This window comes from Mesorhizobium sp. LCM 4576, assembly GCF_001854815.1.
Taxonomy (GTDB): Bacteria; Pseudomonadota; Alphaproteobacteria; order Rhizobiales; family Rhizobiaceae; genus Mesorhizobium; species Mesorhizobium plurifarium.
Genome location: NZ_MDDT01000007.1, coordinates 1 through 230,686, shown reverse-complemented (window position 1 = coordinate 230,686; position 230,686 = coordinate 1). Strand labels below are relative to the sequence as shown.

The 230,686-nt window shown below is 64.1% G+C and carries 210 protein-coding genes and 2 pseudogenes (1 of these 212 cut by a window edge); 106 read left to right on the top strand and 106 right to left on the bottom strand.

Translation table 11 applies throughout. The features are described from left to right. Together LCM4576_RS03235 and LCM4576_RS03230 are read right to left on the bottom strand one after the other, a co-directional pair. Nucleotides 1-1,273, bottom strand: partial view of an HlyD family type I secretion periplasmic adaptor subunit gene (locus LCM4576_RS03235; protein WP_116397866.1) — the 5' portion only. It extends 134 nt beyond the left edge of the window; 1,273 of the gene's 1,407 nt are visible here — the first part of the coding sequence; its start codon is at nucleotides 1,271-1,273; its stop codon lies off the left edge, out of view. Continuing rightward, nucleotides 1,266-3,014: a type I secretion system permease/ATPase gene (locus tag LCM4576_RS03230; protein WP_071030499.1), complete on the bottom strand. Its 1,749-nt coding sequence runs from the start codon at nucleotides 3,012-3,014 to the stop codon at nucleotides 1,266-1,268. The genes LCM4576_RS03235 and LCM4576_RS03230 overlap by 8 nt, the downstream gene beginning before the upstream one ends. Before the next feature lie 409 nt (nucleotides 3,015-3,423). Between LCM4576_RS03230 and LCM4576_RS03225 the strand changes: the two genes are divergently transcribed. From LCM4576_RS03225 to LCM4576_RS03185, 9 genes are all read left to right on the top strand, one after another. After that, nucleotides 3,424-4,872: a calcium-binding protein gene (locus tag LCM4576_RS03225; protein WP_071030498.1), complete on the top strand. Its 1,449-nt coding sequence runs from the start codon at nucleotides 3,424-3,426 to the stop codon at nucleotides 4,870-4,872. Between the two features lie 272 nt (nucleotides 4,873-5,144). Next, the gene (locus LCM4576_RS03220; protein ID WP_040983669.1) at nucleotides 5,145-5,375 is read left to right on the top strand and encodes a hypothetical protein; all 231 of its coding nucleotides are present in this window, start codon (nucleotides 5,145-5,147) and stop codon (nucleotides 5,373-5,375) included. A gap of 306 nt (nucleotides 5,376-5,681) precedes the next feature. Continuing rightward, the gene (locus LCM4576_RS03215) at nucleotides 5,682-6,893 is read left to right on the top strand and encodes a glycosyltransferase (protein WP_071030497.1); all 1,212 of its coding nucleotides are present in this window, start codon (nucleotides 5,682-5,684) and stop codon (nucleotides 6,891-6,893) included. Beyond that, nucleotides 6,890-8,152: an O-antigen ligase gene (locus LCM4576_RS03210; protein ID WP_071030496.1), complete on the top strand. Its 1,263-nt coding sequence runs from the start codon at nucleotides 6,890-6,892 to the stop codon at nucleotides 8,150-8,152. The genes LCM4576_RS03215 and LCM4576_RS03210 overlap by 4 nt, the downstream gene beginning before the upstream one ends. Continuing rightward, nucleotides 8,152-10,140 (top strand): asparagine synthase (glutamine-hydrolyzing), encoded by a 1,989-nt coding sequence (gene asnB, locus LCM4576_RS03205; RefSeq protein ID WP_071030495.1) that lies wholly within the window; start codon nucleotides 8,152-8,154, stop codon nucleotides 10,138-10,140. The genes LCM4576_RS03210 and asnB (LCM4576_RS03205) overlap by 1 nt, the downstream gene beginning before the upstream one ends. A gap of 1 nt (nucleotide 10,141) precedes the next feature. Continuing rightward, nucleotides 10,142-12,346, top strand: a complete 2,205-nt coding sequence (locus LCM4576_RS03200; protein WP_071030494.1) for an exopolysaccharide transport family protein — start codon at nucleotides 10,142-10,144, stop codon at nucleotides 12,344-12,346. Between the two features lie 34 nt (nucleotides 12,347-12,380). Beyond that, on the top strand, nucleotides 12,381-13,175 hold the full coding sequence (locus LCM4576_RS03195) for an AAA family ATPase (protein WP_071030493.1): 795 nt from the start codon (nucleotides 12,381-12,383) through the stop codon (nucleotides 13,173-13,175). Between the two features lie 239 nt (nucleotides 13,176-13,414). Continuing rightward, on the top strand, nucleotides 13,415-14,773 hold the full coding sequence (locus LCM4576_RS03190; RefSeq protein ID WP_071030492.1) for a lipopolysaccharide biosynthesis protein: 1,359 nt from the start codon (nucleotides 13,415-13,417) through the stop codon (nucleotides 14,771-14,773). After that, complete coding sequence (locus tag LCM4576_RS03185; RefSeq protein ID WP_083361285.1) at nucleotides 14,754-15,860, top strand: glycosyltransferase family 2 protein; 1,107 nt, start codon at nucleotides 14,754-14,756, stop codon at nucleotides 15,858-15,860. The genes LCM4576_RS03190 and LCM4576_RS03185 overlap by 20 nt, the downstream gene beginning before the upstream one ends. Nucleotides 15,861-16,193: 333 nt before the next feature. Here LCM4576_RS03185 and LCM4576_RS03180 read toward each other — a convergent pair whose 3' ends face one another. Continuing rightward, nucleotides 16,194-16,892 carry a helix-turn-helix transcriptional regulator gene (locus tag LCM4576_RS03180; protein ID WP_071030491.1) on the bottom strand — a complete coding sequence of 233 codons (699 nt, stop codon included), beginning with the start codon at nucleotides 16,890-16,892 and terminating at the stop codon, nucleotides 16,194-16,196. Nucleotides 16,893-17,066: 174 nt separating this feature from the next. Between LCM4576_RS03180 and LCM4576_RS03175 the strand changes: the two genes are divergently transcribed. Beyond that, nucleotides 17,067-18,791, top strand: coding sequence for a sensor histidine kinase (locus tag LCM4576_RS03175; RefSeq protein ID WP_071030490.1), 1,725 nt, complete (start codon nucleotides 17,067-17,069; stop codon nucleotides 18,789-18,791). Between the two features lies 1 nt (nucleotide 18,792). Here the strand turns inward: LCM4576_RS03175 and LCM4576_RS03170 are convergent, their stop codons facing one another. Next, nucleotides 18,793-19,449, bottom strand: a complete 657-nt coding sequence (locus LCM4576_RS03170) for a response regulator transcription factor (RefSeq protein ID WP_071030489.1) — start codon at nucleotides 19,447-19,449, stop codon at nucleotides 18,793-18,795. 420 nt (nucleotides 19,450-19,869) lie between these two features. On the opposite strand from LCM4576_RS03170, the gene LCM4576_RS03165 reads away from it, so the two are divergent. The 8 genes and pseudogenes from LCM4576_RS03165 to LCM4576_RS03135 all read left to right on the top strand — a co-directional run bounded on the left by LCM4576_RS03165 (nucleotide 19,870) and on the right by LCM4576_RS03135 (nucleotide 26,768). Then, nucleotides 19,870-20,592 (top strand): sugar phosphate nucleotidyltransferase, encoded by a 723-nt coding sequence (locus LCM4576_RS03165; protein ID WP_071030488.1) that lies wholly within the window; start codon nucleotides 19,870-19,872, stop codon nucleotides 20,590-20,592. A 38-nt stretch (nucleotides 20,593-20,630) separates the two neighbouring features. Continuing rightward, nucleotides 20,631-21,767, top strand: a complete 1,137-nt coding sequence (locus LCM4576_RS03160; protein WP_071030487.1) for a DegT/DnrJ/EryC1/StrS aminotransferase family protein — start codon at nucleotides 20,631-20,633, stop codon at nucleotides 21,765-21,767. Then, nucleotides 21,764-22,438, top strand: a complete 675-nt coding sequence (locus LCM4576_RS03155; protein ID WP_071030486.1) for a sugar transferase — start codon at nucleotides 21,764-21,766, stop codon at nucleotides 22,436-22,438. Before LCM4576_RS03160 ends, LCM4576_RS03155 begins: the two co-directional genes overlap by 4 nt. Nucleotides 22,439-22,504: 66 nt before the next feature. Then, nucleotides 22,505-23,509 carry an SDR family NAD(P)-dependent oxidoreductase gene (locus tag LCM4576_RS03150; protein ID WP_071030576.1) on the top strand — a complete coding sequence of 335 codons (1,005 nt, stop codon included), beginning with the start codon at nucleotides 22,505-22,507 and terminating at the stop codon, nucleotides 23,507-23,509. Nucleotides 23,510-23,787: 278 nt separating this feature from the next. Next, nucleotides 23,788-24,774 carry a hypothetical protein gene (locus tag LCM4576_RS03145; protein ID WP_407067355.1) on the top strand — a complete coding sequence of 329 codons (987 nt, stop codon included), beginning with the start codon at nucleotides 23,788-23,790 and terminating at the stop codon, nucleotides 24,772-24,774. Further along, nucleotides 24,761-25,009: pseudogene (locus LCM4576_RS37070) on the top strand (polysaccharide biosynthesis/export family protein); the annotation flags it as partial. The gene LCM4576_RS03145 and the pseudogene LCM4576_RS37070, both read left to right, overlap by 14 nt. Before the next feature lie 75 nt (nucleotides 25,010-25,084). After that, the gene (locus LCM4576_RS03140; RefSeq protein ID WP_244510608.1) at nucleotides 25,085-26,020 is read left to right on the top strand and encodes a sugar ABC transporter substrate-binding protein; all 936 of its coding nucleotides are present in this window, start codon (nucleotides 25,085-25,087) and stop codon (nucleotides 26,018-26,020) included. A 55-nt stretch (nucleotides 26,021-26,075) separates the two neighbouring features. Further along, complete coding sequence (locus LCM4576_RS03135; RefSeq protein ID WP_071030483.1) at nucleotides 26,076-26,768, top strand: HemK/PrmC family methyltransferase; 693 nt, start codon at nucleotides 26,076-26,078, stop codon at nucleotides 26,766-26,768. 17 nt (nucleotides 26,769-26,785) lie between these two features. On the opposite strand, the gene LCM4576_RS03130 is transcribed toward LCM4576_RS03135, so the two are convergent. Genes LCM4576_RS03130 through LCM4576_RS03110 form a run of 5 tightly spaced genes read right to left on the bottom strand, consistent with a single transcriptional unit; the run spans nucleotide 26,786 to nucleotide 34,316 of the window. Then, nucleotides 26,786-27,061 carry an acyl carrier protein gene (locus LCM4576_RS03130; protein ID WP_071030482.1) on the bottom strand — a complete coding sequence of 92 codons (276 nt, stop codon included), beginning with the start codon at nucleotides 27,059-27,061 and terminating at the stop codon, nucleotides 26,786-26,788. 49 nt (nucleotides 27,062-27,110) lie between these two features. Continuing rightward, nucleotides 27,111-28,664: a class I adenylate-forming enzyme family protein gene (locus tag LCM4576_RS03125; protein WP_071030481.1), complete on the bottom strand. Its 1,554-nt coding sequence runs from the start codon at nucleotides 28,662-28,664 to the stop codon at nucleotides 27,111-27,113. After that, nucleotides 28,661-30,682, bottom strand: coding sequence for an asparagine synthase (glutamine-hydrolyzing) (asnB, locus tag LCM4576_RS03120; protein WP_071030480.1), 2,022 nt, complete (start codon nucleotides 30,680-30,682; stop codon nucleotides 28,661-28,663). Before asnB (LCM4576_RS03120) ends, LCM4576_RS03125 begins: the two co-directional genes overlap by 4 nt. 5 nt (nucleotides 30,683-30,687) lie before the next feature. After that, nucleotides 30,688-31,671: an NAD(+) synthase gene (gene nadE, locus LCM4576_RS03115; RefSeq protein ID WP_071030479.1), complete on the bottom strand. Its 984-nt coding sequence runs from the start codon at nucleotides 31,669-31,671 to the stop codon at nucleotides 30,688-30,690. Further along, nucleotides 31,668-34,316 carry an AMP-binding protein gene (locus LCM4576_RS03110; RefSeq protein ID WP_320411837.1) on the bottom strand — a complete coding sequence of 883 codons (2,649 nt, stop codon included), beginning with the start codon at nucleotides 34,314-34,316 and terminating at the stop codon, nucleotides 31,668-31,670. Before LCM4576_RS03110 ends, nadE begins: the two co-directional genes overlap by 4 nt. Before the next feature lie 234 nt (nucleotides 34,317-34,550). Between LCM4576_RS03110 and LCM4576_RS03105 the strand changes: the two genes are divergently transcribed. After that, nucleotides 34,551-35,570, top strand: a complete 1,020-nt coding sequence (locus LCM4576_RS03105; protein ID WP_071030477.1) for an NAD-dependent epimerase — start codon at nucleotides 34,551-34,553, stop codon at nucleotides 35,568-35,570. 364 nt (nucleotides 35,571-35,934) lie between these two features. Here the strand turns inward: LCM4576_RS03105 and LCM4576_RS03095 are convergent, their stop codons facing one another. The 7 genes from LCM4576_RS03095 to LCM4576_RS03065 all read right to left on the bottom strand — a co-directional run bounded on the left by LCM4576_RS03095 (nucleotide 35,935) and on the right by LCM4576_RS03065 (nucleotide 42,821). Beyond that, on the bottom strand, nucleotides 35,935-37,224 hold the full coding sequence (locus tag LCM4576_RS03095; RefSeq protein WP_071030475.1) for an FAD-binding oxidoreductase: 1,290 nt from the start codon (nucleotides 37,222-37,224) through the stop codon (nucleotides 35,935-35,937). Beyond that, a complete protein-coding gene (locus tag LCM4576_RS03090) occupies nucleotides 37,217-37,966 on the bottom strand; it encodes an ABC transporter ATP-binding protein (protein WP_082037130.1) in 750 nt (249 codons plus the stop codon). Before LCM4576_RS03090 ends, LCM4576_RS03095 begins: the two co-directional genes overlap by 8 nt. Further along, nucleotides 37,890-38,720 carry an ABC transporter ATP-binding protein gene (locus tag LCM4576_RS03085; protein ID WP_041005892.1) on the bottom strand — a complete coding sequence of 277 codons (831 nt, stop codon included), beginning with the start codon at nucleotides 38,718-38,720 and terminating at the stop codon, nucleotides 37,890-37,892. Before LCM4576_RS03085 ends, LCM4576_RS03090 begins: the two co-directional genes overlap by 77 nt. Further along, entirely contained in the window at nucleotides 38,717-39,712 is a 996-nt protein-coding gene (locus LCM4576_RS03080) for a branched-chain amino acid ABC transporter permease (protein ID WP_071030474.1), read from the bottom strand. Before LCM4576_RS03080 ends, LCM4576_RS03085 begins: the two co-directional genes overlap by 4 nt. Further along, a complete protein-coding gene (locus LCM4576_RS03075; RefSeq protein ID WP_244510588.1) occupies nucleotides 39,712-40,662 on the bottom strand; it encodes a branched-chain amino acid ABC transporter permease in 951 nt (316 codons plus the stop codon). Before LCM4576_RS03075 ends, LCM4576_RS03080 begins: the two co-directional genes overlap by 1 nt. Before the next feature lie 131 nt (nucleotides 40,663-40,793). Next, nucleotides 40,794-41,906, bottom strand: a complete 1,113-nt coding sequence (locus LCM4576_RS03070) for a branched-chain amino acid ABC transporter substrate-binding protein (RefSeq protein ID WP_083361284.1) — start codon at nucleotides 41,904-41,906, stop codon at nucleotides 40,794-40,796. Nucleotides 41,907-42,047: 141 nt separating this feature from the next. Further along, on the bottom strand, nucleotides 42,048-42,821 hold the full coding sequence (locus LCM4576_RS03065) for a GntR family transcriptional regulator (RefSeq protein WP_083361283.1): 774 nt from the start codon (nucleotides 42,819-42,821) through the stop codon (nucleotides 42,048-42,050). A 104-nt stretch (nucleotides 42,822-42,925) separates the two neighbouring features. On the opposite strand from LCM4576_RS03065, the gene LCM4576_RS03060 reads away from it, so the two are divergent. After that, entirely contained in the window at nucleotides 42,926-43,687 is a 762-nt protein-coding gene (locus tag LCM4576_RS03060; protein WP_071030472.1) for a pyrroline-5-carboxylate reductase, read from the top strand. A gap of 20 nt (nucleotides 43,688-43,707) precedes the next feature. Here the strand turns inward: LCM4576_RS03060 and LCM4576_RS03055 are convergent, their stop codons facing one another. From LCM4576_RS03055 to LCM4576_RS03005, 11 genes are all read right to left on the bottom strand, one after another. Next, nucleotides 43,708-44,457: an SDR family oxidoreductase gene (locus LCM4576_RS03055; RefSeq protein WP_071030471.1), complete on the bottom strand. Its 750-nt coding sequence runs from the start codon at nucleotides 44,455-44,457 to the stop codon at nucleotides 43,708-43,710. 24 nt (nucleotides 44,458-44,481) lie between these two features. Further along, the gene (locus LCM4576_RS03050) at nucleotides 44,482-45,405 is read right to left on the bottom strand and encodes a 3-hydroxyacyl-CoA dehydrogenase NAD-binding domain-containing protein (protein ID WP_071030470.1); all 924 of its coding nucleotides are present in this window, start codon (nucleotides 45,403-45,405) and stop codon (nucleotides 44,482-44,484) included. Between the two features lie 3 nt (nucleotides 45,406-45,408). Then, entirely contained in the window at nucleotides 45,409-46,275 is an 867-nt protein-coding gene (locus LCM4576_RS03045; RefSeq protein ID WP_071030469.1) for a hypothetical protein, read from the bottom strand. A 1-nt stretch (nucleotide 46,276) separates the two neighbouring features. Continuing rightward, complete coding sequence (locus LCM4576_RS03040; RefSeq protein WP_071030573.1) at nucleotides 46,277-46,600, bottom strand: NIPSNAP family protein; 324 nt, start codon at nucleotides 46,598-46,600, stop codon at nucleotides 46,277-46,279. A 93-nt stretch (nucleotides 46,601-46,693) separates the two neighbouring features. Further along, on the bottom strand, nucleotides 46,694-47,971 hold the full coding sequence (locus LCM4576_RS03035) for an alpha/beta fold hydrolase (protein ID WP_071030468.1): 1,278 nt from the start codon (nucleotides 47,969-47,971) through the stop codon (nucleotides 46,694-46,696). A gap of 12 nt (nucleotides 47,972-47,983) precedes the next feature. Next, the gene (locus tag LCM4576_RS03030) at nucleotides 47,984-48,958 is read right to left on the bottom strand and encodes an alpha-ketoacid dehydrogenase subunit beta (RefSeq protein ID WP_071030467.1); all 975 of its coding nucleotides are present in this window, start codon (nucleotides 48,956-48,958) and stop codon (nucleotides 47,984-47,986) included. 1 nt (nucleotide 48,959) lies between these two features. Then, nucleotides 48,960-49,883: a thiamine pyrophosphate-dependent dehydrogenase E1 component subunit alpha gene (locus LCM4576_RS03025; protein ID WP_071030466.1), complete on the bottom strand. Its 924-nt coding sequence runs from the start codon at nucleotides 49,881-49,883 to the stop codon at nucleotides 48,960-48,962. A 148-nt stretch (nucleotides 49,884-50,031) separates the two neighbouring features. Beyond that, a complete protein-coding gene (locus LCM4576_RS03020; protein WP_071030465.1) occupies nucleotides 50,032-51,771 on the bottom strand; it encodes a cobalamin-dependent protein in 1,740 nt (579 codons plus the stop codon). Next, nucleotides 51,768-52,574: an alpha/beta fold hydrolase gene (locus tag LCM4576_RS03015; protein ID WP_071030463.1), complete on the bottom strand. Its 807-nt coding sequence runs from the start codon at nucleotides 52,572-52,574 to the stop codon at nucleotides 51,768-51,770. Before LCM4576_RS03015 ends, LCM4576_RS03020 begins: the two co-directional genes overlap by 4 nt. Continuing rightward, the gene (locus LCM4576_RS03010; RefSeq protein WP_071030461.1) at nucleotides 52,574-53,365 is read right to left on the bottom strand and encodes an aspartate dehydrogenase; all 792 of its coding nucleotides are present in this window, start codon (nucleotides 53,363-53,365) and stop codon (nucleotides 52,574-52,576) included. The genes LCM4576_RS03015 and LCM4576_RS03010 overlap by 1 nt, the downstream gene beginning before the upstream one ends. Before the next feature lie 9 nt (nucleotides 53,366-53,374). Next, entirely contained in the window at nucleotides 53,375-53,911 is a 537-nt protein-coding gene (locus tag LCM4576_RS03005; protein ID WP_071030459.1) for a cupin domain-containing protein, read from the bottom strand. A 153-nt stretch (nucleotides 53,912-54,064) separates the two neighbouring features. On the opposite strand from LCM4576_RS03005, the gene LCM4576_RS03000 reads away from it, so the two are divergent. After that, entirely contained in the window at nucleotides 54,065-55,669 is a 1,605-nt protein-coding gene (locus LCM4576_RS03000) for an FAD-dependent oxidoreductase (RefSeq protein ID WP_071030458.1), read from the top strand. A gap of 139 nt (nucleotides 55,670-55,808) precedes the next feature. Here the strand turns inward: LCM4576_RS03000 and LCM4576_RS02995 are convergent, their stop codons facing one another. The 5 genes from LCM4576_RS02995 to LCM4576_RS02975 all read right to left on the bottom strand — a co-directional run bounded on the left by LCM4576_RS02995 (nucleotide 55,809) and on the right by LCM4576_RS02975 (nucleotide 60,729). Beyond that, the gene (locus LCM4576_RS02995) at nucleotides 55,809-56,648 is read right to left on the bottom strand and encodes a MaoC family dehydratase N-terminal domain-containing protein (RefSeq protein ID WP_071030456.1); all 840 of its coding nucleotides are present in this window, start codon (nucleotides 56,646-56,648) and stop codon (nucleotides 55,809-55,811) included. A 15-nt stretch (nucleotides 56,649-56,663) separates the two neighbouring features. After that, complete coding sequence (locus tag LCM4576_RS02990; RefSeq protein ID WP_071030455.1) at nucleotides 56,664-57,797, bottom strand: CaiB/BaiF CoA-transferase family protein; 1,134 nt, start codon at nucleotides 57,795-57,797, stop codon at nucleotides 56,664-56,666. Continuing rightward, on the bottom strand, nucleotides 57,790-58,530 hold the full coding sequence (locus tag LCM4576_RS02985; RefSeq protein ID WP_071030572.1) for an NAD(P)H-dependent oxidoreductase: 741 nt from the start codon (nucleotides 58,528-58,530) through the stop codon (nucleotides 57,790-57,792). Before LCM4576_RS02985 ends, LCM4576_RS02990 begins: the two co-directional genes overlap by 8 nt. A gap of 11 nt (nucleotides 58,531-58,541) precedes the next feature. Beyond that, the gene (locus tag LCM4576_RS02980) at nucleotides 58,542-59,690 is read right to left on the bottom strand and encodes an acyl-CoA dehydrogenase family protein (protein ID WP_071030453.1); all 1,149 of its coding nucleotides are present in this window, start codon (nucleotides 59,688-59,690) and stop codon (nucleotides 58,542-58,544) included. Between the two features lie 103 nt (nucleotides 59,691-59,793). After that, nucleotides 59,794-60,729 (bottom strand): LysR substrate-binding domain-containing protein, encoded by a 936-nt coding sequence (locus LCM4576_RS02975; RefSeq protein ID WP_071030451.1) that lies wholly within the window; start codon nucleotides 60,727-60,729, stop codon nucleotides 59,794-59,796. A 101-nt stretch (nucleotides 60,730-60,830) separates the two neighbouring features. On the opposite strand from LCM4576_RS02975, the gene LCM4576_RS02970 reads away from it, so the two are divergent. The 5 genes from LCM4576_RS02970 to LCM4576_RS02950 are packed head-to-tail and all read left to right on the top strand — an operon-like array spanning nucleotide 60,831 to nucleotide 64,789. After that, nucleotides 60,831-61,406: a thiamine pyrophosphate-binding protein gene (locus LCM4576_RS02970; protein WP_071030449.1), complete on the top strand. Its 576-nt coding sequence runs from the start codon at nucleotides 60,831-60,833 to the stop codon at nucleotides 61,404-61,406. 5 nt (nucleotides 61,407-61,411) lie between these two features. After that, a complete protein-coding gene (locus LCM4576_RS02965) occupies nucleotides 61,412-61,999 on the top strand; it encodes a thiamine pyrophosphate-dependent enzyme (RefSeq protein ID WP_071030571.1) in 588 nt (195 codons plus the stop codon). 8 nt (nucleotides 62,000-62,007) lie between these two features. Further along, nucleotides 62,008-63,486 carry an aldehyde dehydrogenase gene (locus LCM4576_RS02960; protein WP_071030570.1) on the top strand — a complete coding sequence of 493 codons (1,479 nt, stop codon included), beginning with the start codon at nucleotides 62,008-62,010 and terminating at the stop codon, nucleotides 63,484-63,486. A 54-nt stretch (nucleotides 63,487-63,540) separates the two neighbouring features. After that, nucleotides 63,541-64,320 (top strand): SDR family NAD(P)-dependent oxidoreductase, encoded by a 780-nt coding sequence (locus LCM4576_RS02955; protein ID WP_071030447.1) that lies wholly within the window; start codon nucleotides 63,541-63,543, stop codon nucleotides 64,318-64,320. A 19-nt stretch (nucleotides 64,321-64,339) separates the two neighbouring features. Next, nucleotides 64,340-64,789 (top strand): VOC family protein, encoded by a 450-nt coding sequence (locus tag LCM4576_RS02950; RefSeq protein WP_071030445.1) that lies wholly within the window; start codon nucleotides 64,340-64,342, stop codon nucleotides 64,787-64,789. A 94-nt stretch (nucleotides 64,790-64,883) separates the two neighbouring features. Here the strand turns inward: LCM4576_RS02950 and LCM4576_RS02945 are convergent, their stop codons facing one another. Together LCM4576_RS02945 and LCM4576_RS02940 are read right to left on the bottom strand one after the other, a co-directional pair. Beyond that, nucleotides 64,884-65,537 carry a GntR family transcriptional regulator gene (locus LCM4576_RS02945; protein ID WP_040983741.1) on the bottom strand — a complete coding sequence of 218 codons (654 nt, stop codon included), beginning with the start codon at nucleotides 65,535-65,537 and terminating at the stop codon, nucleotides 64,884-64,886. Nucleotides 65,538-65,657: 120 nt separating this feature from the next. Beyond that, nucleotides 65,658-66,836 carry an FAD-binding oxidoreductase gene (locus tag LCM4576_RS02940; RefSeq protein ID WP_071030443.1) on the bottom strand — a complete coding sequence of 393 codons (1,179 nt, stop codon included), beginning with the start codon at nucleotides 66,834-66,836 and terminating at the stop codon, nucleotides 65,658-65,660. 246 nt (nucleotides 66,837-67,082) lie between these two features. On the opposite strand from LCM4576_RS02940, the gene LCM4576_RS02935 reads away from it, so the two are divergent. From LCM4576_RS02935 to LCM4576_RS02915, 5 genes are read left to right on the top strand one after another with little or no spacing between them, the layout of a single operon-like run. After that, a complete protein-coding gene (locus tag LCM4576_RS02935) occupies nucleotides 67,083-68,237 on the top strand; it encodes a pyridoxal phosphate-dependent aminotransferase (RefSeq protein ID WP_407067357.1) in 1,155 nt (384 codons plus the stop codon). Nucleotides 68,238-68,244: 7 nt separating this feature from the next. Further along, a complete protein-coding gene (locus LCM4576_RS02930; RefSeq protein WP_071030439.1) occupies nucleotides 68,245-68,694 on the top strand; it encodes a biotin/lipoyl-containing protein in 450 nt (149 codons plus the stop codon). Nucleotides 68,695-68,699: 5 nt separating this feature from the next. Continuing rightward, a complete protein-coding gene (accC, locus tag LCM4576_RS02925) occupies nucleotides 68,700-70,067 on the top strand; it encodes an acetyl-CoA carboxylase biotin carboxylase subunit (protein ID WP_071030437.1) in 1,368 nt (455 codons plus the stop codon). Beyond that, entirely contained in the window at nucleotides 70,064-70,456 is a 393-nt protein-coding gene (locus LCM4576_RS02920) for a biotin attachment protein (RefSeq protein WP_071030436.1), read from the top strand. The genes accC and LCM4576_RS02920 overlap by 4 nt, the downstream gene beginning before the upstream one ends. Before the next feature lie 22 nt (nucleotides 70,457-70,478). Then, nucleotides 70,479-71,249 carry a LamB/YcsF family protein gene (locus LCM4576_RS02915; protein ID WP_040983753.1) on the top strand — a complete coding sequence of 257 codons (771 nt, stop codon included), beginning with the start codon at nucleotides 70,479-70,481 and terminating at the stop codon, nucleotides 71,247-71,249. Nucleotides 71,250-71,289: 40 nt separating this feature from the next. Here the strand turns inward: LCM4576_RS02915 and LCM4576_RS02910 are convergent, their stop codons facing one another. From LCM4576_RS02910 to LCM4576_RS02890, 5 genes are read right to left on the bottom strand one after another with little or no spacing between them, the layout of a single operon-like run. Beyond that, nucleotides 71,290-72,324: an Ldh family oxidoreductase gene (locus LCM4576_RS02910; RefSeq protein ID WP_071030569.1), complete on the bottom strand. Its 1,035-nt coding sequence runs from the start codon at nucleotides 72,322-72,324 to the stop codon at nucleotides 71,290-71,292. A 41-nt stretch (nucleotides 72,325-72,365) separates the two neighbouring features. Further along, complete coding sequence (locus LCM4576_RS02905; RefSeq protein ID WP_244510586.1) at nucleotides 72,366-73,649, bottom strand: epoxide hydrolase family protein; 1,284 nt, start codon at nucleotides 73,647-73,649, stop codon at nucleotides 72,366-72,368. After that, on the bottom strand, nucleotides 73,603-74,583 hold the full coding sequence (locus tag LCM4576_RS02900) for a biotin-dependent carboxyltransferase family protein (protein WP_071030433.1): 981 nt from the start codon (nucleotides 74,581-74,583) through the stop codon (nucleotides 73,603-73,605). The genes LCM4576_RS02905 and LCM4576_RS02900 overlap by 47 nt, the downstream gene beginning before the upstream one ends. After that, entirely contained in the window at nucleotides 74,580-75,245 is a 666-nt protein-coding gene (pxpB, locus tag LCM4576_RS02895) for a 5-oxoprolinase subunit PxpB (RefSeq protein ID WP_071030431.1), read from the bottom strand. The genes LCM4576_RS02900 and pxpB overlap by 4 nt, the downstream gene beginning before the upstream one ends. Nucleotides 75,246-75,251: 6 nt before the next feature. Then, the gene (locus LCM4576_RS02890) at nucleotides 75,252-76,028 is read right to left on the bottom strand and encodes an SDR family NAD(P)-dependent oxidoreductase (RefSeq protein ID WP_071030429.1); all 777 of its coding nucleotides are present in this window, start codon (nucleotides 76,026-76,028) and stop codon (nucleotides 75,252-75,254) included. 220 nt (nucleotides 76,029-76,248) lie between these two features. Here LCM4576_RS02890 and LCM4576_RS02885 point away from each other — a divergent pair, with 220 nt between their 5' ends. From LCM4576_RS02885 to LCM4576_RS02855, 7 genes are all read left to right on the top strand, one after another. Continuing rightward, nucleotides 76,249-76,884 (top strand): RraA family protein, encoded by a 636-nt coding sequence (locus LCM4576_RS02885; RefSeq protein WP_041006231.1) that lies wholly within the window; start codon nucleotides 76,249-76,251, stop codon nucleotides 76,882-76,884. A gap of 180 nt (nucleotides 76,885-77,064) precedes the next feature. Then, a complete protein-coding gene (locus LCM4576_RS02880) occupies nucleotides 77,065-78,174 on the top strand; it encodes a branched-chain amino acid ABC transporter substrate-binding protein (RefSeq protein ID WP_083361290.1) in 1,110 nt (369 codons plus the stop codon). 131 nt (nucleotides 78,175-78,305) lie between these two features. Then, complete coding sequence (locus tag LCM4576_RS02875; protein WP_071030426.1) at nucleotides 78,306-79,217, top strand: branched-chain amino acid ABC transporter permease; 912 nt, start codon at nucleotides 78,306-78,308, stop codon at nucleotides 79,215-79,217. Next, nucleotides 79,217-80,176, top strand: coding sequence for a branched-chain amino acid ABC transporter permease (locus tag LCM4576_RS02870; protein WP_116397865.1), 960 nt, complete (start codon nucleotides 79,217-79,219; stop codon nucleotides 80,174-80,176). Before LCM4576_RS02875 ends, LCM4576_RS02870 begins: the two co-directional genes overlap by 1 nt. A gap of 5 nt (nucleotides 80,177-80,181) precedes the next feature. Next, the gene (locus LCM4576_RS02865) at nucleotides 80,182-80,946 is read left to right on the top strand and encodes an ABC transporter ATP-binding protein (RefSeq protein ID WP_071030567.1); all 765 of its coding nucleotides are present in this window, start codon (nucleotides 80,182-80,184) and stop codon (nucleotides 80,944-80,946) included. Further along, on the top strand, nucleotides 80,946-81,674 hold the full coding sequence (locus LCM4576_RS02860) for an ABC transporter ATP-binding protein (protein WP_041005944.1): 729 nt from the start codon (nucleotides 80,946-80,948) through the stop codon (nucleotides 81,672-81,674). Before LCM4576_RS02865 ends, LCM4576_RS02860 begins: the two co-directional genes overlap by 1 nt. A 104-nt stretch (nucleotides 81,675-81,778) precedes the next feature. After that, nucleotides 81,779-82,021: a hypothetical protein gene (locus LCM4576_RS02855; protein ID WP_206744871.1), complete on the top strand. Its 243-nt coding sequence runs from the start codon at nucleotides 81,779-81,781 to the stop codon at nucleotides 82,019-82,021. Nucleotides 82,022-82,059: 38 nt separating this feature from the next. Here the strand turns inward: LCM4576_RS02855 and LCM4576_RS02850 are convergent, their stop codons facing one another. The 10 genes from LCM4576_RS02850 to otnK form a co-directional block, all read right to left on the bottom strand. After that, nucleotides 82,060-83,727, bottom strand: coding sequence for a N,N-dimethylformamidase beta subunit family domain-containing protein (locus LCM4576_RS02850; protein ID WP_071030419.1), 1,668 nt, complete (start codon nucleotides 83,725-83,727; stop codon nucleotides 82,060-82,062). A gap of 37 nt (nucleotides 83,728-83,764) precedes the next feature. Next, nucleotides 83,765-84,610, bottom strand: a complete 846-nt coding sequence (locus LCM4576_RS02845) for an SMP-30/gluconolactonase/LRE family protein (RefSeq protein ID WP_071030417.1) — start codon at nucleotides 84,608-84,610, stop codon at nucleotides 83,765-83,767. Between the two features lie 22 nt (nucleotides 84,611-84,632). After that, nucleotides 84,633-85,658, bottom strand: coding sequence for an ABC transporter ATP-binding protein (locus tag LCM4576_RS02840; protein ID WP_071030415.1), 1,026 nt, complete (start codon nucleotides 85,656-85,658; stop codon nucleotides 84,633-84,635). Then, nucleotides 85,655-86,638 (bottom strand): ABC transporter ATP-binding protein, encoded by a 984-nt coding sequence (locus LCM4576_RS02835; protein WP_083354752.1) that lies wholly within the window; start codon nucleotides 86,636-86,638, stop codon nucleotides 85,655-85,657. Before LCM4576_RS02835 ends, LCM4576_RS02840 begins: the two co-directional genes overlap by 4 nt. After that, nucleotides 86,638-87,402, bottom strand: a complete 765-nt coding sequence (locus tag LCM4576_RS02830) for an ABC transporter permease (RefSeq protein ID WP_407067356.1) — start codon at nucleotides 87,400-87,402, stop codon at nucleotides 86,638-86,640. Before LCM4576_RS02830 ends, LCM4576_RS02835 begins: the two co-directional genes overlap by 1 nt. Before the next feature lie 68 nt (nucleotides 87,403-87,470). Next, nucleotides 87,471-88,484, bottom strand: coding sequence for an ABC transporter permease (locus tag LCM4576_RS02825; RefSeq protein WP_071030411.1), 1,014 nt, complete (start codon nucleotides 88,482-88,484; stop codon nucleotides 87,471-87,473). Nucleotides 88,485-88,514: 30 nt separating this feature from the next. After that, nucleotides 88,515-90,002: an ABC transporter substrate-binding protein gene (locus LCM4576_RS02820; RefSeq protein ID WP_244510603.1), complete on the bottom strand. Its 1,488-nt coding sequence runs from the start codon at nucleotides 90,000-90,002 to the stop codon at nucleotides 88,515-88,517. Between the two features lie 262 nt (nucleotides 90,003-90,264). Then, nucleotides 90,265-90,975 (bottom strand): GntR family transcriptional regulator, encoded by a 711-nt coding sequence (locus LCM4576_RS02815; RefSeq protein ID WP_083361281.1) that lies wholly within the window; start codon nucleotides 90,973-90,975, stop codon nucleotides 90,265-90,267. Nucleotides 90,976-91,102: 127 nt separating this feature from the next. After that, nucleotides 91,103-91,753, bottom strand: a complete 651-nt coding sequence (locus tag LCM4576_RS02810) for a class II aldolase/adducin family protein (RefSeq protein ID WP_071030407.1) — start codon at nucleotides 91,751-91,753, stop codon at nucleotides 91,103-91,105. Beyond that, nucleotides 91,753-93,030: a 3-oxo-tetronate kinase gene (otnK, locus tag LCM4576_RS02805; RefSeq protein WP_071030405.1), complete on the bottom strand. Its 1,278-nt coding sequence runs from the start codon at nucleotides 93,028-93,030 to the stop codon at nucleotides 91,753-91,755. Before otnK ends, LCM4576_RS02810 begins: the two co-directional genes overlap by 1 nt. 109 nt (nucleotides 93,031-93,139) lie before the next feature. Between otnK and LCM4576_RS02800 the strand changes: the two genes are divergently transcribed. Beyond that, nucleotides 93,140-94,366, top strand: a complete 1,227-nt coding sequence (locus LCM4576_RS02800; RefSeq protein WP_071030403.1) for an aminotransferase class III-fold pyridoxal phosphate-dependent enzyme — start codon at nucleotides 93,140-93,142, stop codon at nucleotides 94,364-94,366. Between the two features lie 12 nt (nucleotides 94,367-94,378). Here LCM4576_RS02800 and LCM4576_RS02795 read toward each other — a convergent pair whose 3' ends face one another. From LCM4576_RS02795 to LCM4576_RS02785, 3 genes are all read right to left on the bottom strand, one after another. Continuing rightward, complete coding sequence (locus tag LCM4576_RS02795; RefSeq protein ID WP_071030401.1) at nucleotides 94,379-95,056, bottom strand: GntR family transcriptional regulator; 678 nt, start codon at nucleotides 95,054-95,056, stop codon at nucleotides 94,379-94,381. 220 nt (nucleotides 95,057-95,276) lie between these two features. Then, entirely contained in the window at nucleotides 95,277-96,254 is a 978-nt protein-coding gene (locus LCM4576_RS02790) for a transketolase family protein (RefSeq protein WP_071030399.1), read from the bottom strand. Next, entirely contained in the window at nucleotides 96,251-97,138 is an 888-nt protein-coding gene (locus LCM4576_RS02785; RefSeq protein ID WP_071030397.1) for a transketolase, read from the bottom strand. Before LCM4576_RS02785 ends, LCM4576_RS02790 begins: the two co-directional genes overlap by 4 nt. Before the next feature lie 103 nt (nucleotides 97,139-97,241). On the opposite strand from LCM4576_RS02785, the gene LCM4576_RS02780 reads away from it, so the two are divergent. Continuing rightward, a complete protein-coding gene (locus LCM4576_RS02780) occupies nucleotides 97,242-98,609 on the top strand; it encodes an aminotransferase (RefSeq protein ID WP_071030395.1) in 1,368 nt (455 codons plus the stop codon). A 42-nt stretch (nucleotides 98,610-98,651) separates the two neighbouring features. Further along, the gene (locus tag LCM4576_RS02775; RefSeq protein WP_071030393.1) at nucleotides 98,652-100,085 is read left to right on the top strand and encodes an NAD-dependent succinate-semialdehyde dehydrogenase; all 1,434 of its coding nucleotides are present in this window, start codon (nucleotides 98,652-98,654) and stop codon (nucleotides 100,083-100,085) included. A 15-nt stretch (nucleotides 100,086-100,100) separates the two neighbouring features. On the opposite strand, the gene LCM4576_RS02770 is transcribed toward LCM4576_RS02775, so the two are convergent. After that, a complete protein-coding gene (locus LCM4576_RS02770; protein WP_052467741.1) occupies nucleotides 100,101-100,781 on the bottom strand; it encodes a GntR family transcriptional regulator in 681 nt (226 codons plus the stop codon). An 81-nt stretch (nucleotides 100,782-100,862) separates the two neighbouring features. Beyond that, nucleotides 100,863-101,417 (bottom strand): VOC family protein, encoded by a 555-nt coding sequence (locus tag LCM4576_RS02765; protein ID WP_071030391.1) that lies wholly within the window; start codon nucleotides 101,415-101,417, stop codon nucleotides 100,863-100,865. Nucleotides 101,418-101,549: 132 nt separating this feature from the next. Between LCM4576_RS02765 and LCM4576_RS02760 the strand changes: the two genes are divergently transcribed. Both LCM4576_RS02760 and LCM4576_RS02755 read left to right on the top strand, forming a co-directional pair. Beyond that, complete coding sequence (locus LCM4576_RS02760; protein WP_071030565.1) at nucleotides 101,550-102,470, top strand: aminotransferase class IV; 921 nt, start codon at nucleotides 101,550-101,552, stop codon at nucleotides 102,468-102,470. Continuing rightward, on the top strand, nucleotides 102,467-103,237 hold the full coding sequence (locus tag LCM4576_RS02755; RefSeq protein WP_071030389.1) for an SDR family NAD(P)-dependent oxidoreductase: 771 nt from the start codon (nucleotides 102,467-102,469) through the stop codon (nucleotides 103,235-103,237). Before LCM4576_RS02760 ends, LCM4576_RS02755 begins: the two co-directional genes overlap by 4 nt. Before the next feature lie 3 nt (nucleotides 103,238-103,240). Here LCM4576_RS02755 and LCM4576_RS02750 read toward each other — a convergent pair whose 3' ends face one another. The 3 genes from LCM4576_RS02750 to LCM4576_RS02740 all read right to left on the bottom strand — a co-directional run bounded on the left by LCM4576_RS02750 (nucleotide 103,241) and on the right by LCM4576_RS02740 (nucleotide 107,427). Continuing rightward, nucleotides 103,241-105,427, bottom strand: a complete 2,187-nt coding sequence (locus tag LCM4576_RS02750) for a thiamine pyrophosphate-dependent enzyme (RefSeq protein WP_071030387.1) — start codon at nucleotides 105,425-105,427, stop codon at nucleotides 103,241-103,243. A gap of 186 nt (nucleotides 105,428-105,613) precedes the next feature. Continuing rightward, nucleotides 105,614-106,735: an NAD(P)/FAD-dependent oxidoreductase gene (locus tag LCM4576_RS02745; protein WP_071030385.1), complete on the bottom strand. Its 1,122-nt coding sequence runs from the start codon at nucleotides 106,733-106,735 to the stop codon at nucleotides 105,614-105,616. Nucleotides 106,736-106,737: 2 nt separating this feature from the next. After that, nucleotides 106,738-107,427: a GntR family transcriptional regulator gene (locus LCM4576_RS02740; protein ID WP_071030383.1), complete on the bottom strand. Its 690-nt coding sequence runs from the start codon at nucleotides 107,425-107,427 to the stop codon at nucleotides 106,738-106,740. Nucleotides 107,428-107,592: 165 nt separating this feature from the next. Here LCM4576_RS02740 and LCM4576_RS02735 point away from each other — a divergent pair, with 165 nt between their 5' ends. The 8 genes from LCM4576_RS02735 to LCM4576_RS02700 all read left to right on the top strand — a co-directional run bounded on the left by LCM4576_RS02735 (nucleotide 107,593) and on the right by LCM4576_RS02700 (nucleotide 118,808). After that, a complete protein-coding gene (locus tag LCM4576_RS02735) occupies nucleotides 107,593-108,969 on the top strand; it encodes an aspartate aminotransferase family protein (protein ID WP_071030381.1) in 1,377 nt (458 codons plus the stop codon). 223 nt (nucleotides 108,970-109,192) lie between these two features. Then, the gene (gene torT, locus LCM4576_RS02730) at nucleotides 109,193-110,251 is read left to right on the top strand and encodes a TMAO reductase system periplasmic protein TorT (protein ID WP_071030380.1); all 1,059 of its coding nucleotides are present in this window, start codon (nucleotides 109,193-109,195) and stop codon (nucleotides 110,249-110,251) included. Nucleotides 110,252-110,411: 160 nt separating this feature from the next. Next, on the top strand, nucleotides 110,412-111,899 hold the full coding sequence (locus LCM4576_RS02725; RefSeq protein ID WP_071030564.1) for a sugar ABC transporter ATP-binding protein: 1,488 nt from the start codon (nucleotides 110,412-110,414) through the stop codon (nucleotides 111,897-111,899). Then, complete coding sequence (locus LCM4576_RS02720; RefSeq protein WP_071030378.1) at nucleotides 111,896-112,921, top strand: ABC transporter permease; 1,026 nt, start codon at nucleotides 111,896-111,898, stop codon at nucleotides 112,919-112,921. Before LCM4576_RS02725 ends, LCM4576_RS02720 begins: the two co-directional genes overlap by 4 nt. Then, nucleotides 112,918-113,907 carry an ABC transporter permease gene (locus LCM4576_RS02715; protein WP_244508340.1) on the top strand — a complete coding sequence of 330 codons (990 nt, stop codon included), beginning with the start codon at nucleotides 112,918-112,920 and terminating at the stop codon, nucleotides 113,905-113,907. The genes LCM4576_RS02720 and LCM4576_RS02715 overlap by 4 nt, the downstream gene beginning before the upstream one ends. A gap of 26 nt (nucleotides 113,908-113,933) precedes the next feature. Then, the gene (locus LCM4576_RS02710; RefSeq protein ID WP_071030376.1) at nucleotides 113,934-115,994 is read left to right on the top strand and encodes a hydantoinase/oxoprolinase family protein; all 2,061 of its coding nucleotides are present in this window, start codon (nucleotides 113,934-113,936) and stop codon (nucleotides 115,992-115,994) included. Between the two features lie 27 nt (nucleotides 115,995-116,021). After that, nucleotides 116,022-117,815, top strand: coding sequence for a hydantoinase B/oxoprolinase family protein (locus tag LCM4576_RS02705; RefSeq protein WP_071030374.1), 1,794 nt, complete (start codon nucleotides 116,022-116,024; stop codon nucleotides 117,813-117,815). An 81-nt stretch (nucleotides 117,816-117,896) separates the two neighbouring features. Continuing rightward, nucleotides 117,897-118,808, top strand: coding sequence for a DMT family transporter (locus tag LCM4576_RS02700; RefSeq protein WP_071030372.1), 912 nt, complete (start codon nucleotides 117,897-117,899; stop codon nucleotides 118,806-118,808). Between the two features lie 31 nt (nucleotides 118,809-118,839). On the opposite strand, the gene LCM4576_RS02695 is transcribed toward LCM4576_RS02700, so the two are convergent. From LCM4576_RS02695 to LCM4576_RS02680, 4 genes are read right to left on the bottom strand one after another with little or no spacing between them, the layout of a single operon-like run. Further along, nucleotides 118,840-119,541, bottom strand: a complete 702-nt coding sequence (locus tag LCM4576_RS02695; RefSeq protein WP_071030371.1) for an RraA family protein — start codon at nucleotides 119,539-119,541, stop codon at nucleotides 118,840-118,842. After that, complete coding sequence (locus LCM4576_RS02690) at nucleotides 119,541-120,656, bottom strand: mannonate dehydratase (protein ID WP_071030369.1); 1,116 nt, start codon at nucleotides 120,654-120,656, stop codon at nucleotides 119,541-119,543. Before LCM4576_RS02690 ends, LCM4576_RS02695 begins: the two co-directional genes overlap by 1 nt. Before the next feature lie 4 nt (nucleotides 120,657-120,660). After that, nucleotides 120,661-121,446 carry an SDR family NAD(P)-dependent oxidoreductase gene (locus LCM4576_RS02685; protein ID WP_071030367.1) on the bottom strand — a complete coding sequence of 262 codons (786 nt, stop codon included), beginning with the start codon at nucleotides 121,444-121,446 and terminating at the stop codon, nucleotides 120,661-120,663. Between the two features lie 13 nt (nucleotides 121,447-121,459). Further along, nucleotides 121,460-122,197 carry a FadR/GntR family transcriptional regulator gene (locus LCM4576_RS02680; protein WP_071030365.1) on the bottom strand — a complete coding sequence of 246 codons (738 nt, stop codon included), beginning with the start codon at nucleotides 122,195-122,197 and terminating at the stop codon, nucleotides 121,460-121,462. A 187-nt stretch (nucleotides 122,198-122,384) separates the two neighbouring features. On the opposite strand from LCM4576_RS02680, the gene uxuA reads away from it, so the two are divergent. The 13 genes from uxuA (at nucleotide 122,385) to LCM4576_RS02615 (ending at nucleotide 136,961) form a co-directional block, all read left to right on the top strand. After that, nucleotides 122,385-123,569, top strand: a complete 1,185-nt coding sequence (uxuA, locus tag LCM4576_RS02675; protein ID WP_071030363.1) for a mannonate dehydratase — start codon at nucleotides 122,385-122,387, stop codon at nucleotides 123,567-123,569. Nucleotides 123,570-123,669: 100 nt separating this feature from the next. Further along, entirely contained in the window at nucleotides 123,670-124,812 is a 1,143-nt protein-coding gene (locus tag LCM4576_RS02670) for an ABC transporter substrate-binding protein (RefSeq protein ID WP_071030362.1), read from the top strand. Beyond that, nucleotides 124,812-125,648 (top strand): IclR family transcriptional regulator, encoded by an 837-nt coding sequence (locus tag LCM4576_RS02665; protein WP_071030359.1) that lies wholly within the window; start codon nucleotides 124,812-124,814, stop codon nucleotides 125,646-125,648. Before LCM4576_RS02670 ends, LCM4576_RS02665 begins: the two co-directional genes overlap by 1 nt. Nucleotides 125,649-125,690: 42 nt before the next feature. After that, complete coding sequence (locus tag LCM4576_RS02660; protein WP_071030357.1) at nucleotides 125,691-126,722, top strand: sugar ABC transporter substrate-binding protein; 1,032 nt, start codon at nucleotides 125,691-125,693, stop codon at nucleotides 126,720-126,722. Between the two features lie 224 nt (nucleotides 126,723-126,946). Next, nucleotides 126,947-127,930, top strand: coding sequence for an ABC transporter permease (locus LCM4576_RS02655; RefSeq protein WP_071030355.1), 984 nt, complete (start codon nucleotides 126,947-126,949; stop codon nucleotides 127,928-127,930). Further along, nucleotides 127,920-129,452: a sugar ABC transporter ATP-binding protein gene (locus tag LCM4576_RS02650; RefSeq protein ID WP_071030353.1), complete on the top strand. Its 1,533-nt coding sequence runs from the start codon at nucleotides 127,920-127,922 to the stop codon at nucleotides 129,450-129,452. The genes LCM4576_RS02655 and LCM4576_RS02650 overlap by 11 nt, the downstream gene beginning before the upstream one ends. 63 nt (nucleotides 129,453-129,515) lie before the next feature. Then, nucleotides 129,516-130,511 carry an ABC transporter permease gene (locus tag LCM4576_RS02645; protein ID WP_071030351.1) on the top strand — a complete coding sequence of 332 codons (996 nt, stop codon included), beginning with the start codon at nucleotides 129,516-129,518 and terminating at the stop codon, nucleotides 130,509-130,511. A 1-nt stretch (nucleotide 130,512) separates the two neighbouring features. Further along, a complete protein-coding gene (locus LCM4576_RS02640) occupies nucleotides 130,513-131,298 on the top strand; it encodes an SDR family NAD(P)-dependent oxidoreductase (protein WP_071030562.1) in 786 nt (261 codons plus the stop codon). A 19-nt stretch (nucleotides 131,299-131,317) separates the two neighbouring features. Then, nucleotides 131,318-132,523, top strand: a complete 1,206-nt coding sequence (locus tag LCM4576_RS02635) for a CaiB/BaiF CoA-transferase family protein (protein WP_071030349.1) — start codon at nucleotides 131,318-131,320, stop codon at nucleotides 132,521-132,523. Between the two features lie 2 nt (nucleotides 132,524-132,525). After that, complete coding sequence (locus LCM4576_RS02630; RefSeq protein ID WP_071030347.1) at nucleotides 132,526-133,308, top strand: enoyl-CoA hydratase/isomerase family protein; 783 nt, start codon at nucleotides 132,526-132,528, stop codon at nucleotides 133,306-133,308. Further along, a complete protein-coding gene (locus tag LCM4576_RS02625; protein WP_071030345.1) occupies nucleotides 133,305-134,318 on the top strand; it encodes a hypothetical protein in 1,014 nt (337 codons plus the stop codon). The genes LCM4576_RS02630 and LCM4576_RS02625 overlap by 4 nt, the downstream gene beginning before the upstream one ends. Beyond that, entirely contained in the window at nucleotides 134,315-136,102 is a 1,788-nt protein-coding gene (locus LCM4576_RS02620; RefSeq protein WP_071030343.1) for a CoA-transferase, read from the top strand. The genes LCM4576_RS02625 and LCM4576_RS02620 overlap by 4 nt, the downstream gene beginning before the upstream one ends. 10 nt (nucleotides 136,103-136,112) lie before the next feature. After that, on the top strand, nucleotides 136,113-136,961 hold the full coding sequence (locus LCM4576_RS02615; protein WP_071030342.1) for an SMP-30/gluconolactonase/LRE family protein: 849 nt from the start codon (nucleotides 136,113-136,115) through the stop codon (nucleotides 136,959-136,961). 14 nt (nucleotides 136,962-136,975) lie between these two features. Here the strand turns inward: LCM4576_RS02615 and pqqE are convergent, their stop codons facing one another. The 7 genes from pqqE to LCM4576_RS02580 all read right to left on the bottom strand — a co-directional run bounded on the left by pqqE (nucleotide 136,976) and on the right by LCM4576_RS02580 (nucleotide 144,010). Beyond that, on the bottom strand, nucleotides 136,976-138,121 hold the full coding sequence (pqqE, locus tag LCM4576_RS02610) for a pyrroloquinoline quinone biosynthesis protein PqqE (protein WP_071030340.1): 1,146 nt from the start codon (nucleotides 138,119-138,121) through the stop codon (nucleotides 136,976-136,978). Next, nucleotides 138,118-138,414, bottom strand: a complete 297-nt coding sequence (pqqD, locus tag LCM4576_RS02605) for a pyrroloquinoline quinone biosynthesis peptide chaperone PqqD (RefSeq protein ID WP_040983845.1) — start codon at nucleotides 138,412-138,414, stop codon at nucleotides 138,118-138,120. Before pqqD ends, pqqE begins: the two co-directional genes overlap by 4 nt. Continuing rightward, nucleotides 138,411-139,169: a pyrroloquinoline-quinone synthase PqqC gene (gene pqqC, locus LCM4576_RS02600; protein ID WP_071030339.1), complete on the bottom strand. Its 759-nt coding sequence runs from the start codon at nucleotides 139,167-139,169 to the stop codon at nucleotides 138,411-138,413. The genes pqqD and pqqC overlap by 4 nt, the downstream gene beginning before the upstream one ends. Next, a complete protein-coding gene (pqqB, locus tag LCM4576_RS02595; protein ID WP_071030337.1) occupies nucleotides 139,166-140,104 on the bottom strand; it encodes a pyrroloquinoline quinone biosynthesis protein PqqB in 939 nt (312 codons plus the stop codon). The genes pqqC and pqqB overlap by 4 nt, the downstream gene beginning before the upstream one ends. 426 nt (nucleotides 140,105-140,530) lie before the next feature. Beyond that, a complete protein-coding gene (locus LCM4576_RS02590; protein ID WP_071030335.1) occupies nucleotides 140,531-141,361 on the bottom strand; it encodes a substrate-binding domain-containing protein in 831 nt (276 codons plus the stop codon). 43 nt (nucleotides 141,362-141,404) lie between these two features. Then, the gene (locus LCM4576_RS02585; protein WP_082037135.1) at nucleotides 141,405-141,929 is read right to left on the bottom strand and encodes a c-type cytochrome, methanol metabolism-related; all 525 of its coding nucleotides are present in this window, start codon (nucleotides 141,927-141,929) and stop codon (nucleotides 141,405-141,407) included. Between the two features lie 161 nt (nucleotides 141,930-142,090). After that, complete coding sequence (locus tag LCM4576_RS02580) at nucleotides 142,091-144,010, bottom strand: methanol/ethanol family PQQ-dependent dehydrogenase (RefSeq protein WP_071030333.1); 1,920 nt, start codon at nucleotides 144,008-144,010, stop codon at nucleotides 142,091-142,093. A 698-nt stretch (nucleotides 144,011-144,708) separates the two neighbouring features. Here LCM4576_RS02580 and LCM4576_RS02575 point away from each other — a divergent pair. Next, nucleotides 144,709-145,062: a hypothetical protein gene (locus LCM4576_RS02575; protein WP_071030331.1), complete on the top strand. Its 354-nt coding sequence runs from the start codon at nucleotides 144,709-144,711 to the stop codon at nucleotides 145,060-145,062. Between the two features lie 53 nt (nucleotides 145,063-145,115). Here LCM4576_RS02575 and LCM4576_RS02570 read toward each other — a convergent pair whose 3' ends face one another. Genes LCM4576_RS02570 through LCM4576_RS02555 form a run of 4 tightly spaced genes read right to left on the bottom strand, consistent with a single transcriptional unit; the run spans nucleotide 145,116 to nucleotide 147,888 of the window. Then, entirely contained in the window at nucleotides 145,116-145,856 is a 741-nt protein-coding gene (locus tag LCM4576_RS02570; protein WP_071030329.1) for an ABC transporter ATP-binding protein, read from the bottom strand. Next, a complete protein-coding gene (locus LCM4576_RS02565; RefSeq protein WP_083361280.1) occupies nucleotides 145,825-146,652 on the bottom strand; it encodes an ABC transporter permease in 828 nt (275 codons plus the stop codon). Before LCM4576_RS02565 ends, LCM4576_RS02570 begins: the two co-directional genes overlap by 32 nt. Next, nucleotides 146,649-147,638, bottom strand: coding sequence for an ABC transporter substrate-binding protein (locus LCM4576_RS02560; protein ID WP_071030327.1), 990 nt, complete (start codon nucleotides 147,636-147,638; stop codon nucleotides 146,649-146,651). The genes LCM4576_RS02565 and LCM4576_RS02560 overlap by 4 nt, the downstream gene beginning before the upstream one ends. A gap of 40 nt (nucleotides 147,639-147,678) precedes the next feature. Continuing rightward, nucleotides 147,679-147,888 carry a hypothetical protein gene (locus tag LCM4576_RS02555; protein ID WP_040983853.1) on the bottom strand — a complete coding sequence of 70 codons (210 nt, stop codon included), beginning with the start codon at nucleotides 147,886-147,888 and terminating at the stop codon, nucleotides 147,679-147,681. A 278-nt stretch (nucleotides 147,889-148,166) separates the two neighbouring features. Here LCM4576_RS02555 and LCM4576_RS02550 point away from each other — a divergent pair, with 278 nt between their 5' ends. Next, complete coding sequence (locus LCM4576_RS02550; RefSeq protein WP_071030326.1) at nucleotides 148,167-148,547, top strand: cytochrome c family protein; 381 nt, start codon at nucleotides 148,167-148,169, stop codon at nucleotides 148,545-148,547. Between the two features lie 83 nt (nucleotides 148,548-148,630). On the opposite strand, the gene gph is transcribed toward LCM4576_RS02550, so the two are convergent. The 10 genes and pseudogenes from gph to LCM4576_RS02500 form a co-directional block, all read right to left on the bottom strand. Then, nucleotides 148,631-149,332 carry a phosphoglycolate phosphatase gene (gene gph / locus LCM4576_RS02545; RefSeq protein WP_071030560.1) on the bottom strand — a complete coding sequence of 234 codons (702 nt, stop codon included), beginning with the start codon at nucleotides 149,330-149,332 and terminating at the stop codon, nucleotides 148,631-148,633. Then, nucleotides 149,329-149,886 (bottom strand): thioredoxin family protein, encoded by a 558-nt coding sequence (locus LCM4576_RS02540; protein ID WP_040984458.1) that lies wholly within the window; start codon nucleotides 149,884-149,886, stop codon nucleotides 149,329-149,331. The genes gph and LCM4576_RS02540 overlap by 4 nt, the downstream gene beginning before the upstream one ends. A gap of 22 nt (nucleotides 149,887-149,908) precedes the next feature. Continuing rightward, nucleotides 149,909-150,595 carry a ribulose-phosphate 3-epimerase gene (gene rpe / locus LCM4576_RS02535; protein WP_071030325.1) on the bottom strand — a complete coding sequence of 229 codons (687 nt, stop codon included), beginning with the start codon at nucleotides 150,593-150,595 and terminating at the stop codon, nucleotides 149,909-149,911. Beyond that, entirely contained in the window at nucleotides 150,592-151,530 is a 939-nt protein-coding gene (cbbX, locus tag LCM4576_RS02530; RefSeq protein WP_071030323.1) for a CbbX protein, read from the bottom strand. Before cbbX ends, rpe begins: the two co-directional genes overlap by 4 nt. A gap of 25 nt (nucleotides 151,531-151,555) precedes the next feature. After that, the gene (locus LCM4576_RS02525) at nucleotides 151,556-151,975 is read right to left on the bottom strand and encodes a ribulose bisphosphate carboxylase small subunit (RefSeq protein ID WP_040983856.1); all 420 of its coding nucleotides are present in this window, start codon (nucleotides 151,973-151,975) and stop codon (nucleotides 151,556-151,558) included. A gap of 11 nt (nucleotides 151,976-151,986) precedes the next feature. Continuing rightward, on the bottom strand, nucleotides 151,987-153,447 hold the full coding sequence (locus LCM4576_RS02520; protein ID WP_071030321.1) for a form I ribulose bisphosphate carboxylase large subunit: 1,461 nt from the start codon (nucleotides 153,445-153,447) through the stop codon (nucleotides 151,987-151,989). A gap of 34 nt (nucleotides 153,448-153,481) precedes the next feature. Further along, nucleotides 153,482-154,560 (bottom strand): annotated as a pseudogene (gene fba, locus LCM4576_RS02515) (class II fructose-bisphosphate aldolase). 11 nt (nucleotides 154,561-154,571) lie between these two features. Continuing rightward, complete coding sequence (tkt, locus tag LCM4576_RS02510; protein ID WP_071030317.1) at nucleotides 154,572-156,575, bottom strand: transketolase; 2,004 nt, start codon at nucleotides 156,573-156,575, stop codon at nucleotides 154,572-154,574. Nucleotides 156,576-156,585: 10 nt separating this feature from the next. Next, entirely contained in the window at nucleotides 156,586-157,458 is an 873-nt protein-coding gene (locus LCM4576_RS02505) for a phosphoribulokinase (RefSeq protein WP_071030315.1), read from the bottom strand. A 9-nt stretch (nucleotides 157,459-157,467) separates the two neighbouring features. Beyond that, nucleotides 157,468-158,517: a class 1 fructose-bisphosphatase gene (locus LCM4576_RS02500; RefSeq protein ID WP_071030313.1), complete on the bottom strand. Its 1,050-nt coding sequence runs from the start codon at nucleotides 158,515-158,517 to the stop codon at nucleotides 157,468-157,470. A 119-nt stretch (nucleotides 158,518-158,636) separates the two neighbouring features. Here LCM4576_RS02500 and LCM4576_RS02495 point away from each other — a divergent pair, with 119 nt between their 5' ends. Both LCM4576_RS02495 and LCM4576_RS02490 read left to right on the top strand, forming a co-directional pair. After that, nucleotides 158,637-159,626 (top strand): LysR family transcriptional regulator, encoded by a 990-nt coding sequence (locus LCM4576_RS02495; RefSeq protein ID WP_071030311.1) that lies wholly within the window; start codon nucleotides 158,637-158,639, stop codon nucleotides 159,624-159,626. A 226-nt stretch (nucleotides 159,627-159,852) separates the two neighbouring features. Further along, nucleotides 159,853-160,053 carry a hypothetical protein gene (locus LCM4576_RS02490; RefSeq protein WP_041006125.1) on the top strand — a complete coding sequence of 67 codons (201 nt, stop codon included), beginning with the start codon at nucleotides 159,853-159,855 and terminating at the stop codon, nucleotides 160,051-160,053. Nucleotides 160,054-160,063: 10 nt separating this feature from the next. Here LCM4576_RS02490 and LCM4576_RS02485 read toward each other — a convergent pair whose 3' ends face one another. From LCM4576_RS02485 to LCM4576_RS02460, 6 genes are all read right to left on the bottom strand, one after another. After that, complete coding sequence (locus tag LCM4576_RS02485; RefSeq protein WP_071030309.1) at nucleotides 160,064-160,693, bottom strand: hypothetical protein; 630 nt, start codon at nucleotides 160,691-160,693, stop codon at nucleotides 160,064-160,066. Further along, nucleotides 160,693-161,568: an ABC transporter permease gene (locus tag LCM4576_RS02480; protein WP_071030307.1), complete on the bottom strand. Its 876-nt coding sequence runs from the start codon at nucleotides 161,566-161,568 to the stop codon at nucleotides 160,693-160,695. Before LCM4576_RS02480 ends, LCM4576_RS02485 begins: the two co-directional genes overlap by 1 nt. Further along, nucleotides 161,565-162,353, bottom strand: a complete 789-nt coding sequence (locus LCM4576_RS02475; protein ID WP_071030559.1) for an ATP-binding cassette domain-containing protein — start codon at nucleotides 162,351-162,353, stop codon at nucleotides 161,565-161,567. The genes LCM4576_RS02480 and LCM4576_RS02475 overlap by 4 nt, the downstream gene beginning before the upstream one ends. Before the next feature lie 75 nt (nucleotides 162,354-162,428). Then, the gene (locus LCM4576_RS02470) at nucleotides 162,429-162,872 is read right to left on the bottom strand and encodes a hypothetical protein (protein WP_071030305.1); all 444 of its coding nucleotides are present in this window, start codon (nucleotides 162,870-162,872) and stop codon (nucleotides 162,429-162,431) included. A gap of 32 nt (nucleotides 162,873-162,904) precedes the next feature. After that, a complete protein-coding gene (locus tag LCM4576_RS02465) occupies nucleotides 162,905-163,831 on the bottom strand; it encodes a YVTN family beta-propeller repeat protein (RefSeq protein ID WP_071030303.1) in 927 nt (308 codons plus the stop codon). A 66-nt stretch (nucleotides 163,832-163,897) separates the two neighbouring features. After that, nucleotides 163,898-165,145, bottom strand: coding sequence for an ABC transporter substrate-binding protein (locus tag LCM4576_RS02460; protein WP_071030301.1), 1,248 nt, complete (start codon nucleotides 165,143-165,145; stop codon nucleotides 163,898-163,900). 346 nt (nucleotides 165,146-165,491) lie between these two features. Between LCM4576_RS02460 and LCM4576_RS02455 the strand changes: the two genes are divergently transcribed. The 5 genes from LCM4576_RS02455 (at nucleotide 165,492) to LCM4576_RS02435 (ending at nucleotide 170,646) form a co-directional block, all read left to right on the top strand. After that, nucleotides 165,492-166,619, top strand: a complete 1,128-nt coding sequence (locus tag LCM4576_RS02455) for an S-(hydroxymethyl)glutathione dehydrogenase/class III alcohol dehydrogenase (RefSeq protein ID WP_071030299.1) — start codon at nucleotides 165,492-165,494, stop codon at nucleotides 166,617-166,619. Nucleotides 166,620-166,759: 140 nt separating this feature from the next. Further along, nucleotides 166,760-167,329 (top strand): S-(hydroxymethyl)glutathione synthase, encoded by a 570-nt coding sequence (gfa, locus tag LCM4576_RS02450; protein WP_071030297.1) that lies wholly within the window; start codon nucleotides 166,760-166,762, stop codon nucleotides 167,327-167,329. A 558-nt stretch (nucleotides 167,330-167,887) separates the two neighbouring features. After that, nucleotides 167,888-168,871, top strand: coding sequence for an ABC transporter substrate-binding protein (locus LCM4576_RS02445; RefSeq protein WP_071030295.1), 984 nt, complete (start codon nucleotides 167,888-167,890; stop codon nucleotides 168,869-168,871). Between the two features lie 90 nt (nucleotides 168,872-168,961). Continuing rightward, nucleotides 168,962-169,765, top strand: coding sequence for an ABC transporter permease (locus tag LCM4576_RS02440; RefSeq protein WP_071030292.1), 804 nt, complete (start codon nucleotides 168,962-168,964; stop codon nucleotides 169,763-169,765). A gap of 80 nt (nucleotides 169,766-169,845) precedes the next feature. Next, nucleotides 169,846-170,646 (top strand): ABC transporter ATP-binding protein, encoded by an 801-nt coding sequence (locus LCM4576_RS02435; RefSeq protein ID WP_071030558.1) that lies wholly within the window; start codon nucleotides 169,846-169,848, stop codon nucleotides 170,644-170,646. Nucleotides 170,647-170,991: 345 nt separating this feature from the next. Here LCM4576_RS02435 and LCM4576_RS02430 read toward each other — a convergent pair whose 3' ends face one another. Further along, nucleotides 170,992-172,611 carry a GMC family oxidoreductase gene (locus LCM4576_RS02430; protein WP_071030290.1) on the bottom strand — a complete coding sequence of 540 codons (1,620 nt, stop codon included), beginning with the start codon at nucleotides 172,609-172,611 and terminating at the stop codon, nucleotides 170,992-170,994. Between the two features lie 19 nt (nucleotides 172,612-172,630). Further along, nucleotides 172,631-174,262, bottom strand: coding sequence for an amidohydrolase (locus LCM4576_RS02425; RefSeq protein ID WP_071030289.1), 1,632 nt, complete (start codon nucleotides 174,260-174,262; stop codon nucleotides 172,631-172,633). Between the two features lie 299 nt (nucleotides 174,263-174,561). Between LCM4576_RS02425 and LCM4576_RS02420 the strand changes: the two genes are divergently transcribed. The 5 genes from LCM4576_RS02420 to LCM4576_RS02400 are packed head-to-tail and all read left to right on the top strand — an operon-like array spanning nucleotide 174,562 to nucleotide 179,459. Next, nucleotides 174,562-175,836 carry an NAD(P)/FAD-dependent oxidoreductase gene (locus tag LCM4576_RS02420; RefSeq protein WP_071030287.1) on the top strand — a complete coding sequence of 425 codons (1,275 nt, stop codon included), beginning with the start codon at nucleotides 174,562-174,564 and terminating at the stop codon, nucleotides 175,834-175,836. Between the two features lie 33 nt (nucleotides 175,837-175,869). Beyond that, nucleotides 175,870-176,286: a RidA family protein gene (locus LCM4576_RS02415; RefSeq protein ID WP_071030557.1), complete on the top strand. Its 417-nt coding sequence runs from the start codon at nucleotides 175,870-175,872 to the stop codon at nucleotides 176,284-176,286. Nucleotides 176,287-176,292: 6 nt separating this feature from the next. Next, nucleotides 176,293-176,967: a DUF1028 domain-containing protein gene (locus LCM4576_RS02410; RefSeq protein ID WP_071030284.1), complete on the top strand. Its 675-nt coding sequence runs from the start codon at nucleotides 176,293-176,295 to the stop codon at nucleotides 176,965-176,967. Nucleotides 176,968-176,988: 21 nt separating this feature from the next. Next, nucleotides 176,989-178,479, top strand: a complete 1,491-nt coding sequence (locus LCM4576_RS02405; RefSeq protein WP_071030282.1) for an aldehyde dehydrogenase — start codon at nucleotides 176,989-176,991, stop codon at nucleotides 178,477-178,479. 50 nt (nucleotides 178,480-178,529) lie between these two features. After that, nucleotides 178,530-179,459, top strand: coding sequence for a LysR family transcriptional regulator (locus LCM4576_RS02400; RefSeq protein ID WP_041007619.1), 930 nt, complete (start codon nucleotides 178,530-178,532; stop codon nucleotides 179,457-179,459). 6 nt (nucleotides 179,460-179,465) lie between these two features. On the opposite strand, the gene argE is transcribed toward LCM4576_RS02400, so the two are convergent. After that, the gene (gene argE / locus LCM4576_RS02395) at nucleotides 179,466-180,623 is read right to left on the bottom strand and encodes an acetylornithine deacetylase (protein WP_071030280.1); all 1,158 of its coding nucleotides are present in this window, start codon (nucleotides 180,621-180,623) and stop codon (nucleotides 179,466-179,468) included. 218 nt (nucleotides 180,624-180,841) lie between these two features. Between argE and LCM4576_RS02390 the strand changes: the two genes are divergently transcribed. From LCM4576_RS02390 to LCM4576_RS02375, 4 genes are all read left to right on the top strand, one after another. Continuing rightward, nucleotides 180,842-182,911 (top strand): NAD(P)-binding protein, encoded by a 2,070-nt coding sequence (locus LCM4576_RS02390; RefSeq protein ID WP_071030278.1) that lies wholly within the window; start codon nucleotides 180,842-180,844, stop codon nucleotides 182,909-182,911. Nucleotides 182,912-183,049: 138 nt separating this feature from the next. Further along, a complete protein-coding gene (locus LCM4576_RS02385) occupies nucleotides 183,050-183,829 on the top strand; it encodes an SDR family NAD(P)-dependent oxidoreductase (RefSeq protein WP_071030276.1) in 780 nt (259 codons plus the stop codon). 8 nt (nucleotides 183,830-183,837) lie between these two features. Further along, nucleotides 183,838-184,419, top strand: a complete 582-nt coding sequence (locus tag LCM4576_RS02380) for an SDR family oxidoreductase (RefSeq protein WP_071030274.1) — start codon at nucleotides 183,838-183,840, stop codon at nucleotides 184,417-184,419. Then, the gene (locus LCM4576_RS02375; RefSeq protein WP_071030272.1) at nucleotides 184,403-185,302 is read left to right on the top strand and encodes an aldose 1-epimerase; all 900 of its coding nucleotides are present in this window, start codon (nucleotides 184,403-184,405) and stop codon (nucleotides 185,300-185,302) included. Before LCM4576_RS02380 ends, LCM4576_RS02375 begins: the two co-directional genes overlap by 17 nt. 63 nt (nucleotides 185,303-185,365) lie before the next feature. Here the strand turns inward: LCM4576_RS02375 and LCM4576_RS02370 are convergent, their stop codons facing one another. The 4 genes from LCM4576_RS02370 to LCM4576_RS02355 form a co-directional block, all read right to left on the bottom strand. Then, nucleotides 185,366-186,127 carry an SDR family NAD(P)-dependent oxidoreductase gene (locus tag LCM4576_RS02370; RefSeq protein WP_071030270.1) on the bottom strand — a complete coding sequence of 254 codons (762 nt, stop codon included), beginning with the start codon at nucleotides 186,125-186,127 and terminating at the stop codon, nucleotides 185,366-185,368. Continuing rightward, nucleotides 186,124-187,653 (bottom strand): sugar ABC transporter ATP-binding protein, encoded by a 1,530-nt coding sequence (locus LCM4576_RS02365; RefSeq protein WP_244508343.1) that lies wholly within the window; start codon nucleotides 187,651-187,653, stop codon nucleotides 186,124-186,126. The genes LCM4576_RS02370 and LCM4576_RS02365 overlap by 4 nt, the downstream gene beginning before the upstream one ends. 83 nt (nucleotides 187,654-187,736) lie before the next feature. Continuing rightward, the gene (locus tag LCM4576_RS02360) at nucleotides 187,737-188,711 is read right to left on the bottom strand and encodes a substrate-binding domain-containing protein (RefSeq protein ID WP_071030268.1); all 975 of its coding nucleotides are present in this window, start codon (nucleotides 188,709-188,711) and stop codon (nucleotides 187,737-187,739) included. Nucleotides 188,712-188,804: 93 nt separating this feature from the next. After that, entirely contained in the window at nucleotides 188,805-189,815 is a 1,011-nt protein-coding gene (locus tag LCM4576_RS02355; RefSeq protein WP_071030266.1) for an ABC transporter permease, read from the bottom strand. A 248-nt stretch (nucleotides 189,816-190,063) separates the two neighbouring features. Here LCM4576_RS02355 and LCM4576_RS02350 point away from each other — a divergent pair, with 248 nt between their 5' ends. Then, complete coding sequence (locus tag LCM4576_RS02350) at nucleotides 190,064-191,104, top strand: substrate-binding domain-containing protein (protein ID WP_071030264.1); 1,041 nt, start codon at nucleotides 190,064-190,066, stop codon at nucleotides 191,102-191,104. Here the strand turns inward: LCM4576_RS02350 and LCM4576_RS02345 are convergent, their stop codons facing one another. Genes LCM4576_RS02345 through LCM4576_RS02330 form a run of 4 tightly spaced genes read right to left on the bottom strand, consistent with a single transcriptional unit; the run spans nucleotide 191,105 to nucleotide 194,918 of the window. After that, nucleotides 191,105-192,283: a mandelate racemase/muconate lactonizing enzyme family protein gene (locus LCM4576_RS02345; RefSeq protein WP_071030263.1), complete on the bottom strand. Its 1,179-nt coding sequence runs from the start codon at nucleotides 192,281-192,283 to the stop codon at nucleotides 191,105-191,107. Continuing rightward, nucleotides 192,280-193,260 (bottom strand): transketolase family protein, encoded by a 981-nt coding sequence (locus LCM4576_RS02340; RefSeq protein WP_244510578.1) that lies wholly within the window; start codon nucleotides 193,258-193,260, stop codon nucleotides 192,280-192,282. Before LCM4576_RS02340 ends, LCM4576_RS02345 begins: the two co-directional genes overlap by 4 nt. 8 nt (nucleotides 193,261-193,268) lie before the next feature. Continuing rightward, on the bottom strand, nucleotides 193,269-194,117 hold the full coding sequence (locus LCM4576_RS02335; protein ID WP_071030259.1) for a transketolase: 849 nt from the start codon (nucleotides 194,115-194,117) through the stop codon (nucleotides 193,269-193,271). 6 nt (nucleotides 194,118-194,123) lie between these two features. Then, entirely contained in the window at nucleotides 194,124-194,918 is a 795-nt protein-coding gene (locus LCM4576_RS02330; protein WP_071030257.1) for an SDR family NAD(P)-dependent oxidoreductase, read from the bottom strand. Nucleotides 194,919-195,035: 117 nt separating this feature from the next. Here LCM4576_RS02330 and LCM4576_RS02325 point away from each other — a divergent pair, with 117 nt between their 5' ends. The 17 genes from LCM4576_RS02325 to LCM4576_RS02245 all read left to right on the top strand — a co-directional run bounded on the left by LCM4576_RS02325 (nucleotide 195,036) and on the right by LCM4576_RS02245 (nucleotide 215,180). Then, on the top strand, nucleotides 195,036-196,256 hold the full coding sequence (locus tag LCM4576_RS02325; protein WP_071030255.1) for a mandelate racemase/muconate lactonizing enzyme family protein: 1,221 nt from the start codon (nucleotides 195,036-195,038) through the stop codon (nucleotides 196,254-196,256). Nucleotides 196,257-196,468: 212 nt separating this feature from the next. Further along, complete coding sequence (locus LCM4576_RS02320; protein ID WP_071030555.1) at nucleotides 196,469-198,862, top strand: thiamine pyrophosphate-dependent enzyme; 2,394 nt, start codon at nucleotides 196,469-196,471, stop codon at nucleotides 198,860-198,862. A 31-nt stretch (nucleotides 198,863-198,893) separates the two neighbouring features. Next, on the top strand, nucleotides 198,894-199,904 hold the full coding sequence (locus tag LCM4576_RS02315; protein WP_071030253.1) for a C-terminal binding protein: 1,011 nt from the start codon (nucleotides 198,894-198,896) through the stop codon (nucleotides 199,902-199,904). After that, nucleotides 199,901-200,614, top strand: a complete 714-nt coding sequence (locus tag LCM4576_RS02310; RefSeq protein WP_071030251.1) for an E3 binding domain-containing protein — start codon at nucleotides 199,901-199,903, stop codon at nucleotides 200,612-200,614. Before LCM4576_RS02315 ends, LCM4576_RS02310 begins: the two co-directional genes overlap by 4 nt. Before the next feature lie 82 nt (nucleotides 200,615-200,696). Further along, nucleotides 200,697-201,467: a GntR family transcriptional regulator gene (locus LCM4576_RS02305; protein ID WP_071030249.1), complete on the top strand. Its 771-nt coding sequence runs from the start codon at nucleotides 200,697-200,699 to the stop codon at nucleotides 201,465-201,467. Nucleotides 201,468-201,669: 202 nt separating this feature from the next. Then, nucleotides 201,670-202,734 carry a substrate-binding domain-containing protein gene (locus tag LCM4576_RS02300; RefSeq protein WP_071030247.1) on the top strand — a complete coding sequence of 355 codons (1,065 nt, stop codon included), beginning with the start codon at nucleotides 201,670-201,672 and terminating at the stop codon, nucleotides 202,732-202,734. A gap of 67 nt (nucleotides 202,735-202,801) precedes the next feature. Next, a complete protein-coding gene (locus tag LCM4576_RS02295) occupies nucleotides 202,802-203,869 on the top strand; it encodes a substrate-binding domain-containing protein (RefSeq protein ID WP_071030245.1) in 1,068 nt (355 codons plus the stop codon). Between the two features lie 167 nt (nucleotides 203,870-204,036). Beyond that, nucleotides 204,037-205,539: a sugar ABC transporter ATP-binding protein gene (locus LCM4576_RS02290; RefSeq protein WP_071030243.1), complete on the top strand. Its 1,503-nt coding sequence runs from the start codon at nucleotides 204,037-204,039 to the stop codon at nucleotides 205,537-205,539. Nucleotides 205,540-205,542: 3 nt separating this feature from the next. Continuing rightward, the gene (locus LCM4576_RS02285) at nucleotides 205,543-206,571 is read left to right on the top strand and encodes an ABC transporter permease (protein WP_071030241.1); all 1,029 of its coding nucleotides are present in this window, start codon (nucleotides 205,543-205,545) and stop codon (nucleotides 206,569-206,571) included. Next, nucleotides 206,568-207,536: an ABC transporter permease gene (locus LCM4576_RS02280; protein WP_040983930.1), complete on the top strand. Its 969-nt coding sequence runs from the start codon at nucleotides 206,568-206,570 to the stop codon at nucleotides 207,534-207,536. The genes LCM4576_RS02285 and LCM4576_RS02280 overlap by 4 nt, the downstream gene beginning before the upstream one ends. Before the next feature lie 2 nt (nucleotides 207,537-207,538). Continuing rightward, the gene (locus LCM4576_RS02275) at nucleotides 207,539-208,417 is read left to right on the top strand and encodes an SMP-30/gluconolactonase/LRE family protein (RefSeq protein ID WP_071030238.1); all 879 of its coding nucleotides are present in this window, start codon (nucleotides 207,539-207,541) and stop codon (nucleotides 208,415-208,417) included. A 207-nt stretch (nucleotides 208,418-208,624) separates the two neighbouring features. Then, nucleotides 208,625-209,665: a proline racemase family protein gene (locus LCM4576_RS02270; RefSeq protein ID WP_071030235.1), complete on the top strand. Its 1,041-nt coding sequence runs from the start codon at nucleotides 208,625-208,627 to the stop codon at nucleotides 209,663-209,665. Nucleotides 209,666-209,885: 220 nt separating this feature from the next. After that, entirely contained in the window at nucleotides 209,886-210,878 is a 993-nt protein-coding gene (gene ftsZ, locus LCM4576_RS02265) for a cell division protein FtsZ (RefSeq protein WP_041008074.1), read from the top strand. Nucleotides 210,879-211,097: 219 nt separating this feature from the next. Beyond that, the gene (locus LCM4576_RS02260; protein ID WP_071030233.1) at nucleotides 211,098-211,385 is read left to right on the top strand and encodes a YciI family protein; all 288 of its coding nucleotides are present in this window, start codon (nucleotides 211,098-211,100) and stop codon (nucleotides 211,383-211,385) included. Nucleotides 211,386-211,399: 14 nt separating this feature from the next. After that, nucleotides 211,400-212,461, top strand: a complete 1,062-nt coding sequence (locus LCM4576_RS02255; RefSeq protein WP_071030231.1) for a maleylacetate reductase — start codon at nucleotides 211,400-211,402, stop codon at nucleotides 212,459-212,461. A gap of 30 nt (nucleotides 212,462-212,491) precedes the next feature. Next, a complete protein-coding gene (locus LCM4576_RS02250; RefSeq protein WP_071030229.1) occupies nucleotides 212,492-213,400 on the top strand; it encodes an intradiol ring-cleavage dioxygenase in 909 nt (302 codons plus the stop codon). An 88-nt stretch (nucleotides 213,401-213,488) separates the two neighbouring features. Continuing rightward, on the top strand, nucleotides 213,489-215,180 hold the full coding sequence (locus tag LCM4576_RS02245; protein ID WP_071030227.1) for an extracellular solute-binding protein: 1,692 nt from the start codon (nucleotides 213,489-213,491) through the stop codon (nucleotides 215,178-215,180). 123 nt (nucleotides 215,181-215,303) lie between these two features. Here LCM4576_RS02245 and LCM4576_RS02240 read toward each other — a convergent pair whose 3' ends face one another. From LCM4576_RS02240 to LCM4576_RS02210, 7 genes are all read right to left on the bottom strand, one after another. Next, nucleotides 215,304-216,107, bottom strand: coding sequence for an SDR family NAD(P)-dependent oxidoreductase (locus LCM4576_RS02240; RefSeq protein WP_071030225.1), 804 nt, complete (start codon nucleotides 216,105-216,107; stop codon nucleotides 215,304-215,306). A gap of 10 nt (nucleotides 216,108-216,117) precedes the next feature. After that, entirely contained in the window at nucleotides 216,118-216,975 is an 858-nt protein-coding gene (locus tag LCM4576_RS02235) for a sugar phosphate isomerase/epimerase (protein ID WP_071030223.1), read from the bottom strand. Nucleotides 216,976-216,985: 10 nt separating this feature from the next. Next, nucleotides 216,986-217,783: an SDR family NAD(P)-dependent oxidoreductase gene (locus tag LCM4576_RS02230; protein WP_071030221.1), complete on the bottom strand. Its 798-nt coding sequence runs from the start codon at nucleotides 217,781-217,783 to the stop codon at nucleotides 216,986-216,988. Between the two features lie 67 nt (nucleotides 217,784-217,850). Further along, a complete protein-coding gene (locus LCM4576_RS02225) occupies nucleotides 217,851-218,828 on the bottom strand; it encodes a sugar ABC transporter substrate-binding protein (protein ID WP_071030218.1) in 978 nt (325 codons plus the stop codon). An 86-nt stretch (nucleotides 218,829-218,914) separates the two neighbouring features. Next, nucleotides 218,915-219,898 carry an ABC transporter permease gene (locus LCM4576_RS02220; RefSeq protein WP_083361277.1) on the bottom strand — a complete coding sequence of 328 codons (984 nt, stop codon included), beginning with the start codon at nucleotides 219,896-219,898 and terminating at the stop codon, nucleotides 218,915-218,917. A gap of 4 nt (nucleotides 219,899-219,902) precedes the next feature. Beyond that, the gene (locus LCM4576_RS02215; protein WP_071030216.1) at nucleotides 219,903-220,907 is read right to left on the bottom strand and encodes an ABC transporter permease; all 1,005 of its coding nucleotides are present in this window, start codon (nucleotides 220,905-220,907) and stop codon (nucleotides 219,903-219,905) included. Beyond that, nucleotides 220,904-222,406 carry a sugar ABC transporter ATP-binding protein gene (locus LCM4576_RS02210; protein WP_071030214.1) on the bottom strand — a complete coding sequence of 501 codons (1,503 nt, stop codon included), beginning with the start codon at nucleotides 222,404-222,406 and terminating at the stop codon, nucleotides 220,904-220,906. The genes LCM4576_RS02215 and LCM4576_RS02210 overlap by 4 nt, the downstream gene beginning before the upstream one ends. 323 nt (nucleotides 222,407-222,729) lie before the next feature. Between LCM4576_RS02210 and LCM4576_RS02205 the strand changes: the two genes are divergently transcribed. The 6 genes from LCM4576_RS02205 to LCM4576_RS02180 all read left to right on the top strand — a co-directional run bounded on the left by LCM4576_RS02205 (nucleotide 222,730) and on the right by LCM4576_RS02180 (nucleotide 230,501). Then, nucleotides 222,730-223,728, top strand: a complete 999-nt coding sequence (locus LCM4576_RS02205) for an ABC transporter permease (protein WP_040983944.1) — start codon at nucleotides 222,730-222,732, stop codon at nucleotides 223,726-223,728. Nucleotides 223,729-223,764: 36 nt separating this feature from the next. Beyond that, nucleotides 223,765-224,781 carry a sugar ABC transporter substrate-binding protein gene (locus LCM4576_RS02200; protein ID WP_071030212.1) on the top strand — a complete coding sequence of 339 codons (1,017 nt, stop codon included), beginning with the start codon at nucleotides 223,765-223,767 and terminating at the stop codon, nucleotides 224,779-224,781. A 12-nt stretch (nucleotides 224,782-224,793) separates the two neighbouring features. Further along, nucleotides 224,794-226,911 carry an ABC transporter permease subunit gene (locus LCM4576_RS02195; RefSeq protein ID WP_071030210.1) on the top strand — a complete coding sequence of 706 codons (2,118 nt, stop codon included), beginning with the start codon at nucleotides 224,794-224,796 and terminating at the stop codon, nucleotides 226,909-226,911. Then, nucleotides 226,908-228,002, top strand: coding sequence for a hypothetical protein (locus LCM4576_RS02190; protein WP_071030208.1), 1,095 nt, complete (start codon nucleotides 226,908-226,910; stop codon nucleotides 228,000-228,002). The genes LCM4576_RS02195 and LCM4576_RS02190 overlap by 4 nt, the downstream gene beginning before the upstream one ends. A gap of 3 nt (nucleotides 228,003-228,005) precedes the next feature. Continuing rightward, the gene (locus LCM4576_RS02185; protein ID WP_071030206.1) at nucleotides 228,006-229,502 is read left to right on the top strand and encodes a sugar ABC transporter ATP-binding protein; all 1,497 of its coding nucleotides are present in this window, start codon (nucleotides 228,006-228,008) and stop codon (nucleotides 229,500-229,502) included. Between the two features lie 102 nt (nucleotides 229,503-229,604). Continuing rightward, a complete protein-coding gene (locus LCM4576_RS02180; RefSeq protein ID WP_071030204.1) occupies nucleotides 229,605-230,501 on the top strand; it encodes a LysR family transcriptional regulator in 897 nt (298 codons plus the stop codon). Nucleotides 230,502-230,686: the final 185 nt, after the last annotated feature.

Sequence of the window (230,686 nt, the reverse complement as noted above, 5' to 3'; positions counted from 1 at the left end):
TCTTGTTCTCGACGCTGATGCGTGCCGAGAAATAGGAGAGCTGGCGCTGCGGGTCCTTGATCAGGTCCGCGGAAATCCACTTCACCGCGCCCTGGCATGCGGGCGTCGTGCCGGCATCGAAGGCCGGGAAGCGGATCGAGACCGGTCGACCTGGCTGAATGTCATCCACCCGCGCAGGCGGAATGAGCGCGTCCACGACAAGATTGTCCRCATCGGGGACAATCGTCATCAGCAGTTCCCCGGGAGCGATTACGCCGCCGATCGTGTGGACGGTGGATTGCTGTATCGTTCCCGATTGGGGGGCGCGGATTTCAGTTTTGGTGAGCTCGTCCTGAGCCACGATCCTGCGTTCGTCGAGCTCGGTCCGCTTGGCTTCGGTTTCGCGCAGCTCCTTTGTCACTTCGCTGCGCCTTTGCTCGTCGAGCTGCAGAACCTGCAACTCGGTTTCGGTGATCTTGACCTGCGCTTCCGCGACGGCCGCCGCCAGCCGTCCGGACTCGCCTTTGGCCCGTGTCGCGTCCAATCTGACGTTGCTGAGCCTCTCCTTCGAAACCAGTTTCTTGGAATAGAGAGCATCCACATCGGTGAGGTCGCGGCCCARCAAGGCCGCGGATTCGTCCATCGCGGCCTGCTGTGCCTTCAGGCCTTCGAGCTGTCGCTGGATCTGCTCGGTCTGGCTGCGAAGAAGCGTCTTTTGGCCGGCCAATTCCGAAGCTCGCGTTTGGAGCAAGGCGCGCTCGCCGTCGACCAGCGCCACCACGCTTGGCTTGTTCATCTCCGCTTGAAGAGCGGCTGGAAGCTRCATTGTCGTCAGCCMCTGTCGCTCCGCCTCGAGACGGGCAAGCCGCGCTGTGGCGCGATCGAAATCCTCGCTGATGATCTGGAGGTTTGCGCGTGCCAGCGTGTCATCCAGCCTGACCAACACGTCGCCCGCCCGGACATGATCGCCATCCTGCGCAAAGATGCCGCTGATCGTGCCGCCGGCCTGGTGCTGCACCTTCTTGGTGTTGCTTTCGACCACCACGGTCGCGGGGGCGATCACGGCGCCGGCGATCTYGGTCAAGCCGAGCCACAGCCCTCCGCCAACCACCAGCAGGCAAGTCACCGCCAGGCCGAGAGCCAGGCTCGGGCCGAGGCTGCCGGGCGGCTTGAGCGTGTTCGCGCCCGGGGAGAGCGAAACAGCACCGAAGCCAGCATAGGAGCGCAGGTCCGCAAACAGGCGAGGCAGGACGTCACGGATGTCCGGCACGAAGCGAGGCAGGACGTCACGCATGTCCGCTTACACCTCTCTGGGTCGGAATGATCGGACGATGGGTGGCGGGAACGGGTGGTCGCGTCATGCTCGACAAGACCTCCTCGCGGGAGCCAAAGGAGCGGACCATGCCGTTGGCCAGCACCAAGACCTGGTCGATGTTGGTGAGAGCGGACGGGCGGTGCGCGACAACGATCACGATGCCTCCGCGTTGACGGACAGCCAGAATCGCTCCGGYGAGTGCCGCGTCACCTTCGACATCAAGGTTCGAGTTAGGCTCGTCCAGAACAACCAGGAACGGCTCGCCATAGAGCGCCCTGGCGAGGCCGATCAATTGTCTCTGGCCTGCCGACAGGGCCCTGCCTCCTTCGCCGATGCGGGTTTGGAAACCCTCCGGCAGATGCATGATCATCGAATAGACGCCTGCTGCTCTCGCGGCTGCGAGCACGCCCTTGGGGTCGCTCTTGCCGCCGAACCTCGAGATGTTGTCCGCCACGGTTCCATCGAAAAGTTCAACGTCCTGCGGCAGATAGCCGATATGAGCGCCGAGCGAATGCGGCGCCCACTGATCGAGAGGGGCCCCGTCCAGCCTTACTTTGCCATTGAGCGGCTTCCAGGCGCCGACCAAGGCTCRCACCAGCGTCGTCTTCCCGGAACCGCTTGGGCCCACGATGGCCATGCCCGCGCCGCTGGACAGCTGGAAACTTACATCTAGCACGGTCGGCTTGGGCGTGCCGGGCGGCGCCACCGTCAGCCTCTCGACAGTCAGCCGCGTTTGCGGCCGGGGCAATTCCAAGGGCTCGACCGGGTCTTCGAACGAATCCAACATAGCCTTGAGYTGGAAATAGCTGTGCCTTGTCGCCAGGAAGCCTTTCCAGTTTGCGATCGCCRCATCGACCGGAGCAAGCGCGCGGCCCAGCAAGATCGATGATGCGATGATCACGCCGGGGGATGCTTCGCCGCCAATGACCAGATAGGCGCCGAGGCCCAGCACTGAAGACTGCAGCGCCATCCTCAGCGCCTTCGACAATGAACCGGTCCCTCCGATGATGTCGGAGAGCCGCTCCTGATGCGCCAGGTAGCTATGAACGATATCGCTCCAGCGCCCGGCCAGTCTGGAGGAGAGGCCCATCGCGTGGACGACCTCCGCATTGCGGCGGCCGGACTCGGCAAGAGCGCGCTGCGAGATCATCGCTTCGGATGTCAGCCTGGCGGGCCCGCGGCCGAAGATCTCCGCCACCGCGGTCAGCGCCACCACAGCAAGGGCGCCGATCGTCGCCAATGCGCCAAGCGACGGGTGCAGCAGATAAATGACCAGCAAATAGAAGGGAATCCAGGGCGCGTCGAATATGACGGTCGGCCCGGATCCCGAAAGGAAGCCACGCAGGTGATCAAGGTCCCGCAGCGGATTGAGCCTGTCCGCCTCCCGCCCCGCCTTGAGTGGCAAAAGCACCGATATCGCGAACGCCCTTTGATGAAGATTTCTGTAGAGCCGGCTGGCAATGCGGACCAACAGGCGAAGCCGCACGAAGTCGAGCAGCCCGTAGGCCGCGTAAAGGCCCAGCATTCCAATCGTTAACCCGACGAGGGTCGGAACGCTCTGGGACGGCAGCACCCGATCATAGACCTGAAGCATATAGAGAGACCCGGTCAGCGCCAGGAGGTTTGTCACCGCTGAAAAAAGCCCAACCCCGAACAAGCCCTGAGCGCAGTCCGACATTGCGATCCGTAAAAGGGAGGAGGATTCTTGCTTGCTCTTCATTTGCCTTCTGATTTTTCACGCGGATAGCCGCGCGGCTTTGTTGGCGCTGCCCGAGATGRGAAACTTTGACTGCATGGATATGCCTRGTCCGAGCGATTGCCGGACGTGAAGCGTCGCTAATGTAGCCTACTTTAATCCAAATGAAGCGAAATCGTGACCCCTGTGCCAAAACGGGGCAGTAAATCGGTGGAAAGTGGGGATAATGTCAGGAGAAAATTTTCATAATATCACGACCGACGAAGCGAGATTTGACTGAAAACATTGAGCTTTTCTTGAAGGGCGCCGAGGAAGGAGCGGAACCCGATCACTTATTTTGACCGGTGAAACCGGTATGTGATTTCTGTCTAATATACCTTTCGTCTAGGCAAGCCGTGCAGGGGGCGTTRCCGAATTACAAGAAGGAACAAGTATGGCAACTTTGCACTATGCATCGGGCGGTTCGGCCGCCGAGGTTGCAACAGCCGGATTCAATCTGGTCGACGTTCAGTACCTTTCCCAGGTGAACGCGCTTCCCGACGGAATGAAGGGATTGGTCTATCTCAGCGCCCATGATGGCGTCACCCAGTCGTTCATCGACAAGGTCACTCCATTCCTCAACAATTCGAAGGTTTTCGGATTCTTCCTGATGGACGAGCCGGATCCGACCGGAAGATGGGGAACTTATGCGAGCGCTGAAAACCTGAAGGCGGAATCGGACTGGATCCACTCGCATTTTCCGGGCGCGAAGACCTTCATCACGATGATGAATATGGGGTCTTCCACCAATCCGGATTTCACCAACACCTACAATCCCGCAAACACCGGTATCGATTATTACGGTCTTGACCCCTATCCGGTGCACACCGGCACAACCAGCGTCGACTACGACATGATCGACAGGGCCGTGGCCGCGGCCGTGAAGTCCGGTATCCCGATCGACAAGATCATTCCCGTCTACCAGACCTTCGGCGGCGGCGGCTGGGAAACCGACACGGGCGGAAAGCACGTCATGCCCACCACGTCGCAAATGCAGACGATGATGGATCACTGGGCCAAGCTCGTGCCGTCGCCGGCGTTCGACTACGCTTATGCGTGGGGCTCCCAGAACGGCGACACCGCGCTTGAGAATTCACCGGAGCTGCAGGCGTTGTTCCGGCAGCACAATGCCAGCTCGACCTCGTCGGCGCCGCCGGCGACCACAGAGCCGACACCGCCAACCTCCGAGCCTGCTCCGACAACATCAGACGCGACGCCGCCGACGACGAGCACAGATCCTTCCCACAACGATCATGTAATCCATGGCGGTAAGGGCAACGACACTTATCATATCAACAACGCGCATGATAAAGTCATGGAAGCCAACGGTGGCGGCTTCGACAAGGTGATGGCATCGGTAAGCTATGCTCTGTCCGCCGGCTCGCATGTCGAGCAGCTTTCCACCTCCAGCACGCGCGGCAAGGCCGCTATCGATCTGACGGGCAACGAGTTCGGCCAGACGATCCTCGGCAACAACGGCGATAACAAGATAAATGGCGGTGGCGGGTCTGACCTGTTGAAGGGCTATGGCGGACACGATGCCTTCGTGTTCGACACGGCGCTTGGAAAGTACAACATCGACAAGATCGCCGATTTCGATGTCTCTCGGGACAAGATCTATCTCGACCACGGCATATTCGCCGGGCTTCAGAAAGGCGCGCTCGCAACCGGCGATTTCCATACCGGTCGCAGCGCACATGATGCGAGCGATCACATCATCTACAACAGCGCGACAGGAGCGCTGTCCTTCGACAGCGACGGGATCGGCGGCCATGCRCAGGTCCAGTTTGCCAGTCTCTCGCCACATCTGCACCTGGGCGAGAACTCCTTTCTTGTGACCTGACAGGAGGCTTACCGATAGGAGCGCCCGGCGCTCCTATCGGCCTGGCTCGGAAACCGGCCTCCATGCCATTCCTGGAACTTGCAAAACCAACAGGGCTTGGCCCGTTGGCCTCTCCTCTGCGGTCTTCAGTTGCCGCTTGCCGGACCGAATCCCAACTAAGTCAACTCTCGCGTGTGCCGCTTGCCTGGCTCCCGCCTTTTTCTCGAATCTGCGGGAACATTTTCCGGCGATCGAGGTTTCACAGGCCTGGGACAAGGGCGCGGGAGGATGACATGCCGAGCTACGAGGTCGAGGAGATTTTCGCCGGAAAGGTGATTGTCTCGCACAAGATCGTCGCGCCAACGCCCTTCCGGGCCGCAAAGATTGCAACCAATCGGGACGTTACCCTGCGAAATTCCGAGGTTCGATGGATACGGGTCTTTGAGGAAGACCGACGGCACCGGGCGTATGAATACACCGTCATTGAGCGACCGCAGTTTGTATCGCGCGCTGGGCCGTCATAGAGCCTCGGCGCCCGGCCAGCTTTCTCTATTTTCCCCATCCGATAGCGAGAGATCTCGCGTCCAGCAGCAGTAAACCGCTGGGAGATTCGCGTCGAACCCGCATCGGTTTCCGACACCCACTTCCCTGATCACTACGCGGAACCGGCTGGTCCCGTCATTCGAACAGACGAGGACAAGTCCAGGGGGTGCCCCTAGCTTTGATGGTCGACTGACGCATTCCTCGCAAAGACAGCGGACCATGAAAGACTATCCAAGTTCCAGCCATTTCGGGCAGCTGGCGAACCGCAGCTTTTGGGGAGTGGCGAAATGAAGCCGCACCTGGTCTGCGTCGGCGGCGAGGATCACGCTCTGCGAATTCCATTCCTCATGGAGGTGCGTGAGAGGGGCTTCCAGATCACTGCCGTTTCGACCTGCGACGGCGCCTCATTCCTAAGACATGGGATAGCRCACAGACGCTATGGCTTCGACCGCTTCAGCAGCGGCAGTGGGAAAGCGGGCACGGTCAGGGCGCTGCGCGGATTGATAGTCGAGTTGCGGCCCGACATCGTGCAGAGTTTCGACACCAAGCCTAATCTCTTGACCCCGCTCGCGGTGCGAGGGCAAGTGCCGATTGTCCGCACGATCAACGGGTTGGGTTGGACGTTCTCATCGCATTCACCGCGCGCGTTGATGCTTCGGCCGATCTTCTGCGGGCTGCAGTGGCTGTCGTCGTTCTGGACGGCAGCGACAGTGTTCCAAAACCACGACGATCGGACGTTCTTCGAAAGGTATCGGCTGCTTGGACACAGCGACAAGCGTCTCATCGCCGGCTCCGGCATCGACATTGGCGCATTCGCGGCTGCGAGACACCTTGGGCCGTCCGCCGTGACAATGCGGCAGGAACTAGGGCTTCAATCGGCTGAAGTCGTGATGTTTGTCGGCCGGCTGACCCGGCAGAAGGGGATTCCGACCCTCCTCAAGGCCGTGYCGAAAGTTCTCGCCAAACGGCCAGACGCGCGCTTCGTGTTAATTGGGCCGTGGCAATCCGAAGGCCCCTTTGCGGTCGACGAATCGGAAATCCGGCGGCTTGGGTCAAAAGTCGTCGTGTTGGGGAAACGCCAGGACATTCCTTCGCTCCTGGGCATGGCCGACGTCTTCGCCTTTCCAACCGAATACCGCGAGGGAATTCCTCGCGTGTTGCTGGAGGCAGGGCTAGCGGGCCTGCCCATCGTAGCCTCAAGGATGCCAGGCTGCGCCGATGTCGTCCAGGATGGATGGAACGGCTATCTGGTTGCACCGCGCGATCCGGATGCGTTGGCGGATCGCATAGTCGACCTGCTCTCGGATCGCGCGCACGCCAAAGCCATGGGTGCCCGGAGCGCCGCGCTCGTCAGAGAGCGTTTTGCCCTTTCGGGAGTGGTCGAGCAGTATTGYGACCTCTACAGGAGCGTCCTGGCGACTCAGRCCAGAGGCGGTCTTGCACACTCYGCGTCGGCAGACCGTGTCGCCAAGCGCCGATTGGGCGAGGCGCGCCGATGATAAGGGATGCATTGCTCGCTGCGGGCGTTGCCTTGTCCTTCGCGTCGCAGGTATCGGTACCGGGTTTGCCATTCGGTTACGGTGAGCTGTTCCTCGTGCTCTGGATCGTGCTGTCCGTCGGCCGGATACTGGCAGGCGGCCCGATCGAGGCGACGCCGGCCTTTTTAAAATTGGCGAAGTTCTGGTTGCTTCTGTCGTTGACGTTGGCGATCGGCACCGCCGTCGGCTACTCCACAACCGTGYTCTACCTCACAGGGTTGTCGCACGACGCGATGGCCTATGCGCTGTTGGCGAGYGTCACCTGTCTTGCCGCCCTGGAACCCGACGCCGAGTCCCATCTTCGGCGCAGCGCCTGGTGCGTGATCGCAATCGCTTTCGGCGCTTTCATGGTCCAACTCGGGCTTGCCTGGGGTTGGATCCATCAGTCGGGGATAGATCCGTGGTATTGGGATCGCTTGCGCGGCTGGTCGGAAAATCCCAACCAACTCGCGCTTTATTGCGCGGTCTTCGGCCCACTGGCTCTGCACCTTGCGGTGACCACCAACAACCGATGGGCCCAGTTCTTCGCGCTATCGAGCCTTATCCCGATCTTCTATGTCGGACGGCTGACCAAAAGCGACACCTATCTTTACACCACTATTCTGAGCTGCCTCGTGTTTCTCGGACTGCGGCTCAGGGTATGGTTCGCCTCCGCCTCTGACCGAGCCAGTCTTTCCCGGCAGATTGCGCTCTTGCTGATCGTTGGCGCCGTTCCCTTGGCGATCGCGGTTGCGCCGTTTGCCGCCGCCGAGGAGAGCAGCGTGGCGCAGTTCGCCAAGAGCCTCACCAAGGACGGAGGCGGCGAGGCGACTGAGGAGACATTTGACCTGCGGGTCTTTCTATGGGGCGAGGCGGTCGAGAAGGGACTGGAGTCCTGGTCGCTCGGCCTTGGTCCCGGTCCGCACCTGGAGCGGCCACCGGTCGCGGACAGGCAGTTCCTGGAGCGACCGTTCGAAGCTCACAACACAATACTCGATCTCTACCTTCAGGGCGGTCTGGTGGCGGTCCTCGCCCTGATTTGGATCGTCGCATCGGCCGCCATGTCTGCCTGGCGCARCCGGTTCGACGCGCTTTCGGTTCTTCTTGCCTCGGTGGTCGTCTTCAGCATGCCTCATCTGATCATCCGCCACCCGATCGTATGGTTCGCGCTGACGTTCTGCCTTGTCGCAGGAATGCGTCCCGAGGTTCGCCTTCGGCCCCAGCATGTGAGGGTGGCGTGATGTGTGGGATTGCCGGAATTCTGATCTCGCCGGCGCAAATGGACCCGAAGTCGCTTGAAGCGATTGAGCTTATGACAGCCTCGCTTCGGCATCGCGGACCGGATGGCCAGGGGCTGTGGGTGGATCGCGACGCCGGGATTGCCTTCGGCCACCGGCGGCTTGCCATCGTTGATCTGTCGAGCGCGGGGCAACAGCCGATGCTCTCCGCCAGCGGCCGGTACGTGATCACCTTCAACGGCGAGATTTACAATTTTCGCGACCTGCGGCGCGAACTTGAAAGCGCCGGTCGACAGTTCCGTGGGACCGGCGATACCGAAGTCTTGTTGTGCGCCATTGAGACGTGGGGCCTTGAGCCTGCCCTGAGGCGCAGCGCAGGCATGTTTGCCTTTGCGCTATGGGATCTGAAGACCAAGACCCTGCACCTTGCCCGGGACAGGATCGGCAAAAAACCGCTCTACGTCGCCCTGGCCGGGCATGCCCTGGTTTTTGCGTCGGAGCTCAAGGCAATCAGGTGCTTTCCGCACTTCTCTCCCGAGCTCGATCTCGGGGCCGCCGAAGCTATGCTTTCGAAAGGGTGGGTGCCGGATCAGGCATGCATCTGGCGGAATGCGTTCAAGTTGCCGCCCGGTTCCGTGCTCTCTATCAGGTCTGCGGATCTCGCACAGGCGGGCAGCGCCGCATCGCTTTCCCAGCGTGCCGAGCACTGGTGGTCGCTGGCCGAAATTGCCACGAAGGGCCGCGAGGACCCGATCGCCGGCGGTGACGACGATCTCACCAATGAGCTCGACGAGCTGCTTCGGCTCGCAGTTCGCGAACGTATGATTGCCGACGTGCCTTTGGGCAGCTTTCTGTCCGGCGGGATCGACAGCTCCACCGTCGCGGCTCTGATGCAGGCTCAATCCAGAAGTCCGGTGCGCACTTTCACCATCGCCTTCGCCGAGGGGGGATTTGACGAGAGCGGCTATGCCGCGGAGGTGGCAAAACATCTGGGCACGGATCATACGGAGCTTCACCTTTCGCCTGGGGCGGCACGCCAGGTCATTCCGGAGCTGCCCCGGATATGGGACGAGCCATTCGCCGACGAATCCCAGATACCGACGCTGCTGGTGGCGCGGCTCGCCCGTCAGCACGTGACGGTCGCTCTGTCGGGCGACGGTGGCGATGAGTGCTTTGCCGGCTATGGCCGCCACTTCATGGCGGATCGGCTGAAGCGTCAGCAAAGTCTTCCGCTCGCAGTGCGTCGCACGCTGGCAACCGGCTTGGACTTGCTGGCCCGTGCGGCGCGCGAGGATGTCCTGGACAGGCTCCCGCTTGCCGCAAATGTGCGCCATATGCTGCGGAGCGACCGGCTCAATCGTTTCGCCGGCTTGCTCAGCGCCAGGCATGAAGATGAATTGTATCAGCGGCTGGTAACGTCACCCACCGCGAGCCTCACGCGACGAGATCAGTCTTCATCGATCGCCGGCGCCCCGAAGCTCGACGGATTGCTGTCGCGCGTTCTCTACGACGACATGGCTGGCTACTTGCCCGGCGACATACTGGTGAAGCTGGATCGCGYCACCATGGCCAACGGTCTTGAGGGCCGGAGTCCCTTGCTTGACCACCGCGTCGTCGAGTTCRCCTGGCGCCTGYCGTCGGATGCAAAGGTGCGCAACGGCAGAGGCAAGTGGATTCTTCGCAATCTGCTGCGGCGTTATCTTCCGGACCGGCTGATCAACAGGCCGAAACAAGGGTTCGACGTTCCGGTTGCCGCATGGCTGAGAGGTCCGCTGCATAGCTGGGCGACCGATCTTCTCGCCGATATCCGGCATGACGGCGACGGCGTGCTGGACAGCGCCAAAGTGGACGGTTGCTGGCGCGATCACATGCGAGGGCAGGATCGCTCGCGCGAATTGTGGTCGGCCTTGATGTTTCAGGCCTGGCGCCATGAGACGCGGCGAGCGCCAGCCGCGACCTCCTCGCGCGAACTCGACATGGCAGGAGTATGAAATGGCAGGTACCGCCGTCAGCCGAATGAAACTTCCGCGAACCGTTCCCCAATCTGCTCCAACGGTTGTCGAACACAGGGATCGCGTACGGCCACGGCGCGAATACCAACCACCTACGCCCACGCACGAACTGGCGGCGGCCCTGGCCAGAAAAAAATGGCTGATCCTTGCCTTTGCGGTTGTCGGTGCGTTCGTCGCGGCGCTAGCCGGCCTGGCCCGCCCCGTGATGTTCGAGGCGACCAGCCAGTTGATAATCGACCCGCCGGCGCGCAGCTCCGTTGCTCCGGGCGGGTCGTCCGCGCAGGACCTTATCGATTCCAGCATCGATGATCACATCACCATGCTTTCGTCTCAGGGCCACCTGCGCCGCGTCGCGGCGGCGCYGYACGACATGGAAGGCGCCAACGCGGCGCAGGGTTCGCCTGCAACCGGAACGCCCGCACCTGGTCCAACTCCGGCGTCGATAGGGTCGCGCGCCGCTCAGATCGTCGAGCGACTTTGGCCCGACAGCGGGCAAGACGCGATCGATCCCGACCTGAAGCTGTTGAGAAATAGAATGAGAATTGGGCAGGAACTGCGATCGAGGGTGATCTCCGTTGCCTTCGCGGACGAAGACCCGGTACGAGCAGCCAAGGTCGCCAACACATTTTCCCAAGTCTATATCGACGAGCTCGCGAAAAGGCGGCAGGCAGAAGACAGGCTGGAGCTCGATAGAGTGGTCGCCAGTCTGCCCACGGTGCAAAGCGACCTCGTTTCGGCGACCGATCGGCTGGAGAAATACAGGCTGAGCCATGGGGCCGTCGATCAGGGCGCGGCTGACAACGCAGCCAGGGAAAGGGCTGACCTCAGCCAGCAGATATCGATGTCCAAGGCCGATCTAGAGGCGATGGAGRCACGCCTTCAGCATATCCAGGATCTTCGCAAACAGGGTGCTCCGATCGCCTCGCTGGCCGAAGCCATGGGTACTCCGGACCTTGCCGACCTTGCGGCTCGCCAGGCCAAGACGCCGGCGGACACCGACCTGAGCGCGAGGATCGACAACGAGATCCAGCAGGGCCTGGCGAGCGTCGAGACGCAGGTGAGCACCTACCGGGCTCAGGTCAAGGCGCTGGAAGATCGCAAGAATGTTCTCGACGTCGTGGTGGCCGACACCGCCAGCCGGCTTTCCGGTTTGCGTGCGCTCGAACCCCAGGTCAACCTGCTAACCCAACGATACAACGACCTCCTGAGCCGGCAGCAGGATCTGACGCGGCGCATCGCCGCTCCTTCAGCAGGCGTGTCGATCCTTTCCCCGGCATGGCCGCCGGCCAAACCGCAGACCTTGCCGCCGATCTTCCTGGTGCCCCCGGGAATGATCGCTTTCGCCCTACTCGGCGCAGCCTTCGTGCTGGTCCGCACCAGGTTCAATCGCGCGCTGCGCGGCGAGGCCGAGACCGAAGCAGCGCTCAGAGTTCCCTGCATTGGTCTCATTCCTGAACCTGGCAAGATCGTCATGAGGGAGCTGCGACATTTAATTCTCGATCAACCCAGATCCGCCTACAGTCGTGCCGTCACGTCGCTTCTGGTCAGCGCGGCACCAAACCAGGCCAGGTTGCGTTCCCCACATACCGTCCTGATCACGTCCAGCCTGCGCCATGACGGCGCGAATGAGCTTGCCTGGAGCCTGGCATTGGCCGCTACGCGGTTGGGTGGCCCGGTTCTTCTGATCGATCTGGAACCTACGCACCATCAACTCACGCAAGAATTCGTCCGGCAGGGTGGCGGGGCGAAGGCTCACCGATCGTTCGGCGACTTCATCCGCAATCGCTGTGCTCTGGAGGATGCAATTGTGAGTGTGCCTGGTGCGGGCGTCGACCTGATGACCGTTGCGCCGGCCGAAGATTTGCTCGAGCTTCTCGCGCGCGCAGACAGCCTTGAATGCAGGGATGAACTGCAGGCCGAGTACAGTCTGGTCATTATCAACGGGCCATCCGGGCTCGCCGGTCCGGAAGCAAGATTCCTCACGAGTTGGGCGGACGCCATCCTTCTTGCCATCCGCTGGAACAGGACGCCGCGCGATATCGCCCGCGGCGTTTTGGAGTTGCTTCAAAGGGATGGCGCGAGCTCGATTCCGATCGGTAGCGTCCTTACCCGGGTCAATCTGAAACGACACGCCAAATATCGGTTCGGTGACAGCGGGGACTTGTTGCTTACGCGGATCCCGTGAGGCCAGCCGCGAGCGCCATGTCGAGTGTTGAACCGTGATCGTCGAGCTCTTCGGTCCGCCCGGTTCGGGCAAGACAACCTTAGCCCACGCTCTTGCCAGCCGGTTGCGTGAGGATGGATACAGTGCCGAGGTCATTCGCAGCTACCGGCCGGCGATCAGGTCGGGAGCACTTGATCTGGGCGCCCTTCTGTTCGTCTCGCGGATCGTCTCGGCGACCGTCTCCACGGCCAAGGTCATTTTTTTCCCGCGCAATGGCAGATCAAATTTATCGAAATCCCTGCTCATGCTCAGAGCGATGCCGCCGAAAAAGCCGATCTGGCGTGCCCGGGCTTGGCAGCAGATACTGAAGCTGTCGCACGCCTGGGATCGAGCTAAGCTGGCCCACGATATTCTTATCTTCGACGAGGGTTATGTCCAGGCAGTCGGATCCTTGGCGGCGCTCAACGGGAATGCGGACAAAGCCGTTCTCGAAACGATGCTGGGCGATGTACCGGTCGCGGATCTCACGATCAGGGTTCTGGCGCCACGAGCGACGGTCGCGACCCGTCTTCGCCAGCGCATGGAGCGTGAGCCTCCGGCGGAGCGGCTCTTCGAAGCCGATTTCGAAGTTAATATGCGTTCCCTCGGCGTTTTTGAGACTATAAGCGATATACTTGCCGTGTCAGGGCGAGACGTCGTTTGCGCCAAGACTTCAAGCCAACGTTCCACAATGAAAAGCACGCAAGTCGTCGAGCGGGCGATCATCGCCAGATACATTCTGGGCACAACGGATGGTGAGCACCGGCGGGTCGAGCAGCCATCCGAAACACTGGGACTCTACGGGCCATAAGCCGCCATAGTATTGCCTTCCAACCTGCTGATCCAACTCGGGAAAATGCAGCCGATAAGCTGGCAGGGCCGTTGGCCGCCAACCGGGCCTTGCCGCATCCGTCATCGACGTTTCGTTTCCCCACCRTGGATCGAACCGGCATTTGGATGCGTGCCATCATTCAGGTGAATGATGGCGCGATGCGACARCCTCCGTACGCTCCCATTCCAGTCGTCAGCCGTTCTCGGAATCGCGAACCAATGTCCTACAGCGACTTTCTGAGATCCAGGGAGGGGCGGATAACAGCAAGCCCGATCGGCAGAATCGTCCGCGCCGCAGGCGGCGTTTCGGCAATGGCAATTGCAGGGCAACTCACCCTGGTCGCCACCATTCCGATATTGGCCCGCCTTTATTCACCTGCCGATTTCGGCGTCTTCACGATCTATCTCTCGACGGTGAACATCCTCGGCGCGGTCGCGGCGCTGCGCTTCGAACCCTCGCTCTACGGGGTCAAGGAAACCGAGCAGACCTACGTCACCGTAAAGCTCATCGTGCTGGCGGTATTGACGACTGGTATCCTCGCCTTTGCTGTCGGGCAGATGCTTTTGAGCTTTGCGCCTACCMAATTCAGACATCTGTTCTGGCTCGTTCCGATTGGCATGAGCGGTGCCGCGCTCGTCGAGACGATGAATTGCTGGGCTTTGCGCGCCGGCCTGCTGCGCGATTTCGCTCTCGGTCGGCTGATCCTGCCGGCGACCATGGCGCTGCTGCAATTGGTTTTTGGCTTTGCCCGTCTCGGGGGCGAATCGATGGTGCATGCGCATGTCCTCAGCCAGTTTATTTTCCTCGCCTTTCTGGGCTTTCGGATTCTGAGTTGGGATGATGTGCGCGGCATCTATCGAGCGCCGTGGAGAAGTGCCTTCGACAAGGCGGCCAGGGAATACAAGTTCCCGTTGTTCGATATCCCCGCGACGCTCGGCAGCTATGCCATCAACAATCTTCCGRCAATTCTCGTGGGTTCGTTGTTTGGCCCAGCTTTCGCCGGTTACCTCGGCGTCGCGACGCGGTTGGTGACAGGGCCAATCGTGCTGATAGCCACTCCGCTGAGCAACGTATTCGTCGCGGAGGCGAACAAGAGCAGCGATCGTGGGCACATGCTCGGCGTCGCGCGTGGCCTCCTTATCCTTGTCACGGGCCTCACTGCGTTGCCGATATTGGCGCTTGGGCTGGCTGCTCCGTACCTTGTCGTCCCGCTCCTGGGCCAGGCCTGGATCCCGACGGCACAAATCATGACCGCCTTGGCTTTCATGGGCGCCGTGCAGGCCCTGTCRACACCGCTCAGCGAAGTTCCCACCCTGTTGCGACGGCAGGAGCTGCGGCTGGTCGTAGACGCGGCGCGGATGGTGCTTGTCTTTGGTCCGCTGCTCGTCGGCGCCAAGATGGGGTGGGAAGCCATCGACGTCATCTATCTCATGGCTATTGGCGGGATGGTTGGGTTTGCYATCAAAACCGCAGCCTCACTGTACCTTCTGAAGCGGGACACCGAACCGGCACAGGCAACATTGTCGAGTCCGTATTCAATCGCGAGGAAACAGCACGATGAAGCTCCTGTTGAGTAGTGACGCGCATCCTGAAGGAGCCGTGCCGTCGCTAAAGCCGRCAGTCGCCAGCAAAAGCGAGACAAATCTGTCGGCGCTTGGCCCCGTGGCCAATCTCGCTCATGCTGCCGACGTATCATCCGCGCGCCCATTCATTTCCGTTGCCGTTCCGACGTTTCGCCGGCCGGATACCATCAGGCGCACCATCGACAGCATTGTAGGGCAAGATTTTTCCAACTGGGAACTTGTCATCAGCGACGACGAAGGACCCAAGGGATCGAGTTGGCCCATCTTGGAAGATTATGCGCGATGCGATCCGCGCATCCGGATCGTCGAAAACCACAGGGGCCGGGGGCAGGTGGAGAACACCAACAACGCCATGCTTGCCTGCTCAGGCAAGTGGATCAAATTGCTGCATGACGACGATTGGCTGGCCCCGGGAGCTCTGAAGCGATTTGCCGAGATCTCGATAAGATATCCGTCGGCAGCGTTCATGACCTGCGCAGCGCATGTTGTCGAGGAAAGCCGGGTCGTAATGCGGTCGGATCCGCCGGAGCAAAACCGGGTCTCGCTCTATTCGAGCCAGCAGTGCCTGACGGACCTCTACCTGGTACGGGTGACCAGGAGCCTTGGCATCATCCCTTCGACGCTGCTGATCAACGCTGCCGTGATCCACGCCGGATGCCAGATGCGCGCACACAAATCCATCCCGGCCGGCGTCGACCAATTGTTCTTTGTCGATCTGGCCCGTTACGGCGATATGGTGGCAATCAACGAAGGGCTGATCTTCTATGATGCGACACACCATCCGAGCATAACGACCTCGAAGAGCTATGAGGACGTGGATGAGGTCACCCTTGCCGTCAAACAGCTCAATTGGCATCTGATCGAGGATAGAAGGGGCCTCCCGGAACCGGAGCCGCTTTTGCGTGCGCTGCGGGTGGCCCGCATCCCGGCCAGGTTCCGCCATCAGTCCTGGCGAACGACGATGCGAGACGCCGTGCAGATCCTTCGGCCGTCCGTGATGAAGATCGCGAACCAGTACGCCCTGGAATACCTGTTCAGGATCCGACCGAAACTCGGCGCGCTGCAGACCCGTAAACGCTGACGCTATGCTTCTGAGATGCCTGGCCTGTTCGAGGAATAGCGGACATTCGCGGGACAGATCGATGGCAGGCTGCGCGAGTCGTCAGCCGGCATCTGCATCGACGCRCCTCGTTCGGCTGGRCAAGCTCGGGCCGCACGGTCATCCGCGTTAGAGCAAATTCAAGGAAAAGTGTGAGCGGCTAGGCTCGGYGACTTCGCCATGGCCTTCCGTCCGGAATTGCGTAAAAACAAAGAGATAGGACGGTTCGCCGTTTCCGTGAAACGCTCAAGCCCAAGAAGCAAGCGGCGCGCTTTCGGAAAATCAGGCGCGCCGGATGATCGGAAGTTTCCGGTTTTACGGCAGCACCGAGATGCGTCCCAGAAGAGCGACCAATTCCGCCTGGCGCCTTGTCTCTGTCTTGGCAAATAGCGAGGCGAGCTGGGTGCGGATCGTGGTTCGGCTGAGCCGGCTGCGCTCGGCAATTTCCAAAGGGGCATCGCCACTTGCCAAACGCAACGCCAACTGCGTTTCGGCGCCGGTCAATCCAAACATTTTCCGCAAGGTCTCCGGATTGGGCCCCGTTCTCGGCTGGCGATCGAGAAGCGCGACAATAATCGACCCATCGGGGGTGGTAACACCCTCTTCAGTCATGATAACCGGCCGGTCGCCAGCGTTGCGGATGACGATCCAGGACAACGATCCAGCAGCAAAATGAGCCGGCACGCCAGCAATCAGGCTCCTCAGCGCCGCAGATAGATCGCCAGGCGAATCCAGGGAATCCGCACAGGCCTCGAGGATGGTTTCGGCGGCCGCATTCCATTCGAGCACTCTCTTTGCCTCACCCARCACAAGCCACCCGCAGCCGATGCGCTCGAGCATACCGGTTATGGAGTTAAGGCACGGCCGCACACATGTGCCAGCTATGGTCGGCCTGATGGTTTTGCGAGAGGCGCTTCGCGCGAAGGTGGTTGTTGTTCYGCTGCCGGCATCGGCCGCTACCATGCCAGGCATTGCGATCGACCTCGTGTCATTCCGCCCGCTGATCAGGTTCATGGATCATCCGTCCTCGTTCTGTGCCTCTGCCATCCGTGCATGACGACCGACAGCCAGGGTGCTGGTCTTTCTTTCATAAGGACCTGATTTTTGGCGCTCTGGAAGCAGGCAGACGTACTAGTCGTGCGATCGACGGTCTAAACTCGACGAGCTAAGCCAAAAGTTGTAGTTAGGTTGGATGGGGTTGCCGAGGAGGTACAATCGCTGTCGCGAACTCATCTGGCGTCGACGGCTGTTCTGGTCGCCACGCTGCTCTTCGAGATAAGTGTTTCCCTCGCGGGTGCCACAGACCCAGCATTCCTCGAGTTCATTCCGGGGATTGTTGTCATCRCCTTCCTGGAAAGCCGCCTGATTGCGGTCGGATCAACGCTTTTGATGGCGGCTACCGGCCTGGCTGCCCGGACGGTTGTGAAGGGCCTGCCTCTCGCCGATGACTGGGTGCGCGCAATCCTGCTTGTGCTTGCCGGGAGCATGATCGCCTTTCTTTTCGATCGGTCTAGGCAAAGCTTACAGGCCGCGCTGGACGTCAAGCTCGCGGCGGTCGAGGCTGCAGAGTCGCGTTACCGCCGGGCTTTTGAACGAGCTGCGCTGGGCTTTGCGACTGCGAACGGAAGAGGAGAATTGCTACGGCTGAACAAACGCCTCGGTGCCTTGCTCGGCTACCTCGAAGACGATCTTGTTGGGCGGCCCCTAGACGAGCTTGTCCATGAAGATGATCGAGCGCTGCTCAAGAATTCGCTCGCCGCATTGACATCTGAAGCCCCGTGGTTCGGCTCCGAAGTGCGCCTGATTAAAAAGGACGGCAGCGCACTTTGGGCCTGGTTGACGCTTTCTCTTTCTGCGTCGGACATGGCGCCGTCGGACAGCCTGTTTGTGATCGTAGATGACATAACCGAGCGAAGAGCTGACCGTGAAGCGCTCATAGCTCAAAACGAATGGCTCGACCTCGCATTGTCTGCCGGYCGGTTGGGAACCTGGCGCATAGATTATGGTCAGGACGTCATCTCGGGCTCACGTCAGTTTTGGGAGATTCTTGGATTATCCCCGATGGCATTCCGCCCACTTTCCGATCTGTCTTCGATCGTCCACCCATCGGACTGGGGTAAGCTCGCGCCGCCGCTGGGAACGAACCGGCGGGGGGTCAATTATGATGTGGAGATTCGTCTCAAGCGACCTGACGGTCAAGTCCGTTGGATCGCCTTACGGGGACGCGAGGAAAACCATGATGRCCGAGACCGGCGCATCGGCATCGCCGCGGATYTGACCGAGCGACGTCAAACGACGCTGCTGCGCGCGGCGGTAAGAAAGCAAGAAACCCTGATGCTTGAACTCCGCCACAGGTTCAGCAATCTGTTCCCTGTGATCACCGCGATTGTGAAGATGCAGGATGCGCCAGAAGGCAACATCGTGGAATTCAAAGAGACCCTCGTCGAGCGAATTCGCGCGCTCGAGGCGACGCACATGCTGCTCACGCGTAGCGCGGATCTGTCATCCACCATTCGCGATCTGGTCGTTCAGGAACTCCAGCCCTTTTCGCAAGACGGCAAGACAGCAATCACAGGCCCTGACATCAAGATTTCAGGCGGAGCGGCGGAGAGTTTTGCAATGATCATCCATGAACTCACCACCAATTCGATCAAGCATGGGGTGCTCGGCGATGCTCAGGGCAAGATTGAGGCACGTTGGGCTTTCACCTCAGGCGGGACAGGCGATGAGATTGTTTTTGACTGGATAGAAACGGGTCGCCGACGTGCGGCTCCGATCAAGCGCCAAGGTTTCGGATCGATGGTTCTTGGAGTGGACGGAACGCCCCTTGTCGGTCATTCCTCGCAGTTCGAAGTTAGGGAGGACGGGTTTCGATATTCGCTTCGACTGTCGTCAAAGCAGATTCAAGCGTAGCTTACACCGTCCCCAGCCAGGTCTTTATCAGAACTGCCGCTTCCGTTCGGTTTCGAACCCCCAATTCCCGCATGATTGCCGCAGCATGGATCTTCGTCGTAGCCTCGGCGATGTCGAGATCCCGCGCTATCTCTTTGTTGGAATATCCTTCRGCCATCAGCCTTAGTACATCCTTTTGCCGGGATGTGAGCCTTTCGAGAGCGCCGGCACCGGCGCTGCTGCCGTGGCGGATCTCGAGCACCTGATCGTGTGCTCCCAAATGTCGGGACAGGAGCGCCGGTACGTAGATGCGGCCTGCCAGGATTTCCYTGACCGCCAGCACGACCTCGTCATCACTWTGGGATTTCACAATATAGCCGTGCAGCCCCACATTGAGAGCGGTCAGGATTTCGGAACGGGAATCATTTCCCGAAACAATCGCAAACCGCGTATCCGGGTAGGCCGTTAGCACATCGCCCAGCACTTCCTGAGTGAAAAGCCCCGGCATGTTCAGGTCGAGCATTGCAAGGCTGACGCCTTCCTGTTCGGCAAGAAGGCCAACCGCGGCATCGAAGCACGCGGCCTCGAATATCTCAACGTCCTCAATGCCGGCAGTCAGCGCCGACCGTAAGCCACGCCTATAGAGACCGTGATCATCGGCGATGACAATTTTGTACATTGTACCCCAACGCACACACTTTCGGCCCGGGGACCAGGGCACGCGTCCAGAACGTTTTGCCTATAGGATTAATTCTGTGACGATGCGGGACCTGTCCGCCAAACCGGAACCCAACAGAAATGCGCCTCTTCCGGTTGAAAAGGTTACTCTGCGTTTACCATGATGCAAAGTCGGACCTTGGTCCCTGCCCATGGCGGGGCTGCGCCTGCACACGCTGTAACACCGCCTGCCAGCTCATTGTCGCGGAGCTGAGCGCGCCATTCGAACGCACGACGACAGGCCTACAGGCTGAGCGTATCTCTCGCTCAATTCGTAGCAAGTCCGGCAGATCGCGCGGCAGGAGCCGCACGATGGAGGTGTCCGGACGCTGAGCTTGATTGTTGGCCTGTGTCGGCCGTGTGCGCAGGGAGTGAGTGTCCTATGAAAGCGGTTATCCAATGCGGTGGAATGGGGATGCGTCTGCGCCCATTCACATCGGTTCTGCCAAAGCCTCTGATGCCTATCGGCTCTCGGCCGGTGCTTGAATTGCTGYTCAAATGGTTGCGGCGCAACGGCATCGAGAACGTCTACGTCACGACCGGCTATCTAGGCCATCTGATCCGCAGCGTGTGTGGCGACGGTTCGCAATGGAACCTCAAGATACGCTATACGCAGGAAATGGAACCGCTCGGGACCATCGGCCCTCTCTCCCTGATCAGGGACGAGCTGGACGAACCTTTTCTGGTCCTGAACGGCGATGTGCTTACCGATCTGAGCCTCAGCCGTTTCGTGACGGCGCATCGGGCACACAACGATCTGGTTACGATCGCGACGGCGGCGCGTGTCACCAAAATGGACTTTGGCGTCATTGACGAGGTCAATGACACCGTTCAGGTCTTTCGCGAAAAGCCCGCGCTCACGCATCTGGTGAGCATGGGAATCTACTGCATGAATCCGGCGGTTCTGCAGTTCATTCCATCGGGCATCCCCTTCGGCTTCGACGATCTCATGTTGCAAATGCTCCAGGATGGGCAGGTCGTGCACGTCTACAAGCACGAGGGTCTTTGGCTGGACATTGGCCGCGTCGAAGACTTCCAGAAGGCGCAGACGATTTCCTGGGAGGAGCAGTCAGCTTCGATAGAGGTCGCCGCGGCTGCAGCCTGAGYCGATTTTCCAGTCGCGAGTATCACCGGGAGGTTGGGATGCTCTTGGTTAGTGCTCCCTTGTTGGGTGTGCCGGAGAAGGCCGCTTTGTCGAAAGTAATCGACAGCGGCTGGCTGACGATGGGCGAACGCGTCAGGGCATTCGAAGAAGCGTTCGCCGCGATGCACGGCGCCGACGATTGTGTCGCCGTCAGTTCCTGCACCGCGGCCCTCCACCTTATTCTCCATGGACTTGGGATCGGACCCGGCGACGAGGTTCTGGTGCCCTCGTTGACATTCGTGGCGACCGTGAACGCAGTCTTGTACGTCGGCGCCAAGCCGGTCTTCATCGATATAGAATCCGACGACGTGCCTCTGATGTCGCTCGAAGATGCGGAGGCAAGCTGCACCTCCCGCACGAGGGCTGTAATCCTCGTCCATTTCGCAGGCTATCTCGCAAACAAGCTGGAGTGGCAGACATTCGCAAGCGCGCGAGGGCTCTACATTATCGAGGACGCCGCGCATGCTCCTGGCCTGAAGGAGGTTGGGACCTTTGGTGCGGGGGCGGCGTTCAGCTTCTACGGCAACAAGAACATGACCACCGCCGAAGGCGGCGCGGTCATCACGCGTGACCCAGACCTGCGGGAGAAGATTCGCCAGGCGCGTGGTCACGGCATGACCACCGGTACTCGACAGAGACTGAACAGCCGCACGCCGCAATATGACGTGACGATGCTGGGCTTCAATTATCGCATGGATGAACTGCGGGCAGCCATCGGCTTGGTTCAGCTTCGGAATTTGCAGGAATGGAATGAGGTCAGGCGCGTCCTTGTCACATTGTATCGACGCCTCATCGCCATGCGCTGTCCGGCCGTTTCCATGCCGTTTTCCGAACCGCGCCGCTCTGCCTATCACATCATGCCGATCCTGTTGCCCCGCTACGTCAACAGACAAGAKGTCATCGATGAGTTGCGGGCGCAGGGCATACAGACGACTATTCACTATCCTCCTGTGCATCAAATGACGTTCTACCGGGAGCTTTTCCCCGGAGTTCAYCTGCCGCGCACCGAAGCCTTCGCTGACCGTGAACTGACCATTCCACTGCATCCGCAGATAACATCTCCCGTGGCGGAAGCAGTCGTGGACGCCCTGGCATCCGCGCTCCACAGCGGCGCCCGGGCAGGGACAGCAGCATGAACGCGTTCGACATGCCCATTGGCCGGCTTGCGATGCGCTGTGTGAGCCATGGACGTGGCCGGCGCGCTCTCGATATGATTGCCGCGTCTCTTGGTCTCATCGTCCTGTCACCGTTGATGCTGCTTATTGTAGCGGCGCTGCTGATCGAAGGCGGGCGCCCGGTGCTCTTTATTCAGCCGCGCATCGGCGCCGGCGGTCAGCTTTTCCGTATGTACAAGTTCCGAAAATTCTACCCGCAATGCGATGCGGCGGGACTAGCGCTGACGCTTGCCAACGACGCCCGCATGACGACGGTCGGCAGGTTTCTCGCTTTCAGCAAAATGGATGAGCTGCCGCAGCTGTGGAACGTCCTGAAAGGCGACATGGCCTTGGTCGGCCCGCGCCCGGAAAGTCTGTCTTTCGCCGACTGCTTCAGGGACGGTTACGAAGCTGTCCTGCAATACAAGCCCGGCCTGTTCGGTCCCGCTCAGATCATATTCCGCCATGAGGCTCATTTCTATCCTCGAGACGTCGAGCCAACAGTCTTCTACAAGGAGGTTCTGTTTCCGGCAAAGGCGAGGATCGATCTTTCATATTACGCCCGCCGGACAATCCTCTCGGACACGGCGCTCATTATTCGAGGTGTTTTCACCGTTCTCGGCGTGGCTGTGGACCGTTCGACCGGCGCGTGAGCCGTTCAAATGGTCGTTCGCAGCATTCGCCCTGCCAAAGCCAAGGAGTGCGAGGACTGTCAGGACATGACCTACAAGGGAAAGAGAGTATTGGTCACCGGGGCGGATGGCTTCATAGGCTCGCATCTGACTGAAGCGCTGGTGCGCGGCGGGGCCGATGTGACGGCATTGGCTCTCTACAATTCGTTCGACAGCCACGGGTGGCTGGATGACCTGCCGGACGATATCCGAAGCCAACTCAAGCTCGTTCGTGGCGACGTCCGCGACAGTGCCTTCCTGAATCGGATCGTACGCGGCCAAGCCGTCGTGTTTCATCTCGCGGCATTAATCGCCATCCCGTACTCCTACGCAGCCGCCCAGTCTTATGTGGAGACCAACGTCCTGGGCACTGTGAACGTGCTCGAAGCCGCTCGTCAGTGGGACACCGAGCGCATCGTGCACACCTCGACCAGCGAGGTGTATGGCACCGCTTTGACCATGCCGATCAGCGAAACCCATCCGCTGCAGGGCCAGTCGCCMTACTCAGCCTCCAAGATCGGGGCCGACATGATGGCGGAATCTTATGCCCGCTCGTTCGACGTTCCAGTCGTGGTGCTTCGTCCATTCAACACGTTCGGACCGCGGCAAAGCGAACGGGCGATTGTTCCGACGCTCATCAGGCAGGCCATCGACCCAAAATGCCAAGCCATCATGGTAGGGGACACGAGTCCGGTTCGCGACCTTACCTTCGTCGAAGACACGGCCGCGGCGTTTCTCAGCGCAGGTTCGGCCGAGCTCGAATTCGGCCATGCCTACAATGCCGGAAGCCAGCGTGCCGTGACCATATCCGACGTTCTGGACCTGGTGCTGGAGTTGAGCGGTTCCAACAAGCCGGTCCATCGTGACGAGAGCCGGTTGCRCCCGCAAAATTCCGAGGTCCGGGCACTGCTGGCGGACTCATYCCGGCTTGAGAGCGCAACAGGATGGAGGGCTCAAACGGACTTGCGMGAGGGCCTGAGACGGACCATCGCGTGGTGGCGGGCGCGCCTGAGCGCAGGGCGAGTGCGTCACGAGATGAGCTACATGACATGAGGTTTCCCACGCTTTCCGCTGTATTGCTGCTGGTTTGTGTCGCGGCATTCCTCGGCCTGCGGACGGCCGGGGGGCATGCAAGCAACACTACCCGCGGCTTCGAGGCTCCRGTGCCGATGGACCTGCCCGGGTATCTTCGTCCTGCCACCGACCCCRCATTCGGCACAAGCATTGTCCGCATCTCCAAGCCTGGTCCCCTTGGAAATGGGGTCGTTTGCGGGCCTAAATATTGCAGCCATCGCTATTCGAGCGCTCAAGCCTGGAATGCGGACCAGACATTGCTCCTGCTCGACAACGGCTGCAACGGAATGTGCTTTCTCGACGGGCACACCTATGCGGCACTGTTTTGGCGCAAAAGAGCGGGCGAATGCGAGTGGCATCCCCGAAATGCCGAATTGATGATCTGTGTTCACGACCGGGCGGTCTCGACCTGGGCGCCACGGACCAACCACGAAGACGTTCTGTTCACATCCCCGGACTACCACGATCTGCAATTCGGTCCATCGAAGGGCAATCCCAGCCGGGACGGCAGCCGCATCGCGGTCCGCGCGGTCCGCAAGGACGGCGCTGACGTCGTTTTTGCCTATGATCTGAGCYAGCGGCAGAAATTTCCGGACATCGAGCTTTCTCAGGTACCCGGAAAGGCGAGTTCCTGTACGATCTCGCCGCTCGGCAAATATATTCTGTGCTTCCAGGATCTCGTGGATGGCACGGAGCAGAGGGCTATCTTCAAGGTCGATGGCGCCTTGCATCAGAGATGGACCGACCACCATCGTCCAGGCCATGGCGATCTGACGGTCGACGCCGACGGCAGCGAAGTCTATGTCGGCATCAGCAAATCCAATCCGGACAAGTTCCAGGTCATCAAGCGCAGGCTGTCGGACGGGAAGGTGACTTCCCTGACCGTATTCGGCGAGGCGGAGCATGCGTCGACCCGGGCTATTGCCAGGGGCGACTGGGTTTTCCTGAGCTATGGCGGTGACCCGCGCGAGGTATCGGCCAATCCCGGCTGGGCCCCCTATGCGCGCGAGGTCATTGCCCTTCGCATCGACGGCAGCGGCGCTATTCGTCGCATCGTGCAGACGCGGAACCCTCCTTCCGACTACTGGAGCGAAACGCACGCCTCGCCCTCTCCGGATGGCTCCCARGTGATCTGGTCGAGCAACTGGGGCGTGCCGGGYGGCCCGGTCTACGAGTTCGTCGCGCGCCTCGATTGGAGCGAACGCCAAAACCCCAAGGAGGTTGTCGCCAATGACCAGCCTTAGCCGGTTCTCCTTTGCGCTTCTTGCAGTCTGTGCCACAGGCTCCATGGCCGTGGCGGCCGAGACATCGACCTATCGGATTTCGCCAGGCGACACGGTCGAGATCGGAATAACCTCCATTCCCGACCGGACGCAGCGTGCCGTTGTCCAGATGGATGGCACGATCGTCCTGCCCGAAGCGGGCACGGTCTCGGTCGGCGGTCTGACGCCACCCGAATTGCAGAGCCGCATGCAAACGATCCTGCCGACCAAGATCTTCCACATCCGCATGCCCGATGGCCGCGAACAGATGGCGGTCGTAAGGCCGAGCGACGTGACGGCGATCATCGCCGAGTACCGCCCGATCTATGTGACCGGCGATGTGCTCACTCCCGGACAGCAGGCCTACCGTCCGCTGATGACCGTGCGCCAGGCGATCGCCGTCGCGGGCGGTTTCAGCCTCTTGCGCGCGCGGACCAATCAGCCTGGCCCGGATCCGACGGATCTGCGACGCGATTACGAGATGATCTGGGGAGAATACACCAGGGACTATTTCCACAGCGCGCGCCTGCGCGCGGAGCTCGACAAACAGGAAAACTTCGACACGCAGCCTCCGCAAGGATCGCCGCTTTCGCCATCGCTCGCGGCGGGGATAGCAAAGGCTGAAGCGGAAGCGCTCAAGCTCTCCCTGGACAACTTCCAGCAAGAGCAGAGCTTTGTCGAAAAGGGCGCCAAGGATGCCGCCGCGCAGATCGAGACGCTGATGAAGCGCGCGCAGGATGAAGCGGATGGCGTCAAGGCCGATGAAGAGGACCTGGAGCAGGTCACCAAGGCGTTCAAGGCTGGAAATCTGACGAACAACAGGCTCGCCGACGTCCGGCGCGCCGTCCTGCTTTCGTCCAGCCGGGCGCTGGAAACATCGGTCGAGCTGATGCGAACGCAGCGTCAGCGGGAAGACTTTGCCCGGCAGCTCGAGCGCAATGAGAACCAAAGGCGCATCGGTCTGCTCAACGAATTGCGGGACACCGAGGTTCGCCTTGCCGACATCGGCACAAGGCTTCGCGCCGCGAGCCAGAAGTTGCAGCCCGTAGGTGCGACCGCCGCGCCTCTTTCCATCGCCGGCGAGACCGTTCGAGCCCAGATGACGATCGTTCGCAACGTCGATGGGCAGTGGCGCAAGCAGGCCGCCGACGAGGACGCCGAGGTGGCGCCGGGAGATACGATCGAGGTCAGGTTCAGCAACGAATTGGAGAGCGCGGCGRCACAATAGCGCCGGCGCTTCTGCACCATTCGGCGAGCRCTGGATCCGGTTGTGGAGGCAGGTCTTGAGCCAGGACGTCGATGTCGCGGACGCCTATAACAGAGGCAGCGCGATCTTCATGGGAATGGAGATGCTTGTCGCATCCGGCGCGCTTGTGCCGAGACCGGAGACGGAGCTGCTGGGTTCGACCGCCGTCGACGTGTTGCAGCAAATGAACCTGCCGGCGCCGCGGGTGATCGACATGTGCTGCGGGGCCGGCAATCTTGCCTGTGCGATCGCCCGCCAGGTTCCGACGGCGCAGGTCTGGGCAAGCGATCTCACCGATGGATGTGTCGCGGTGGCGTGCCGGAATGTCGCCCACCATGAACTGGCCGACCGGGTGTCGGTCCAACAGGGCGATCTGTTCGACGCTCTCTCCACCTTGGTGCCTCAGGGCACCATCGATGTTGTCGTGTGCAATCCGCCCTACATCTCGGAGAAGCGGCTGGAGGGCGACCGCTCTCATCTGGTCGCGCTCGAGCCGCGCGAGGCCTTCGCGGCCGGGCCTTACGGCATCGCCATCCACATGCGCGTGGTGAGGGATGCCTTGCGGTATCTGCGGCCGGGCGGAGCCCTCCTGTTCGAGGTCGGCCTTGGCCAGGACCGCCAGGTGGCAAGYCTGCTGGAGCGCAGCAAAGGCTACGAGGACATCGGCGTCGTCACCAACCGCGCCGGCGAGGCGCGTGTCGTGCTCGGATACGCCAAGCCGCAGCCCTAAGCGCCTCGCAGGTCGGCTTATCCCCTCTTGCGTGCGATGAACTGCGCTATGCCCTGGATGGAATCGAGGTTCTCGGGGAGCAACTCACTGTCCTCCACGGCGATGCCGAAAGTCTCCTCGATGAAGCCGATGATCTCGAGCACGCCCGTGGAATCGACGATGCCCTGATCGAGCAGCGATTCCGTGGCGCTGAGCGATTTCACGTCGGCGATGTAGAAGTTCGAAGCCAGGAAATCGCGGATTTGTTTGGTGTAGATATCGCCCGAGGGCTTCGTTRCCAAAAAATTATCCATAACCAMCCTCCGATAAAAACTGAATACTTTCCGCGCCGTCCAACAGGCGCTACGAGAGAGCCACCTTCTTGAGTTTCCCTGTATCCGTCCTCGGCAGGYTGGGCACGATGACGATGGACTTCGGGACCATGAAGTTTTCCAGCCGCTTCTGGCATTCCATCCGAAGCTGCCGCTCACCGACAATGCGGCCTTGCTCGATCACGACAAAGGCCTTCACGGCCTGGCCGAGAATCTCGTCGGGCACGCCAACCACCGCAGCCTCCTTGACGCCCGGAATGTTCATCAGCACGTTTTCCACTTCCTTGGGCGCAACCTTCTCGCCCCGCGATTTTATGATCTCGTCGCCGCGGCCGATGAAATAGAGATAGCCCTCCTCATCCATCCGGCAGTAGTCGCCGGTGTAGAGCACCTGCTCGCCTGGCAAGGGGCCGGGCTTGAGCTTCCTGGCAGTCGCTTCCGGTTTGCCCCAGTAGCCCTTCATCACCGTCGCGCCACGGATGACAAGCTGGCCGACAGTTCCGGGTTCGACGCGTCGGTCATTGTCGTCGACGATCCACATCTCGGTGTTTGGGATCGCGATCCCCACGCTCAGCGGTTTTCGTTCGAGATCTTCCGGCGGCAGATAGGTGCAGCGCTTGCACTCGGTGAGGCCGTACATCGAATAGATGCGGGCGCCTTTAAACAGCTCCCTGAGCATGGTGATGTGCTTGAGCGGCAAGGCGGCCGCCGTGTTGGTGACATAGCGGATGCTCGAGAAGTCGTGATCCTTCAGGGACTTGAGCTCCGCCAGCGAGGCGAAGATGGTGGGCACGCYGGGGAAGCCCGTGATCCTCTCGTCCTTGATGACCTGAAGGATCTGCGCCGGAAACGCGAAGGAGCGCTCGAGAACCAGCCGCGCGCCGGTGCGGAACGCCATCAGCATCTGGTAGAGGCCATAGTCGAAGGCGAGGGGCAGGACATCGAGGATCACCTCGTCTTCGCGAAGCTCCAGATATGAGGCTATCGAGGTGCATGCCGTCGTCATATTGCGGTGCGTCAGCATCACGCCCTTGGGCTCTCCCGTTGACCCGGACGTGTAGATGATCGCGGCAAGATCGATGTCGATCGATTTGCGTTTCGGCGCGGCCGGCATTCTTTCGGCGGCCGTTTCCCAGCGTACCGCGTGCGGCAGCCGGCTGAGCTCGTCGTCCTCGATCGGCCCTGACACGATCACCTGGCGCAGCGAGCGACACGTGTGCGCCGGCTCGCCGAACACTGAGCGCAGATGCCGGTCGGTGATCAGCGCCGCCGGCCGGCAATCATTCAGCAGGTAATCGAGCTTGTCGCTTTTGGTGAGGGGGTTGACGATGCACACGACGGCGKTTGCCTTCAGCACCGCCCAGAAGCTGACAACCGTCTCGACCGTGTTGTCGGCGAAGATCATCACCCGATCGCCGCGTWGCACGCCGGCGCCCACCAGGCACTGCCCGATTCCATTGGAACATTCGTCGAGTTCGGCGTAGGTGACACGCCGCCCGTTGCAGACCAGCGCCACCTTGTCGCCGAGCCGGCCGGCCGAGTGGATCAGATAATCATGCAGGAGCGGTACGGCGCCGTGGATCATGCCAACTCCCTTTCGCGATGCTCGTAGTCGACGTCGATGCTGAGATCTGGGTTCGTCACGCCGGCGGGGCGGGTCACGACGAACTGCTGATGGAGAAGCTGCGTCGACAGCACGCCAACCAAGGCCATGTTGTCGGAATTCGACATGTCGCCCCCGCCCGTCCGAGCCCGGCACTTCCCGACCAGCCGGTTCACCGACTGGGGGTCGAAGACGCCGGCCGTCCGCACCGCCGTTTCGGACAGGGCATCACCAATGTAGGCCGGCGCGCCGTCGGTAAAGAAACTCAGCGCGTTCGGCGCACGGTAGGGCTGCTTCTTCCGGGCGACGACCTGCGGCGGCAGGACCGGCGCCGCGACGCGCTTCAGCACGTGCTTCTCGTCGAGGCCGCGCAGCTTGTAGGAATCCGGAAGCGCATTCGCCAAGGTGACGACGTTGTCGTCGAGGAAGGGAAAGCGGCCCTCGATGGAGTGAGCCATCAGCATCCTGTCGCCTTGCGAGGAGAGCAGGTAGCCCGACATCAGAGTCCGGATCTCGATATGCTGATCCTGGGCGAGGGGACTCCAGCGCGGAAATTCGGCCGGCAGCGTCGAGAGCASTTCGCTCACCGCATCGCGGCGCTCGGAGGCAGCCCGCATATCGGGGCAGAACAGCCGCTTGATGGCGCTGGTCGTGCGCCAGCGCGTGTCATGCGCAAATCCGGCCGCGGCATGGGCCTCGATATTGCGGCTGAAGAACTGCCGGGCCAGTGCCTGCTGGTGGACCGGCGAGCGCGACAGATATGGATAGAGCCGCTCAAGCAAGCGGGCGCGCTTGATCGAGGCCGGCTGGCGTCCCCAGAAGCGGCGTACCTTGCCCTCGCGGAACAGGTCATAACCGGCAAACATCTCGTCGGCGCCTTCACCGGTCAGCACGACTTTGATGCCGCGTTCCCGCACGAGCCTCGACAGCAGGAAGAGTGGTGCGGGCGCAGTCCTGAGGATTGGCCGCTCGGTGTGACGGATCACCTCGGGAAAGACTGCGGCTATATCGTCGCGGGAAACGACTATCTCGTGGTGTTCGCTCCCAGTGGCGTCCGCGACGAGGCGCTGGAATTCGGTCTCGTCATATTCGGCATCGGCAAAACGCAGCGAGAAGGTCTGGAAGCGCTCGCCGGCGAAGCGCCTTCCGAGCGTGGCGACAAGGGAGCTGTCGAGTCCGCCTGAAAGATAGCAGCCCACCGGCACATCGGCTTGCACGATTCGCAAGGCCGTGGCGCCTTCCAGCATCAGCCGCACTTCCTCCACCGCCTCGCCCAGGGAGCCGCCAAACCGATCCCGGGCCTCGCCATCGATTTCCGGAAAGCGCGGTTGCCAGAACGGGTATTCTCGCGCCGCGTCGTTCTCATAGAGGCGCACGTGTCCGGGCGAGAGTTCCCGGATGCCCTGGAACACGTTCTGCGGAGCAACAGCCGTCCACATGGTGAAGGTCTGATCGATGCCCGCCGGATCGAACGCGCGCGGGATCGACATCTCGGCGGCGAAAATCGCTTTGACTTCGCTCGCAAAGAACAAGCAGCCGCCATGCTCGCAAAAATGCAGCGGGCAAATGCCGTAGCGATCGCGCGACAGCACCAGCCGGCCCGCAGCCGGGTCCCAGATCGCCAGCGCCCATTGGCCGTTCATACGTTCGAAGGCTGCCTCGCCCCACTCCCGATAGGCATGCAGGACGACTTCGGTATCGCTGCGGGTGCGGAACCGATGGCCGAGGGCGAACAGCCTGTCGCGCAGCTCGAGATAGTTGAAAATCTCACCATTGAAGACGATCCACGCCGGACCATCAGAGTCGGCGAGGGGTTGCTGCCCATGCTGAAGATCGACGACCGACAAGCGGGCATGCGCCAGCCCGGCGCGTCTGTCGCGGTAGAGCCCCCGTTCGTCGGGACCGCGATGCGCAAGCGCGCCGGCCATGCGCAACAATGCCTCGCGCGAAGGCGGTTTGGCGGTGGCGTTCAGCGCCAGTATTCCGGCGATCCCGCACATCGGCGTCAGTCCACATCCATCGGCACGGACGGCAAGGGCCTAGCATGCAGATAGCGCGCAGCCCGGCGCTTCGCTTCGATGTCCTTGAAGACCTTCTCGACCTGGCCGCCGGTCAGGCCCGCAATGGCTGCGACCTCGTCGGCRCATAGCCCATGATTGACGCCATAGAGGCATAGATCCGTCAGATGGTAAGGCAGCGCGAAGTAGAATTCCTCCTGGCTTTGCGCCATGGAGAATGTATCGGTGGTCGGCGGCCTGCGGCGGATTTCTTCGTCCACACCGAGATACTCGGCCAATTGGTAGACCTGCGTTTTGTACAGGTGCACGATTGGCATGACGTCCGCGATGCCATCGCCTTGCTTGACGAAGAAACCCTGGTCGTATTCGAGCCGGTTCGGCGTTCCRGCAACAGCGTAGCCCAGGCGATCCGCATGATAATATTCGGTCATCTTGCGGATGCGCTGCTTGTAATTGGTCGCGGCGACGATCTGCAGATAGGCCGCCAAGGGCAGCCGAACCGTGCTGACCTTGCCTTCCGGATCCTGGACCGTGAGACGGGTGATGTTGAGGCCTTGGCTCTCCAGAACCGAGGTCAGCACCAGCTTGCATTTCCATCCTTCGTCATACTCCGGAACGAYGGAGCGGATCGCCTCGACCTGCCGGCGATAGGCGCCGATGGYATCGAGCGCCGGGGCGATGTCTTCGACCAGAGTATCGATGCCGAGCTGAGCCGCGATGACGCGTCCGAGTCTCAGCGAGTCTCCCGAGGAGTCGCGCTCCGGCATGAAGAGACCCAGCACCTTATCCTTGCCGAAGGCGCGCACGCATAAGGAGGCTACGACGGAACTGTCGATGCCGCCCGACAGGCCGACCACCACCCCGCGCCGCCGAAGCGTGACCAGAACCTGCTCGCGCGTCGAAGACACGATGCGGTCCGCCTCCGCGGCTGCGTCCAACGCCAGTGCTTCCTTAGTGAATCCCGAGATCACGTCGACTGGCCCTCCAATTGCAGGGTCTCGGCCGTCGAATAGGTTCGCAAAACGGCCTTCTCGATCAGCGGACGGTTGGTCGCGACGTGAGGCTCCACGACGAGGTCGATATGTGTGCCGACAATCGGAATCACCTGCAGGTCGCGAAACACCTGATCCCATCCGATGGCGTGGGACATGCCCGGGCGGGCACAGCGAAACAGCGTCCCTTGGATCGGAAGCGCTGGCTTGGGTTTCTCCAGCCAGCGGAAAAATGCGCGAGCCCGCAAAACCTCCTGCAGTTCCAGCTTGATGCGAAAGCAGGCTCCGTTGAACTGGCCTTCGGTGTAGCGGTCGATCGCACCGGCGAGACGAACTTCGTGACCCATTCTGACCGCGATCTTCGCCAGGGCGCGGCAGGCGACGCGCTGGAACGATATGCGGTTGGACCGGAGCCGGCGCATTGTGCGGGTGACAGTGTCCCACAAGCGGCTTCGCTCGCCCTCGAGGCTTGTATCGAGGATGCCGATGAACTTGRCCGACCGCCCGGTCTTGAGCAGGCGCACCGCTACTTCCAGCGCGACGGCTCCGCCCAGCGAGTGGCCCAGAAGCCTGACATGGCCCGACGGCTGAGCGCGGTTGATTTGTTGGATCGCGGCGTCTGCCATGCTGGCGAGATCGCTCTGTCCGCGCAGGATGGGAGCGAGGCCGGGGTACCTGATTGGAACTACCTTCGCGGTTTTTCCCATGGCGGACGCGAAGGCGGCAAGGCTTGGACCGTAGCCGACGGATCCGGGAAACAGGAAAAGCAGCGGCGGGTTATGCTCGGGAGCGGCTTTGCCGGATGCGGCTGCCTGCGCCGCGACGACAGCCTTCACCATCTCGCCCGCGCTCATCCCGACAGTGAAACTCTCAAGCCCGAGTTCCTGGCCGATGAGATTCTCGATCTCCATCACGCAGTGCAGGAGCTTCAACGAATCTCCTCCGGCCTCGTCCCACCTGCCTACGGCCGCCCTGGTGTTGAGAACCTTGCCCCATGCCTTCTGCACCACCTTACCCGCCGCCGAATCGGCGTCCGAACCTGGCTGATCGGCGACGGTAACCGGCCTCCTGGCGAGGAGATCCATTTTGCCAAGTTTGACGAGGTCGATCTTTCCGCCATCGAGGCAGGGGATTTCGYTCACGCGGTGGAGCCGCAGGGGCCGCAGCGCTGGAGGCAGCGTGTCGGCGATCAGCCGGCGCAGGCCCTCCACAAAATCCGGACCCGCGGCATCGCCCGGAATGGCGAATGCGACAAGTTCGGCTGCCTCCGTCACGATTGCCACAGTGTCCTGAACCGACGGAGCGGATCGCAGCACTCTTTCGAGCTCGGCCGGCTCGATGCGCCGCCCGTTGATCTTTATCTGCCGCCCCTTCCGGCCAATGATCCTCAGCAAACCATCGTCGTCCAAACGCACGAGATCACCGGTCGGAAAAATCCGCTCGCGCGGATTGGCGCTGTCCGCATCGACAGGGATGACGGCRCCATTTTCCCAATGCCCAAGCAGGACATAGGGGCTCTTGATCACGAGCTCTCCCGTTTCACCGGGCGGGACGACGCGTCCCTCCTCATTGACAATCGAGAACGCGATTCCCGGCAAAAGCCGCCCAACGGGCACGTCCGGTTCGGCGTCCGGCGGTTCCGATGGCACAAACCACTGCGATCCCGTGGTCTCCGTGGACGAGTAGCCGATCTGGATGAGGCAATGCGGYGGGACGGCTTTGCGCAGAATGGCGATGTCGGACCACAGCACTTTCTCGCCGCCGACGCGGACGACCCGAAGCGAGCTGAACGTAGCGGCGCTGGYATCCGCCATCAACGCTCGCAGCAAGGCGGGTACGATGTATGTGATTGTCGTGCCCTGGTCCTGCATCCGCGCGCGGACGCCACGCAGCCCGACCGCCTCCAGTTCAACGAGCTGCAACGTGGCCCCGGTGAGGACGGCGGCCAGGATCTCACGGCAGCCAGCTATCGTGGCCAGGCCCGACAAGGGGAGAAAAACATCGTCTGAATTGATGTGACACGCCTCGACATATTGTTGCACGCGCCACAGCAAGCTGCGCTGGCTGTTGACGATGCCCTTTGGCCGCCCTGTGCTGCCTGAGGTATAGAGAACGATGGCCGGCGCATCGACCGAAGGCGGCGGAAGGGGAGTTGCCAACAGCTCGCGATCGGAGGCTGAACTTACGCCGATGTCGATCCATTGGACGTCCATAGGCAGATCGCTTGGCCTGTCACCGATGCCCAGCATCRCCGAGAGCCTGGCCGCCGACACGATCTCCCTGATCCGGGGACCGGGATCTCTCGCATTTAACGGAATCGAGATCCGTCCGGCTGCCATGGTCGCGAGCATGGCGACGACGCTCCAGACGGAACTTGGCTGGCAGATTCCAACCGGCCCGCCTTCGGGAACGGCATTCGCAACGCGCCGGGATAGGATTTCGACGACGGCGCCGAGCGCCGAATAGGAGAGTTCGTCCGCGCCGTCATTGATGGYGATCTTCTGCGGATGTTGCCTGGCGAGGGTTTCCAGCCGAGGACCAATGCCGATATCCGCAAACCCGGTTGGCAAAGGCAGATATGGCCGCAGGGCAGGCCCGCCCCGGTCCAGGGCATAGTCGCGCACCTCTGCCCACCTGGGCGGCTCCGGTGGAGGAGGAGCCTCATCAAGATCCTGATCCGCCGCTTGTGCCTTCACATATGCCGGGAGCATGGCTTGCCTGAGCTAGAGATGAAGTTTGGTTATGGCTCTGCTCAAGAGATGTTTCATCGATCATTCTGATGATGCTTCCGGGGACAAAGAGAGGCGAGGGTGGAAACGGGTGTGAATCGGGTCACAGCTTAACGTTAGGGATATGCCGTGACATCAAATAGGCCTGCTCTTGTCACCGGCGCAGCGGGTTTCATAGGCTTTCATCTATGCCGGAGACTGCTTTCCGACGGTTGGCAAGTTGTCGGCCTCGATTCCATGAATGAATACTACGACATCAACCTGAAGCGGGCCCGGCTCGATCAGTTGGAAGAATTTCCACATTTCCGGTTCGAGCATGTCGACCTCGCCGATCGCGACCGCGTTTCGGCGCTCTTTGCCTCGGTTGGTCCGGAAATCGTCGTCAATCTCGCAGCCCAGGCCGGCGTTCGTCATTCGCTCACCAATCCCTACGCTTACGGCGAAGGTAATCTGAGCGGATTCCTCAATGTCCTGGAAGGATGCCGCCAAGCCTCGGTCGGCCACCTTGTCTATGCGTCCTCGAGCTCGATCTATGGCGGCAGCACGCGAATGCCGTTCTCCGTTCACGATTCTGTCGATCACCCGCTCAGTCTCTACGCTGCCACCAAGAGGGCCAACGAGTTGATGGCCCATACCTACAGTCATCTTCTCCGACTGCCGACGACTGGTTTGCGGTTCTTCACGGTCTACGGGCCGTGGGGCCGCCCGGATATGGCCCTGTTCATCTTCACCAAGGCCATACTTGCGGGTGAGCCTATCGACGTCTTCAACCACGGCAACATGCAGCGAGACTTCACCTATATCGATGACGTCATCGAGGGCTTGATCCGCATCATGCAACTGCCCGCCACGCCCAACAAGGAATGGAGCAGTGYCGCGCCTGATCCCGCGACGAGCAGCGCGCCGTTCAGGATCCACAACATCGGCGGCAGTTCGCCAGTTGAGCTGAATCACTTGATCGAACTGCTGGAAGACGCGCTGGGCAAAAAAGCGAAACGCAACTCCATGCCGCTTCAGCCGGGTGACGTGCCCGCGACCTGCGCCGATGTCAGCTCACTTGAGCAAGCGACTGGCTTCAGGCCGAGAATTCCGATCGAGATCGGGGTCCGGCGTTTCGTGGAATGGTATCGGGATTTTTATCGAGCCTGATCCGGACTGCCCCGGTATCCCGCCGCAGTCGCAGTTGGCGATACCGACCGAAGATACGTCTTCGCAACCATCCAACGTGGCAAGATCATACGGAACGATACGGGGAGGCTCGAGTTTTTGATCCACAAAAAAGGCCAGTGAAATCAATCGCTTTAATATGTCCTCCGGGCCCACCATTATTTATCAATCGCTTATAGGATGCTTCGCCACCCGGTTCGCCGAGGGTTGGCTAACCATCCGTAAGCCATTGATTTACGGCAGTTCGAGCCAGATCAAGGCCCGGCGCCTGGCGATTCTGTGCAACGCTGAACCGCTCCAGGACCGAGCGGACAGGCTCCTGGAATGTTCATAGCCACTCCGCGTCTTACGAGCGGCGATCCTGAAAACGGTTCCAGGCRTGCATGCGATTGGCGATTTGCACCGCGATCGGATGAAACGGAATCGGATTCATGCTGGTGACCGGTAGCGACATCTGCTCGTCGGTGCGGCGGCCTGCCGCCCAGCGGCCGATCTCCTGGCCGAGYGACATCGAAAGCGCCACGCCGCGGCCTGAATATACGCCGCCGAACACAAGGCCAGGAGCCAACCGGTAGAGACGAGGCCTGCGATCGGGCACCACCGCGAAGGTGCCGTGCCAGTATTCCACCATCTCGGGCTCGCCGCCGAAGGCCTGGAATGCCTTGCCGAGCATACGCGAGACCTTGGCGCGGCCGCGGTCGGCTTCATCCAACCAGAATGTATGCGTGCCGCCGCTGACCAGCCGGTTATCGCGGTCGTAATGGAAGTATCGGAGATCCCGGCGCATGTCGGACACGGCCGGGTTGCCGACAAGAATTCTGGCGCGCAATTCATCCGACAGCGGACCGGTCGCAGCCTGGAACACCTTGAAGGGCACCAGCGTCTTCTTCAGGCCCGGCCAGATGTCGCCGGTCAGCGCGTTGGTCGCCAGGATCACCTGCGGCGCGCTGACGCTGCCCGATCCGGTGAAGACGCGCCAGCCGCCTTGCAGGCGTTCCATCCTAGTCGCGCGGGAGTTCTCATGGATGGTCACGCCTTCGCGCTCCAGGGCGGCCGCGAGACCGATCGTCATGGCGAACGGATTGATGTGACCCGAATTGTTGACCATCCAACCGCCGAGATAGGGGCTGCCGATGCGAGCACTGACTTCTGCGCGGTCAAGCCAGGACACGTCTGCGCCGAAGGCTTTCCACTCGTCGTGGAACTGGCGGGCGCGGGCAAGGGTGGCCTCGGTGTGGGCGGGCTGGATCCAGCCTTCCTGCACCTGATGGGCATCGATGTTGAAGCGCTGCATCAGGCCGAAGGCGACGCCGGCGGCGTCCGCCACCATGCGGTTGTAGCGGGAGCCGACGGCCTTGCCGTAGACGGCTTCGAATTCCGAGGGCGATGCCTTCGAGTGATGCGAGATGACGAGGCCGTTGTTGCGGCCGGAAGCAGCCGATCCGATCTCATTGCCTTCCAGCAGTATGACGTCGACGCCGCTGTCGCGCGCGCCGAGCGCCGCGGCCATGCCGGTGAAGCCGCCACCGACGACCAGCACGTCTGTTTGCAGATCGCCTTGGAGCGCCGGCGCCGTCTCGCGCGACTTCGCGGTCTTGCGCCACAGATGCGGCGTCTTCCAGTCGACCTCAAACATGAAGGACAGTCTCGTTGACGCCGCCAAGGTAATGCTCGCTCAGCGCGGAGTGCTCGGCCATTTCCTGTGCCGGCCCGTGAAGCTTCACCTTGCCTGTGTTGAGAAGATAGGCGTAGTCGCCGCATTCCAGTGCGAGCTGGACGTTTTGCTCGACGAGCAGGATAGAGATGCCGTTGCGCGACAGGTCCAGGATGATGCGGAATATCTGATGGACGATCTTAGGCGCGAGGCCAAGGGACGGCTCGTCGAGCATCAGCAGCTTCGGTTCGGCCATCAGCGCGCGGCCGATTGCCAGCATCTGCTGCTGTCCGCCCGACATCCGGCTCGCCACGCTGTTGCGGCGCTCCTTCAGCACCGGGAAGAGATCGAACGCCTCGGCGCGCAGCGCCTCAAAGCTCCTTCCCGCTCGGCGGATGTGAGCGGCGACAAGGTTCTCCTCGACCGTCAGCCGCTGGAAGATCTGGCGGCCTTCCGGGCAATGGGTGATGCCGAGGCGCACGACCTGCTCCGGACGCATACCGGTGATGTCGCGCCCTTCGAAGGTAATCGAACCCGCGGTCGGTCGTGCGACGCCGGAGATGGAGTTGAGCAACGTCGTCTTGCCCGCGCCGTTCGGACCAAGCACGACGACGATCTCGTTTGGATCGACCTCGATATCGATGTTTTCAAGAACGCCGACGCGCCCGTATCCCGAGCTGAGCCCGGCGATCCTGAGCAGCGGCCCGGATGTCGTCGATGTCATTGGCGGTTCCCAGATAGGCGAGTTGGACGTCGGGGCTCGCCTGCACCTCGGCGGGCGTGCCCTGGAACAGAAGCTTGCCGTGATGCATGACGATGATGTTGTCGCAGAGCGACATGACCAGATCCATGTCGTGCTCGACGATAATGGTGATCCGGTCGGGCAGGCGCTGGGCCGCGAGCCTCGCGGTCAGCTCCGCCGTCTCGTGATGGTTGAGGCCGGCGGCCGGCTCGTCGAGCAGCAGCACGCGTGGATCACACACGAGGGCGCGGGCGATTTCCAGCATGCGCTGGCGRCCGTAGGGAAGGCTTCCGGCTTCGGCCTGCGCGTAGCCCTGCAGATCGAAGAGGCGCAGGATCTCCATGCATTTCTCACGGCGTCTTTCGCGTCTGGCTGCGGCATAGGGTGGCCACATCACTTCCTTCAAGGTGCCGCCGACATCGGCCGGGTAGAAGCACACTTCGAGGTTTTCGAGCACCGTCATCTGGTCGAAAAGCCGGATGTTCTGGTAAGTGCGGGCCACGCCGGAATTGGCGATCTGATACTTCTTCAGCGTGTCGAGGCGCTTGCCGTCGAGCGCGATCGATCCCGCCGAGACGCTGTAGGAGCCGGCGGTCATGTTGATGAGCGTCGACTTGCCGGCGCCGTTCGGTCCGATCACGCCGTGGATGAGCCCGGGAGCGAAGGAGGCCGTCACGTCGTCGATGGCGACGACCTGGCCATATTGCTTTCGCAGTCTGTCGAAGGTGAGCGTCATTTGCCGAAGAGCCTCCGGATGAGCTTGTCCGGGCCGAAGCTGCGCGGCACGATTCCCGCCGGTCGCACGATGATCAGGAAGATCATCAACAACCCCAGGAAAAGGATGCGCCATTCCGCGAACTCGCGCAGCACCTCCGGCAAGAGCATCAGGATCGTTGCRCCTGCGACGATGCCCAGAATGTTGCCGATGCCGCCGACCACGATCATCAGCACGATCAGCACCGATTCCTGCAGCGTGAAGCTCTCCGGGCTGACGAAGCGCTGGGAGGCGGCGAAGATCGCTCCCGCGATCGACCCGATCGTCGCAGACGTGGCGAAGGCGGCAAGCTTGGCGTTGGTCGTGTTTATGCCGATGCCGCGCGCGGCGTCCTGATCTTCGCGGATGGCCGCCCAGGCCTTGCCGAGGATGGAGCGCTCCAGCCGCCAGACCAGTGTGCCGACCACGAGCACGGTGATGAGCAATAGCCAGAAGAAATCGATCGGACGGGCGACCTGGATGCCGAGGATCGACGCCTTGTCGAGGCGCGCTATGCCCTTCGGTCCGCCGGTAAGCCAGTCGAGATTGTTGATGATGATGCGGATGATCTCGCCGAAGCCGAGCGTGACGATGGCGAGGTAGTCGCCGCGCAATCTCAGCACCRGTATGCCGAGYAATATGCCGGTGACCGCGCCGAGGYAGGCTGCGACCAGCAGGATGAGCAGGAACGGCCAGTGCAGGTCGAGCTGCGGGCTGGCGAGCAGCGCGTAGCTGTATGCTCCGACCGCATAGAAGGCGACGAAGCCGAGATCGAGCAGTCCCGCATAGCCGATCACGATGTTCAGCCCGATGCCGAGCAGAATGTAGATCAGCAGGCTGTTGATGACACGGACGTAGTAGTTGGGCAGGAAAGGTGTCGCTACGATCAACGCGATCGCGATGGCGAAGAAGAGGAACGAAATGGCCCGTCCTGAACGCGGCTTGGYGGCGGCGAGGGTCTCGGCGACGGACATCAGAACTCCCTCTTGTATACGATGCTTTCCTCGGAAACGGCCTCGCCCAGAATGCCGGCGGGACGGATCAGGAGCACGAGTATGAGGATCGCGAAGGACAGCACGTCGCGGTATTCGGTGCCGAGCACGCCATGGGTGACGATGGGCAGCAGCGCCGTTCCGCCAACCTCGACGAAGGCGAGGATGAAGGCGCCGAGCATGGCGCCTGGAATGGAGCCGATGCCGCCGAGGATCGCCGCGGTAAAGGCCTTCAAGCCGATGACGGCGCCCATGGTCGGCGTCATGATGCCGTAGTAGCTGGCGTAGAGGATGCCGCCGGCCGCGCCGAGCAGCGGCCCGACGAAGAACACCATGGATATCGCGCCGTTGACGTTAATGCCCAGAAGCTGGGCCGTGGGCCGGCTTTCCGAGACGGCGCGCACGATGATGCCGATGCGGCYGCGGTTGACGAGGAAATGCAGGYCGAACATCAGCGCGAAGGCGGCGATCAGGATGCCGATCTGCACCGAGCTGACCGTGCCGCCCATCACCTCGTAGCGGACGGCGGGAAAGAAGCTCGGAAAGGCGACAGGCTGTGGACCGGCAAGAATCTGGATGCCGGTGACCAGCGAGAGCGATACGCCGAGCGAGGAGAGCATCGGCGCGAGACGCGTGGAATTCCTCAGGGGCTTATAGGCAATCCGTTCGATGCCGACACCRATGACACCCACCAGGAAGATGGCGAGGACGAAGGCCGCGGTAAGCGCAATCGCGCCGGCGCCGCCCACGGTGCCGATCAGCATGCTGAGYACCAGGAAAGCCACGTAGGCGCCGAGCATGAACATTTCGCCATGGGCGAAATTGATCATGCGCAGCACGCCGTAGACCATCGTGTAGCCGAGAGCGATCAGCGCGTAGATGGAGCCTATCGTCAGGGCATTGACCGTTTGTTGGATGAGGCTTCCCAGCATGGACCGGCATCCTGTGCAGTAGGTTTCGCGCGGCTGGCGCAGCCGGGGAAAGAACAATCTCTACGGCCGCGCTTCGACGGAGCGCGGCCATAGACAAGCCGGGAGACCGCCGAGGCGACTCCGGCGCATGACTATTTCTGGCCGGCCAGTTTGAAGTCCGAGCCCTCGACCTTGTAAAGGTAAGATKGGGCCACCTTGAGTTCGCCAGTGTCGTCGAACTCCAGTTCGCCTACCGCGGTCTTGACCTTGGCCGCATGCAGCGCGGCGTTCATGTCCTCGCGCGTAAGGCCCTTGGTCGTCTTGAGCACCTGCTCGAGAATTTGGCCCTGCACATAGCCGTAGATCGAATATGGCCCGGCATCCTCACCATACTTGGCCTTATAGAGCTTAGCGAAATCCGCGATCTCGGGGGAAGCATCCATCGGCGGGACCTGGATGGCGACAAGCGTGCCCTGGACGTTGGCCTCGCCGGCCTGCTTGATAAGGTCCGGGGTATAGCCGCCGTCCGGCACCATCAGCGCCGCGGCTATACCCTGTTCGTGCATCTGCTTGGCGAACAGCGCAAGCTGCGGCATCACCGCGCCAAGATAGATCGCGTCCGGTTTTTTGGTCTTGATCTGGGCCAGAACGGCGGTGAAGTCGACGTCGGTCGGCGCAACCGCCAGGGTATCGAGGACCTTGCCGCCGCCCGCTTCGAAGTTCTTGGCGAATATCTCGGAAATTCCCTGTCCGAAGACCTGCTTGTCGTTGACGATGACGGCGGTCTTCGCGCCGAGCTTGCCTAAGGCGTATTCAGCCGGCAATAGGGCGCCGGCCAGGTCGTTGGCGACGGGGCGCACCATGAACTTGTAGCCCTGTTTGGTCAGCGACGGGTTCGAGCCGAAGGTCATGGTCGGCAGCGAGCAGTCCTCGTAGATCGGCAGCGTCGACTGGGCAACGCCGGAATTGAAATTCACAAGACCGAGCACGACCTTGTCGTTGTCGCAGAACTTCTGGGCGACGAGCGTTCCCTCGCGCGGGTCGGCTTTGTCGTCCTGCTGATCGTAGGCGATGGTGACGCCGTTGACGCCGCCATTCGCGTTCAGTTTGTCGACGTAGAGCTTGAAGCCATTGTGCCAGGTATTGCCGAAATACGCCTGCGGGCCGGAAAGCGGCGCGGCCATGCCGACGGTTATCTGCTCCGCCATGGCGGGTGCCGCGAAGACTGAGGTGCCGAGAAGGAGTGCGGCGGTAAGTTTTCTCATGAAGGTTCCCCTTAGCTGCTGTCACGTGAGGGCGGCCGTTCCGGTCTTCTCCCCTCTTTGCCAGYGCATCGAAGCAGACAAAGGAGTGGCAGTCAAGAAAGTGTCGACACTATTGCGTTCAATCTTGTGGTCAGATACCGATTAAGCATCACGGACCTTTCGGCGACGCTTCAAATCGGCGGCATTGTCGGGCGCAAAAACCTTGAGCAGCGCGTCCTTGAGCGCCTGCTGCGTGACGGAGACGGTCATTTCGATATGTTCGCGCAACAGTTTCATGCCTTCCTCGGCATCTCGTTTGACGGCGGCGGCGACGATCCCGGAGTGGAAGGWGACTTGCGCCTTGTCGTGCGAAGGGTGCTCGATCTGGATACGGCGGATGAAGCRGATGCGCGCATTGATGGAAGCGAGCTGCGCGACAAGTTCGGGATTTCCCGAGAGCTCGGCGATGAGCAGATGGAAGCCTTCGTCCTCAGCCAGAATGATGTCGGCCGGCTGGTCTCGATAGCCGTCGACGATCGCCTCCCAATATTCACGCAGCCGATCGATTTCGCGGTCTTCGGCGCGCTCGCACATCAGCTTGAAAGCGGCGCATTCAATGATGGAGCGCAGCTCGTAGAGATCGAGCAAGCCCTCGGTGCTGAGGCTCCTTACGAAGAAGCCGCGATTGGGGGTGAGCGAAACGAAGCCCTCGGAAGCGAGCCGGTTCAACGCCTCGCGGATTGGCGTGCGCGAGACACCCAGGCTGCGCGAAAGCTGGACCTCGTTGATGCGCTCGCCGGGCTTGAGCGTGAACTCCACGAGATGCTTGCGGATCGTGAGATAGGCACGTTCGCTGCTGTCGGCGCTGCGTCGCGTTTCGGCCTCGTTCATGGCGGGCTGGCCGCTGCCGGCGTCGCCCTCAACTCGTTCGGTCATGAAAGTTCCAATCGGATTTGTCTGCAGGTTGTGTCGACACTTTGCGGCTCACACTTCTTTCGCAAGTTCATACGAATGGCAAGCGGCGCTTCGGGGGGAAGGAAATGATCATTGGCATTCTTGGCGTCGGGCATCTGGCCGCTTCCATGCTGACCGGGTTTGTGCGGTCCGGGTTGGATCCAGCGGCAATCATCCTGTCTCCACGCGGCAAGGCCGCGGCCCTTGYGATCCAGCACGGCTTTCGGCTCGCCGCCGACAATCGCGAACTCGTTGAGGTTGCCGATGTCGTCCTCGTCGCCGTGCGGCCCATCCATGYGCCCGAAGCAGTTAGCGGCTTGCCGTGGCGAAAGGGACAGACCGTGATATCGGTTTGCGCCGGCGTGCCGCTGGCCGGTCTGGATGTCGCGCCGGCGCGTATCGTTCGCGCCATGCCGCTCACCGCTTCCGAGATCGCGGCCAGTCCGACGGTCTACTATCCCGACGTGGAGCAGGCGAGGGCGGTGCTGGACCGGTTAGGCCCCCCGATAGCACTCTCCAGCGAGAGGGATTTCGATGTCGCGACGGTCAGTGCCGCGGTCTACGGCTGGGCACAGGATCTCATCCGCAGGACGGCGGAATGGTCGAGCGCCCAGGGCCTCGATCCCACGGCGGCCCGCCGGCTGGCGGCAAGGACCTTCGTGGCGGCCGGGCGACTGATCGCCGAAAAGGGAGACCCGATGGAGCGGATGCTGCTGGAATTGGTGACGCCGGGTGGGATCACCGAGCGGGGAMTGCAGGTTCTCTCGGCGCGCGAGGTGCCGGCGGCCTGGGAGCAGGCCTGCATGGCGGTTCTCGCGAAGCTGACCGGCGGCCCTGCCGATACCTAGAAGCGGCGGTGCGAGGCCGATCATCGTAGCGGCGGCGGCGGGTATTTCTGGCCCCCCGCCGCCTGTTCGCTCGGCGCGATGGTCAATTCCGCGATGTCGACATGGTCAGGCATCCGCAGCGCCGAAACAAGCGCGGCGGCAATGTCGGCCGGGCGCAATGGCCGTTGCTCGCAATACATGCGCTTGCGCAAGCCTTCGCGGTCTCCGTCAAAGGCCTTGAGGTAGAAATCCGTCTCGACGCGTCCAGGCGCGATTTCGGTCAGCCTCACGCCGGTGCCTGCAAGATCGAAGCGCAGGATGCGACCGGCTTGCGACAGGCCGGCCTTTGCCGCGCCATAGGCTGTCGTACCGGCAAAGACGCCGCTGGCTGCCGTGCTGGTCAGGGTGAAGATGTGGCCGCGCTTGCGCGCGATCATACYGGGCAGGAGAAGGCGGATGAGTTGCAGCGGCGCGGTGAGATTCAGTTCCACCACCTCCGCCGTCTCCTCGGCGCTTTGTTCATGCAAGGGGCGCACGGTCGCCAGGCCGCCGGCATTGTTGACCAGCACGTCGATTTCGGCGGCGCCCAGCGCGGACATGATCGCTTCGCCATCGCGAACGTCGGTTGCGATGGGCTTGACCTGCGGCCCAAGCCGCTCCCGCAAGGCAAGCAGCGCGTCCTTGCTACGCGCCAGCGCATGGACCGTCAGCCCTTCCGCCACGAGGCTCTCAACGATCGCCGCGCCAATGCCTTTGGAGGCTCCGGTGACGAGGGCGGTGCGATAGTCCATGCTCGTTCTCCCAAGCTGCTACGATCAAAGCGCGCCGTGTTCGGCGACCGCCCTCAGGATGCCGACCAGCCCGGCGTCCCGCGCTGCCCTGAGTTCCTCGGGGCCGCGGCCATGCGTCGCCGCGCCCGTCGACGCCGAAACCGCCCGGATCGTGTCAGCGTCGAGCCTGGCCTCGAACAGCGTGTCCCAGATGGCCTGATAGGTGGGACCGTATTTGCGCAGGAAGTCCTCGATGCCGTCGGCATTGAGGCTGTTGGAAATGAATGAGCCCTGCAACGTCCATTTCGGTCCCGGTCCGTACATGAATGCCCGATCGATRTCCTCGACCGACGCGACGCCGTCGCGCACCATGGCTATGGCTTCGCGCCACATCGCGCCCATCAGGCGCAAGGCGAGATGRCCTGTCACTTCCCTGTTGAGCGTGACCGGCTTCTTGCCGATGTCTTCGTAGACGGCGCGCGCCCGCGCGATTGCCTGCGGATCGGTCGCCTTGCCGCCGACGATCWCGACGAGCGGCATCAGATGCACCGGGTTGAACGGATGACCAAGCACGATGCGGCCCGGCACGCGGCACTCGGCCTGGATGTCGGAGACGAGCAGCGCGGAGGAGGAGGAAGCGACGATGACCTCGTCGCCGATATGGTTTTCAATCTCGGCAAGCAGTCGCCGTTTGAGCGACAGGTCTTCCGGACCGTTCTCCTGCACGAAGTCGACTTCTTCGAGTGTCTCCGCCATCGTCGGGAAAAGCCTGATCGCCCCGGGCGCGGGCGCGGGGCCCTTCAAGCTGTCCAGGTCTGCCGCGAGCGCCGGCAGGACTTCGTCAAGGACTGCCTCCTGACCCTCGGCCGGATCATATACGCGCACATCATGACCGGCATGGGCAAAGCAAGCTGCCCAGCGCTGCCCGATGATGCCGAACCCGACAATGCCGATGGTCAGTCTGTCCATTTTTCAGGCCCTTCTCCCATCGAGCGCGGCACGAAACGCTTCGTTGAGGTCATTCCATGGGATAAGCAGGTCGAGCCAGGCGCCGATGCGGCCGGCGACGAGGATCGCYTCATTGACAAGGGGGTCGAAAGGCACTGCCTCCTCCATCGCCCTCTCTAGACGAAACAGCAGCGTCGGCGTTTCCACGAGATGGCAGAAGTCTCGCAGCCGCGTCGCCGCCTTGTTCAGCGCAAGTGCCGCCGTCTGGCGCAGCACCGCCTCGTCGACGCTTGCCCGCTCGGATYRGATCCACCAGAGCAGTTCGTGCAGGACGCGCGCCTCYGCCTCCGCCGTGAAGACCGGTCCGGCGGGATGCATGATGGCCCGCGAAGYGGTGATATGGGCTATGTCGTCGGGCATGCGGTCCCAGATCACCTTGCGTCCGGCCACGATGTCGTGTGGAAGCGTCGATGCCGGCGGGGACTCCTCAGTCCCTCCGTCGGCCAGTGCCAGGGTCCCGTCGATGATGCGGCGTCCCTGTTCCCGCTTGAGCACCGCGGCGAGCTCCGCGATGCCCTCGACCGGCGCATCGAGATGGCCGAGCACGGTGATCTCCGCCGTCTCGGCCTGGAGCGGCGCGAAGGTGATTTCCAGGAACTGCCGTACCGGCCAGTAGATGAAGGCTCCCGCCTTGGCGTCGAGCACGTGGGTCGCGCCCTCCACGTCCTCGACGAAGGGGGCGTGCCAGTAGATATGGCTGCCGGCGATCTTGGGCGTGTGCAGTTGCAAACGCAGGGGTAGGGCGGCCAGCAGCGAGCGGCGAGTGCGCAGGGTGTCGCCGTTCAGTTGAATGGGCCAGGCCTTGCCCTCGGCCGAGAAAACGAGCTGCATGTCACTTGCCGGGGTTGAAGAACGAAACCGGCTTCAGGATCTGGTTGCGCATGTCGAGGAGATAGTCCGTCTCGATCACCTTGCGCCGATAGGCTTGCCATTCCGGGTCGGCTTCCATGCGGTCGCGACGCTCCTCACGGTCGGCAAGGGTCTCGTATTTCCACAAGTGCACGGTCCGGGAGAGATCGCCGATATGAGTCTGGAAGAAGCCGAAAGGCTCTCCCAGATAATGCCGCTGCATGGGCAGGCCGACATCCTCATAGAGCTTGAGGAAATGGGGCAGCTTGTTCGGCCGGGCGGTGTAGGTGCGGTGGTCGAAGATCATCTCGGTCACTCCTTCTGGTTCCTGTTCCGGCCCCGTGAGGCCAGAAAAGTCTTGTCCGGCTCGGCTTTGCCGACGCCGCAAGCGCGGGTCGTCTCAACCGCAACTTCGCACCGTCTCCGCGATAAGCCTGGCCGTTAGCGCCGGCGCTTCGATCTGCGGCACATGGCCAACGCCGTCGAGCAGGTGAACGGCGGCGAAGCCGGGCGCGCGGGCGGCATGAGCGGCAGGTGCTACGCGGTCGAGCTTGCCCCACACGAGCCGTGTCGGCACGCCGAGCCCGGCGAGAGCGGGCGTCAGGTCAAAGCCTTGCGTTCCATCGGGGAACAGCGCTTCCGCCATTGAGGCCAGCACATCCCTATTGCCGTTCTTTTCCATCTGCCTCAGCGCCGCTTGCGCGTAGCCGGCCGGCAGGGTTCGAGGATCGCCCACCATGACCGCCAGCCAGCGCTCGAGCGCCTGGACGGTGGTCGAGCGCGCAAGCCCGGCGATGAAGCCGGCATTGATCTCTGGACCGAGACCGCCCGGGGCAAGAAGGGTCACGGAGCGCACGGTGAGACGGCCGATCCGCGTAAGCGCAAGAGCGGCCGCCCCGCCCAGGGAATGGCCGACGAGATGAGCGTCCCTGACGCCCATGGCCTCCAGTTGGTCGGAAAGGGCGAAGGYGATCTCCTCGATGCTCTTGGCCGGCCGCGCGGCCTCCGCGCCGTGGCCGGGCAGGTCGAGGCTGACCGTCGTAACATCTGGTTCGAGCAAAGGCACGACTTGCCGCCAAACGGAACGGTCCGCTCCGAAGCCGTGGATGAGGACCGCCGGCGCCGTTCGGCGCGCTGTCGCCGGCGTGGCGACGTGCGATGCCGGGGACTCGGTCGGCTCCGTCTGGATGCCGCCGGACCGATCCGGACGCCCGGCGAGTGCGGCGTCAATGTCACGCTTCTTGATGCGTCCCCTTGGACCGGTGCCTGAGACGGCCGACAGGTCCAGCCCCGCGGCCGCCGCAAGCCGGCGGGCAAGCGGGCTTGCGATTGCACGGGTGCCGGACTGGCGGGAGGGTGCAGGGGCGTCGGTTGCGGAGAGGGGATCGGCCGTTGCTGTTGTTGTGGCTGGAGCCGCGTGGCCTGCCACCGGTTTTTCGTCGGCGATGGTGCCGAGCACGGCGCCCACCGGCGCTTCCTGCCCTTCGGTGAAGTAGATATCGGCCAGCCAGCCATCTCGATCCGCCTCGATTTCGGTCGCCGCCTTGGCCGTCTCGACGGTGACGATGAGATCGCCGGCCTTGACCGGGTCGCCGGATTTGGCCGCCCAGGCAATCACCAGCACGGCTTCCATATACTCGCCGCCGGCGCTGTCGATGCTGATCGGATGGGTTGCCATCTGCCGCCTCCGTCACTTCAAGGTCTTCAACGCGGCAGCGCGGATCTTCTCGGCGCTCGGCAGCATCGCCGTTTCGAGAGGCTCGGAATAGGGGATCGGCATGTCCGGCAGCGTCACGCGCGCGACCGGAGCGTCGAGGTCGTCGAAGGCATGGTCCATGATCGTTGCCGAAAGTTCGGCGGCGTAGCCGCAGAAGCGCCAGCCCTCGTTGACCACCACCGCGTGGTGCGTCTTCGCGATCGAGGCGACGATGGCGTCGAGGTCAAGGGGGCGCAGCGACCGGAGATCGATGATTTCCGCCGAAACGCCGTCCGCGGCCAGCAGATCGGCCGCCTTTGTCGCTTCAACCACCATCTTGGAAGTGGCGAAGATCGAGATGTCGCGGCCCTCGCGCACGGTTGCCGCCTTGCCAAGCGGCACGATCACGTCGCCTTCCGGAACCTCGCCGCGAATGTTGTAGAGCAGCTTGTGCTCGAGGAAGACGACCGGCTGGCTGTCGCGGATGGCGGCCTTCAGCATRCCCTTGGCGTCGGCCGGCGTCGAAGGCGCTACGACCTTGATGCCGGGTACGTGGGCAAGCATGGAATCCAGCGCCTTGGAATGTTGCGCGCCCGCGCCCGCTCCGCCGCCGCCCTGGGTGCGCACGACGAATGGCATCTTCACCTGACCGTTCCAGACATAGTTGTAGATCGATGCCTGGTTGACCAAAGCATCGAGCGACAGCGGTATGAAGTCGGCATACATGATTTCCAGCACCGGCCGGGTGCCGGTCATGGCTGCGGTCACCGCCATCGCGGTCAGGGCCTGTTCCGAGATCGGCGTGTCGCGCACCCGCCTTTCGCCGAATTCCTCCATCAGCCCCTTCGTCACCTTGAACACGCCGCCGTAGCGGCCGATGTCCTCGCCGAAGAGGAAGACGGAAGGATCGGCCTGCATCTCCTCGCGCAGCGCGGCGTTGAGCGCCTCGGCGTATCGCATCATCRCCATGTCAGTGCGTCTCGCTGTAGGGATTGCAGGCTTCGTCCACCAGGAACTCCGGCATCGGGTCAGAAAGGGCGACCTCGAACGCTTCGTCCGTCTCGGCCTTGGCCGCGGCCTCGATATCGGCGAGCCGTGCCTCGCCGACATCGCCCAGCAAAGCCTTGCGGGAGATGATCAGCGGGTCGCGCGCTTTCCAGGCAGCGATATCGTCGGGCCTTTGGTAGCCGCCCATATCGGATGTCGAGAAACCCTCGACGCGGTAGGTCTTGCATTCGACCATGCCGGGACCTTCGCCACGTCTCGCTCTTTCTGCCATCGCCGACACGGCGCGATAAACGGCGACCGCGTCGTTGCCGTCGACGATCTTGGCCGGCATCGCGTAGCCGGCGGCGCGGATCGATAGATCCGCGACCGGCGACTGGACATCGGAAGGAACGGTCAGGCCGAACTGGTTGWGCTCGAGCACGAACACGACCGGCAACTTCCAGAGCCCGGCCATGTTCATCGCCTCATGGCAGATGCCCGTCTGCGCGGCGCCGTCGCCGAAGACGCACATGGCGACATTGCCCGTGCCGAGGATCTGCATCGACAGCGCCATGCCGGCAGCGGCGGGGATACCGGCTCCGACGATCGCGTTGCCGCCAATCACGCCCTTTTCGGCATCGGCCACCAGCATATGGCCGGCACGTCCGCCGCAGGCGCCCGTTGCCCTGCCGAATATCTCGGCCACGACTGGGCGCATGGCCATGCCCTTGCCGATGTAGACGGCATGGCCGCGATGGGTGGTGGCAACCTTGTCGCCGGCTTCCAGGGCGGCCGTGGCCGCAACGCCCACAGCCTCCTGGCCGTCGCATCGATGGATAGGGCCACGCGTGCGCCCTTCCTTATGAAGCGCCCCCAGCCTCTCCTCGAGGTGCCGCACCAGCAGCATCCGACGATAAATCTCCAAATGCTGTTCGACGGACGGAGTGTTCTTCAYGGGCTATCCCCAGTTGTGCGCCGAATTAAATACAAAAGTGTCGACACTTTGCAAGCGCTTCTGCAGGGCGGTGCGAAACAAGTTCGAAAAAGGGGAGGATTCAGGCGGCTGGCGGGATGGAACGAAGGGCGGAGAGCATCTCGTCGAGGTCGGCGCAAGGGAGGCAGCCGAGGTCGGCGATATCCTTGGTCACATCGACCGGCAGGCCTGAATTCGAATCCTTCGGCACCTCGTTCAGTCGTCCGCCGATCAGCACGGGCAAGGAAAGTCCGCGCACCGCCATCGCGGCCTTCACAGCCTGCGCGTAGCGCAGCGCGACGCCATTGTAGGTGCTGACCGCGATGGCGTCCGCGCCGGTTTCGGCGGCACGGGCGACGAGCGCTTCCGGGTCGACGGCGACGCCGGCATCGACGATGGCGATGCCGAGACCTTCGAGCGCCTGTTCGACGAGATATTTGCCGTGCTCGTGAACATCCGTGGTGCCGATGCAGATAGTGAGATTTCTCGCCACCTCCATCCGCTTCTGGGCCGCCGCCCAGCTTGCCGCCTTGTGGTTGAGCTCTCGCGCCCATTCGGCGTGGATCAGCGGCACACGCCCGCGCGGACCTGTCGCACCTGGGCCGAAAAGGGCTTCCAGGCGCTTCGGACCGATGCGGCGGATGGCCAGCATCAGCGCAGCAGGGTCATCCACATCGACCCCTCGCTCGGCGAGACCGGCGAGAGCGGCATCGGCAAAGCGTCGACCGCCTTCGACGAGCATGTCGGCCATCGCCTCGGTCTTGGACCAGTCGAAGACCGGGTCGTAGAAAGGCGCGTGCAGCGTCAGCCTGTGGGCGAATGTCTGCGCGTCGATGATCTCGTCGACGTCGGGAATACGCTGGTTCTCCGTCACCGGCACGGGAYTGATCGCATGGCCCGAAGGCCAGCGCCCCATGGCGAGTATGTCGGCCATCAGGTAGCTCGCCAGGCTGGCGTAATTGCCTGCGGGGGTCGACTGGTAGGAGACGGTGTTGCCGAAGATCATGGTGCCCGGCGTGTCGGTGACCCGCACGAGCGCCGCGTGGAAGGCGGTGCGCGAAAGCGGGTCGCTGAAGTGATGGCCGTAGCAATGGGCAAGGTGCGCGCCGATCAGCGTCTCGACGATATGCTTCTCCACCAGCACCATGCCGAGCGCGCAGGCCATGTCGATGAAAAGCCCGGCGAATCCGTCGTCGAGATTCGAATGGACCAGGATCTCCGCATCCTGCGCCGCGATCAGCCCGAGCGCGGTCACGGTCGCCTCGGTTGTCGCCACGTCGTCGTCCCAGTAGGGCAGGCGGAAGGTGAAATACTGTCCGAGATTGCCGATAGYCGTTGCTCCGGCCGCGATCGCTGCACGCGTGTTTTCGACGGCGCCCGGCAGGCCGAGCATGAAGTCTCCGAAATGCGCGGCCGCGGAGGCAGCATTGGTGATGCGCGCGAAATCCTCCGGACCGGTCAGCACGATGCCTGTGCCGCGCGCGGCCTTGGCGCGCATGGCCTGCGGATAACCCATCGACCAGTCCAGCGTGATGCCGAAACGATCGACCGTGACCCCTGCCTTGCGGCATTGCTCATGCACTTCRCCGATCGCCGCGATGGTGCGGTCGACGCTGCGGAAGCCGATGTGGGCATGCTGCATGACGCGACTTTCCGCCACCGCCTTGCGTTTCCACGCGGCTTCGGAAGGCATTCCCGTTTCGATGAGGAAACGGCAACTCCCAAGCCGCCAGTCGCGCGCCATGGTTCGCCCCTCGGCGAGCAGGTCCCGGCCCGGCTTGAGACGCGGATCGTTGAGGACGGGGACGATGTCGGCGGTCATGATGTCTGCTGTTCGGCTTCGGTGATGAAACGGTGGATGACGGCGGCAATGCCTCCCGGCCTGGCGAGGGGATGGAAATGCGCGCCGTCGACGGATGTGTATCGGGCGCCCGGTATTGCGGCGGCAATGGCTCGCGTCAGTTCAGGCGGAGTCAGCACGTCGCCCGTGGCGGCGATCACCTGCACCGGAACGRCAATCCCCGCGAGGTCATCGAGGCAATCGTGATCGAGCAGCATGCGCAGGCGCGACGCGGCGACGTTCAATGGGGCAAGGGTCCGCGAGGCGGTGGCGACCGCCGCCTCGAGTTCGGCGGCATGCATGGCTAGGTAGGAAGCCTCGTGGCAGAGCACATGGGTAAGGCGCTGATAGGTCTCAGCCATGCCTGCCTCGAGCAGTTCGGCACGCGCGGTGAAGACGGTGCGGAAGCGTGTGTCGGCCCGCGCCCAGGAACTGCTGATCGTGTAGCTCAGCCCGAGATCCGCATGGTCGAGGGCAAGTCTCTGGGCGATGGCGCCGCCTGTGGAATGCCCGACGATATGGGCCGGCCCGCCCGTCTGCGCCAGCAGGCCCGCGACATCGCCGGCGATGAGCGGAACGGAGTAGGGGCCGTCGGGGCGGTCGCTGCGGCCGGCGCCGCGATGATCGATGACTATGAGGCGATAGTCGGCCTCAAGCAGGCGCACGACGCCGGACCAGAATCGTCCGTCGCCGCCGAGTCCCGGGATGAGGACGAGGCGCGGCCCCTTCGCCCCGAACGTTTCGTAGTGGATGCGGCAGCCATCGGCGGCGACGAAGAAGGCCATCAGCGGCGGCCTCCCTTCTCGGGCGGGTCGATGTCGAGCAGATCGCGCAGCGCGGCGACRAGACTCAGCGCGGTCAGTGCCGAAGTCTTCGGATTGACGGGCGAGGGCGCGTTGACCATGTTGAAGAAGGCGGTGCCGGCAGCGCTCTCGGCCTCGATCTCATGGCTGTTGCCGATCGCCTTCGGGTCGGCGATCACCCRCACGGTGACCTTTTCGTCCCCTACGGCCAGCGCCACGGCGAAGGCCGCGTTGAGGTTCTTCGGATAGGCGGATGCCGCGTCCGCGGGGGTGCCCTCGAAGAGCGTCACGGCATCGCGCTCGGCCGATAGACCAAGCGCGGCGATCTCGGCTTCCCAGGCCGCCGGCGGCTTGCGCGAGGTATAGCGCACCCGCGCGTCGGGAAGGGCCGCTATGGCGCGCAGATAATCGAGGCCGCCCAGCGCTCCCGCCGGCAGGATAAAGCGCGCGCCGCCGCTGCGGCCGGCGGCGGTGATCCGGGCGTGAAGCGTGGCATCGGCAAGCGCGCCGACCGATGCCACGACGGTTGGTATTCCGGCCTCCAGCAAGGCAGGTATGTGGGTCGCCACTGCCCCCTGGCCCGCTGCTTCGACCACAGCCCGCGGCTTTGCCTCGATCAGCCGCTCGACCCTGGTGACCGCACTGACATTCGCCGGCAGTTCGGGACTGGCGCCTTCGCGCAGCAACACCAGCCAATCGACCGCGTCCGGCGGAAAGGCCGAGACGATGTCACGCGCGATCGCGCCRTAGCCGATGAGGCCGAGCGTCGTCATCCGGTGTCTTCAGGAGCCGCGGCTCACGGGATCAAACTTGTCGGTGAGATCGACGCCGAAGACGGTCCTGCGCTCGATCTCCAGCACGTTTTCCGGGCGTGGGAAGTTGGAGGGCACGCGGTCGCCCGGCCTGCGTGGCTTGCCGATGAGACGAAAAAAGTCTTCGAGCCCATTGGGCACGATCAGCCAGAGCCAGCGAAGCTGCGTTTCGCCATCGTTGATGAACATGTGCCTGACATTCTTCGGCAGGAACACCACGCTGTCGGGGCCCAGGGGATATTCCTTGCCGTCGACGACGGCACGGCCGTGGCCTTCGATGATATAGACGGCCTCCTCATTACGCTCATGCGTGTGCTCGCGCACATAGCCGCCAGGCGCCACCGATTGTGTGCCAAGCGCGAACGGGTGCTCCATGCCGACGATATGAGGCGCCAGCGCCACGTCGATATGGCCGTTCGCCGGCACCGGCTGCCAGTAGCTTTCACGCGTTTCGAGCCCGGAGATATGAATGCCGGATGGAGCTGGCGGAAGGTGAGTATCATCCATGGCTCTGCCTCTCGAAAAGCGCTTGAGATTATCGTGCGGGTGCATGCCGCTCACCAACGGAGCGTATAATGCAAAAAGTGTCGACACAATAGTAGACAGATTTAATTTCCCGCACCTATAGTGACGCCGCGACGACAGTCTGGGGGACCGCCAATGGGCGAATTCGATGTTCTGGTTATCGGTTCCGGTTCGGCGGCCTGCTCGGCGGCATTGAGGGCGGCCAAGGGCGGCCTCAATGTGCTGGTTATCGAAAAGAGCGAATGGCTTGGTGGCACCTCGGCCATGTCCGGCGCGGGGGTCTGGATACCCGCCAACCATCTGGCAGCGGCTGCCGGCGTCGCCGACAGCCGGGACGATGYGCTGACCTATCTGCGCGCGGTGTCTCCGCGGGATTGGGCGCGGAAGGAAGATGCGCTCTGGAGCGCCTTCGTCAGGGCGGCTCCCGATATGCTGCGTTTCCTTTCTGGCAACACGCCTCTCGACTTCCGCCTGGTCAACGAGCCGGATCCCTTCGCCGAGGCGCCCGGCGGCAAGCTTTTCGGCCGCATGCTCTCGCCGAGGCCGCTCAGCCGCCGCATCCTGGGCAAGTTTGCGCCGCGCCTGCGCCGCTCCACCCTGCCGCACAGCTTCAGCTACCAGGAAATCGTCGATCTCGACCTCTATCACCACCCTATCCGCGCCGGCCTCAGGCTCTGGCCGAAGCTGCTTTGGCGGCGGCTGACGAATGCCGGCGGGCAGGGCACGGCCCTCATGACCGGGCTCATCAAGGGCTGCCTGGATGCGGGGGTCGCCTTCCAGTTGGAAACGCGCGCCGTGGGCCTGCTTCAGGATTCGGACTCGCGCGTGATCGGCGCCGAAGTGGAGCGCGAGGGCCGGCGGACGAAACTTCTTGCTCGGCGCGGCGTGATCATCGCGACGGGAGGATTCGAATGGGATGCCGAGATGCGGGCGCGGCATTTTCCCGGCGCGCTCGATCGTATCGGCAGCCCTCCCACCAATGAGGGCGACGGCCAAAAGCTTGCCGCTTCCGTCGGGGCGGAGCTGGACCGCATGGACCAGGCGAACGTCTATCCCTGCCTGCCGACGCTCTACCAGGGCAAGCCGCATGGCCTGCCCATGACCTTTCAGGCCGAGCCGCATTCGATCGTCGTCAACCGCGACGGCAGACGCTTTGTCAGCGAGAACGATTTCAACATCGGTGAGGCGATCGACGCGCGCGGAGCGGACGGCGCCCCGGTGAACCTGCCCTGCTATCTCGTCGGCGATCATCGCTTCCTGAGGACGTCTCTGCCCTTCCGCTGGTATGCGTCCTACGAACGCCAGTGGATCAAGAAGTCGGACACGATCGGCGGCCTCGCCGCAAAGCTGGGATTACCGGCGTCGGCTCTCGAAGCGACGATCGCCCGATGGAACGGCTTTTGCTCCAAGGGGCGCGACGAGGATTTCCGCCGCGGTGAGAACGGYTGGGAGGATTACAAGGCGCATGGCCCTGAAAATCGGCTGAAGCCGATCGACAAGCCGCCCTATGTCGGCATGACGCTCAATCGTTCGATCCTGGGCACCAAGGGCGGCGCCCGCACCAACGAGCGGGCGCAGGTGCTGAGGCCGGACGGTTCGATCATCCCCGGCCTGTACGCGGCCGGCCTTGCCATGGCCAACCCGATCGGCACCCGCGCGGTTGGAGCCGGCACGACGCTTGRCCCCAATCTGACCTGGGGTTTCATCGCCGCCGAAACCATCCTTCACCAGAACCGGTGAGTTCTCCGGGGTGAATGCGCATCGTCACTCGAACGTCCTCGAGGTCGAGGATCACCGTGTCGGCGCCACTGCTGTCGGCCTAGCAAATTTCTCCGGCCGTGATCCGGCGCAGACAGCGGCGGGACGGGCGTGACGAAGCTCACCATCGCACCGTGGCCTTCACCGTCACCTGTCCGTCCGACGAGCGAACTTCCATTTCCATCTCGCCTTTTCCGCGGGCCGTTCCGCTGAGCAGCAGGGTCTGCGGGCCGATCGCCGGGCGGACTCCGCGAAACGAGAATTGGCGCGGCGCGAGTCCGGCGACGACAGCAGCGAAGTTCATGAGCAGCGTCGCTTGCAGCGGGGCGTGGATGACGAGCCCGGGATAGTGCTCGACGCCCGTGGCGTAAGGCGCATCGTAGTGGATGCGATGCCCGTTGAACGTCAGCGCGGAATAACGGAAAAGCAGCACCGGATCGACGTCGACTGTCCGCTCGTGCGACGTGGCCGACCTGGGGCCGGCGGGCTGAGCCGGGGCCTGTGGCGCGCCAGTCTCCGGCTCGCGATAGACGATGATCTGGTCCTCTTCGACCACCGGACCGGCGGCGTTGGCGATCTCGTGGCGCACCGTGACAAAAGCGAGCCTGCCCGAACGGCCCTGTTTTTCCTCGATCGCGCGCACCATCGAGCGGCGGCGGATCGCGTCACCGGGGCGGATCGGCGCCAGGAATCGCACGTCGCTGCCTGCCCACATGCGGCGCGGAAGCGGCACGGGCGGYAAGAATCCACCTTTGGCCGGGTGCCCGTCTGGACCCAGTTCGCGCGCGTCCGCGATGTYGGGGGTCAGGCACCAGTGCAGGCCGGGGGGAGTCTCGTCGAGCCGCGCCGCATGCGCTCCGAGTGTGGCTTCGAAGCTGGCGATGACGCGCGGGGTGACGATGTCCTCGGCCTCCCACGACCGTCCGATCCATTCCTGCAATACGATGTTGTCCGATCCCAAGGCTCCGACTCCGCTTCAAGTCTCGAATTCCGCGCGGATGCGATCGGTATCGGCTCCGAGCCCCGGAACGGTCGGCGGCGTCTCGAACGCAGCGGACCGCACCGAGGGTTTCGGGACCGTGACCCTCTTGCCGCCGGGCAGCGCGACCTCGATCCGGCGCAGCGCTTTGTGCAGCGGAAGATCGCGCACCTCGCTCACCCGTCCCCAGGCGTTCTGGGCCTGATCGAGCCGCCCGATCGCTTCGTTGGAATCGATCGCCGCGAAAATCGGCTCGACTTCGGCATCGAGCGCTTCGCGGTTGGCGACGCGCTGGGCGTTGGTCGCGAAGCGTTCGTCATTGGCGAGATCCGGCCGCCGCAGGACCGCCGAGCAAAAGCGCTTCCATTCGCTGTTTTGCTGGACGGAGACGACCACGGCCGCGCCATCGCAGCAGGCATAGGGCCGGTAGGGATAAATCGAGGCGTGCGCCAAGCCGTAACGGCCCGTCTCGCGGCCGGTATGCTCGTAGTACAGCAGCGGCACCGCCATCCAGTCGGCCATGCCGTCAAACATGGCTATTTCGATCGCCCGGCCTCGGCCGGTCCTGCCGCGCGCCAGCAACGCCTCGAGGATCGCCGCATGCGCGTTCATTCCTGTTGCGATGTCGGCAGCCGACACGCCGATCTTGCAAGGCGTATCGGCGGTGCCGGTCACTGCGCAGATACCGCTTTCCGCCTGCACCAGCATGTCGTAGGCCCGCATTGATGCGTAGGGTGTGTCCTGCCCGTAGCCGACGATGTTGACGGCAATCAGCCGGGGAAATTTCTCGCCAATCACGGTGGCGGAAAGGCCTAACCTGTCGATCGCGCCCGGTGCAAGGTTCTGCACGAGGACATCCGCCTGGGCGACCATCCGATGCAGCAGAGCGAGGTCTTTCTCGGCCTTGAGGTCGAGCGCCACGCTCTGCTTGCCGCGGTTCAGCCAGACAAAATAGGCCGACATGCCTTCGACGGTGGAATCGTAGTGGCGCGCGGTCTCACCTTCGGGGCGTTCGATCTTCACGACGCGAGCACCTGCATCGGCGAGGCGGACCGTGCACAAGGGAGCAGCGACCGCCTGCTCGATCGAAACGACGAACAGGCCCTCCAGCGGGCGGGCGGCGTCAGACATTGCGCTGCACCCCAGAACGGGCGAGCACGCCTGGCTTCAGCCTCTCGTTCTTGCCGTAATCTTCAGCCGGGTGGAAGAACAGGCGCGGCGTGTCRTCGATGTCCTCGAGCCTTTTGCGATAGGTCTCCAGATAGGCCTTGCGGCCGTCGTCGCCGACGCGGCCGGGCATGTAGGCGACGAAGGGCGGCAACACATCGAAGCCCGCATAGCGCAGCAGGCCGTTATGGATCGGCCACAACACCGTGAGGATGTCGCCGTCGATGCCGTCGGGCGCATAGGTGTCGGCCGAGGTGCCCGTGGTGGCGGCCACCATGGCGAGCTTTCCCTTGAACATGCCGGTGTCGTATTTGCGGCCCGGCAGATAGGCAAAGCCGCGCGCGAAGACCCGGTCGGCCCAACCCTTGAGCATCGCCGGCATTCCGAACCACCAGACGGGAAACTGCAAGATCACGAAGTCCGCCCGTTTCAGCTTCTCGATCTCGGCATTGATGTTGGCCGCCAGCCGACCCGTCTCATAGGCGGCGGTCTGCTCGCGCTGCAGGCTGAAGAAATCCGGATCGTTGCGCTCGCCAGTCATGTCGCCTTGCCCGGCGACCGGATTGAAGCCGATCGCATAAAGGTCGCTGACCACCACGCTGTGGCCGACCCGCGTCAGGGTCTCGAAGGCGAGGTCCTTCATGGCGCCGTTGAAGGACTTCGGTTCCGGATGCGCGTAGACGATGAGGACGTTCACAACGACCACTCCTAATAAGAACGCGGCAGGCCGAGCACGTGCTCGGCCAGGAACGACAGGATGAGGTTGGTGGAAATCGGCGCGACCTGGTAGAGGCGCGTCTCGCGGAACTTGCGCTCGACGTCATATTCCTCGGCGAAGCCGAAGCCGCCATGCGTCTGGATGCAGGCGTTGGCGGCCTCGTTCGAGGCATCAGCCGYCAGCATCTTGGCCATGTTCGCCTCGGCGCCGGGGTTCTTGYCGGCTTCGTAAAGGGCGAGCGCCTCGCGCACCATCAGCTCGGCCGCGCGCATGTTGGCGTAGGCCCTGGCGATCGGAAACTGGATTCCCTGGTTCTGGCCGATCGCCCGACCGAACACATGGCGCTCCCTGGCGTAAGCGCTTGCCTTGTCGATGAACCATTTGGCATCGCCGACGCATTCGGAAGCGATCAGGATCCGCTCGGCATTCATGCCGGAGAGGATGTAGCGGAAGCCTTTTCCCTCCTCGCCGATCAGGTTTTCGGCGGGCACGCGCAAATCATCGAAGAATATCTCCGTGGTGGCATGGTTCATCATGGTGCGAATAGGCCGGATGGTGAGGCCGTTGCCGATGGCCTCGCGCATCTCGACGATGATGACGGAAAGGCCGTCGGTCTTCTTCATGCCGTCCGCCAGCGGCGTGGTGCGCGCCAGARGCAGCATCAGGTCCGAATGCTCGGCGCGGCTGGTCCAGATCTTCTGGCCTTTGACCACGAAATGGTCGCTGTCGAGCCGGGCGGTGGTCTTCAGCGCGCCGGTGTCGGTGCCGCTGGTCGGCTCGGTGGCGCCGAAAGCCTGCAGGCGCAACTCGCCGGTGGCGATCTTCGGCAGATAGCGCTGCTTCTGCGCTGCCGAGCCGTGGCGAAGCAACGTGCCCATCGTGTACATCTGCGCATGGCAGGCGCCGCCGTTGCAGCCGGCGCGCTGGATCTCCTCCAGCACCGCGGCAGCGGCCGAAAGCGGCAGGCCGGAGCCGCCATACTCCTCGGGGATAAGGATCGAGAGCCAGCCGGCTTCCGTCAGGGCTTCGACGAATTCGCGAGGGTAGGCCATATCCCTATCGAGGGCGCGCCAATACTCGCCGGGAAAACGGGCGCAGAGTTTGGCGACGGCTTCGCGAATATCCTGATAGTGTTCCATGGATTGCCGGGCCTTTCGTCTCGCTCCGGCGGCCAGTATCACGCCGGCACATCTCGACAGCAACGCAAGGCAGGTGTGATCAGCTATGCCGAAATTGAAACCCTTACGGCGCCGAACCGAGAAGCTGGCCGACCCATACGGCCCGCTCGACAAGATCGCGGGCGGTATCCTCGATCGCCTGGCCGGCAAAGCGCGCCAGCCGCGAGGCCGGCCGGTCGGCCGGATAGGCAAGGATGAGGCGACGCACGGGCACGGGATCGATCAGCGGCGCGGCGGTGAGCAGGCCGGCGGCGACATCGGCATGGATGGGCGCGAGCGGCAGGATCGTCCAGCCATGGCCATTGCGCACGAGGTCCTTCAGCACCGAATAGGTATCCGCCTCGATGYCGACATCGAGCGTGATGCCGGTCTCCGCGGCGCAGCGTTCGACGATGATGCGCAGCCCGTGCTTGACGCTGGGCAGCAACAGCCTTTTGCCGGCGAGCGAGGCGAACGGCACGGCGCGCACGGTCGAGAAGCCGGCATCGGGGGGGCCGATCAGGAACAGGTTCTCCAGGAGCAGCGGGCGGGTGCGAAGCGATCTCGCCATGCGCGGATCGTAGAGCACCGCGACGTCTATTTCGCCCCGATGCAGCCAGTCGAGCAAATAGCCGGTATAGGCGCTGACAAGCCTGAGCTTCGCCTTGGGATGGGCCTTGCCGAAAGCCGCCGCCAGCGGCAGCGAGATGATGTCGGCCACCGTGGGCGGCAAGCCGATGGCGATCTCGCCCGTCAGCGGCGCATCGGCGGGCGTGGCGGTCGCGCGGATCTCGTCGATCTCGGCCAGCACCCGCACGGCGTGGGCCARCACTTGCTTGCCCTGTTCGGACAGCACCATGCCGCGCCCATGACGCAGGAACAGGGCAAAGCCCAGTTCCTCCTCCAGCATGCGCACCTGGCGGCTCAGCGCCGGCTGCGCGATATGCAGCCGGTCTGCGGCCTTGCTGAGGCTGCCGAGCTCGGCGACGTGGATCAGGGTGCGCAGCTGTGACAGCTCCATAAGCTATCGAATATCATTATATCTGATCACAAGAAAGGGACGAAGATTGTATCGGATGGTTGACGTAGTCTTATGCCAAATCCAATCCTCGGGGGTCCAAGGTGACGGCGAGCAGCCTACATGCGAAACACCCGGAAGCGGCTGCCTCTGCGGCTCTTCCGGCGGCATCTGAAACGCAGTGGCCGGATCAGGTCTATGACGTRCTGAAGGCCGCCGGCATCAGCCAGATGTCCTATGTGCCGGACGCTGGCCATACCACGTTGATCCGCCGCTTCGGCGCCGATCCCGAAGTCGTCACCAATGTGCTGACAACCGAGGAGGAGGGCATAGCCATTGCTGCCGGCTCCTGGCTCGGCGGCAAGCGCAGCGTCGTGCTGATGCAATCCTCCGGCGTCGGCAATTGCATCAACATGCTGTCGCTACCGGTGCAGGCGCGCCTTCCCTTACTCGTCCTGGTGACGATGCGCGGCGAGTGGGCCGAGTTCAATCCATGGCAGGTGCCGATGGGACAGGCGACCGAAGCTTCACTGAAAGCGATCGGCCTCAGCGTGCTGCGGGCAGAGACCGGCCCCGACCTGGTGGACACCGTGGCGCAGGCGGCCGCGATGGCCTTCGACGCCGACCAGCAGATCGCCGTGCTCATCGGGCAGCGCCTGCTTGGCAAGAAGAAGTGGTGAACGACATGGCATTGCCGACGATGGATCGCCGCGCGGCGGTGAAGAAGCTGCTCGACACGCGCGATGACGCCCTGGTGGTGACCGGGCTCGGATCGCCGAGCTATGACGTGCATGCCGCCGGCGACAGGGACGACAATTACTATCTTTGGGGCGCAATGGGCGGCGCGGCATTGGTCGGCCTCGGGCTTGCACAGGCGCAGCCGCAGAGGCGGGTGATGGTCATCACCGGCGACGGCGAGCAACTCATGGCCTTCGGATCGCTGGCGACGATCTCGGTGGCGCGGCCGAAAAATCTCGACCTGATCATTCTGGACAACCAGCATTTCGGCGAGACCGGCATGCAGTCCAGCCATACCGGCCGCGGCATCCGCTTCGACAAGGTCGCCGCCGCCYGCGGTTTCGCGGCGGTCGCCGAACTGCGCTCGTTGGAGGAGGTCGACGCGCTGTGCGAAAAGCTGCGCCGTCCTGCGGAAGGGCCTCGCTTGTTCGTGCTGAAGATCACGGCAGAGAACCTGCCGCGCTCTCTGCCGCCGCGCGATGCCGTAGCGGTCAAGAACCGCTTTCGCGCCCATCTGGGCTTTGCCACCTGTTGAGGGCCGACATGCCGCTGGTCAGCTTCCAGAACACGGTCGGTGGTCGGCTGCAATCGAGCGCCGACACGTTCGAGAGCTATGACCCCTTCACCGGCAAGCCGTGGGCGTTGATTCCGCGCGGCGGCAAGGCCGAAGTGGACGCGGCCGTGGCGTCCGCCAAGGCGGCTTTCCGCTCGAAGGACTGGGCAGGCATCACGCCGACCGCGCGCGGCAAGCTCCTGGTGCGGCTCGCCGAACTGATTGCCGAGAATGCCGAGCGCATCGCCGCGATCGAGACGCGCGACAACGGCAAGCTGATCACCGAGATGACGGCGCAGCTGCGTTACATCCCCGAATGGTACCGCTATTTCGGCGGCCTCGCCGACAAGATCGAAGGAGCGGTGCTGCCGATCGACAAGGCCGGCATGTTCGCCTTCACCCGCCACGAGCCGCTCGGCGTCATCGCCGCGATCGTGCCCTGGAACTCGCCGCTGCTGCTGCTCACCTGGAAGCTTGCGCCGCTGCTGGCGGCCGGCAACACCGTCGTCATCAAGCCGTCGGAACACGCCTCGGCCTCGACGCTGGAATTCGTCAAGCTGTTCGCGCAAGCGGGCTTTCCGCCGGGCGTCGTCAACACCGTCACCGGCATGCCGCAGGATGTCGGCGTGCCGCTCGTCTCCCATCCCGACGTCGCCAAAATCGCCTTCACGGGCKGCGAGCCGGGCGGGCTTGCCGTCTACCGCGCGGCCGCCGAGGGGTTGAAGACGGTCACGCTCGAGCTCGGCGGCAAGTCGGCCAACATCGTCTTCGACGACGCCAATCTGGAAAGCGCCGTCAACGGCGCGATCTCCGGCATTTTCGCGGCCAGCGGCCAGACCTGCATCGCCGGCTCGCGGCTGCTCGTCCAGCGCAAGATACATGACCGGTTCGTGGCCGAGGTGATCAAGCTTGCCGCCAGCGCCCGAATGGGCAACCCGGCGCTGCCGGAAACGCAGGTCGGACCCATCACCACGCAGTCCCAGCGTGAGAAGGTGCTCTCCTACCTCGGAATCGCCAAGCGCGAGGGCGCCTTGTGCGTGCTGGGCGGCGGCAAGCCTGCGTCGGACAAGCTGGCGGAGGGGTGGTTCGTCGAGCCCACCATCTTTACYGGCGTGAACAACGCGATGCGCATCGCGCGTGAAGAAGTGTTCGGGCCGATCCTGTCGGTCATTCCTTTCGATGACGAGGAAGAGGCCTTCGCCATTGCCAATGACAGCCCCTACGGGCTGGCGGCGGGACTGTGGACGAGCGACATGGGCAGGGCGCTGCGCGGCGCGGCGGCGATGGAGGCGGGCATGGTCTGGATCAATTCATACCGCGCGGTCTCCTATATGGCGCCCTTCGGCGGCTACAAGAGAAGCGGTATCGGCCGCGAGAGCGGGCAGGAGGCGATCGGCGCCTATCTGCAGACCAAGACGGTGTGGATAGATATGGCAGGCAAGACCGCCAATCCCTTCGTGATCCGCTAAGATAGACAAGGGTCCGAAGGCAATGGCCCGTTCAGAATGACGAGGGAACCGCATATGAGACAAGCAGGCAAGGTAGCGATCGTCACCGGAGCGGCACGCGGCATCGGGCGCGCATGCGCCGAGYGCTTCCTGGCTGAAGGCGCGAARGTCGTGCTCGGCGATATCGACGCTCAAGAGCTCGAGAAATGYGCTGCCGAAATCGGCTCCCCRGCGAGCGTCGCAGCGGTGGTCACGGATGTCAGCAGGAAGGAGCAGGTCGACGCGCTGGTCGCGGCGGCGGTCACGAGGTTCGGCCGTGTCGACGTCATGGTCAACAATGCCGGCATCGCTCCGGTCCAGGACTTTCTCGACATCAGCGAGGCCGATTACGACCGGGTCCTCGCCGTCAATTTGAAGGGTGCGTTCATGGGCACGCAGGCGGCCGCACGCCAGATGATCGCGCAAGGGCAGGGCGGCGTGATCATAAACATGTCCTCGATCAATTCCGGGCTCGCCAATCCCCGGGTCGCGACCTATGCGATCTCGAAGGGCGGGATGAATCAGGTGACCGGCACCGCCGCCGTCGCCTTCGCGCCCTATGGCATCCGCGTGGTCGGTGTCGGTCCGGGYACGATCGCCACGGAGATGGTGATGGATGGTACCTTCATCGATTCCGAGGAAATGCGCCGCGCGATCCTTTCGCGTACGCCGCTCGGGCGGCTGGGCACCGCGGCGGAGATCGCCTCGGTCGTGGCGTTTCTCGCCAGCGACGATGCGTCCTACATCACCGGCGAGACCATCTACCCGGATGGCGGGCGCCGCGTGCTCAACTACACCGTCCCGGTCAAGGAGTAGGGAATTGGRAAACGAGGTAATGGGTAATTTCGACAAGCTGCATCACATCTGCATCGTCGTGCATGATATCGATAAGGCGCAGGCCTATTACGACTCCATCGGTATCGGCCCGTGGGAAGCCTACCCGCCGCTGGCCGAATATGAGGAGCTGCAGGTCCCGAGCCCTAAAGGCTTCATGGCGATGCAATATCGGATCTGCAATTTGCCGAACGTTCAGTTGCAGCTCTGCCAACCGAGCCACGATCCTACGCCGCAGCGCATCCACCYGGACACGAAAGGCGAGGGTGTCTTCCACATCGGCTTTGAAGTCCGCGACGCGGATGCAGCCGAAGCGGAGGCCGAGCGCAACGGCCTCTCCGTGCTGATGCGCGGGCGCCGGGAAAATCGCACCGGCTTCACCTATTACGACACGGCCGACAAGGCGGGCGTGATCCTTTTGACCCGGGCGACGAATTTACCGGGCAAATGATCTCACTGAGGACGTGAAATGGCGCGACACGCTGATGYGGCCGCTCAATCTTTTGCTTCGGCGCAATTCTGGACGGAAAACCGCTGGAATTGCGTCAGTCGCCGCGCAATTCCTGAAGCCTGTCGACCAGGAATTTGCCGCTGGTGATGATGTGCATTTCCAGCAGGCTGACGGCGCGCAGCGTATCCTTCGCCTCGCACAGCTCGATAAGCTGCCAGTGGTCTCGATCGGACTTCACCTGAATTTCGGTGAGCGAGACCATCATGCGGGTGTAGCGTTCCAATTGCTGGTAGATGCGTCCCACCAGCTCGATCGTCGCCTTGCGGCCGGACGGGGCGTAGAGGGCGGCATGGAAGTTCCAGTTCAGCTGGTTGGAGTATTCGCCGGTCGCGCCTTGTTCCTGATGCTGCCTGGCTCGTTCCTTGGCAAGTGCGAGGTCGTCGTCGGTCATCCTCGGGATGGCAAGGGCAAGCAGCCAGGTCTCGATCCGGGCGCGCAATTCATAAAGCTCGAGGATTTCGTCGAGCGAGATCGAGGAAACCACGGCGCCCTTGTGGGAGACGAGCGTGACGAAGCCTTCCGAATGAAGCTGATGCAGCGCCTCGCGCACGGGTATCCGGCTGACGCCGAACTCGGTCGCCAGATGCTCCTGCCGCAGCTGGGCATTCGCCTCGTATTCACCGATCAGGATCTTCTGCCTGATGGCGTCGGCGACCTGGGCCGATATGGTTTTCTTCTGTACGAGCATGGATCAGCCTAGGGCGACGGCGCCTTTATTTAGCGTACGGCGCCATTTTGATTGAAGAAACGGACGCATAGCACCGCTCACAGGTTGTTGTCACTCCGACGCCAATGCCTTGCTTCCGCTTCAGTAGACATGTTCCTCGATCGGCTGGTTGTTGGCGATACGCTCGTAGCGGAAGGCCGAGAGATCGATGGAACGGTATTCGCCATAGGCAATGAGGTCGCTCACGCCGGAACCGGTCGCCGCGGCGTGCATCATGCCGTGACCGCTGAACCCGGTGGCCAGCACGAAGTTCGAGATTTCCGGATGGGGCCCGATGATGCCGCTGTGGTCGAAGGTGTTGTACTCGTAGAGGCCTGCCCAGGCACGCAGCATGCGCAATTGTTCGAAGCCGGGCACGCGGTGCGCCAGGGCAGGCCAGATCAGCTCGTCGAACAGGTCGTAGTCCACATCGAGGCCAAAATCGTCCGGATCGTTCTCGCGCACCGGTGGAATGCCGCAGAGGAAGAGTTGCCCCTCCGGCCGCAGCCAGAAGCCGCTTGTATCGAAGACGAAAGGACAATTGTCGATCCGCGCCGGGCTTTCGAAGACGAAGACGCATCGCTTGCTGGGCACGACTGGGAGATGCGTGCCGGCCATCCGCGCAATGCCCGCGCTCCACGGACCGGCCGCGTTGATCACCATGCCGGCGGAAATACGTTCGCCATTGTCCAGTACCACTTCGCCGACCCTCTTTCGGTTAGCCATGGTCAGTCCGGTCACGGTCGCGGCACGATAGTCGACCTTCTGGGCGCGCGCCTTGCGGCGGAAAGCCTGCATCAGGCCAGGTCCGTCGAACCAGCCTTCGCAGCCGCGGCCGAATGAGCCGAGCGCCAGGTCCTGCGTGTTGAGCCAAGGGAAGCGTCGCGCCAGATCGGCCTGCTCGACCAGCTCGATATCGACACCCATGTCGCGCTGAACGCGGTTCTTGGCGCGCTGCGCCTCGGCCCGCTCCGGCGTCGCCAGCACAAGATAGCCAGGTTCGTGCAGTCCGATGTCCGCGGGCTCAGCCCCGACCGCAAGCCGGGTGCCTACCTCGCGCAGAAAGTCGAGGCTGAATTTCGACATGGCGATGTTCGGCGGGGTGCCGAACTGCTGGCGTATGGCGCTGGTCGACAGCGAAGAGGAAGAGGCGGTGTAGTAGGGGTCCCGCTCGATAACGGCGATGCTACCATCGAAATCCGGATTGGCGGAGAGGAAATAGGCAATCGAGCTGCCGACGACGCCTCCGCCGACGATCACCACATCGTAGTTTGCGCTCATTCCGGTCGCGTTCCCCTTGTCTCAAATGTCTTGGTTGCGGCAAAGATTGGATACTTTTGCCCGCTGCCAAGCCCTTCAAGGACACTCATAACCTAGGCTAATGACGAGAAAAAGGGGTTTGACGCGAAAATCAGAATACATTATCCAATTTTACGCATCCGCGCCGGCCGGGCCGCGCAGCCGTCCCAGGAGTGTTCAGTGGGTTTCATCGCGCCCCGTCTCGACGTCATCAAGCCAAGTCCGAGCATGGCGGTCACGGCCCGCGCGATCGAGATGCGCGCGGCCGGCATCGACGTCATCAGCCTGAGCGCCGGCGAGCCGGATTTCCCGACGCCGGCGCATGTCGTCGAGGCGGCCTATGCGGCGATGCGCCGGGGAGAGACCCGCTATACGGCGGTGGACGGCACGGTGGCGCTGAAGAAAGCGGTGGCCGACAAGTTCAGGCGCGAGAACGGCCTCGACTACAGGCTGCCGGAAATCACTGTCGCCGGCGGTGCAAAGCAGATCATCTACAACGCCCTGCTGGCAACGCTGGCGCCGGGCGACGAGGTGATCGTTCCCGCGCCCTATTGGGTTTCCTACACCGACATCGTGCTTCTGGGGGAAGGCAAGCCCGTGGTTGTTCCCTGCGGCGAGGAGCTTGGCTTCAAGCTCACGCCGTCTGCCTTACGGGCCGCCATCACCGGGCGCACGAAATGGCTGCTCATGAACACCCCGTCCAACCCGACGGGCGCAGTCTATGGCCGTGACGAACTTGCCGCCTTGGCGGCAGTGYTGCTCGACCATCCGCATGTCCATGTGCTGACCGATGACATCTACGAGCACATCCTGTTCGATGGGCGCGCCTTCCACACGATCGCCAGTGTCGAGCCGCGGTTGAAGGAGCGTACGCTGACGRTCAACGGCGTCTCGAAAGCCTATGCCATGACAGGCTGGCGGATCGGCTATGYCGGCGGGCCGGAACCGCTGATCCGCGCCATGGCGACGGTGYAGAGCCAGAGCACGTCGAACGCGTCGTCCATCTCGCAGGCCGCGACCATAGCCGCGCTGGACGGCCCGCAGGATTTCTTGGCGCCGCGCGCGCTCGAGTTCCAGGTCCGGCGCGATCGCGCATTGGAGCTGCTGCGGGCAATCCCCGGCCTTTCCTGCCGGACGCCTGAAGGAGCCTTTTACCTCTATCCCGACTGCTCGGCCCTGATCGGCCGCCGGCGTCCGGACGGTTCCGTTGTCGGCAGCGACGACGATCTTTCGCTCTACCTGCTCGATCACGCGCGGGTGGCGGTGGTGCAGGGCTCGGCCTACGGCCTGTCGCCGCATTTCCGCATCTCCATAGCCACGTCGATGGACCTGATCGAGAAGGCGATCGGCCGCATCGCCGAGGCGGCCGAAGCGCTGCGGTAGAGCCGCGATGGACCTGAACCTCGTCCGCGAACTTATCGACCTTGTCTCGCGCTCACCGATTGGCGAGCTGCAGATCGAGCGCGACGGGATTCGCATCCGCATTGCCAGGCAGGTGTTGTCGCCCGCATTCCAGACCCAATCGCCTACGCAGCCCGTTTCGGCTTCCGACGCGTCCGCCGCTTCGGGTTCAAGCCCCACCGTCGCGACCATTCCGCGGCATTCGATCCGCGCGCCGCTGACGGGTGTGTTCTATCGCTCCGCCGGCGAGGGCGAGCCACCGCTCGTCTCGGTAGGYGATCTGGTCGAGGAGGGGCAGAAGATCGGCGTCYTCGAAGCCATGAAGACATTCAACGTCGTGGAGGCCGATCGCGCCGGCAGGATTGTCGAGGTCGCGTTCGAGGACCATGCCGCGGTGCAGTCCGGCGACGTGCTGTTCGTCCTGGACGAGGCGGATTGAGCGCCATGTTCGATACCGTCCTTATCGCCAATCGCGGTGAGATCGCGCTGCGCATTCTGCGCGCCTGCCGCGATCTCGGCCTTCAGACGGTGGCGGCCTATTCGGAAGCCGACGCGAGCCTTCGCCATGTCGGGCTGGCGGACAAGGCGATCTGCATCGGGCCGGCGGCCTCGGCCGACAGCTATCTCAACGTCGCCGAGATCATCACCGCGGCGCAGCTCACCGGCGCAGGCGCGATCCATCCCGGCTAYGGCTTCCTGTCGGAGAACGCCGCCTTCGCCGAGGCGGTGGAGGATGCCGGCCTTGTCTTCATCGGGCCGTCCGCGGCGGYGATCCGCACCATGGGCGACAAGGTTGCGGCCAAGCGGGCAATGATGGCTGCCGGCGTGCCCTGCGTTCCGGGTTCGGAAGGCGCGCTGCCGCAGGACGAGCAAGCGGTGCGGGCCATCGCCCAAGCCGTCGGTTATCCGGTCATCGTCAAGGCGGCCGGCGGCGGCGGCGGGCGCGGCATGTGCATCGTGCGCGAGGAACGCGCGTTGATGGAAGCCGTGGCATTGGCACGAGAGGAGGCCGGACGAGCCTTCGGCAACCCGCAAGTCTATCTGGAAAAATTCCTCGAGCATCCGCGCCATGTCGAGATCCAGATCCTGGCCGACCGGCATGGCGCGGCTGTCTGGCTCGGTGAGCGGGACTGCTCCATGCAGCGTCGCCACCAGAAGATCATCGAGGAAGCGCCGGCGCCCGGCATCGCTCGCGCGGCGATCGCCGGGATCGGCGATCTTTGCGCCCGCGCCTGTGTCGAGATCGGCTACACGGGGGCGGGTACGTTCGAGTTCCTCTATGAGGACGGGCGTTTTTATTTCATCGAGATGAATACCCGCGTGCAGGTGGAGCATCCGGTCACCGAGCTCATCACCGGCATCGACATCGTTCGCGAGCAGATCCGGATCGCCCAGGGCAAGCCTCTGTCCTTCAAGCAGGAAGACATACGCATCGAGGGCCACGCCGTCGAATGCCRCATCAACGCCGAGGACCCCTACAGCTTTCGGCCGCATCCGGGACGGGTCGAGCGCTGGACGCCGCCAGGCGGCCCGGGGATCCGCGTCGAGTCGCATCTCTACTCCGGCTACACCGTGCCGCCGCACTACGATTCCCTGGTCGCCAAGCTGCTCGCGCACGGCGCCACCCGGGCCGATGCGATCCGCAGGATGAAGGGCGCGCTGGCCGAGATGGAGGCGGTCGGCATCGCCACCAACGCGCCGCTGCACGGCGTGTTGATGGAGGAGCCAGGTTTCGCGGCCGGAGGTTTCGACATCCACCACCTGGAACGCCTGATTGAAGGCGGCCTGCTCGACGGACGAGCACAGCGATGACGGCCGAGGAGATCGAGAGGCTTGCCGCATGGTGCGCGGCCGCGGGTGTCGGCGAGATCGAGCTGGCGGAGGCCGGCTTTTCGCTTTGCCTGCGTATCCAGCCGGTCGGTCCTGCGCCGCGCGCGGCGGCGAGCGAAGCACCGCGGGCCGAGGTTCTGAAGACGGTTCGCGCGCCCGGCGTCGGCGTGTTCCGTCTCGTTCATCCGACGACCGGCCATCCGGTCGTCGAACGCGGGCAGCGGGTCCGGAAGGGCGAGACTGTCGGCGTCCTGCAGATCGGCTCATGCCTCAAGGGCGTGGTTGCGCCGGCAGACGGCGAGCTGGGGGTTGCCTTGGCCGAGGATGGCGCGGTCGTCGGCTACGGCACACCGCTCTACGAGTTGCTGTGACATGAATTCTGGGGAAGTCGCCATGACGGGCAGCGGGCTTGAAGTCGATATCAATTCGGACATGGGCGAAGGCTTCGGCGCCTACAGGCTGGGCGACGACGCGGCGATCCTCGATATCGTGAGCTCGGCCAATGTCGCCTGCGGTTTCCACGCCGGCGACCCGGAGATCATGGCGGCGACCTTTTCCATGGCGCGGGCCAAGGGCGTCGCCGTCGGCGCGCATCCAAGCTTCGCCGATCTGTGGGGGTTCGGACGCCGCACCATTCCGCATTCGGCGGACGAGATCGAAAGGCTGGTCGCATACCAGATCGGCGCAGCGCAGGCGCTTTCCGCCTATGCCGGACACCCGATCCGCTACGTGAAGGCGCATGGCGCGCTGGGCAACCTCACCCAGACCGATCGCGGCGTCGCCGAAGCCGTCACACGCGCCGTCAAGGCCGTCGACCCCAGCCTGATCTGCCTGGCGATTGCGCTCGGCTTCCAGGACAGGATCGCACGCGAGGCAGGCCTGACCGTCAAGTCGGAGATTTTCGCCGATCGCGCCTATACGCAAGAGGGGTTCCTGGTCTCGCGCAAGCTGGAGGGCGCTGTCATCCACGACGCCGCAGCGGCGGCGGAGCGGGTCGTGCGCATGGTCAGGCAGGGCGCGATCGAGACGATTTCCGGACAATTGCTGAAGACGCCGATCGACTCGATCTGCGTTCACAGCGACACGCCGGCGGCGGTCGCCATCGCCGCCCGCGTGCGCGCCGGGCTGGAACAGAGCGGTGTAAGGGTCAAGGCGTTCGCCTGAGGGCCGGCCGCTCACGGCTCACAGCGCCCGCGCCGGGCGTTCAGACGGCGTCGAGTCCCTGTTCGAGGAAGCGGTCGAGCTGTTCCATCTCCTGGGGCGTGAGGCTGATGCCGTCCCGTCTCGACTTCTCGCGGGCGAGGAACCGCCTCTGCGAAGGCAGGCGCGCGCCCTGGCCGAGGATCGCCTCGAACAACGCTTCTGCCCGGGAGAAAGGACTTCCAGGGCGACCGGCGGCGAAAGCTTCCGGCGACAGGGCGATGACCAGCTCGCCATGCTTCGGATAGAGCGTCGTGGTGCCGAGCAGATCGAGGGCCTCGCGGCTCGTCAGGTCGCCGAGCATGGCGCCGGCGAGCAGCTCGATCATGGTGCCGATGGCCGAGCCCTTGTGCCCGCCGAAGGAGAGCATGGCGCCGCCGAGCGCTGCTGCGGGGTCGGTCGTCGGCCTGCCGTCCGAATCGATCGCCCAGCCTTCCGGCAATTGTTTGCCGGCACGACGATGCAGCTCGATTTCGCCGCGTGCCGCGACTGAAGTGGCAAAGTCGAAGACATAGGGCGGATGCTCCTGGCGCGGCCAGCCGAAGGCGAAGGGATTGGTGCCAAGCAAGGGTCTTGAACCACCCGTCGGTGCGACGGTCGCGTAGCTTGGACACATGGCTAGGCCAGCCATACCGGCGTCGGCCAGCGCCTCGACCTCGACCCAGAGGGCTGAAAAATGAACCGCGTTGTTGATCGCCAATGCCGCGATGCCGGTCGCGCGCGCCCGCTCGACCAGCACGGGCAGGCCGAGCTCGAAGGCTGGATTGGCGAAGCCGCCTTTGGCGTCCACCTTCACGATTGCCGGCGCGCCCGGCGGCAGCAATTCGGGCACCGCCTTCGGCTCGGCCTTTCCGGCCTTGACCGTGCGCAGCGCGCCTTCGATGCGATAGATGCCGTGCGATTTGCAGGCGTCGCGTTCCCCGGCGACGATGGCGCGCGTGATCGCGCCGGCCTGGGCCGGGTTGAGCCCGGCCTTGCTGAAGATCGCCTCGACGCGCTCATGCAGGGCTTCGATGGTGAGGGCGGTTGTGCTGCTCATTCTGGCCTTCGCGATTTGCCCGCAGAGCATGCGCCTGCGGGTCAGGAAAATTGCAGCTCGCTCGCGAAGGTTCTCAGATCTTGCGCGAGCAGGCCGGGTTGCTCGAAGGCTGCAAAATGCCCGCCGCATGGCATGGTTGTCCACCGGCGCACGTTGCGAAAAACCCGTTCGACCCAGCTTCTTGGCGGCATCGGCAATTCCTTCGGAAACAGCGCTACCGCGAGCGGAACCTCGATCCGCGCGCCAGGCGGAAATGTCAACGGCCGCGCGCGGGTCTCCCAATAGAGACGCATGGACGAGGCGACGGTTCGCGTGAACCAGTAGAGCGAGATGTTGGCGAGGACTTCGTCGCGGGAGAATGCGGCGTTGTCCAGATCGCCGTCGCAGTCGCTCCAGTCGCGGAACTTTTCGATCATCCATGCCGCCAGCCCGACGGGCGAATCGGTGAGCCCGTAGGCAAGGGTCTGGGGGCGTGTTCCCTGAATGTGGCTGTAGGCGCCGTGGAGGTCCGCCCACCGGGCTTTCTCTCCCAGGAAGGCGCGTTCTTCCGTGGTGAGATCGCCGCCGGGGCCTGGATCATGCGATGGCGAATAGGAGCCGGGAATGAAATTCAGATGCACGCCGGCGAGATTGYCGGGATAGGCATGCGCCAGGATGGTCGACACGCTGGCGCCGAGGTCACCGCCCTGCGCCAGGTAGCGCTCATAGCCCAGCCGGTCCATCAGTTCCGCCCAGAGGTCGGCGACGGCAAACAGGTTAAGGCCGGCCTTGGYCGGCCGTCCCGAAAAGCCGTATCCGGGGATCGAAGGGATCACGACGTTGAATGCATCCTCCTGTCCTCCGCCATTGGCAAGCGGATCGGACAGAAGCGGCAAAAGCCTGATGAATTCGCAAAAGCTGCCCGGCCAGCCATGGGTGAGAATGACCGTTCTGGCGGTTGGGACCGCGGCACGGACATGGATGAAATGAATGGTCTGGCCACCGATATCGGTCTGGTAGTGCGGAAGGGCGTTCCAGGCGGCTTCGTGTTCGCGCCAGTCGAAGCCTGTGCGCCAGCGCTCAACGAATCGCCGCAGTTCCTCCCGCTCCGTCCCTTGAGCCCAGCCGATTTCCTGCAATTGGTCCGGCTCTCGCCAGCCTGAAATGCGCCGCTTGAGGTCGTCGATTTCAGGCTGTGCGATCTGGATCGTGAAGGGTCGGATATCCGTTGACATGTTCGCTCGCCGATATGGGTTGAGCCAGTCGATATCGTTGCGGTTCTTGTCGTCGTTCCGGCCGTCATGCTGGTCGGAGGCGACCGGCGCTGATGTTCCGCGCGGCGACAAATGCGTCAAGCTGCTGCCTGGCAGTACGCAGTGCTTGGGTCGCCGCTTCGATCGAGACCGRCAAAAAACGCAAGCGCGCGCCGACCGGCRCTTGCGCGAGCCGCCAGAGATCGGCCTCGATCACGGTTGCGATTTTCGGGTAGCCRCCGCAGGTGTTGGCGTCGGCAAGCTGGATGATCGGTTGGCCGGATGGCGGCACCTGGACGGTACCGGGGACGATGCCATGCGAGAGCAGCTCCCTTGGCGAGGCAAGCGAGAGCGTTTCTCCGGACAAACGATAGCCCATGCGATTGGCTTCGCTGGTGATCTCCCATTCACTTCCGGTGAAGGCCGCATGCGCCTGCGCCGTGAAGCTGTGGAACTCGGCAGCGGGAAGCACCCTCAGTTCGATTGCAGAGGCGATAGCGTTCCCGGTGATTTGCCGCTCTTCCAGCGCCACGCCAAGCCCTGCTGGAGGAAGCGGGCACATCGCGGTGTTGAGCCGAAGCCGGTCGCCGCGCGCAAGGCCGCGCCCGGCCAACCCGCCGAAACCAGCTTTCGCATCCGTCGCGCGCGATCCCATGACGGATGGCAGGTCGAGCCCRCCGGCGAAGGCGATGTAGGAACGCGCGCCTGCGCGCGGCGCTTCCACAAGAAGCGTCTCGCCCGCGCGGATGGCGGTTGCCCACCAGGGCGGACACCGCCGATCATCGATACGGATCGGGCAGTCGGCTCCCGTAATGGCTAGCGCTGTGTCGACATGTGCCTTGAGCCGGAAGGGATGGAGCGCGATCTCGAGCCCCGCGGCCGATCGGTCATTGCCCAGCATGAGATTGGCGATCGCCAGCGCCTGGCTGTCCATCGCGCCGCCATGGCTGATCCCGAGCGACAGATGGCCCGGACGGCCGAGGTCCTGGACAGTGTTCGGAAGACCGGTGGTCAGGATCTCGATCATTGCTCTACGCCCGCAATCTCGAATTGGATCTTGTCTCCCGGCCTCAGCAGCACAGGCGATTGCGCCTCGATATCGAAGAGCCTCACGTCGGTGTGGCCAATGATGTGCCATCCCGACGGGGCGGTCATCGGCATGATGCCCGCCTGCGCACCGCCGATGATGACGGCGCCTTCGGCCACTTTCAGGCGGGGGTTCTTGCGCCGTGGCCAGGTGAGCCGCGGGTCGAGACCGGACAGGTAAGGAAAGCCCGGCATGGCCCCGATAGCGGCGACCGAATAGGTCGCGGCCGCGTGACGATTGACTGTCTCTTCCAGCGACAGCCCGCAATGCGCGGCCCAGCCAGCGAGGTCTTCGCCGCTTGAGCCGCCGTAATGCACGGGAATCCGGTGCAGGGTGCCGGTGGCTGTTTTCGGATCGGTGCCGGCCCAAAGCGATTGCAGTTGCTCGCCGACACGCGATGCATCCGTAACGAGCGGGTCGAAGAGCACCAGCAGGTTGTTCATGCCGGGGACCGTCTCACGCACGCCGTCGAGGCCTCGTGCGGCTGCTGCAACAGCCCAGACCAACTCTTGAACGGCGTCGTCGAAGCTTGCCTGCGCGCCATCGAGAAGCAGCGCGCCTGATCCCGCAAGGCTGATGCGCGGCGCCGGCCCAATGGTCATGAGCGGTCAGTCCTTCACCGGCACCRTGTAGTTCAGGATCAGGCGGCCGCCATCTGGATAAATGGTCTGACCGACGATGTAGGAGGCATCGTCGCTGGCGAGGAAGGAAGCGACGCTGGCGATCTCCGATGGCTCGCCGCAGCGCCCGCTCGGCGTTCGCGACAGGATGGTGTGCCGCTGCGCCTCGCTGGCCATCACCGAGCTCTTGACCATGTCGGTCAGGATTGTGCCCGGTCCGATGGCGTTGACGCGGATGTTGTGCGGGATGAGTCCGACCGCCATCACCGCCGTCAATTGCTTGATGCCGCCTTTGGACACCGCGTAGGCGACGGAATTGGGAATGGCGAGGATCGCATTGATCGACGACATGTTGATGATCGAGCCGCCGCGCCCCTGAGCGATCATGGCTCGCGCCGCGGCCTGGCCGAGAAGGAACGGCGCCTTCAGATTGATGCGCTGAACCCAATCGAAAGCCTCTTCGGGGAAGTCGACGAAATCATCGAGGTGGATCACGCCGGCATTGTTGATCAAGACATCGACGCCGCCGAAGGCATCGGCGGCCGCGGCGATGATGCTGGCGGCCATGTCCGCCGTGCATGCGGAAAGGTCCGCTTCGAGCCAGACGGCGCGCTCGCCGAGACGTTGCGCATRCTCGCGGCCGCGGTCGGCCTTCACGTCCACGAGCACGACATTGGCGCCGTCGGCATGAAAGCGCTCGGCGCAGGCGAGGCCCAGGCCCTGCGCTGCCCCGGTGATGATGACGACTTTGCCTGCATGCTTCACGGTCGATTCCTTTTTGCGAGTCCAATGAGGATATGTTATCCAATCTATCGCCAAGCGCGAACTTATGGCAAGCCCGGTATGGCCGGTCGAAAAACGGCTCCCGCGCGTGAAATTGCAGGAGAATTGGCTTTTTCGAACGATCCCCAGCAAGTCGGTTGACTTTGGTGTTCAAATGATGATTGGATAATATATTCAGAAAATTGAACTGCTGGAGGATGAAATGGCAGGCGGGCAACGGGAAGGTGAACTGGTCGACGCGTTCCGCGTCTTTGCCACGCCGTTGATCAGCGACAATCTCGCCCGCGTGCCCGGCGCTGTCGGGCTGCGACCGTTCCACAAGATCGACGGCATCATGGTCGGACGGGCGCTGACAGTGAGGACGCGCCCGGGCGATAACCAGTTCATCCACCGCGCGCTCGACCTGGTAAAGCCGGGCGATGTCATTGTCGTCGATGGCGGCGGTTACGAAGGGCGGGCGCTCGTCGGCGAGATCATGACAAGCCTCGCTGCCTCACGCGGCGCGGCCGGCATCGTCATCGACGGAGCCATCCGCGATGCTGGCGCCATCGGCCGCAATCCATTTCCCTGCTTCGCGCGATCGGCCATCCATCTCGGTCCCTACAAGGACGGTCCCGGGGCCATCAATGTTGCGATCTCGGTGGGCGGAATGGTCGTCGGTCCCGGCGATATCGTCATGGGCGACGAGGATGGCGTCGTTGCGTTTCCGCTCGAAGGGGCGGTGGCCCTGCTGGCAGCCGTCAAGGCGCAGGAAGCGCGCGAAGCCGACATCATGCAGAGCATCAAGGAGAACCGTTACCAGGGCGCCTATGCCCAGGCTTCGGCCAGCAGCCATTGAATCGCGGAGCTTGACGCCGGGGCCTCGATCGCAGGCCGGCCAGCGATTGCAGACATTGCCGCTCCACCTCTGAAGGAGGAGCGCAGCCTCGCCGATCCGCCCAGGGCGGCTCGGCGACAATCAAGAGAATGCATTCCGGCCACGACCCGGATGCGCCAACAGGGGAAAATGGAGAGAATGATGGTTGTTTCCTTCAAGAGGCTTGCCTGCGCCACCGCCCTTGCCGGGCTGGCCATGACCACAGCCGCCGCCGCTGCCGAGATCAAGATCGGCATCGTCGCGCCGATGACCGGCCAGTTGGCCAGCGAAGGGCAGGACATGGAAAACGCGGTGAAGATGGCGATCGATGCCGCCAATGCCAAGGGTGGCGTCAATGGCGACAAGATCACCACGACCACTGCCGACGACGCCTGCGACCCGCAGCAGGCGGTCACCGTCGGCAGCAAGCTGGTATCGGAAGGCGTGACGGCAATCGTCGGCGGCTACTGCTCCGGCGCCGTGTTGCCCACGTTGAAGATCTATGGTGACGCCGGCGTTCCATTCGTCATCATCGGCGCGAATTCGACCAAGCTGGTCGCCGCCAATCAGGGGAACGCCTTCCTCGCCAACTCGACCGGCGACATGCAGGCGACGACAGCCGTCGATCTCTTCAAGAAGAATGGCTACAAGAAGATCGCCGTCATAGACGAGGGCGATGCCTATTCGTCCGACCTGGCGAAGCTCACCGCCGAAGCCTTCAAGAACGCGGGCGGCGAGATCGCCRCCAAGGAAACAACCACCGCCGGCGAGCAGGACTATTCAGCGGTCGTCACCAAGGTGAAATCAAGCGGCGCGGACGCCGTCTTCTGGACCGCCTATCATGCCGGCGGCGCGCTTCTCACCAAGCAGCTTCGGCAGGCAGGCTTCCAGGGTGGCATCGTTCTCGGCGACGGCAACAATTCGCCCGAATATCTGGAGATCGCAGGCTCGGCCGGCGAGGGCGTGTTCCTGCTGTCCCCGCCAACCGTCGATCTCCTCTCCGGCGCTGCCGATTTCAAGGCCAAGTACAAGGAGGCCTACGRCCGCGACGCCGGCGCCTACGCGGCACTTTCCCATGATGTCGGCGACCTGATCGTCGACGCGATCGCACGGGCAAAGTCTGCCGATCAGAAGGCGATCATCGAGGCGCTGAAAGCAAGCGACTTCAAGGGTCTGGCCGGCGAAATCAAGTTCACCGACAAGAACACGCTGCAGACGTCGAACTTCCGCCCGGTGATCGCCAAGGGCGGCAAGTGGGTCGCCGACGAGTAACCGACAGAACACACTGATACCGGGGCGGCCTTTGCCGGCCCCGGCATCATTCCTGTTTTGCGGCTATGTGACTGGTGGGCTATCGATGCTGCGCCAAGGCACGACTTTTCAATACCTGCACCGGAGCATCAATGACGCTCGACCTTGTCATTCAGCAACTGGTGAACGGCCTCATCGTCGGCTCGTTCTACGCCCTGATCGCGCTCGGCTACAGCATGGTCTTCGGCGTCATCAAGCTCCTGAATTTCGCTCATGGCGATATCTATATGAGCGGCGCCTTCGTCGGTCTCATCGTGTTTTCCTTCGTCGGCGTGTGGGTTGGCAATGGCTGGCTTGGCGTCGTCTGCGCGTTGCTGGTTTCGATGCTCGCCGTAGGCCTGCTCGGCGTCGTCATCGAGCGCTTCGCCTACCGGCCGATGCGCAACGCGCCGCGCCTGTCGATCCTGATCACCGCGCTCGGCGCCTCGATGGTGCTGAACGGCAGCGCGCTGGCGCTGACCGGCGGGCGGCATTTCGCCTTCAACACCGACCTCGGCTTTGCCGGCCTGGACGTTTCGGCTGTGCATATCACCTACACGCAGATCGTGCTCGTCGCCGCCTCGATCCTGCTGATGGCCGGCATGCAGGCCTTCGTCTCGCGCACCATGTACGGCAAAGCGATGCGCGCCGTATCGATCGACATGGGGGCGAGCCGCCTGATGGGCATCGATGTCGACCGGGTGATCGCGCTGACCTTCTTCATGGGATCGGCGCTCGCCGCCGGCGGCGGCGTCATGGCGGGCGCCTATTATGGCAGCGTCCATTTCTTCATGGGCTTCATCATGGGGCTCAAGGCCTTCACTGCGGCCGTCATCGGCGGCATCGGCAGCGTGCCGGGCGCCATGCTCGGCGGYCTGCTGCTCGGCCTTCTCGAGGCTTACGGGTCATCCTTGCCCTTCGTCGGATCGGAATGKCGAGACGTCTTCGTGTTCGGCGCGCTGATCCTGTTCCTGGTCTTCAAGCCTACCGGCCTGCTCGGACGCTCGGTCGTGGAGCGGGTGTGATGAGCGACGGAGCGAGCACCCTGTCCGCCGCCGCGCAACCGCCACTGGTGCGGCGCTCGTTCTTGCTGTGGGCTCTCGCCGCGCTCGCTTGCGCGCTGGCGCTGCCCCACTTCGCCAATGCCTATGTGACGGAGGTGGCAACCACGGCGCTGCTTTATGTCGTGCTCTGCCTCGGCCTCAACATCGTCGTCGGTTACGCAGGCCTGCTCGACCTCGGCTATGCGGCCTTCTTCGCCGTCGGCGCCTACACGACCGGAATCCTGACCTCGGAGTTCGGCTTCAATTTCTGGCTCACCATTCCCGTCGCCATGGCGGCTGCCTGCCTGGCCGGCATTATCATCGGCGCGCCGACCTTGCGGCTGCGCAGCGACTATCTGGCGATCGTCACGCTGGGCTTCGGCGAGATCGTGCGCATCATTGCCCGCAACCTCGATATCACCGGCGGCGCCAGCGGCCTTGTCGGCATCGAGYGGCCGGAGATCCTGGGCTTCAGGCTGATGCAGGTGCAGCATTTCTATTACGCGTTCCTGGCGCTCGCGCTGCTTGCCGTCTTCGTGTGCCTGAGCGTCGAGCGGTCGCGCATGGGGCGTGCGTGGTTCTATGTCCGCTATGACGAGGACGCCGCCGCCGGTATCGGCATCAACCGCGTGTCGGCCAAGCTGCAGGCCTATATGATGGGGGCGGTGATCGCGTCGGTGGCCGGGTGCCTCTACGCCGCGAAGATGACCGCGATCTCGCCGGAAAGCTTCACCTTCAACCAGTCGCTTCTGATCCTTCTGGGTGTGGTGCTTGGCGGCATGGGCCGCATTCCCGGTGTCGTCCTGGGTGCCATCCTCGTGGCCCTGCTGCCGGAAGTGCTGCGCGCAGCGGGCACCTATCGTCCGCTGGTCACGGCCGTGGCGCTGCTGGCGATCATGCTCTTCAGACCGAACGGCCTGTGGCCGGACAAGCGGGGTTGACCACCATGGCCTTGCTGGAAGTCCGCGATCTGCGCCTCAGCTTCGGAGGGCTGAAGGTCCTGCAGGATATTTCGTTCTCGGTGGAGAAGGGCGCCATCAACAGCCTCATCGGGCCGAATGGCGCGGGCAAGACGTCGCTCTTCAACTGCCTGACCGGCTTCTACAAGCCGAAGGGCGGCTCGATCCGGTTGGGCGGCCGGCCGATCACCGGCTTGCCGCCGCACCGCATCACGGCGCTTGGCCTTGCCCGAACCTTCCAGAACATTCGGCTGTTCAAGGAAATGTCGGTACTGGAAAACGCCATGTCCGGGCAGCATTGCCGCAGCCGCCAYGGCATCGTTTCGGCAATCCTRCACCTGCCGTCGCAACGGCGGGAGGAGGACAGGATCCGCGCGGCGGGCATGCGCTGGCTCGACTTCGTCGGCATCGCCGAGCATGCGCATCGTCTCGCCGGCGGCCTTTCCTACGGCGACCAGCGACGGCTCGAACTCGCAAGGGCTCTGGCGTCGACGCCAGAGATCATCCTGCTCGATGAACCTGCCGCCGGGCTGAACGAGCGCGAGAAGCTCGACCTCGTGCATCTGATCCGCCGCATTCGCGACGAGACTGGCGTCACCGTGCTTTTGATCGAGYACGATATGGGCCTGGTCATGCAGGTGTCGGAAAAGATCGTCGTCTTCGACTATGGCCAGAAGATCGCCGATGGCACGCCGGAGGCCGTGCGCGCCGATCCCAAAGTCATCGAAGCCTATCTCGGCACGGAGGATTGATGGACACCGATATTGTCCTTGCGGCCGACCGGATYGTCGCGCGCTACGGCAGCATCGAGGCGCTTCATGGCGTCAGCCTCGCGATAAGGCGCGGCCAGATCGTAGCGCTGCTCGGCGCGAACGGCGCCGGCAAAAGYACGACATTGCGAACGCTGTCCGGTCTCATCGCTGCGTCCTCGGGAAGTGTCCGGTTCCTGGGTGAGGACATAACCAGGGTCCCGGCCCACCGCTTGCCCCACCGCGGTCTTGTTCACGTTCCCGAGGGACGGCGCATCTTCGGCGACATGACGATCCGCGAGAATCTCGACCTGGGTTCGTTCACGCTGACCGACGATGCGGAGCGGCGACGGCGGCTGGACCATGTGTTCGAACTCTTCCCGATCCTGGCGAAGAGGCACAATGGCGATGCAAGGAACCTGTCCGGCGGAGAGCAGCAGATGCTGGCGATCGGCAGAGCGCTCATGGCGGCGCCGAAGGTGCTGTTGCTCGACGAGCCTTCGATGGGGCTGGCRCCGCAACTGATCAAGGAAGTCATGAACATCGTGCAGCGCCTCAATCGCGAGGGCGTGACGATCCTTCTGGTCGAGCAGAACAGCAAAGTCGCGTTGAAGTTCGCGGACTATGGCTACGTTCTAAAGGGCGGACGCATAGTGCTCGAGGGTCGGGGGACCGATCTCGCCAACGACGATGCCGTCGTCAGCGCCTATCTGGGCGGTGTCGCTGCCTGACAGGCTGACCGTCAATGTGCGGTTGTTCGAATGTGGAAACGAGGCTCGAACGCTTGAGGATCGATCCGGCCTTTGGCTGCTCGCTGTCGCTCGGCGAAGGCAGGATGCGGCTGAGGCTTAGCGGTCCGCGCAGCTTCGACATCCTGAAAGCCTGCGTCGCGATCGACTGGGATTCACCGCAAGCGAAGCCAGGAAGCGTGTTGCAGACCGGCTTCCATCACGTACCGGTGCTTCTCTTGCGCACGGCAGCCGATGCTTGCGATATTCTTGCGCCGCATAGCTTTGCGCAAAGTCTGGTCAGTTGGGTGACGGACATAGCCGCTCCCGAGATATTTGAAGTGAAATGACCAGCCGCCGCTGAGGCTCGATTTCCCGGCAACCGACATTATGAGTCTGTGAACCGATCAAGCACGTTGCGGGTGATCTGCTCGGTGAAGCGGTCGCCGCGCTTGAGGCCCATGACCCACTCGCATGTCGCCGCGGTCACCACTTCGCCCTTGCCGCGGGTCATGTGCACCATCATGCCGGCGCCGTATTTGTAGCGGGCGAGGCCTTCCGGCGTCACCTCGCCGGTCACGCATTTGACCAGGCCCTCATGGTCGCTGCCGCGGACATAATAACGGAAACCTTCGCCGTCCGGCTCGTCCTCGGCAAGCACCGCCGGCGCCATGGCGAGGATTTCGATCGTTTCCGGCTGACCGTCGACCGGGACAGGGTAGGGCAGGCCATGCCTGAATGTGTAATCGAGACCGTCGACCTCGTAGGCGAAGATGCGCTCCTTGTCGCCGAAGATGTCGGCATAGTGCAACCCGGTGCGGGCAAACACCCAGTGCTCGGGCCGGTAGACGGTGAAGCCTTTCTGGCCGTGCGGCGCGAAGCCGCCCCAGGACGCGTAGAGCCCATGCAATCCGTTGACGCCGACCGTCGAGGCGCCCGGCCAGGCGACGTCCTTGTCCTCCCAGGCGGTCGACAGCAGGTGGGCCTTGTCGGTGCCGGCCACCGGATCGTTGTTGATGGCGTTGAACTTGTGGCAGATCTGGCGCTTGCCGTCGTCCTCCAGGCGGATCTGCCAGAGGAAATTGGCGCCGAAGCGCGCCAGCCGGCCGCCGCGTTCGACATAGGCTTCGATCGCCAGCCGCATCTCGCGGGTCCAGTATTCGTCGTGGCCGACAATGGTCAGGCACGGATAGGCGTCGAGCAGCTCCGGCCTGTAATGCAGGTCGGTCTGCGTGATCATGTCGAGCTCGTAGCCTTCCTTCTCCGCCCACAGCACGAAATGGCGGTCGAACTGCGCCCAGCCGGCGGCGGCGTAATACTGGCCGAAGCCGTTGGCATAGGCCCATTCCTTCATCGGATAGCGCGGCGCGTCGCCGAATTCCGGCAGCGGGTCGGCGCAGATGCGCGGTGCTCCGGGCGGCAGCCAGACGACGCCGCGGGTCCACGGGCGCTCGAGCGAAAGCWCGGGCGAGGGCTGGTCCTTGCCCGGACCGACAACGCCGAAATAGTGGTTGGCGCCGCCGAAATCATTGTAGGCGGTCCATGTGCCGGTCGGCAGGATCATCAGGATCTTGGCGCGGCGCGTGGCCGCCGTCGGACGAACGACGAAGAAATGATGCTGGACGAACTTGCCGCCATTGGCGCGGGCGCAGGTCGAGACGACCCGGTAGAAGCCCGAGCGCAGATCGGCCGGCAGGCGCCAGCGGTGGCTGACGGGCCAGCCGCAGCCGGAGCTATATGCATCCGCCGGGGTCGGCGCGAAGACGCCGGCGATGTTCTCGACCTTGTGGACTGTCTCCGGCCGATAGCCGTCGCGGTAGATCTCCAGCGTCCACTGCGGCGCGGTGGTAGAGGAGTGGAAGACCACCTCGTCGCCCGGATCGTAGGACATCGTGTCGGTGTAGGTATAGACCTCGGGCAAAGCAGGGTCGCCGCGCGGCGCCTCATACCAGGGGTTGGAGTGCCAGTGCTCGTCGGCGGACATCGCCCAKGCCTTGCGCGGGCGGATGTTGACGGGGCCGAGTTCGGGCGGAACGAAATCGTCTTCACGGGACATGGGCTTACTCGWTCGAGGATGGTCTGAGAGGCGTTGGTCAAAGAGCGTAGGAGATGAGCTGGCCGGGCAGGCCGAGCGTCACCCAGAGCCGGCCGTCATGGACGCAGCAATTGGTCGGGTCGCTGCCCTCRCCGCAATCGATCATCTCGACCAGCCGGCCGGTGTTGTCGAGGATGGCGACCCGGTCGCCGGTGCTGCCGGTGACGTAGAGCAGGCCGTCATGGAAGACCATGCCGTCGGGGTTGAAGCGGTCGTCGAGACGAACCCATTCGGTCATCGCRCCGACGTTGCCGTCATTCCAGTCGAAGCGCAGCAGGCGATGCTCCATGGTGATGCCGACGATCAGCGAGCCGTCGGGATGGAACACAAGCCCGTTCGGGAAGCCGGTCATCTTGGCCAGCGCGCRGACCTTCCGGTCCTGTCCCACCGCAAGCAACTGTCCGCCATGGTAAGCACTGGCATCTGCGCCCAGCACCTCCCAGTTCTGCGGATCGGTGAAGACGATCCCGCCTTCCTGCGTGAAGATCAAATCGTTTGGYCGCGAAGGCTTGGCGCCGGGCAACTGATCGGCAAAATTCTCCCAGCGGCCGTCGAGCTGYACGCGCTGGATGCAGCCGGGAATCATCGGTGCCGCGAAATGCAGCGTCTCCAACGATTCCGGCGCAAGGCCGCCATTGTTGCAGATATAGAGCGCGCCGTCGRGACCGAGCCGCATGCCGTTCGGCGCGCCGGAAAGGGCGGCCAGCTCGCGCACGGCGCCGTCCTTGAAGGCGCAGACCCTGGCGTGCAGCAGGTCGACGAAGGCGATCGAACCGTCCGGGAGCGCCACCGGTCCCTCCGGAAAGCCCAGGCCCGTCACATGGATTTCCTTCGACCGTTTCATTGCTCCTCCCTTCGCTGAGCTTCTAGCTGGCTACGGCCAGCCCGCGCCGGGCGCGTCCGACCTCGGCTCCGGCTTGCGCTGTCTCGTCGGGCGCGAGGTGGCAGGCCACCATCTGGCCGGTGCCGGGCGTGGCGCGCAGCGGCGGCRCTTTCTCCCGGCAGATGTCGCGCGCCAGATGGCAGCGCGGATGGAACCGGCACCCGGATGGCACGTCGGCCGGATTGGGCGGATCGCCGGTGAGCATGATGCGCTTCCACCCAACCTGGCGGCGCGCGGCAAGCGTCGGCGCGGCCGACAATAGCGCCTGCGTGTAAGGGTGCAGCGGCCGCTGCATGATTGCGTCGGCCGTTCCCTGTTCGATGATGATGCCGAGATACATCACCGCGATGCGGTCGGCGACATGGCCGATGACGTCGAGGTCATGCGAGATGATCAGGTAGGAGATGCCGCGCTTGCGCTGGATCTGCAGCATCAGGTTGACGATCTKCGCCTGGATCGACGGATCGAGBGCCGAGGTCGGCTCGTCGGCGACGATGATTTCCGGGTCGAGCGCCAGCGCCCTTGCGATGGCGATGCGCTGCAGCTGGCCGCCGGAAAACTGGCCAGGCAGTTTCCGGATATCGATGTTCTCCAAGCCGACGAAGGAGAGAAGCTCGCGAATGCGCGTCTCAAGCTCGGCGCCAAGCTTGACGCCATGCGTGTCGAACGGCTCGCGCATCACTTCGGCGATCGTCATGCGCGCGTTGAGCGAGGCGAGCGGATCCTGGAACACGGCCTGCAGGCGACGGCGGATCGGCAGCATGCGTCGGCTGGCGAACCCGGTCACGTCGACGCCGTCGAAGCGCACGCGCCCGTCCGTCACGTCGACCAGCTTGAGGGCCAGCCGGGCGAGAGTGGACTTGCCGCATCCACTCTCGCCCACCAGCCCTAACGTCTCCCCCTTGCCCACGGTAAGCGAAACGCCGGCCACCGCCTGCACCGCACGGCCGCCGCGGCGCTGCGAGAAGGTCTTCGAGACGGCATCGAGTTCGAGAAGCGCCATGGTCAGCTCCTCGCGGTTTCAAGAGGCATGGCGGCCTCGATGGGATGATGGCAGGCAAGCTCGACGCTGCCGAATTTCCGCCGCGGCGGTTCGATCGCCTTGCAGTCGTCCTGCGCGCGCGGGCAGCGCGGATGGAAGCGGCAGCCGGCCGGGAAAGCGCCCAGTCCGGGCGCACCGCCGACGATGGCGTTAAGGTCCTGCTTGGCAGGCGTCTGCGAGATCATGGCGCTGGTCATCAGCGCGGCGGTGTAAGGATGCGAGGGCTGCAGCATGATGGCGTCGGCCGGCCCGACCTCGGCGATGCGGCCGGCATAGAGCACGAGGATCCGGTCGGCGACTTCGGCGACCACGCCCATGTCGTGGGTGATCAGGATGATCGTCAGCGAAAGCTCGCGCTTCAGTTCGGCAAGCAGCTCGAGCATCTGCGCCTTGATGGTGACATCGAGCGCCGTCGTCGGCTCGTCGGCAATCAGCAGGCTCGGGCCGGCGGCCAGCGCCATCGCGATCATGGCGCGCTGGCGCATGCCGCCGCTGATCTCGTGCGGATAGGCAGAGGCGACGCGGCGCGGATCGGGAATGCGCACGCGCTCCAGCATCTCCACCGCGCGCTTTCTTGCCTCGGCGCGGCTGGCAAGGCCGTGCGCGGTCAGTGTCTCCGCGATCTGGTCACCGACCGGCCAGACCGGGTTCAGCGAGCTCAGCGGGTCCTGATAGATCAAGCCGATCTCCGGGCCGCGCAGCTTGCGCAATTCGGCGTCGGGTCGCTTCAGCATTTCGCGATTCTTGAAGCGGATCGAGCCGGAGACGAAGGCGGTGGGCGGCTGCAGGCCGGCGATCGACATGCCGGTCAGCGACTTGCCCGAGCCGGACTCGCCGATGATGACGAAGGTCTCGCCCTCGGCGACGTCGAAGGAAATGCCGTCTACAGCGACGAGGTTCTGGCCCTCGCGCTGGAAGCCGATTGCGAAGTCGCGGACCGACAGGATCATGCGGCCCGCCTCGACGCGAGCGCATCGCCGATCAGCGAGAAGGCGGTGGCGGTCAGCATGATCATGGTGCCGGGAAAAACCAGATACCACCAGGCCGAACCAAAATAGGGGCGCGAGTCGCGGATCAGCAGGCCCCATTCCGGCGTCGGCGAATTGGCGCCGAGGCCGAGGAAGGAAAGGGCGGTGACGGCGACCAGCGCGTAGCCGATGTCGGTGGTGACGCGCACATTCACCTCCTGGACGACGAAAGGGATGATGTGGCGGCGCAGGATGGTCATCTCCGACACGCCGAGCGCGCGGGCGGCCTMGACATGCGGCCGCTCGCGCAGGCGCAGCACCTCGCCGCGCACCAGCCGCGCATAGCCCGGCCACCAGATGATGGCGAGCGACAGCRCCACGCTGTCGAGCCCACGCCCGATCGAGGCGGCGACGGCGAGCGCCAGCACCAGCGCCGGGAAACCGAAGAACAGGTCGACAATGCGCATCATCAGATTGTCGACGCCTTGGCGCGCCATGCCGGAGACCGCGCCATAGATCACGCCGAACAGAGCGGAAGCGAAGACGATGGCGATCGCTACGCCAAGCGAATAGCGGGTGCCRTAGACGATGCGCGAGAGGACATCGCGGCCGCCTTCGTCCGTGCCGAAGATATGGGTGAGGCTCGGCGGCTTCAGCCGGTCGGCCATGGCAAGCGCGATCGGGTCGTGCGGCRCAATCAGGCCGGGCAGAAGCGTGAAGGCGGCCAGGATCACCAGCACCAGCAGCGCGAGCGGCAAGAGCACGCCCTTCGGCCTCGCGATGGTCCGGCGCGTGGGCTCGGTGGAAATGCTCATGAGCCGACACTCTGCACGCGCGGATCGATCACCGGATAAAGCAGATCCATCACCAGGTTGATGATGACGAAGCCCGCCGTCGAGACGATCGCCAGCGCGATCACCGGCGWATAGTCGAAGACCTGGAACGACTGGTAGGCGTAGAGGCCGATGCCGGGCCAGTCGAAGATGACCTCGACCAGGATCACCCAGCTGATCATGTAGCCGAACTGCATGGTGGTCGCCGTCAGGATCGGCGACAGCGCATTGCGCAAGATGTGCTTGAACAGGATGCGGTTGGGCGACAGGCCCTTGCCACGCGCCGTGCGCACATAAAGCCGGCTTTGCTCCTGGATGAGGGCGGCGCGCGACAGCCGCGTGCCGACCGCGAGCAGGTTGACGACAATGGTCGCGGCGGGAAGCGTCAGATGCTTCAGGCTGGCGARAAAGGCCGAGAGGCTGCCGGCCAGCAGGGAGTCGACCAGCAGGAAGCCACTGACCACGGGCGGCGCCGTCTCGCGGATCGGGAAGCGCGCGCCGAGCGGCAGCCAGTGTAATTTGTAGAAAAAGAAGAACTGCAGCGTCATGCCGAGCCAGAATACCGGGATGCCGGTGCCGACCATGGTGATGAGGCGGATTGCGCCGTCCACCGCGCCGCCGGGGCGGCGGGCGGCGAGCACCGCCAGCGAGAAGCTGACCGCCAGATAAAGGACGAAGCTGACGATCAGGAGTTCCAGCGTCGCCGGCAGATACTGCTTGAGGTCGGTGCTGACGCTGCGGCGCGTGCGGATGGACTCGCCGAGGTCCCCCTTGGCGAGGCCGATCATGTAGGAAGCGAATTGCTCCGGCAGCGGCCGGTCGAGACCGTGCTCGACGCGGATGCGCTGCACGGTCTCCTCGGAGGCGTTCTGGCCGGCCAGGAAGGCGGCAGGGTCGGCCGGAACGACACGGCTGAGGAAGAAGGTTATGACCGCGACGGCGATGAGGACGACAAGACCCCAGACCAGACGCTTCAACAGGAAGGCGATCACAACCGTGCCGTCCGCATGCTCACCCCGCTATTACTTGCTGTACATTTCCCAGAACCGGGCGTTGATGTACTCGGCCGGATCGATGCGGTAGCCGCCGATGCGGTCAGGCTCGGGCACCACGGTCTTCGGCCGCGCGGTCCAGATGATGTAGTGCGAGTCCACCACGATATCGGCCGCCTGCTTGAGCAGCTTGCCGCGCTCGACGGCGTCCGAAATCGTCGGCAGCTTCGCCACGAGGTCCTGCAGCGTCTGGTCGAAGAATTTGCCCGAATTGTAGAACCCGCCCTTGAGGTAATGCGCGGAGAAGAACTTGGTCGCATCCGAAGGGCTGAGGTTCGCGTTGCCGAGCACGAAGCAGTTGCTCTTGTCGGATTTGATGGCGGTGATCGCCTCGACGAAAGGCTGCTCCTCGATCTCGACAGTGACGCCGAGCTGCTGGGCCGAGGATTGAAGCACGGTCGCGGCGAAGCGGAATTCCGGGAAACCGGCAGGCACCGAGCATTTCATCTTGGCGTTGGCGAGACCCGATTTGGCTAGCGCCGCCTTGKCRCCWTCGAGATCGGTCTTGATTTCGGCCTCTTCCTTTTCCGGACTGCCGGGGAACCAGGAGGGGACCGGGCCGCGGCCGACTTCGGCCTTGCCCTGGAAGGATTGCACCATGGCGTTGTAGTCGAACGCCTTGACCAGCGCCTCGCGGAAATCCTTGTTGTTGGTCGGCGCCAGATCCATGTTGAGATAGATCGCCGGCCAGGCCCACAGATTGTTGCCTTCGACCAGATGGAAGCCGCTGCTGGTGCCGATGCGCAGCGCCTCGTCGAGCGGCACGAAATTGGCGAGGTCGAACTCGCCGCCCTCAAGGCCGCGGGCGCGGTTGGCGCCGTCGGTGACGAAACGGTCGAGCACGCGGTCGAACGGCTTTTCMGGGAACTTGCCCCACCATTTGTCGTTGCGCTTCAACTCGATCTGGGTGCCGCGCGTCCAAGACACGAATTCGTAGGGACCGGTGCCGTTGGCGTTCTCGTTGAACCACGCCTGGCCGAGGTCGTCCTTGTGCTTGGCGATGTCCTCGTCGGACAGCATCTCGATGCGGCTGAGGTTGGAGGCGAGGAAGACTGTCGGCGCCTTGGTCTCGATCTTGACGGTCTTGGGATCGACCACCGTGACGCTGGCGATGTCGTCGACCAGATAGGACTGCCCCTGGCCGATCTTCAGCAGCCGGTCGAGCGTCGCCTTGACGTCGTTGGCGTCAAAAGCGGTGCCGTCGTGGAAGGTGACGCCGTCGCGCAGCTTGAAGGTCCAGATCTTGCCATCCTGTTTCCATTCCGTCGCCAGCGCCGGCAGCAATTTGGATGGGTCATCAAGGTCGAAATCGACCAGTCGATCGTAGATGTTGCGGGTGACCGTGAACTCCCAGTTCACATTGGYCTTGGCCGGGTCGATTGTGCTCGGCTCGCCGGCATCGGCATAGACGAAGGTGGACGCGTCGTCGGCGAAGGCAGAGTAGGAGACGCCGCCCATCAAGAGGCCGAGCGCCAGTCCCAAAATCCCATTGCGAAGCTTCATTGTTCTCCCCTTATTTTTGACCTCTGGAAATAGAATATATCATATATGATGGAGGTCGCAAGCGCGCATGACGACGTTTCCGCGCTGCGCGGCCGACGGCGAAATCGAGGACAGACGCACGTGGAGGCGCGGCGAAACGGCTGAGCCTCAGAGCCCATCCGGGAGCTTGTCCGGGATGGAGCGAGTTCTGGATTTTGAGGTACGGGAAGGGGCTGGACTAGCGCCGCGACCGCCGCGGCGGCTCGTCTTCGGCGTCTTCCTTGCTCTCGATCGCCGCGAGGTGCTCGACGAATTTGCGGCCGCCTTCGATCAGGTCCTGCTCGAAGGCGCGCCGCAGCGCCGCTTCGTCCTTGGCGCGCAGGGCGGCGATCACGTTGACGTGCTGGTGCCGGCCTTCATAGGTCGGGTGGCCGTGCGGGTAGAGCAGGCTGAGYAACGGACCGGCCTGGATCCACAATCTCTCGATCATCTCGATCAAATGCGGCATTTCCGATTTGCGATGGACGGCGAAGTGGAAGTCGTAATTGTGCTGAAGCGCGGCCGCGTAGTCCTTGGTGCGCTCGGCCTCGATCAGCTTCTTATGGATGTCTTCGAGGGTTTTCAGGAACGGCTCGTCGATATGCGGCATCGCCTTTGAAGYGGCATAGGGCTCGAGCACCAGCCGGATGTCGCGCAGCTCGAGATATTCCTTGAGGCTGATCCGCCGCACGCGGATGTAGTAGCCCGGCTTCATCTCCAGCGCGCCGTCCTTGACGAGCTGGAAGATGGCTTCGCGCACCGGCGTCTCGCTGGTGCCGAGCTGCTGGGCGAGGTCGCGGATCTTCAGCCGGTCGCCCGGATRCAGCCTCGCCGACATAAGCTCCTGGCGCAGGCGCAGGTAGATCTGCGAGGACAGGCTTGTGGCCTGAATCTCAGGCAGGTTCTGCATTTCAGCGGACTCGCTTTTGCATCTGGCCGACTGTCCTCATGACCACACAGCACCAGGCATGTCCATATCGCGGCCCAGGGCGCGTTCGAAAATCCGGTTCATATCCAGTTCCTTGCGCCCACACCCGTCAGCCGGGCAGCAAACCCGTTCCGTAGTTGCCGTAGCGCTTGCCGACACGCGCCATCTCCTCTTCAGGGAGCAGCACCGGCGCGCCACCTTGCAATGCCATCAGATACTGGCGYGCCAGGGTTTCGAGTTTCACCGTGGTCTGGAAGGCGGCTTCCAGCGTCTTGCCGATGGCGATCATGCCGTGGTTGGCGAGCAAACAGGCGGTGCGATCCTTGAGCGCCTCGACCGCCGACGTTCCGAGGTCGGCCGTGCCGAAGGTGGCGTAGCGAGCGCAGCGCACATCGGTGCCGCCGAAGGCCGCGACCATGTAGTGAAACGACGGCAGCGGCTTGCACAGACATGCCAGCGCAACGCAAGCATCGGCATGGGTATGGATCACCGCGTTGGCGGCCGGGTAGGCATTGAGGATCGCGGCATGYATGTGCCATTCGCTCGATGGAATGCCTTCGCCCCTGATGGCGCCCTGGGGATCGACTTGGACGAGCCGGTCCGGCGTGAGATTGCTGCTGTTGGCTCCCGTTGGTGTGATCAGCATGCCGCCTGGCACCCGCCGGCTCACATTGCCGCTGTTGCCGTGGTTGAAGCCTTTCTCCTGCAGGCGGCCGACCGTCTCGATAATGGCGTTGGGCAGATTGTCTTCGTTGATCATCAGTGCTCCGGATGCCGCATGGATTCCAGCGTCGGCAAGAACATGTCCACAGGCCCCAGCTTTCCCGATTTGAGGCTGAGGGCGACGATCTCGCCATCTTCCGTCGTCGCGCGGGCGATGCCTGGACCCTGGTAGGCGCCGATCCTCAGGCGATCTATTCCGAGCTGCTCGACCACCGTGCCGGACGTCTCGCCGCCCGCGACGAGGAAGCGCCGGACGCCGCGCTTGCGGAGTTCCACGGAGAGCCGGCCTAGAATAGCCTCGGCGAAGCTTGCCGCGCCTTCGCGCCCATGTCTTGCCTGCGCGGTGCCGACCTGCTCCGGACCGGCGGAGGTGGCGATCGCGATCGGGCCGCCTTCAAGATGTATGCCCGCCCAGGCGAGCGCCGTCTCAACCGCCGCATCGACGCTTCCGGCCGAAGCGATGTCGATGCGGTGCACCGGCCTTGCCTGTTCGAACGCCGCGAGCTGCTCCAGCGTCCGTTCCGCACAACTGCCGGCCAGCACGACACCGGGGCTTTCGACCGCCGGCAGGGGGCGCTTCGGCGGCGCGTCGTCCAGYCAGCCGCGCTTGCGCCAAAGCGCGGGGTAGTGGCGGATGACCGGCGCGTTGCCGGTCATCAGCGGCCAATCGACGGTGAGCGCCGCGACCGCGGCAAGATCCTCGGCATAGATCGCGTCCATGATGACGTGCCGGATACCTTGCGCGACCAGCTGGTCGACAAAGGCTTGCCGGGTGGCAGGCTCGGCCCGCACGACATTGTGCGGCAACAGCCCGACGGCGAGTTTCGATTGCCGCTGCAACACGCGGACCAGGTTGGGATCGGTCATCGGGGTCAGTGGATCGAACCGTTTCGGTGATTCCGACACGAGTTGGGCGCCGACGAAGAGATGGCCCTGGAAGACGCTGCGCGCGAGATCGCCGGAGCTCGGGCAGAAGCCGGTTTGGGAAGCACGCGTCAGGGCAARCAGCCTATCGGCCACCGGGCCGATATTGCCGTCGTCGGTGGAATCGAAGGTGGCGCAATATTTGAAGAACAGCCGCCTGACGCCGATGTCGAGCAGCCGCTGTGCCGCTTCTTCCGATTTCCGCACGRCCTCGGCGGCGGGAACGACGCGGGTCTTTTGCGCGACGACCACGGCGGGCGCGTTGGCGAAATGCCGGACCAGGGCAGGCCTGGTCACGAAACCGCAGTCGACGCCGAGCGCCACCAGCATCGCGGCGGTTTCCATGCCGCCGGTGAGATCGTCGGCGACGATGCCGATGATGGGCTGCATTTTCTCCGCGTCCCCGAACTATTGTGCGCGGATGATACATGATATATCGAGTGCTGCAAACAAGTCTTGGCGAGTCGGGCGGAACGACGCCAGACGGGGGCATCTTTCCATGGACCAGCATTCAAAGAGCATCGACGGCGCCTTGCGTGCCCGGGCACAGCGCGTCATCCCCGGCGGCATGTGGGGGCATCAGAATGCACCGCGTCTGCCGGCCGGCTATCCGCAATATTTCTCCCGGGCGCAAGGGTGCCGGACCTGGGACGCGGACGGCCGCGAATATATCGATTTCCTCTGCGGCTGGGGGCCGATGATCCTGGGCTATGGCGATGCCGACGTCGAGGCGGCGGCCGACAGGCAGCGCGCGCTTGGCGATGCGATGAACGGGCCGAGCGAACGGCTCGTCGAATTGGCGGAACTGATGGTCGAGACCGTTCCGCATGCCGATTGGGCGATGTTCTCCAAGAACGGCACCGACGCCACGACCGCCTGCCTGACGATCGCTCGCGCGGGCACCGGGCGCCRCAAGATCCTGGTCGCGCGCGGCGCCTATCACGGCGCCATTCCGTGGTGCTCGCCATCGGTTGCGGGCGTTACCGAGGAAGACCGCGCGCATCTGGTCTATTACAACTACAACGATGTCGAGAGTCTCGAGGCCGYGGCCGAGCTGTGCAAAGGCGATCTCGCCGCGATACTGGTCTCGGCCTTCAAGCACGACCTTGGCAAGCCGCATGAATTGCCGATCGTGGCGTTCGCGCGAAAGGCCCGCGCGCTCGCCGACAGCGCCGATGCCGCGCTGATCGTCGACGACGTGCGTGCCGGCTTTCGCCTCGCTATGGGTGGCAGCTGGGAAACGGTCGGCGTGCGGCCCGACATGGCCGCGTGGAGCAAGGCGATCGCCAACGGCCATGCGCTGGCCGCCGTCACCGGCAACGACCGCTTTCGCGAAGGCGCGACACGCATCTTCACCACCGGCTCCTTCTGGACCGCCGGCGTATCGATGGCGGCCGCGATCGCAACGATCCGGAAGCTCAGCGCGGTCGATGYCGTGGCGCATATGCGGGCCATGGGCCAGCGCCTCCGCGACGGTCTCGACGCGCAGGCGCGGAAGCACGGCGTGCCCTTGCGGCAAAGCGGGCCGGTGCAGATGCCGGTGCTTTTGTTCGAGAACGATATCGATCGCAAGCTCGGCGACACGTTCTGCCTGGGAGCGCTCGCCCGCGGCGTCTACCTGCATCCGGCGCACACGCTGTTCCTGTCGGCGGCCCACCAGGAGGCCGATATCGACAAGGCGCTGGCGGTGACGGACGAGGCTCTGGCAGCGGTCGCGCGGCTATAGACCTGAGAAAGGTTACGGCGCGACGAAGCCTTCGTGTCCCTGCAGGAAGCGCAGGAAATCCTCGCCGCCCAGGATGAGGTCCCGCTCCATGGCGGCGCGCGCCTTTTCCGAATTCTTCTCGCGCAAGCCCTCGATCACCGTCAGATGCTCGGCGGCGCCGACATATTTGTGCTCGCCTTCCTTGAAGAAGACAGTCAGCATCGGCCCCATCGAAACCCACAGGCTCTCGATATGGGCGACCAGCATCTCCATGCCGGAGAGCCGGTAGACGGTGAAATGGAAGTCGCGGTTGTAGCGGAATGAGAGCTCCGGATCGCCGGCCCGGTCCGCCTTCTCGAAGACTTTCTGGATGGCGGTCAGCTTTTCGATGTCTTCCTTGGTCGCGTTCTGCGCGGCGAGCCCGGCAGCAAGGCCCTCCAGCGACAGTCTTATGGTGCGCACCTCCATATAGCGCGCCAGCGTCAGCGCCGGCACGGTGACGAAACGGCCCGAGCGCAGCTCCAGGCCGCGCTCGCTGACCAGCCGCAGGCAGGCTTCGCGGGCAGGGGTGACGCTGGTGCCGAGCTGGTCGGCGAGATCCTGCATCACCAGGCGCTGCCCCGGCCGGAACTGCCCCGCGATCAACCCTTCGCGAAGAGCGACATAGGCGCGCGCGGAAAGGTTGCCTTGCTCGAGCGGCTGAATGTTCACGGCAAAGGTCTCCTCGGCATTGTTGTGTGGCGTCTTCTGCCGGCGGTGATTCTACAAGATATAACCAATAGACGCTTTTTTCTTCACTGTATTGTAGAGCCTGCTGGAGCAGGATGACGTTTCGTTGAATCGTCATCCTGCCCAGCTCTTTGTTGGAGCATGATCTTTCCCGAACCGGTTCCCACTTTTGCTACGCTGACCTGCGGTTCGGGATCGTGCTCTAAGCGAGCAGGGATTGCGCGACGCTTTCGACGCCCGCCGCATCGAGYTTGTAGTGACGGTAGAGATGGGTCGGCGGCGCGATGAGGCTGTACTCGTCCTTGATGCCGTGCCGGACGAGCCGTGCGCCGCCGCCTTCCTCGGCCAGCACTTCGGCGACCGCGCCACCCAGACCACCAAGGATATTGTGCTCCTCGACGGTGAGGATGATGCGCGACTTGCGCGCCGCCGCCATCACCGCCGCGCGGTCGAGCGGTTTGATCGTGTGCATGTCTATGAGGCCGACGGAGTGGCCCTTGCCGTTCAAGGCCTCCATCGCCTGCTTGGCCGAGTGTACCGCCATGCCGCAGGCAATGATGGTGATGTCGTTGCCGATGCCGTGAACCACCGCCTTGCCGAATTCGAACGGGCCGTCCTTGCCATAGACGGCCGGATCGTGGCCGCGCGAGATGCGGAAATAGATCGGCTGTGGATGATTGACGGAAGCGCGCAGCGCYGCGGCGAATTGCGGGCCGTCCGCGGTCGAGACGACAGTGAGGTCGGCGATCGCGCGCATGATGGCGATGTCTTCCGTCGCGTGATGCGAGGTGCCGTAGAAGCCGAGCGAGATGCCGGTGTGATGGCCGATCAGGCGGACCGGCTGCGCGCAATAGGCGACGTCCATGCGAATCTGCTCGCAGCAGAGCAGCGCCAGGAAGGAGGCGAAGGTGGCGACATAGGGCATGACGCCGGTGGTGGCCATGCCGGCCGCGGCCGAGACCATGTTCTGCTCGGAAATGCCGAACTGCGTGAAGCGCTCCGGGAAGCGGCGTGCGAAGCCGACAAGGCCGTTGGAGTGCTGCAGGTCGGCGGTGCCGGCAACGACCGGATGACCGGCCTCGGCAAGCTCGATCAGCGTGTCGGCCAAAGTCGCGAGCGAGGGTGCACGCTTGTTGAGTTCGCGGTACTGCCAGCTGTCGGGATGCAGGGCCGCGCTCATTGCGCACCTTCAAGGATCATGTCGCGGGCGCGTGCTTCGTCTTCCGGCGCGAGATAGCCGAGATGCCAGCCGGGTTCGGTTTCCATATAGTCGATGCCCTTGCCCTTGACCGTTCTGGCGATGATRCAGCAGGGTTTTTCGCGGCCGGTGTCTGCCTTGACCTTGCGCAGCAGGTTGGCGAGCGCGACGACGTCGTGGCCGTCCACCTCATGCACCTCCCAGCCGAAGGCGCGCCACTTCTCATCCAGCGGCTCGACCGCGGCGACGTCGTCGACTTTGCCGTCGAGCTGATAGCCGTTGCGATCGACGATCGCGACGAGCCTGCCCAGCCGATGGGTGGCGGCGCTGATGGCGGCCTCCCATACCTGTCCTTCCTGCATCTCGCCATCGCCGAGCAGGACGAAGACGTTGAAGTCCTTTCCGTGGAAGCGGCCGCCGAGCGCCATGCCGACGCCGTTGGAGAGGGCATGGCCGATCGAGCCGGAGCTGAAATCGACGCCGGGCACCTTGCGCATATCGGGGTGATCGCCAAGCGGGCTGCCGAGGCGGGTGTAGTCGTCGAGCCAGGAGCGGCCGAAGAAGTCGAGGTCGGCGAGGATCGGGAACTGGCCGACCGCCGCATGGCCCTTGCCCATCAGGAAGCGGTCGCGATCGGGCCAGCCCGGCTCGCCACGGCGCAGCCGCATCGTGTCGTAATAGAGCGTCGAGAAGATCTCGGCGCAGGAGAAGACCGACGAGTAGTGGCCGACCTTGGCGATCGAAATCAGCCTGATCGTTTCCAGCCGCACGAAGCGCGCGCGCTCGCGCAGGCGGGCAGCCTGTTCGTCCGATATCCCGTCATTGCCGCTGTTGCTCGGCCACCGGCTCGCGCCTGAGGACGCCATGGTCGATCTCCTCCATTTCCGTTTATCTGACCCTCGACAACTTATAAGTTATAAGATATTTGGTTGAGCCGCAAGAACAATCATTCGCCCTAGGGAACAGGAAATGCTGCACAATTCGGCTCGGGCCATCGACATGAGCCTGCATCTGCATTCGCAGACGGACCCGCGACGGCACGAGCAGGACGGGCCGTTGATCGTCTCCGGCGGCGACGGCGTCTATGTGCGGGACGATGCCGGAAACCGCTATATCGAAGGCATGGCCGGGCTATGGACGGCATCGCTCGGGTTCAACGATCAGAGGCTGGCCGCAGCCGCGGCCGCCCAATTCGCCAAGCTCGCCAACTACCACACCTTCAACCATCGTTCGAACGAGCCTTGCATCGATCTGATCGAACAGCTCGCGGCGGTCTCTCCGATTTCATCGTGCAAGATATTCCTCGCCAATTCCGGATCGGAAGCCAACGATTCCATGATCAAGCTCGCCTGGTACTATCAGGCGGCGCGCGGCAAGCCGGAGAAGCGCCGCATCATCAGCCGCAACGGCGCATTCCATGGCAGCACGGTGATGGGCGCGGTGCTGAGCGGGCTGCCGCATATGCACCGCTCATTCGGCATGAACACCGATGACATCCTTTATGCCGGCAAGCCGCATTTCYACCGCGAAGGGCAGGAGGGAGAGAGCGAGCAGGCGTTCGCCGACCGGCTGATCGCCGAGCTGGAGGCGATGATCCTTGCCGCCGGCCCCGACACGATCGCCGCGATGATYGCCGAGCCGGTGATGGGGGCGGGCGGTGTCATCGTGCCGCCGACGGGTTATTTTCCGAAACTGCGCCAACTGCTCGACAAGCACGACATCCTGCTTCTGGCCGACGAAGTGGTCTGCGGCTTCGGCCGCACCAGCAACTGGTTCGGCAGCCAGACTTTCGGCTTCAAGCCCGATATGTTCTCGGTCGCCAAGGGCTTGTCCTCCGGCTATCTGCCGATCGCGGCGGTGGTCGTGTCTGACAAGACCTACCAGTCGATCGCCGACGAGGGGCACCGCAACGGCGTCTTCGGGCACGGCTTCACCTATTCGGGCCATCCCGTCGCCTCGGCCGTCGCGGCGGAAGCGTTGCGCATCTATCACGAGATCGACGTCGTCGGACGTGCCCGAACTCTCGGCGCCCGGATGCTGGAAAAGCTGCGCGATGCGCTTGCCGATCATCCGATGGTCGGCGAGATCCGCGGCGTCGGCCTGGTTGCCGGCGTCGAGCTGGTCGCCGACCGACGCAAGAAACAGGGCTTTCCGGCCGAGGCCAGGGTTGGCGCGCAGGTCGAACGCGCCTGCCGGGCCCGCGGCATCATCCTGCGCAACATGGGCGACGTGCTGGCGCTCTGCCCGCCTTACATCATCGAGCCGGACCAGATCGACGAACTCGTCCGCGCGCTTTTCCTCGCCATCGAAGACACAAGGGAGAGCCTCTCGCTCTGAGGCTTGGCTGCCATGACAATCACCATCAGACAGGACAAAAGCATGTATCCGGAGATCGGGCTTTTCATCGACGGCAAATGGGGACCGGCCGCCGGCGGCAAGACGCTTGAGGTGCGCAACCCGGCCACCAACGARGTCATCGGCTCGGTTGCGATGGCAGGCACTGCCGATCTCGACCGAGCGCTCGCAGCGGCCGAACGCGGCTTCAAGGTGTGGCGCAAGGTCTCGGCCTTCGAGCGCGGCAAGGTGATCCGCGAAGCCGCGCGGCTGATGCGCGAGCGTGCGGGCAGGATCGCCAGCCTGCTCAGCCTCGAACAGGGCAAGCCGCTGGGCGAGGCGACGATCGAGGTCCTGGCCTCGGCCGATATCCTCGACTGGTTCGCGGAGGAAGGGCGCCGCACCTACGGCCGTATCGTGCCGGCGAGAGCCAGCAACGTCCACCAGCTGGTCGTGCGCGAGCCGGTCGGCCCGGTCGCGGCGTTCACGCCGTGGAATTTCCCGGTGTCGCAGACGATCCGCAAGATCGGCGCGGCGCTCGCCACCGGATGCTCGATCATCRTCAAGCCGCCGGAAGAGACGCCCGCTTCGCCCGCCTGCCTCGCCGACGCCTTCAAGGATGCCGGGCTTCCCGACGGCGTGCTCAACCTCGTCTACGGCAACCCGCCGGAGATTTCGAGCTACCTGATCCCGCATCCGGTGATCCGGAAAGTGTCCTTCACCGGCTCCGTTCCCGTCGGCAAGCAACTTGCGGCGCTCGCGGGACAGCATATGAAGCGCGTGACCATGGAGCTCGGCGGGCATGCGCCGGCGATCGTCTTCGACGACGCCGATCTCGACAGCGCGGCGAGCCTGCTGGCGGCAGCCAAGTTCCGCAATGGCGGCCAGGTCTGCGTCTCGCCGACACGTTTCCTGGTGCAGGAGAAATCCTACGCGCCGTTCCTCGACAAGCTCGTCGGCCATGCGCGCGCGATGAAGGTCGGCGACGGGCTGACTGAGGGCACCCGCATGGGGCCATTGGTCAATGAACGGCGGCTGCAAGCCGTCGAGGCGATGATTTCCGAAGYGGTGGCCGAGGGCGCAAAGATCGAGACCGGAGGCAAGCGCATCGGCAACAAGGGCGCCTTCTTCGAGCCGACCGTGCTCAGCGATCTCAGCCCCGGCATGCGCATCATGAACGAGGAGCCGTTCGGCCCGGTGGCGCTGGTGATRCCGTTCGCGACGTTCGACGAGGCGGTGGCCGAGGCAAACCGGCTGCCTTACGGGCTCGCGGCTTACGCCTTCACCCGTTCGCTGAAGACGGCGACCGAGCTTGGCGCCGAGATCGAGACCGGCATGCTGACGACGAACCATCTCGGCCTGGCGCTGCCGGAGGTGCCGTTCGGCGGCGTGAAGGACAGCGGCTACGGTTCCGAAGGCGGCTCGGAAGCGCTGGAGGCCTATCTCGTCACCAAGTTCATCAGCCAGGCCGGATTCTAGTGTCTTCCGCTTGGGTTAGGCGAACATCTCGGTGTGTTGCTCGAGCTGCAGGCGAGTGCGGCGGATATGGCCGTAGAGGATGAGGCCGGCCTGTTCGCCGTCGCGCCGCTTCAGCGCCTCGAGGATCAGCCGATGCTCGTGATGCACCGCCGCCATGCCGGCCTTGCCGACCGATGCGGCGAAAGCGCGCCGGTATTGCTGGGTGGTGTTCCAGAATTTGTGGATCATCTGGGCGAGCTGCGGCATGCGCGCGCCTTCATAGCTCAGGAGATGAAACTCGCGGTCGAGCTGCAGGAACTCGTCGATGCTGCCGGCGGCCTCGATGCGCGAGACGAGGTCTTCCAGGCGCGCAAGCGTTTCGGGCGAAAGGTTGGCGCTGCTTTCGGAAAGCGCCAGCGGCTCCAGCCGCTCGCGGATCTTGTAGATCTCGATGCACTCGGCGCGGTCGAGCTTGGAAATCCAGGCGCCGCTGTTGGGCACGAGGATGACCAGCCCTTCGCTTTCCAGTTGCCGGAGCGCCTCGCGCACGGGGATGCGGCTGATGCCGTATTCTTCGGCGAGCTCTTCCTGGCGGACGCGGCTGCCCGGCCGCAGCCGCCCCGACAGGATGGCGTCGCGCAGCGCATCGGTGACGCGGCCGCTGGCCAGGGCGGCGCCGTTGCCTTCGGTTCCGCCRCTTGCGCGTCTGCCGGCCATGATCTCAATTCCCCGCATGGTGTTGATCCCCAGGATGTTAGTGCATCGGCGAGCAGGTGGGAATCGGCACGAACCGGCCGCTCACAGATGAGGGTTGGCCGGATGCCAGAGCCGGCGATCCGTCCCGCGTTCATAGGCCTTGCCCGTGGGGAAGGAGACCAGCTCGAGCTGCATGCCCCAGGGACTCAGGAAATAAACCCAGCTCTGAYCGGCGCTCGGTCCCTCGGTGCGCACCGTCGGCTCGCCGAGCACGCGCACGCCATGCGATCGGAGATAGGCGACTGCATCATCGATATCGTCGACGTAGAAGGCGAGATGATGCCCGCCGACATCGCTGTTCCTGGGTTGGACGCCGTCCTGGTCCGGCGCGGAATATTCGAAGATCTCGAAATTGGAGCCGTGACGGCAGCGCAGGAATTTGAGCCGCTTCATCACTGTACGGGGATGGACGTTGAGATGGGTTTCCATCCAGTCTCCGTCGGACCGGAAAGGCCCGAGCTCGTAGAAKGGCTCGCAGCCGATGACCTCGACGAAGAAACGGACGGCTTCGTCGAGATCGGGAACGGTGAAGCCGATATGATCGGTGCCGCGCAGGCCCGGAAGGCCGTTGCCGGCATGGCTGGTTTCATGAAGCATTGCTGGTCCGRCATCTATGATCCGACATGACCGTATCCAACATGCGGCAATTGGCAAGAAAATTAGCGGATCTGGCCGAATAAATCCGCCAGATTGTATCCAATGATAGGCTCGACATCTGTGGAGGATTTCATGACAGACAGGACCGCTTACGATCCGGCGTTGGGCATAGCCTATGTCAACGGCAGCTATATGCCGCTCGCGGAGGCTGCCGTTCCGATCACCGACCGCGGCTTCGTGCGGTCCGATGCGACCTATGACGTCACCCATGTCTGGAAAGGCCGTTTCTTCAGGCTCGACGACCATATCGAGCGCTTCCTGGCCTCGATGCGCGGCCTGCGCATGAGCCTGCCGCTGTCCAAGGCCGAGATAGCAGACATCCTGGTCGAATGCGTTCGCCGGACCGGGCTTCGCGATGCCTACGTGCAGATGACCTGCACGCGTGGCGTACCGCCAGCCGGCACCCGCGACCCCAGGCTCTGCCAGAACCGGTTCTATGCTTTCGCGCAACCCTTCGTGTGGATCGCCAATGACGAGCAGCGCCGCGACGGGCTGAAGATGGTGGTGAGTTCGGTGCAGCGCATCCCGCCCGAATCGCTCGATCCGCGCCTGAAGAACTTCCACTGGCTCGACCTGACGATGGGCATCTTCGAGGCCTATGACCAGGATGCCATCGTCGCCGTGCTCAACGACGGAAARGGCAACGTCACCGAAGGCGCCGGCTTCAACGTCTTTTCGGTGAAGGGCAACGTCATCACGACACCGGACCGCGGCGTCTTCGAGGGCATGACGCGCCGCACCGTGATCGAGCTGGCCGGCGAAGCGGGCGTCACCTGCGAGGTGCGGCCGCTGCCGATCGAGGAATTGYGCGAGGCCGACGAGATCTTCATCTCGAGCTCCGCCGGCGGCATCATGCCGGTGACGATGCTCGATGGCCGCATCTACGGCAACGGCAAGCCCGGCCCGATCACCAACCGCATCCACGATCTCTACTGGGCCGCGCACAGGGAAGGGCCGCTTTGCACCCTCGTCGACTACGGAGCGGCGGCATGAGCGCCAAAGAGGCTGAGCGCGTCTTCCTGGTGACCGGCGGCACGCGCGGCATCGGCGCGGCCTGCGYCGAACGGCTGGCGGCGGATGGCGCGCGGGTCGTCTTCACAGGGCGCGACCGGGCCGCCGCCGATGATGTGATCGCCGCGGTCCCCGGCGCCGTCTTCGCCGCAGGCGACGCGACCAGCGAGGCTGACTGCAAGCGCGCGGTCGAGGTCGCGCTGGAGCTTGGCAAGGGGCGTATCGCCGGCCTGGTCAACAATGCCGGCGCCGGCGGGCGCGCCGCCTTCGACCAGACGACGCTCGACGACTGGAACAGGACGATGACGGCCAACGCCACCTCGGCCTATCTGTTCACGCGTCATGCCTTGGCTGGTCTGCGGGCCGCGCGCGGCGCCGTGGCGACGATCTCGTCGGTGGCCGGCCTGGTCGGCGAGGAGGGACTTGCGATCTACACCGCCTCCAAGGCGGCGCTGATCGGCCTGACGCAAGCGCTGGCACTCGAATACGGCTCGGAGGTGCGCTTCAACGCCGTCTGCCCGGGTCAGATCGCCACGCAGATGATGGCAAAGACGCTGGCCATTCCTGGCCGGCGCGAGAAGCTGGAAAAGCGCATTCCCGCGGCGCGCCTCGGCACACCGGAAGATGTCGCCGAGGCGGTCGGCTGGCTGCTCTCTCCCGCCGCGGGCTTCGTCAACGGCGCGGTGCTCAGCGTCGACGGCGGCGAAACCGCCGGCTTCATGACGCCGCGCGACGATCCGCGGGCCTGACTTTCAGCCCAGCGGTCGCCCCTGATCGGCCATGACCTGGCGCACGCCGCGCTCGATATCGGCGGGGCGTGCGCAAGCGGCGGCCTCGAGCACCTTGGAAATGCTGGGCGAAGCCTCGCCGCCATGGACGCGCTGGACAGGCTGGTCGAGCCAGTCGAAGCAGCGGTCCTGGATCTCGGCGGCGAGCAGGCCGCCATAAGACGTGCCGCGGGCGCCTTGCTCGACCACCAGCACATTGCCGGTCTTGCGGATCGAGGCTTCGATGGTCTGCCAGTCGAGCCCGGCGCGATCGAGCGAGCGCAGGTCGATGACCTCGGCGTCGACGCCAAGACGTTCGACCACCTCGATCACCGGCCGCACCATGGCGAGGTAGGTGAGGATCGTCATCGCCTTGCCCTGGCGCACGACTTTCGCCTTGCCGAGCGGGATGAAGTAATCGAGATCGTCGACCGGCGCCGGGCCGGTCGAATTGTAGAGTTCGACATGCTCGATGACGAGCACCGGATCCTTGCAGCGCAGCGCGCTGTTCATCAGGCCGACATAGTCGAAGGGTGTCGAAGGGGCAACGATGCGCCAGCCGGGCGAGGTGGCGAAGATGCCGGCCGGGTCCATGGAGTGCTGCGAGCCGTAGCCGGTGCCCATGGCGACCTTGGTGCGCAGCACCAGCGGCACGTCGATATCGCCGCCGAACATGTGGCGCGCCTTGCCGATCTGATTGAAGACCTGATCGGCCGCCACCCACATGAAGTCGGGGTACATGAACTCGACGACCGGAAGGTAGCGGCCGTCCATGGCGATGCCGCCGCCGAGGCCGGTGAAGGCGGCCTCGCTGATCGGCGTGCCGAGCACCCGGTCCGGGAAGGCGGCGGCAAGGCCACGCGTCGCGCCGTTGGTGCCGCCCTTCAGCCGGTGCACATCCTCGCCCATGACAACGATGCGGTCGTCCGTCGCCATGCGCCGCTGCATGACGTTGGCCACGGYGTCGATGAATTTGGCGTTGCCGTCGATCGCGCCGCCGAAGGTTTCGAGCTCCTCCGTGCGCTGGCCGGAAAGTTCGGAGAGATCGCCGCGGATGCCGTGGTCGCGAAACCCTTCGTCCGGCCATAGCGCCGGCTTGATGCGGTTCTTGCCGCCCGCCTGCTCGACGAGCTCGGCGGCGACATCGGCCATCAGCGCGAGCGCGCGTTCGCGCAGAGCGGCAACGCCCGAGCTGCCGATGATCTGACGTTGTTCCATTTCGCTCGCAAGCCGGTCGAGCGGGTCGCGCGTCCGCCACGCCGCCTCCTCGACCTTGTCACGGTAGCCGAAGGCACTGCCGGGCAGCGGGCCGTTCTGATGGAAGTAGCGATAGACATCGGCCTCGATGATGGCCGGCCCGCCGCCATTGCGCATCAGCTCCATGGCTTCTTTCGTCGCAAGGTAGACGGCGAGGGGGTCCATGCCGTCGACCTTCCAGGCGGGAATGGCGAAGGCCAATCCGCGCGCCGACAGGCGCGGCTCGGCGGTCGCTTCCTCGACATGGGTCGAGACGGCATAGCGGTTGTTCTCGATGAAGAAGCAAAGCGGCAGCTTCCAGGCGGCGGCAATGTTCATCGTCTCCAGCACCGAGCCGATGTTGACGGCGCCATCGCCGAAATAGGCAAAGGCGACATCGCCCTTGCCGGCCCGCTTGTGCGCCCAGGCGGCGCCGGCAGCCAAGGGCACGCCGCCGCCGACGATCGCGTTGGTGCCGAGATTGCCGGCTTCGGCCCAGCGCAAATGCATCGAGCCGCCACGGCCGCGACAGAAGCCCTGTGCGAGGCCAAGGATCTCGGCGAGCGACCTCTGGGCGAGATCGCGGATGGCCGGTGAAAACTCCGCCGCTGGCAAGAGCCCGTCTGGCGCGACATAGCGGATCGACTTGGCGAGGAACTGGTGATGCGCRCGATGGGATCCATTGATCTGATCGCCGGCGCGCATCAACGCGGCCGAGCCGACGGCGCCCCCTTCCTGACCGACGGCGGAATGGGCGGGTCCATGCACCAGGCCCTGGCCGGCGAGGTCCAGCACTTTCTCCTCGAAGGCGCGGATCAGATGAGCCGAAACCAGCATCGATTCCAGCGCAGCCGGATCGGCGTCGTCCCAGTCTGCGCGCGTCGTGCGCAGTTCGCGCCAGGGAGCCGATGGGGCCAATGTCGCATAGTCGGRCATCAGGACTTCCTGCCGGGCTGGTGGCTGGTTTGAGAAGCTCATTGGATACGATAACGACGTGTCTTGCCTTTTGGAAGGCAAAATTTGCCGCTCATCATTATCATTGGATACATTGAGTGGATATGCCGGACTCCCGCCGAGGTGGCGCGCGACGCGATCGGCACTCGATACCGCGCGCCGGCGCCGTCAGTCCGTCTCAGGCGCCAGGATGCGCGCCACTTGCTCGGCAATCGCCAGGCTGGAGGTCAGGCCGGGGCTTTCGATGCCGAACAGGTTGAACAGGCCATCGATGCCGTGCGTTGCGGCATCCTGGATCACAAAGTCGCTGTTGGCTTCGCCCGGACCGGAGAGCTTCGGCCGGATGCCGCTGTAGGCCGGCTGCAGGCTRCCGTCGGCCAGGTCCGGCCAGTATTGGCGGATCGCATCGTAGAAGCGTTTGCCGCGCGCCGGATCGACGCGGTAGTCGAGCGTGTCCGTCCATTCGACGTCGGGCCCGAACCGAGCCGTGCCGCCGAGATCAAGTGTCAGGTGGACGCCAAGGCCRCCCGGTTCCGGCACGGGGTAGATCAGCCGCGAGAAGGGCGCCCGGCCCACCACGGAGAAATAATTGCCCTTGGCATAGCGAAGCGTCGGCAAGAATTGCTGGTCGAAGCCTTCGAGCGAGCCTGYCAGCGCGACGGCGCCAAGGCCGGCCGCGTTGATGAGGCGCGGTGTGGCAACCTCGAAACCTTCGCCGCTTGCCGTGTCCCTCGTCTGGAGCACGATACGACCGGCATCGATGCGGCCCGAGACGATGCGTGTGTTGAGCGACAGCATCGCGCCGCTTTCCTCGGCATCGCCGAGCAAGGCGAGCATGAGCGCATGGCTGTCGATGATGCCGGTGGAAGGCGAGAGCAGCGCTTTGGTGCAACAAAGCGCCGGTTCCAGGTTCTGCGCCTCGGCGGCGGAAACGAAGCGCAGATCGTCCACGCCGCAGGCCGCTGCGCCAGCCCGGATCGTGGCGAGTACGGGTTCCTGGGCCTCGTCGGTCGCGACGATCAGCTTGCCCGAGCGGCGATGCGGGATCGCGCGTTCCGCGCAGTAGCGGTAGAGCATGTCGCGGCCGGCGACGCAGAGCCGGGCCTTCAGCGATCCGCGCGGATAGTAGATGCCGGCATGGATCACTTCCGAATTGCGCGAGCTGGTTTCGGTGCCGATGGCGTCCGCCGCTTCGAGGATCAGCGTTTCAAGGCCCCTCGCGGCGAGGCTGCGGGCAACCGCGAGGCCGATGACGCCGGCCCCGGCGACGATGCAGTCGACCTGTTCCATACTCAGTTCGCCTGGCTGACGCCGGCGGCATGCCTGCTGAAGAGCCGCTCGAGAATCACATTTCCGCCCTCGGTGATGTCGGCGATGATCGCACGTTCGGCGGCATCGGCATCCTTCTTTTCGACCGCGGCGAGAACCGCATGATGGTTGTCGATCATGGCGCGGCCGCCTTCGTGGTAGGATTCCGCGATCAGCGGCCCCATCTGCAGCCAGAGCCGGTTCAGGATGCCGCGCAGCACCACCATGTCGCCTATGTCGGCAAGCGCGAAGTGGAACGTCTGGTTGAGCTCCAGCCCTTCGGTCCAGTTCCTGTCGGCGATCGCGCGCTCGTTGCGGGCGATCAGATCGCGCAGCCGCTCGATATCCCTGGCCGTCGCCTTGAGCGCGGCCTCGCGCGCGGCAAGCCCTTCGAGCTTCAGTCTGATCTGGYGGATCTCGCGATAGCGTTCCAGCGTGATGATGGGAACGCGCACCTCGCGCGCCGATTTTTGCACCAGAGCCTCGTCCTGGATGAGGCGCAGGATGGCGTCGCGGACCGGCGTGACGCTGGTTCCCAGCGACTGGGCGAGATCGCGGATGGTCAGYCTGGCATCCGGTGCGAAACGTCCCTTGATCAGCGCCTCGGCGACGCGCGCATAGACGGTTTCGCCGAGGTTTTCGCGCTCGAGCGTTTCGAAGCTGAAGCTCGCCATGCCGTTCCCGTCCCGTTTTTTGGCTGCCGGCCCAAAAGGGCTTGACAGTATATCTTATAAGAAACATGATGCATCAAACAGCATAATGCAAGAGGGAACTGCGATCCCTTGGACGAGGGGTAGGCAGGGCAATTCCCGCTTGGACGCCTGCAGACAGGAGCCGTCATGGACGCCAGACCGAATTCCCCCGAAGCCCGCGACATTCGCTACCACCTGCATGGCTACACCAACGCCCGCAAGCATCAGGAGACGGGGCCGCTGGTGATCGAAAAGGGCGATGGCGTCTATGTCGAGGACATCGCCGGCAACCGCTACATCGAGGCGATGGCGGGCTTGTGGAGCGTCGCCGTCGGCTTCTCGGAAAAGCGGCTGGTGGACGCCGCGACGCGGCAGATGTCGAAGCTGCCCTTCTATCACGACTTCGGCTCCAAGGCRCATTCGCCGCTGATCGACCTGGCYGAGAAGCTGGTGCAGGTGGCGCCGGTGYCGATGAGCAAGGCCTATTTCACCAATTCCGGTTCCGAGGCCAACGATACGGCGATCAAGATGATCTGGTATCGCTCGAACGCGCTCGGCCAGCCGGCGCGCAAGAAGATCATCAGCYGCAAGCGCGGCTATCACGGCGTCACCATCGCCTCGGCGAGCCTGACCGGCCTGCCCAACAACCATCTCTCCTTCGACCTGCCGATCGCCAATATCCTGCATACGTCGACGCCGCATCACTGGCGCGACGCGGAGCCCGGCGAGAGCGAGGAACAGTTCTCCGCACGGCTTGCCGACGAGCTGGAGAAGCTCATCCTTGCCGAGGGGCCTGAAACGATCGCCGCCTTCATCGGCGAGCCGATCATGGGCGCCGGCGGCGTCGTCGTTCCGCCCGCCGGCTATTGGGAAAAGATCCAGGCGGTGCTGTCGAAATACGGCATCCTGCTGGTGGCCGACGAAGTGATTTGCGGCTTCGGCAGGACTGGCGAGATGTTCGGCTCGCAGACCTTCGGCATCAAGCCCGACATCATGGTGCTGTCCAAGCAGATCTCGTCCTCCTACCTGCCGATCTCGGCACTGCTGATCAACGACAAGGTGTTCGAGCCGATCGCCGACGAGAGCGACCGCATCGGCACTTTCGGCCACGGCTTCACCGGCGGCGGCCATCCGGTCGCCGCGGCCGTCGCGCTGGAGAACATTAAGCTGATCGAGGAGCGCGACCTCGTCGGCAATGTGCGCAAGGTCGGCGCTCACCTGCAGGCAAGGCTGCGCAAGCTCGCCTCGCATCCGCTGGTRGGCGAGGTGCGCRGCGTCGGTCTCATCGCCGCGGTCGAGCTTGTCGCCGACAAGGCGACCAAGGCGTCGTGGGGCAAGCCGGCGGCGCTCGGCGCRCTGGTCAACGGCTTCCTGCAGCAGAACGGCGTCATCTCGCGCAACATGGGCGATGCGATCGCCTTCTGTCCGCCGATGATCATCACCGAGGCGCAAATCGACGCCCTGGTCGATGCCTTCGAGCGGTCGCTCGACGCTGCATTGCCGCAGGTTTACCCGCAGGGCTGAAGGGCTTCGTCAGGTATCCGGCGCGGTGGCGGTTGCTCTTTCTCGCGTTGACATATAAGATATAAGATGTACGTTGCGATGCCTATTGGATACATTCTTATTGCAACGCGTCGTCCAACATTATGAAATGCCAACGCAGAAGTGGCAATTGGATACAAAGGCAACTGAAGCCGAAATCGAGAAAACTTCAGCCCAGCAGGGCGCTGAAAAATGGGAGACTGATATGAGAGGATTGAAGAAATCACTGGCCTTGGCGCTGTCGGCGACGGTGCTGTCGGCCGGAATGGCGCAGGCCGCCGACTGGTGGCCATTCAAGATCGCTTCGGCCAAGGACGGCGATCTGAAGAATGTCGGAGAGATCGAGTACAAGCCGCTCGACAAGGCGGAGAAGCCCTGGAAGCTCTGCGTGCTCTTCCCGCACCTRCAGGACAGCTACTGGGTCTCGGTGGACTATGGCATCGTCGAGGAAGCGAAACGCCTCGGCGTCAAGGTGACGGTGCTGCAGGCCGGCGGCTACACCGCCCTGCCGAAGCAGATCTCGCAATATGACGACTGCGTCGCCTCGGGCGCCGACGCCATCCTGATCTCGGCCATCTCGGAAGCCGGCGTGGCCGCCAAGATCAACGAGGGCATGGGCAAGGGCATCGTCAACATCGCCGTCGCCAATCCGATCCTGGAGACGCCGATCACCGCTCGCATCACGCCCGACTTCTACCAGAAGGGTTTTCAGACCGGCGAGTATGTGAAGAAGTATCTCGGCGACAAGCAGGGCACCGCAGTGGCGTTCCCCGGGCCGCAGGGCAGCGGCTGGGCCGAGACCTACATGAACGGCTTCCGCGACAGCACCAAGAGCGGCAACATCAAGCTGGTCGGCGAGATGTTCGGCGAGGCCAGCGTGCCGGCGCAGCTCWAATTGGTCGAAGACGCGCTGCAGACCCATCCGGACGTCAACGTCATCTGGGGGGGCGCACCGACGGCGGAGGCCGCGATCGGCGCCGTGGCCGATGCCGGCTTGAGCAACGTGACGATCATGTCGTCCTATGAGAACCAGACCATGCTGAAGGCCGTCAAGGATGGCTCGGTGCTCGGCTTCGCCACCGAGTATCCGGTCATCATGGGGCGCATCGGCGTCGACCTCGCGGTGCGCGCGCTGGAGAAGAAGGATCACGAAAAGGTCCTGCTGGTTGCCCCCGGCATCGTTACCAAGGACAATGTCGACAAGATCGACACGACCCAGATCTTCGCGCCGGACAACTGGCGCCCCGTGTTCTCGGTCGAATAGTAACGAGGCCGCCGGCGCGGCCTTCAGCTTCGCGATTATATCGCGATCCTCCCGGCCTGACCGCCTTGCAGAAGGCGGTCAGGCGACTTGACGCAATTCCGGGCGAACCGCCACGCAGTTTGCTTGAATTGCTCTTGCCGGCTTTGGGCCTTTGGACGAGATGCTGGAAGTTACAGGGTTCACCAAGAGATTCCGCGGCATCGCCGCGCTCGACAATGTCGACTTCTCCCTCAATGAGGGCGAGGTCCACGCGTTGCTTGGCGAGAATGGCGCCGGCAAGTCGACGCTCATCAATCTCATTGCCGGCACGTTTCCCTGGGCCGAAGGCGTCTACCGCATCAACGGCCGGACAATCACCAGCCTGACGCCGCAGGTGGCGCAAGAGATCGGCATTGCCGCGGTCTTCCAGGAATTCAGCTTGGTGCCCGACCTCACCGTGGTAGAGAACATCTTCCTCGGCCGCGAACAGTCGTCCGGACTGTTCCTGAAACGCAAGCAGATGCGACAGGCTGCGGCCGAGCTGCTGGACAGTCTCGGCTTCCATTTGCCGCTCGACGAGAAGGTCGCCTTCCTGTCGCGCGCGCAAAAGCAGATGGTCGAGATCGCCAAGGCGCTGCGCATGCGGCCGAAGGTGCTCATCCTCGACGAGCCGACCGCGTCGCTCACCGACGGCGAGGCGGAGAAACTGTTCAATGCCGTGGCGCTGCTCAAGGCGCGGGGCGTCGGCATCATCTATGTCTCGCATCGCATGAGCGAGATCCGCAACCTCTCTGACCGCGTCACCGTGCTGCGCGGCGGCAAGAAGATCGGCACGGTGGTCACGGCCGAGATTTCGGACGAGGGGCTGATCGAGATGATGGTCGGCCGCCCCGTCGAGCAGCTCTTTCCGAAGATCGAGCACAAGCCCGGCGCGGTCAGGCTCGAGGTGCGGGATCTCACGACGGAGAAGCACTCCGTCATCGGCGCTTCCTTCACCGCCCGCGCGGGTGAGGTGGTCGGTCTTGCCGGCCTCGTCGGTTGCGGGCGCAGCGAGCTCTGCCGCGCCGTGTTCGGCCTGGAGACCATCGAGGCAGGCACCATCAGCCTGGGCGACAAGCCGGTCGAGCGGCCGACGCCGACGTCGATGCTTGCCGCCAATGTCTGCTATTTTCCGGCCGATCGCGGATCGGAAGGCCTGGCACTGGCGCGATCGGCGCGCGAGAATGYGACGATGAGCTCGCTCGACCTGCCGGCGCTGTCATCTGGACCGGTGCTGAAGTTCTGGCGCGAGACCGAGGCGATCAAGGAGCCGCTCGGCAATCTCGCATTGCGACCGATGGCGCCCGAGCGCAGGGCCTCCGCCTTCTCCGGCGGCAATCAGCAGAAGCTGATGCTGGCGCGTGGCCTTATGAAATCTTTCGATGTCTATCTGTTCGATGAACCCACCGTCGGCATCGATGTCGGCGCCAAGGCCGATGTCTACAATCTCATCAAATCGCTGGTCGAGGCAGGCGCCTCGGTCGTCGTCTCGACGTCCGAATTGCCGGAGCTGATCAATCTCGCCTCGCGTGTCTATGTCATGCATGAAGGCAAAATCGTCGCCGAGCTTGCCCAGCATGAGCTCAGCGAAGCCCAGGTGCTGTCGCATTATTTCGGAGGGCACGCATGAGCTCTGAAACGGCGACCATGACCGTTGCCAACGCGCCATCGCACCGCGCGAGCCGACTCGACCGCTTTCTCATGCAAGGCGGCATCGTCATCACCTTCCTGGTCGTGGCGGTGGTCGCGACCGCACTGATCGAGCCGCGCTTCCTCAACCGGCTCAACCTGCTCAACGTCATGCGCAATTTCGCGCTGCTGCTCATCCCGTCGCTGGCGCAGATGCTGGTKATGACGGCCGGCGGTTTCGATCTCTCCGTCGGCGCGGTGGTGGCGGCGACCTCGGTGGTGACGGCCGCGGTGATGCTGGTCGGCAGCATCTATTTCCCCGGCATGGAATTGGCCCTCATCATCGCCTCGCTGGTGATCGCCCTTGGCGTCGGGGCGCTTGTCGGGCTCGTCAACGCCGGTCTGGTTTCGATCTTCTCCCTCTCGCCCTTCATGGTGACGCTGGCGATGATGTCGGTGCTGATGGGCATCGCGCTTTATTTCACGCAAGRCATCCCGATCTACGGCGTGGTGGATTCCTTCGTCGCCAATGTCGGGCGCGGCCAGTTTCTCAGCCTGCCGATCGTGCTTTGGGTGGCGCTCGGCGTCCTTGCCGCGTGTATAATCATGCAGCGCTTCACGGCGCTCGGCCGCCATATCTATGCGGTGGGCAGCGACCAGCGCTCGGCGCGCCTGTCGGGCGTTGCCACAAGCCGCACGCTGATCGCGGCCTACATGCTCGCCGGCCTGCTCGCCGCGCTCACCGGCTTCCTGATGACGTCGCGGCTCGGCTCGGGCCAATCCACCATCGGCGGGACGCTGGCGCTCGAGACCATCGCCGCCGCGGTCATCGGCGGCGTGTCGCTGCGCGGCGGCGTCGGTCGCGCCGAACTGGTGGCATTGGCGGCGCTGTTCCTGTCGGTGATCGCCAACGCCATGAACCTGGTGCAGGTCGACAGCAAATATCAAACGCTGGTGCTCGGCGCTGTGCTGATCGTGGCTTTGGCCATCGAACGGCTTCTGTTGAGAAAGCGGCAGGCATGAGCACCGAGGCCAAGACACAACCGATGGCTCAGCCTTCCGGCCTCTCGCCGAAAGAGATCCTGCGCGCCGCGCGACTGCCGATCGCCATCGTCGTCGTGCTGGTCCTGTTTGGCCTGGTCGAGCCGCGCGTGCTTTCCTTCGGCAATTTTCGCAACATCGCGCTGCAGGCGAGCTATCTCGCCATCTTCGCCATGGCGCAAACCATGGTGCTTTTGACGCGTGGCTTCGATCTCTCGCTCGGCTACACCGTCTCGCTGGTCAGCGTCGCCGCCTCGATGGCGATGGTGGCGATGGGCGGCGGCGACGTTTCGATCCTCTATGGCGTCGGCGCGGCGGTTCTGATCGCCGGCGCGATCGGCCTCGCCAACGGCTTGCTTATCGCCGGCATCGGCATCAATCCGTTGGTGACGACGCTCGGCATGGCCAATATGGTGCTGGCCCTCGCCTCGACGATCAGCGGCGGCTTCCCCGTCACCGGCCTGCCGAAGAGCCTCACAGCCGAATTCGCGGAGGGCTCGCTGCTCGCCATCCCGACGCCGATCTGGATCGCCGCGCTGGTCTTCGTGCTTCTGTTCCTGACGCTCAAGGCGACGCGCTTCGGCCGCAGCCTCTATATCATCGGCGCCAATCCCAAGGCGGCGGTGGCAGCTGGCATCCGCACCGTGCCGGTGCTGGTGCTGGCCTATGTTCTGTGTGCGCTGCTGGCGGCGCTCGGCGCGCTTCTGCTCACCGCGCGCACCGGCTCGGGYGAGCCCAATCTCGGCGGCAATCTCACCCTGGAAGCAATCGCGGCCGCCGTGGTCGGYGGTGTGCGCCTTTCCGGCGGCGAGGGCGGCGTGGGCGCTGCCGTGCTCGGCGCGCTGTTCGTCACCGTGCTCTCCAACGGCATGAACCTCGTCCAGATCGACGGCTATCTGCAGCAGATCTGCCTGGGCGTCATCATCATCGTCAGCCTGATCGTCAATCGCGACGAAGCCAGGCGCTGATACTCCAACCTCTTCGGGAAGCTCGTATGGCCTATCAAGTTTGCATCGACATCGGCGGCACCTTCACCGACTGCCTCGTCTCGAACAGCAAGGGCGAGATCGCGATCTTCAAATCGCCGACGACGCCAGGCGAATTCGAGAAAGGCTTCATCAACGTGCTGCATGTCGCGGCCGAGGGCTATGGCCTGAGCGGCGCCGACTTCATGAAAGAGATCGACCTCGTCGTGCACGGCTCCACCGTGTCGACCAACGCGCTGGTCGAACGCAAGACGGTCAAGGTCGGCCTTATCCTGACCTCCGGCCACCAGGATATCCTCGTGCTGCGCGAAGGCCCGCGCAAAGGCGCCTTCCAGTGGCGGCTGAACTATCCCGATCCCTATGTGCCGCGCCATCTGACCAAGACGGTCGCGGGCCGCATCGACGCGCGCGGCCGCGAGCTCGCGCCGCTGTCGCTGGACGACGTGCGCAAGGCGGCGGCCGAATTCCGAGGCCTCGGCGTCGAGGCGATCGCAGTCGGTCTGCTGTGGTCGGTGGTGAACCCGGCGCATGAGCTTGCCGTGCGCGAGATCCTGGAGAAAGAGCTGCCAGGCATTCCGGTGACGCTCAGCCACGAGATCAACCCGATGCCGCGCGAATACAAGCGCATCATCGCGGCCGCGATCGATGCCTCGATCAATCCGATCGTGCGCACCTATATCGAGAAGCTGAAGACGGCGCTCGACGAGGAGGGTTTCGAGGGCGAGCTGCTGCTTGCCAATTGCGTCGGCGGCATGATGCCTTTGGCCGACATGATCCGGAAGCCGATCTACAGCGTCATGTCCGGTCCGACGCTGGCGCYGATGGCGGCGTTGGCGCTGTCCGATAAGCCCGACATCATCGTCGGCGACATGGGCGGCACCACCTTCGACGTGTCGGCGCTGCGCGACCATCAGATCATCGTCACGCCGGACAGCATGATCCACGACGATTCGCTCGGCATCCCCAAGGTCGACGTGCGCTCGGTCGGCGCCGGCGGCGGCTCGATCGCCTTCGTCGACGAAGGCGGCCTGCTGCAGGTCGGCCCGCGCAGCGCCGGCGCCCGGCCGGGCCCGGCATGCTACGGGCAGGGCGGCACCGAGCCGACGGTGACCGATGCCAATGTGGTGCTCGGCATCGTCGACCCCGATTACTTCCTCGGCGGCAAGATGCAGTTGAAGCGGGAGCTGGCGGAAGCCGCGGTCGACAAGATCGCCGCGCGGCTCGGTGTGACGCGCGAGGAAGCCGCCTACGCGATCTACACCACTTCCAACCACAACATGGTGGCGGCGATCGAGGAGATCACCGTGCGCGAGGGCATCAACYCGCGCGATTCTTTCTTTGTCTGCGGCGGCGGCGCCACCGCCATCCACATCGCCGAGATGGCCGACATCCTCGGCCTGAAGCGCTACATGGTGCCGCGTTTCATGGCCGGGCTCAGCGCCTTCGGCGGCCTGATCTCCGACATCCGCTCGGAAGAGAGCGCGGTGCTGCTCACCTCCGACGCGGACTTCAACGTCRCCGGCGTCAACGACGCGCTGAAGCGGCTGAAGCAGGCCGGCAACACCTTCCTCGCGGAAGCGGGCGTCGCGGCGGAGAATCGTCAGTTCGAATTCTCCTTCCTCGGCCGCTACGAATACCAGTCCTTCGAGATCGAAGTGCCGTTCGAGGCCAAGGACGGCGCGGTGTCGGAGAGCGACCTGCCGACGCTGGTCGAGGCCTTCCACAAGATGCATGAGCGCATCTATTCGATCCGCGCCGACAATGACGTCGTCGAGTTCACGGCGTGGAAGCTGYGCGCCATCGGCAAGCGCTCGGGTCAGGACATCTGGCAGAAGAACACGCTGCCCGATCAGAATGGCCCCATCGACCTGAAGGCCAGGCGCGGCATCTATCAGCAGGAGAGCGGTCGTGTCGAAACGGTCCCGGTCTACGAACTTGCGCAGCTGCGCGCCGGCGCGCAGCTTGCCGGCCCCTGCCTGGTCGAGGCGGAGACCTTCACGGCCTATCTCAAGGATCAGCATCAAGGGCAGATCGACCGTTACGGCAATCTCGTCGTCAACATCGCCTAGTTCAACAATCACGTGAGAGAACGACCCATGGACTCCATCAACAGGCTCGAGCTCGACGTCGCTGAACGCCGTGTCGACCCCTTCCTGATGTCGGTGCTGAAAAGCCGCTTCGAGGCGATCGTTCGCGAGATGACGCTGGTCGTCATGCGCGCCAGCCGCTCGGCGGTGATCAAGAACGCGCGCGACTTCTCCTGCGCCATCCTGACCTATGATCATCGGCTGGTCTCGGTCGAGGACGCGCTGCCGATCCACGTCATGTCGATGGACATGGCGACGCGGCCGCTGACCGACCTGTTCGACGACATCACGCAGGGCGACATCTTCCTCAACAACTGCCCCTATACCGGCGGCACCCATCACGCCGACCTGATCATGGCGATGCCGGTGTTCTTCGAGGGCGAGCCGCTGTTCTGGGTCGTGGCGCTGTCGCACCACGCCGACACCGGCGCGCCGGTGCCGTCGACCTATCTGCCTTTCGCCAAGAACATCTTCGAGGAAGGCATGCACTTCCCCTGCGTGCGCGTCGCGCAGAATTACGAGGAGAAGAAGGACATCCTGCGCATCGGCACGATGCGCAACCGTGTGCCGGACATGTGGCTGGGTGACGTGCGCGCACAGATCGGCGCCTGCCGCACCGGCGAAAGGCGTATCGGCGAGCTGTTCGCGCGCTACGGCCGCGACACCATCCTCGGCTTCGTCGAGGACTGGTTCGATTACGGCGCGCGTTGCGCCAAGGCCGCGATCGCCAAACTGCCGGCCGGCAGCTACAGCTACGAAACGCGCCATGATCCGGTGCCGGGCGTCGCCGACGAAGGCATACCGGTGAAGGTGACGATCAATGTCGATCCGGAAAAGGGCGAGATCGTCGTCGACGTGCGCGACAACATCGACAATGTGCCGGGCGGCCTCAATCTGTCCGAGAACACCGCCACCGGCTCCTGCCGGATCGGCGTCTTCAACAATCTCGACGAGAGCATCCCGCACAATGAGGGCGCGAAGTCGCAGATCAAGGTGCTGCTGCGCGAAGGCAGCGCCATCGGCAAGCCGAAATATCCGGTCGGCACTTCGGTCGCCACGACCAATGTCAACGACCGGCTGATGATTGCCGGCAATTGCGTCTTCTCGCGCATGGGCGCGCCTTACGGCCAGGCGGAGAGCGGCTCGCACCTGCCGGCCGGCGTCGGCGTCATCTCGGGCGAGGATCCGTTCAAGCACGGCAAGTCCTATGTCAACCAGGTCTTCGTCGRCTACGCCGGCGGCGGCGCCCGTCATGGCTATGACGGCTGGCTGACCTATTGCGGCCCGGCCAATGCCGGCCTGATCCAGCTCGACTCGGTCGAGGTCGACGAGTCGATGTATCCGATCGTCATCGAGCGGCGCGGCGTGCTGCCTGGATCGCAAGGTTTCGGAGAGTTCGAGGGCGCACCGGCGACCGGCGGCGTCTTCTATCCGCTCGACCACGACATGACGATCGTCTACGCGGCCGACGGCACCAGCTTCCCGCCGCGCGGCGTGCTGGGYGGCGGCGACGGCAAGGAGAGCGAGACGATCAAGCTCAGGGCCGGCGAGAAGATCGTGCTGCCCGCCTTCAGCGAAGAGACGATCGAGGATGGCGCCCGCATCGAGTTCACCGCCTGCGGTGGCGGCGGTTACGGCGATCCGCTGAAGCGCGATCCGAAGCGTGTCGCGGCGACCGTCAATCGCGGCTGGCTGAGCCGCGAGGACGCCGAAACGGTCTACAAGGTGGTTCTGACCGTTGCCGACGAGCCTGGCCTGCTCAAAGTCGACGAAGCCCGTACAGCCGCCCTCAGGGCGGTTTGATTCCAACAGGCGCGAAATCGGCAGAAACCTGGAATTCCAGACCATTGATTGGCGGAGGGAGCGCCTTGCCGGCGGTTTGCCATGCATGATGATCGACCGGTATCGAGCCGCCGCCTGCCATCGACGGACGCTGCCCTTCTGCTCCTGGCGGCAGCGATCTATGGCGGTATCTTTCCGGTCAACCGGCTGGCCGCCGAAACGCAATGGCCGCCTGTGGGTTTCGCTTTCGCCCAGTCGCTTGCGGCAGGCGCGATATTGGCCCTGGCGGCGGTAGTTGCCGGCGGGCGGTTCGCCGTCACCGCCGGGCAGGTGCGCACATACCTCATCATAGGCGGCCTTGTGGTTGGCCTGCCGATCGGTATCCTGGTCTCGGCCGCTCCGCATGTCGACGCCTCGGTGCTGACCCTGGTGCTCTGCCTTTCTCCGCTATTCACCCTCGCCATTGGCGCGCTGGCGGGCATCGATCGCTTCGATAGGCGAACTTTCGCCGGTATGCTTCTCGGCGTGGCCGGCGTGGCTGTCCTCGTGCTGCCCGATGCGGGCGCTGTCGGCCCGGACGGCTTCGTTTGGTTTTTGGTGGCGCTCATTGCCCCGGTGATGTTTGCAGCCGCCAACAATTGCGCCAAATGGCTGCGCCCCGAAGGTGCGCCCTCCTTGATGATGGCGGCCGGAACGCTGCTGGGAGGGGCCGCGGTTGCTGGCGTCGTCATGCTTGCGCTCGGCGGCGCGGTGTTGCCTTTCGAGTGGACGGGCAGGACCCTGATGCCGCTCGCTCTCGCCACGACGATCAATGCCGTCTTCTTCGTCCTGTTCTTCGAGCTGGTCGCTCGGATGGGACCGGCGCGCTTTTCGATCTTCAACTATCTGGCCGTGGCCGCCGGCATTCTCTGGAGCCTGGCCGTCTTCGACGAACGGCCGGCCGCCTCGTTCTGGTTGGCCTTGATCCTGATGCTTGCAGCCATGTATCTCGTGCTGTCGCGCAAGCCCGACTGACCATCCGGTTACCACTGACTGCCACGCCCTGTCACATGATGCCGAAGGTCTTGTAGGCTTCGACCGCGCTCATTCCGTCACGGATCGCCTTGGCGACGCGCTTTTCGCCRCGGACTTTTTCGAGGGCGAGGCGCACCACCTCTTCCTCGGCTTCAGTTGGGATAACAAGGACGCCTTCCTTGTCGCCGAACAGAAGCGTTCCGGGCTCTATGCGGACGCCGCCGATCTCGAGCGCGCAGCGATAGTCGACGACCTTGCCGCGCACGCCTTGGTCCTGCGCGTAAAAGCCGGTGCAGAAGCAGGGAAATCCCAGCGCTTTGATGCCATCTGTATCGCGGGCGAAGCCGTCGACCAGCGCGCCATGCGCGCCGAGGATCTTCGCACGCGTCGACATCAGCTCGCCCCACAGCGCGTAGCGGGGCGAGGCGCCGCTTGCGACGTAGACTTCGCCCGGCTTCAGATCGTCCAGCGCCTCGAACATCAGCCCGAAGGGCTTGCTCATCAGCGGATTGTGGGTCGGTTCGTTGGACGGAAAGATGTCGGTCTCGAGCACGGGCATGGCCCGGCCGAGCAGTCTCGTCTTCTCGTCGACAGGTTTGAATACCGGCGGCAGGAACTGATGCTGTAGCCCGATCGTGTCCATCACGTCGCCGACGACAGCGACGAAGAGCTCCTCCTCGAACAGGTGGTACATTTCGGCGTCGTCGGCATAGAGGCGTGTCGATCTGGTCATCAGGCTTGCATCCGGATGCTGGTGGATTGAATCGACTGCGAAGGTCCCAGCGCCGCGGCGTTCTGCACCAGCGCGCGCATATAGCCGAGCGCGAAGGCCTTTCCCGCATGCCAGGGCGCATCGCAGGACATTTCCGGCGTATGGTCGGGGATGATGACGCCGTCATAGTTTTCATCGCGCAGGATGCGGACGATTTCAGCCATGTCGATGTCGCCGTCGTCGACGAAGGTTTCGTGGTAGTTCGRCACCTTGCCGCGCACGTTGCGGAAATGGATGTAGCCGATGCGCCCGCGCCGGGCGAAGCGCCGGACATGCCCGTAGATCTCGTCGGTGCCCGGCATTTCCTGCAGCGAGCCGAGGCAGAGCTCCAGCCCGTTGGACGGCGACTCGACGATGTCCATCAGCCGGTCGTATTTCTCCGGACGGTTGACGAGCCGTGCCGCGCCGCGCAGCGCTTCGGCCGGCGGATCGTCGGGGTGCGCAGCAAGTATCACGCCGGCTTCCTCAGCCACCGGAACGATGTCGCGGAGGAAGGCTCCGAGCCGTTGCCAGAGCTCGTCGCTGCTCACCGTCACCGGAGCGGCGCCCGGTCGGCCCGCGCGGTAGCGCATGTTCCAGACCACGCCGTCGGGGAGGGGCAGATCGGGATCGATGGCCGCAAGGTCGAGCCCCACCGACATCGCGTCACCGCGCGCGAAGGGCCCGCGCGACCAGCCCCAGACGCCGGCGATGGAGAAGTTGTAGCCGATGCACGGGATGCCGGCGCGCCCGGCATCCCGGATAAGCCGCTTCAGCCCTTCGATCTGCTTCGCCCGATCGGGGCCGTCGAGCAGAATATCGGACCAGAAGCGCGGCGAGAAATTCTCGATCGCGGCGATTTCCAGCCCGTTGTCGCGCACGGTCTTCACCAGGCCGGCGAAGTCCTCATAGTTCCATAGCTCGTCGGTGGAGCAATCGCCCCAGCCTTCCGTCTCGCTGCCGGCCGACAGGGAAGGATCGCGGCCGCGAAAGTAATTGGTGAGGTGGGCGACGATATGCGTTGCGCCCGCCTGACGGGCGAAGCGGAAATTCTCGGGCGTCAGCGATTCCCGGTAGAGGCCAAGACCGATCTTCATGGTTTCACTTCACGCCGATGCCGGYGGTCAGGCCGCCATCGATCTTATAGTCGGCGCCGGTGCAGAAGCCGGCCTTGGACGAGCATAGAAAGGCGATGAGCTCGGCCACTTCCTCCGGCTCGCCGATGCGGCCGAGCGGATGGGCCGCGCCGAAGCGCCTGTAGGCTTCCTCGACATCGGCATCGCTGCCGTTGTCGCCGCGCGCGGCTTTCTCCAGGATCGGCGTGCGGATCGAGCCCGGGCTGACCGAATTGACCCGGATGCCGGCCGCCGCGTAGTCGAGCGCCAGCGAACGCGTCAGCGTGTGGATCGCGCCCTTGGTGGTGGCATAGGCGGCGACGTTCTGCTGGCAGGCGAAGCCCTGCACCGAGGCGACGTTGACGATCGCGCCGCCGCCGCGCTTGATCATTTCCGGAATGCCGAAATGAGCGGTCAGATAGATCGAACCGACATTGACCGTCATCGCCTTGTTCCAGATTTCCCAGTCGGTCGTCGTCGCGGTTCCATACGGATGGACCGCGGCCGAATTGACGATCACGTCGAGGCCGCCGAAGCGCGCCACGCCAGCCGCGACGGCGTCGCGAACCTGGTCCGGCACGGAGACGTCTGTGTCCACGACCAGAGCGCCGGCCCCTAAGCTTCCCAGCTCCGCTCTCATCGCTTCATTGGCCGAGCGGTCGATGCCGCAGGCGACGATCGCAGCGCCGCCGGCGGCGAGGCGCCTGGCGGTTGCCAGACCGATCCCGGTCGTCCCGGTCACCAGCGCGACCTTGCCTTCAAAATCCTTCATTGCGGGAACTCCTTCAGTCACTGTCGGACACCGGCTCTTCCGGCAGGAAGCGCAAGGCGAAATCGAGATGGCGGCTCACGAGATAGGCATAGGCCAGTCGGTCGCGTGCACGCAGCGCGGCGATGATCTCGCCATGCGCGGCGCGAGTGTCGGCAAGCACCGGCCGCATTTCCTTGCCGATGGTCATGATCCGCAGGATCACGGGCGACAGGAAGGAATACATGTCGATGAGCGTGCGGTTGCCCGCCAGGCCGATCAGCGCCCTGTGGAAATTGAAATCGTTCTGAGCGGCTTCCTCGATCGAGCGGCTGTCGACGATCCTGGCGTTGACCTCGTCGAGCGCCGCGATCTGTTCGTTCGTGGCGTTGAGCATGATGTGGTCGCCGATGCCGACCTCGATGATGCGCCTGAAACCCTGGATGTCGGCGAAAGAGGAGCGCGAGACATCCATGTGCGCGGCGAAGAAATTCTGGATCGCGATGCTCTGCCCRTCGGCGAGCACGGCGCCGACGCGCGGCTTGGGCTCGATCAGCCCGTAGGTGCGGATGGTACGCAGCGCCTCGCGCACCGTGTTGCGGCTGGCGCCGGTGATCTCGCTGAGCTCGCGCTCCGTCGGCAGCACGTCGCCGACATTCAGCTGCCGCGCGCGGATGAGGTCGAGGATGCGCCCGGCCGCGGTGTCGACCGCGGAGGAGCCGCCGGCGCGGCGGGCGGCGACATTGTCGCGTGCAGCCTGGGGATTTTCCGGCATCGATCCTCCTAATTGTTGGACCAACATATCGTATGATTTGAGGAAAACAATCGGKTTTGGGCTTGATCTCGGTGAATTTTCCGGGCCTGGCCGAAGCGAGTAGCCACTCACGAGCGTCAAATTTTAATTTGACTCCCGTTGTGGTCCAACAATAAGTTGCCGACTCTCTCACAGAGGAATGCGGCAAATGGAACAAACCTGGCGCTGGTACGGTCCGGACGATCCGGTCACCCTCGATCATGTCAAGCAGGCGGGCGCGACCGGCGTGGTCTCGGCCCTGCACGACATCTATGACGGGCGCGTCTGGCCGCTGGAGAACATCCTGGAGCGCAAGCGCATCATCGAGGCGGCGGGGCTGACCTGGTCGGTCGTCGAGAGCATTCCGGTCCACAACTCGATCAAGATCGGTTCGCCGGAGCGGCTCCGCTATGTCGGCTTCTACAAGGACACGATCCGCGCGCTGGCCAAGGCCGGCATCGCGACGATCTGCTACAATTTCATGCCGGTGGTCGATTGGACCCGCACGGACCTGGCGTACCGCCTGCCGACGACGGGCTATGCGCTTCGCTTCGACGCCATCGATTTCGCCGCTTACGATCTGTTCGTGCTGAAGCGCCGGAATGCCGAGGACAGCTACACGCCCGCCCGCATCGCAGAAGCGGAAGCGCGGCTGAAGGAACTCAGCGACGAGAAGATCGACAGGATCGAGCGCAATCTCATCGCCGGCCTRCCCRCCACCGAGCGCGCCTACAACCGCGACAGCTTTCGCGAGGCCCTTGCCGACTATGACGCAATCGGTCCGAAGGAATTGCGCGACAACCTCGCCTGGTTCCTGCGCGAGATCATTCCGGTGGCCGAGCAGGAAGGGGTGCGCATGTGCATCCATCCCGACGATCCGCCATTCTCGCTCTACGGCCTGCCGCGCATCGTCTCGACCGCCGAGGATGCGCGCTTCATCCTCGATGCCGTCGACAGCCCGGCCAATGGGCTGACGTTCTGCACTGGCTCCTACGGCACGCGCGCCGACAACGACATCGTCGCCATGGTCAAGGAATTCGCGGAGCGGATCCACTTCGTGCACCTGCGCAACGTCACCATGGAGGATGACGGCTCCTTCCACGAAGCCGAGCATCTCGAGGGCGGTACCGATATGGCGCATGTCATCCTCGCGCTGATGCAGGAAGAGGCGCGTCGCCGCAAGGAAGGCCGCGCCGACTGGCGCATTCCGATGCGGCCCGACCACGGGCATCTGCTCGCCGACGACATCGGCAAGACCAGGATCAATCCCGGCTACTCGCTGATCGGCCGGCTCAAGGGCCTCGCCGAACTGCGCGGCATCATGCGGGCCGTCGAGCGGTTCGGGCTGGTCTGAGGCGGTTTGCGTATGTAAAAACTATTTGCTCAGGTAAAAATACCTGCTAGTGGTTTGCGGACCGGGCGCGTGGCCCGGTTCCAGGGAGGAATTGCCGGATATGACAAGACTGCGCGGTCTTGCGTGGGATCATCGACGTTGCTGGGGTCCGCTGGACGCCAGCGTCGCGCCTTATTGCGCCGCCAATCCCGGCCTGGAAATCGAATGGGACCGCCGCAGCCTCTATGAATTCGGCGAAGGCGCGCTGGGCCCGGTGCTCGGCGAATACGACCTGGTGGTGTTCGACCATCCCTTCATCGGCGACATCGCGCAGGATGGACTGATGGTGCCGTTCGACGCCTATCTGTCGGCGGAGCAGGTCCGTTTCTTCGAACAGGATTCCGTCGGTCCGTCCTGGCGGTCCTACGCGAAGAACGGACGCCAATGGGCGTTGCCGATCGACGCCGCCTGCCACGTCGCCTCGTATCGCCCGGACCTTCTGGAGCGCTACGGGCCGGCGCCGCGTACGCATGAAGAAGTGGTCGAGCTCGGCCGCCGCGCGCGCAAGGACGGCAAGTGGCTCGGTCTGCCTTTTGTGCCGACGGACGCGATGTGCCTGCTTCTGACGCTTGGACATCCGCAGGAAGATGGCGACCAGTTCATCGCGACGGACATGGTCGAGAAGGCCGTCGGGCAATTGCGCGAATTGGCAGCGCTGTCGCACCCGAACTCATCCGGATGGAATCCGATCCGCTGCTACGATCATATGATCGCGCATGACGACGTGGTCTATGTGCCGTTCGCCTTCGGCTATGTGAATTACGCCGCGAAAACCGACAGGCCGTATCTGCGCTTCGCCGACGTGCCGACCGCGCGATCGGCCGGCGCGCTGCTCGGCGGCGCCGGCATCGGCGTCAGCGCCCGGTCGAAGCACAAGCAGGCGGCGATCGATTACGCGCTGTTCCTATGCTCGCCCGACTATCAGCGCGGCGACTATGTGAAGTCGGGCGGACAGCCCGGGTCGCTGGCGGCGTGGAAGGATGCCGAGGTCAATCGTCTTTCCGGCGATTTCTTCTCCTCGACGTTGCGCACGATCGGCTCTTCCTATCTGCGTCCGACCCATCCGGGTTTCATCGCCTTCTTCCGCGACTGCGCGCCGCGCGCGGCCGCTGCGATTGCCGGCGACATCTCGGCCGCTGAACTCGCCGATCACGTCAACCGCCTCTATCGMGAAACCAGGCAACCGGAACGGAGCGTCGCGTGATGGCTGCCGGTATTGCCGAAACGCTCGAGGAAAGCGAAAGCGGCCGCAACGGATATCGCGTGCCGGCGGTGGAGAAGGCGCTGGACGTCCTGGAGTTCATGGCTGCAAGCGCCGATGCGATGACGCAGACCGAGATCGCGACCGGCCTTGGCAGGTCCATCCATGAGATCTACCGCATCCTGYTCTTGCTGGAGAAGCGCGGCTACCTGTTCCGCACGCAATCGGACCGCTTCCGGCTGTCGCTGAGGCTGTTCGAGCTGGCGCATATGCATCCGCCGGTGAACAGGCTGGTCGAATGCGCGCTGCCGGTGATGCGCGAATTGACCGCCAATGCCGATCAGAGCTGTCACCTGGTGGTGCGCGAGGGACAGAACGCCCTGGTGGTGCTGCAGATCGATTCACCGCTGCCGATGCGCTACTCGGTTGCGCTCGGATCGCATTTCCCGATCCTCGAAACCAGTTCCGGCGCGGTGCTGCTCGCCCATTCGAACCGGGCGGAGCGCGACCGCATCGTCGAGCGCATCGTCGCTGCCGGCGAAGGGCAGGGGACGCGCGAGGAAATCGAGGCGCGGCTGAACRAGGTGGCCAGGCTCGGCTACGAGATGCGCGCGTCGCTGGCCGTCGAGGGCTGCACCAACATCTCCATGCCCGTGCGCGACCATGTCGGCGCCGTCATCGCCGCGCTCACGGTGCCGCTGCTGCCGCAGAAGGCGGCGCGCTTCGACCGTCAAACCGTCTTCGAACGAACCCGGACCGCCGCCGAGAAGATATCGGCCGCGCTCGGCTGSGGCGAAGCCAACAGCTCTTCACGTGCCGACCCGGAACGGCGGGATTAACCGTTCAGCGACTGAGACAAACGAAAAACCTGGGAGAGAAAAATGCACTGGTCCAAATCAATCCTGCTCGCATCCGCGGCCATGCTGGCCATAGGCGCGGCGGCGGCGCGCGCCGAGAACATGCCCAAGCACATCGGCTACGTCACCAATTACGCCACGCATGAGTGGTACCAGAACGTCATCAAGGGCATGAAGGCGCACGGCAAGGAACTCGGGATCGACGTCGAGGTGCAGGACGCCAATCTCGACATAGCCAAGCAGGTCGCCGCGGCCGAAGACTTCATCGCCAAGGGCGTCGACGTGCTCATCATCACCCCGGTGAATGAGGAAGGCGTGGTGCCGCTGCTGCGTCAGGCCAAAGCCGCCAACATCCCGGTGGTGCTCGAGGGCAACCCGGTCAAGGGCATGACCACGATGGTCGCCATCTGCGACTACGACACCGGCTACTTCTCCGGCGTCGAGGCCGGAAAATATGCCAAGGAAAAGCTCGGCGGCGTCGCCAAGGTGATGAATGTCGGCCTGCCGCTGCTGTCGGCGACGGTGCTGCGCTCGCACGGCTTCATGGATGGGCTGAAGACCATCATTCCCGACGCGGTCATGGTGCATGACCTCGACGGCGGCGGCAATCCGGACCGCGCGCTGGAAGTCTCCTCGGCGGCGCTCGCCAAGAATTCCGACATCAACATCATCTACGGCATCAACGACTCCTCCTCGCTCGGCGGTCTGCAGGCCTGGAAGGCCGCCGGCAAGTCGCAGGACGGCCTGCTGACGGTCGGCACCGGCGGCGAAGGGCTCGCCTTCATCAACGCCATGCAGAACGAGCCGTCCTACCGCATCGAGGCCGCCATGTTCCCGGAAAAGGAAGGCTTCACCACCATCGACGCGGCGGTCAAGCTGTTCAACAACGAGCAGGTGCCGGAGCACATCGTCAGCCCGACCGCGCCGATGACTGGCGACGACTGGAAGAAATACTATGATTATGACGGCAAGACCCGCACCATCAAATGGGACGCCGTCAATGCGCTGCAGCCGCCGRCAAAGTGCATGAAGACCTCGGCCGACCTGAAGAAATAGGTCGATCGACACGGCCCTTCCCGCGATGCGGGAAGGGCTACCTGCCAGGCGCCGGTGGCCGGCAAGGACACGGAGCCGGCGCCTGACCTTAGAGCCGGATGATTTCAGGTCTKTTCGACCTGAAATCTGAATCCGTCCCTAAGTCCAAGAGATAGAGCATGATGTCGTCCGAAAACCGCTTCACACTTTTCGGCATCATGCTCTAGCGACGGAAACGGACTGACATGAGCGAGCTTACACACGCTTCCGCGCAGAAGCGTTTCATCGGCGGCCAGCTTCTCGGCAGCAGCCAACTGGTGCTGGGCGCCATCCTGGCGGTGCTTTGCATCGCCATCTCGATCGCGGCGCCTCAGTTCTATTCGGAGGCCAACATCATCGCCATCCTGCGCCAATGCGCGCTGGTGCTGATCGTCGCCTCGGGCATGACCATGCTCATCATCACCGCGGAGGTCGACCTGTCGGTCGGCGCTTCGCTCGCCTTTGTCGGCTGCATCGGCATGGCGGTGCTCAATTCCACCCACAGCCTTGCGCTCGGCATRCTGGCCGCACTTGCCTTTGCCGGCGGCGTTGGCCTGTTCAACGGGCTCGTCRTCACCAGGCTCAGGGTGAACTCGCTGATCGCCACCATCGGCACCATGATGATGCTGCAGGGCGGCGTCTATCTGTTCACGCGCGAAGCGGTRCAGAACCACAATCAGCTGGCAAGCTTCACCGATCTCGGCGCCGGCTATGTCGGCGCCGTGCCCGTCCCCGTCATTATCGCGGCGCTGATCTTCATCGTCGCCTATGTGACGCTGCGCTTCACCACGCTCGGCCGCTATCTCTACGCGGTCGGCGCCAATGAAAAAGCGGTGCGCCTGTCCGGCCTGCGTTCGGAACGGTTGAAGCTGCTTGCCTTCATCGTCACCGGCCTGTGCGTGGGCGTCGCCGGCATGATCCTGTCGTCATTGATGAATGCCGGCCAGCCGACCGCCGGGCGCGGCTTCGAGCTGACGGTGATCGCCGCCGTCATCCTCGGCGGCACCAGCCTGCTCGGCGGCCGCGGCTCGCTGTTCGGCACGCTGCTCGGCGTGCTGGTGCTCAAGGTGATCGACAACGGCATCATCATCCTCGGCTGGAACCAGGACCTGCAGATGGTGGTGCCGGGCATCGTCATCATCCTGGCGACCTATCTCGACATCATCCGGAACAAAGCCAATGTCCGTTGATTTCCTTCATCCCGGCGAAGGCGCGGCCATCGACACGAATGTGTCGGCGCTGGAAATGCGCGGCATCGGCAAGCGCTTTCCGGGCGTGGTGGCGCTGGACAATGTCGACTTCACCCTGGAGCCCGGCAAGATCCACGCCCTCATGGGCGAGAACGGCGCCGGCAAGTCGACGCTGATCAAGATCATGGCCGGCGTCTACGGCAAGGACGCCGGCACCATCCGCATGCGCGGACGCGAGGTCGACATCAAGTCGCCGCGCGACAGCCTGAAGGAAGGCATCAAGGTCGTGTTCCAGGAGATCGCGTTGATCTCCGAATTCACCGTTGCGGAAAACATCTTCCTCGAAGGCTATCCGACCGGCAGGACCGGCTCGATCGACTGGAAGAAGATCCGCGCCGACTCGGCGGCGCTGTTCAACCGCATCGGCTTCAACGTCGATCCGGCGGCGCGGACGGGATCGCTGCCGGTCAGCCAGCAGCAGATGGTCGAGATCGCGCGCGCGCTCGCCCACGAGGCGCGCGTGGTGGTGATGGACGAACCGACATCCTCGCTGACGCCGAATGAAGTCTCGCTGCTGTTCACCGTCATCCGCCGCTTGGCGGCGCTCGGCATCGCCGTGGTCTATGTCAGCCACAAGCTCGACGAGGTGTTCGAGATCGCCGACACGGTGACAGTGCTGCGCGATGGACGCCACATCTCGACCAAACCGATCGGCGAGCACACCAATGATACGCTGATCCAGGACATGATCGGCCGTCGGATCGACAACCTCTTTCCCCGCCAGCGCGGCGCGGCAGGCAGCAAGGTGGCGCTGTCGGTTGAGAAGCTCAGCACGGCGAAGAAACTGATCGACGTGTCCTTCGAGGCGCGCGCCGGCGAGGTGCTCGGCTTCTTCGGCTTGATGGGCGCCGRCCGGACCGAGCTCGCTAAGGCGATCGTTGGCTACGATCYGATCGCTTCGGGCACCGTCACAGTCGACGGTCAGCGGCTGGCACCGCATGACACGCGCACCGGTGTGCGGCTCGRCATTGGCCTGCTCACCGAGGACCGCAAGAGCGAAGGCCTGATGGGCGAGCTGCCCGTCTACCAGAACGCCAGCCTCGCGTCGCTCGGCGGGTTCGCGCGGTTGGGCTTCGTCGACAAGGCGAAAGAGCATCAGGCGGTGCAGGACTATGTCGACCGCTTCCGCATCAAGACGCCCAGCCTGTTCCAGCAGATCAAGAACCTGTCGGGCGGCAACCAGCAGAAGGTGCTGATCTCGCGCTGGCTGATGCGCGGCCTGAAGGTCATCGTCGTCGACGAGCCGACGCGCGGCATCGATGTCGGCGCCAAGTCGGAGATCTTCGCGCTGATCGACCGGCTGGCCGGCGAGGGCCTGGCGGTCGTCATGATGACGTCGGAGATGCCGGAGCTGCTCGGCCTTGCCGACCGGATCGCGGTGATGTGCGAAGGCCGTCTGACCGCGATAATGCCGCGCGAGGAAGCCACGCAGGAGAAGATCCTCAATGCGGCGATCGGATAGAACCATGACACATCGTCTCGGCATTCCTTGCGATCCGCGCCATCCCTTCGAAGGAGGCAAGCGATGAGCCTTGCAAGCACGGCGCCCGCAAAAGCCCCGCCATCCCTGCTGGCGCGGCTCTTTGCCCGGCAGGAGCTCGCGCTGCTCGTCTGCTTGATCCTGGTGCTGGCGTTCTTTTCCGTCACCGTCGAGAATTTCTTCTCCGTGCGCAACATGACCAACGTGCTCGGGCAGGCCTCGCTGGCGCTCACCGCCGGCATCGGCTGCGCCATCGTCTTCATTTCCGGCGAGGTCGACATCTCGATCGGCTCGCTGCTGGCGACCATCGCGCTGCCGCTGATCATCATCATGAACGACACCAATTCGCTGCTGCTCGGCGTCAGCGGCGCGCTGCTGTTCGGCCTGATTATCGGGGTGGTGAACGGCTATCTCGTCGCCTATGCCGGCATCAACTCGCTGATCGTGACGCTCGGCACCATGTTCATCATGCGCGGCGGCGTCTATCTCTACACCGGCCAGCGCGCGATCCCCGACGACGCCAGCCTAGACAGCTTCATCGCGCTCTCCGACGGGCGCCTGTTCAACATCATCCCCTATTCGGCGGTGATCGCCATCGTGCTGCTTGCCGCCTTCGGCTACATGATGCAGCACCGGCCGTTCGGGCGGCAGATCTATGCCGTCGGCGGCAACCAGGAAGTGGCGCGGCTGGCCGGCTACGACGTGCGGCGCGTGAAGTTCATCTGCTTCATCATCAGCGCGCTGCTGGCGACGGTCGCCGGCATCATGCTGGCGGCGCGCGTCGGCTCGGCGCAGCATACGGCGGGRCTCAATTTCGAATTCCAGGTCGTTGCCGCGACCGTGCTCGGCGGCGTCAGCCTTGCCGGCGGCATCGGCAGCCTGACCGGCATGGCGCTCGGCGTGCTGATCCTGCAGTTCCTGTCCAACGGCCTGCGCGGGCTCGGCCTGCCAACCGAATGGCAACTGGTCATCACCGGCATGATCATCATCGCCGCGGTCGCCTTCGACGAAGCGAAGCGCAGGCGCGCGAATGGAGGCTGACATGGCTCGTCTTGAAGGAAAAACCGCCGTCATCACCGGCGCCGCCGACRGCATCGGCCACGCGATCGCCGAGGCGATGGCRCGCGAAGGGGCGCATGTCTTTCTCGGYGATATCGCCGATGAGGCCGGCGAGACGTTCGCCGCAGCACTTCGCGCGGCCGGCCGCCGCGCCGACTATGTCCATTGCGACGTTTCGCAGGAGGCCGATATCGCCGGCCTGATCGAGAGCGCGGTGAAGAAGACCGGACATCTCGATATCCTGGTCAACAACGCCGCCATCGCCATCGGCGGCATGCCGGTGCACGAGATGACCGACGAGCAATGRCACAGGCTGATCGCCGTCAACCTCACCAGCGTGTTTCGCGGCTGCAAATACGCGCTACCGCACATGATCGCGCAGAAGTCAGRCTCGATCATCAACATGGCCTCGGCGCAGGGCCATATCGGCCTCGACGGCTGGACCGCCTATGCCGGCGCCAAGGGCGCGGTGATGGCGATGACGCGCCAGATGGCGGTCGAGTTCGGCCCGATGAACATCCGCGTCAACTCGATCTCGCCGGGCACCATCAACACGCCGATGAACGACAGGCTGATCAAGGAGATCGGCGGCAGCCTCGCCAAGGCCTGGGTCAAGATGCATCCGCTCGGCCGCATCGGCGAGCCCTCCGAAGTGGCCGAGGCCGCCGTCTATCTGGCTTCCGATGCGGCCGGCTTCACCACCGGCACGGACCTGCGCGTCGATGGCGGGCTGACGGCAGCACCCCGCTACGTTCCCGAACTGCTTTGAACACGAAACGAGACATGACATGAACAAGGCCCTCGAAGGCGTCCGCATCCTCGACTTCAGCCATCTGCTGCAGGGGCCGTTCGCCACGCAGTTGCTCGGCGACATGGGCGCCGACGTCATCAAGATCGAGCGCGCCGGCGCCGGCGACATGTTCCGCGGCATGACCTTCTTCGCCAAATGGGTGGGCGGCTCCGAGAGCCCGAACTTCCTCGCCTGGAACCGCAACAAGCGCTCGATCGCGCTCAACCTGAAGAGCCGCAAGGTGCATGCCATCATCATGGAGATGGCGAAAAGCGCCGACGTCGTGGTGCAGAATTTCCGTCCCGGCGTGCTCGCCAAGCTCGGTTACGGCTACGAGGACTTCAAGGCCGTCAATCCGCGCATCATCTACTGCTCGGGTTCGGGCTACGGCGAGGAAGGCCCTTATGTCGAGCGCCCAGGACAGGACATGCTGATCCAGGGATTGGCGGGGCTCATCGCCAACACCGGTCGCGGCGATCAGGCTCCGGTTCCCGCCGGCGCGGGGCTCGCCGACCAGATCGGCGCCATGAACATGGTCTACGGCATCCTCTCGGCGCTCTACTATCGCGAAAAGACCGGCAAGGGGCAGAAGATCGAGGTCAACCTGCTGRCCGGCCTCTTGGYGCATCTCAACCAGGWATATGTCGCGGTGCTCAATCTCGGCGAGGATTTCGTGCGGCCRAATTCCGGCATCGGCCACCCCGGCATGCAGGCGCCGTTCGGCATCTACGAGACGAAGGATGGCGGCTACGTGTCGATCGCCATGAGCCCGTTCAAGACGCTCTACGATGTTCTGGAAGCGCCGCAGCTCGCCGTCTATGACGACCTCAAGACCTTGTTCGACAAGCGCGACGAGGTGTTCGAGAAGGTCAACGCCGAGACGAAGAAATTCGCCACGCAGGATTTGCTGGCGCGGCTTCTCAAGGCCGACATCTGGTGCGCCGAGGTGAAGGACATCCGTCGCGCGGCGGAAGACCCTCAGGTCACGCATATGGGCATGATCACCAGCTACGAGCATCCGCGCGGYGGCAAGGTGCGGGTGGTGGCGCCCGCGGTCAAGATGAGCGAGACGCCCGCGACCATCGAGCGGCCGGCGCCGCTGGTCGGCCAGCATGGCCGCGAGATCCTGGCCGAGTTCGGCCTTTCGAAGGAAGAGATCGCGGCGCTCGAGGCGTCCGGCGACATGACCGTGGACGCGGCCTGACGATGGGCACCTACCAGACGCTTACGGTCGAAACCCACGATCGCGTCGCGGTCGTGACTTTCCGCCGCGCCGACCAGCTCAACGCCATGAACCGGCTGATGCAAGGCGAGATCACGGAGGCGTTCGAGGCGCTGTCCGCCGATGCGGGCGTCGGCGCGATCGTGGTGACCGGCGAGGGGCGCGGCTTCATGGCCGGCGCCGACATCAAGGAATATGCYGCGCAGACCGCGGCCGAGTTCGACACGTTCCAGGCTGCCGGCACGCGCATGTACGCGGCGATCGAGGACAACCGAAAGCCTGTGATCGCGGCGGTCAACGGCTTCGCGCTGGGCGGCGGCATGGAGCTGGTGCTGTGCTGCGACATCGTCATCGCCAACCAGTATGCGAAACTCGGCCTGCCGGAGATCAAGCTCGGGCTGATTCCCGGCGGCGGCGGTACGCAGCGCAGCGTCGCCAAGCTCGGCCGCAACCGCGCCAATCTGCTGCTGATGACCGGCGCCATCGTGCCTGCCTCGGAATTCGTCGGCGCCGGCCTGGTCAACGAGATCGTCGAAGTCGAAAAGCTGATGCCGCGCGCGCTGGAACTGGCAGGGATGATCGCCGCCGAACCCGTCGCCGCGATCGAAGGCCTGAAAGCCCTGACGGCGCATGCCGTGTCGGGCGATCTGGGTGAGGGCCTTGCGATGGAGCGCAACATATTGGGCGGCCTCTACCGCAGCGAGACCGGCCAGCGGCGCGTCAAGGAGTTCGCCGAGAGGAGCGCCGTGAAGAAGGCCGGCTCATGAGCGGCGACGATTATCGCGGCCTCGRCTGGGCGCATGGCGCGCTGACCGTGCAGCGGCTCGGCGCGATGCTGGCGCCGGTCACATTCGTGCTGGCCGATGGCCGGCAAGTCTCGCCGATGCATATCGCACCCTGGGCAAACGAGCCGGAGTCRGAAACGCTGCCAGGTATACTGCGCAAGCTGCGCGGCGAATGGCCGTGCGTGCCCTTCGGCTATTCGGTGTCTGCCGACGGGTGGCCCGCGACCTGGGCGCGCGTCATGGGACCGCCGGGTCCTGACGAAGAAGTTCATGGCCACAGCTCCAACCATGACTGGACCTGGCGCGACAGCCCCCGTGGGTCGCTTTCGCTGGCGCTTGCCTATCCTGAGACAAGYCCGGTCGAGCGTGTGGAGCGGACGATAAGGCCCGATCCGTCGGCGCCGGCCGTCGACATCGAATTCAGGATATTCGTCCGYCGCGCTTGCCGCCTGCCGATCGGCCTGCATCCGGTGTTCCGGCTACCGTTCGAGACGGGCGCCGCCACACTCGAGCTTGATGGCTTCGACGAAGGCCGCACCTATCCGCACGATGTCGAACCAGGCGCGGAGCTGTTTGCCAGGAACAAATCGTTCTTCGAACTGGCCGCCGTGCCGGTGCGCGCTGGGAATACGATCGACGCCTCCCGCTTGCCTCTGGCGGCCGCCACGGAGGAGTTGCTGCAGATCGAAGGCGTCGACGGTATCGCGGCGCTCGTCAACCATGAGGACGGCTACCGGGTGCAGCTTTCCTGGCAGAAGGAGCACCTCCCGAGCCTTCTGCTCTGGTACTCCAACCGCGGCCGCAAGGCGGCGCCCTGGAACGGGCGTCATGTGGCGATCGGCGTCGAGCCGATCTGTTCGCCCTTCGGGCTCGGTCCGGCGACCGCGCTGGCCGACAATCCGATCGCGCAATCCGGCATAGCGACGGCGCTGGACTTCTCGCCCGAGAAACCGTTCGTGACCCGCTACCGCATCGAGGCATCGGCGCTGTGACAGATTTCAGGTCAGTTTCCCTGGTCAAGCCGAACCGGCCGCGCTTAACCGATATCGAGGGGCTGGCGGCGATGGTTGGCGATGGCGATGCTTTCGGCGTCGGCGGCCATCACTTCGCCCGGTTGCCGATCGCCTTGCTGCGCGCTATCGCCGCGTCCGGCGTGAAAGATTTGCGCTACGTCTCCTGGGCCGGCGGCCTGCCGCTCGAACTGCTGCTCGAGGCGGGCGCGGTGGCGGAAATCGACCTCTGCTTTTCCAGCCTGGATAYCTTCGGGCTGCCGCCGAAGTTCCGTACGGCCGCCGAGAGCAGCGCGATCCCGGTCCGTGATTGGACGGCACTAGCCATGATCCAGGCGCTGCGGGCGGCCCAGCAGAACCTGCCCTCGATGCCGTTCCAGCTTCCTCAAGGGTCCGACATGCTGGCGCGTGTGCCGTGCGCGGTCGCCAGGCCCGATCCGCTTGCCGGGACCGATACCGGGTTTGTCCCGCCGCTCGGGCTCGACACCTTCATCGTCCACGCCCAGCGCGCCGACGAAAGCGGCAATGTCGAGATCATCGGACCGCGGGCGCTGGACTTCGCCATGGCCGGAGCGGCACGCCAGGTGCTGGTCACGGTCGAAGAGGTCGTGCCGGTCGGGTCGCTGCGGCGGGATGGCCGCCAGAGCGTGCTTACCCGCAACCAGGTTTCGGCGATAGCGCTGGCCCCGGGCGGCGCCTACCCGGCCTCGTGCCTGCCGTTCTACGTCACCGATTATCAGGCGTTGTYGGAGGCGTTCGCGACCAAGGGCGCGGCYTTGTCGGAGAAGCTCCGCGTGCCAGTGGATGGCCTGCCGGAGCTGGTTGAAAAGGCGGCCAAAGTCAGCGCCGAAACAGTCCTCGCGATGCCCGCATCGGTGCAGGGCGAAAGGGAAGCATCCGTCGACGAGATCATCGCCGCGCGGATCGCCGCCGAGCTCGACAATGAGAGCTTCGCCAGCGCCGGGGCGGTGTCGCCGCTCGCCAATGTCGCCTACCGGCTGGCCAAGGCGACGCACGCGCCGGACATGATCATCGCGACGATGAGCTGCGGCCACCTCGACATCGCGCCGAGCCCGATGGTGCTGTCGCTGATCGAGAGCCTCGATTGCGAGACGGCGGTGGCGCATGCCGGCGGCGACGACACCTACTCGACCTATTACCAGGCGGGCGCGGTGACGCATGAGATCGTCGGCGCCGCGCAGGTCGACCGGCACGGCCGCGTCAACACCATCGCGTTGCGCAAGCCGAGCGGCGGCCTCATCCGGCTGCCGGGGCAGGGCGGCATGGCCGACGTAGCCAACATGCATCGCGACTACCTGCTCTATGTCCCCCGCCATTCGGTCCAGTCGCTGGTTAGCGATGTCGAGATCGCAAGTTCCGCCCGCGGCCTGCTGACGCCGGCCGAACGCGAGCCGATGGGCTACCGCACCGGCAAGGCGCTGGTCTTCACCGATCTCTRCATCTTCCGGCTCGACCAGACATCCAGGGAGTTGATCGTCATCGAAACCATGCCGGGTGTCACCCGGCAGCAGATCCGTGAAGCCACAGGGTTCGAAGTGACATTCGATGCCGAATGCCGCGAGGTGCCGACGCCTTCCGAGGAGACGCTGTGGGTGCTGCGGAACCGCATCGACCCGCTTGGCCTGCGTCGTCTGGAATTCGTCAGCGCCAAGGAGCGCGGCGCGCTCATCGCCGAGATACTCGCGGCCGACCGCGCCATGGTCGAGCGCTGCATCGCCGCGCAAAGGTTGACTGCCGCAAGCTGAGGAGCGTTCCATGGCAAAACCATTGCTCGACATGTCCGCCGCCCGGGTCTTCTTCGACGGCATCTTCACCAATCCGCGCGTCGCGCATCCGGAGGGCGTGRCAGTCCACCGCGACGGATCGATCTGGTGCGGCACCGAAACCGGYGATCTCCTGCGGCTGGCGGCAGATGGCGGTTCGGTTGAGCGCATGGGCGGCACGGACGGCTTTTTGCTCGGCATTGCCTTCGACAGTGCTGGCAACTGCTTTGCCTGYGATCTCCGGCATGCCGCGATCTTCCGCTGGGATGCCGCGACGGGCCACATGGAGCGCTTCGCTTCGTCCGGCATCCGCGTGCCGAACTATCCGGTCATCGACGAGGCGCGAGGCTGGCTCTACGTGTCTGACAGTGTGGGCGAGGACAAACGTTCGGGCATCTTCCGCTACGATCTTCGGACGGGTGAGGGCGGCCTGTGGTGTCGGGAAGCGATGTCCTTCGCCAACGGCATGGCCATGGCGCCGGACGCCAACGGGCTCTATGTGGTTGAGAGCGATGCGCCCTGCATCAGCTATGTGYCGATCCTCACCGATGGTACGGCAGGACCCCGGCAGATCATCGTCGAAGACGTGCGCAATGTGCCGGACGGGCTCGCCTTCGCCCCCGACGGCTCGCTGCTCATCTCATGCTACGAGCCGAGCCGCATCTATCGCTGGCGAAAGGACAGCGGTCTCGAAGTGCTAATCGAGGATCCGGCGGCGACGACGCTGGCGCATCCCACCAACATCGCGTTCAAGGGCGACAAGCTCTATACTGCGAACCTCGGACGCTGGCACATCACCGAGATCGATCTGGCGGCGGTTGCGGGCCTGAGCGGCGCTTAGACCCGCCGCGGCTGTCATCGGCGGGCAGGCTCAAGAGCGCGTGTCGGGTCGCGTTGTGGCGAGCCGATCCGCCGGAAAATGAAGCTTTCATTTCCCTCCGGCRCTGCCTCCGCGTGCGCGGCGTCGGTCAGCATCGCCATTCGATTGTGGATCGGCGACTTGACGCAGGCCGGATCCGTTGCGGCGGCATCGCCGGCAATCGCCATCGCCTGACACCTGCAGCCGCCCCAATCGATCTCGCGGCGCTCGCAGCTTCGGCACGGTTCGCGCATCCAGTCAGTGCCGCGGAAGGCGTTGAAGGCCGGTGAGTCGTCCCAGATTTCGGCGAGCTTGCGGTCCCCGAAGCGCTCGAAGCGGAGCGAGGGAATCGTCTGGGCGGCATGGCACGGCAACACGGTGCCGTCGGGAGCCACCATGAAGGCGTCGCGCGCCCAGCCGCCCATGCATGGCTTGGGGTAGATGGCGAAATAATCCGGCGTGACGAAATCGATGGTCATGATGCCGGCGAGCCTTTCGCGCGCCGCCGCGACGATGTCCGCCTGTCGGTTGACCGCCGCCAGGTCGGGCATCAGCCTTTCGCGGTTGGCGAGCGCCCAACCGGCATATTGGACGTTGGCGATCTCGAGCCGCTCCGCATCCAGCGAAAGGGCGAGGTCGATGAATTCCGGCACTTCCTCGATATTGTGCCGATGGACCGGCGCGTTGATGGTGAGGGGGAGCCCGGCCGCGCGGGCGCGGTGCGCCGTCTCCAGCTTCTTCTCGTGGCTGCCCTGATGGTTGCCGATACGGTCGGTGGTCACTGGGCGGGCACCCTGGAAGCTCAGTTGCAAATGGTCGAGACCGGCTTCGGCAAAGGCCTCGATGCGGCCTTCGGCAATGCCGACGCCGGCAGTGATGAGGTTGGTGTAGACGCCGCGCGCCGAAAGCCCGGCGATCAATTGCTCGAGGTCGCGGCGCAGCGTCGGTTCGCCGCCGGAAAGATGCACCTGCAGGACACCGAGATCGGCGGCCTGCGAGAAGAGATCGAGCCAGGTCTGCGTGTCCAATTCGCGGTTGGCCTTCAACAGTTCGAGCGGGTTGGAGCAATAGGGACACTGCAGCGGGCAGCGATGCGTCAGCTCCGCCAGCATGCCGATCGGAGGCAGAGTGGGCTCGCTCATAGCTTCACCAGGAGCTTGTCCGACCATTCCTGCAGGAAGGCGACGACGTCGGCCGCCACGTCCTGCGGATCCGCGTCATAGTCGGCCGCAAGATCGGCGATGATGCGCTCGACGCTGGACCGGCCGTCGCAGCGGCGCAGAATGTCGAGGCTGATCTCGTTCGGCCAGAACACCTTCTCCGGCGAAAGCACGGCGAAGGCCTGCCGCACGGGGTCGTGCTGTATGCGCACATGCCTGGGCAGCGATGGCACCGACCGCGGCGATACGATGGCTCTTTCGCGCTGTGCTGTCATAAGGCCGCCTCCGGGCGGAAGGCGCCGGGCGGTATGTTTCCCGGCGCGCCATAGGCATGCTGGAGCGCATCGAGCATGGCCCAGAGTATATCGCATTTGAACACCAGCGCATCGATCGCCTGCTGCTGGCGTTCAGCCGTGTCGGCATGAGCGAGAACATAGGCGAGGGCGAAGTCGGCGTCGCGTGATGCCTGTTCGGGTCGCCGGCTGAAATAAGCCAGCGTGTCCTCGGTGATGTAATCGTATTTCGCCAGCATCGCCGGCACCCGCTCGCCGATGATGGTTGGCGAGAACATCTCGGTCAGCGACGATGCGACCGACTCGAGCAGCGTCCGGTTCGTGCAGAAGGAAAGATAGGCGCCGACGGCGAAGCGGGTCGCCGGCAGCGCCAGCCTTTCGCTTTTGACCGCTTCGGCATCAAGGCCGAGCGAAGTCGCCAGATGCAGCCAGCGCGCGATGCCGCCGCTCCAGCCGTCCTCGCCGTCATGATCCTCGATGCGCTTGCGCCAGGCGGCGCGGAACGCCGGATCCTCGGCATGTGCCAGGATCATGGCGTCCTTGCGCGGAATGACGGCCTGGTAGCAATAGCGGTTCAGCGCCCAGGCCTGCATTTCGATTTTCGACAGGGCGCCGCTGGTCATCCTGTGATGGAAAGGATGGCGGTTGTGGTAGCGCTCGTCGCCCACCTGCCGCAGCACGGCTTCGAGCCCGCTCTTGGAGAGGCCGCCTCGGGCCGGGTCGTGGAAATCGCTCAAAATTCCATCTCCATGCCGTCGGCGGCGACTTCCCAGCCAGCCGCCTTGACCGCCGCGTGTTCGGCGGAATTCTCGTCCAGAACAGGATTGGTGTTGTTGATATGGATGAAGATGCGGCGACCGATCTTCACATCGGCCAGGCCGGCGATCGAACCCGCTTCTCCCGACATTGCGATGTGCCCCATGCGCGCGCCGGTTTTCTGGCCGACACGGGCGGTGATCATCTCGTCGTCCGTGTAGACGGTGCCGTCGAACAGAAGGCAGGCGGCGTCCGCCAGGCGCATGCGCAGCGCGGCGTCGATGCGCGCGCAGCCCGGAACATAGAACACGGCGCCGCGACCGTCGGCCCCGCTGATGCGGACGCCGATCGTGTCGCCCGTGTCGGAGCTGAAGTCGGCGCCGGGATCGCCTCCTTGCTCGAGATAGAGCGCGACCTTGCCTGGCACCGGAAAGCTGCCGACGACCACGCCGGTCGGGTGGCCGTCCGCGCCGCGGATCGCCACTTCCTCCATCGGCGCCAAGAGGCGCCGAGGCACGATCGACGGATCGAGAACATTGAAGATCGAATTGGCCTCAAGCGTCGCCAGCACCTGCGCGCTCGCATAGATCGCGAAAGGCTGTCGCTCACGAAGGCTGAGCAGGCCCGCGACATGGTCCACGTCGGCATTGGTCAGCACCACCGCGCGGATAGGCGTCGAACGCAGCGGTGCGTCCGCCGCGGGCTGCAACTCGGGCGCTTGCGCAATCTGCTGACGGATGTCGGGCGATGCGTTGAAGAGAACCCAGCCTTTCCCGTCCGCCGAGGCGGCGATGGACGATTGGGTACGCGAATGCACGCCAGGCATGCCGGCGCGGGCCGCGCGGCTCAGGCGGTAATTGCAGTTCCATTGCGGAAAGCCGCCTCCCGCCGCCGATCCGATGATCTTCACGCGCATGCCAAATGCCCGCTCCGCGGCCCATCCGACCGGCTTGTCGGCGGCAGGCAGCTTCGTATCCGTGTTTCCCRCTGCAAAGCCCTCACGTGAGGCGGGGTGCATGCCCCTGCTGCCAGGGACATGCACCCTTGCGGCCTACTTCCTGGGAGGAATTTCAGCAGGCAGATACCGCGAAATTTCGAAGCCCGCAGCGACCTGGCACATGGTCGGTTTCTTCCAGCTCTTCTTCATCGCATTCTCCTCTTCTGCCAGCCCGAATGGGCCGGTCATGTCGTTGGCGCCATTGCGGGCGGGTGCAATGGCTCGTCCATCACTTCACAAATGGACAAATGAAACACCGGGTTCTCAAACAACTAAAAGAAACTATCCGCATCGAAGATCGGTTCCTTCCCTCCATCGCCTCTGYCGTTCTCGCTCCCATCGAGGTTACCCCGGCGTCGCCGTGATCGGGTTGTCATGCTCATCGATCAGCGGCACGTTGTAGTCGAGCAGCAGCTTGTTGATCTCCGCCTGGTTCTCACGGATCACCTTGTTGAGGGTACGCTTCCATTCCTGGTCGGATGGACGCACTCCCATGGTGATGCGGTAGGACATGCGCGAACCGGTCTTTTCCTTGACCAGCGGAACGATCGCGACATTCGCGCCGAGCTGCCTGACATAGTAGCCCGCCATCGGCCCCCACAGGATCGCCGCGTCGATCTTGCCGGCGAGCATGTCCTTGATCATGACCTCTCCCATCGACGGCGTGACGCGCGTGTCGACGGCCAGCGGGTAGATCTTTGCCGTCCGCAAAAGCTTGTTGGCGGCCATGTTGGCGGTCGGCGGCGTGCGTTCGACGACGCCGATCCGCTTGCCGGTGAGTTTCGGATCCTCGATCGTCTCGACACCTTCGAGGCCGTCGCCCTTGGGATGCACAAGCACATAGGAAGAGCGATAATAGGCATTGGTGTTCTGCACCAGCTCATCGCCCTGAGCGTAGCCCATGATGACGTCGCATCGGTTGGCGGCAAGCGTGTTGCGCACGAAGCCGATCACGGTCGGAAACCAGGTGTAGGCGACTGACTTGCGCCCCGTCTTCCTGGCGACCAGCTCGGCCAGCTTGTTTTCGAATCCCTGGCCGTTCTGGTCGGTGAAGGGCATGTTGGAAGGATCTGCGCAGACGCGCAGAATGTCGGGATCGACCAGCTCTCCCGCGGCGCCGAGGCCGGCGCCTTGCGCCCAGGCAGCCGATGGCAGCAAGGCGAGCGCGCCGAGCATGGGCAGAACGAAACGTGGCTTCGATGCAACCCGGCCTGTCACGTCATCCCCCCATGCAGGATTTTTCGGCATCCTTGGCCGCTTGGGGTTTGTCCTCGTGCTTGGGCGGCCTGCCGCGCGGCGCGGCGCCGTCGGCGCGGGCGCGCAGATAGACGTAGAGGTCATCCAGGTAGCAATAGACGTTCTTGTTGTCGCCAAAGGCCGGCATGACATTCTCCTTGCCGTTGGCGGTGTTCTTGCGGCCCTGGGCGACGATCGAGAGGAAGGTAGGGTAGTCGATCGTTTTAAGGCTGTTCGCCAGGGCCGGGGCATAGGTCGAACCCATCCCGTCCTGTCCGTGGCAGACATGGCAGTCCGAGTGATAGCGGCGATAGCCGCTGAACGTATACCAATCCACGGTTCCGTTCTCGATCTTGAAGGTTGGGTTTCCATCCGCATCCAAATATTTGCCGCCCTCGTCCTTCACCGCCTTGGCTTTGTCGGCGCTGTCCTCGGCCTGCGCCGACGTCGGGCCGGCCAAAGGCAGAAGGGCCAGGGCGAGAACGGAAATTGCGATGCGGATGGACATTCAGACACTTCCTTATTTTGCCAAGGACGAAGGGTTGCCGTCGCGACGCGGCGTTGTTGACCGGTGTTCGGGTGTGCTGCAGATCGAGAGCCCGGCTGTTGCCTGCGGATGATCCGGGCTCTCGATCTTTCAGTCTTCGGTCTTAAGGGTTTTCCGGGAGATCAATCCGGAAGACCGAAGACGGTGAGCTGGCCGCCCAGCGTCGTGTAGTCGGCAAGTGCCGCGTAGCCACCGACCGCTCCGAGACCGGCGGTTCCAACGACCGCGGCCTGATCGCCTTGCGCGCGGCCCTGATCGACGGCGCCGTGCCAGGCAGCGGCGTTGTCGGGTGACAGCAGTCCGCCGGCGAGGCCGATACCTGCCCATCCGCCGACACCGGACAGAACGGCGATATATTGCTTGCCGTTGTGCTCGAAGGGCGTGACGTTGCCGATGATGCCGGACGGGGTCTTGAACTTGTAGAGTTCCTTGCCGTGCTCATCGACTGCCTTGATGTAGCCTTCGAGCGTCCCATAGAAGATGACGTCGCCGGCGGTTGCCAGCGCGCCCGACCACACCGAGAACTGCTCGGGCTTCGACCAGACGATCTCACCCTTGGCGGCGTCCCAGGCAATGAAGTTTCCCATGTTGCCGTCGCCGCCTGGCGCCGGATACATCGATACGGTGGCGCCCACATAAGGCTGGCCGGCGGTATAGCTCACCTTGTACGGCTCATAGTCCATGCAGACGTGGTTGGTCGGCACATAGAACAGCCCGGTCTTCGGCGAGTAGGTGGCCGGCTGCTGGTCCTTGGTTCCGAGCGCTGCCGGGCAGATACCCGTCGAGTTTGTGTCTTCGCCGTTCTGCTGCGTCGAATATTTCGCCACGACCTGCGGGCGGCCATATTCCTTGCTGTTGGGGTCCATATTGACTTCGGTGGCCCAGTTCACCGCCGGGTCGTACTTCTTGGCGACGAGAAGCTCGCCGGTGGCCCGGTCCATGGTGTAGGCGAAGCCGTTGCGRTCGAAATGCACCAGCACGTCGTGCTTCTTGCCTTTGACCTCCATGCCGTCGACGAGGATCATCTCGTTGATGCCGTCATAGTCCCACTCGTCATGCGGGGTCATCTGGTAGACCCATTTGGCCACGCCGGTGTCGGCGTCGCGGGCGAAGATGGTCATCGACCAGCGATTGTCGCCGGGGCGCTGGACGGGATTCCAGGTCGAGGGATTGCCGGTGCCGTAGTAGACGAGGTTCAGCTTGGGATCATAGGAATACCATCCCCATGTCGTGCCGCCGCCCGTCTTCCACTGCTCGCCTTCCCAGGTGTTCGTGCCAGAGTCCTTCCCCACCGGCTTGCCGAGCTGCGTGGTCTTCTCGGGATCSAGCAGGGTGTCTGCGTCCGGGCCTTCCGAATAGGCCTTCCAGGCGAGCTTGCCGTCCTTCAGATCGTAGGCGGCCAGCCAGCCGCGGACGCCGAACTCCGCGCCCGAGACGCCGACGAGGACCTTGTCCTTGAYGACCACGGGCGCCGACGTGCCGGATTCRCCCTTTCCGCCGTCGGTGTTTTCGCCGTTCTTGACCGACCATACGACCTTTCCGGTCTTGGCGTCGAGCGCGACGACCGTGGTGTCGGCCTGGTTGAGAATGACCAGCGCAGGGCGATCGCCATCGGCAGGCGCATAGGCAACGCCGCGATTGACYGTGTCGCAGCACATGATCGGAATGACGTTCGTGTCCTGCTTGGGCTCGTACTTCCAAAGGATTTTTCCGTCCTTGTTGAGATCGAGAGCATAGACGGTGTTCGGGAACGGCGCGTGAACATACATCACATCGCCGATGATCAGCGGGCCGCCCTCATGACCGCGCAGCACGCCGGTCGAGAAGGTCCACTTGACCTGCAGGTTCTTCACATTTTCCTTGGTGATCTGCTTGAGCGTGGAATAACGGGTGTTRGCATAGTCGCCAGTCTGCATCACCCAGTCTTTCGGATTTTTGGCCATCTTCGCGAGTTCTTCGTTGGCTGACGCTGTATAGAGCGCGCCCAACGATAGTAACGCAGTGGTTGTCGCGATGTAGGTAGCTTGCTTAAGTGCGCGCATCAAATTCCTCCCAGGTTGACAACAAGAAATCGGTACTCAAGCTCGCAAGAGCCTGTCCAGGCGATCCGTATTGGGAAGTATTTCCGGCAGCTGTCACGACCTAAACTGCAAATAGCAGAGGAACTTTTCCGTCCTCTACCAAACCAGTCTAGCCTGCACCCGCCCGATGTGGCCTACGAAAGACTGTCGCCGCTCCCTTGTTACAGCGATGTCCTTGAAGCCGGAAACAGGGTAAGGCTATGTCATTGCAAAAAGTCAGGCAAGGAAAAACCCCTGCCTGGATTGTGCGATGCAGCATAACTTTGATGCGGCGCAATACAAAATTCAAGGATAAAAACCACTCGAAAATTCGCGCCGTTTTTTAGTGTAAAGTTGAGGCGCCATATATATGTATAACTACAATTCCCGTATTGTTGCGTATAGTTAACTTCGATTTATACTTATATATATTCTTTCTTGTTATTTCGTATGATATCTTTGGTTTCCATATTTATATGGTCATAAAAAAGTACTCACGAAGGTCGGCGCTGGGAATGGTCCTGAAGCTGCCTTGGAGCGCCGTTGTCGGTGGGTACGGCATTCCTCCTTTGGTCCTATACCGAGGCGGTGAGAACTTGACCGCGCTTGCGGCATGTCGCCAAGTGGGCACGATGATGCCGCCTCGCTGCGGCGCGCCCGGGCAATAGGAGGAATTTCTCATGGTCAGATATGCTGGATTTTCGATCCTGAYGCTCCTCTTCTCGTCGGCAACGGTCCTTGCAAACCCGGCCGGCGCCGCGGGGGATTATCCGACGGCAACGATCGTCGACTATGTGCTCGGCTGCATGCGGACGAACGGCCAGACACGCCAGGCGCTGGAGAGTTGTTCATGCTCGATCGACGTCATCGCCTCGATCCTGCCTTATGACCATTATGAGAGGGCCGAGACCTTCAAGAGCATGTCCCTGACGACAGGCGAGAATGCAGGTCTGTTCCGCGAAAGCGCGCCGGCGAAAGCCGCGCGCACGGAGCTGAAGCAGGCGCAGGCTGAAGCCGACGTGCGTTGCTTCTGAACCAGGACAGTCTGCAGCGAGGTTCCGTCCGGAATAGGAATAGGCCAGGGCGGTCAGGCCACGCCCGGAAATTTCTGATGGAACGATCGCAAAAGGTCGTTCGTCGCCTCGGGGCTGCGGTGTTGCCGGGGCAGCCCTATGTCGAAAACGCCGAGCACGTGCGAGGGGCGCGGCGCAAGCACGATGATGCGATCCGCCAGCGTCAGCGCCTCGGTCAGGTTGTGCGTCACCATCAGGGCAGTCGTAGGCCGGGCCGACCAGACGTCGAGAAGCAGGCGCCGGAGCTGCCCGGCGGTCCGTCCGTCGAGCGAGACGAAGGGCTCGTCGAGGAACAGCACCGCCGGCTCGATCGCGAAGGCCCGCGCGAGGGCAGCCCTTCTTGCAAGGCCGAGCGAGAGCTCGGCCGGATAGAGCGAGCGCATGCCGGCGAGACCGAGCGTGTCGAACAGCGCGTCGAGATTTTTGACGCGCAGGTCTTTCGGCAGCRCTAGCCTGACATTCTCCTCCACCGTCCGCCAGGGCAGCAGTGTGGGTTCCTGGAACACAGCGGCTATGCGGTTCGAGCCGCCTTCGGGAAGCTGGAAAGAACCGGAGAACTGCCTGTCGAGCCCAAGCAGAATGCGCAGCGTCGTGGTTTTGCCGCAACCCGACGGCCCGAGCAGGCAGACGAATTCGCCTTGCCGGACCTCGAAGGAAAGGTTCCTGAGCGCCGTGACCGAAACGCCCTGCGCGGACCTGAAGGTCTTCTCGGCGATGTCGACCTTAAGCGGGGCGGCGGYGCCAACGGGTTGCATGTCGTTCAACGGGCTGCACCAGAAGAAGTTCGATCACGAGCATCACCGCCACGAATGCCAGCGTATAGGCAAGAATGGCGGCGACGTCGAAAAGCTGGAAATAGAGATGGATCTGGAAGCCCACGCCATTGGAGCGGCCGAGCAGCTCGACCACCAGGACGATCTTCCAGATGAGGGCGATGCCGGAGCGCGAGGCCGCGGCCAGATAGGGCTGCAGTTGYGGCAGCAGGATGTGGCGAAGCCGGTCGAGGGGAGCGAAGCGGTAGACAGCCGCCATTTCGGCGTAACGCGGGTCCAGCGCCCTGGCGCCCTCGCGCATGGTCACCACGACATTCGGGATCTTGTTCACGGCGACCGCGCCGATCGCCGCCGCCTCGGTGAGGCCGAACCAGATATAGGCCAGCACGATGATCACCAGCGCCGGGATGTTGAGGAACAGGATGACCCAGGGGTTGAAGAACCGGTCCGCGCGGCGGTAGCTGCCGAGAAGGATGCCGATCACCGAGCCGATGATCATCGCGACGACGTATGCGGCGGCGACCCGGCCCAGCGTCGCGCCGAGATGGTAGAAGAGGTCRCCGCTCGCCGCCTCTCTCAGCAACACCTGCCAGACCTCTCCCGGCCCCGGAAAGGCACGGCTCGGCCAGGTATTCGCCRCCAGGCTCCACAACAGGCCAAGCCCGAGCAAGGAGATCGTCACCGTTAGCGCGGGCATCAGCGTCGCAGTGGAGCCGGAACGGCTGGAGATGCCGATCATATCGCCAAGTGTGCGTCCGTCGCCGTCTCTCGTGGTCATTGCGGCGGCTCCTGCCAGAATGTGCCGGGTGCCATCTCGGACGCGCTGCCGACCAGCTTTTCGCCGCCGATCCTGGCCAGTACCCGATAGAGCCTGCCGGCATCGGCCGCCTCCTCGGCGACCGGGCGCCTGGGGATGCCCTCGCGGTAGCGGTCGCGCAGCTTTGCTAGTTCCTTGCCGTCCGCGCGGATGATCGGCGCGAGGCGCAACCACTCTTCGTCGGACCTTGCCAGCAGATCCTTGGCTTGCGCGGAAGCCTTGAAGAAACTGCGGGCGGCCTGCGGATTGTCGTTCGCCCATTTGTCGTGGAAGACATAGCCAAGCGCGGATACCGGGCCCGATGCCCCGAGCGCCATCTGCGCGTCACCGACGCCGATCAGCCGGCGAAAGCCATCGGCCTCCAGCCGGGCGCAGAAATGCCAGAAGTTGAGCGCCGCATCGAGCTCGCCCTGGATGGCCTTTTGCGAAATCAGCGGCGGCGCGCCAAAGACGACATCGCTCACCGAAGGCAGGTCGAGACCGTGATCGCGCCTGGCCAGCGCCTGTATCAGCAGCCAGCTCTTGTCGAGCGCCCCGCCGGCGACGCCGATCTTCTTTCCCTTGAGGTCGGCGATCGTGCGGATCGGCGATGCGTCCTTCACCATGATCGCTCCGACGGAAGTCGAATAGGGGGCCAATGTGACGTCGCCGCCATCCGAGCGCTGGCGCGAGACCCACAGCCAATCGGTCACGATCATGTCGATCGCGCCTGCCAGCATCGCCACATTGGTCGCATCCTCCCCGGCGAAATAGATGACGTCCAGATCGATCCGGTTGGCCGCGTCGAACCCGTGGTGCTTCAGCGTATCAAGCTCCCAGCTCACCGTGCCGAACTTCAGCACGCCGATGCGGACCTTGGATGCGGCGGAAGCGGCAATGGCATGCGAGCCGAGAAGCGCCGCCGTTCCAAGGRCCGCCAAACGGAGCGTTTCCCGCCGCGAAATCATGACGCGTCCTCCCGGGACTGCAACAAACCAGGGGCGCCGGTCAGATCGCCTGGTCCTTCGTCGGGAAAGCGCATTTCCAGCGCCTGACCTTCAGGGCCGGATGCTCCTGCGACCATTTCGCGATCTCGCTGGGCGCCAGCATCATGCATTGGAACAGGGAGCCGCGGCTTTCAAAATAGAGGTGCTCGTCTCGGCAATCGCCGGGATTGGCACTCAGGCAAACCGTCAAGATGAGGTCGACCATACTCATTCAGCACCTCTCGCGCGCGAAGATGCCCGCTCCGGCGAAATGCCGCCGACCCCGTTGCCTGGGCAAATCTCAGCCAGCCTGGCCGACGTCCCGAGGTGCCCTTGGAAATCCAGAACGATCCGAAGCTACGCGCTCGCCCCAAGACCGTCAACAAAGGCGAAAGTACAGGATGGGCATCTGTCGATCCGGAGTCTGGACCTTCGTATGATTGACTTCCGCAGTCCTCCAGTTARCTTTTTTTCAGGCACYGGRCATTTGACGATCAATGAGGAATTGCCATGCGCGCTATCGCGTTTTTCGCCGTCACATTCCTGGTTACTTTCATCACGGACCAATCCCACGCGCAGGATGCAGCGGCAGGTGAGAAGGTCTTCACCAAATGCAAGGTCTGCCACGTCGCGGACAAGGACCAGAACAAGGTCGGTCCGTCGTTGAATGGCGTCATCGGCCGCACGGCCGGCACGCATCCCGGTTTCAGCTATTYCCAGGCGATGGTCGCGGCCGGAAAGTCCGGCGTCAAATGGGACGAAGCGACGCTGACGACCTATCTCCATGATCCGAAGGCCATGGTGAAAGGCACGAAGATGGCGTTCGTCGGCCTCAAGGACGACAAGGACGTGGCCAACGTCATCGCCTATCTCAAGCAGTTCTCAAAGTAGGGCAGTTCTCAAAGTAGGGGCAGCTTCGCCGGTCGTTCGCTTTTCGATCGGCCGGCGATTGCCTGCCTATTCGACGCAGCCTGTCAGGCAGCGGCCTGGAGCCTCTGCATCGCGGAAGGCAGATCGAGCAGGCTGTYGCAGACAAGGTCCGCGCCAAGCTCCTCGACGGGGACCTGAGTGTAGCCGCCGCGCAGCAGAGCGACCGGCATGCCGGCCGCGCGCGCTGCGCCGACATCGCTGACGCTGTCTCCAACCATCAGTGCCTCGTACGGCTCGACCCGAAGCTGGTCGAGCGCCAGAAGCAGAGCGTCAGGCGCCGGTTTCAGTTTCGTCACCGCGTCTCCGCCGACGATCGCGCCGAGATATTCCGTCAGGTGGAAGTGCAGCAGGATTTCGCGGGTCGCCAGTTGCGGCTTGTTGGTGACGACCCCCATGGCCGTTCCGTTCAGGTGGAAGTGCGTGAGTGCCTCCCTGACGCCGGGCATCAGCCGCGTCAGGCCGGTCAGGTGTCTGCGGTAGATCGGCGCCATGTCGCGGTTGRCATCCTCGAGAGCGCCGCCGGAAAGCGGCGACCCGGAGGCGGCGAAAGCCCGGTCGACCAGTTTCATGACGCCGCCGCCGATCATCGTCTTGACCTGGTCGATGCCGAGCGGCGGCAGACCGCGGCCRGCCAGCAACTCGTTCACGGCCGCGGCGATGTCGGGGGCCGAATCGATCAGCGTGCCGTCGAGATCGAACAGGATCGCCCTCGGCGACCTAAACCGCTTGCCTGAGCCGACGTTCATGCGGCCTCCTTCCATTTGATCGAGCAGCCGATCGAAGCGATCTGGTCGAGCGGACCGTTGCCGGTTCGGGCAACCCGCTTCATCGCCTCGAACAGATCGCGTCTCAGCCCAGGCGCTCCGGCGTCCCGTCGCGATGCGTCCAGCCTGCCGCGATATTGCAGCGTCAACTCGCCGTTGAGGCCGAAGAAATCCGGCGTGCATACGGCACCATAGGCACGCGCCACCGCCTGCGACTCGTCGTGGAGATACGGGAAGGTGAAGGCGTTCGCCCTGGCAAAGAGTTTCATCTTGTCGAAGGAATCGTCCGGATAGGCGGCGGCGTCGTTGGCGTTGATCGCGACGAAGCCAATCCCTTCGGCCTTGAGATCATTAGCATCACGTACGACGCGCGAAATCACCGCCTTCACATAGGGGCAATGATTGCAGATGAAGGCGACGACCAGCCCGTTGGGTCCGGCCTGACCGAGGATCGAATGCGATCTGCCGTCGATGCCTGGCAAGACGGCATCGACGCCTTGCCAGCCGAAATCGCAGACGGGTGGGATTGCCGCCATGTCGTCCTCCAACCAAGCAGGTTCACGCAGCTTGCCGGACCGCCCCGTCGGCCGCCTGTCTGATCGCGCCTATATTGGCGCGATAGGCGGCCTCGGCGCCACCCTTGAAGACGGCGGAACCGGCGACGAGCACATTGGCGCCGGCCGCGGTGACAAGGGGAGCCGTCTCGGGCGTGACGCCGCCGTCGATCTCGATGTCGATCGGACGCTGGCCGACGAGCGCCTTGACGCGCCTGACCTTGTCGATGACAGCCGGAATGAAGGCCTGGCCGCCGAAACCCGGATTGACCGTCATCAGAAGCACCAGATCGAGCCGGTCGAGGACATATTCGATGACGCTTTCCGGCGTCGACGGATTGAGCGACACGCCGGCCTTTTTGCCGAGGTTCCTGATGGCCTGCAGCGAACGGTCGAGATGCGGCCCGGCCTCGGCATGCACGGTGATGATGTCGCAACCGGCGTCGGCGAAGGCGGCGAGATAGGGATCGGCCGGCGCGATCATCAGATGACAGTCGAAGGTCTTGTCGGTCCGGTTACGGATCGCCTTGATCACCGGCGGGCCGAAGGTGATGTTGGGCACGAAATGTCCGTCCATCACGTCGAGATGGATCCAGTCGGCGCCAGCGCGTGCGACCGCTTCGACCTCGTCGCCGAGCCGCGAGAAATCCGACGACAGGAYGGAAGGGGCGATGATGGTCTTCGCGGTCATTTGCTTGCTCCTTTCCCGGGCTTCAGCGCGAAGACCCGGCTGGCGGTGATGTCCTCGGCGGAGATCGTCGACAGCGCCTCGGCGTCAAGCGGTCCCTTGGCGCTCTCGAACAGGCGGTTGGCCTGCCGCAGCCTTGCCCGGTCGAGCGCGTTGCGGATCGAGCGGGCATTGGCGAAATGCGGCTGCGCGCGTCGGCGCGCGATGTAGTCGGCCATTGCGGCGGTTGCCTTGGTGTCGAACAGGTAATTTTGCTGGTCGAGCATTTGTTCCGCGATCCTGAGAAGCTCGTCGTCGGAATAGTCGGGAAAGTCTATGTGGTGGGCGATGCGCGAGCGGAATCCCGGATTGCTTTCGAAGAAGCGGTCCATGCGCTGCGCATAACCGGCGAGGATCACCACGAGGTCGTCGCGCTGGTTCTCCATCACCTGCAGCAGGATCTCGATCGCCTCCTGGCCGTAATCGCGCTCGTTCTCGGGCCGGTAGAGGTAATAGGCCTCATCGATGAACAGCACGCCGCCCATGGCCTTCTTCAGGATCTCCTTGGTCTTGGGCGCGGTGTGGCCGATATACTGGCCGACCAGATCGTCGCGCGTGACTGAAACCAGGTGGCCCTTGCGGATATAGCCAAGCCGATGCAGAAGGTCCGCCATCCGCAATGCAACGGTGGTCTTGCCGGTGCCCGGATTGCCGGTGAAGCTCATATGCAGCGTCGGCGTCTCATGGGCGAGGCCCATGCGACGGCGGGCTCTCTCGACCAACAGGAGCGCCGCCGTCTCGCGGATGCGCCGCTTGACCGGGGCGAGCCCGATCAGATCGCGGTCGAGCTCGGCCAAGACGTCCTTGACGCCGGAGGTTTCGAATTCCTCGCGCAGATCGATCGCCGTCGGGGTAGCGGCTTGCGGCACGTCCGTTTCGGCTAAGGCTGGCGCCGRCATGGCATTTCCTCCTGTCCCTGAACGATCAGCCATACCTTGCACCGGCCGGCTTGTCGGCGGCGTAGGGCCTTGTGGTATAACGGATCATGCGGCCCGCGGTCTCCTGCCGCTCGAGCCGGTAGCCGGGTTCGTCGGCCGGGCGGTTGACGATGAAGGAGAGCTTCACCGATTCCCAGCCATGCGAGGCATCGAAGGCGACGACGCGGATATAGCGATCGCCATAGAGCTTGCGGCATGCGTTCAGCTCCAGCATCAGCGCCGCCGCGTCGGGATTGTCGAACATCGGGTGGCCCCACATGTCCCAATAGGTGTTGCGCGGATGCGGGTCGTCGGTGACTTCGAGGCTGACGGCCCATTTGTTGTCGATGCAATACTGCACCTGGGCGCGGATCTGATCGTCGGTCAGGTCGGGCAGGAAGGAAAAGGCCCCTTGGGTGATGCGCATGGTCGTTCTCCTTATTCGGCCGCCGTTGCCACCGGGACAAAGTCCGGCGTATCGGTCGAGGCGTAGTTGAAGGTCACGTCCTTCCAGGTCTCGAGCGCCTGTTTCAGCGGCAGACAGTTCCTTGCCGCGTTCTCCAGGATCTGCGGTCCTTCGCGCACATAGTCGCGGCCCTCGTTGCGGGCGAGGATCATGCATTCAAGGGCAACGCGATTTGCCGTGGCGCCGGCGGCGATGCCCATAGGATGGCCGATGGTGCCGCCGCCGAACTGCRGCACGACGTCTTCGCCGAGCAGGTCGATGAGCTGATGCATCTGGCCGGCATGGATGCCGCCGGACGCCACCGGCATCAGCTTGTTGAGCGAGGCCCAGTGCTGGTCGAAGAAGATGCCGTTCTCCAGCCTCATCGGGTTATGGTCGTCGCGGCAGATGTCGTAGTAGCCCCTGGTGGTCGCCGGATCGCCTTCCAGCTTGCCGACCACGGTGCCGGCATGGATGTGATCGACGCCGGCGAGCCGCATCCATTTGGCGATGACGCGGAAGGATACGCCGTGGCTCTTCTGCCGCGTGTAGGTCGAATGTCCGGCGCGATGCAGGTGCAGGATCATGTCGTTCCGGCGCGCCCACTTAGCCATCGACTGGATCGCCGTGTAGCCGATCACGAGGTCGATCATGACGATGTTGGAGCCGAGTTCCCTGGCGAAGTCGGCCCGTTCGTACATGTCCTCCATGGTGGCCGCGGTGACGTTGAGATAGGTGCCCTTGATCTCGCCTGTCTCGGCCTGCGCCTTGTTGACCGCCTCCATGCAGTAGAGGAAACGCTCGCGCCAATGCATGAAGGGCTGCGAGTTGATGTTCTCGTCGTCCTTGGTGAAATCGAGYCCGCCCTTCAGCGCCTCGTAGACGACACGGCCGTAGTTGCGGCCCGAGAGCCCGAGCTTGGGCTTGACGGTGGCGCCGAGCAGCGGGCGGCCGAACTTGTCGAGGCGCTCGCGCTCGACGACGATGCCGGTCGCCGGACCCTGGAAGGTCTTCACATAGGCGACGGGAAAACGCATGTCCTCCAGCCGCAGTGCCTTCAACGGCTTGAAGCCGAAGACGTTGCCGATGATCGAGGCCGAAAGATTGGCGATCGAGCCCGGCTCGAACAGGTCGAGGTCATAGGCGATGTAGGCGAAGTACTGTCCGGGCGCGTTCGRCACCGGGTCGACCCGATAGGCCTTGGCGCGGTATTTTTCCGACGCCGTCAGCCGGTCGGTCCACACAACGGTCCAGGTTGCGGTCGAGGATTCGCCGGCGACCGCCGCGGCGGCCTCGATCGGGTCGACGCCGTCCTGCGGCGTGATCCTGAACACCGAGATTATGTCGGTGTCCTTGGGCTCGTAGTCGGGCTCCCAATAGCCCATCTTCTTGTATTCCATGACGCCGGATCTGTAGCGTTCCTTGCCGGTCACGGTTTCGTTTTTGGTGGACATAACGCTGGTCCTTTCCTTTTTGGCGGACCGCCGCTCAGGCGGYTTTCGCGGTTGCGATCTGCGGGTCGAGCTTTCCCGCGGCGTAGCGTTTGGCCATCTCGTCCATGGCGATGACCTTGATCTTCGAGGCGTTGCCCGCGGTGCCGAAGCGTTCGAAGCGATCGCGGCAGAGATCGCGCAAGGCGTCCATGGCGGGCTTCAGGAATTTGCGCGGATCGAATTCGCGCGGATCCTGCGTCGCGACGCGGCGGAACTGTCCGGCCATGGCCATGCGGCAATCGGTGTCGATGTTGACCTTGCGCACGCCGTGGCGGATGCCGCGCTCGATCTCCTCGACCGGAACGCCRAAGGTCTGGGGCATCTCGCCGCCATATGCGTTGATGATGTCCTGCAGTTCCTGCGGCACGGACGACGAACCGTGCATGACCAGATGCGTGTTCGGCAGCTTCTCGTGGATCGCCTCGATCACCTGCATGGCCAGGATGTCGCCGTCCGGCTTGCGCGTGAACTTGTAGGCGCCGTGGGAGGTGCCGCAGGCGATCGCCAGCGCATCGACCCTGGTGGCTGTCACGAAGTCGACAGCCTGATCGGGGTCGGTCAAAAGCTGGTCATGGGCTAGCGCGCCTTCGGCGCCGTGACCGTCCTCGGCTTCGCCCTGGCCGGTCTCCAGCGAGCCGAGCACGCCGAGCTCGCCTTCGACGGAAGCGCCGACCCAATGCGCCATGCGCGCGACGCGCTCGGTGATGGCGACGTTGTAGTCGTAGCTCGCCGGGGTCTTGGCGTCCGCCATCAACGACCCGTCCATCATCACCGAGGTGAAGCCGTGGCGGATCGCCGAAAGGCAAGTGGCTTCGTTGTTGCCGTGGTCCTGGTGGATGCACAGCGGAATGGCCGGATGAATCTCGGTCAGCGCCTCCATCATCCTGGCCAGCATGATGTCGTTGGCATAGGAGCGGGCGCCGCGCGAGGCCTGGATGATGACCGGCGCGTCGCAGGCGCCCGCCGCCTCCATGATGGCGAGGCCCTGTTCCATGTTGTTGATGTTGAATGCCGGCACGCGGTAACCGTGCTCGGCGGCATGGTCGAGAAGCTGGCGAGGGTGATGCGGGCCATTGTCGGTCCTCCTAGATGATGAGCTTCAGCGCCGCCGCGGCGACGGCTTCGGGCGTGATGCCGAAATGCTTGTAGAGGTCCGGAGCCGGGGCGCTGGCGCCGAAGCCGGTCATGCCGACAAAGGCGCCCGTGTCGCCGATCCAGCGGTCCCAGCCGAGACGGGCGGCCGCCTCGACGGCGACGCGCGGTGCCGAGCCGAGAACGGACTTGCGGTAGTCTGCGTCCTGTTCCTCGAACAGTTCCCAGCACGGCATCGAGACGATTGCGGCGGCGACGCCGTGTTCGGCCTCCAGCCGTTCGGCGGCGGCAACGGCGATCTCGACTTCCGAGCCGGTGGCGATCAGCGTCACGGCGCGGTGCGTGGACGGCTCGCGCAAGACGTAGGCGCCCCGGCCCGACCGGTTCTCGTGGCCGTGTGCCTGGCGCAGCATCGGCAGGTTCTGCCGCGAAAGCACCAGCACGCTGGGTCGTGTCTCGCTGCTCAGCGCCAGCTCCCAGCATTCCGCCGTTTCGATGATGTCGGCCGGGCGGAAGACGTTGATGTTCGGCGTCGCCCGCAGCATCGCCAGGTGCTCGATCGGCTGGTGTGTCGGGCCGTCCTCGCCGAGGCCGATGGAATCATGCGTCATCACATAGACGACGCGCTGGTCCATGAGCGCCGAGAGCCGCATCGCGCCGCGCGCGTAGTCGGCGAAGCAGAGGAAGGTGCCGCCATAGGGCACGAAGCCGCCATGCAACGCGATGCCGTTCATGGCCGCGGCCATGCCATGCTCGCGGATGCCGTAGTGAATGTAGCGGCCTGCGTAGTCGTCAGGCGCTATGCGATCCATGCCCTTGGTGATCGTCAGGTTCGAATGCGTGAGATCGGCGGAGCCGCCGACCGTCAGCTCGGTCGCGCCATTGATCGCGGCAAGCGCCATTTCGGAGGCCTTGCGCGTTGCGACCTTGGTCGCCTTCTCGACATGCTCCCTGCGGAAGGCGTCCAGTGCTTCGAAGACCGCATCGGGCAGCTTGCCCGAAAGCGCGCGCTCGAAATCCTCGCGCGCCGGCGAGGCGGCAAGCCGCCGCTCCCAGGCGCGCCGCGCCGCCCGGCCGCGTTCGGCGATCTCGCGCCAGGCCGAAAGGATTTCATCCGGAACCTCGAACGGCGGGTGGGCCCAGCCGATGTTTCCGCGCGTCGCGGCGATCTCCGCGTCGCCCAGCGGCGCGCCATGCGTCTTTTCCGAACCACCGAGATTGGGCGCGCCTTTGCCGATTACCGTGCGGCAGGCGATCAGGGATGGCCGATCCGACCGCCGCGCGGCCTCGATCGCCGCGGCGACGGCCTGCATGTCGTGGCCATCCACCGACTGCACATRCCATCCGGCGGCTTTGAACCGAGCCCGCTGATCCATCGATGTCGACAGCGAGGTCGGCCCGTCGATGGAGATCGCGTTGTCGTCCCAAAGCACGATGAGGCGGGAAAGCTTCAGGTGACCGGCGAGATCGATCGCCTCGTGGCTGATGCCTTCCTGCAGGCAGCCGTCGCCGGCGATCACATAGGTGTGGTGGTCGACGAGATCGGCGCCGTGGCGGGCGGCAAGCATGCGCTCCGCCAGCGCCATGCCGACAGCGGTCGAGATGCCTTGTCCGAGCGGACCGGTCGTCGTCTCGATGCCGAGCGCGTGGCCATGCTCGGGATGCCCGGCGGTGCGGCTGCCTAGCTGGCGGAACCGCTGCAATTCCCCGATCGGCATGTCTTCGTAGCCGAGCAGGTGATGCAGCGCATATTGCAGCATCGAGCCATGCCCGGCCGAAAGCACGAAGCGGTCGCGATCGGGCCAATCCGGCGCCGTCGGGTCGATGTTGATGAAGCGGCCGAACAATACCGTCGCGACATCCGCCATACCCATCGGCATGCCCGGATGTCCGGAATTGGCCTTCTGCACGCTGTCCATGGCAAGGGCACGGATGGCGTTGGCCATGTCGCGCTCGGAGACGGCGGCGGCGGACTTCAATGCTGCCAGGCTTGTCATGGCATCCTCCTCACGACACACGTTTCTTGCGTTCGATCAATTGCAGGATGAGCGGCGTCAGGATCAGCTGCATGGCAAGGTCCAGCTTGTTGCCCGGCACCACTATGGAATTCGGCCGCGACATGAAGGAGTCGTGGATCATCGAAAGCAGGTAGGGAAAATCGATGCCGCGGGGGTTGGCGAAACGGATGACMAGCATCGATTCGTCGGGGGTCGGGATCCAGCGCGCGATGAACGGGTTCGACGTGTCGACGATCGGCACGCGCTGGAAGTTGATCGCGGTCTGCGAGAATTGCGGGACGATGTAGCGGACATAGTCCGGCATCCGGCGCAGGATCACATCCATGACCGCCTCGGTGGAATAGCCGCGCGTGGCACGGTCGCGATGGATCTTCTGGATCCATTCGAGATTTATGACCGGCACCACGCCGATCTTGAGGTCTGCATGCCTGGCCAGGTTGATCTTGTCGGTGACGACGCAGCCATGCAGGCCTTCGTAGAAGAGCAGGTCGCTCGGCGCGAATTCGCGCCATTCGGTGAAATTGCCGGGCGGCGTGCCATACTGCTTCTCCTCGTCCTCGTCATGGACGTAGGTGCGGGTCCTTCCGCTTCCCCGGCGGCCATATTCCTCGAAGACGCCTTCGAGGATCCCGAGCTCGTTAGCCTCGGCATGGAAGTGCGTGAAGTTCGGATTGCCCGCCTTTTCCTGCGCGGCGACCTCCGCCTTCATCGCGGCGCGATCGTAGCGATGGAAGGCATCGCCTTCGATGAAGGCAGCCTCGATGTTCTCACGTCGGAAGATCTGCTCGAAGATGCGCTTGACCGAGGTCGTGCCCGCGCYCGACGATCCGGTGATGGTGATGATGGGGTGCTTCGCCGACATGGTATCCGCTCAGGCCCTGAAGAGTCCGCGGCGGCTGAACAGCGGCGCACGCTCGCCGATGGCVCTGGGTTCGGTGTGGTAGCGGGCGATGCGCGCGACTTCCCGCGCGGATCCGAAGACCACGGGCACGCGCTGGTGCAGGCTCTTGGGTTCGATTTCCAGGATGCGGGTGATCGCGTCGGTCGCGGCACCGGCCGCCTGTTCGATCAGATAGGCGATCGGATTGGCCTCATAGACCAGCCGAAGCCGACCCTGGCTGTAACCACGGCGCTGGTCGCCAGGATACAGAAACACGCCGCCGCGCATCAGTATGCGGTAGCATTCGGCGACAAGCGAGGCGATCCAACGCATGTTGAAATCCTTCTCTCGTGGGCCTTCGGCGCCTTCCAGGCAGTCGTCGACATAGAGGCGAACGGCCTCGTCCCAGTGCCGGTAGTTGGCGGCGTTGATGGCGAACTCCTGGGTCTTCTGCGGGATGATCCGGCTTTCGTATGCCTGGACGAAGGTGCCCAGCCTGGTCGAATGCACGAAGACATGCGTGCCGCTGCCGAGCGATAAAACGAGCGCCAGCTGCGGCCCATAAATGAAGAATCCGGCGCCCAGTATGCTCACGCCCGCCTGCAAAAAAGAGGCGGCCGGATCGGCGTCCGGCGCGCCAGTTGCAGGGAGGAGCGAGAAAATCGTTCCGACCGACACGTTGGTGTCGATGTTGGAAGAACCGTCGAGCGGGTCGATGGCGACGGCGAGCGGGGCCTGCCTGTCGAGCAGGACCGGTTGCTCCAGYTCCTCGGAGGCATAGAGCGCGACCGGAGCGCGACGCATGGCGTCGAGGAAGATGTCGTCGGCGAAGACGTCGAGATCCTTCTGGACATCGCCGTCGGCATTGGCGCCGCGGGTCCCGGCAAAAGCGGCGCCGAGCGCCCCCTGGTTGATGGCGTTGCGGACCTTGGTGGCGGCCTGCGTGAATTGACGGACGGTGGCAACGACCGCGGACCGGCGTTCGTCCGGCTGATCGCCGAGGTAGGAGTTCAAAAAAGCGTCGAGCGTTGCCGCTGGCATCGTAACCTCCCGGTCCGGCCGTATCCCTCGAGGCCGGATGGAGAAATGAAACCAAACGATCCATGCTAAGTAAAATTCAATAACTTTACCCAGGCACTAAAATTAATTTAGTATGCCTTATGAGGAATCTCACGCTCAAGCAATTCAAGACCGTGCAGGCCATCGTAAGCCACGGGAAAATCGTGAGCGCGGCCAAGGTGTTAGGCCTTTCTCCTCCAGCGGTCACGATCCAGCTGCGGCAGGTGGAGGAGKAATTCCAGCTGGCCTTGTTCGACCGGACGTCGGACGRCATGCGTCCCACCGCCGCAGGGCTGGCCTTCGTCGAGGCGGCACAGGCCATCGACGAGCGRCTTCGCATGCTCGAGGACGAGATGGACGCCATCAAGGGCGTGCGCACCGGCAGCCTGAGGCTCGGCGTCGTTTCCACCGCCAAATATTTCGCGCCGCGGCTGATGGCCGGCTTCATGAAGGAGCATCCCGATATCGACATGCGGCTTGCCATCGGCAATCGCGCGGAAACGATCGACAGGCTGAAGAACCACGACATCGACATCGCGCTGATGGGGCGTCCGCCCAAGGAAGTTTCGGTGCGCGCTTCGGTCTTCGGCGACCATCCGCTGGTCATCATCGCGCCGCCCGAGCATCCGCTGGTTTCGGCACGCGACATTTCCAAGGAAAGGATCGCCGAGGAGCATTTCCTCATTCGCGAGCCGGGCTCGGGCACGCGCATATCGCTCGAGATATTCCTGAGCGACGTGCCCGGCCGGATCGACGATCTCGGCGTCGAGATGGGTTCGAACGAGACGATCAAGCAGGCGGTGATGGCAGGTCTCGGCATCGCCTTCATCTCCGCCCACACCATCGCCGCCGAAACGGAAGCCGGACGGCTCGTCATTCTCGACGTGGCCGGGATGCCGATCCGCCGGCAATGGTTTTCGGTGATGCGAACCGATCACGTGATCTCGCCGGCCATGGCGACCWTCAACGATTTCCTGATGCGCAAGGGCGCGACTTACCTGCCCCTGTTCGGCAAATTGTATCCCCACGCCGAAGCGGATGAAGCAGCGCCGGCACGGCAAGCGAGAACGCCTGCAAGGCGACCCAAGTGAAACGCCTGACATATCGGCCGTCGGGATCGTGCGAAAAGGTTCGGAAAGGGCGTCAGCAACGGGTCTCCGCCATGGCGATCGGCGGGCCGACATGTTATATTGTTTATTGCTAATGGAAGGGCGGGCGGCAATTCGCATTCTCAGCGAGGCGGAAGGGCAGCCAACCCTGCGGGCAGATCGCCACGCGTCCCGGCGTGGGGTTCGGGATTTCGAAGGGGAAGGGGCAATGCTTTATACAATCGTGATGATGGTCTGCATGTCGGCCATGCCGCAGACCTGCGAGCAACGCGAGGAAATGGCGGACGGCCTGGCCATGAATCCCGGCGTGGCCTTCATGCAGGCGCAGCCGCTGGTCGCGCATTGGCTGGAGACACATCCCGGCTATTTCGTGCAGCGCTGGCGCGTGCTGCCTGGCCGGAGCAGTTGACCGAGACAGGTTATTTCTTCGCGGCAAGCGTCTCGGAGACGGTCTTGGCCAGCTGATAGAGCCGCTGTTCGATGATCGTCGGCACGTCGCAGACGTAAGTCAGCGATTGCGCGCGCTCGGTGAAGATCCGCGTCGCGAAATTCAGCTGGTCGGTGCGCCGCTCGACCTCGTCCGGATCCGCGTCGGGCTTTGCGCGCAACGTGTCGACATCGGACGCTTGCTTGCGCAAGTCGGCGGCCATTTCGAGCTGCCTGTGAGCGTAACGGGAAATGCCGGCAATCACGTGCGAACGCTCGGCGTCCATGTGGTCGAACATGCCCTGCATGAGCATCGCCATTTTCGTCGCAAGCTGCTCGGCCGGCAGAGACGCCGCAAAATCCCTGATCTTCTTCTGCGCATCGCCGAGCGGCAGCCGTCGCGCAGCAACGTCCTCGACAAGGGCGGAGACCGAYGCGTCGTCTGACCAGTCCTTGGCCGAGGGCGGAAGATCCGGCCCGTTCCAGACTTGGCCGRGCGACAATTGCGGCACTTTGCGCTGGACGCACGGCCAGTCCGGATCGGCGGTCGCCGCACCGGCTTTTGTGGCCTGCGCAAGCAGGCTGACCATAACCAGGCTGAGAGCAAAGGCTGTTCTGGCCATCAGGCATTTCCTCCCGTGTCCTGCTTGCGGGTCATCAGGCCGCGCGAGGGATCGTAGGCGATGATGGCTCCGGYCAGGAACAGCAGCGTGCATCCGGCGACGACGCCCAGCGACACCCAATCGACCTGCCCGTAAAAGGCGAAGCGGATCAGTTCGACCGCGTAGGTGAACGGATTGACGAGACAGATCTTGTAAAGGAGGGGGCTGGCCTCCTGGATGCGCCACAACGGATAGAGGGCCGGTGAGGCGAAATAGCCAGGGAATATGACGAAGTTCATGATGCCGGCGAAGTTTTCGAGCTGCTTGATCATCGAGGATAGAAGCATCCCGAGGGCRCAAAGCATCATGCCMGACAAAAACAGCGCCGGCAGCACGAACAGGTAGCCGAGGGGCGGCGCCTTGACGCCCCAGAACCACGCCACGATCAGGAAGGCGTAGACCTGCGCGATCGACACGGCGACGCCGGCAAGCATCTTCGACACCAACAGGAACCAGCGCGGAAACGGGCTGACGAGCAGGGTGCGCATATTGCCCATCTCACGGTCGTAAACCATCGACAGCGAAGACTGCATGCCTGAGAACAGAAGGATCATGCCGCACAGACCGGGCGTGATGTAGACCTCGTAAAGGACGTAGGTCTTGTAGGGCKGGATGATCGAGACGCCGAGCACCTGGCGAAAGCCGGCGGCGAAGATGAACAGCCAGACGAGAGGCCTGACCAGCGAGGAGATGAAGCGCTCGCGTTGATGCAGGAAACGCAGGCACTCGCGGAGCACGACGCCCTTGAGGCAGATGAGATAGTGACGCAGGCCGAACGCGCCCGACCTCACCGGCGTGACAGAGGTGAGTTTTTGCGGCGTCGCGGACGTGCTCATGGCGAAATCTCCGCAATGCCGGCCGTCCCGCTGCGGTTGAGCTTCGAGAAGGCGTCGCGGATCGAACCGGTGCCGCTGGCCTGGATCAGATCGGACACCGTGCCGCTGGCGACGAGGTTGCCCTGGCGCAGCACGACGGCATGGTCGCCGTCCTCGACCTCGTCGATCAGGTGCGTGGCCCACAAAACGCCGATGCCCTCGGTGTCGACGAGCCTGCGGATGGTGGCCAGGATGCCGGCGCGCGACTGGATGTCGAGACCGACGGTCGCCTCGTCGAGCAGCAGCAGGGAGGGGCGGTGAAGCAGCGCCCTGGCGATCTCGATCCGTCGCATCTGGCCGCCGGAGAGGGAGCGGGCCTTGTCGTGCTCACGGCCCCGCATGTCGACTGTTTCGAGCAGGGTGGCGATGCGCTGCCGGGCCTCGCGCCCGCCGATACCGTGCAGCGAGGCGTGGTAGGAGAGGTTCTGGTACACGCTGAGATCGAGGTCGAGCGTGCGTGCCTGAAACACGATGCCGACACATCTGAGCGCTTCGCCGGAAGCGCGGCGGATGTCATGGCCGAAGATGCGGATCGATCCGTGGCGGGTGTCGTAAAGGTGGCTGATCAGCGAGAACAAGGTTGTCTTGCCCGCCCCGTTGAGGCCGAGCAGAACGGTGAAAGTCGCTGGGGCGATCGAGAAGGATACATTGTTCAGCGCCCGTTTGGAACCGTAGGAATGGCTGACGCCGGCGACGTCGAGCGCCGCCACCTCATTTCCCGGCCCGCCTGTCCGCACATGCTGCACGCCGATCACCCTGTCCTCATATGYGCACCGTTCTCATTGGCCCGTTCTCGTGTGCCAGGTCTCATTTGCCAGGTCTCATTTGATCGTGATCTTTCCCTTGAGGCCCTTGTCGGCAAGGTCGGGGACGGACCAGCTGTATTCGCCCGGGCGCACGGTGTGGAACTGGACCAATATGGTTCCCGCATCGTCGAATTCGAGCCAGGCCGGCGCGCCGGCCATATGCACTTCGAGATCGTTTATGACGATCTGGTCGATCCAGACATTGCGCCACAAGTCGGTCATGAACTTGTATTCGAAGCCGCCGTGAGACGTGATCTTCCAGCGATAGCCCTGGCCGGCAATCAGCTCGAAATCCGTACGGTTGACGTCGTAGCTGGATTTGTCCGAGCCCAGGACCAACTCGGGGAGGGTCTTGCTGGATCGCGTCACCTTCGGYGTATCGTCGTCGGCGCTGGCCGCGAGCGGAGCAACCGCCAGTCMGACCAGGACGGCGAAGGCAATGGTACGGTTGATCGTCATGGAATGAACCTCCCGGCTTGCTTGGGGCATCGCTAGTTGGGCGATATGGCSACGCCCCACGGCTGCTGGCCGACGGTGAGCGACTGGACCGGTTCATCGGTCGCGGTATCGATGAAGGTGATGTCGTTCGAGTTGCCGTTCGTGGTGATCAGCGTCTTCTGGTCCGGGGTGAAGGCCAGGTGCCAGACGCGCTGGCCGACGAGGATGTATTTCTCCACTTCGTAGGTTTCGGTGTTGATCACCGCGACATGGTTTGCCGGGCCGAGCGCGACATAGGCCTTCTTGCCGTCGGCGGTTATGGCGATGCCCACGGGTTGGATGGTCTCGGCCCGCAATCCGTTGATCGCGAACTGGATCTTCTTCACCACCTGGCGCTTGGCGTTGTCGATGACGCTGACCGTGCCGCCGACCTCGGCGCTGACCCAAACCTGGGAGCCGTCGGGCTTGAATTCGGCGAAGCGCGGACGCGTATCGACCAGTACGCTATCGGTCACCTCATGGCTTTGCGTGTCGATGAAATGCGCCATGCTGGTGGTTTCGGAGGTGTTGACCATGGTCTTGCCGTCGGGGCTGACGCCCATGCCTTCCGGCTCGACGCCGACCGGGATCTCCGAGAGCACCGCCTTGCTCGCGACATCGACGACGGTGACCAGATTGTCGTCCTCGTTGGCGATATAGAGCGTCTTGCCGTCAGGCGAGAGCACGAACAATTCAGGATCGGGCCCGGAGGGCAGATCGCCAACGACGTCAAGGCTGGACGTATCGATGATCTGGACCGTGTCGTCGTCGCTGGCGCACAGATAGACGAACTTGCCGTCGGGCGAAATCGTGATGCCGCGCGGCCTCTGCCCGACATCGACGGTCTTGATCACCTTCATCGTCGCCGTGTCGACGACGGTCATGGTGTTGTCCTTCTCGTTGGAGACATAGGCCGTATAGGCCGATGCCGGACCCGCCATGAGGCAGGTCGCAAGAAAGGCGAGTGCACAAGCTCGTCCCTGCACCGATTTTCCTCCCGATTGCTTCTACTTAAGGACGCATTTGGTCTCCGGCTGATCGACGCCGAGCGTGTCGAGCTCGGAAACCTGGTGGAGATAGCCCTCCTGCGGCGAGGTCGAGACGACCGACTTGGTGTCGCTGAGCAGGATCGGCTGGCGCAGCTGAAGGTTCCATTTGCGGAAGGTCAGCTTCTGGCCCTTGAAGGCGGCGACCGAAAAATCGTCGGAGCGGATGTAGTCGCTGATCTTTTTCGGATCGTCGCCATTGGTGCGCGTGGTGGCTTCGCCGACGGCCCGCACGGCCGTCCAGGCCGACATGTCCTTGGAGAGCATGCGCCGGCCGGTCGTCCTCAGGAACCGGCTCTGCATCTGGATGCCGCCCCACTGCTCGCTCGCGGGGTGCCATGAAGAGGCGACAAGCCCGGCCGTGCCCGCGACCGGCCGCGGCGTCCAGGTGCGGTAGGGGACATAGGTTCCGAAGACCTCGCTCTCGTCGGCAACCAGCACCACGTCGTGCTCCGGCAGGTCCTGCGTGAACACGGAAATCTGCTGCTGGATCTGCGTGGCGCCCGTGTCGGTGCGCCTGGCGGTGCCGCTGTCCTTGAACTCCTTCTCCGCCACGATCTGGCCGCCGAAACGGGCAGCCGCGCGGCGCAGCGCATCGGCGTAGAGATGGTCCTGCTCATGCGAACCGTAGAGCAGCACCCAGTTCGGCCATTTCTTCACCATGAGATACTGCGCCAGCGCGTCGGCCAGCATGCTGCGTGTCGGTGCGATGTGGAAGACGTTTATGCGGCAGTTCTCCTCGCGCAGGCTGTCGTCGGTGGCGCCGATGTTGAAGATGAGCACGCCCTTGTCGCGCGCGATGTCGGCGATGGACAGCAATTGCCTGGCCGAGAGGTCCGCGACCACATAGCGGTCGCCTTTGGCGATCAGGTCGTCGAATGYCTGAACCRCATCGGAGTCAGGTTTTATTTCGGTGATGTCGAGACTGAATTTCTGGCCAAGGAAYGTTCCTGTCGTGTTGTTGTCGCCGATCGCGACCTTGGCGCCGGCAACGCCCTCGTCCCTTGGCGGCAGGTCGAGCAGGGAAAGCGTCAGCTGCGGCGCGTACGCCCGCAAATAACCTATCTTGATTTCGGTGATCTTCTTTTCAGGCTTGGCCGCTGCAGCCGGTTGCTTGCTCGCAGATTCCTGGGCCGCCGCACCGGAGAGATTGGCGGTCAGKAGAAGAAAGCACAAAAGGGTCGTGAGAGTGCCCGGCACCGCGCTCATCGATAACAATACCCACTCTTGCGCCACGTCCGATCGTGTCGGACCAGCGCCAAGCCAAGGTGCCCGTGGAGAAACTTAGCGGAAGCGTTGGATTTATCAAACCTTGCAAGCTGGCCTGCCGCTTCTGCTTTAGTCCTATTTGCCGCCGGCAAGGAGGCCGGTGATCGGGCGGATCGCGGCATGCCGGAACAGCACGGATGGGGGGACCTTGGTAGAATAGACTTATCAGGGAGACCGTTCGATTATTGCGACCTCACTACGGCTTGGAAACGGTATTTTTGTTGCGAGGCGGACCTCAGGCCCGCCGGWACATGAAGTTTTTCGACTGCCTTGGGAGGAGTGCCTCATGAAAACGCGTGCCRCCGTAGCCGTTGGTGCTGGAAAGCCGCTGGAGATCATGGAGGTGGACCTCGAGGGGCCGCGCGAGGGCGAGGTGCTGATCGAGGTCAAGGCGACCRGCATCTGCCATACCGACGAGTTCACGCTGTCGGGCGCCGATCCGGAAGGCATCTTCCCGGCGATCCTGGGCCATGAGGGCGCCGGCATCGTCGTCGATGTCGGYAAGGGCGTGATCTCGGTCAAGAAGGGCGACCATGTCATCCCGCTCTACACGCCCGAATGCCGGCAGTGCCCGTCCTGCCTGTCGAGGAAGACCAATCTGTGCACCGCCATCCGCGCCACGCAAGGGCAAGGCCTGATGCCCGACGGCACCTCGCGCTTCTCGGTCGGGGGCGAAAAACTCTTCCACTATATGGGCTGCTCGACCTTCTCCAACTTCACCGTGCTGCCGGAGATCGCGGTGGCCAAGGTCAATCCCGACGCCCCCTTCGACAAGATCTGCTACATCGGCTGCGGGGTGACCACCGGCATCGGCGCGGTCATCAACACCGCCAAGGTCGAGCAGGGCGCGACGGCGGTCGTGTTCGGCCTCGGCGGCATCGGCTTGAACGTCATCCAGGGGCTTCGCCTTGCCGGCGCCGACATGATCATCGGCGTCGATTTGAACAACGACAAGAAGGCCTGGGGCGAGAAGTTCGGCATGACGCATTTCGTCAATCCGAAGGAGATCGACGGCGACATCGTGCCTTACCTGGTCAACATGACCAAGCGCGGCGCCGACCAGATCGGCGGCGCCGACTACACCTTCGACTGCACCGGCAACACCAAGGTGATGCGCCAGGCGCTGGAGGCCTCGCATCGCGGCTGGGGCAAGTCGGTCATCATCGGCGTTGCCGGCGCCGGCCAGGAGATTTCGACCAGACCTTTCCAGCTGGTCACCGGGCGCACCTGGATGGGCACCGCCTTCGGCGGCGCGCGCGGCCGCACCGACGTGCCCAGGATCGTCGACTGGTACATGGAGAAAAAGATCCAGATCGACCCGATGATCACCCATACGCTGAAGCTCGAGGACATCAACAAGGGTTTCGACCTCATGCATGAGGGCAAGTCGATCAGGAGCGTGGTGGTTTACTAAAAGCAATTCCAGGAAAAGTGCGCGGTTTTCCGTCCGCAATTGCGCAAGAACAAAGTGACAGAGCAAACCCACTGGTGAGGAAAGCCACCGGGCCGCAGGCCGACCCCCGCGAGCCGATGGTCAAACAGGAGGAAGTGTAAATGGCCGAAAAACTGCATCACTCGATCGACAACGGCTTGCCGAAGGAAAGCGCATCCTTTGCCGGCGGCACGCTGGTTTGCCTGTGCACCTCGAAGCCGGTGAAGGTGAAGGTCAAGGGCCAGATCGCCCACAACCACGCCTGCGGCTGCACCAAATGCTGGAAGCCGGAAGGCGCCATCTTCTCGGTCGTGGCCGTCGCCGGCACCGGCGACGTCACCGTCACCGAGAACGGCGACAAGCTGAAGGTGGTCGATCCCTCGGCGCTGATCCAGCGCCATGCCTGCACCGGCTGCGGCGTCCACATGTACGGCCCGGTCGAGCGCGACCATCCCTTCAAGGGCCTGTCCTTCATCCATCCCGAGCGCTTCGAGGAGGACGGCTGGTCGCCGCCTGGCTTTGCCGCCTTCGTCTCCTCGATCATCGAATCCGGCGTCGACCCGAGCCGCATGGACGGCATCCGCGGTCAGCTGAAGTCGATCGGGCTCGAGCCCTATGACTGCCTCAGCCCCGGCCTGATGGACTATATCRCCACCTGGACGGCGAAGAAGTCGGGAGCCTTGGCGGCCTAGAGCGTTTCACCGTTTCACGGAAACGGCGAAACGCTCTATCCTTTGTCTTTACGCAATTCCAGACGGAAAACCGCTCACACTTTTCCTGGAATTGCTCAAGCCCGCTTGCCGCGCCGAAGGGCGCGGCTCGCGCCGAAAATCTCCGGGATGCGGCCGATGAGGCCGCATCCCTCGCTGGTCCTCGAAGCATCTGAATTGCCATTCGTCCTGGTACCGCCGTCGATTTTTCCGGCGGCCCGAGAACACCTCCGATTGGGCGAACCGTCCTACAAGAATCCCTTTGGCCGGCATGCCGTCCACGGTCATCGGAACCGCGGGTCGCCTGGCGCCGTAGTTCAAGCGCGTTGGCCAAGCTYGGCCGCTGCTTCGGTTTCGGCGAAGCAAAGGACAGAAAAAGACTTCTTTTTGCGATCCGGCCCGGATGCTCTCTTGCGGGACCTAGAACAAGGCCCGCCTGGGAGGGCGACGCATAACAAGAGAGCGGCTGCCGAAACGACAGCCTGGCATACGCCACTCGAATGAGGCCGATGCCAGCAACAGCCATGGGGAACCACGACAATGAAGACATTCCGAAACTGCCTGATGACCGCGGTCGCCGCAGGTCTGCTGGGTCTGGGGCTTGCCGCTCCCGCCAATGCCGGCGCCATCCGTCTCGGCATGACCACCTGGGTAGGTTACGGGCCGCTGTTTCTGGCCCGTGACCTCGGCTACTTCAAGGAAGCCGGYGTCGATGTCGACCTGAAGATCATTGAAGAATCAGCGCTCTACATGGCGGCTGTCGCCGGTRGCGACCTCGACGGCGCTGCCTCCACCGTCGACGAGCTGATGAAGTATCGCTCGGACGAACTCTGCTTCAAATATGTGGTGGCGCTCGACGACAGCCATGGCGGCGACGGCGTCGTCACGCAGCCCGACGTCAAGTCGCTCAAGGACCTGAAGGGCCAGCAAGTGGCCTTGAACGAGGGCTCCATTTCCGAATTCTGGTTCAACGTGCTCCTGAAAAAGGAAGGCATGACCGAGGACGATGTCACCATCACCAACATGACCGCCGATGATGCGGCGACCGCCTTCATCGCCGGCCAGGTTCCCGCCGCAGTGACCTGGGAGCCGCATCTCACCGAAGTCCGCAAGGGCGGCAAGGGCAAGGTGCTGATCGATTCCACGACCACGCCCGGCCTGATCGTCGATGTGATCGCGCTCAAATGCGACCTGATCGAGAAGCATCCCGAGGACGTGAAGGCCCTCATCAAGGGCTATTACAAGGCGGTCGACTACATCAAGACCAACCCAGACAAGGCCTATGAGATCATGGCCAAGGGCATTGGCGGCTATCTCGAGAAGCCCGAGGATTTCGCTGCCGGCGCCAAGGGCGTGCGCTACTACGACCGCGCCCGCAACCTGGAATTCTTCGGCACGCCGGAGAAGAGCGAGGCGGCCGACCTGGTGAACTTCGCGCAGGACATCTGGGGCAAGGCCGGCAAGCTCAAGATGACGATCGACTCGAAAACCATCCTCGACACCGATTTCATCAAGGAACAGTGAGCTTTCGGGATCGCCAGGGTCGGCCCCGTTCGGGCCGATCCCGTTTTCTCAAAGCCAGGTTTTCGCGTTTAGATCTACGGAGGCCATCTTATGGCACAGAGGCGGACGGCGTGGACACGCCTGACGACCCCATTCGCCACCATTCCCGCCCGCACGGCAACAACGCTCGCGCTGGYGATGTGGGTGGTCGTGATCGGCGGCTGGGCGTTGCTGTCCTATGGCCGCGTCGTGCCGAACATGTTCCTGCCGACGCCAGGAACCGTGCTCGAGACGACCTATCGCATGTCGYTCGACGGCAGCCTTTTCTACCACACTTTGACCAGCGCCAAGGTGGTGATCCTGGGCTTCATCGTGTCCTCGCTGATCGCCGTGCCGCTGGGACTTTGGATGGGGACCTACCGGGCGGTGCAGGCGCCGCTGGAGCCGTTGGTCAACTTCATCCGCTATCTGCCGGTGACCTCCTTCGTGCCGCTGTTCATCCTTTGGATCGGCATCGGCATCGAGCAGCGCATCGCGGTCATCTTCTTCGGCACCTTCTTCCAGCAACTCGTCATGATCTCCGATTGCGCGCGCAGCGTCTCCAGGGATCTGGTCAACGCCTCCTACACGCTGGGCACCAAGCGCAGCGAAGCAGTGTGGCACGTCATCTTCCCGGCAGCGCTTCCGGCGATCCTCGACACGCTTCGCGTCACCATGGGCTGGGCCTGGACCTATCTGGTCGTGGCCGAGCTCGTCGCGGCGTCGAGCGGCCTCGGCTACATCAGCCTGAAGGCGATGCGCGGCTTCCAGGTCGACGTGATCTTCATGGCGATCGCCGCGATCGGGCTTCTCGGCCTGATCACCGACACGGCATTCCGCATTCTCCGGGCAAGGGTCGCGCCATGGGCACCTTGATCTTGAACGCATCCTCGCAAACCGCAGCCGGATCAAGGGTACTAATGACCGAAACCGTCAAGGCGAACAATTTGGACGGCATGGCCTCCGCCAATGTCGATGYGCGCGCCGCCGGCACCACGATGGCCATCGAGGACGTGACGCTGCGCTACGGCGACGCCAACGGCGTGCTGGCGCTGGACGATGTGTCGTTGAAGGTGGCCAGGAACGAATTCTGCGTCATCGTCGGTCCTTCGGGATGCGGCAAATCCAGCTTGCTGTACCTCGCGGCCGGCCTCAATGACGCGACCTCGGGCAGCATCAAGGTCGATGGCAGGGAAGTGATCGAGCCCGGCCCGGACAGGGGCATGGTGTTCCAGAGCTACACCCTGTTTCCCTGGCTCACGGTGCGCGCCAACATCGAGTACGGGCCGAAGCGCAAGGGGCTGCCCGCGGAGCAGCGCAAGCAGATCGTCGACCAGTATCTCAACGAGGTCGGCCTCGCGCCCTTTGCGGACCACTATCCAGCGCAGCTTTCCGGCGGCATGAAGCAGCGCGTTGCGATTGCGCGCGCCCTTGCCAACGACCCGGCCGTGCTGTTGATGGACGAACCCTTCGGCGCGCTCGACAGCCAGACGCGCGGCACCATGCAGAAGCTGCTGTTGCGCGTCTGGGAGCGGCAGCAGAAGACGGTGCTCTTCGTCACCCACGACATCGACGAGGCGCTGGTGCTGGGCGACCGCGTCCTGGTGATGACGGCGAGGCCCGGCAAGATCAAGGCCGAGATCAAGGTCGACATACCACGGCCGCGCTCGATGGACGTGATCCTTGAGCCCGACTTCATCGCGCTCAAGCGCCGTATCCTCGGCCTTCTGCACGACGAGATCGACGAAGATCACTAAATAGCCTCTCGACACAATTGCAAGCTCGTCGGCGGCAAGATCTTCATCGTTTATTTCCGTGAAATCGGCGCAGGCGCTGGKGGTTGGCCGAAGCCTCTCAGCTTCGTCATCCACGGGCGGAGCGGGAGCGAAGCGACGCGCGGAGACCCGAGGATCCATTCCGTTACCTTAATCGTAGAGTCCAGCGGAGCAGAATTCTGCTCCGCGACGACGCCTCAACGTCACGGAATGGATTCTAGGGTCTGCGCGCGTCGCTTCGCTCCTTGCTCCGCCCTAGAATGACGAGGTTTGGAGGGCTTAAGCCAATTCCGGACGTTTGTGACGGTTCACCGAAACAATGGTGGCCTACTTGCCCCCGCTGCGCCCCGAGCCGAGGATCATCTCCGAAACCTTCTGCCCGATCATCATRCTCGGCGCGTTGGTGTTGCCGCCGATCAGCTTCGGCATCACGGACGCATCCGCGACCCGGAGCCCGTCCACGCCGCGCACCTTGAGCGTCGCCGGATCGACGACGGCCATATCGTCCGTTCCCATCTTGCAGGTTCCCACCGGATGATAGACGGTCAGCGCCTCGGCGCGCAGATAGGCGAGGATCTCGTCATCGCCGCGCACATCCTTGCCCGGCAGCATCTCTTTGCCGCGCACCGCGTCGAACTCGGGCGAGGCAAAGATCCGGCGCGCGATCTTGATGCCTTCGACCAGCACCATGGCGTCGTGTTCATGCGTGAAGAAGCGATGGTCGATCAGGACGTCGCGGCGGGAATCGTCGCGCGACAGCCTGATCTCGCCAACGCTTTTTGGCCTCAGCACGCAGGTGTGAATGGCGTAGCCGTGGCCGTATTCGATCAGCCTGCCGCGATGGCTGCGATAGCCCGGCACGAAGTGGAACTGGATGTCGGGAAGGCCGTTCGCGTGCCTGGTCTTCGCAAAGCCGCCGGCCTCGACATAGTTGGTGGTGAGCATGCCCTTGCGGCGCGCGAAATACTGGAAGGGCGCTGCCGCGATGCGGGGCAGGTTGGCAAGCGACAGGCCGAGCGTCCTGGTGCTTCTGGAGCGCACGGTGATCATGCCGTCGACATGGTCCTRCAGGTTCTTGCCGACGCCGGGCAAATCGAGAAGCGGTGCGATGCCGATCTGCTTGAGCTCGGCCGCCGGCCCGATGCCGGACGYCATCAGGATCTTGGGCGAGTTGATGGCGCCGGCCGAAAGCACGATCTCGCGGCTGGCCGAGAGCGTCTTTTGCTGGCCGTCATGCTGCACGCGCAGCCCCGTGGCGCGCCCTTGGGCGATGACAWGGTCGATCACCTCGCATTCGCTGAGCAGCGTCAGGTTCCTGCGATGAAGCACCGGACGCATGAACGCGCTGAAACTGCTGAAGCGCTGTCCCCGATCCTGCGTGACGTTGTAGATGCCGAGGCCGAACTGGCTCTCGGCATTGAAGTCGGCGTTGGCGGGCAGGACGGCGTTTTTGCCGGCCTTGACGAACATGCTTGAAAGCTCGTTCGGATCGCGCGGATTGTCGACCAGCAGCTCCCCGTCGCTGCCATGATAGCGCGGGTCCTGGCCGAGCAGATTGCGCTCCAGCTTCCTGAACACGGGCAGCACATCACGATAGGCCCAGCCGGCGCAGCCGAGCCTGGCCCACTCGTCATAGTCCTCGGCGGCGCCGCGAATATAGACCATCGAATTGATCGAGCTCGATCCGCCGAGCGCCTTGCCGCGATTGACCGGAATGCGGCGATTGTTGAGCTCAGGCTGCGGCACGCCGACGAAGCAATAGTCGTAGTTCGGGTTGCCGTAGAGCGAGAGGATGCCCGCCGGCACCTTGAMCCGCAGGCTGTTGTCGCTGCCGCCGGCCTCGACCAGGCACACTCTGACCGACGGATCGGCGCTCAGCCGATTGGCGACCACGCAGCCGGCCGAGCCGGCACCGACGACGATATAGTCAAATTCAGCCGCTTCCATCCAACCCCCAAGACGCGGCTCAAGCCGCGGGTTCTTCCCAGACCGGTTTGCCGCCGACGATCGTCTTCAGCACCTTGATATCGGCGATCTTGTCCGGCTCGACCCGCAGCGGATCATCGGAAAGCACGATGAAGTCGGCGAGCTYCCCCGCCGCCAAACTGCCCTCGTCGTTCTCCCGGTGGCCGGCAAAGGCAGCCCCCAGCGTATAGGCATGGAGCGCCTGCGCGACGGTGATCCGCTGCTGCGGGACCCATCCGGTTTCCGGCTGGTGATCCCGGCTTTGTCGCAGCACCGCATTGCGAATACCGATGAGCGGATTGAGATCGACGATGGGCCAATCGGTTCCAAACGCGACGGCGCCGCCGGCTTCCAGGATGGAGCGAACGGGAAAGGCGCGCGGCAGGGATGCGGAGCCGACGCGCGCCTCCCAAAGCCCTTCCATCCCGAGCCACTGGTCGCGCGGATAGATCATGGCGGGCTGGAAGCTCGCTATCGCTCCTGTCTCGGCAAAGCGCTCGATGTCGCGCGGGGTGGGTATTTCGCAATGTTCCACCCGCGGTCGACGCTGCCGTGAGCGTTCGCCATCCGCGGCGTAGGCATCGAGCGCCATTTCGATGGCCCCCGTTCCGATCGCGTGCGTCCAGACCTGAAAGCCTTCCTGCTGCGCGCGGCTGACGGCCGCGTTGTAGGCGGCTGCCTTCCACAGGCATGTTCCGGTTTCGCCCGGTTTGTCGGCATAGCCCTGGGGCATGAAGCCCGTATGGGATTCCAGCACGCCGTCCAGGAAGAATTTGATGACGCGCCCGTCGAGAAACTCCGGGTCGAGGTCATCCCTCCACCCAGACACGCGCGCGATCACCTCGTCGAGGTTCGAATCCGGATTTACAATGCTCGAGAGCGTGAACCGCAGGCTGAGCTCGTCGTTCGCGAATATCTCAGCCAGCAAGGGGACCGCTTCGTCATCCATCCCCGCGCTTTGGACCCGCGACAGTCCCAGACGGTTCGCTTCCTTGATGGCGTGGAGCAGCGCTGATCGCATGTCCGATGTCGAGGGCTGAGGGACCAGTTCTTCGAGCCGGGACCACGCTTTCTCCTTCAGCCATCCGGTCGGCTCGCCGCTCGCATCCCTGACGATCTCGCCGCCTTCGGGGTCGGGCGTATCCCGGATGATGCCGGCAAGTTCCAGCGCCTTGCTGTTCAACCAGGCGGCGTGCGCCATGCCCGAGYGGAAGAAAACGGGGCGATCGGCGACGACTTGGTCGAGAAGCGATTTGTGGAATCCGCCTTCGGGGAGGTCAGGGTAGCCGTAGCTGAACTCGCTGCCCACGATCCATGCGCGGTCGGGATGAGCCTGCGCATAGGCCTTCAACCGGTCGAGGACTTCGCCGAACGTCTTTGCTTCCCGCAACCGCACCTCATCGAGGTATTTGCTTCCCCAGGCGAAATGCAGGTGGGAGTCGATGAAGGCCGGCATTGCGAACCGGCCTTGGAGATCGACGATTTCGGCGTCTTTGGATGCTTGCAGTCTGACGGAGGACCAAGAGYCGACAGCCGTGATGCGCTCGCCGCGAACCAGCATCGCCTCGGCGACGGGATTTGCCGCATCGACGGTATAAAGCGCGCCGTKTGCGTAAAGGGTCTCTCGCGCCATTTGACTTTCAGCGGCCGTCGCTCTCATGCGGGTGATGAAGGGCAGGGAACCACCGAATCCGAGGCGGTAGAATAACTTTTTCCGGCACCCGTGCTTAGGGTTTGCCTAAGCCTGATCGATGGTGGTGCCATCGACCTTGTCGTCGGCATCCGTAACGGCTCCGCGATCCCCATCTCAGCGTTTAGGGATAAGCTAAGCACTGACACATGAAATCATAATTTTCGCTCCGCCAGCCCCTCACTAAAAGCAAACCGGACCTCCATCGCAGCGGCGAAAGCCCCATCGGAAGAGACGTGGATATGTCGGTTGAGAAGATAGACACGCTCGTTGTCGGCGGCGGCCAGGCCGGGGTGGCCATGAGCGAGCATCTGAGCAAATGCGGGGTGCCTCATCTCGTGCTCGAGCGCGGCCGGATCGCCGAGCGCTGGCGCTCGCAGCGCTGGGACTCCCTGGTCGCCAACGGCCCGGCCTGGCATGATCGGTTTCCGGGCATGGAGTTTCCCGTGACGGGTCCCGACGRCTTTCCCCCGAAGGAGGAGGTCGCCGACTATTTCGTCGCCTACGCAAAGCAGATCGACGCGCCGATCCGCTGCGGCGTGGAGGTCAAGCTGGTGCAAAGGAATGTCGGCCGTCYGGGATTCCGCGTCGAGACGTCGGATGGCGTGATCGAGGCCAACAGCGTGGTGGCCGCGACGGGACCTTTCCAGGTCCCCGTCATCCCGCCTCTCGTCCCTGCCGATGCCGRCATCCTGCAAATCCACTCAAGCGCCTACCGCAATCCCGCGCAACTGCCTAAGGGCGCCGTGCTGGTGGTCGGCGCGGGATCCTCKGGCGTGCAGATTGCCGACGAGTTGCAGCGCTCAGGCAGGCGCGTCTATCTCTCGGTCGGCCCGCATGATCGGCCGCCGCGCTCTTATCGCGGGCGCGACTTTTGCTGGTGGCTGGGCGTTCTCGGCAAATGGGACCTCGAGACCCCAGGACCCGGCACGGAACATGTCACGATCGCGGTGAGCGGCGCGCGCGGCGGCGAGACGATCGATTTCCGTCGCCTGGCCGCGCAGGGGCTTACGCTCGTCGGCATGACAAAGACATACCAGGGCGGTGTGATGAGTTTCGCGCCCGATCTTGCGAAGAACATCGCCCGCGGCGACGCCAATCTGATGTCGCTGTTGGACGAAGCCGACGCCTATGTCGTCCGCAACGGTCTCGACCTCCCGGAAGAGCCCGCCCTGCGCAAAATTGGCCCGGACCCGGACTGCGTGATCAATCCGATCAGCGAGCTCGATCTCGCCGAGGCCGGGATAACAGCGATCATCTGGGCGACGGGCTTCGCTGTCGATTACAGCTGGCTGAAGGTCGACGCTTTCGACGAGAAGGGCCGGCCAAGACATCAGCGCGGCGTCTCGGTCGAGCCGGGGATATATTTCCTTGGGTTGCCCTGGCAGTCGCGCAGGGGGTCGAGCTTCATCTGGGGCGTCTGGCATGATGCCAAGCATGTGGCCGACCGTATTTCGACGCAGCGCAAATATCTCGCCTACCACGCCGCCGCGACGCGCGAGCCCGTGGACGCCTGACCAGAGCTGCGAGCCCGACCCATGGAGACCAAGATGGCGCATACGAGAATTCGCAAATTCAACACCAAGGACAYCTATCCCGAGCAGAAGCTCGACAACGATCTCTGCCACGCGGTCGTGACGCGCGGCGGCCGGACCGTCTATCTGCGCGGACAGTGCCCGCAGGATCTCGACACGGCGAAGAACATCGACAGCCATGATCCGGTCGAGCAGACCCATAAGGTCATGCAAAACATCAGGCAGCTCATCGAAGAGTGCGGCGGCACGATGGAGCATCTGGTGAAGGTGGTGGTCTACATCACCGACGTGCGCCATCGCGAAGCCGTCTACCGGACGATGGGCGAGTATATCAAAGGCGTTCACCCGGTTTCGACCGGCCTGGTCGTGTCGGCCCTGGCACGGCCGGATTGGCTGGTCGAGATCGACGGCACCGCTGTCATTCCGGACTAACGCGCCATGACCTTCTCCATCGTCGCGCGCTGCAGGCGCACTGGCATGTTTGGCGTGGCGGTGTCCTCGTCGTCTCCCGCGGTCGCGGCTCGTTGCGCCTATGCGCAGGCGGGCGTTGGCGCCGTCGCCAGCCAGAACGTCACCGACCCGACGCTCGGGGTCCGGGCGCTGGAACTGATGGCGCGCGGCGCCTCCGCTACCGAGGCGGTCGCCATCATCAAGCGCACGGCCGCCTTCAGCGAATACCGGCAGGTGCTCGCGGTCGACGCGGCCGGCGGCAGCGCAATCCATTCGGGACCGAAAGCCCTCGGCATCTGGGCCGAGGCGCGTGGCGAGGACGTTGCCTGCGGCGGCAACCTGCTTGCCAACGATGGAATTCCAAAGGCCATGGTCGACGCCTTCCTCGCCTCCGAAGGCCATCTCGGCGACCGGCTGATCGCGACCATGCGCGCCGCGCTCAAGGCGGGCGGGGAGGCGGGGCCCGTCCGCTCCGCTGGCATGAAGCTGGTGCGCGATGTGTCCTGGCCCGTCGCCGACCTGCGCTGCGACTGGACCGAGGATTGCCCGATCGAGCAGTTGGCTGCGCTATGGGATATCTACAAGCCCCAGCTCGACGCGTATGTCACCCGCGCCCTCAACCCGTCCGATGCGCCGAGCTACGGCGTCCCCGGTGACGAGTAGTACCGGCATTCTGGAGTCAGCATGAACGAACTCAGCCACAAGGAGTGGGTCGGCAGAGCGTCCGCGATCCGCTTCCGCGACAAGGCGTTCATCGACGGCAAGCCGGTATCGGCGCGCTCCGGCCGGACCTTCGCCAGCATCAATCCGGCCACGGGAGCGACGCTCGCAGAGGTCGCTTCCTGTGGGGAAGAGGATATCGACCTTGCCGTTGCCGYGGCGCGGCGCAGTTTTGGAGCCGGTGTCTGGTCGCGGACGAGCCCTCAGCATCGTAAAGAGGTGCTGCTGCGGCTGGCAGCGTTGCTACGCGAGAACCTGCCGGAGCTGGCGCTGCTGGAATCGCTGGACATGGGCAAGCTGGTCAAGGACGCGGCCACCATCGACGTGCCGGGCTCGGCGGCGATCTTCCAGTGGTATGCCGAGGCGATCGACAAGGTCTATGACGAGGTGGCGCCGACAGGGCAGGGCGACCTCGCTCTGGTGCGGCGCGAGCCGCTCGGGGTCGTGGGCGCCGTGGTGCCGTGGAATTTCCCGCTCGACATGGCGACCTGGAAATGCGCGCCGGCGCTGGCGGCGGGCAATTCGGTGGTGCTGAAGCCGGCCGAGCAGTCGCCTTTCTCGGCGCTCAGGCTGGCCGAGCTTGCCATGGAGGCGGGGCTCCCTGCCGGCGTGCTCAATGTGGTGCCCGGCCTCGGCGAGACCGCCGGCCAGGCGCTTGGCCGGCATATGGATGTCGATTGCCTTGCCTTCACCGGGTCGACCGCCGTCGGCAAGCTGTTCCTGCAATATTCCGGCCAGTCGAACATGAAGCAGGTCTGGCTGGAGACCGGGGGAAAAAGCCCCAGTCTGGTGTTCGCGGATTGCGCCGACCTCGACGCGGCGGCCGACATGGCCGCCTTCGGCATCTTCTTCAACCAGGGACAGGTGTGCTCGGCCAATTCCCGGCTTCTGGTGGAGCGCGGCATCAAGGACGCGCTGGTGGAGAAACTGGCCGAGCGCGCGGCGGCGACGCAACCCGGCGACCCGCTCGACCCGGCGTCCAGGATGGGCGCGATGGTCGACGCGCGCCACGCCGCGACCGTCATGCGCTTCATCGACGGCGGCCGGAAGTCGGCCCGGCTGGTCACGGGCGGCGGCCGGATCTCGGTCGACGGGCGCGGCAGCTTCGTGCAGCCCACGATCTTCGACAATGTTTCGCCGGACGATCCGCTTGCCCGCGACGAGATTTTTGGCCCGGTGCTGTCGGTGATCGCCTTCGACAGCGAAGAGGAGGCGCTTCGGATCGCCAACGACAGCATTTACGGCCTGGCGGCGTCACTCTGGACGGACAGCCTGTCTCGCGCCCATCGCATCGCCGAGCGGCTTCGGGTAGGCACGGTTTCGGTCAACACCGTCGATGCGTTGAGCCCGATGACGCCCTTTGGCGGCTTCAGGCAGTCCGGTTTCGGGCGCGACCTGTCGCTGCATGCGCTCGACAAATACACCGCGCTCAAGACCACCTGGATCAAGTACTGAGGAGCGGCCCCGACTTGATTGCAGCGACCAAACGGGCATCATAGACGCCCATGCCGCTCCGCTTCACGCTCAGACAGCTCGAATATTTCGTCGCCGTTGGCGAAGCGGGCTCTATCGCCAAGGCGGCCGAGCAGGTGAACGTCTCGCCGCCATCGATCTCGGCCTCGATCGCCCAGCTCGAAGCGGAGTTCGGCGTCCAGCTCTTCGTGCGAAAGCATTCGCATGCGCTCGCGCTGACAGCGGGTGGGCGCCTGTTTCTCAAGGAAGCCGCGCGCCTGCTCAACGATGCAGACGCGCTGCACGACATTGCCGGCGATATCGCCGAAAAGGTGCGCGGACCGTTGGCGATCGGCTGCCTGTTGACGTTCGCGCAGATCGTGCTGCCGGCGCTGCGCCGGAAATTCGAGGACGCCTATCCGGATGTGCGCGTCCGGCAGTTCGAGCGCAACCAGGGCCAATTGTTCGAGATGCTGCAGCGTGGCGAAATAGACGCAGCGCTTACCTACGACCTCGAATTGTCGCAGGACATGACCTTCGAGCCGCTGATGCAACTGCCGGCCTATGTGATGCTRCCGGCCGCGCATCGCCTGGCGGCGAGGGCGAGCATCACGCCGGAGGAACTGGTCGATGAGCCGATGGTGTTGCTCGATCTGCCCTACAGCCGCGAATATTTCCTCTCGGCTTTCCAGGGCCTGCGGCCCAGGATCGCCGAGCGCACCGGCGACATCGCCGTGATGCGCTCGATGGTCGCCAACGGTTTCGGCTATGGCATCGCCAATATGCGGCCGCTCAATGCCATGTCGCCGGATGGCAAGCTGCTGGTCTTCGTGCCCTTGCTGGGCGACATCAGGCCACTGACGATGGGGATTGCGCTGCCGAACGCCGAGCACCGCACACTCACGGTGCAGGCCTTCATCGACCATTGCCGCCGCTTCGTCGTCGAGCAAGGCGTCTTCGGCACAGAGCGCATCGTCAAATGAGGGACGTCACGGCCAGCCGTCGGCGAGCCGCGCGAGTAACCGCTCCAGCATCTYGTCGCAGCGCCGCAACTGCTCGACGCTGACGAATTCGTCCGGCTTGTGCCCCTGCGCCATCGAGCCCGGTCCGCAGACGACGGCGGGCGTGCCGAGATCGCGGCTGAACAACCCGCCCTCGGTGCCGAAAGCGACTTTCATGGTGTCGTTGGCGCCGGTCAGCGATTTGACGAAGGCCACCGCTTCCGAAGCGGCCGGCGTGTCGAGACCCGGATAGGTGTTGGTGATCTCGACGTCGATTGCCGCTTCGGGGGCGATCAAGGCGGCTTCGGCAGCAATGCGCGCGGCGGCACCGCGCAGCCTGTCGAGAATTCCGGCGGCATCGTCGGCGGCGACGTTGCGGATCTCGAAATCGACCACGCAGAGACTGGGCACGATGTTGAGCGCCACGCCGGCATTGATCTTGCCGACATGCACGGTCGTGTAGGGAATGTCGTAGTCGCCGTCGCGCGCGCCGTCGCGGGCGAGCCGCTCCTGCTCGTCGCGCAAGGCGCGCACGAAGTCGCAGCCGAGATGGATGGCGTTGAGCGCCAGCGGAGCAAGCGCCGAATGGCCTTCGCGTCCCCTGCAGAGCGCGCGCGCCGCGAGCTTGCCCTTGTGACCGGTCGCCACCTGCATGTTGGTCGGCTCGCCGACGATGCAGAGCAGCGGGCGTTGCGGTGCCGCGCTTAGCATCTCGATCAGGTCGCGCACGCCGAGACAGCCGACCTCCTCGTCGTAGGAGAGCGCGAGATGCAAGGGCGTGCGCAGCGGCATTTTCGAGGCCTTGATGYAGGCCGCGAGCGCCGAGGCCACGAAACCTTTCATGTCCGCCGCGCCACGCCCGTAGAGCTTGCCGTTGCGTTCGGTCATCGTGAAGGGCGGCAGCGTCCAGTTCTGGCCGTCGACGGGAACGACGTCGGTATGGCCGGACAGCATGATGCCGGGCCTGTCGGACGGTCCGATGGTGGCGAAGAGGTTCGCCTTGTGGCCGTCGACGCTGTGGATGAGCTGGCTGGCTATGCCGTTCGCTCCGAGAAGGTCGGTGGCGCAGCCGATGAGGTCGAGGTTGGAGTCGCGGCTCACCGTCGGGAAGGCGATCAGCCGTTCGAGGATCCTGATGCTGTCCATCTCTCTTGTCCCGTTGCTGTCGGCTGTGTAGCACCGTGCCGCCGCCGCCCTGAAGTCGCATTTGGCTCAGCGGCGGTTCACCTGAGGCTAATCCATGCAAGGGCGATTAGGCGCGTCCTAATCCGCGCAGAAGAAATCCATAGTTTTCCCGCGCCGCCGCCAACTTATGAGTAATCTCGACCACACCGGCGGCACCAGGCCCGCGGGAAAGAAAGCTCATGCGCGACCAACGCTACGACATTCTATTCGAGCCGATGAAGATCGGTCCGGTGACGGCCAAGAACCGTTTCTACCAGGTTCCGCATTGCAATGGCGGCGGCTACCGCGATCCTTCGGCCGCGGCCGAGATGCGGCGCATGAAATCCGAAGGCGGATGGGGCGTCATCTTCACCGAGCAGACGGAGATGCACCACACCTCGGAGATCACGCCCTTCATCGAGCTCAGGCTGTGGGACGACGCCGACATTCCGGCGCTGGCCAAGATGGCGAAAGCCATGCACGAACATGGGGCGCTCGCCGGCATCCAGCTCGCCTATTCCGGCATCAACGGTCCCAATCTCTATACCAAGGAGGTCCCGCGCGGGCCGTCGGCCTTGCCAATCCGCACCTTCACCAACGATCCGGTGCAGGCGCGCGCCATGGACAGGCAGGATATCCGCGACCTGCGCCGCTGGCACCGCAATGCCTTCAAGCGCGCCAAGCAGGCCGGTTTCGACCTGGTCTGCCTCTACGGTGCGCATGGCTTCGGCATCATCCAGCATTTCCTGTCGACAGCCACCAACCAGCGCAGCGACGAATATGGCGGCTCGCTGGAAAMCCGCTCGCGGCTGATGCGCGAACTGATCGAGGAAGGGCGCGACGCGATCGGCGACACCTGCGGTCTGACGCTCAGGCTGTCGCTGGACGAGATGATCGGCGAGCTTGGCTTCGCCAATTCGGAAGTCCGCGACATGATCGAGATGCATGCCGATCTGCCCGATCTCTGGGACCTCGCGCACGGCGCCTGGGAGGATTGCTCCGGCCCATCACGCTTCAAGGAAGAGGYGGCGCAGGAAAGCCTCGTCTCCGGCATCAAGAAGCTGACCTCAAAGCCGGTCGTCGGCGTCGGCCGCTTCACCTCGCCGGATGTGATGGTGAGGATGATCAAGTCGGGCACGCTCGATTTCATCGGCTGCGCCCGTCCGTCGATCGCCGATCCCTTCCTGCCGCGGAAAGTCGAGGAGGGCCGCATCGAGGACATCCGCGAATGCATCGGCTGCAACATCTGCATCACCGGCGACATGACGATGTCGATCTCGCGCTGCACGCAGAATCCGACCTTCATGGAGGAATGGCGCAAGGGCTGGCATCCGGAGCGCATGCAGGCAAAGGGCGACAGCGACAGCGTGCTGATTGTCGGCGCCGGGCCAGCCGGGCTGGAGGCAGCCCGCGCGCTCGGCCTGCGCGGCTATCAGGTGGCGATAGCGGAAGCCGGCACCGCGCTTGGCGGGCGCGTGGCGCGCGAATGCCTGCTGCCGGGCCTGTCGGCCTGGGGCAGGGTGCGCGACTACCGGCAGTACCAGCTCAGCCAGATGCCGAATGTCGACATCTATTTCGAAAGCCGGCTGTCGGCCGACGATATCCTGTCCTTCGGGTTCCAGAACGTCGCCATCGCCACCGGATCGGCCTGGCGGCGCGACGGCGTCGCGCGTGCCCATGTCATGCCGATGCCGATCGATACCACGATGCCGGTCTACACGCCCGACGACCTGATGGACGGCAAGGTGCCGTCCGGCAATGTCGTGCTGTTCGACGACGATCACTACTACATGGGCGGCGTGCTGGCCGAGCTGATGGCGCGCCAGGGCGCGAAGGTGACCCTGGTGACGCCGTCGGCCTATGTCTCGGACTGGACCCGCAACACGCTGGAGCAGGGCGCCATCCACCGCCGCTTGGCGGAGATGGGCGTCGATATCGTGCTCAACAGGACCGTCACGGCGATCGCGTCGGGCGGCGTCGTCACGGCCTGCGTCTACACCGGCGCGAAACATGAGCTGGCGGCCGATRCAGTCGTGCTGGTCACGTCGCGCAACCAGGACGATGCCGTCTGGCGCGAGCTGAAGGCCCGGGAGAGCGAGTGGGCCGACAACGGCATCCGTTCGATCAAGGTCATTGGCGATGCCGAAGCGCCGGGGCCGATCGCCTGGGCCACCTATGCCGGCCACCGCTTCGCCCGCGAGCTGGACGAAGCCGATATCGGTGACGCGCTGCCTTTCCGGCGCGAGGTGACGGCGCTGGCGGACGGATAGTGCCGATCAGCCGCGGAGCGGATCGACCGCTATCGTTCCTAATCCGATATCCGCTATCATCGGCCCCGTTTGGGGCTTCCTTGACCTTTGATATTATTATAATAGCTTTGCGTCGAGGAATGATGATGGCGGCGAGCAATGCGGTGTGACTTATCGGATCGGGTCGCCTTGGTCACAGGGGCGGCGGGCGCAATCGGAAGCGCCATCGCCAAACGGCTTTCGGATAACGGGGCCGCGGTTGTCGTCGCCGATATCGACATGGCAGGCGCCGAGCGTGTCGCGGCTGGCCTGCGCAATGCGATGGCCTGCGCTCTGGACATTCGCGACGGCCAATCGGTCGACGCCGCGATCGCCAGGGTTTTGGRGCGGCACGGACGGCTCGACATCCTGGTCAACAACGCCGGCGTCAATACTTTGGCGCACCGCGTCACCATAGACGAATTCCCTCCCGAGGAATGGGACCGCATCACCGGCATCGACCTCGACGGCCTCTACGTCATGAGCCGGGCCGCGCTGGCGCCGATGCTCGCCGCCGGCAAGGGCGGGCGTATCGTCAACATAGCCTCGGTCRTCGGCCTTGCCGCGATGCGGCTGCAAAGTCCGTTCGTTGCCRCCAAGGCCGCCATCGTCCATCTGACGCGGTCGATGGCGATCGAACTGGGCGCCAAGGGGATCCTGACCAACGCGGTCGCGCCCGGCTCGGTGCTGACCGCGCTGACCGCCAAGCTGTTCTACGGCGACGACGGCAAGTTCGCCGGGCGCACCCAGGAGTTCCTCGCCCATGTGCCGCTCGGCCGGCCGGCCGAGCCGGAGGAGATCGCCGAGGCCGTGCTGTTCCTGGCCTCTCCGGCCGCCAGCTACATCAACGGCCAGGTGCTGGCTGTCGATGGCGGCTGGACCGCGGGGTACATGATGTGAGCGCCGCCATGGAAATCGATCTCGCCGGCGCCGCGATCGCGCTGGACGGTGAAACCAATGCGATCGTCGATGCGGTGCTCGCAGCACTGCGCGCCAATGGCGGGCGTATCGTCGAAGGCGCCCCGACAGGTGCTGCCGATATCCTGCTGGTCTCGTGTCCGCTGCGTGCGGGAACGAAAGCCGGCGATCCGCGCTCGCTGTATGCCGACGCGCGCAGGGCCGCCGTGGAGATGGCCGAGCGCGGCGGCCGCATCGTCTTCCTGATCTCGGCGGTCGCCGGCATGCCGATGCGCCGCCATCCTCGCTTTTCCATGGAGAACGCGTCGATCCTTGCGGCGATGCGCTCGCTTGCCATGGAATTCGGGCCGAAAATCCTGGTCAATRCAGTCGGCTTCGGCGCCGTCGAGGGCGATGCCATCGTTTCGGGCGACAAGGCGATGCTCAGCCACACGCCGGTCGGCCGCGCTGGCAGCGTCGAGGAGGCGGTCGCCGCGGTGCTGTTCTTCTGCGATCCGTTGAACAGCTACACGACCGGGCAGATGCTGGGCGTCGACGGCGGCTGGGCGGCGGGCTATGGGCGCAATTTCTGAGGCGCGGACGCTCAAGGCAGGGGCGCTGGAAGTCGGGCTGGCGCCGGCAATCGGCGGCAGCGTCAGCGCGATGCGCTGGCGCGGTATCGACCTCATGCGCCAGCTTTCGGATGACGACCGCGATGCGGGCAACGTGCTGGGCGTCGCCATGTTCCCGATGGTGCCCTACGCCAACCGCGTCGCCGGGAACGAATTCCACTTCGAGACGAGGCGCTGGCGGGTTCTGCCGAACAATCCGCCTGAGAGGTTCAACGTCCACGGCAGTGGCTGGAAGAAGCCATGGACCGTCACAAGGGCTAGTTCCGTCGCGGCCGCGCTGACGCTCGAGGTCGCCGCCGGTGCGGAGCCCTATTCCTATCGCGCCGAGCAGGCCTTCGCCGTTGCGGAAGAGGGGCTCAGCGTGACCGTGACGCTGACCAACACAGGGCCGGTTGCCATGCCGTTCGGCTTTGGCCTGCATCCCTGGTTCGATCGCGATCCGGACGTGACGCTGCAATTCAGCGCCCGGCGCTTCCATCTCGAAGAGCCCGAGGGCGTTTCGGGCGATCCGATCACGCTGCCGCCCGAACTGGATTTTGYAAAGGGCCGGTCGCTGCCGGGCGGTTGGCGCAACAATGACTATGGCGGCTGGACCGGCGAAGCGATCATCCGCTTTCCGTCGCGGGGCGCCGGATTGCGGATCGTCGCCGATCCCGTCTTCAAGCATCTGATGCTCTATGCCGATCCGACCAAGCCTTATTTCTGCCTGGAACCGCAGACGAATGCCTCGGGCGCCTTCAACCGTGGCCAATGGAACGATCCGGATGAAGGCGTGATCGTGCTTGCGCCCGGCGAAAGCGCGGCGGGGACCGTGTCATTCAGGCCATTCGCGCTCACATCCTGATCTAACTCTTTGTTGGAGCATGATCTTTTCCGAAAACCGGTTCCCACTTTTCGGGATCATGCTCTAAAGCAATCGGGCCAGGAGCCCACCATCCACCTGCATGGCGCTGCCGGTAACGAAGGAAGAGGCGTCCGAGATCAGGAAGCCGATGGCGCTGGCGATCTCGGTCGGATTGGCGATGCGCGCGATCCTGTTGGGTTCGAATGAGAGGCCCAGCGCTTCCGGGCCGCCGGCCGCTTCCAGCCCGTCCAGTGTCATCCTCGTGGCGACGGAGCCGACCAGCACGGCGTTGACGCGGATGCGGTCGACCGCATAGTCGAGCGCCATCTGTCGCGACAATCCGACGACTGCGGCTTTTGTCGCCGCATAGGCAGGCACGCCGGGAACCGTCGCATCGGCATGCACCGAGGCGATGTTGACGATCGAGCCGCCGCCGGCCGCGCGCAGCAGCGGCAGGGTCGTGCGGCAAACGCGGAAGATAGCGGTCAGGTTGACGGCAATGGTCCTGTCCCAGTCTTCGTCGGAAAGCTCTTCGAGCCGCTTGCCGGTCGGATAGATGCCGGCGCAGTTGACGACGGCGTCGAGCCCGCCGAGCCGCTCTGATGCCATCGCCACCGCTGCCTGGACGTCCGTTTCACGCGTGAGATCGCTCTCGCGGAAGATCAGTTGGCTTTCGGCGTAACGGCCAGCGAGCGCCTTGCCATCTTTACCGTCCAGCCCGGCGCCGAAGACCTGCGCCCCCTCGTTCACGAGATATTCGGCCGTCGCCCGGCCGATGCCGGTGGCCGCGCCGGTAACCAGAACGCGTTTGCCGCCAAACGTCACGCTGAGACCCCTGAAGCGTGGCGTTCGGTTTGGGCCGCGGCAACGGAACGCAGCACGCGATCCTCGCCGCCTTCGCCGCGGCCGAATTCGTCGACGATGCGGCCGTCGGCAACGACGAGGCAACGGTCGCAAAGGCCGATCAGCTCTTCGAGCTCGGAGGCGACGATGAGCAAGGCCACGCCCTTCTCGGCCAATTCGACCACGAGCCGGTAGATCTCGTGCCGCGTGGCTGCGTCGACACCCTTGGTCGGCTCGTCGAGCAGCAGCACTTTCGGCGCCCGCATCAGCACGCGGGCGAACAGAAGTTTCTGCTGGTTGCCGCCCGACAGGTGGGTGACGGAGGCCAGTGGCGACGATGCCTTGACGTTGAGCGCGCGCATGGCGGCCAGGATGGAGCTGCGTTCAAGCCCGCCGCGCACCACGCCGCGCCGCGACAAGGGCGCAAGATTGCCGATGGTGATGTTGGCGCCGACCGGCAGATTGAACAGCAGGCCGTCGCGCTTGCGGTCCTCGGTCAGAAGCGCAATGCCGGCGGCACGGGCGCCGCTCGGTGCTCCGATCGCCACGGGACCGCCGGCGACGCGGATTTCGCCCTCGGCCGGGACGCGGCCGTAGATGCCGTGCAGGATCTCGCTCCGGCCGGAGCCGAGCAGGCCCGCCAGCCCGACGATCTCGCCGGCGGCCACCGAGAGGTTGATGTCCTTCGCGCCATGCACGGCGCCGCTATGGCCGGCGACGGTGAGGTTGCGAACCTCCAGCGCGGTCGGCGCGCCGACCGGGGCGGCATGCTCGGGGAACAGCCGCTGCAATCGTTGGCCCGACATCGAGAAGATGAAGGTCTCGGCGTCGAAATCCTCCCTCGCGATACGCACCGTCACCTGTCCGTCGCGCAGCACCGTGGCGCGGTCGCAGATGGCGAGCACTTCCGGCAGGCGATGGGTGATGTAGATCATCGCGACGCCCTGCGCCTTGAGGCGGCCGAGCACACTGAACAGCGCGTCGACCTCCGTGCCGGAGAGCGAGGCGGTCGGCTCGTCCAGCATCAGCACGCGCGGCTTCATGACGATGGCGCGGGCGATCATCACCAGATGGCGCTGCGCCGAGGTCAGCGATGCGACATAGGCCCTGGGATCGATGCCGATGCCAAGATCGGCAAAGATCTCACCCGCCCGCTGTTCCAGTTTCCGCTGGTTGACCAGCATGCCGTCGCCCAGCCCGGTGCGGCCGGCAAAGATGTTCTCGGCGACCGAGAGCTGCTCGAGCACTTCGATCTCCTGCGGCACATAGCCGACACCGTTCGACCGCGCGTCGGCGGGCGAGACAAAGCTGACCGGCTTGCCGTCGAGCTTGATGGCGCCGGTGTAGGAGCCGGCCGGATGCACGCCGTTGAGGATCTTCACGAGCGTCGACTTGCCGGCGCCGTTCTGGCCGAGCAAGGCGTGGATCTCGCCCGGGACGACGTCGAAATCGACGCCGCGCAGCGCCTGAACGCCACCGAAGCTCTTGGCGATTGCGATGGCCGACAACAGCGGTTCCTGGGCAACGTTGGGCACGGCGATCCTCTGGCGGATGCCGGGTCCGGGCAAGCCGCGGACCCGGCGATGGGGCGTTACTGGCCGGCGCTGTCCAGCATCTTGTAATAGGGGTCGAGGTCGGCGGCGGTGATCACTTTGGCCGGCAACGGATTGCTGTAGGGCACGGTCTTGCCCTGGGCGAGATCGCCGAGCAGTTCGGCAACCTTGGCGCTCTCTTCATAGAGCGGCTGCGCGACGATGCCGTAGGCGGCGCCCGATTTCACCAGGTCGAGATTCTGCCTGATATAGTCCATGCCGACGATGACGACATCGCGTCCAGCCTTGCGGGCCGCGCCCGACCAGGTCTGGATGCTGTTGCCGGTGGTGCCGAAGGCCGCCGTCACGTCCGGGTTGCCTTGCAGGATCGCCACTGCCTTGGCCTCGGCTGCCGAGGGCTCGAAGCCCTCCATCTGGRTGTCGAGCACCTTGATGTTGGGGTACTTCTCGGCGATGGTCTTGCGGAAGGCCGCCGACATGGCGTTCTCGGTGTCGTTGGACGCGCCTTGCGTCAGCGCCACCGTGCCCTTGCCGCCGAGCTTCTCGCCGATGGCGACGGCGGCGTTCTGGCCCGCGCCGGCAATGTCCTCGCCGGTCGCGGCCTTCAGCCCCTGGACGGTGCCTTCCGGCGGCAGCACATGCCAGGTGACGATCGGGAATCCCTCCTTGGCGAGCTTCGAGATGTAGGAGTAGATTGCCGGATCGGGACCATAGACGCCGATCGCGTCGTATTTGGTGCGCGCCAGGGCGGCTTCGGCGAGCGGCAGCGTCGCCGGAATGTCCCAATTCGTCGCGCTCGGATCGCCGACCACCTCGCAGGTGTAGCCGAGCTCCTTGCACTTGTTGAGGAAGCCCGCCTGCATGAGCCGATGGACAGGGTGGTCCTTCATCGCCTGCACCCAGAGCAGGTGGATGTCTGCGGCCTGGGCGAGGCCCGCCGAGCCCAGCGACGCGGCGGCGGCCACGGCCGCGAATGCCGTACGGATCAGTCCCTTTCTCAGATCGATCTTCATGTCCTACCTCCCTTGCTTCACCGGCGTTCTTGCCGGCGTAAGATCTGTTGTTTTGGAAATTGTGCCGTTTGAGTGAGTTCCTCGTGGCCCCCGCTAAGCGCCGGCGATGAAGTAGCGGCGGCGCACAATGTCGAGCCCGACGGCCATGACCATGATCACGCCCACGGCGATCTGCTGCCAGTTGGAGTTGACGCCGATGACGACGAGGCCGCTCTGCACCACCTTCAGCATCAGGATGCCGACAACGCCGCCGGCGACCGTGCCGGCGCCGCCGAACAGACTGACGCCGCCGACCACGACCCCGGCGATCACCGTCAATTCCCAGCCGCTGCCGATCGAGGTACCGCCGCTGCCGAGATCGGCCATGACGAACATGCCGGCGATCGCTGACAGCGCGCCGACGACGATGAAGGCGCCGATCTTGTAGGCGCTGGTGTTGATGCCGACGAGACGCGCCACTTCCTGGTTGCCGCCGGTGGCGTAGATGTTGCGTCCGAGCACGGTGCGCCGCAGGACGAAATCGGCGAGGATCGCCGCGACGATGAAGAAGGCAAAGCTCCAGCCGAGGCCGAAGGCGAGGTCGGCGCCGCCGATTGCATTGATCGTCTCTGGCAGCGGATAGACAGGATAGCCACCCGTCACCACCTGGATCAGGCCCTGGCCGATGAACAGCATGCCGAGCGTCTGGATGAAGGCAGGGATGCCGAGCCTGACGACGATCACGCCGTTGAGCAGCCCGATCGCCGCGCCGACGCCGATCCCGCCTAGGATGGCCACGGTCACCGGCAGCGCGGCCGCCGTCATCAGCTTGGCGGCGACGACCGCGGACAGGCCGGCCACCGAGCCGACGGACAGGTCGAATTCGCCGGCGACCAGCAGGATGGTCTGACCGATGGCGATGATGCCGACGAACGACACGACGTTGAGAATGGCGCGGATGTTGCGCTCCGACAGGAAAGCCGGTTCGAGCAGCCAGAAGAAGACGATCAGCATAGCCATCGCCGCYAGCATGCCGACTTCGCCGATGGCGATGAAGCCGATCAGCCGCCGCCGGAAAGATTGCCCATCCCGGGGCGGCGAGTTCACGTCAGCCGCGCTTTCCAATCCTGACCTCCCTGGCGGCGCACGTCGCCGGCTCCCGCAACCGACACCATCTCGCCCACGCCCTTCCCGGCGTGCTCCTCGACGCCATTAAGATTATAATATTATAACTTGTCAACGGCGAAATTTCAGAGGATGCACCATGCCGGGCACGTCGCTGGAAAGCGACTGCCGTACCCGCTATGAATGCGCTGGTCGTGCGATCCGACGCAGGATTTCCCTTCGCGCATCGTGCTTGTTGGAGCTTGGCGATGACCGATGGGTCAGGTGACGATCCCGGCGGGAACACACCCTCGCAGCGCCTTGGGGTTCGCGAGATCGCGCGACGCATCGGTGTCGCGCCGATAACCGTGTCGCGTTCCCTGTCCAATCCCGKCAGGGTCTCGGCGGAGACGCGCGCCAGGGTGCTGGAGGCGATAGAGCAGATCGGCTTCGTGCCCAACCAGCTTGYGTCGAGCATGCGCGGCAACGGCCGTATGATCGGGACGGTGGTGCCGCCGCTGATCAATTCGGGCATCGCCGAGCAGGTGCAAGGCATGTCCGACGAATGYCATGAGGGCGGCTATTCGATGCTGCTGGTGCAGGGTGAATTCACGCCGGAAGCCGAGGAGAAAGCGATACGCACGCTGCTCGGCTGGCGCCCGGCCGGCATGATCCTTCAGAGCTTCGTGCAAAGCGAAACGGCGCGTGGCTTGTTGAAGGGCAGCGGCGCGCCGGTGGTCGAGATCTCCGAGGTCAAGGGCCGCGATCCGATCGACATGGTGGTCGGCATCTCCAATTTCGAGACCGCCTACGCCATGACCATGCATCTGGCCGCCAAGGGCTACAGGCGGATCGGTTTCGTCTCGACGCCGATCCATGGCAATGACCGCCTGCGACAGCGCCGCACCGGCTACCATGCGGCGCTGACCAAGCTCGGCATCAGGAACCATGACGGCATGGAAGTCGAGGTGCCGATCACCGCGCAGGGCGGCGCCGAGGCGCTGATCACGCTGACATCGCGGCACAAGGACATCGACGCCATCTTCTTCTCMAGCGACACGCTGGCCGTCGGCGCCGTGCAGGAATGCCACCGGCGGGGCTGGGCGGTGCCCGGCAGGATCGCCATCGCCGGCTATGGCGACATGGACCTCGCCGCGCAGCTCTATCCGCGGCTGACCACGGTGAAGGTCAACCGCTACGACATGGGCCGGCGCGCCGTGCGGCAATTGCTGGCAAGGCTGGGCGGCAATGGCGAGGTGTCGGCCGTCACCAGCCTCGGCTTCGAGATCATCGACCGCGAAAGCGCCTGATCAGGATTTTGTCACCGGCTGCTCGCGGCGGCCCAGACGCTTCTCCCAGCCCTGGGCATGGACGTTGAGATAGGCGTTGGGATCGTAAGGATGATCCTTGATCGCATCGAGGTTGAGATCGATGCCGAGCCCCGGCGCTTGCGGCAGCGACAGGTGGCCATTGTCCGGATTGACGGTCGGATGCCAGGTCACGAGATCGCGGGTCCAAGGATCGTTGAAGGCGTCGAAGTGCTCCTGGATCAGGAAATTCGGCACCGCCGCCGCCAGCTGCAGGCACACCGCCGTCGCCACCGGTCCGCCGCTTTGATGCGGCGCGATATGGCTGCCGTGAGCAAGCGCAAGATTGGCGACCTGCAGCGACGGCGCGATGCCGCCAAGCGACATCGGCTCGGGCTGGAAGATGTTGACGCCGCCGCCGGCGGCAAGCGTGTAGAACTGGCCGACCGTGTCGTACATTTCGCCGGTCGCCACCGGGATGGGTGAGCGGTGCGCCACCTCATGCACCGTCTCCTGGCGATCGCGCGAGGTCGGCTCCTCCCACCAGTAAATGTCGAGATCGGCGAATTTCTGCGCCGCCTGAAGCGCTGCGATCTCGGTGAAGCGCGCATGCACGTCGATCAGGATCAGCGTGTCGCTGGGCAGTCCATCGCGCAGTTCGCGGCAGATTGCGTAGGAAAGCTCCAGTTCCTCGCGAGAGATGAAACCTTGCGCGGTGCCGAACGGGTCTAGCTTGAACGCCTTGAAGCCCTTGGCCAGCACCGCCTTTGCGGCTTCGAGAAAGGCTTCCGGCGTGCGTTCCGTGCGATACCAGCCATTGGCATAGCCAAGCACCGTGTCGCGTACTTGCCCGCCGAGAAGCTGGTGGATCGGCACGCCCAGGCTCTTGCCCAGAATATCCCAGCAGGCGACCTCGATGGCCGCGATCACCGTGCGGTGGATGTGGCCGCCGTCGAGCGAAACACTGTCCARCATGCGCTTGGCCAAGGCGTTGATGCGGCGCGGGTCCTGGCCGATCGCGAGATGCTTGAGCTCATGCACGCCGGCCTCGGTGGTCTTGATGAAGCCGTTCAGCGTGCCTTCGCCGACGCCATGGATGCCCTTGTCGGTACGGACCTTGACGAAAAGCCAGTTCTTCCAGCCGGCGCCGACGGCAAAGGTCTCGATGTCGGTGATCTTCATGCGGTCACTAACCTGGTAATCGTTGCGATGACGGCTTCGGTGGTGAGACCGTATTTCGCCTGCAAGGTCGGCACCGCGCYGCATTCGATATAGCGGTCGGGCAGGCCGATGCGCGTCACTTTCTTCGCGATGCCCGCCTCGAACAGGCTTTCGACGACAAGGCTGGCCAGGCCGCCGACCATGACATGGTTTTCCGCCGTGACGATCCGGCGGACGCCGGAGGCGAACTCGGCCACGGCGCAGGCGTCGAACGGCTTGATCGTCGGCACGTGCAGGACGCCGGTGGAAATGCCCTGTTTCTGCAAGGCCTCTGCCGCGTCCAGTGCCCGCTCGGTCATGAAGCCGGTCGAGACGATGCCGACATCGGAGCCTTCGCGAAGCCGCCTCGCCTTGCCGATCTCGAATGTGCGGCCAGGCTCGAACACGACGGGGACGCTGCCGCGCAGCAGCCGCATATAGACGGGCCCCTGATGCTCGGCGACCGCGGCAGTCGCCGCCTCGATCTCGGTCGCGTCGCAGGGATCGATGACAGTCAGGCCGGGGATCATGCGCATCAGCGCCAGATCCTCGATCGCCTGATGCGTGCCGCCATAGCCTGTCGTCAATCCCGGCAGGCCAGCGACGATCTTCACGTTGAGGTTGGAGTGGGCAAGCGCGATGGCGACGAAGTCATAGGCGCGACGCGTCGCGAACACGCCATACGTGGTGGCGAACGGCACCTTGCCGGCGCGGGCAAGCCCGGCGGCGACCGCGACCAGATTCTGTTCGGCCATGCCGACATTGAAGAAGCGGTCGGGAAAGGCGTCCCGGAACGGCAATATGTCGGTGTATTTGCCAAGGTCGGCGGTCAGCCCGACGATATCAGGCCGGCTCTGCCCAAGTCTGGCCAGGGCCCGCCCGAAGGGCGCCTCAACGCTTTGCCGGCCGCCGCCGACAGCCTCGTCCTGGCCCATGGCCAGCGTCCGTTCTGCCTTCATGCCGCCGCTCATAGGTGCGTTCCCATGCTTTTGTCGAATTCTGCGATGATGCCGTCCCATTGCACCACGTCGATGCGGAAGAAGTGCGATTTCTCGCTGGTCTCGATGCGTGGCACGCCTTTGCCGGGCAGGGTGCGCAGCACGATCGCCTTCGGCTTGCCATTGCGCTTGCGCGCGCCGGCCAGCGCATCGACGATGGCTTTCATGTCGTTGCCGTCGATCTCCGCCGTTTCCCAGCCGAAGGCGCGCCATTTGTCGGCCACCGGCTCCATGTTGAGCACCACGGGTCCGTCGGCCTGGATGCCGTTGCAGTCGATCAGCGCGACGAGTCCGTCCAGCTCGAAATGGCTGGCCGACATCGCCGCTTCCCAGGTTGAGCCCTCCTGCATCTCGCCATCGGAAAGCTCGACGAAGACGCGCGCGTCCGAGCGATCGAGGCGAAGTCCCAGCGCCTGGCCGATGCCTTGCCCGAGGCCATGTCCGAGCGAGCCGCCGATGACCTCGACGCCCGGCGTGGTGTCGAGCGTCGACATCTCCAGCCGGCTGTCGTCGGCGCCATAGGTGACAAGTTCCTCGACCTGGATGATGCCGGCCTCGGCGAGGGCGGCCCAAAGCGCGATCGAGTAGTGCCCGGTCGACAACAGGAAGCGGTCGCGATCCGGCCATGCCAGATTGTGCGGATCGTAACGCAGCTCGTGGAAATAGAGCGCCGCCAGCGTGTCGGCGATGCCGAGGCCCTGGCCGATATAGCCCTGGCCCTGGCCGCGCGCCATGGTCAGCATATGGCGGCGAAGCAGCGTCGCCTTGCGTTCCAGCGCGGCGACATCGGCGCTGCCGGGAGGGGAGTTTCGCAGCATCGATGCCTAGTCCTTGTCCAGCCCGCCCGACATGTTGAGCCGCTCGGCGGTCATGTATCGCGGCGCGTCGAGGCAGAGCCAGACGACGGCTTCCGCCACCTCGGAAATCTCGGCGCGGCGGCCGAGCGGAATGCGGCGCGTGCGTTCGTCGAGGAAAGCCTGCAGATCGCTGCGGCCATTGGCGCGGGCAAGATCGAGCTCGGTCGAACGCTGCATCTCGGTGTCCATCATGCCCGGCGCCAGGCTGTTGACCAGCACGCCGTAKGGCGCAAGCGCGACCGCCGCGGCGCGGGTGATGGAATCGACGCCGGCCTTGCTTGCCGTGTACGCGGTGTAGTCGGGCAGCGCCATGCGCGAGCCGGGCGAGGTGATGTTGACGATGCGCCCCGAGCGCTGCTCGCGCATCACTCGGCCGGCGGCCTTGCAGGCCATGGCGAGAGCCGTGACGTTGAGGGCCAGCGTGCGCGTCCAGGCCTTGAAGGTTGCGTCGAGGAAGGGCTCGATCACGCCATAGCCGGCATTGTTGACGAGGATGTCGATGCCGCGCCAACGCGCGACCACTTTCTCGACCGCCGCTTCCGGAGCGCCCTCGAGCGTGAAGTCACCGATGATGGTCTCGGCTTCCGCGCCGGCTTGGGCGATCTGCCTGGCCGTCTCGGTCAGGCCTTGGCCATTGATGTCGGTAATTGCGACGGCGCAGCCGCGCCTGGYCAGTTGCAGCGCCACCTCGCGGCCAAGCCCTCCGGCGGCGCCGGTGACAAGCGCCCTGCGCGGGGTGGTGTCTGGTATCTCAGCAGGCAAGCCAACCTCCTCCCAAGGTCATCTTGACGCGATGGATACCGGTATCCATAGATAGGTGTCAACGGGCTTGTGCTACTGTTCGCGAACTATGCGCTCCGGTGGAGCCGGGAGGGAAAATTGAAGATCGTCGCGCTTGAAACGCTGCAACTGGCGGAATTCCCATTCCTGTTCTGGCTTCGCGTCCATACCGATGCCGGCCTTATCGGCACCGGCGAAACCTTTTGGGCGCCGGGACCGGTCGCCTCCTACATCCACGACAATGTCGCGCCTTACCTCATCGGCAAGGACCCGCGCGATATCGAGCTGCACGACCGTACGCTGGGCAGCGTCTATGTCGGCGCGCGCGATTCCGGCGCGGAGCTGCGCGGCAATTCCGCGGTCAATATCGCGCTGTGGGATATCTATGGCCAGGCGCTCGGCGAGCCGGTCTGGCGGCTGCTGGGCGGCCGCACGCACAAAACCGTGCCGATCTACAACACCTGCGCCGGCTACAAGCATGTGCGCGCCAGCAAGAAGAATGCGCTGTTCGAGCGCGGCGAGGATTGGTCGCTCAAATCGGGCGATTCGAACGAAGGCCCGTATGAGGATCTGCTGGCATGGCGCTACAATGCCGGCGATCTCGCCAGGAGCCTGAAATCCGAAGGCATCGGCGCCATGAAGATATGGCCGTTCGACATCGCCGCCGAGGCATGTAACGGCGCCCGCATCTCGCTTACCGACCTCGACAAGGCGCTGGAGCCGTTCCAGAAGATCCGCGACGCCGTCGGCCGCGACATGGAGATCATGGTCGAGCTGCATGGCCTGTGGAGCCTGCCGCCGGCGCTGCGCATCGCCGAGGCGCTGAAGGCCTACGACGTCGCCTGGCTGGAGGAGCCGATCCGCTACAACGAGCTCGACGCGACGGCCGAGTTGGCGCGCCACACATCGATCCCGATCGCGGCCAGCGAGCGGCTGGCCACGCGGCAGATGTTCAAGCAACTGATCGACAAGCGCGCGGCCAGCGTGATCATGATCGACCTCGCCTGGTGCGGCGGCCTTTCCGAAGCGCGCAAGATCGCCAACATGGCCGAGGCCAGCGAATTGCCGGTGACGCTGCACGACTGCACCGGGCCGATCGTCTATGCCGCCAGCTGCGCGCTGTCCGCCACTCTGCCGAACGTCAACTACCAGGAAGCCGTGCGCGCCTACTTCACCGGCTGGTACATCGAGATCGTCGCCGATATTCCGCCGGTCAGCGACGGCCATGTCGCGCCACTCGACGGGCCGGGGCTCGGCCTCAGTCTTCGGCCGGAGCTGTTCCAGCGGCCCGACGCCACGGTGCGGATCACCAAGATCTAGAGCACGGTTTTCGTCAGGACCTTTGTCAAAACAAGGCGATGGAGCGTTTCACCGGTTCGGTGAAACGGCGGACGCGCTTGCGTCTCGCACGCTTTGCTCAGAGCCTGTAGACATTATGCTATTATAATCTATTATCAACCCGAAGCGAGYAGCCACAAGCTCGCCGCCGGCGCGTTCTTGCCCGGCGCCAGACAGATCCATGGGAGGCTTTGGTGGCAATTTCTGCGGCGCGCGCACGCGAGGATTTCAAGGGTGCGCCAAATCTGCCCGACCGAAAAATCCTGCTCGACCTGTTCGAACGCATGGTGTTGCTGCGCCGCTTCGAAAGCGTTGCCCAGATCGCCTGCCGCAAGGGCGAGACACCTGGCTTCCTGCATCTCTATATCGGCGAGGAAGCGACCGGCGTCGGGGTCTGCGCGCATTTGCGGCCGACCGATTGGGTGACATCGACCCATCGCGGCCACGGCCATGCGCTGGCCAAGGGCGCCAATCCCGGGCGCGTCATGGCCGAGCTGTTCGGCAAGGCCGACGGCATTTGCGGCGGCCGTGGCGGCACCATGCATCTCTACGACCGCTCGGTCGGCCTGTTCGGCACCAACGGCATCGTCGCCGCCGGCATCGGCCATGCCGTCGGCATCGGCATGAGCGCCCRCCGGCAGGGCCGCGACGATATCGGCGTCGCTTTCTTCGGCGACGGCGCCGCCAATCATGGCGGCTTCCACGAGGCGCTCAACTTTGCCGCCGTGCAGCGCGCGCCGGCGGTCTTCATTTGCGAGAACAATCTCTACGCCACCGCCACTCCGCTCAAGTCGATCACGCTCAACCCCGAGATCGCCACCAAGGCCGCGTCCTACGGCATGCCCGGCGTCGCTGTCGACGGCAACGACGTCTTCGCCGTCTGGCTGGCCATGAAGGAAGCGACCGAACGCGCTCGGGCCGGCAAGGGCCCGACGCTGATAGAGGCCAAGACCTATCGCACTGTCGGCCACCATGAGGGCGACCCGGTCATCGGCACGTACAGGACGCAGGAAGAACTCGACGCCTGGATCAAACGCGATCCGATCGACATGTTCCGCAAGCGGCTGATCGAGGACTATGGCGTTGCCGACGCCGAGGCGCTCGCGGCAATAGAGGCGCGGATCGAGAAAGTGGTGGAGGAGGCGCTCGCCTTCGCCCGCGCTTCGCCCGAGCCCGATCCGGCGACGGTGCGCCTGCATGTCTTTGCCGATCCGATCAATCCGCCGGCCGCCCTGAAGCCGCGCGCCGTCGGCGAGACGCGAACGCAAGGCTGGCTCGAAGCGGTGCGCGACGGCATCGCCGAGGAGATGCGCGCCAATCCGGCGATCCTCTATTTCGGCGAAGGCACCGGCGAGCGCGGCGGCAGCTTCGCCCACACGAAGAACCTGTGGCAGGAGTTCGGCCCTGATCGCATGGTCGACACGCCGATCTCCGAGCAGGGGTTCACCGCCGCCGCCGTCGGCGCTTCGGCCACGGGCGCGCGCACCGTCTCGGACCTGATGTTCGCCGATTTCGCCTTCGAGACCGCCGGGCAGATCTTCCTGCAGGCGGCGAAGCTGCGCTACATGACCAGCGGCGTCATGAGCGCGCCGATGGTGGTGCGCGTCGGCGCCGGCGCGCTGYGCAGTTCCGGCCCGCATCACAGCGGCATCTATCATCCGGTCTTCGCCCATATGCCCGGCTTGATCGTCTGCGTGCCGTCGAATCCGGCTGACGCCAAGGGACTGATGAAGACGGCGCTGAGAGCCGGCGATCCCGTCATCATGCTCGAACCGAAAGCGCTGTTCGCTTCCAAGGGCGAGGTGCCGGCGGGCGAGCACTATGTGCCGTTCGGCGTCGCCCGGATCGCGCGGGCAGGGAAAGACGTCACCATCGTCGCGGCCGGGCAGATGGTGCAGCGCGCTTTGGAGGCGGCGGAGGCATTGGCGGCCGAAGGCATCGAGGCCGAAGTGATCGACCCGCGCACCATCATGCCGCTCGATATCGACACGATCGTCGCCAGCGTCAGGAAGACCCATCGCCTGCTCATCGTCGACGAGGCGTGGGCCATGTGCGGCCTTGGCGGGGAGATCGCCCAGGCGATCAACGAACTCGCCTTCGACGAGCTCGACGCTCCGCCCGGAAGACTGCATACGGCACCGACGTCCCATCCGTTCGCGCCGGTGCTGGAGCGAGCCATGCTGGTCGACACGGCACGCATCGCCGAGGGCGCTCGCGCTGTGATTGCCGGCAAGCCGCCGGTGCCGGATCACTGGTACACGGTCGGTCTGAAAAGCGCTGCGCCGGCAAAGCCAGCAGCTGTTCCAGCCAAGTCRCAGCCTGCTCCACAAGCTGCTTCCGTACCCGCCAGCGACGACGAGCCGGTGACGATGCCTTTCGGCGATCTCACCGTCAGCGAGGGCACGGTCGTCAAATGGCTGAAAGCGGTCGGCGACACGGTCAAGGAAGGCGAACTGATCGCCGAGATCGAGACCGACAAGGCCGTGGTCGAGATCGAGGCGCCGGTCAGCGGGACGCTGAGCGCGATCGATCAGCCGGTCGGCGCCGTGGTGCCGATGGGCGGGCGCATCGGCGGCATCAAGAAATAATCACCTGTACCCAAGAATCCGAAGGGCAAGCATGAAGATCCTGTGCGCCAATTGGCAAGCCGCCGACGAGGCCGAGCTCGAACGCGAGCACTATCCTGACATCGAGTTCATCCTGGCACGCTCGACCAACGATAAGGCCGCCGCGCTCGATCCGGCGGTTTGCCAGACGGTCGATGCGGTTATCAACTATTCGCCGACCCACAATGTCGCCGCTGCGCCGACTGCCTTTCCCAAGGCCAGGATCGCGGTGCGCTCCGGCGTCGGTTTCGACAACATCGATACGGCCGGCTGGGGCGCGCGCAAGATTCCCGCCTGCAACGTGCCTGACTACGGCACCACAGAGGTTGCGGACCATGCCATCGGCCTGATGCTGGCGCTGACGCGCGGCACGTCCGCCTATGGCGCCGAGCTAGCGGCCAATGGCGTCAAGGGCTGGCATTTCTCCAAGGCGCCGCTGGTGCGCCGTCACAAGGGGGCGACCTTCGGCATCGTGGGGCTCGGCCGCATCGGGCTTGCCGCGGCCCGCCGTGCTGCCGCCTTCGACATGAAGGTGGTGTTTTACGATCCGCATCTTCTGTCCGGCGTCGACCTGTCGACCGGCTATGAGCGGGTGCATTCGCTGGCCGAGCTGATGGGGCGGGCCGATGTGGTGAGCGTGCACGCGCCGTTGAGCGAGGAAACGCGCAAGCTGCTCGGCGCGGATGCCTTCGCCGCCGCCAAGCCGGGCCTTGTCTTCGTCAACACGGCGCGGGGTCCGATCGTCGATATCGACGCGTTGGAAGCGGCGCTGCGCAACGGCAAGGTTGCCGGCGCCGGGCTGGACGTCCTGCCGAACGAACCGGGCGACCTCGACCATCCGCTTCTGGCGGCGTGGCGGCACCGCGAGCCATGGATCACCAACCGGCTGATCGTGACGCCGCACGCGGCCTTCTACAGCCCGGCGGCGATGCGCGATCTCAGGCTGAAATCGATCGAAGTCGTGCATGCCTATCTCGCCGAGGGACGACTGACCAACTGCGTCAATTCCGAGTATCTGAAATGAACGTTGCCGTCGCATCGCGGCTGGCTGTCTCGCCCTATGCGCGCCGGCTTGCCCGCGAGCGCAACCTTCCGCTCGAAGCCCTCCGCGGCAGCGGTCCGGGCGGCCGCATCCTGGCCGCCGATGTGCTCGAGTTCGTCCCGCTCGAAGCGCCTGCGGCGCTTGCGGATGCGGCTCCGGCGCCAACGGTTGCCGCTTCCAGCATCGCCGCCTTCGCGACATCGATCGCGCTGGGCGCGTTGCATGAATTGTTGGCCGCGCTCGAGAGCTCGGGGAAAGTGTTCGACATCGACGATATCCTGCTGCGCGCGGTGGGTAGCGCATTCATCGAGATTTCGGACGGGGCGCAGGCCGGCGAGGTGAGGGTGGCGCTCGAACTGGGCAAGAGGCAAGTCGTCTTCGCGGCCACCTCGGGAATGCCGCTGACATCGTTGCGCGCGACGCGGCTTGCGGCCCAGACGGACACACGCGACGATTCGCAAAAACCCGCCATCCTGTCCGTGCGGCTGCTGCCGCCGAGCGATATCCGACCGATGATGATGCCGCTGTTGCCTGGCCGGGCCATGCGCCTGACAGTCTCGGTCGACAGCGCGGGCGACCATGCCGAGTGCCTGCTCACGGCAGACACGGCAGCCTTCGACGAGGCGACCTCGACCGCATGRCTCGCCGCCCTGAAATCGGCGGTCGAGCATCCGCTCCGGCTCTTCGTCTAGGACTGCGGATCGTCGCCGGCGTTGCCTAGCCTCGGGCGACGGAAGCTATTATAAAAGCTTCGACACAGACGCGACGAGGCTCATGGACAACGCCGTTCCCACCATCGACAGTCTTCCCAGGCGCACGCTTGGGCGCTCCAACGGGCCGCTCTATCGCCAGCTTGCCGACATCTTGCGTGTGCCGATCGGCGACGGCACTTTTCCCGTCGGCGGCGAATTGCCGAAGGAGGCGGCGATCGCCGAGCATTTCGGGGTCAGCCTGATCACCGTGCGCCAGGCGCTGCGCGATCTCGAGGCCGACGGCCTGATCAAGAAGCGCTCGGCGAAACCGGCGGTGGTCGCGGCGCGCAGCCCGTCGGTCAACCTGAGCTGGAAGTTCAAGAACTTCGCCGACATGGCGGCCTTCACCAAGGACGCGCAGCTGACGGTGAAATCCTATCGCAAGGAAGTTTCTCCTGTGCTCCAGCGCCATTTCGGCATGGGCAAGGAGGAGGCGGGCTATTGCCTGCGCAGCGTGCTGTCGATCGGCGAGCAGAGGAAGGCGCAGATCACCACCTACTTTCCCCCAGATGTCGGCGCCAGGCTGAAGCGCGAGGACTTCTCCGACGTGCTGATCTTCCGCTCGGTGCAGAAGCATCTCGGCCTGCGTCTCGACGTGGCGCATGTCACCGTGCGCGCCGAAATCGCCGACGAGGCGGTTGCCGCCGATCTCGGCATCGCGCTGGGCAGCGCGGTGCTGACCGTGGAGATGCTCTATCAGTCGGCCGACCAGCGCAGCATCGAGTTCTCCGTCGCGCGCCATCCGGCCGATATTTTCAGCATCACCTACGACGCGCCCAACGACCTGTCCTGAGGCTGCCCCGACGTGCGATTTCTGTCGACGGGCACATAGACAGACCTATAAAATTATAATAGCATGATAGCTAGGCTGAGATRCYGGCRGGAAGYRAGATCGCGCGCGAATTCCGTCGCCACGGCGGCCTGCCGAAAGGCCCGGTGTCCGATCAAGATGGYGCAGTCCATCGCCGGCCGGGGAGGAACATAGGGAGGAGACAATGCAATCGAGGAGCCTGTGCGCCGGCCTGATGGCGCTTGCCGGATTCGCAGTCTGCGTTGGAGCGACATCCGGCCATGCCGAAGCCAAGAAAACCTACGCCATCTACCTTTCCAACAATTTCGTCGGCAATGACTGGCGCCAGCAGATGGAGCGCGTCGCCAATGTCGCGGTCAACAAGGGACCGCTGAAAGGCCGCGTCGACCTTAAGATCGAAAATGCCGAGAACACGGTCCAGGCGCAGATCAACTCGCTGAACAACATCATCCGGCAAAAACCGGACGCCATCCTGATCGACGCGTCGTCGGCGGAGGCTCTCAATCCCACGATCAAGAAGGCCTGCGACGCCGGCATCGTCGTCGTCAGCTTCGACCAGACCGTGTCGGCCGAATGTGCCTACAAGCTGCATTCCGACTTCGACATCATGGCCAACAACCAGGCCGAATGGATGGCCTCCATGCTCGGCGGCAAGGGCAAGGTCTTCATGGATCGGGGTCTCGCCGGCGCGCCGATATCCGAGCAGTTCGAGAAGAACTTCGGCGCCGTGCTCAAGAAATATCCCGGCATCGAGATCGTCGGCTATTTCAACGGCAACTACGCCGCGGGGCCCGAACAGGAAGGCGTGGCGGGCCTGCTCGCGGCGCATCCGGAGGTCGACGGCATCTTCTCGCAAGGCTACGGCACCGGCGCCATCAAGGCGCTGCAGAATGCCGACCGGCCGATGGTGCCGGTCGTCGCCGCCGCCTTCAATGGCACCGGCGTCACCTGCGCCGAGACCAAGGGCGCGAAATGCTGGCTCGGCGCCAATCCGCCGTCGMTGTCTGCGGAGGCGATCAAGCTCGCCGTCGACATCCTCGATACCGGCAAGAAGCCGGCCGACACGACCGTGCTGTTCAATTCGCCGGGCCTGACCACGGACATGGTCGCGGCCAAATACGCGCCGAATTCCTCGGCCGTGAAGATCGAGCTCGGCAAGACCGTGTTCCCCGATCTGGCGCCGGGTCTTTCGCTGCCGGTGTCGCCAAGCTGGGTGGAGATCACGCCGAAGGAGGCCTCGGGAAGCTGATTTGATGAGGAGATGGCGCCGCAGCGCGGCGCCACGATTTCGAAACGAAAAACGGGAGGAGAAAATCATGAAATTATTGAGCCGTTACACCGGCCTCGCAGTGCTTGCCGCGACCATGATGGCGGTCGGCATGCAGGCCGGGCATACCGAGGACAAGAAGCCCTACACCATCTATCTCTCCAACAATTTCGTCGGCAACGACTGGCGCCAGCAGATGGAGCGCGTCGCCACCGTGTCGGTCAACAAGGGGCCGCTCAAAGGCCGCGTCGACCTCAAGATCGAGAATGTCGAGAACACCGTACAGGYGCAGATCAACTCGCTGAACAACATCATCCGCCAGAAGCCGGACGCGATCCTGGTCGATGCCGGTTCGGATTCGGCGCTCAACCCCACCATCAAGAAGGCCTGCGACGCCGGCATCGTCGTCATCAGCTTCGACCAGGTGGTGACCGAGCCTTGCGCCTACGCCGTCGCCTCCGATTGGGACCGCATCCCCGCCGTCATGGCCGAGTGGATGGCTACGCAGCTCGGCGGCAAGGGCAACATCATCCTCGACCGCGGCCTCGCCGGCGCGCCGATCTCGGCGCAATTGCAGGGCGGCTATGAGAAGGTGTTGGCCAAATATCCCGACATCAAGGTGGTCGGCTATTACAACGGCAATTATGCGCTCGGACCGGAACAGTCCGGCGTGGCGGCACTGCTTGCCGCCAACCCGAAGATCGACGGCATCATGACGCAAGGCTACGGCTCGGGCGCCATCCAGGCGCTGAAGGATGCCGGCCGGCCGATGGTCCCGGTCGTCGGCTTCTCCTACAATGTCGCGGCCGTCACCTGCGCGCAGACGCAAGGCGCCAAGTGCATCCTCGGCTCTAACCCGGCCTATCTGTCCTCGGAAGCGATCAAGCTTGCGGTCGATATTCTGGACACCGGCAAGAAGCCGGCCGAACGCTCGGTGTCGGTCAAGGGTGATTTCGTGACGACCGATCCCTTCGAGTCGAAGCTCTATCCGGGCACCAAGATGATCAAGATCGCGGTCGGCGAGAATGCTTTCCCCGACCAGGCGCCCGGCCTGACGCTGCCGATCACGCCCGACTGGGTCGAGATCACCGCCGCGGAAGCGGCCGGCAGCAAGTAACATCCTGTCCCACGATCCTGTCTCCCGGCATCGAGCGATGCCGGGAGACCTTTTCGAGCAATTCCAGGAAAAGTGTGAGCGGTTTTCCGTCCGGAATTGCGTAAAAACAAGGAGATAGAGCGGTTCGCCGTTTCCCTGAAACGGTGAAACGCTCTAGAAATCGGCCCATGGATCTCGTCACCGTCAATGGTCTGTCCAAACGTTACGGCGGCATCGTCGCGCTGAGCGAGGCCGCATTCGGCGCCCGCGCCGGCGAGGTGCATGCGTTGCTCGGCGAGAACGGCGCGGGCAAAAGCACCTTCATCCAGATCCTGTCGGGAGCGGTGCAGCATGATGGCGGCACGATCCTGGTCGACGGGCAGGATTATCGTCCGGCCAATCCGGATGCCGCGCAGGCGCGCGGCATCGCCGCCGTGTTCCAGGAATTGTCACTCATCCCCGATCTCAGCGTCGAGCAGAACATCTGGTTCCGCCACGAACCCCGGACATGGCTTGGCACCGTCAACCGCGCGGAGATGCGCCGCAAGACTCTGGCGCTGCTCGAGAAATACGATTTCCCGGCGCTACGTCCCGAACAGGAGCTGCGGCGGCTGACACTGGCCGAACGGCAGATCGTCGAGATCGCCAAGGGCCTAGCCAAGGACCCGCGCATCCTGATCCTCGACGAGGCGACGTCGGCGCTGCCGGCGCGGGAAGCCGAATGGCTGTTGAAGCTCACCCGGCAACTGGCCGCCGAGGGCAGGCTGGTCATCTTCATCTCGCACCGCATGGCCGAGGTTCGCGCCATCGCCGATCGTCTGACGATATTCCGCAATGGCAGCACCGTCGCCGCGCATGAGGCCGCTGCCGTTTCCGATGACGAGATCGTCACCCAGATGATCGGCCGGCATCTCGACCGGCTCTATCCCGAGCGCGTGCCGACAATGACCGATCGCGTCGCGCTCAAGGTCGCGAACCTCGCCAGCGGCAGCCGCCTGTCGGGCGTGGACTTTTCTCTTCGCGAGGGTGAGGTGCTCGGCGTCGGCGGCCTGCAGGGCCACGGCCAGCGCGAGCTGTTCCAGGCATTGTTCGGCGCAACGAAAGCGAGCGGCGCGATCGAGCTTTGGGGCAGGCCAGCGGCGATCGGCAATCCGCGCCAGGCACTGACCGGCAAGGACGGCATCGCGCTGGTGCCGGAAGACCGGCGCGGCCAGGGCCTGCTGTTGACCAAGAGCGTGCGCGAGAATTTGACGCTGTCGGTGATCAAGCGCTTCACCGAAAACGGCCTGCTCAGCCGCCAGAAGGAAGCGGCCTTGGTCAAGGAGATGGTCGATTTCCTGCGCATCAAGGCCGGCACGCCGGAACAGCTTGCCGGCACTTTGTCCGGCGGCAACCAGCAGAAGGTGATCTTCGGCAAGATGCTTTTGACGCAGGCGCGCGTGCTCCTGCTCTACGATCCGACGCGCGGCGTCGATGTCGGCACCAAGGGCGAGATCTTCCAGCTGATGCGCGATCTCGCCGCCAAGGGCTATGCGATCCTGTTCCATTCGAGCGACATGCCGGAGCTCGTCCATGTCGCCGACCGCGTGCTGGTCATGCGCAACGGCCGTATCGCCGCGACACTGGAGGGCGATCATATTTCGGAGGAGGAGATCCTGCGCGCCGCCATGCTTGAGACCAGGGCGGCCTGAGGCATGGTGATGTCCGTGGAGCAGACTGTGGAAGGGGCGCAGATGCCGGCGCATGCGAAAGACACCAGGCCGGGCATCGATTGGCGTGGCCGAGCGCTCGACCGCGCGCCGTTCCTCGTCGCCTGCCTGATGCTGGCCTTGATCGTTGCCATCTATGGCAGCCTGCAGTCCGGCGTCTTCACGCTGGACGAGCTCAATCTCGATACGGCGGCGGCGATGACGCTGATGCTGGCGGCAACCGGACAGACGATCGTTCTTGTGCGCGGCGGCATCGATCTGTCGATCGGCGGCATGATCAGCCTCGGCACGGTGATCGCGGCGACGCGTTTCACCGACGATCCGTCGACCACGGCGTTCTGGGCGCTGACGATATTGGCGCTCGGTTTCCTCATCGGCACGCTCAACGGCCTGTTGATCTCGCTGCTCAAGCTGCAGCCCTTCCTGGTGACGCTCGCCACCTGGTCGATCCTCAACGGCGTCGCCATGATCATCCTGCCGACCGATGGCGGCAGCGTTCCGGGTTGGTGGGTTGGCTTCGCTTCCGCGCAGCTCCTCGGCCTGACCAGCCCTGTCTGGATGCTGCTGGCGCTGCTCCTCTTCTGGTGGTGGTTCCGCGCGACGCGCGTCGGCATCACCATCCAGGCCTCCGGCTCCAACGAGAAATCGGCCTTCCTGTCGGGCGTTTCGATCACCCGCGTCAATACCGTCACCTACGGCCTGTCCGGCCTGTTCGCGGCGGGCGCCGCGCTGTTCCTGATAACGCAGACCGGCGCCGGTTCGCCGACCATCGGCAAGGACTATATCCTGCCCTCGGTGGCAGCCGCGGTGATCGGCGGCGTCAGCCTGTTCGGCGGCCGAGGCCATCTCGCCGGCACACTGATCGGCGCTTTCGTGCTCACCCTCATCGGCAATCTGGTCTTCGTCCTGCACGTGTCGAGYTACTGGCAGCCGGTCGCGTCGGGCGTCATCCTGCTGCTCTCGGTGCTGGCCAGCTCGGTCGCCGAAAAGGCCGCGAGGAGCCGGGTCCAATGAGCGCTTTCCTCGCCCGCAATCGCCTCATCGTGCTCGCCTATGCCGGCATGGTCGTGCTGCTCCTGGTCACGGCGATGTTCTCGCCGGGCTTCCTGTCGGTCTCCAACATGCGCTCCACCGTGGTGCTGGCGGCCTTCGTCGGCATCGTCGCGCTCGGCCAGACCTTCGTCATCATCGGCGGCGGCATCGACCTGTCTGTGCCCTGGGTGCTGAATTCGGCCGCGATCGTCATGGCGCTGCTCTGCGGCGGGCAGGATCTGCCGCTTGTCTGGGTCATGCCGCTGCTGCTTGCGGGCGGCGCCTTCATCGGGCTGGTCAACGGCGTCGGCGTCGCCCAGTTCGGCGTGCCGCCGATCATCATGACCTTGGCCACCAACGTCATCCTGCAGGGCCTGATCCTGGTTTTGACCGGCGGCTCGCCGACGCCTTCGGCGCCGGCGCTGATCCAGTTCCTTTCGGTTGGACGTATAGGCGGCTTCCCGGTCATCGCGCTGATCTGGCTCGCGCTGACGCTGATCGCCACGCTGCTGCTCTCCAAGGCGGCGTTCGGGCGTCATCTCTATGCGCTCGGCACCAGCGCGACGGTCGCCGAATTCTCCGGCGTGCCGACGGCGCGCACCACCATCCTGACCTATATCGTCTCCGGCCTCACCGCCGCCTTCGCCGGCATGCTTTTGACCGGCTATTCCGGCCAGGCCTATCTCGGCATGGGCGACGCCTATCTGTTCACGTCGATCGCGGCAGTCGCCATCGGCGGGGCCTCGATCCTCGGCGGCAGCGGGCATTATCTCGGCACCGTCGCGGGCGCCATGGTGCTGACCATTCTCACCGGGCTCTTGCCGGCGCTCAACCTGTCGAGCGGCGCGCTGCTCGTCGTCTATGGCGCGGTGATCCTGATCACGGTCTCGATCGGCAGCGAGACCTTCGCCGGGCTCGGCGGCAGACTTCGCGGCAGAAGGGCTTGAACATGGTCGAAATCACTTGCGTCGTGGATGCTGGGGCCGAACTGGGCGAGGGCACGTTGTGGGACCCCAAGGCCGGCGTGCTCTGGTGGATCGACATCTGGAAGAAGCTGATCCATCGCTACGACCCGTCGACCGGCAAGGACGAGGTGTTCGAGACGCCGGAATATCTCGGCTGCCTCGGGCTACGCCAGAAGGGCGGCCTGGTGCTGACCATGGCCGACGGTTTTCATTTCTTCGACCCGGCGACCGGCAAGTTCGAGGCGATCGTCGACCCGGAAGCGCATATGCCCAAGACCCGCTTCAACGACGGCAAGCCGGACCGGCAGGGGCGGTTCTGGTCGGGCTCGATGTTCGAAGCGCCGGGCCAGCTCGAATTCATCGGCGCGCTCTACCGGCTCGATCCCGATCTTTCGGTGCACAAGATGATCGACGGCATCGGCTGCTCCAACGGTCTTGCGTGGAGCCCGGATTCGAAGACCATGTATTTTTCCGACAGCCATGYCGGCGCGGTCTGGGCCTATGATTTCGACCCCGCCACCGGCGATATCGAGAACCGCCGCACCTTCATCGACATGACGGTCACCGGCGGCGTCGCCGATGGCRCCACCGTCGATGCGGAAGGGTGCTACTGGGTGACCATCCCGGTGACCAGCAAGGTCTGTCGCTACGATCCGACGGGCAGGCTGATGMAGACGGTGGTGCTGCCGACCGACCTGCCGACCTGCTGCGAATTCGGCGGCAAGGACCTCGACATCCTCTATGTCACCTCCGCTGTGYTCCGGCGTCCCGCCAGCCATTTCGTCGGCCAGAAGCATCCGGGCGGGCTGTTTGCGCTCGATGTCGGCGTCAAGGGCCTGACGCTGCCCGCGTTCAAGGGATAGCGCCGGCAATCGAGATGTCACCGGCGGTGTCTCGACATTGGCACCGAGGCAGGGGATTGCCGTGATTTCGTCATCAGCGCCGGCATGCAGCTGAAAAACGTCGGCGGTCACGATTCTCCTTGAGGCTGGCGCGCGGATTGATCAGTTTGTTCCCGAAGCACGCCACTTGCCGGGGCGGATAGCTGCGGCGGACAGGGAGAACAAGCAATGCGCACCAAGATCAGCATCCGCGTCGTCGGCTGCCATGCCGAGGGCGAGATCGGCGATGTTATCGTGGGCGGCGTGCTGCCGCCAGCGGGCCGCACGATGATGGAAAAGATGATCACGATGGAACGCGATCACGACCATATCAGGCGCATGCTGATCTGTGAGCCGCGCGGCAGCGTTGCCCGGCATGTCAATCTCCTGGTGCCTTCGACGCGCGAGGATTGCGTAGCGGGCGCCATCATCATGGAGCCGACCGAATACCCGCCGATGTCCGGCTCCAACACGATCTGCGTCGCCACGGTRCTGCTCGAAACCGGCATGGTGCCGATGCAGGAGCCCGAGACGCGCTTCAAGCTGGACATGCCCGGCGGCGTCATCGAGGTGCGCGCCGAATGCAAGGACGGCAAATGCCTGTCGATAACGTTCCGCAATGCCCCCGCTTTCGCCCACAGCCTCGATGCCAATATCGAGGTGGAAGGGCTTGGCACGCTGAAAGTCGATATCGCCTATGGCGGCATGTTCTACGCGATTGTCGATGCGTCCGCGCTCGGCTTCTCGGTTACAGCCGACGAGGCCCGCGAATTGGCGGTGGCCGGCGAGAAGGTCCGCCGCGCGGCACGCGAGCAGCTCGATGTCGTGCACCCGCAGTTCGACAATGTGCGCGGTGTGTCGATCGTGCAGTTCGCCATGCCGTTCCAGGGGACGGGCAAGGTCACGCGCAACACCTGCATCGTCTCGCCCGGACGCTCGGACCGCAGCCCGACGGGTACCGGCACCTCGGCCCGCATGGCCGTGCTGCAGGCGCGGGGCCAGATGAAGGAAGGCGAGGTGCTGATCCATGAATCGATCATCGGCTCGCRCTTCACCGGCAAGATCCTCGAGCTCACCGAAGTGGCTGGGCGCAAGGCGATCGTGCCGCAGATAACCGGCCGCGCCTGGATCACGGGCGAACACAACTACTATCTCGATCCGACCGATCCCTATCCGCAAGGCTATGTGCTGTCGGACACCTGGGGCACCTCGACTTCGGTGACGCAGTAGAATTTCCCGCAACGGCGTCGGCTCGGATCACACGGGCGCCCGGACGCTTTCCAGCTCTCGGCGGGGGATTTGCGCCTGGACAGATTCCCGCGGACCTTGCAGGGAGGCGCCTCCTCTGATTCCCTGCGCTTGGTGGGGTCGCCTGATTCGCGCGCTTKTTGTTCCGGTCCCGCATGATCTTGGGGCAGGGCAGCAGGTGCTTTGGTAGAAAGATGAAAAAATGACCGCCAAGCCGGAAATCCTGGAGATGAGACCCAAGATCACCGTCGTCGGGGTCGGCGGTGCCGGCGGCAACGCCGTCAACAACATGATCGCCGAGGGGCTGCAAGGCGTCGAGTTCGTCGTCGCCAACACCGACGCGCAGGCGCTCACCATGTCGAAATCGTCGCGGCTGATCCAGTTGGGCGCGCATGTCACCGAAGGCCTGGGCGCCGGATCCCTGCCGCAGGTCGGCAGTGCCGCCGCGGAGGAATCCATCGATGAGATCATGGATCACCTGGCGGGAACGCATATGTGCTTCATCACCGCCGGCATGGGCGGCGGCACCGGCACCGGCGCCGCGCCAGTGATCGCGCGTGCCGCACGCGATGCCGGCATCCTGACGGTGGCCGTCGTCACCAAGCCTTTCGTCTTCGAAGGCAAGCGCAGGACCCAAGCGGCCGAGGAAGGCATCGAACGGCTGCGCGAGAGCGCMGACACCGTGATCGTCATCCCGAACCAGAACCTCTTCAGGGTCGCTGACGCCAGGACCACCTTCGCCGACGCTTTCGCCATGGCTGACCGCGTTCTCTACGCGGGCGTCGGCTGCATCACCGACCTCATCGTGAAGGAAGGGCTGATCAATCTCGATTTCGCCGACGTGAAGTCGGTGATGCGGGACATGGGCCGGGCGATGATGGGAACCGGCGAGGCCTCCGGGGAAGGGCGTGCCAAGATCGCGGCCGAGGCGGCGATCGCCAATCCGCTCCTCGACGAGGCCTCGATGTCCGGCGCCAGGGGGCTGCTCGTGTCGATCTGCGGCGGCATGGACATGACGCTGTTTGAGGTCGATGAAGCCGCGACGCGGATCAGGGAAGAGGTCGACGCCGATGCCGACATCATCGTCGGCGCCATCTTCGACCAGGCATTGGCGGGAAAGTTCCGCGTGTCGGTCGTCGCAACCGGTTTGCGCAAGAGCGCGGAGATCGCGCAGTTCGAGCAGCGGATCGCCTGAGACCGCGGCGATCTCGCGGCGGCACTCCCGGACCGCGCGATGTGGGGTGGCACCCTCGCGCGCCTGTTCGTCGCAAGCCCTCGCGACAGCACCGGCTAGCATCTGTCCAGATTGGACTAATTGACCAGCCTGTTCGACAGGAGTCGATTTAAGTTCCTTCGGGGAGGAGTAGACTTAGCGACGATCGATGAAGCGTCGCGCCTACCCGGGAGGATTACCTTGCTTTTTGCCGTGCACTGTCTCGACCATGCCGATGCGCTTCCGCGCCGGCTTGCCAATTATGATGCCCACAAGGCCTATCTTGCCGGCGGCAAGGTCGCGACCGTGATCTCGGGGCCGCTGGTCGCGGCGGATGGCGCAACCATGATCGGGTCGCTCTTCGTCTTTTCCGCCGACAGCATCGAGGAGGTGAAGGCGTTCAACGCCGGCGACCCGTTCAATGCCGCCAATGTCTGGCAGAGCGTCAGCATCAATTCTTTCCTGCTGCGCGTCGACAACCGGGCCTGACGGGGAGAGGCTCGATGAAAAGCTTCGTCTATAACGGCCAGCCGGCGCRCGTCGTCTTCGGATCGGGCACGATCGCAAGGCTGCCGGAGGAGATCGACCGGCTGGGATTGAAACGCGTGCTCGTGCTGGCGACGCCGCCRCAGGAGGCGGACGCCCGGCGTCTTGCCGGATCGCTCGGCGGCACGGCGGCCGGGGTCTATGCCGGGGCGACGATGCACACGCCCGTGCCCGTGACCGAGGACGCGCTGAAGGTCGTGGCGGAGCTTCAGGCCGATGGGCTGGTTGCGGTCRGCGGTGGTTCCACGACAGGCCTCGCCAAGGCGATCGCGTTGCGCACCGACCTGCCGCAGATCGTGATGCCGACGACCTATGCCGGCTCGGAAATGACGCCGATCCTCGGCGAGACCAAGGATGGCGTGAAGGTCACCCAATCGAGCCCGAAAGTGCTGCCGGAAGTGGTGATCTACGACGTCGATCTGACGATGACGCTTCCCGCTTCCTTGTCGGGAACGAGCGGCATGAACGCCATCGCCCATGCGGTCGAGGCGCTCTATGCCAGGGAAAGCAACCCGGTGATAAATCTGATGGCGACCGAAGCCATAGGCGCGTTGGTGAGCGCCTTGCCGGTGATCGCCGGGAGCCCGCACGACCGCGAGGCGCGCTCCGAGGCGCTGTACGGTGCCTGGCTTTGCGGCATCTGCCTCGGCTCGGTCGGCATGGCGCTGCATCACAAGCTTTGCCACACGCTCGGCGGCAGTTTCGATCTGCCGCATGCGGAGACCCATACGATCGTGCTGCCGCATGCGCTGGCCTACAATGCGTCCGCCGTTCCGGCCGTCATGGAAACCCTGCGGGCCGTGCTGAAGACGGACGATCCTGCCATGGCTCTCTACGATCTCGCCGGCCGGATCGGGGCACGGCGCGGGCTCGCCGAGATCGGCATGCCAGCCGACGGGATCGACATCGCGACGGACCGTGCGCTGGCCAATCCCTACTGGAACCCACGGGCGCTGGAGCGGGAACCGGTCCGGGCCCTTATCGCGCGTGCCTATGCCGGCGAGCCGCCGCAGGCCTGAAACCCGAACGTCCCTGGAGGAATTATCGCCATGACAGGCACCGCAGACGCCGCTCGACCAAAATATCCCTATTTCGAGGAAGAGACTTCGGTCGACGTGGTCAACGCGCGCATGGGGCCGGATGTCGACCCGCGCTTGCGCGAGGTGATGAGCGTGCTGGTGAAACATCTGCATGCCGCCGTCAAGGAGATCGAGCCGACRCATGAGGAATGGCTGCAAGGCATCAAGTTCCTCACCGACGTCGGCAAGATGTGCTCCGACTGGYGGCAGGAGTTCATCCTGCTTTCCGACACGCTCGGCGTTTCGATGCTCGTCGATGCGATCAATCACCGGCGTCCGAACGGCGCCACGGAAAACACCATTCTCGGCCCGTTCTATGTGCCCGAAGCGCCGCGCTACGAGCACGGCGCGAACATCTGYCTCGACGGCAAGGGCGAGCCGATGGTGGTGCGCGGCCGCGTGCTCGACACGCAAGGCAAGCCGATCGCCGGAGCGTTGATCGACGTCTGGCAGACCAATGACGACGGCTTCTACGATGTCCAGCAGAAGGACGTGCAGCCCGACTGGAATCTGCGCGGGGTCTTCACCACCGACGAGAAGGGCGAATACTGGTATCGCTCGGTCAAGCCCCGCTACTATCCGAYCCCCGACGACGGACCGGTCGGAAAGATGCTCGCGGCGCTCGGGCGCCATCCGAACCGCGCGGCGCATGTGCACTACATCGTCAGCGCGCCGGGCTACGATCCCGTCATCACCCACATCTTCGCGCCCGATTGCCGCTACCTTGCCGAGGATGCAGTCTTCGGCGTGAAGGATTCGCTGATCGCCGATTTCACCAAAGTAACCGACCGGGAAAAGGCGAGCGCGCTCGGTTTCGAGGCTCCGTTCTGGTCCGTCGAGTGGGATTTCGTCCTGGCGCCCAAGACCGCTGCAGCTTGATCCTGGGTAGTTTCGCCCAAATTGGACAAAAGCTGGCGCCGAGCCACCCGATCGGCATATCCTTCCTGCCCGGAAGGAGATTGTCCGGATGAACGATCACGAGTTCCTGCGCGTCTATGATTTCGTGGATCGCCTGCGCAGGCCTTTCCTCGGCGTCGCGGATGTCGAGGACGAGGCCGCCTGGCGCATCATCCACTATCTCATGCGCTCGGAGCTCGAGGGCTATCCGGTTACGATCAGCAAGCTCGCGCTGGTCTCGAATCTCCCCCACGGCACCGCGATCCGGCGCATCCAGGGCATGATCGACGGCGGATTGATCGAGAGGAGGGCGGCCTCCGAAACGGCCAAGCGCTTCACGCTTCACCCGACGGCGCGGCTGTCCAACCTCGCCATCAACTATGCGGYGGAGACCAAGGCGCTGATCGCCGAGATCGTCGGCGGCCGCAACAATGAGGAGCATGAGGCCGACTATTATTTCGGCGCGCCGCAGCGCGGCAGCCCGATCATCCCGCCGATCAACCTTTTGACCAGCAGGGTCACGAAGGGCGTCGAGCTGCAGTTCCTGCTGAACGACGACAATTACTTCGCCGCCATGCGCAACATGTGGTCGGACTTCCGCAACAATTTGGCGAGCGCCAAGAGCTTCAAGCTGGTGCACCAGAACGATCTCTATCGCGAAGGCCTGGCGAACGGCGCGCGCGCCGTCTCGGCCTACGACATGATCGCGATCGACATGCCCTGGCTCGGAGAATTCGCGAGCAAGGGACTTGTCCTGCCGATCGGTGAGGTGATCCGCGAATCCGGCATCAACCCGATGGATTTCCACCCGTCGATCTGGTCGACGACGACCTGGCAGCGCGTCGAATACGGCGTGCCGATCTACTGCACGATAGAGGTGCTGGCCTGCCGCTCGGATCTCTTCGAAAGCGAGGGGCTGGCGCTGCCGCGCACCTTCGACGACGTCATCAGCGCCGGGCGCGCATTCCACAACCCGGCCGCCGAACGCTACGGCATCGCCTGGAACGCGGCGCACAGGCCGCTGGCGTCGAGCTTCATGTTCTTCCTCGGCTGCTGCGGCCAGAGCGTGCTGTCGATCCGCCGCACGCCGACCGGTTATTCCACCGAGAACCTCGACGCGCAGCATATGCGGCCGCAGATCGACAGCGAAGCGGGCCTGCTGGCGCTCGACTATATGCATCGCATGCTGGAAATCGCCCAGCCTGACGCGCTCGATGCGCATTGGGACGATTCCTGCGCGGTCTTCCTGCGCGGCCAGAGCGCGATGGGCTATGTTTGGACGATGCGTGCCGCGCAGTTCGAGGCCGAAGTCCGTTCCGCGGTCAAGCGCCGGGTCGCCTATGTTCCGCAGCCATCAGGGCCGGGCGGCACCAACACCTCGCCGATCGGCGGGTTCCTGTTGTGCATCCCTTCCAACATCGACCCGAAGCGCCTGCCGCTCGCGGCAGAAGCGTTGGCCTGGATGGCGTCGCGCGAGGCCATGAAGGAGCATGTGAAGAACGGCTTCCCGGTCGCGCCGCGTTTCTCGGTCAGCGCGGATCCGGAGGCGATCGGCAGCTCGCAGCTCGTGCGCTTCGTCGGCAGCCTCGCCAACCGCAATCTGCTGCGCAACTGGCAGCGCCCGCCGGTGCCGTTCTACACCGGCATGGAGCGCATCATCGGCGAGGAAGTGCACGACGCGCTTTCGGGCCGCAAATCCGACCGCGCGGCCCTGAAGGATGCCCAGGACCGTATCGAGCGGCTCGTCGACCGCGCCGGCTGAATCCGTTTCGTTGCGACGCGCGTTGAGAGAGTTCAGTGTTTGATCGAATCGCCCGCTGCAACTCCTTGTTTTTGCGTCATTCCAGAAAAAGAACCGCAGGTGCGGTTCTCATCCTGGAACTGCTCAGGCGATGGCTCGTATCGAGCCGCCATCCACGCCCCAGACGGAGGAGGTGACGAAGGAGGCGAGATCGGAGGCGAGGAAGACGATGACGTTGGCCACTTCCTCCGGCTTGCCAAGGCGGCCAAGCGGCAGCTGGCGCAGCGACATCTCGTGCTCGACGGCCCTCTGTGGTTCCATGTTGTGGAACTTGCCCATGGTTTCGGCAAAGCCGCCTGGCTGGGTCCAGAACGGCGTCCAGATCGGCCCGGGAGCCACGGCGTTGATGCGGATGTTGTTGGCGCCTTCGGTGCGCGCCAGCCCCTTGGTCAAAGCGAGCACCGCCGCCTTGGACGCCGAGTAGTCGATCGGCACGCCTTCCGGCTGGCGCGCGAGGTCCGAGCCGTTGTTGACGATCGCGCCATGCCCCTGCTTGCGCATGACCGGCAGAACGACGCGCGTCGTGYGGACATAGCTCATGAAATTGAGCGAGAAGGTCTTGTCCCACTCGGCATCGGTCAGCTGGTCGAATGTTCGCACCGCGCCGGCGCCGACATTGTTCACAAGGACATCGACCGAGCCGAAATGGGCGATGGCGGCCGTGACCTTCTCCTCGATGTCAGTTGCCGACGACAGGTCGGCCTTGAACGTCGCTGCCGTGCCGCCCRCCGCCGTGACCGCGGCCGATGCCTCGGCGAGGGCCGCTTCGTCGATGTCGAAAAGCGCCACCCGGCTCCCTTCGCGGCCAAACGCGATCGCCGTTTCGCGGCCGATGCCCTTCGCCGCCCCGGTGATCAGCACCGCCTTGTTCTTGAGATTGGTTTCCATTTGATCCTCCCTATCTTGCGGCGAATTGCGCCATGGTGGTTTCGAACGAGCGTCGCGCCGCCTCTTCGAGCGGCAGCACGCGATGCCTCTTTGAGATCACTTCGACCGAGTAGAAGCCGTCGAAGCCGGTCTTGCGGATCGCGTCGATGAAGGCGGGGGGATCGAGCACGCCCTCGCCACAGAGCCGGCGTTCGTAGATCGTGTCTTCCCAGAGCGTGCCGACGATCTTTTCATCCGCGTCGTCGAGCTCGACCGAGACGACATATTGCTTCGGCACGGCGGCGACGGCTTCGTAGGGAATGCCGCCGCGACCGACATGCCAGATGTCGAGCAGCAGGCCGCCATTGGACTTCGCCGCGCCTTCGACGATGGCGCGCGCGGTTTCCAGCGTGCGCACGTTGGAGAACGGCATCACTTCCAGCGCGATCTTGGTGCCGTAACGGGCGGCGTCGTCGCAGATCGCGGCGAAGCTGTCCGTGACCTGCRCCAGGTCGATGGTTTCGGCATCGAATTCCGGCGCGATCTTGACGTCGCGGGCGCCAAGCRCCTCCGCCGCTTCGAAGAGCTCGCGCCGGACCTTGTCCGATGCGGCGCGCAGGGCGCCGGAGGCGAACCAGTGGGTGATGAACTCCAGCTCGACATGCGGCATGCCGTTGGCGTCTAGGATGCGGCGCATCTCCTTCAGGCCGATCTTCTCGCGCGTCACCTGCAGATCGGCATGGATCAGGCCGACGCCCTTGTATCCGGCCTTGGCCGCGGCCTCGACACGCTCCGCGAACGGGAAGGGGCTGATCTCGTTCGGCGCGAACGGATAGACATCGCCCGAGATGGTCCAATAGGCGGCGACGAGTTCAATGGGGTTGCTCATCGTCTTCTCCTCAGACCGAAGCGCCTTCCGACCCGGTGCGGAAATCGAAGCTGGTCGTCAGGCCGCCGTCGGCGATGATCTCGGCGCCGTTGAGCGCTGTGGAGGCATCGGAAAGCAGGAAGAGGCCGGCGCGGGCGACCTCGGCCGGATCGAGGATGCGGCCGGCCGGCTGGCGATTGGCGCGCGCAGCGAGGAACCGGTCCGGATCGTTGGCGGATTTCATGTGCCGCTCGAACAGGCCGGCGAGCATCGGCCCGGGGCTCAGCACGTTGGCGCGGATGCCCTGGCGCGCATGGTCCATCGCGACGGTGCGGGTCAACTGGCGCACGGCGCCCTTCGAGGCGGCATAGACGGCGAGCTGCTGCTCGGCGAAGGTCGCGTCGATGCTGGCGACCGCCACGATCGGACCGCCGCCGCGCGCGGTCATCAGCGGCAGCATGGCGCGGAAGGCGAGAGCCGTGCCGATGAAATTGACCGACATGGTCTTTTCCATCGCCGCTTTGTCGAAGTCGAGGATGGTGCCGACATTGAGCATGGCGGCCGATGTCACGAGCCCAAGCGTTCCGGGATTCTCCCCGGTGATCATGTCGGCGACGCCGGCCCAGGTCGCTTCTTCGGTGACGTCGCCCCGGACATGCGAATAGAGTTCGCTTGCAAGGCTGTCGGGCGCAGGTGCCAGATCGACGCCGATCGTGCGCACGCCGCTTTCGGTCAGCAGCCGGGCAATGTTGGTTCCAAGACCAGAAGCCGTTCCGGAGACCACGACGAGGTCCGGCAAGGCGTTGCTAAAGACTGGCTCCGTGGCCATGGGATATTCCTCTTTTCTGACGTCGGGAAGGATGAGGCACGGCGGCGGGCCGCCGTGCCTCGAAAAATCAGCGGCCAAGCGCGGCGTTGCAGTCGGCGACGTTGGCCTTGGTGATGATCTCGTGCGGCAGGAAGATCTGCTTCTCCACCTTCTTGCCGTCGAGAAGATCGGCGACGGCCTGCGCGGCATATTTGCCGTCGTCGATCGGCGACTGCAGGACGGTGGCGTATTGTGTGCCGTCATTGATCTGGTTGACGCCCTCGATCGAACAGTTGGAGCCGACCAGGACCAGGCTTGCCGGATCGATGCCGGCGCGCTTGGCGGCGACGATCACGCCGGACATCATGTTGTCGGCCTGTGCATAGACGCCCTTCACGCCCGAGCCGAGCTGGGTGAAGAGGGCGGCAGCGGCATCCRTCGCCTTGGTCTGGTCCCAGTTGCCGTTCTGCTTGCCGGCCACCTGAATGCCGCTCGCCTTCTTGCCCAGCACATCCTCGAAGCCCTGCGAGCGCTGGATCTGCGGCGGTGTTCCGGGAACGCCCTCGACGATGAAGACCTTGCCTTCGCTGCCGAGCTTCTTGTCGGCGAAACCCTTGATCATGGCTTCGCCGGCGGACTCGCCGTTGCCGATGTCCGACGGGCCGGTGAAGACGTCCCAGAACTGCGAATATTTCTCGTCCGGCCGCGAGTTGGTGATCACCAGCGGGATGCCGGCCTGCTTGATCTTGCGCAGCGACGGCACGATGGCGCTCGCATCCGCGGGCCAGAGCACGATCGCGTCCGGCTTCTGGGCGATCGCCTGGTCGACCTGCGAGGCCTGCTCGGCCGCGTCGTAGTTGTTGATCTTCACCTCGAGGTCGATGCCGGCGGCGGCCGCGACCTCCTTGAAGGCGCGCTGGTGGAGCGCGCAATATTCGCATTCCTCGGTGACCGTCAGCAGGATCACCTTCGAGCCTTTGGCCGCGGCGAAGGCCATTCCCGGTGCCATCAGCCCTCCGGCGACCGCGGTCGCCAGCAAGAGTTTGGTGAGTTTTGCGAAGTTCATTTTGGTTACTCCTCCCGTTTCAAGGTTGCACGTTCCCCCCGCCGCCGATCGCTCGGCGGCGTTGCAGGATCCGTCGGTTGTTTCCGCTAGGCGGAATTGGCGGCCCGCGACATTGYGAGCCGTTCGCTCATCCATGCGCCCAACTGGCCGTCGAGCAGCACGATCCCCATCAGCACGAGGCCGTTGGCGAAGAGGATTCCCGTCGCCCCCATGCCGATCAGACTGAGGCCATTGTTCATCGCCGTCAGGATCAGCGATCCGAGCAGCACATGCGCGGGCGTGCCCGAACCACCGGTCAGCGCGACGCCGCCGACGATCGCGGCTGACACGGCCTGCAGCATCAGCGTGCTGCCGGTCGTCGCCGCGGCGCTGGCAAGGCTCATCGACAGCAAGCTCCCGGCGAGCGCGGCCGTGACGGCGGAAATCACGAAGACGATCACCAGCGAGCGGCCGACCTTGGCGCCGCTCGCCRCCGCCACCTGGGGCTTGCTGCCGACGACGCGGATGTCGCGTCCCATCAGCGTGTAGTGCATGAACAGGCCGACGAGCAGGAAGGCGGCGAGCGTCACCAGGCTGCGCCAGGAAAGGACGGTGAGCAGGGGATCGTCCAGCGCCATGCCGGGGTCGAAATTGTCGGTGCTGATCACCTTGCCGCCGGCAAGCCAGAAAGCGAAGCCGGAGAGCGCCATCATCGAGCCGACCGACACGACGAGCGAGGACACCTTGAAGCGGCTGATGACGATCGCGTTGACCAGGCCGACAAGCACGGCGAACGCGAGCGCGGCGGCCATGCCGTAGACGAGATTGCCGGTGCCGACGACGAGCGTGATCAGGCCACCCACGGCGACCATGGAGCCGACGCTCAGATCGAACTCGCCAGCGATCATCGTCAGCGACAGGCCAAGTGCGACCATGCCAAGCAGCGCGAAGGACTGCATGAGCGCATAGAGATTGCGGCCGCTGATGAAAGCCGGATTCCAGATCGCGAAGGCGGCGACGAGGGCGGCGAGAAGGGCAAGGCGCAGCAGCGTCGCGCCGGAGATCATCTTGGATTTGCGGATCGCGGCCATGGTCCTACCTCCGGAAACCGAGCGCCAGCGCGCCGAGGATGACCGAGCCGATCACCACCAGGCCCTTGACGATGAGCTGGATTTCCAGCGACAGGCCCTTGAGCAAAAGGATGTTGGAGATCATCGCCAGGAACACGGCGCCGATCGCCGCGTCGAGGACGCGGCCCTGGCCGCCCTTGATCGCCACGCCGCCGACCAGCACCGCGGCAATCGCGTCGAAATCCAGCCCCGCGCCGAGCTTGAGGTTGCCCTGGGCGGCCTGCGAACCATAGAGCGCGCCGGCGAAGGCCGCGGCCATGGCGGCGAACATATAGGCGAGCACCAAAGTGCGGCCGACGCGAAGGCCGGTGAAGGCGGCGGCCTTCGGGTTCAACCCGATGAGGCGCAGTTCCCGGCCGAAGCGGGTCCGCTCGACGATGAAGCCCAGCACGATCRCCGCCAGCAGGAAGAGCAGGATCTGGTTGGGAAGACCGAGGGTCCGCCCGACTCCCAGCCAGCTCGCGTCTCCCTGACCCACGACCGTCAGGCCGCCTGAATAGAACGAACCGGCGCCGGTGATGATCGAGGCCATGGCTATCGTGGTGATGATCGGGTTGGTGCGGAACAGGCCGACGGCAATGCCTTGGGCCAGCCCGAACAACCCGCCGATCAGGACCACCAGGATCACGCTCGCGAGCAGGCCGAAATGCAGGAAGGATGCGAAGAGGATGGTGGAGACGGCGGCCGTCGCGCCCATCGACAGCATGAATAGATTGCCGGAGAGCGTGATCAGCGCCATGCCGACCGCGGCAATGCCGACGGCGGAGGTGGAGTACATGATCGCGGACACGTTGGCGCTGGAGGAGAAGCCGGGAACGGCAAATGTTGCCCACAAAGCGAACAGTGCCGTTGCCGCCCACACAGCGGTGGACTGGATGCGCTCCGGCCGCATCAGGCTGGCGCCGAGCGCCGTCGCGTCCAATCCGGCCAAGGCCCTGCCTCCGCTCCCTACATTGCCGTTGATGCTCATGCCGCCCTCCCGATGGCCGGGCCGCGCACCACGTCGCCCAGGATGGAATCCATGGTCGTCTCCTCGACCGGCAGGTCGCGAACGATCTCGCCGCGGAAGACCGTGATGACGCGTTGCGAGAGCTCCCGGATCTCTTCCAGGTCGGTCGAGAAGAAGAGGACGACCAGCCCCTCGCGGGCAAGCGCCTGAATCTCTCGATAGATCTCGGTTCGGGCGCCGACATCGACGCCGCGGGTCGGCTCGTTGAGCACCAGGATCCGGGGCGAGAGCGCGACTGACTTGGCGATCGCCACCTTCTGCTGGTTGCCGCCCGAAAGCGTCGACGCCGCGAACGGCAGCCGGCGGACGTCGATCTGGAACCGGCGGGCAAGGTCGCTCGCCTGCTTGCGCGCATCTGCGAGCGTCAGCACGCCGAAGCGGTTGAGGCGATCGAGGATCGCCGACGTGAGGTTGACCTCGATGGGGGCTCCGAGGAAGAGGCTCTTGCCGCCCCGGTCTTCCGAGACATAAGCGATGCCGGCGCGGCTCGCCGCGGCAATCGAGGTGACCTCGACCGCGGAACCGCCGACCTCGATCGTGCCGGCATAGCGCCGCTCCAGGCCGGCCAGCGTTTCGACCAGCGCATTGGCGCCGGAACCGAGCTGGCCGATGATGCCGACGATCTCRCCGGCGCGGAAGGCAAGATCGACGGGGCGGTATTTCCCCGCGACGCCAAGCCCGGCAAGCTCGATTACCGTCGCCGCCTCGGGTCTGCCCCCGTCGCGCGTGGCATGCGCCGAGGTTACCTCGCGGCCGATCATCTCGGCGACGAGCTCGTCATTGGTCCATTGCGCGGTCGGCTTGGTCAGGATGCGCTGTCCGTTGCGGAACACGGTCGTGCGGTCGGTAAGCGCGAATATCTCCGGCAGGCGATGGCTGATATAGACCACGGCCGTTCCTTTGGCGCGAAGCCAGCGCACCGTCTGGAAGACCCGCTGGATCTCGGCATCGGAAAGGCTCGCCGTCGGCTCGTCGAGGATCAGCACGCGGGCGCCGCGCATCACGGCGCGGCAGATTTCGAGGAGCTGCTGCTCGGCGATCGACAGCCTGCCGGCCTCGAGGTTGAGCGGCACATCCGACAGGCCAAGCTGATCCAGCGTCTGGCGTGCACGCGCCCTGTAGCGCCTGCGGATATAGAGCTGGGAGATGTCGGGATCGCCCAGAAGTACATTGTCCAGCACGGACAGATGCGGAATGATCGACAGTTCCTGATAGACGACAGAAACGAGCTTCGGATTGGTGAGCTCGCCGGGCCGCAGGAGCTGCCCATCGACGCGGATCTCACCTTCATCCGCGGCCATGAGGCCGGCGATGATGCGCACCAGCGTGCTCTTGCCGGCGCCGTTCTCGCCGCAGAGGGCATGGATCTCGCCGGCATGAAGATCGAAATCGATGCCCTTCAGCGCATGGACCCCGCCGAACGACTTGCGCAGTTTCGTGACCGTCAGAACGGCTTGCATGGCTTGTGAAACCTCCCAACACCGCGCCTCCGAGCGGTGCCAAAAGGCTTAAACGACAAGTTCAATGGGGATCGTGGGTAAATGGTCCATATTGGACTTCAGACGGCGCTCTTAAGTTCCAAGAGGTCGGTCCCCTGCCGCGGCCTCCCTGCGTCGACGGCACCGGAGGCAAACTGCACAGCGTGTCAGAAAAACGAAATTGTCCGCTGACGCTCCAGCCGTAATTGTCCGAACCAGGCGAACGGCTCGGTGCCTTGGGAGGATTCCGGAGCGGCTGGTCGCCTGAGCAAGGCGCCGACCATCGGCTGCCTGGGAGGAGGAAAATGCCTGGTTCGGGCAAGTCAGACGACAGGCGCCTTGGCTTCAAGGCGTCGCAGGAAGTCGTCGTCGTCGCGATCTCGGTCATGCTGTTCGTCGTCTTCTCGGCGACGCTCAACAATTTCCTGAGCCAGGGCAACATCATCGCCATCCTCAAGAACGTGTCGATCCTCGGCACGCTGGCCGTCGGCATGGGCTTTGTCGTCGTCGGCCGCGGCATCGACCTCACCATGGTGGCGGTGATGGTCGTCGGCGTCGCCTTCAGCATCTGGATTTCCACCTGGGGCGTCGATTTCACGCTTGCGGTGATCTGCGGCGCCATCCTGGTCGCGGCCATCGGTCTCTTCACCGGCGTCATGGTGGCGGTCGCGGAAGTCCCGCCGATCTTCGCCACCTTGGCCATCGCCTCGTCGGTCTACGGCTCGGGACGCATCGTCTTCGCCTCGGACGTGCTCTATGCGCCGCCGGACATCGCCTGGCTGAAATTCGTCGGCAATGGCAGCGTGCTCGGCATACCGATGTCCGTCGTCATCTTCGGAGCGGTGGCGGCTCTGATGGGTCTGTTCCTGCGGAAGACGCGCTTCGGCCGGCTGGTCTATGCAACGGGCGACAATCCGAACGCGGCCCGCACCACCGGCCTGCCGACGCGCCCGATCATCGTGACGCAATATGTCATCAGCGCGCTCATCGCCTTCACCGCCGGCATCATCATGACCGGCCTGGTCACCGGCATCGACACGCGCCTCTACAATTCGAGCCTGATCTACGACGTGCTTTTGGTGGTCGTGCTGGGCGGCATCGGCCTGTCGGGCGGGCAGGGCGGCGTGCGCAATGTGATCGCGGGAACCATCCTGGTCGGCATCCTGACCAACGGCATGACGATCCTCAATTTCTCCTACACCAGCCAGAACCTGATCAAGAGCGTGATCCTGCTGGGCGCGCTCGCCATCGACGCCATCATCAATCCGCGTGACGAGCAGACCTCGCAGAGCGGTGACATCTGAACAAGAACCCGAACCATCAAATCAGGGAGGAAACCTATGAAACTATTCAAGAAATGCCTGTTGGCGGGCATGACCGCGCTTGCGCTGCTTGGCGTCGCRCAGGCCGCCAGCGCGCAGGAGACCGACCAGGTCGGAAGAGCTGCCTATCTCGACAGCGTCAAGGGCAAGAAKGTCATCTTCGTGCCGATCTCACAGGGCATGGACCTCAATCAGGCCTGGGTGATGGTGTGGCAGCGTCACGCCGCCCGCTACGGCTTCACRCTCGAGGTGCGCGATCCCAACGGCGACACCAATGCCGGCATCCGCGCCATGCAGGGCGCCATCGCCGAGAAGCCCGACCTGATCATCGTGCAGAACCCRGACGTGCAGACCTACGCACGCCTGTTGAAGCAGGCGCAGGCCGCGGRCATCAAGGTACTGCAGGTCAACATGCAGTCGGCGACCCAGACCGACTCCTATGTCGGCAATGACTGGATCGAGATGGGCCGCCTGGAGATGGGCGAACTGGCCAAGCATTGCACTGGGCCGAACGCCGTCTCRCACAAGGTGGTCTGGCTCGCCGGCGTCCAGACGGGCGCCGCCAACATCTACATGCGCACCGGCATCGACGAGGTGCTGAAGGCCAATCCCGAGCTGCAGCTCGTCTCCGACCAGCCGGCCGACTACATCAGCGAGAAGGCCCGCCAGATCACCGAGACGGTGCTGCAGCAGCATCCCGACCTCTGCGGCATCATGGGCATCTGGGACAATGCCGAAGTCGGCGCCGGCGCGGCGGTGGCGGCTGCCGGCAAGCAGGACCAGGTCACCATCGTCACCAATGGCGCCGGCGCCGCCACGGGCTGCGAGAGCATCAAGAACGGGCTGCTCGACGTAATCTTCAACTTCAACGCGCCGATCCAGGGCGAGATCGCCGCGCAGCAGATATCCGAGCTGCTGCAGCACGCTGATCGCAAGGCCGGCAGCGAGAAGACCATCTTCTTCGGCCCGATCACCCGCGTCGACAAGACCAACGCGACCGGCCGGAACTGCTGGAAGCCCGAAGACATTAAGTAAGCGGACTTTCCGATGAGCATGGCCGAAAGCCTTGTGCGCTGGCGCTACCGTCTGCTCCCCGACCATGTGGTCGGGGAGATCCTGACCAAGAAATGGATCGACAGCGTCATCCCCTTCACCGCGCTGGTCATCCTGTGCGCGATCTTCGGCGCGATCGTGCCGGGCTTCTTCGACGTGACGACGCTGACCAATCTCAGCGGCCAGACCGCCGAGCTCGGCCTTGTCGTGCTCGGCATGACCATCGTGATGGTGTCCGGCGGCATCGATCTCTCGGTCGGCTCGACCTTCGCGCTCGCCGTGCTGGTCACGCTCTACGGCATGAATGTCGAGCAGTGGAGTTTTGGGACTGGCCTGCTGGCGTGCCTGGGGCTCGGCGTCGTCTGCGGCGCCATCAATGGCTTCCTGGTCGGCTTCCTGCGCATGCGGGCGTTTCTCACCACGCTGGTCACGCTCATCATCTACCGGTCCACCTTCGACATCGTCTTCCCGCATGTCTCGACGGCGATCGTGACCAGCGGTCCGGATTCGCCGACCTATGATTTTCTCGGCTTCGGAACGGTCTGGGGCGTTCCGACCTCCTTCGCGGTCTTCGTGGTCATAGCGCTGGTCATCCACCTGGTGCTGTCGCGTGCCCGCTATGGCTGGCGCCTCTTCGCCGTCGGCGGCGCGCGCCGCTCGGCCTACAATGCCGGCATCAATGTGCGTTTCACTTTGTTCAGCGCCTATGTGCTCTGTTCGGTGCTGGTCGCGCTCTCCGGTTTCTTCTTCTCGGCGCGCATCGGCAGCGCCGCTTCCGATATCGGCACCGGGCTCGAACTGCAGGTGCTGACCGCGACCGTGCTCGGCGGCATCTCGCTCGGCGGCGGCCGCGGCTCGGTCGCCAAGGCGTTGATGGGCACGCTCTTCGTGCTCGTCCTGTCGAACAGCCTGCTTGCGCTCGCAGTGCCTGGCCCGGTCAACTATCTGATCCTCGGCCTCGTGCTTTTGTTGTCGGTGCTTCTCGACGTGCGCTGGGTGAAGAACCGCCACAAGATCCTGCGCAGCGTCTATATCTCCCCGACCTTCGCCAAGATGCCGCAGGCGATCTCTACGGCGGCCGGCGCGCCGATGGCGGTGAACGACCGGCTGAAGGATGTCGGCGTCATTGGCCTCGGCTTCCTCGACGGCGCCGAGGACGTGATCTTCGACCGGCAGGACCGGCTCTATACCGGCAGCCGGCAAGGCGACATATTGCGCTTCCAGCCGCCGAATTACACAGAGAGCGAAGTGTTCGCCCATATCGGCGGCTCGCCGCTCGGCATGGCCTTCGACCGCGACGACAATCTGGTCATCTGCGTCGCCGGCATGGGCCTCTACCAGGTTTCGCCGGCGGGYGAGGTGAAGCTGCTCACCGCCGAGACCAACCGTTCGCTGACATCGGTCGTCGATGATTCGACCATGAAGCTCGCCGACGACTGCGACATCCTCCCAGACGGCCGCATCGTCTTTTCCGAAGCCACCGTGCGTTTCGAGATGCACGACTGGTATGCGGACGCGCTGGAGAGCCGTGGCAATGGGCGCATCATCGTCCACGATCCCAGGTCCGGTTCGACCCRCACGCTGCTGTCGAACCTGGTCTTCCCCAATGGCATCTGCACGGCCTTCGACGGCCAGTCGGTGCTGTTCGCGGAAAGCTGGGCCTGCCGCATCAGCCGGTACTATTTCGACGGGCCGAAGAAGGGCAAGATCGAGCGGGTCATCGAGGGGCTGCCCGGCTATCCCGACAATATCAACCGCGCCTCCGACGGAACCTACTGGCTGGCGCTGATGGGCATGCGCACGCCGGCGCTGGATCTATCACTGGAAATGCCGGGCTTCCGCCGCCGCATGGCGCGGCGCGTGTCGGAAGACGCCTGGCTGATGCCCAACCTCAACACCGGCTGCGTGCTGCGCTTCGACGAAAAGGGCCAGATTCTCGAAAGCCTGTGGGACCAGGCCGGGGAGAARCATCCGATGATCACCTCGATGCGCGAGCACAAGGGCATCCTTTATCTCTGCGGCATCTTCAACAACCGCATGGGGACCCTGCCGCTGAAGGGGGTCGATCCCAACTGGTTCAGCTCGGACTCCTACTGGGGTAAAAAGCCATGAGCGCCGTGAGCCGGCTTTTCGACCGCTTTCTCGRCCGGGGCGACTGGGCGGTGACCGTGYCCACGCTCGACGGGCCCCTGTTGCCCAACCAGGACCTTGAGGAGGCGGAACCCTTCGCCGACCTCGCCGAGGCCGACAATCTGGTGCGGACCGAAARGGGCATGCTGGCGAGCAGCGCGAACCGGCTGATACGGTTCGATGCCGACGGCAAGGCCGAGGTCCCACAGGAGTTTTCCGGCGAGATCACCGCGCTCGCGCATGCCCGCGGCATGACCGCTTTGGCCATCGACGGCAAGGGCGTCGTCATCCGCGGCGGCCTGCATGACGGGCGCGAGGCGACCGGCGACGAGGCCCGCAGGCTCTCCTGCGTCACCGCGCTTACTTTCCTCGACAGCAACACCCTGCTGGTGGCCAACGGTTCGGCCTCGCTGCCGGCAAGCGCCTGGCGGCGCGACCTGATGCAGAAGAACGCTTCCGGTTCGGTCTGGCGCCTCGACCTGAAAAGCGGTCGGCTGGAGCTGATCCGCGACGGTCTCGCCTGGCCGGCCGGCATCGCCACCACCGGTTCCAACCGCGTCTACGTCACCGAGGCCTGGCGCCATCGCGTGCTGGCGATCGACCTCGCCAGCAAGGCGACAGTGCCGGTCCTGGAACATCTGCCGGCCTATCCGGCCCGCATCGCGCCCGCCTTCAACGCCGGCTACTGGCTGACCTTCTATTCCGTGCGTAACCAGCTGGTGGAGTTCATCCTGCGCGAGGAGACCTACCGCAAGCGCATGCTGGCCGAGATTCCCGAAGCCTACTGGATGGCGCCGTCGCTCGGCTCATGGCGCGACTACCGCGAGCCGATGCAGGGCAGCCAGCTCAAACAGATGAACGTGCTGAAGCCTTACGCGGTCACCAGGTCCTACGGGCTGGTGGTCCATTGCGACCAGAACATGAAGCCGCTGTCGAGCTTCCATTCGCGCGCCGACGGCACGGTGCACGGCACAATCAGCGCCTGCGAGGTCGACGACGACCTGCTCGTCGCCTCGCGCGGCGGATCGAGGATCGTGCGCCTGGCCAAGGCCGCCAGCGGCAAGCGGGGTTAAACGATGGCGGATAACATCATCGAACTCAAGGACGCGACCAAGGCGTTCTCGCGCATCCCGGCCTTCAAGAACGTCAATTTCGACCTGCGCAAGGGCGAGATCCACGCGCTTCTGGGCGAAAACGGCGCCGGCAAATCGACGCTGACCAAGGTCATGGCCGGCGTGTTCAAGCTGACCGAGGGCAAGCTGTTCTTCGACGGCAAGGAGGTGTCTTTCGCAACGCCCGCCGAAGCGCTGCGCGCCGGCATCGCCATGGTGTTCCAGGAAACCAATCTCGTGCCGGCCATGACCGTGGCGCAGAACCTCTATCTCGGCGAAGAGAAGATGTTCAACCGGCTGCGCGGCCTCTACATCCAGGCGCGTCAGTTTCTCGCCGGCATGGGTTTCCAGGTCGATCCGACCGCGCAGGTGAGCACGCTCGGCGCCGCTCACAAGCAGATGGTGGAGATCGCGCGCGCCGTCCATCACAAGGCGCGCGTCATCATCTTCGACGAGCCGACCGCGACGCTGACGCCGGAAGAAAAACGGCATTTTTTCAATCTGTTGCAGCGGCTGGTGAGGGAAGGCATTGCCATCATCTTCATCACCCACGCGCTGGAAGAGGCGCTGGCCGTGGCGAACCGCATCACCGTGATGCGCGACGGCGAGATCGTGGCCTCGGGCGAGGCCAAGGGTTTCACTCGCGCCTCGATCGTGCAGGCGATGGTGGGACGCACGCTCACCGAAACGCTGCATGGCGAGGTCAAACGCACGGCGCGCCCCTATGGCGACAAGGTGCTTTCGGTCGAGAACCTGTCCTGCGCCGGTCTGGTGCGCAACTCGTCCTTCTCGGTGTTCTCTGGTCAGGTCACCGGCATGTTCGGACTGGTCGGCGCGGGCCGCACCGAGATGGCCAAGGTCGTAGCCKGGCTGTTGAAGCGCAACCTCTTCCATGGCGGCGAAATCCGTCTGCTCGGCAAGTCGGTGCGCTATCGCGTGCCCCGGCCGGCGGTGCGCGACGGCATCGTCTATGTGACGGAGGACCGCAAGTTCGACGGGTTCTTCGAGACGATGACGGCGGGCGAGAACCTGCAGATCGGCGAACTGACCGACACATCCAACCCGGTATCGATAGTGTCCCTGGCGCGCGCCAGGGAGCTCGCCAAGCAATGGGGCGAGCGGCTCAGGCTGAAGCAGATCAGCGACCGCGCGAGGATGATCGAGCTTTCCGGCGGGAACCAGCAAAAGGTCGTGATCGCCAAATCGCTGATCCAGCAGCCCAAGCTGGTGATCTTCGACGAGCCGACGCGCGGCGTCGACGTCGGCGCCATCGTCGAGATCCACCAGCTTATCAGCGATCTTGCCGATCAGGGCATGGCTGTCGTCGTCATCTCCTCCTATCTGCCGGAAATCCTTGCGGTTTCCGACCGCATCCTGGTCGTCAAGCGCGGCCGCGTGGTCGAGGAGATGATGCTGTCGGACGCAACCGAGGAGCGCGTCATGTTCGCCGCGGTCCATTGAACAGGAACAGATTTGCTGGCTAACGCCGGAAGCGGCCCTATTGCCTTGCAATCGCATCCGCGTCTGAATAGGCAGGAGGCTAGATCACCTGCCCGGGCGGACATGTCCAGCATCAACCTGAAACTTCTGCAGACGTTCCTGCTTGCCGCGGAAAACGGCAGCTTCCGGCGTGCTGCCGAAGAAAGCAACCGCTCGCCGTCGGCCGTCTCCATGCAGATACGCGACCTGGAGGAGCAGATCGGCATCTCCCTCTTCATCCGCACGGCGCAGCGCGCCAGCCTGACGCCGGAAGGCCAGGTGCTGTTCGAGGAGATCGCCAATGCGATGTCGCAGGTGCAGACCAGCCTCGACCGGCTGACCGAGATCGCCGCGCGGCGCAAGGGCAAGGTGCAGATCGCCTGCGCGCCGACGCTGGYGGCGAGCCGGCTGGGCGACATACTGGCGACGTTCAAGTTGCGCTATCCGCGCTCGATCGTCGAGGTCATCGAGACCCCGCCGCAGGCAGCGCTTGCGCTGTTGCAGCAGCAGGAGGTCGAGTTCTATCTCGGCCCCGAACTGCCGAACCTCAACGACTTCCAGTTCGAGTCGATCCTGGACGATCCGCTGATGGCCTGCATCCCGGTGGAAAACTATAGCGGCGAAAAGAAGCTCAATCTGTCCGATCTCAAGCGTTTCCCGCTGATCCTGCTCAACCGCAAGACGGCGGTGCGCGGCCTTCTCGACCGGCTGACGGYGGCGGAGGGCATCGAGCTCAAGYCGCAATACGAGGTCGAAAGCGCAYAGACGGCGGTGGCGCTGGTGTCGTCGGGACTGGGYGTCTGCGTGGTGCCCGGCATCGCCATCTCGCGCAACGACGAGCGCATGCGGGTGGTGCCGATCGACCATCGCGACGCACACCGCTCCGTCGGCATCATCACCGCGCGGGGCTACGTGCACCACTCCTTCTCAGAGCAGCTGATGAACCTGATCCGCACCAATCTGCGCGAGCTGGCGGGGTGAGCAGGGCGCTTTAAAGATTGGTGCAGAAAGCCACTCCGCTCGTCACCCTAGGGCGTAGCAAGGAGCGAAGCGACGCGCGAAGACCCTAGGATCCATGCCGGAATCTCGACCCTAGAGCCGGATGAGATTTATGGGAGTCGTGGGATTCCCAAATCAGCGATGATCTGATTCAACCTTGATGCTGG

Bases quoted from the DNA above. Each gene is read 5' to 3' on its own strand.
- LCM4576_RS02555 (WP_040983853.1), bottom strand. From the start codon at position 147,888: ATGAGTATGGTCGACCTCATCTTGACGGTTTGCCTGAGTGCCAATCCC.
- LCM4576_RS02280 (WP_040983930.1), top strand. From the start codon at position 206,568: ATGAGCGCTTTCCTCGCCCGCAATCGCCTCATCGTGCTCGCCTATGCC.
- LCM4576_RS02855 (WP_206744871.1), top strand. From the start codon at position 81,779: ATGCGGCTGAGGCTTAGCGGTCCGCGCAGCTTCGACATCCTGAAAGCC.
- LCM4576_RS02490 (WP_041006125.1), top strand. From the start codon at position 159,853: ATGCTTTATACAATCGTGATGATGGTCTGCATGTCGGCCATGCCGCAG.
- LCM4576_RS02920 (WP_071030436.1), top strand. From the start codon at position 70,064: ATGACGGCCGAGGAGATCGAGAGGCTTGCCGCATGGTGCGCGGCCGCG.
- LCM4576_RS02410 (WP_071030284.1), top strand. From the start codon at position 176,293: ATGACCTTCTCCATCGTCGCGCGCTGCAGGCGCACTGGCATGTTTGGC.
- LCM4576_RS02990 (WP_071030455.1), bottom strand. From the start codon at position 57,797: ATGTCTGACGCCGCCCGCCCGCTGGAGGGCCTGTTCGTCGTTTCGATC.
- LCM4576_RS02585 (WP_082037135.1), bottom strand. From the start codon at position 141,929: ATGTCCATCCGCATCGCAATTTCCGTTCTCGCCCTGGCCCTTCTGCCT.
- LCM4576_RS03005 (WP_071030459.1), bottom strand. From the start codon at position 53,911: ATGGATGATACTCACCTTCCGCCAGCTCCATCCGGCATTCATATCTCC.
- pxpB (WP_071030431.1), bottom strand. From the start codon at position 75,245: ATGACCATTGGGCCGGCGCCGCGCATCAGCCTTGCGGGATCAGGCGCG.
- LCM4576_RS02945 (WP_040983741.1), bottom strand. From the start codon at position 65,537: ATGCTCGTACAGAAGAAAACCATATCGGCCCAGGTCGCCGACGCCATC.
- LCM4576_RS02940 (WP_071030443.1), bottom strand. From the start codon at position 66,836: ATGAGCGCAAACTACGATGTGGTGATCGTCGGCGGAGGCGTCGTCGGC.
- LCM4576_RS02910 (WP_071030569.1), bottom strand. From the start codon at position 72,324: ATGAGCAGCACAACCGCCCTCACCATCGAAGCCCTGCATGAGCGCGTC.
- LCM4576_RS02290 (WP_071030243.1), top strand. From the start codon at position 204,037: ATGGATCTCGTCACCGTCAATGGTCTGTCCAAACGTTACGGCGGCATC.
- LCM4576_RS02315 (WP_071030253.1), top strand. From the start codon at position 198,894: ATGAAGATCCTGTGCGCCAATTGGCAAGCCGCCGACGAGGCCGAGCTC.
- LCM4576_RS03155 (WP_071030486.1), top strand. From the start codon at position 21,764: ATGAACGCGTTCGACATGCCCATTGGCCGGCTTGCGATGCGCTGTGTG.
- LCM4576_RS02205 (WP_040983944.1), top strand. From the start codon at position 222,730: ATGCCTGGTTCGGGCAAGTCAGACGACAGGCGCCTTGGCTTCAAGGCG.
- LCM4576_RS02915 (WP_040983753.1), top strand. From the start codon at position 70,479: ATGACGGGCAGCGGGCTTGAAGTCGATATCAATTCGGACATGGGCGAA.
- LCM4576_RS02885 (WP_041006231.1), top strand. From the start codon at position 76,249: ATGGCAGGCGGGCAACGGGAAGGTGAACTGGTCGACGCGTTCCGCGTC.
- LCM4576_RS02335 (WP_071030259.1), bottom strand. From the start codon at position 194,117: ATGCTGCGAAACTCCCCTCCCGGCAGCGCCGATGTCGCCGCGCTGGAA.
- LCM4576_RS02590 (WP_071030335.1), bottom strand. From the start codon at position 141,361: ATGCTCGGCGCGCTCGCCTTGCTGCCATCGGCTGCCTGGGCGCAAGGC.
- LCM4576_RS03090 (WP_082037130.1), bottom strand. From the start codon at position 37,966: ATGACATCGACGACATCCGGGCCGCTGCTCAGGATCGCCGGGCTCAGC.
- LCM4576_RS02230 (WP_071030221.1), bottom strand. From the start codon at position 217,783: ATGGCCACGGAGCCAGTCTTTAGCAACGCCTTGCCGGACCTCGTCGTG.
- pqqB (WP_071030337.1), bottom strand. From the start codon at position 140,104: ATGCGCGTGAAGATCATCGGATCGGCGGCGGGAGGCGGCTTTCCGCAA.
- LCM4576_RS02540 (WP_040984458.1), bottom strand. From the start codon at position 149,886: ATGGCGGCAATCCCACCCGTCTGCGATTTCGGCTGGCAAGGCGTCGAT.
- LCM4576_RS03040 (WP_071030573.1), bottom strand. From the start codon at position 46,600: ATGATCTTCGACCACCGCACCTACACCGCCCGGCCGAACAAGCTGCCC.
- LCM4576_RS02305 (WP_071030249.1), top strand. From the start codon at position 200,697: ATGGACAACGCCGTTCCCACCATCGACAGTCTTCCCAGGCGCACGCTT.
- pqqD (WP_040983845.1), bottom strand. From the start codon at position 138,414: ATGACAGCACAGCGCGAAAGAGCCATCGTATCGCCGCGGTCGGTGCCA.
- LCM4576_RS03220 (WP_040983669.1), top strand. From the start codon at position 5,145: ATGCCGAGCTACGAGGTCGAGGAGATTTTCGCCGGAAAGGTGATTGTC.
- LCM4576_RS02700 (WP_071030372.1), top strand. From the start codon at position 117,897: ATGCATGATGATCGACCGGTATCGAGCCGCCGCCTGCCATCGACGGAC.
- LCM4576_RS02525 (WP_040983856.1), bottom strand. From the start codon at position 151,975: ATGCGCATCACCCAAGGGGCCTTTTCCTTCCTGCCCGACCTGACCGAC.